We start from the raw sequence: 172,540 nt of genomic DNA, 5'->3' as shown, positions 1-172,540 counted from the left end.
AGGCGGCGGTAGGAGGACGGCGACGACGGCCCCGCTACAGGTCGGCCGCCGCCGGGTCCAGGATCCGGTTGAGGAAGTTCCGGGTGCGCTCGTGGCGCGGGTCCCCGACCACCTGGGCGGCCGGACCCTCCTCGACCACCCGGCCGCCGTCCATGAAGACGACCCGGTCCGCCACCTCCCGGGCGAAGCTCATCTCATGGGTGACGACCATCATCGTCATCCCCTCGGCCGCCAGCATCCGCATCACGGCCAGCACATCGCCCACCAGCTCCGGGTCGAGCGCGGAGGTCGGCTCGTCGAAGAGCATCACCTGCGGGTCCATGGCCAGCGCCCGGGCGATCGCCACCCGCTGCTGCTGCCCGCCGGAGAGCTGGGCCGGGTACGCGCCGGCCTTGTCGGCGAGACCGACCCGCTCCAGGTTCTCCCGGGCGACCCGGGCCGCCTCCTCCTTGCCGCGCCCGAGCACCCGGCGCTGCGGCAGGGTGAGGTTCTCGGTGACGGTCACATGCGGGAAGAGGTTGAACTGCTGGAAGACCATGCCGATCCGGCGGCGTGCCGCGTCGATGTCCACATCCGGGTCGGTCAGCTCCGTGCCGCCCACCAGGACCCGGCCCGAGGTGGGTACCTCCAGCAGATTGACGCAGCGCAGCAGCGTCGACTTGCCGGAGCCGGACGGGCCGATGACACACACCACCTCGCCGCGCGCCACCTCCAGGTCGATGCCGCGCAGCACCTGGTTGTCGCCGAAGGACTTGTGCAGCTCCCGGATCTCGATCTCCGGTCCGCCGGCCGCTCCCGGCGCGGCGGGCGAGGCCGGCGGACCGGCCCCGGGAGTCTTCGGAGCGGGGGGAGTCGGGGGTGTCACTCGTGCCTCACCTGGCCCGGTCGGCGCGGGCTTCGAGGCGGCGCACCACGAAGCTCAGCGGAATGGTCACCAGCAGATAGCAGAGGCCGGCGACGAGAATCGGTGTGGAGTTGGCGGTCTGGCTGGCCAGGTCGCGGCCGAACTTGGTCAGCTCCCGCTCCTCCAGGGTGACCCCCAGGAAGAGCACCAGCGAGGAGTCCTTGAAGAGCAGGACCAGCTCATTGGTGAGCGGCGGGATGACGATCCGGAACGCCTGCGGGATGATCACCGACACCATCGCCCGGGCGTGCGAGAAGCCCAGCGAGCGCGCCGCCTCCATCTGGCCCCTGGGCACCGCCTGGATGCCCGCGCGGATCGTCTCGGCCATGTACGCGGCGGCGACCAGACCGAGGCCCAGCGCCACCTTCCCGTACGTACCGCCGGGGATCTCCGTGCCCGGGAAGGCCAGCGGCACCGCCACACCCACGAAGATGAAGATCAGCAGGGCCGGCAGGCCCCGGAAGATCTCGATGTAGACGCTCGCCGCCCACCGGTAGGGCGCCACCGACGACAGCCGCATCAGCGCGACGACCAGCCCCAGTACCAGTCCGAAGACGAAGCCGGAGACGGTGTACACCACCGTGTTGCGCAGCGCGACCGTGATGATGTCCGGGAACAGCTGCCCGGCCAGGTCCTTCTGGGCGAACTGGGTGCGCAGCCGGTCCCAGTCGGCGAGCACCGCGACCAGCACGATCACGCCGGCGAAGACCGCGTACTGGACGCCCTGCGACACCCGGCGCCACTGGCGCCTGGACAGCCGAGAGGTCACGACTGTCCCTTGGGCAGCGGGCCGATCCACTGCCGGTAGAGCTTGTCGTAGGTGCCGTCGGCGCGGGCGTCGGTGATCGCCTTGTCGATGGCCGCCTTCAGCTTGGTGTTGCCCTTCTTCACCGAGAACCCGTACTGCTCACCGGTCTCGATGCTCTGGCCGAGGGCGAACGCGTCCGCGTTGGCCTTGTCCTTGAGCCAGCCCTGCACCACCGGGTAGTCGATCACCACCGCGTCGACCTGACCGGTGCGCAGCCCGTTGAGCACCGCGTCGGAACTCTCGAACGCCACCGGGTCGAACCCCTGGCCCTTGGCGTAGCTCTCGCCGGTGGTCTCCGCCTGGGCGCCGAGCTTCAGCTTCTTCGCCTTCACGTCGGCCAGGCTCGTGGCACCGCTCTCCTTGGTGGCCAGCAGCGCCTGGGTGGCGTCGAAGTACGGCACCGAGAAGTCGACGTTCTTCTTGCGCTCGTCGGTGATGGTCATACCGGCGGCGGCGAGATCGCACTGGCCCGAGTTGAGGAAGGCACCGGTCTTGAAGTTCTCGAACGGGGTGTCCAGGATCTTCTGCTCGACGCCCAGGTTCTTGGCCACCAGATCGACCACCGCCACGTCGAAGCCGACGACCTTGCCCTTCTGCTCGAACTGGAACGGCGGATAGGGCAGATGGGTGCAGGTGGTCAGTTTGCCCTTCTCGACCACCGGCACCCCGCCCTTCGCCTCGCCGGCGTTCTTGCCGGACGACGAGCAGGCGGTGACGAGCACCAGCCCGGACACCGTGGCGCAGGCGGTGAGGACGGTACGGGAGCGGACGCTCGGCACGGTTGACCTCCTGATATGTGGGGCGGCGGGAACAGGTGAGCCGCCCGAACGGGATCGTAGGCCACGGAACGGGCGCCGTCCCCCGGACGGACCAGCCACCGCCGTCCCGCCGCCGGCCATTTCACCCAGCCGTCATACGCCGGAAACAAACCCGGTGGTGACCGGGGCCGTCGTAGTCGCTGTGCACCGGCAGGCCGTCCACCTCCTGGTCCCCGGCCTCGGGCGTGAACCCCAGCGCCCGGTGGAACGCCACCGACGGCCCGTTGCGCGGCGAGGTCACCGCCCGCACCTGCTCCCGCCCCGCCTCGGCGGCCCGTTTGAAGAACGCCGAGTAGAGTCCCCGCGCCAGCCCCCGGCCGCGCAGCACCGGATCGACGCCCACATAGTGGATGTAGGCGTCGTCGTCGTTGTCGCCCGAGTGGAAGCCCACCAGGAACGCCTTGATCCCGGTGTTGTCCTCCGCCACCAGGCTGGTGCTGCCGAAGTTCTGGAGGAACAGCCTCGGCAGCTGACGGGACGGGTCTCCCTCGGCGGGCGTCCGGGGGTCCTCCCACCACCAGCGCTGGGCGGACTCCACGAGCGCGCGGTGGTCGGACAGGCGCGCCCGGCGCAGCATCATCGGCATGGTCGATCCCCTTGCACCTCGGTACCTCCTGAACCTCCTCACGCCACCATGCCGCGCCCCGCGCCACCCGGCCCGTCGAGCCCCGGTGTGTCGTGGCGTGCGGATGAGCCCGTGCGGATGACCGCCGGACGGGACGGTGACGCTCCGGTACGCGGCCGGGCCCGGCGCCGCCGCCACCCGGTCCGGTCGGGGGCCCGGCGGTGGTGCCGCCCGCCCGGCCGGGGGCTCGGTGACGGTGCCGCACGCCCCGGGACGCTGCGGGCGACCGGGCCGCGCTCCCGGGAGGTCCGTACGGCACGGCCTAGGCTGCCCGCTGTGACTGGATCAACGACTGAGACGGGGCCGGCGACCGCCCCCACCGTGGCCGTACTCGGCGCCGGGATCATGGGCGCCGCCATGGCCCGCTCGATGCTCCGCTCCGGACTGGACGTCCGGGTCTGGAACCGCACCCGGGAGAAGGCCGACGCGCTGGTCGCGGACGGCGCCCGGAGCACCGCCTCGCCCGCCGAGGCCGTCTCCGGCGCCGGGGTGGTCCTCACCGCGCTCCGGGACGGCCCGACCGTCCTCGACGCCCTGCGCGAGGCGGCCCCCGGACTGGCGCCCGGCGCCGTCCTGGCGCAGACGGCGACCGTCGGCGCCACCGCCACCGCCGAACTGGCCGGCTGGGCGCGGGACCACGAACTGGTCTTCGTGGACGCGCCGGTGGTCGGCACCCGGCAGCCCGCCGAGACCGGGGAACTCCTGATCCTCGCCGCCGGACCGGAGAGCGCCCGGGACCGGCTCGCCCCGGTCTTCGACGCCATCGGCCGGGCGACCACCTGGGTCTCCGACGACGGGGCCGGTGCCGCCGCCAGCCGGCTCAAACTGGTGGTCAACAGCTGGATCGCGGCGCTCACCCACGCCACCGGCGAGACGCTGGCGCTGGCCCGGGGGCTCGGTGTCGACCCGGCGGTCTTCCTGGACAGCGTCGCCGGCGGGCCGCTGGACAACGGCTATCTGCGGGCCAAGGCCGCCGCCGTCCTGGCGGGCGACTACCGGCCGAACTTCTCGGTGAGCAACGCCCTCAAGGACGCCCGGCTCATCGGTGAGGCCGCCGAGGGCGCCGGCCTCCGCCTCGATCTGGCCGCCGCCGGGGCCGCCCGGTTCGAACGCCTCGACCGGCACGGCCGGGGCGAGGACGACATGGCCGCCTCGTACCTCGCCTCCTTCGACCCGCCCGGCCGGGACCCGTTCGAACACCCTGCCCCGGACGGCGGACAGCGGTAGATTCGCTGCCGGGCGGCGCAGGGGTGCCGCCCGGCACGGAGTGGTGCGGGGTGCGGGAGGTACGGCTGTGCTGACGGTGGGCAGGATCCTGCGATTCGACGAGGTGCGGGGCTACGGCTTCATCGTCCCCCGGGAAGGGGGCGAGGACGTCTTCATGCACGCCAATGACCTGCTCGACGAGAAGTATCTCTATCAGGCGGGCCGGGAGGTGGAGTTCCTCCTGGAGATGGGGGACAAGGGACCCAAGGCGTCCGGGATCAGGCTGCTGCACCGCGCCGCCCCGGGGACGCTGCCCGCGCAGCCGCCCCGCCCGGCGCGGACCGCCTCCACCGGTGGCGCCGCCGGTACCGGCGAGGCCGACGGCCCCGGTGACTTCTACGACCCCGGGAACGCCAGAAATGCCGAAGATCCCGAGAGCCCCGATGACGCCGACGACATCGTGGACGTACTGACCGACGCCGAGTTCCGGGGCGAGCTCACCGAGGCGCTGCTGGACGCCGACGCCACCCTCACCGCCGGCCAGCTGAAGCGCGTGCGGAGCCGGGTCGCGGAACTGGCCCGGGCGCACGGCTGGGTGGAGGGCTGACCCCGGCCCGGGAGGGGCCGGCCCCGGCCCGGACCGGCTCGGCCGGGCCTCCGCCGGAGGGCGGCCCGGCCGGACCGGAAACCGGCGGGTGAGGCGCGGAAACCGACGGGGAGGCGTGTTCGGCCGCGTTCGGGCAACCCGCTCTGTCATGGGAACGCTGAGTCGGTGGGAAGAAGCCCTGGAGCGCTGGCAGGAGGCCCTTCTCGCGAAGGTCTTCCACACGGAGCCGGTCGAACTGCTCGAAGCCCTGCGCCACGAGTGCGACGACCACGCCGTGGTGTGCAGCCAGGAACGGGTGGTGGTGCCCAACGCGTACGAGATCCAGCTCGACCGGACGGTCCACCAGGAGCTGGTCCGCCGGGGCGGCCGGGTCGGCCAGGCGCTCACGGACGCCCTGGCGCGCCACGGCGAGCGGCAGGGCTATGAGTGGGCCGGGCCGCTCACGGTGCGGGTGACCACCTCCGCCGGGCTGCCGAACGGCCGTTACCGGATCATCAGTACGGCCATGCCGCACGTCCGCGCGGCGGCCTTCCCGCGCGCGGCCTGAGCGGCATCCCCCTGCGGCCGGGCGGCGTCACGGCCGGCCCGGTGGGGGGACGGACCGCCGCCGCCCACCGGGCGGACCCGGGGGACGGCGGCGGACGGCCGTACCTGTCGTGAAGCTTCTTGTGCCGTGGTGGTGCGGTGGCGCTCAGCGGCGGGTGCCGCGCAGCCGGGTGACCAGGCGCTGGGCCTGGGCGCGGCGGCGCGGGTCGGACGCCGCGCGGCGGGCCGACGCGATGGTGCGCCGGCCCTGCGGGCTGCGGGCGAACTGCTTGATCCTGTTGATGATGCCGGCCATGGGCCTCTCCTTCGGAGTGTTCCGGGGCGGTGTGGCTTGACCCCCCGTTTACCCGGTCCGGCGGGCCCGATGCCCGTCGGCGGCGCGGTGCGGGACAGCGGCCCGGCGGGAGGCACCGCACAGCAGGCCCGACGGGGCGTCAGCCGGGGTGGCCGGGGCCCGTGGTGGTGCCGCGCAGCGCCGTGACACAGCGGAGCAGCCGCTCCTCGTTGCCCGCCAGGCCGGCCGTGCGCAGCGCCTCGTCCGCCTCCGCCATGGAGGAGGAGAGATACATCCCGGCCAGGGGGGCGAGCTCCGGATCGCCGAGCACCGCCTGAGCGGTCTCGACCAGCCGGACGTACGCCTGGGCGGCGGCGCGCTCGTCCGTGCTGAGGGTGGTCGTCATCTCTCACTCCCTGTCAGGCGTCGACTGGTCCCGAACCCCCCACTCTGGCGCACGCCACTGACAATCAGCCCTCGTCCCGGCCGCCGACATGCGCCATCAGCCGGTCCAGCAGCTCCTGCTGACCCTTCACCAGCAGCGGCGCCGCCTCCCCGGGCGGCAGCCAGGCGACCCGGTCGATCTCCGGGAACTCCCGCAGCGTGCCCGAACCGCGTGGCCACTCCATGGTGAAGGTGCCCGGCACCACCAGCTCCGGATCGAGGTCCGCCTCCAGCGCCCAGGCCGTCACCAGCTTGCCGTTGGCCTGCCGTACCTCGCCCAGCGGCACCAGCTCCCCGTCCGGCACCGGCAGCCCCAGCTCCTCGGTGAACTCCCGGCGCGCCGCCGCCTCCGGGGCCTCGTCCGGTTCGTACTCGCCCTTGGGCACCGACCAGGCCCCCGCGTCCCTGGCCGCCCAGTAGGGGCCGCCCATATGGGCGATCAGCACCTCCAGGCCCGTGTCGGGGGTGCGGAACAGCAGCAGTCCTGCGCTTCGTTTGACCGTCATGCCCGGAAGTCTGCCCGGACGGGCGGGGCGACGAGCGGAACGGCGAGCGGGGCGATGAGCGGTCGTGAGCGGAACGGCGAGAGGGACGGGCGGAATGCCGACGCCGAGGCGGGCAAGGATCAGCCGGGGAGACGCCCCGACCGTGCCGCCGGAAGAACCGAGGAGAGACCGCCGCGATGGACGAGACCGAGCACCCCGGCTTCCCGGTACGGGAGGCGGCCGGGGCCGGATCGGTGCCGGTGCTGGACGAGCGGGTGACGCACTGCCGGGCCTGCCCCCGGCTGGTCGAGTGGCGGGAGCGGGTGGGCCGGGAGGGCCGGCGGGCGTACGCGGGCTGGGAGTACTGGGCCAGGCCGGTGCCCGGCTTCGGACCGCCGGACGCCGCCCTGCTCCTGGTCGGGCTCGCCCCGGCGGCGCACGGCGGCAACCGGACCGGCCGGATGTTCACCGGCGACCGCTCCGGCGATGTGCTCTTCGCCGCCCTGCACACCCTGGGCCTGGCCAACCGGGCGGAGGCGGTGCGCGCCGGTGACGGGCTGCGGCTGCGCGGCGTCCGGGTGACCTCGCCGGTGCACTGCGCCCCGCCGGAGAACAAGCCGACCCCCGGCGAGCGGGACACCTGCCGTCCCTGGCTCGCCGGGGAACTGCGGCTGCTGCGGCCGACCGTACGGGCGGTGGTCGTGCTGGGCGCCTTCGGCTGGCAGGCCACCCTGCCCGCGCTGGCCGCCGGCGGCTGGGCCGTGCCCCGGCCGCGCCCCGCCTTCGGCCACGGCGCCCGGGTGCGGCTGCCCGCCACCGACGGCGGCCCGGGACTCGATGTCTTCGGCTGCTACCACGTCAGCCAGCGGAACACCTTCACCGGCCGGCTGACCCCCGAGATGCTCACCGACGTCCTGGGCGAGGCCGCCAGGACCGCCGGTCTCGACCCCCGCTGACCCGCCTCCCGGTACGCCCGCGGTACGAGCCCTGGCCCGCCCCCCCCGGTACGCGCCCGGGCCCGGCCCGCACCGAGCCGTCTCGGGTACGCATCCGGTACGCCCCCGGGCTCAGTCGGCGGCGAGCAGGACCGGCCCGCCGGCCGGGTCGGCCGCATCCGCCCAGCCGCCGGGAAGCGCCAGCGACCGGTGCGGGCCGAAGGTGCCGCGCGGGGACCACCGGGCCAGCGTCCGGCCGTCCTGACGGGCCACCACCACCGGGTCGGTGAGCGGCCGGTCCGGGCGGAGCAGAAAGCGGCCCGGCGTCCCGCCCAGCCGGTTCGGCACCACCCAGCGGAACGGCGCGGCGACCCGGACCGGGGGAGTGCCACCGGCCGGCCAGGGCGGCGCGGCACCGGCGAGCCGGGCCAGCACCGCTCCGGCGACCGCCCGGCCCTCGGCGGCGGCCACGGCGGCCCGCTCGATCCCGCGCAGCGCGTTGCCGGCCGCGAACACGCCCGGCAGCGAGGTGCGGAAGGAGCCGTCGACGGCGGGCCCCCGGGTGGCCGGGTCCAGTGCGGCCCCGGCCGTCCGGGCCAGCTCGTGGTCCGGGATCCAGTCGCCGGTGAAGACCACGGTGTCGCAGCGCACCAGGGTCTCCCGGCCGTCCGGGTGACGCAGCCGGACCCCGGAGAGCCGCCCCCGGCCGAGCAGTTCGGTGACGACCGCCCCGGCGAGCACCGGCGCCCCCGCCCCGGCGGTACGCGGCCCCGGTCCTGGTTCCCCGGTGGCCAGCGCGGCCACCACCGCCCCGGCCCGGCGCAGCGCCGCCACCGCGTGCGCGGCCACCGGACCACCGCCGGCCACCACCGCCCGGCGGCCCACCTGCCGGCCGTACCCGTACACGGCACGCTGGAGCTCACCCGCCGTCAGCACCCCGGCCGGTCGGGTGCCGGGCACCAACCGGGCGGCGCGCGGACGGTCCCGGGCGCCGGTCGCCAGCACCACCGCCCGGGCCGTGATCCGCTCCAGCCCGCCCGGACCCGTGGTGTCCAGGACGCGGGGCCCGGCCCAGCCGGTGGCGGTCACCCCGGTACGCAGCGAGGCACCCGCCCGTACCGCGGCCCCGGCCAGCCGGCGGGCGTACTCCGGACCGGTGACCGGCCGGAGCCCCCGGGCGCGCAGCCCGAAGCCCGGGTGGTCGCAGTGGACCGGGACGCCACCCGCCACCGGCTCCCGCTCCAGCACCTCCACCCGGACCGCCCCGGCGGCGGCCAGCCGGGCGGCGGCGGAGAGCCCGGCGGGCCCGGCGCCCACCACCAGCACGTCCACCACGCGCTCCCGGCGGCCCACCGGCGTACCCCACGTGGCGTCCGCGTACCGGCTCACCGGCGTACCCCCGTGTACCGCTCGAACAGCTCCTGGACGGCGGGTCCGCAGGCGAACCCCTGGCAGCGCCCGTTCCGCGCCCGGGTCCGCCGGCGCAGCCCGTCCGGGGTCGCGGGCGGCACGGTGGCGGCGCAGGCGTCCCGGACCTCGCCCCGGGTCACCCGCTCGCAGTGGCAGACGATCGTCCCGTACGCCGGGTCGGCCGCGATCAGTCCCGCGTTCCGGTACGGGCGCTCGGACGCCTCTCCCAGCGCGGGCATCCGCACCTCCGGCAGCTCCCGGGGCGTCCCGGTGGCGAGCCCGGTCCCGGCCAGCAGCTCCACCACATGGGCGGCGATCGCCATCGAGGCGGTCAGTCCGGTCGACCGGATGCCGCCCGCGGTGACGTACCGCAGGTCCGGGCGGGCGGTGATCCGGTAGTCGTCCCGCTCGGTGGCGGCGCGCAGCCCCGCGTAGACGGCGGTGACCTCCTCGTCCATCAGCTCCGGCAGGATCCGGGCGCCCTGTTCGCGCAGCCGGGCCAGCCCCTCGGCGGTGGAGCCGGTCGCCGTCCGGTCGGTGAGGTCCTCGGCGGTCGGACCGAGCAGCACATTGCCGAACACCGTGGGGGCGACCAGCACCCCCTTGCCCAGCGCGGTGGGCACCGGCAGCAGGATGTGCCGCACCAGCCCCCGGGCGAGCCTGTCGTAGACGACGAGCTGTCCGCGCCGGGGCGTCACCGTGAAGTCCTCGATCCCGAGCAGCCGGTCGAGCTCGTCGGCGCCCAGACCCGCCGCGTTCACCAGATGGCGCGCGGTCAGTACGCCCCGGCAGGTGGCCAGCCGGTGGCCGTCCGGGGTGGCCCGGACCGCGCGGACGGCGCAGTTCAGATGCAGATCGGTACCGGCCCGTACCGCCTGGGTGGCGTAGGCGAGCGGGGTGGTCCACGGACAGATGACGCTCTCGCCCGGCACATGCAGCGCGCCCAGCGCCCCCGGACCGAGGTGCGGCTCCCGCGCGTAGAGCTCGGCGGCGGTGAGCGGGCGGGCGGCGTGGTACTCGTTGGCGACCGCCTTGGCGGCGAGCCGGGGGAGCGCGGCGAGCTGCTCCTCGTCCCAGGCGATCAGCAGCGCGCCGACCGGCTCCACCGGGATGCCGGCCTCGGCGGCGTACCCGGCGAGCCGCCGGGCGCCGTCCCGGACCAGCCGGGCCTCCAGGGAGCCGGGCACGGCGTCGAAACCGGTGTGCAGAATCGCGGTGTTGGCCTTGGACGTGCCCTCCCCGACGTCCGGTGCCGCGTCCACCAGCGCGGCGCGCGGGGAGTACCGGGCCAGCTCCCGGGCGATCGCCGTGCCGACCACCCCGGCCCCGACCACCACCACGTCGTACGGCTCCGCCGGCAGCGCCCCGGCCCGGGTGACCCGCCCGCCGGCCGCTCCGGCCGGGGCGTCCCGGTCCGGCCCCCTGCCGCCGTACACGCCCGCCGGGGCGCCCGCGCCCGCCGCCGTACCGTCCGTGCCGCCGTACGCGCCCGTTGGGGCGCCCGAGCCGCCGTACGCGCCCGCCGCCGTACCGCCCGTCATGGCGCCGGGTCCGGGAGCGCCGCCACCGCCGCGCGGAAGGCGCCCATCCGCTCGGCCGCCTCGGCCGCCGTGATCCGGGGCTCGTAGACCGCCGAGGGCCGCCACTCCGGCAGCAGGCCCGGCAGTGCCTCCGCCGCCCCGGCCGCCGGGTCGAGTCCCAGCCGGGCGAGCGCCGCCACACCCAGGGCCGTGACATCGGGCAGCGCCGAGACCTCGACCGGCCGCTGGAGCAGATCGGCCTGGGTCTGCATCAGCAGCGCCGAACGGGTCAGTCCACCGTCCACCCGGAGCGGACCGAGCGGCGTGCCCAGTTCGGCGCCGGCCGCCCGGGCCACCTCCACCAGCTGCGCCGCGATCCCCTCGCAGAGCGCTCGCACCAGGTGCCCGGCGGTGGTGCCGAGCCCCAGCCCGGTGAGCGCGCCCCGGGCCTCGCTCCGCCACCAGGGCGCGGCCAGCCCGGCCAGCGCGGGGACGAAGGTGACACCCCCGGAGTCCGGCACCGTCCCGCCCGTCCGGTCCAGGTCGTCCGCGCCGGAGATCACCCCCAGATCGGCCAGCCAGCGCACCGCCGACGCGGCCGTGTACACCTGGCCGTCCAGGCAGTAGCTGGTCCGCCCGGCCAGTCGCCAGGCCACACAGCCGACCAGCCCGGAGTCCCCGCGCACCGGCCGGTCACCGGTCTGGGCGAGCAGGAACGCCCCGGTGCCGTAGGTGCACTTGGCGGCGCCCGGCGCGATCGCCCCCTGGGCCAGCAGCGCGGCCTGCTGGTCCACCAGCAGCCCGGTCAGCGGCACTTCGGGACCGAAGGCGGTGGTGATGCCGACCGGTCCGGCCGCGTCCACCACCTCCGGCAGCCGCTCCCCGGCCAGGCCGTAGAGCTCCAGCGCCTCGGCCGACCAGGCGGTCCGCTCCAGGTCCAGCAGCTGGGTGCGCCCGGCGGTGGCCGCGTCGGTGACGAAGGCGCCGGTCAGCCGGTGGACGAGCCAGGCGTCGCTGGTGGTGACCACGCCCTCCCGGGTCAGCTCCCGGCGGATCCAGGCCATCTTGGGCGCGGCGAAGTAGGGGTCGAGCGGCAGTCCGGTGAGCCGGGCCAGCCGTCCGGCGTGCGGGGCGAGCCGGTCGCACACGTCCTGGGCCCGCCTGTCCTGCCAGACGAGCGCCTCGGTCAGCGGGGCGCCGGTGGCAGGGTCCCAGGCGAGCACGGTCTCGCCCTGGTTGGCGAGGCCGACCGCGACCACCGGCTCCCCGGCGGCGGCGAGGGCCCGGCGGCCGGCCGTCAGCACCGAGTCCAGCAGCTCCGCCGGAGCCACCTCCACCCGGCCGCCCGGCAGATGACGGGGGCGCACCGGGGCCGTACCGGAGCCGATGACGCCCCGCTCCGGGCAGACCACCAGCGCCTTCGTTCCCGAGGTGCCCTGGTCGACGGCGAGCACCGGGCCTGTCATCGCGCGCTCCGTCCGTCGTTCTCGTCTGCGGTCTGCGGTCTGCGGTCTGCGGTCTGCGGTCTGCGGTGGCGGATCTCTGTCCGCGATCCCCGTCCGTGGTTCCCGTCCGCGGCTGACGTCTCCGGCGGGGCGGACCCGGGACGGTGCTCCGGACGTCCCCGGACCGCCCGGGCCGGCCGCCTCGTGCGGTCACGGTCACGGTCACCGGAACGAAGAGTGGTCCAGTCCAGTGCCCGCAGTCAAGATCCCTCCGTGAGGGGGCGGACACGGAACGGACATGATGCCCCGTCAAATGACGTCAATGTTGAAAACCCGCGCGGAACACAGCATTTATCGCACCGAGGTGATCCACGATCGTTCAACGAGCCCTATAGTGAGCGCCGATCAACGGCTGAGGCACGGCCGGAAGTGAGCACCGGTCGTGCGCGGCAGCGGTACGACGGCTGCCGGGCGCCCCGGCCGTGGCCGCGCCACCGCGGCCGATCGCCGCCCCTCCTTCCCGCCAGAGGAACCCATGCCGACGACACCGCCAACGCCCTGGTCACCGGCCGTACCGCCGGCATCCGCACCGGCCCGCCGGCCGGCCGGGGCGGGGTGATGGCGGGCCCGGACTTCCGGCCGGTGTACCACCCGGCGGGCCATGACAGCGCGCTGCGCGGGGTGCTCCAGGACCTGCGCGCCGGGCGCTGGGTGTCGATGGCCCAGCTGCTGGCGGACACCGCCGACTGGGCGGCCTGGACCCGGCGCACCCAGGTGCTGGCCGCTGTCGCCGCCGGTTCCGACGTGGTACGGGCCTGGCGCGCCGAGCAGCCGGAGAGCGCCGCCGCCGCGGTGATGCACGCCCGGGTCGCCGTGGAGCGTGCCGTACGCGCCCACCGGGAGGGACACCGCCGCACCCGGGAGCTCTGGCAGCGGGCCCTGGAGGAGTGCGGGCTGGTGAGCAGGGCGGCACCCGCCGACCCGGTCCCCTGGGTGTGCCTGCTCGCCCTCGCCCCGCTCGACGAGGGGCAGCGGATGGCGGAGCACCGGGTACGCCCGCCGGGGCCGATGCTGCCGCCCGGGCCGTGGGGGCTGCTGGCCGAGGCGGGGAAGCGGGACCCGCACAACCGGGAGGCGTACCACCGGATGCTCCAGTTCCTGTACACCCGGCGGTCCGGCGGGCGGCCCGACGGGCGCGGCTCGGTCTCCGAGGCGGCCAACTTCGTCCAGTGGGCGGTGGCGTCGGCGCCCCCGGGCTCACCGCTGCACGCCCTCCCGCTCTACGTCCGGGTGGAGCGCTACCGCCGGGAGCACGGCCAGGAACGCGCCCTCGACCTCCACTGGGTGGCCGAGGACGCGACCCGGGAGGCCCAGCGGGCGCTGATCGGCTGGTTCGACCGCGCGGACCCGGCCGAGGCGTCGCTGCCCGACCTCAATCACCTGGCGCACGCGCTCTGGGGCGCCCTCAAGTTCGAGGCGGCGGCGCCGGTCTTCCGGGCGCTCGGCCCCTACTACACCCCGCAGCCCTGGTCGTACCGCACCCGTGACCCCGGCGATCCGGCGGCGGCCGAGGAGGTGTTCGTCCGCGCCCGCGCCCGCTGCCTGGCGGCGGCCGACTGACGGGCCGCGGGCCCCGCCCCCCGGTCGCCGGCCGGGGCGTGGGCCGGTGAGGCGGAGCCGCCCGGAGCCGGCCGGGTCCCGGTCCGGTCCCGGTCCCGGCCGCCTCCCGGCTGCTCCCTCCCCCCCCGAACGCCGGCCGGTCCTCCCCGCACCGGGCCCGCCCCGTCGACCCGGTTGACCCGGTTGACCCGGTTCACGCGCCCACCCGGCCCGCCCGGTTCACCGGGTGCGCCCCCTCCCGCCCATCCCGGACGGCCCCCACCGTCCGGTGCGCACCACCCCGAGCCCGTTCCCCCGTTCATCCCTCGGAGGTCATGCCATGTCCCGTACGCTCTGGGCCCGTCCGGAGCCGGACGAACCCGCCGCCCCCACCGCGCTGGACGAGGAGGAACGGCTGCGCGAGCTCGGCTATCAGCCGGTGCTGGCCCGCCGGATGGGCGGGTTCGGCAACTTCGCCATCAGCTTCTCCGTCATATCCGTCCTCTCCGGCTGCATGACCCTGTACGGCTTCGGGCTCGGCACCGGTGGCCCGGCGGTCATGATGTGGGGCTGGGCGGGGGTCGGGCTCTTCGTGCTCTGCGTCGGCCTGGCGCTCGCCGAGGTGACCAGCGCCTATCCCACCTCGGGTGCGCTCTACTACATGGCCGACCGGCTCGGCGGGCGCCGCTGGGGCTGGTACACCGGCTGGCTCAACCTGCTCGGACTGCTCGGGGCGATCGCCGGCATCGACTACGGGGCCGCGCTCTTCACCGGCGCCTTCCTCAATCTGCGGTTCGGCTTCGAACCCACCGCCGGATCCACCTTCCTGATCTTCCTCGCCATCCTGCTGCTGCACGCCGTGCTCAACCTCTTCGGCGTCCGGCTGGTCAGCCTGCTCAACTCCGTCAGCGTGTGGTGGCACCTGGCCGGGGTCGCCGTCATCGTGGGCGCGCTGGCGCTCGTCCCCGACCACCACCAGTCGCCCGGCTTCGTCTTCACCGAGTTCGTCAACGACACCGGCTGGACCAACCCTTTCTACGTCGCCGCCGTCGGCCTGCTGCTGGCCCAGTACACCTTCTCCGGGTACGACGCCTCCGCCCATCTCTCCGAGGAGACCTCCAACGCCTCGGTCTCCGCGGCCAAGGGCATCGTCCGGGCGATCTGGGCCTCCTGGCTCGCCGGGTTCGCGCTGCTCGCCGGGCTCACCTTCGCCATCCAGGACTACGCGGGCACCCAGAACAGCGCCACCGGGGTGCCGCCCGCCCAGATCCTGATCGACGCCCTCGGCTCCACCGCCGCCTCGGTGCTGCTCCTGGTGGTGATCGTGGCCCAGCTCTTCTGCGGCAACGCCGAGGTGGCCGCCGCCAGCCGGATGGTCTTCGCCTTCAGCCGGGACAACGCGCTGCCCGGGTCCGCCCTCTGGCGCCGGGTCAGCAGCCGCACCCAGACCCCGGCCAACGCCGTCTGGCTGTCGGTGGCCGTCGCCGGGCTGCTCGCCGTGCCCTCGCTCTACTCGGCCACCGCCTACGGCGCGGTCACCGCGATCAATGTCATCGGCATCACCCCCGCCTACGCCATCCCCGTCTTCCTGCGGCTGCGGGCCGGCGACCGGTTCCGGCCCGGCCCCTGGAGCCTGGGGCGGTGGAGCCGGCCGGTCGGCTGGACCGCGGTGGTGTGGGTGGCGCTGGTGACGGTGCTGTTCTGTCTGCCGCAGAAGTCCCCGGTCACCCTCGACACCATGAACTACGCGGTGATCGCGCTGGCGGTGGTGCTGGTGCTGGCCAGCGTCTGGTGGTACGTCGCCCGCCGCTCGTACGGCACTCCGCAGGCGTACGGCTCCGCCCGTGAGCAGGCGGAGCTGTCCGAGGGCATCGTCTGACCGGCCGCCCGGTGCTCCGGCGACTCGGGGCCGGGGCCCGCACGGGTCCGGGGCGCGACCAGCCCGTTCGGTCCGCCCGGCCCGCGCGGCGGCGGCCCGGGGGTCCGGCGCCGGACCCCGCCCCGGGGCGCGTACGGCGGCGGCCCGGGGTCAGCCGCTGAACTCGTAGGTCCAGCGTGCCTGTCCGGGGGCGAACCGGAGGTCGGTGAGCTCCAGTACGTGCCCGTGCTGGTCGGTGACCTCCCGGTGGACGGTGAGGCAGGCGGCGGTGGCGGGCCCCGGGGTGACCGTGATCGACTCCCGCCGGGTCAGCCGCAGCCCGGCCCGGTGCATCCAGTGGTAGAGCGGCCCCAGGTCGGGCCGGGCCGGCCAGAGCTCCCGGCGCCGGTACCGGGCGAGTTCGGCGACCTCGGTGAGGGCGTGCCGGGAGAAGCGGGTGGCCGCCCGCTGCACCGGGGCCCCGTCCCCGTCCAGCACCCGGTGGCCGTGGGTCAGCGTCGGCTCGCCGGCCGGCACCCCGAGCCGGTCGGCCAGCTCCGCCGGGGCCGGCTCCCAGGCGAGCAGCGTCTCGCCGGTCGCGCCGGGTGCGGTGCCGGGCCCGTACGGGAAGCGCAGCAGATCCCCGGCGAGCGCCGGTCCGCCCGGCCGGGGGCCCGCCGCCCCGGCCGCGAAGGTGCCCCGGCGCTCGGTGACGACCAGGCCCTCGTCGCGGAGCAGCCGCAGCGCGTTGCGGACCGTCTGGCGGTTGACCTGGAAGCGGTGGACGAGCGTTCGCTCCGCCGGGAGCCGGGCACCGGGCGGGATGCGCCGCTGGGCGAGGTCGTCGCGCAGCGCGGCGGCGACCCGGAGGTAGAGCGGGAGTACCGGGGAGATCTGTGGCTCAGCCGCGTGCGACTCTGCCATGTTCATTCTCGCAATCCTTCGCTCAGGGTAGTCGGTCGCGCCCGGGGGGTGACCCATTGCTATCACTGGTCTATACCTCTGAGGAAGGGTGGACCGGACTTCCCGGCGCACTCTGGCCGAAACGGGTTCACGTTCCGGTGGCCCCGGGTACCCGTCGCGGGCCCCCGACAGAGCCGGTGAAGGGATCGACACGATGAGGGCAGTGACCTGGCAGGGAAAGCGCGACGTCCGGGTGGAGACGGTGCCGGACCCGAGGATCGAACAGCCGACGGACGCGGTGATCAGGGTGACCTCGACCGGGCTCTGCGGCTCGGACCTGCATCTGTACGAGGTGCTCACCCCGTTCATGAACCCCGGCGACATCCTGGGGCACGAGCCGATGGGCATCGTGGAGGAGGTCGGCTCCGAGGTGACCGGGCTCAAGCCGGGCGACCGGGTGGTGGTGCCGTTCCAGATCGCCTGCGGCCACTGCTACATGTGCGGCCAGGGGCTGCCGACCCAGTGCGAGACCACCCAGGTCAAGAACGAGGGGATGGGCGCCGCCCTCTTCGGCTACTCCCGGCTGTACGGCTCCGTGCCCGGCGGCCAGGCCGAGTATCTGCGCGTTCCGCAGGCCCAGTTCGGCCCCATCAAGGTGCCCGAGGGGCCGGCCGACGACCGCTACCTCTTCCTCTCCGACGTGCTGCCGACCGCCTGGCAGGCCGTACGGTACGCCGCCGTCCCGCCGGGCGGCTCGGTGGCGGTGCTCGGCCTCGGCCCGATCGGCGACATGTCCTGCCGGATCGCCCTCCACCAGGGCGCCTCCCAGGTGATCGGCGTGGACCTGGTGCCCGAACGGCTGCGCCGGGCCCGGGAGCGCGGGGTCGAGACCTTCGACCTCAACTCCTTCGACAAGCCGGACGAACTGGTCGAGGCGATCAAGGACCGCACCGGCGGCCGGGGCCCCGACGCGGTGATCGACGCGGTCGGCACCGAGGCGCACGGCAGCCGGGTGGCCCGCGCCCAGCAGCAGGCCGCCGGCCTGCTGCCCAAGGCGTGGGCGGCGAAGATCCACCAGAAGGCCGGCGCCGACCGGCTGGCCGCGCTGCTGCTCGCCATCGACCTGGTCCGGCGCGGCGGCACCATCTCGCTCAGCGGCGTCTACGGCGGCGCCGCCGATCCGCTGCCGATGCTGACCCTCTTCGACAAGCAGATCCAGCTCCGGATGGGCCAGGCCAACGTCCGCCGCTGGAGCGACGAGATCCTCCCGCTCCTGGGCGACGAGGACCCGCTCGGCGTGGACGGCTTCGCCACCCACCATGTGCCGCTGACGGAGGCCCCGGAGGCGTACAAGATGTTCCAGGAGAAGGCGGACGGCGCCGTCAAGGTGGTCATGCGCCCCTGACGCCCGGAGTCGCCCCGGTGGTTCCGGCGCGCTCGGGGGGCACGGGCCGACCGGGTGACCGGAGCGGCCCCCGTGACGGCCCGTACGACGACGGCCCCGTGCCGGCGACGGCCCGTACGGCGACGGCCCGTGCCGGTGCGGCCGTGCCCGGGGCGGTTTGCGTGGCGGCCGCCCCGGGCCGGGCCGCCACCCCGGACGCCGCTTCGCGGACGGTGCCGGCCGCGCGGCCGCCGGGGTCGCCGTGGCCGCCGAACAGCGGGGGCGCGGCCGGCCGTCGGATCACCGGCTGCGCCCCGACGCGGCCCGGTCGGCCCGTACGGCGACGGGCCCCAGGCGTGGCCCCGGCGCGGTCTGCGTGGCGGTCACCGAGCGACGCCCCGCCCCGGTGCGGCCCCCCGGTCGCCTCCTGCGGTGACGTCCGTCCCAACGCGGCCCGTACGGCGACGGCCCGTGCCCGGGGCGGCCTGCGTGGCAGCCGCCCCGGGCCGGGCCGCCGCCTCTGGCGCGCCTTCGCCGCCGGCGGCGTCGCTCCGCCGGTCTCCCGCGAGGCGCCGGCGGAACGGGGCCGCCGGGAGAAGCCGGGAGAAGGAGGCCCCCTAGGCTCCCCGCATGACCGACATGTCCGCGCACCCGCTGCCCACGGAACCCGTTCCCTTCGCCCCGCGTGCCGATCCCGCCGCGCTCGCGGATCTGCGGGCCCGGTTGCGGGCCACCCGCTGGCCGGACGCGCCCGAGGAGGCGGGCTGGTCGCTCGGGACCGACCTCGACCACCTCCGTGAACTGGTCGCCTACTGGGCGGACGGTTTCGACTGGCGGGCGCGGGAGGCCGAGCTGGCCCGGCTTCCCAGGTTCCGGGTGGGCGCCGGCGGGCTCGGCATCCACTTCGTCCACGCCCGCGCGGTCGCGCCGCGGGGGCCGGTGCTGCCGCTGGTGCTCACCCACGGATGGCCCGACGCCTTCTGGCGGTACGTCAAGGTGATTCCGCTCCTCACCGACCCCGGGGCGCACGGCGCCGACCCGGCGGACGCCTTCGACGTCGTCGTTCCCGACCTGCCCGGCTTCGGCTACTCCGACCGCCCGGCCGGAGCGCCGCTGAACTCCCGGCAGGTCGCCGCGGTGTGGGCCGAGCTGATGGAGCGGCTCGGCTACGGGCGGTTCGGCGCGGCGGGCGGGGACCTCGGCAGCCATGTGAGCCGGTATCTCGCCCTGGACCACCCGGAGCGGGTCGCGGCCGTGCACCGCACCGACGCCGGCCTGCCGGTCTTCGACGGGGACCCCGCGCGGCTGACCGCCGGGGAACGCGCCTGGTTCGAGGAGGTCCGGGAGTGGGCCGCGACCGAGGGCGCCTACGCGGCCGTGCACCGCACCAAGCCGCAGACGCTCGCCTTCGGCCTCACCGACTCCCCGGCGGGACTGGCCGCCTGGCTGGTGGAGAAACTGCGGGCCTGGAGCGACTGCGGCGGTGACGTGGAGCGCAGCTTCACCCGGGACGAGATCCTCACCCTGGTCACCCTGTACTGGCTGACCGGCACCATCGGCTCCTCGATGCGCATGTACCGGGCGAACGCGGCCCTGCCGGCCGCCCAGCTGGCCCGGCGGGTGGAAGTGCCCTCCGGGTTCTCCCTCTTCGCCGGCGACGTCCTCCGTCCACCGCGCGCCTGGCTGGAGCGCACCGCGCACACCGTCCGGGTCACCGAGCCGCCACGCGGCGGCCACTTCGCGCCCTTCGAGGAGCCGGAGACGTACGCGGAGGAGTTGCGGGCCTTCTTCCGCCCGTACCGCCGTACCACTGACCGGTAGACCGCGGACCGGGGGCACCCCCGGGCCGGCTCCGGACACGCCCCCGGGCCCGCGCCGGGCATTGATATCGGCGGCGTCTTGATACCGCCACTCTGGATATTTGTGGACCACGGGGCGGGCTCTCTACGCTGAAGCGCATTCGAGGGCCCCGGAAAAGGAAATGGTGCGGCCCGATGGAACTGCGACACCTCAGGTATTTCATGGCCGTGGCCGAGGCGCGGCATTTCGGAAAGGCCGCACACGTCCTGCACATGGCTCAGCCCCCGCTTTCCCAGGCGATCCGCCGGCTGGAGACGGAACTGGGGGTGGAGCTGTTCCACCGCACCACCCGGCAGGTCTCCCTGACCGGTGCCGGAGAGGTGTTCCGCACCGATGTGGAGCACATCCTCCGGGCCGTCGACGAGGCGGTGGCCCGGGTCGGACGCTTCACGGCGGGGGTGGAGGGGGTGCTGCGGGTCGGCCTGACGGGGTCGGCCTCCTACCGGCAGCTGCCGGCCCTCGCCCGACTGCTGAAGCGCGAAATGCCGTACGTACTGCTGGAGGTGCACACCGAGATGCTCACGCCCGCCCAGGAACAGGGGCTGGTCGAGCGGCGCCTGGACATCGGCGTGCTCAGGCCGCCGGTCCGCCAGGAGGGCATCGCCCAGCGTCCGCTCGCCGACGAACCACTGGTCGTCGCCGTGCCCGAGGCGCACCGGCTCGCCGGCACGGACGCCGTACATGTCGAACAGCTGCGGCACGAGGACTTCATCATGTACGGCGCCACACTCGGTTCCGTCGTGAACGACGCCGTCGTCCGCTCCTGTCTGGCCGCCGGCTTCTATCCGCGGCGCAGCTACGAGGTCACCGAGACCTCCGCCGCCCTGGCCCTGGTCGCCGCCGGGCTCGGCATCGCCGTGCTGCCCGACTCGATCCGCTCCGCGCCCCGCGAGGGAGTGGTCTGCAAGGACATCGAGGACGCGCTGTCCGTCCCGCTGGCGCTGGCCTGGCGCGCGGACGACGCCTCGCCCCTGGTGCACCACCTGCTGACGGTGCTGGAGCGCCATGACATATTCCCCGAAGGAGTGGCATGAAGATCGTGCACGTGGAGGCGATTCCCTTCGCCATTCCTTATGCGAAGCCGCTGAGATTCGCGAGCGGCGAAGTGCACACCGCCGACCACGTCCTCGTACGGGTCCACACCGACGAGGGTCTCGTCGGCACCGCGGAGGCGCCCCCGCGGCCGTACACCTACGGAGAGACCCAGGCATCGATCGTCGCGGTGATCGACACGCTGTTCGCGCCCCGACTGCTGGGCCTGTCCGCGCTGGAGCGGGAGGTGGCGCACGAGCGACTCGACCGCACCGTGGGCAACCCGACCGCCAAGGCCGCCGTCGACATGGCCCTGTGGGACATCCTCGGCCAGGCCGCGGGCATGCCGGTCTCCGGCCTGCTCGGCGGCTACACCGACCGGATGCGTGTCAGCCACATGGTCGGTTTCGCGCCCGCCGGACAGATGGTGGCGGAAGCGGAACGCGTCAGGGACACCTACGGCGTCACCACCTTCAAGGTGAAGGTCGGCCGTCGCCCTTACACCGACGACGTCGACGCCTGCCGGGCGCTGCGCGAAGCCCTCGGCCCCGGTGCCGAGCTGTACATCGACGGCAACCGCGGCTGGACGGCCGCCGAGTCCGCGCGCGCCCTGCGGGAGATGACCGACCTGGGACTGCTCTTCGCCGAGGAACTGTGCCCCGCCGACGACGTCCTCGGCCGGCGCTGGCTGGTCGAGCGCTGTCCGGTGCCGTTCATCGCCGACGAGAGCGCGACCAGCGCCGCCGAGGTGACCCGCGAGATCCTCGGCGGCTCCGCGAACGCCGTCAGCGTCAAGACCGCCCGCACCGGCTTCACCGCCTCCCAGCGTGTGCTGCACCACTGCGAGGGCTTGGGCGTGCCGGTGGTGATGGGCAACCAGATCGACGGCCAGATCGGGACGGTGTGCTCGGTCGCCTTCGGGGCCGCCCACCGGTCCTCGGCACGGTACGCCGGCGAACTGTCCAACTTCCTGGGCATGTCCGACGACCTGCTCACCGAGCCACTGACCATTGAGGACGGCACCCTGCGCGTCCGCACGGGCGCCGGACTCGGCATCGGCATCGACCCCGACAAGCTGGCGCGCTACCGCCAGGACCGGTGAATCCCTCCCATCCCCCGATCCCCTCCGAAGGAGAGCGACACGATCATGAGCGACACCACAGGCACCACCGGCACCCCTGCCCGGCGCACCACCGCCGGCGACGAGGGCACCGGTGACTCCGTCCCCGGCGAGGCGTGACCGCCATGCTCTTCGCCGTACGCATGGGAGTCGACCTGCCGCGTGATCTCGACCCCGGGGTCCGCGAGGACCTGGTGGCCCGCGAGAAGGCGTACTGCCAGGAACTGCAGAAGTCGGGCCGGTGGCCGCACATCTGGCGGTGCGCGGGGCAGTACGCCAACCTCAGTGTCTTCGACGTCGAGGACAACGAGGCACTGCACCGCGTCCTGTGGAACCTGCCCCTGTTCCCGTATCTGACCATCGAGATCACCCCGCTCGTCCAGCACCCGTCCGATCTCGCCGCCGGCGGGGCGGTCTGATGGGCGAGGCGGCCGCCCCGGCCGCCCGGGCGACGGCCGGCATACCGGACGGGGCGTCGCCGGCGGTGGGTGGCTTCGGGCTCAGCGGCGCACCCGACGCGCTGAGCCAGGCGCTGTACGAGCGGGGCCCGGTGGGCTGCCGGTGGTCTCGGACAACGGCGGTGCGCTGGACTCCGGCCTGGCGGCGCTGCCGGCCGCCGGCCGTGTCGCCCGGTTGACCGGCTCGTACATCGGGGGACGCGCCGGAGCTGAACGCGCCCTTCGCCGCCCAGGTTTTCGGCCGCGTCGCGGAGTGGCCCGAGTTCGACCCCGCGATCCGCGACCCGCAGCGCGGCGCCATCGCCCTCGGTCACCCCTGGGCGCCTCCGGAGCGCGCCTCGCCGGCACCGCCGCCCACCAGCTCGCCCGCCGGGGCTCCGGCACCGCCGTCGCCACCCTCTGTACCGGCGTGGGTCAGGGCTCGCCCTGATCCTCGAGTGCTGACCACCGTACGAAGGAGTCGCCGTGGCCCCCGGCCACCGAACACCGCACCACGACGTCACCGGCCGGCCGGACGCCCCGCTGCTGGTCCTCGGCCCCTCACTGGGCACCTCCGGAAGAATCTGGGACGCCCAGCTTCCCGCGCTCAGCGAGACCTTCCGGGTCCTGCGCTACGACCTCCCCGGACACGGCGGCTCACCGTCCCCGGCCCCGGCGGACGCCGCCCCCGGGGACACCACCGTGGACGATCTCGCCGACGCCGTTCTGGCCCTGGTCGACCAGGTCACGGGCACCGGCAGGGCCGACGGGGAGCAGCGGCCCGCCTTCCGCTACGCGGGCATCTCGCTGGGCGGCGCCGTGGGCACCCGGCTGGCCGCCCGCCACCCCGACCGGGTGGCGGCACTCGCCCTGGTCTGCACCTCCGCGCACTTCGGCGGCGCGGGCCCCTGGCGGGAGCGCGCCGCGCTGGTGCGCCGCGAGGGCACGGCACCGCTGCTGAAGACCAGCCCGGCACGCTGGTTCAGCGATCCGGAAACCGCGCGGACACCGCTCGGCCGGGCCCTGCTGGGCGACCTCGCGGCGGCCGACCCAGCCGGCTACGCCGCCTGCTGCGACGCCCTGGCCGCCTACGACACGCGCGCCGAACTCTCCGCCGTCCGCGCGCCCACCCTGGTCGTCGGCGGCACCCGTGACCGCGCCACCCCCCTCGAACACGCCCGGGAACTCACCGAACTGATCCCCCGGGCCGGCCTGAGGACGATCGAGTGCGGACACCTGGCGGTGGAGGAGCCACACACCCTGGAGCACACCCTCACCGCCTTTCTCACGCGGCCCGGACGGCGACTCCCAATCTGACGACGTCACGCGGGGCCCCGGCGCCCGGGCCGGCACGCCGACGACGGACGCGCCGGCGACCGACGTGCCGATGACAGACGTACCGACGACGGACGTGACGGCGGCGGGGCCCAGCGACTGGTCGTCGAGGACAGCGGGATCCGCCGGGTGACCTCGGGCCCATGGCGGGAGACGACGTCGTCGGCCGGGATCTGCCGCAGGTGCGCCAGGGTGCGATGGCGGGATGTGACAACGGCCCCGTAGACCTCGGAGCGGGAGAGGCTCTCCTCGACCGCGGGGGAGTCGAGCCAGGAGTGCGGGACGGCCGCGGGGTCCGGGCACTGGTCGGGTTCGTCGTCACTCAGTGGCCGCGGCACACCGTCGTCCTCCCTCTCGCGGCGCGGGGCTGCTGAGGGCCGCACGGGTCACGGCGGTGCCTCCGGCCGTGGTGTCCACGGCACGGGCGGCACGGGCGGGATTCCGGCGGGCCGCTCGCCGGCATGGAGCCGGAGGAGCAGAAGACGTCCCGCGGGCCCGGTCCGCCTCCGTCCGCGCGCGGAGCAGACGAGCTGGTGACCGGCGCCGGCGCCGGGTACCGCGCGGGATGTGCCGGGCCGGGCGGAACGCCCGCAGGTCCGGGGCGCCCACCGACTCCCGGGCGCCGTCGCCCCCCCACGACCCGACTGCGGAGCCGCTCGGCGGCGGGCCGTCCCCGGTCAGTGAGTGGCCGTACGGCGCGGGCGGACGATCGCGGGGCCGGCGCCGATGAGTCCGGCCAGGGCCGCCGGTCTACCCCCTGACAGGGAAAGCCACCACCACGGGAGTACGTCATGGGCCTCATCGACATCGAGATGTTCGCCACCCTCGACCTCGTCGGGCAGGCGCCCGGCGGTCCCGAGGAGGACCCGGAGGGGTTCCCGTTCGGCGGCTGGCAGGCGCCTCTGCTGAACGAGGTCACCGAGGCGCAGATCGCGGACGCGTACGAGGGCACGGACGCGCTGCTGCTCGGCCGCCGTACCTACGACATCTTCGCCGGCTACTGGCCGCACCAGGAGGACGGTGAGGACGGCGGCTTCGCCACACTCTTCAACAGCATCCCGAAGTACGTGGCCTCCCGGGGCACCCCCGACCTGTCCTGGGCCGGGTCCACCCGACTCGGCCCCGACCTGGCGGCGGCGGTCCGCGAGATCCGGGACCGGCACGAGCACACCAAGGTCGTCGGCAGTCTGGACCTGGTGCAGACCCTGCTGCGCGAGCGGCTCTTCGACCGGCTCCACCTCTGGGTGCACCCGATCGTGCTCGGCGTCGGCAAGAGGGTCTTCGCCGGAGGCACCGTTCCCTCCAACCTCACGCTCCTCGCACCGCCGGCCGCCAGCCCCCAGGGCACGGTGTTCCTGCAGTACGGGCTCACCGACGGCACACCCGTCACCGGGGACATGAGCGCGCCCGACCGCGGTCTGCCCCAGCGCGAGCAGCAGGGCTGACACCGGGCCCACCAGCGCGGACGGCGCCGCCGCCCACGCGCTCACCGCGCCCCGGGCCCGGGCGCCGGCCGCGCCCGGCGGGAGCCGTCCTCGCGCCGCGCCCCCCGTCGTCTGTCGTGCCGGTGGACGCTGAGCCGCGAAGGCGGCACGCCTCGGTACGGCCGGGAGCCGGCCTCCGGGGCCACATCGTTCGAGGCCCGGTCGTACCACCTCGTGGGCCTCGACAAGCCCGGCGGTTCGTCGGCGCGGCCGCCCGGTGGCCCACCGGGACACCGGGCCCCTCGCGTACTCGCGGGTCCGACCCGCACCGGTCCCTGGGCGCCGCTCACCGGCATCTCCCGTTCAGCGCCGCGGACGCTGAGTCGCCACGGACGCTGGGTCCCGGGTGCCGCCCGCGCTGGCCCGGCGCTCGCGCGGGCGCGCCGCGCGGGCCGTGCGAGCGCTCACACCGGTCTGCCACCAGCATGGTCGGTCGGGCCGAGGGGGTCAGTGGCCGGTGCCGGACTGCGAGATGCCGGAGGCGAGCTGGGCGACGGCCTCGGCGACGCCCCGGCCGAAAGGGGTGGGGGCGATGAGGACGCCGAAGACGATGACGATGACGACGGTCAGTTTCTCGTCGAACCGGCTTCGGGATTCGGTGCGACGGCGCAGCCGGATGACGATGACGACGGCGAGCAGGACGGCGATGTTGATGCTCATCACCACGAGCGGGGTCTCCTTTCCTGGCGGGGGGGTCCGGCCCGAGCCGCCTGCGCGGGCCGGCCGGCGGCTGTGGCGGGGCGGACGCCGATGGTCGACGCCCTCGCGGCGGGCGGTCCGGCCGGATGCTGTGCGGGCTCCTGGGCTGTCCGGACTGCCTGGATGGTTCAGGAGTACCGGGTGGGGCGGCGCGGAGGCGGAACGGCCCGTAGCAGTTCCCACAGGGGGGTGGAGCCGCCGGCCCAGCGGGCCAGGAGGGCCCGGTCGACCAGATGCAGTCGCTGGGAGCGGGCGAAGGCGACGGCCCTGTCGGTGATCCGGCCATTGGTGACCAGGACCACGACATCACCGCCGTGGACGGGGCGGCCGGTGCCGTTGAGGACCTGGAGGTCAGGGGTGCCGACCGGGGAGCCGGCCGACCCGGCGCGCCGGTGTTTGCACTGGATGACCCACAGCCGGCCGAAGGGGTCGGTGGCCTTGACGTCGGCGCCGTTGTCCCCGGCACCGCCGACCCGTACGGCGCGCGGGCAGCCGTCCCGGCTCATCAGCTCGCGCACCGCCTCCTCGAACGCGGCCGGCGCCAGCGCGTCGATCTGCGGCAGGGCGTAGCGCAGCCCCCGCTGCCGGATCCGCTCCCAGCGGGCCCGCTCCCGCAGCCGGAAGGCGGCGAACGCCCCCGCCCCGGCGGCCAGTACCGCCGCCGCGACCAGGACGGGCGGGTTGTCCACCAGCCGGCGCACCAGTGCGGCCACCGCGCTCCACACCAGCGCCGCCCCCAGCAGCCCCAGCCCGATCCGTTCCCCGGCCGACAGGCCGCCCCGGCGTGCCCGGTGCCCGCGCCGCCGTCGGCGTACGGGCGGCCTCCGGCTCACCACGACCCGGCTCCGCCCGGCTTTCCGGCAGGCCGGAGCCGTCCCCGGCCGCCCGGCTCCCGCCGGCTCCGGCACCCGTCGTCCGGCATGCGTCCGCCCCCCCGGATCTCCCTGGGGCCGCCCCGGGTACGGGCGGCCCTGAGCTGATCGTGCGGCTCACCGGAGCCCCGCGTACCGCAGTCGCTCATCAACGCCCGGATCGCTCGTCCTCCTGGCCAAAATCCGATCCGCGGCTACCCGCCCACCGCGGCAGGCCCGCCCGGCCGGGGCCGCGATGCCGGGGGAGGCCGCCCCCGCCACCTCGGAGGACGCGGCGCGGTTGTCCGGGCTTTGTCTGTAAGGCCGTGGTCCACCGACACCGGACAACGCGGGTGGGCTAGACATTTTCCAGGACCAGACGGCGGTACGGGGGGAGTCGGGGCATGCGACAGGTGACGCGAAGGGGAGCGGGGGCATGGGGCGCGGCGGCCGCCCTGCCGCTGCCGCGGGGACGCGTGGGACGCCGCGGCGAGGCCGGTGTGCGGGACGCGGCGGTGAGGCAGCGGCCTGCCGGCCGGCGACGGGCGGCCGGCTCGCGGCAGGCTCCCGACGCCGCCGGGCAGCTCCGGAACAGGAGCGCGTGTGCCGTCACGGTTTCCACTTCCGGACGGCCCCTCCACCCGGAGCGGACCGCGATTTCCCGTACCTGGCCGACCCCGCCGGCTGGGCCGGGGCCCAGGGACACGGTGGCGGCCGGCGCACGGCGCTCCGGCGTGCCGCTGCCGCCGATCCCGACAGACGCTGCCTGCCCGCGCCGTCACCCGGCGGCCGGATCGCTCTGGCCGGCGCGCTGAACAGCCCGCGCTCCAGCGGGCTCACCGCCGACCTGCCAGCCGACGCCCGGGCCGGCCACCGTGACGCGGGCCGTACGGTGCGCCGCCGGCTGAATCCGTCCCCCCTGACCAGGCGACTGTTCCGGCCGGCGAACGCGGGGCGGCGGTACAGCACTCACAGCACTCACGACGGCGGCGCGCCCGACAACACCGCCGGGAGTGGCCGGGGTTGGGTAACCTCTGGTCACCCGGCGCGACAGCAGCGGGCCCGACGACCGACCGGCCCCGGCGCCGGAGACCAGGGAGGCACACCCGCATGACCTACCGCGACATCCCCGGTGTCGGCCACCTCCTCGCCCCGGCGGCCATCCTGGAGTTCTCCGACGATCTGCGCACCGCCGATGTCGATCCGCTGCAGGCATTCCTCGCCGCCCGCCTGGGCGAGATCGCCCGTGCCCAGCCGGAGGGCACCGAGGCCCGCTGGGCCGCCGAGCACCTCGCCCGGACCGTGGACGCCGCCTGCCGCGACCTCTCCGACGACCTGGTCTCCTGGCAGATCGAGCTCACCGAGGGAGACATCGAGGAGCCGGGCCTCGTGCAGCGCCTGCGCCAGGGCCTGGCCAGCGACTGGAACCGACTGGTGAGGACCGCCCTGCGCTTCGCCGGCCACCCCGACTACCGTCCCCGCTGGCGCCCCCTGCGCTACAGCTGCGTCGCGCACGCCGAATTCTCCGAACAGGCCCTCGGCGACGCGGCCGACGCCGGTATCCTCCACTGCCCCGCCCCGGGCCACGACGGCTGAGCGCCCCGGACCGGACGGGCCGGACGGCTCACTCCCGTGGCCGAGCGCCCGGACGGTGACACGGGGGTGCCCCGGCGGCCGTGGCCGCTGCCGCCGCGCCGGGATGCGATGCCCGCCGGCCCTGTCTGACGGGAATTCGCCTTTCGCCACCGGACGCGCCGGGGCCGGCTACGGTGGCACCGGGGCGCGGCGGAAGACCGGCCCACCGGGTGACCGGTGAGGGAGGCGGCGGTGGCGCACGGCGGCGATGACCGGCAGTCCGGCGACGGCCAGGTGGGAGGCCCGTACTCCAGCCCGGGAGACCCGGGCAACCCGATGCCCGCCCCCGACCCGGACCCCGACCCGGACGACGACTAGGCGCCGTCATGCCGTCGACCGCCGAGACACTGCGCCGCTCCTGCGCCCGCGAGATGGACAGCAACCCCCGCGGGTTCGCCGGCGCCGACTGGCTGCGGGACATCTTTCTCGCCGTACCGCGCGAGCACTTCGTACCGGACCGGGTGTGGTGGCCGGCCCGCGACCCGCACACCGGCCTGTACCCACTCTTCGACCGCACCGCACGGCCGCGGCAGTGGCTGCGGGCGGTCTACCTCCCCGGGGCGCCGCTCATCACCCAGCTCGACGACGGCCGCACCCCGCCGACCGCCCCCGCCTCGGGCGTCTTCACCTCCTCGATCTCCTCCAGCGGCGTCGTCATCGAACTCCTGCGCCATCTGGCGCCCCGGCCCGGAGACCGGGTGCTGGAGATCGGCACCGGGACCGGTTACACCACCGCCCTGCTCGCGGCCCGCGCCGGAGCCGGGAACACCGTCAGCGTCGAGATCGACCGGCACCTCGCCGACCGGGCGCGCCACGCCCTCGCCACCCTGCGTCCCGGCAGCCCCGCCCCGCTGGTCGTCACCGCCGACGGCGAGCACGGTCACGCCGCCGGCGGACCCTACGACCGCATCGTCGCCACCGCCTCCGTCCGCCGGATCCCCGGCGCCTGGCTGGAGCAACTGCGCCCCGGGGGCCGGCTGGTGGCGCCGCTCGACACCCCCTTCGGGCATGACCTGCTGATCCGCCTGACCGGTGACGGGCACGGCGCGGGCGCGGGGAGCTGCGTGGCGAGGGTGGAGTTCATGCGTGTCCGCGAACAGCGCGCACCCCGCCCCTACGCCACTCTCGGGTGGCCCGAGGGCCTTGATCCGGCACGCTGGGAGCACCTCTCCGTCGAGGTGGGCCCCGCCGGCCAGCGGATCCGGGACACCGCCGGCTGAGCGGCGGACCCTGTCCCGCGCCGGGTGAGCCGCGTCTCACCCGGCCGCCGCCTCTTCCTTATGCAACGAGTTGCATAGAAGGATCGGGGCATGGCGCTCGAACACGCGATCCTCGTCTCGCTGCTGGAGAAGCCGGGCTCCGGCTACGAGCTGGCCCGGCGCTTCGAGCGGTCCATCGGCTACTTCTGGACCGCCACCCACCAGCAGATCTACCGCGTCCTCAAGCGCATGGAGCACGACGGCCTGCTCGCCGTCCGCGAGGTGGCCCAGTCCGGCCGGCCGGACAAGAAGGAGTACTCCGTCGCCGGCCCCGGACGCGGGGCCCTCGCGGCATGGCTGCACGAGCCGATCGAGCCCGAGAGTCTGCGCCACGACCTCGCCGTGAAGATCCGCGGCGCGGCCTTCGACGACCCGGCGGCGCTCGTCGAGGAGGTCGAGCGGCACCACCGCGCGCACAGCGACCGGCTCGCCCACTATCTCGCCGGTGAACGACGCGACTTCACCGGGCCCGCCGCGCCCGCGCCCCTCGACGCCGGTCAGGAACTTCAGCACGTCGTGCTCCGCGGCGGCATCGCGTACGAGCGGATGACGATCGACTGGCTCGACGACGTTCTCGCCACCCTCCGCCGGCTCCGCGACGCGCCGGCCCCGGCGCCCTGACCTCCGCCCCGGCCCCTGTCCCTGGGCCCCGCCCCCGGCCCCGTCGCTCCAACCCGATCCCGCCCCTGGCCCTCCCCGGCCCGTGCCCGGGATCCGCCGCCCGGGACCCCTGCGTCCCGGGCCCCCTCAACCCCAGCCCCAGCCCAGTCCACCCACTCCGGAAGGCTCTCCGCTCATGGCCGACGCGCTCCTGTTCAACCCGCACACCTACGACCCGGCGCACTTCGACCCCGAGACCCGGCGGCTGCTGCGCGCCACGGTCGACTGGTTCGAGGAGCGCGGCAAGCGCCGGCTGATCGAGGACTACCGCTCCCGCGCCTGGCTCGATGACTTCCTGGCCTTCGCCGCCAAGGAGCGCCTGTTCGCCACCTTCCTCACCCCGGCCTCCGCCGCCGGCCGGCCCGAGCAGCGCTGGGACACCGCCCGGATCGCCGCGCTCAACGAGATCTTCGGCTTCTACGGACTGGACTACTGGTACGCCTGGCAGGTGACCATCCTCGGCCTCGGCCCGGTGTGGCAGAGCGACAACGCGGACGCCCGCGCCCGCGCCGCCGGGCTCCTGGAACAGGGTGAGGTCTTCGCCTTCGGCCTCTCCGAGCGGTCGCACGGGGCCGACATCTACTCCACCGACATGCTGCTGGAACCGGACGACGAGGGCGGCTTCCGGGCCACCGGCTCCAAGTACTACATCGGCAACGGCAACGCCGCCGCCCTGGTCTCCGTCTTCGGCCGCCGCACCGACGTCGAGGGCCCGGACGGCTATGTCTTCTTCGCCGCCGACAGCCGTCACCCCGCCTACCACCTGGTGCGGAACGTGGTGGACTCCTCCAAGTACGTCAGCGAGTTCCGGCTGGAGGAGTACCCGGTCGCAGCCGCCGATGTGCTGCACACCGGCCGCGCCGCCTTCGACGCGGCCCTGAACACCGTCAACGTCGGCAAGTTCAATCTGTGCACCGCCTCGATCGGCATCTGCGAGCACGCGATGTACGAGGCCGTCACGCACGCGCACAACCGGATCCTGTACGGCCGGCCCGTCACCGCCTTCCCGCACGTACGCCGGGAACTCACCGACGCGTACGTCCGGCTGGTCGGCATGAAGCTGTTCAGCGACCGCGCCGTCGACTACTTCCGCACGGCGGGCCCGGACGACCGCCGCTATCTGCTCTTCAACCCGATGACCAAGATGAAGGTCACCACCGAGGGCGAGAGGGTCATCGACCTCATGTGGGACGTGATCGCGGCCAAGGGCTTCGAGAAGGACAACTACTTCGCCCAGGCCGCCGTCGAGATCCGCGGACTGCCCAAGCTGGAGGGCACGGTTCACGTCAACCTGGCGCTGATCCTGAAATTCCTGCGCAACCACCTGCTGGACCCGGTCGGCCACCCCCCGGTGCCGACCCGCCTCGACGCGGCCGACGACGACTTCCTCTTCCGCCAGGGTCCCGCCCGCGGCCTCGGCTCGGTGCGCTTCCACGACTGGCGGCCCGCCTTCGACGCGTACGCCGCCGTGCCGAACGTCGCCCGCTTCCGCGAGCAGGCCGACGCGCTGTGCGAGTTCGTCACCACCATGGCCCCCGACGAGACGCAGAGCCGCGACCTCGACTTCCTGCTGTCGGTCGGCCAGCTCTTCGCGCTCGTCGTGCACGCCCAGCTGATCCTGGAGCAGGCCCACCTGACCGGACTGGACGAGTCGGTGCTCGACGAACTGTTCGCGGTCCTCGTCCGCGACTTCTCCGGCCACGCCGTCGAACTGCACGGCAAGGACTCCGCCACGCAGGAGCAGCAGCGCTGGGCGCTCGCCGCGGTGCGCCGCCCGGTGGTCGACGAGGCCCGGTCCGCGCGGGTCTGGGAGCGCGTCGAGGCGCTCTCCGGCACGTACGAGATGGCCCCGTAGCCCGGGGCGGCCCGGAACCGGTGTGCCCCGCACCGCGCGGCACGCCGGGTCCGGCCGCCTCCGCGTGCACAGGGCCGGACGTGCTACGGGGCGCTGAATCGTCGTCGGGTCCCCCGGCCGACGCGGGCGCGGGGCGCGACGGTCCGTCCCCCTCGTCCGGGGCGATGGCCGGTTGTCCGCGCAACCGGTTGACCGCCCGGCCGAGCGCGGCTTGGCTCCGGTCCGGGGCACCGGCCGTCCGGGCCGGTGTGCGCGGGGCGCGTGCGCGCGCCACGCGGCAGAGCAAGGGGGACCGTATGCGACACACCACGGCGACCACTCGCAGAACCCGCACGGCGCTCGCCGTCCTGGCCGGCGCCTGTCTGACCGCGGCGGTTCTCGCCCCGGGTACGGCCGCGGCCCGGCCGGCGGACGGCGGCACGGATTGGGCCGTACCGGCGGCGGGGCGGCCCGCGCCGACGACGGAGCGGGTCAGCCTCGGCGCGGGCGGGGTCCAGGGGAACGGGCCGTCGTACACCGTCGCGGTCGGCCCCGGCGGCCGGTCGGTCACCTTCTTGTCCGACGCCGACAATCTGGTCCCGGGGGACACCGACGGCGCCACCGACATCTTCGTCCGCTCCCTGGTGACCGGGCGGATCGAGCGGATCGAGCTCGGCCGGCCGGGGGTGGACCCGGTCGCCGCGTCGGTGAGCGCGGACGGGCGGACACTGGTCGTGGAGGTGTACCGCCGGGACCCCGACACCGGAGAGCCGCGCGACGAGCTGCTGGTCCACGACCGCCGCACCGGCCGGACCCGGCCGCTGCTGCCGGAGAACCCCACCGCGGCGGGCTCCGGCCAGGCCGTCATCAGTGCGAACGGACGGTTCGTCGCGTTCCAGTCGGCCCGTTCCGACCTGGTGCCGGGCGACACCAACAAGGTGGCCGACATCTTCGTGCGTGACCTCCGGCGCGGCACGACCCGGCGGGTGAACGTCTACAGCGACGGCACCCAGGCCGCCCGGGCCGCCGCCTCACCGACGATCAGCGCCGACGGCGGCCGGGTCGGCTTCACCTCCCGCACGGACCTGGCGGCCCCGGTACCGGAGGAGCCCGGCCCGGAGAAGCCCGGGGAGGCGCGCAAGCCGCGCTTCTACCCGATGTTCGTGCATGACCTGCGCACCGGCCGGACCGTCGCCGCCAGTGTGTCCCGGGACGGCACGAGCGCGGGGGCCACCGGGCCCTTCCTCAGCGCGGACGGCCGTTACGCGGTCTACGCCTCCACCTACACCGACCTGGTGCCGGGTGACACCAATGGCAAGAGCGATGTCTTCCTCCGCGATCTGCGCCGGGGAACCACCACCCGGATCAACCTCGCCCCCGGCGGCGCTCAGACCGAGGGCGGTGCCAGCTACAGCGCCCAGCTCTCCGCCGACGGGCGCACCGTGGTCTTCGAGTCCGCCGCGCACAACCTGGTGCCGGGCGACACCAACAACACCTACGATCTGTTCGCCCGTGATCTGCGCACGGGTGCGGTGGAGCTCCTGACCAGGACCGTGGACGGCCCTTTCACCGGGTACACCGGCTCCGTCGCGCTGGACGCCCGCGCCCGCACGGTGGTCTTCGACTCGGACGCCGACAATCTGGTCACCGGGGACACCAACGGCGCCTACGACGTCTTCGCGGTGCACCGCCGGCGCTGAAGGCGAACGCCGGCGCGGACCGACCGGTGTCCCCTGTCCCGGCGGGGGCCGGGACAGGGCTCATCCGTCCGGCTGGATCAGCCCGCGCTCGTACGCCTTCACCAGCCGCTGCGGCACCCGGTGGACGGTGCCGTCGATGGTGACCGGCACCAGCTGCGGGGTGCTCGCCTTCCACTGGGCACGGCGGTGGCGGGTGTGGGAGCGGGACATCTTCCGCTTGGGCACGGCCATGGGAGGGGCGACCTTTCCTCGTCGGGGGCGCGGGGCGGCGGTGGCCGCCGCCCCGCACGGGACGGCCACGCTATATGAAAATGGTTCCCATGTGCAATGCGCCTCCGGCGTCTCGCCGCCCCTCGCCGGGGTCTCAGCCCGGGCCCAGCCGCTCGAACTCCGCCAGGGCCTCCGTCAGCCAGCCGGTCCAGAACCGCTCCAGCTCGATCCCGCCGCGCAGCACCAGATGCCGCAGCCGGTCGGCCTCGGTGTCCCGCTCCGGCGGGAACTGGCGCTCCTCCATGGCCAGGTACTCGTCCAACTGGGCCCGATGGAGGGACAGATGGCGGCGCAGCTCGTCCGCGAACCCCTCGGTGCCGACGACCGCCGCCGCCCGCAGCCGCAGCAGCAGGGCGTCCCGGGTCGGCTTCGGCTCCTCGCTCCTGCGCACCCAGTCGGAGAGTTCGGCCCGGCCGGCGGCCAGTACCTCGTACTCCTTCTTCTGGCCCCGCGCGGGCGCCGCCGAAGGCAATGACCTGATCCGCCCCGCCTGTTCGAGCTTGCCCAGCTCCCGGTAGATCTGCTGGTGGGTGGCCGACCAGAAGTAGCCGATCGACCGGTCGAAGCGCCGGGTGAGCTCCAGTCCGGAGGACGGCTTCTCCAGCAGAGCGGTGAGGATGGCGTGCGGCAGTGACATGACCGCATCCTAGGGATCCCGGGGATCCTGGGGACCGGTCTCCCGGGGCTCCGGTCCCGGAACCCCGGCCGGTGCGGCCGGGCGGCGCTCTGTCATGATCACCGCCATGAGGATCGCCGCGGCCCGGCTCACCTGTGCCCCGGCCGATGTGCCCGCCAATCCGCGCCGGATGACCGGCCTGGCGCGGCAGGTGCTGGACCAGGGGGCGGAGCTGCTGGTGCACCCCGAACTCGCCCCGACCGGCTAGGAACCGGACGCCCTCGCCGCCGACCCCGGCCTCTGGCTCACCGCCGACGACCCGCGCCTGGACGGGCTGCGCTCCGCCGGGATCGCCACCGCCGTCAACTGCGCCCTGACCGGCGACGGGGCCCCGCCCGCCGTCGGCACGCCGGTCTACGGGGCGGACGGGGAACTGCTCACCACCTACCGGAAGCAGCGCCTGTACGAGTCCGAGCACCAACTGCTCGAGCCGGGCGACCGGGACGGCCGGTTCGCCCTCGACGGGATCCGGTTCGCGCTGGCCGTCCGCTACGACCACCACTTCCCGGAGCTGACCGCCCGGGGTGCCGCCGACGGCTGCCGGGTGCGTCTGGCCGGGTCGCTGTACGGGACGGGCGGCGGCGTCGAGGAGCGGGCCACGGTCTGTCCGGCGATCGCCCGGGACACCGGGATGGATGTGGTGCTCGCCGATCACGTGGGCCCGGCCGGCCCCTGGACCGGCTGTGGCGGCGCCGCCGTCCGGGCGCCCGGCGGGACGCTCCTCGCGGAGGCCGATGACCGGACGCCCACCGTGGTCACCGCCGAGGTCGGCTGAACCGGGGCCGCCGGCCCCGCCCGATCCGGAGCGGGCCGCCACCCCGGCCCGGGGAATCGGTTCGGAGTAACGGGCCGGAGGTCCGGGTCAGAACGTCGCTGCCAGCCGGGTGCCCTGGTCGATGGCGCGCTTGGCGTCCAGCTCCGCCGCCACGTCGGCGCCGCCGATGAGGTGCGCCGGGACGCCGGCCGCGGTCAGCTCGTCGTACAGCTCCCGGCGGGGGTCCTGGCCCGCGCAGAGCACCACCGTGTCCACCGGCAGCACCCGGGCCTCGCCGTCCACGGTGAGGTGCAGCCCCTCGTCGTCGATCCGCTCGTAGACCGCGCCCGCCACCATGGTGACGCCCCGGTGCTTCAGCTCGGTGCGGTGGATCCAGCCGGTGGTCTTGCCGAGCCCGGCGCCCACCTTGGAGGTCTTGCGCTGGAGCAGATGCACCGCGCGCGGCGGAGCGGGCCGCTCGGGGGCGCGCAGCCCGCCGCGCCCCGCGTACCCGGTGTCGACGCCCCACTGCCGGAAGTACGTCTCCGGGTCCCGGCTCGCGCCCTCGCCGCCGTCGGTGAGGAACTCCGCCACGTCGAACCCGATGCCGCCCGCCCCGACGATCGCCACCCGCTCGCCCACCGGCGCCCCGTCGCGGAGCACGTCCAGATAGCCGACCACGCTCGGGTGGTCCACCCCCTCGATGGCCGGGGTGCGCGGGGTGACCCCGGTGGCCACCACCACCTCGTCGTACCCGGCGAGCAGCTCCGCCGTGGCGGTGGTGTTCAGCCGGACCTCCACGCCCCGCAGCTCCAGCTGCGTCCCGAAGTAGCGCAGGGTCTCGTCGAACTCCTCCTTGCCGGGCACCCGGCGGGCGACGTTCAGCTGGCCGCCGATCCGGTCCGCCGCCTCGAAGAGGGTGACCCGGTGGCCCCGTCCGGCGGCGGAGACGGCACAGGCGAGCCCGGCCGGACCGGCGCCGACGACCGCGATCCGCCTGGCGGTACGGGTGGGGGAGAGGACCAGCTCGGTCTCGTGGCAGGCGCGCGGATTGACCAGGCAGGAGGTGATCTTCCCGCTGAAGGTGTGGTCCAGGCACGCCTGATTGCAGCCGATGCAGGTGTTGATGGTCTCGGGCCGCCCGGCCGCCGCCTTGGCGACGAACTCCGGGTCGGCGAGGAACGGCCGGGCCATCGACACCATGTCGGCCCGCCCCTCGGCGAGCAGCCGCTCGGCCACCTCGGGGGTGTTGATCCGGTTGCTGGTGATCAGCGGCACCGTGACCGCGCCCATCAGCTTCCGGGTCACCCAGCTGTAGGCACCGCGCGGCACCGAGGTGGCGATGGTGGGGATACGGGCCTCGTGCCAGCCGATCCCGGTGTTGATCAGGGTCGCGCCCGCCGCCTCGATCTCCCTGGCGAGCGCCACCACCTCCGCCAGCGAGGAGCCGCCCGGCACCAGGTCCAGCATGGAGAGCCGGTAGATCAGGATGAAGTCGGGGCCGAGCCGCTCCCGGGTGCGCCGGACGATCTCCAGCGGGAACCGGGTCCGGTTCTCGTACGAACCGCCCCAGCGGTCCTCGCGGTGGTTGGTGCCGGCGGCGATGAACTCATTGATCAGATAACCCTCGGAGCCCATGATCTCGACCCCGTCGTACCCGGCGGAGCGCGCCAGCTCGGCGGCCCGGACATAGTCCTCGACGGTCCGTTCGACCTCGGCGTCGGTCAGGGCGTGCGGCACGAAGGGGCTGATCGGCGCCTGGAGCGCGCTGGGCGCCACCAGGTCGCGGTGGTACGCGTACCGCCCGAAGTGCAGGATCTGCATGGCGATCCGGCCGCCCGCCGCGTGCACCGCGCCGGTCACCTCCCGGTGGCGCGCCGCCTCCTCGGGGGTGGTGAGCATGGCCCCGCCCTCGTACGGCCGTCCCGCCGCGTTGGGCGCGATGCCGCCGGTGACGATCAGTCCCGCCCCGCCCCGGGCGCGCTCGGCGTAGAAGGCGGCCATCCGGGCGAAGCCGTCGCGGGCCTCCTCCAGGCCCACGTGCATGGAGCCCATCAGCACCCGGTTGGGCAGGGTGGTGAAGCCGAGGTCCAGCGGGCTCAGCAGATGCGGGTACGGGGTCATGGCGGCTCCTCGGGCGGTCTTCTCCGGCCAGTGTGGACGACCGGCCGCCGCTTGTGCAACAAGTTGCATAAGCGGTTCCGCGTGATCCGCGCTACCCGCGCCCGGAGCCGCTCTCCCGGACCCCCCTCCTCTTCCTCAGCCCTCCCGAGCCGCCGGTGCCCAGGCGGCCAGCTCCTCGGGCGTCCGGGGCCCCGGCTCGCCGTCCGCCAGCAGTCCCCGCTCCCGCAGCACCCGGCCCACCGCGATGCCCCAGGGGCGGCGCAGCCGGGCCGCGTCGAGCAGCGCGTCGTCGTCCAGCAGCTCCGCCACCGGGCCGGTGCGCGGACCGCCCGGGGCGAGCACCGCCGCCCGGTCGGCCCAGCGCAGCGCCAGGTCCACGTCATGGGTGGCCATCACCACCGTCGTACCGGACGAGCGCAGCCGGTCCAGCACCTCCAGCAGCCGTTCCTGGCCGTGCGGGTCGAGCCCGGCGGTCGGCTCGTCCAGGATCAGCACCCGGGGCCGCATCGCCACCGCGCCCGCGATGGCCGCCCGCTTCCGCTGCCCGTACGAGAGCAGATGGGTCGGCCGGTCCTCCAGCGCCGTGATGTCCAGCGCCGCCAGCGACTCCGCCACCCGCTCGCGGACCTCCGCCTCCGGCAGCCCCAGGTTCATCGGCCCGAAGGACACGTCCTGCCCCACCGAGGCGGCGAACAGCTGGTCGTCCGGGTCCTGCACCACCAGCTGCACCGTGGTGCGCAGCCGGGTGAGCCCGGCCCGGTCGTACGACACGTCCGCGCCGTCCAGCCGCAGCCGCCCGCTCACCGGCCGCAGCCCACCGCTCAGCAGCCGCAGCAGGGTCGTCTTGCCGCTGCCGTTGCGGCCCAGCAGCGCCAGCGACCGGCCCTCCGGCACGGCGAAGTCCACGTCCGACAGCACCGCCGGCCCGTCCTCGTACGCGTAACCCGCCCCGATCAGCTCCACCACACCGGCGGGGCGCGGGACGGGGGCGGGGGAGCGTCCGGCGTTCATGACAGAAACCTTTCGAGTACGAGAGTGAGGGCGACCAGCCCCGCGAGCAGCGCGCCCGTCGCGGCCAGGAACGGCCGGGAGATCTCGGCGCGCGGCACCAGCACCCGGAGCGTCCCGTCGTAACCGCGCCCGGCCAGCCCCGACTGGAGCCGGGCCGCCCGGTCGAAGGCGCGGACGAAGGAGGTGGCCGCGAGCCCGGCCAGCGACCGCCAGGTGGCCGCCCGGCCGGCCAGCCCGAGCCGCGCGGCCTGCGCCTGCCGCACCCGGGCCACCGTGTCCAGCAGCAGGAAACCGATCCGGTACATCACCAGCGCCACGTCCACCACCGGCGCCGGCACCCCGGCCCGCACCAGCCGGGGCAGCACATCGGAGACCGGCGTGGTGAACGCGAACAGCAGCACCCCCAGCGAGGCGGCCGAGGTGCGCAGCAGCAACTGCCCGGCGTGCACCGGGCCGTCCGGCGCCAGGCTCACGAAGCCACCCGCCCCGCCGACCTGGAAGAGCAGCGGCACCGCCCCGGTCACACAGAAGCCGAGCGGGATCCGGAACGCCCGCCACAGCCCGCGCGGCGCCACCCCGGCCGGACCCAGCAGCACCGCCAGGGTGGCGGCGGCGACCAGCGGGGCGCCCGGCCAGGCGGGCAGAGAGACGGCGCAGAGGGTGAGACCGAGGCCCAGGACGGCCTTCTCACACGGATGACGGCGGCGCCAGCGACTGCTGTGCGCCGCCGCGTCGATCGGCAGCATCCGGGGCTACGCGCCGGTCCGGTCGCCGGCCGGCCCGGAGACCCGCCCGGCGGTGTCGCCGGCGTCCCTGCCGGGCGCGTCGTCCCGGAGCACGGACCCGGGCGCCGGGGCGGCGTCGGCGGGGGAGTCCCCGGACGCCTGGGTGTCATCCGCCGGGGAGCCGTTCCCCGCGGCGCCGGCCAGGGCGCGGGACTCGCCCTGGCGGCGGCCCCTGCGCAGCCCGAAGTAGTAGGCGAGCACACCCGCGCCCAGCGCCGCCTGGAGCGCGAAGAGCGCCGACTCCACCTCGCCGGACGGGGGCTCGTAGAGCGGGCTGAACCAGGGCTTGTAGTCCGGCTTCAGCTCGGTGATCGCCGTCTCGGCCTGGGCGTCGGCCCCGGCGAACGGCTCCTCCTTGTGGTCGCCCAGCCCGAGGGCCAGCGGCAGCACCGCCAGCGCGGCGACGACCAGCAGCAGCAAGGTGTTGATCTTGGCGTTACGGCTCATCGCGCCACGGCCTCCTTGGTCCCGTCCTGCTCGCCGGCCGCGCCCGTGGCGGCCGTGGTGCCCTCGGTGCCCGTGGCGTCCTTCGCGCCCCGGCCGCCGGACAGCAGCACCCCGAGCCGGGTCAGCTCGCCCTTGCTGGACTGGATCAGCAGCCGCATCACCAGCACGGTGAGCAGGCCCTCGCTCACCGCCAGCGGGATCTGGGTCACCGCGAAGATGCCGCCGAACTTGGCGAGCGCGCCCAGGAAGCCGCTGCTCGGGTCGGGGAAGGCCAGCGCCAGCTGCACACTGGTCACGCAGTAGGTGGAGAGGTCGGCGACGAACGCGCCGAAGAAGACGCTCACCATCAGCGGGACGCCGGACCGCCGCAGCAGCCGGTAGACCCCGTATCCCGCCCAGGGGCCGACGATCGCCATCGAGAAGGCGTTGGCGCCGAGCGTGGTCAGCCCGCCGTGCGCCAGCAGCAGCGCCTGGAAGAGCAGGGTGATGGTGCCGAGCACCGTCATGATCGGCGGCCGGAAGAGTATCGCGCCCAGCCCGGTGCCGGTCGGGTGCGAGCAACTGCCCGTCACCGACGGGATCTTCAGCGCCGAGAGGACGAACGTGAAGGCGCCGGACGCGCCCAGCAGCAGGGTGGACTCGGGGTGGGCCTTGACCTCCCGGTTCAGGGCCCGCACACCGTGGATGACGAACGGCGCGGCGGCGACGCTCCAGGCGGCCGCGTGCACAGGGGGCAGATACCCCTCGGCGATATGCATGATCGGGAGACCCTCTCCAGCACCTCGTGGATGGACAACGCGCCCTGGCCGGTCTCCTGGCTGACGGGTCATGCCGCCGCGGCGCCGCCTTCCCGGACGCCGCGGTCTCCCGCGAGCCGTCCAGTGGCCTCCCGGAGGATGGAGCCGGACTTCCCGATCACAGTGGCGAGGGCCGCACCGGTTCTCCACCGGTTTCCCGTACACCAAGGCCCTGTGACATTAGTGGGATGACCTGCCCGATCACAACCCGCGTACACCTGTACGGAGCGCCTCCTCCGCCGTCCCCGGGTGCCGAGGAGACGCTTCCGTGGTGGGGCACCTCCCGGGCGGCCGGCACGGCGCGGCCCCGGTGCCGAGGCCCGGGCCCCCGGTGCCGGGCGCCAGGCGCGGGGCCCGGCACCGGGGAGCGCCGCTTCCGGGCCCTCGGCAGACCCCTGGTGCCGGCCCCTCGGCAGGCTCCGCGCCGGGCGGATCCATCGGCACCGGGCGGGTCCGGCGGCACGGGCCCCGGGTCCGGCGGCACCGGGCGGGTCCGGCGGATGCTCCTCCCGGTGGCGGCCTCAGCCCTTCCGGTAGCCGTACGCCTCCGAGGCCGCGGCCGCCACCGCGTCCAGGTCGCCGCCGGCCGAGGCGGTGACGACCGCCGCCACCGCGCCCTCCAGGAACGGCGCGTCCACCAGCCGGGCCGTACCCGGCAGTCCGCCGTCGGCCAGCAGGGTCTTCACCGTGAGCACCGCGCTCCCCAGGTCCGCCAGGACGGCCACCCCCGCCCCCGCGTCCACCGAGGCCGCCGCCCCGGCGATCAGCTCCGCGCTGGTGCCGAGCCCGCCGTCCGGGGCGCCGCCGGCCGGGGCCACCGGAGCCGCCGCGCCCCCGCCGGCCAGCCCCCGGGCCAGCTCGGCCACGGCGCTCGCCACCGCCGCGCTGTGCGACACCAGCACCACGCCCACCGGACCGCCCGCCCGCCGGCCTTCCGGACCGCCCGCCCGCTCTCCCTCCGGGCCGGGTGTGCCCCCGGGCGCCTCCGCCCCCCTCGGCCGTCCCGTCTCACCAGTCCCATCCGTGCCACCGACCTCACCGGGCACAACCACCCCACCACCCCCGCCGGCCTCCCCGGACTCCTCCGCCGTCCGGGCGAGCGCGGCGATCAGCAGGGCGGCCGAGGTGGCGCCCGGGTCCTGGTGGCCCACGCTCCGCTCGCCCAGATAGCTGGCCCGGCCCCGGCGGGCGCGCAGCCCGGTGGTCGCGGCCGCGCCCGCCTCGGCCGCCTCCCGCGCCGCCGCGAACGAGGTGTCCAGTGCCGCCACGGCCGGCTCCAGCGCGTCCAGCATCGTCTTGTCGCCGGCCGTCGCCCCGCCGAGCCGCTCCACCGACGCGAGCCCCGCCCGGAGCGCCTCGGCCAGCGCACCGGGGGTCACCCCGGCCCCGTCGCCCAGCGCCTTGCCCGCGCGCCGCAGCAGCGTCCCGTACAGCGGCCCGGACGCTCCGCCCACCGAGGAGACCAGGCGCCGCCCGGCGAGCGTCAGCACCGCCCCCGGGGTCGCCGGCCGCTCCTCCTCCAGCGCGGCCACCACGGCGGCGAACCCGCGCCGCAGATTGGCGCCGTGGTCGGCGTCCCCGATCGCCGCGTCCAGCTCGGTCAGCCGGTCGGCCCGCTCGTCCACGTCCGCCGCCGCGTTCCGCAGCCAGCGCGTGAAGAAGTCCGCGTCCAGCACTCCGCTCACCGGCCCCACCGCAGCGCGGGGGTGGCGACCGGCGCGTCCCAGAGCCGCACCAGCTCCTCGTCGGCCGCGCAGAGCGTGACCGAGGCGCCCGCCATGTCCAGCGAGGTCACATAGTTGCCCACCAGCGAGCGGGCCACCGGCACCCCGCGCTCGGCCAGCACCCGGTGGACCTCGGCGGCGAAGCCGTAGAGCTCCAGCAGCGGCGTCCCGCCCATGCCGTTGACCAGCGCGAGCACCGGGCCGTCCGGGTCCAGGTCGGTGAGGACGGCGTCCACCGCGTGGTCCGCGATCTCCCGCGCGGTCATCATGGCGCGCCGCTCCACGCCCGGCTCGCCGTGGATGCCGATGCCCAGCTCCAGCTCGCCCGGCGGCAGGTCGAAGGTCGGGCCGCCCCTGGCCGGGGTGGCGACCGCGGTGAGCGCGACCCCGAAGCTCCGCGACCGGGCGTTCACCCGCCGGGCGATCGCCTCCACCCGCTCCAGCGGGGCGCCCTCCTCGGCGGCGGCACCCGCGATCTTCTCCACGAACAGGGTCGCCCCGGTGCCGCGCCGGCCGGCCGTGTCCGGACCGGCCGCCACCGCCACGTCGTCGTCCACCAGCACCCGGGCCACCTGTATGCCCTCGTCCTCGGCCAGCTCGGCGGCGAGTCCGAAGTTCAGCACGTCACCCGTGTAGTTCTTGACGACGAACAGCACCCCCGCGCCGCTGTCCACCGCTGCCGCCGCGCGCACCAGCTGGTCGGGCACCGGGCTGGTGAACACCTCGCCCGGACACGCCGCCGTCAGCATCCCGGGTCCCACGAATCCGGCGTGCAGCGGCTCGTGCCCCGACCCGCCCCCCGAGACCAGCGCCACCTTCCCGGCCACCGGCGCGTCCCGCCGCAGCACCACCCGCCGCTCCACGTCCACGGTGAGCTCCGGATGCGCGGCGGCGATGCCCCGCAGGGCGTCCGCCACCACTGTCTCCGCCACATTGATCAGCATCTTCATCGGTGTCTCCCCAGTCGGTCGGCGAGCGGCGAGCAGGGCGGCGAACGGCTCACCCCTGGCCGGGACCGGGGCCCGGGACGGGAACGGGGGCACCGGCCCGCGCGGTGCGCGGCGGCGCCCGGCGATGCCGCTGTCGGCCTGCGACGTACCTCAGCGCCATTAAACCTCTCCGGAGAGGCGGCGGGGCGGGCAGCGCACAGGACGCACGCCCCGCTCCGGCGCCCGCAGGCGCGGCGGCCGTACACCGGTGGACAGCGGGTCCACAGCGGCCGGACGGGCCGTCCGGCGCCCGCTCGGCCGGTGGTCTCAGCCGGTGGCCGTCGGCAGCGGCGGCTGAATCGGTTCCTGGCCTCTTATCCCGAACGCCCGGGTCCCGTAGTCCTCCTTGATCCTTTCCACGGCCTCGCGGAATTCCGTGAACCGTTTTCGGGCCGCTCGGTCGTCCCGCGCCGGTTCCGCGAAGGCGAAATCCCTCCGTAACCTCTGCAGCCGCACGGACTGTTCGTGGATCGTCAGGGAGAGCTTCTGGTTCCGCATGTTGGCGAGAAGGAGCTGGCCGGCGCCTGCGAGGAAGGTCAGGAGGGCGGGCGCCCAGATCGGTGCCCGGACGACCAGGACGAAGCTGACCGCGAGCGAGGAGAACCCCGACGCGCACATCAGCGCCGTGTAGCACCTCTGGTGCGATCTGGCGACCCGGACCAGCCAGGAGACGTAGGAGTCCAGCCAGTCCAGGTACTCCTTCTCCCGCTCGGTCAGGTCCGGGCCGTCCGGTGGCGGGACCCGGGGATACATCCGGGGCGTGATCCTGACCTCCTCGAAGAGGAGCGTGCCGCGCAGTGCCGCGGCGGTCGCGAGAATGGTCACGGGCAGGAACACCAGGGCGGAGATCCGGTTACGGCTCGTCATGACCGAAGCCTAGGGACCGCGTCCGGCGGACGGGCCCGTTCCGCCGGGACGCCGGCGCCGGAGTGCGGTGCCCCGCCGAGTCGGTGCGCCGGCTCGGCGGCGCGGGCGACCCCGGTGGGCCCCGGGCCGGTCCTTCTCAGGGCCGGGGCCCTTGCTGCCACGCGTCGGTACGGGGTAGGACCGGACAGGGGCCGAACCGAGGAGAGAGGGCGGGAATGACGCGACTGGACACCACGGTGACCTGGGTCGACGCACGCGAGAGGCTGCCGCGGCGCGGCGGTACGCCGGTGGCGGTGGCGACCACGGGCCGCTACCCGCCCGAGAGCGCCGCCGAGTTGGAGACGGGAGTGGGCGAGGAGTTCTGGCTGGTGAGGCCGATGGTCTTCGCCACCCTGCACTTCGCCGCGGACGGGACGGAGCAGCGGAACTGCTTCGTCGACTCCGACGGATACGCCTACGACCTCGACAGTGACGAAGTCGTCACCCACTGGGCGGAGTTGCCCGCCCTGCCCGGCAGGGCGGCGCACCTCGTGCTGGGAGAGGACGTACAACCCGCTCTCCGGGACGCGCGGGACGCTCGCCCCGCCGGCTGAACCGCGTCCGGCGGCCGCCCGCCCGCCGGTGCTCGGCTCGGATCAGGGGGTCTCCCGTGTCCGAGCCTGGTGCCGGCGGGCCTTCAGCCGGTTCCCGCAGGTCTTCATGGAGCACCACCGCGCGGTGTTGGCGCGGCTGCGGTCCAGCAGGAAGAGCCGGCACTCGGGGTTCGCGCACGGCCGCAGCCGGCCGGGCATGCGCTCCTTGACGTCCGCCCACGCGAGGACGAGTTCCACGGCGAGCCGGCGCTCCGGCTCCACCTCCAGGTGCCAGGTGAGGCCCGCGGCGCCGGGCCGCGGGACCTTGCGCACGCCCGCGAGGACCTCCCGCAGCCGGGGCTCCGCCGCAGCGCCCGTTTCCACCGCTGTGCCCGTCTCCGCCGCCTGGAGCGCGTCCCGGGCGGCGCGCAGCCACCGGCGCTCCTCGTCACCGCCGGTGCCTGAGCCGCTGTGCTCCCGCGCCCAGCCGTCCACCACGCGGTCGTCGCGCCACAGATCCCGGGCCCGGCCGTCCGTGACGGGGGTGCTGTTCAGCGCCCGCATCAGGGCCTCGTCGTCCAGCACGGCTCCCACCTCCCACCTCCTCCCCGGCTAACCCCATCAAGTCGATTGACAGGTTACTCGATGACGGGTCTACTGAACGACCAGAGGTAACCATCAAAACGGCTTTGAGGGGTTAGTCATGGTCGAGATCCGCCACCAGTACGCGACCGTGGGGGAGCATCGCGTCTTCTACCGTGAGGCCGGTGCCCGCGAGGCGCCCGTGCTCGTCCTCCTGCACGGATTCCCCACCAGTTCGCGCATGTTCCGCCATCTCATTCCGGCGCTGGCCGATCGCTTCCGCGTCATCGCCCCCGACCACCTCGGCTTCGGCAACTCCGACGCCCCGCCCGCGGACGCGTTCGACTACACCTTCGACTCGCTGGCCGATGTCACCGAGGCCCTGCTGGCCCAGCTCGGCGTCACCCGGTACGCCGTCTACGTACAGGACTACGGCGCCCCCGTCGGCTGGCGGCTGGCGCTGCGCGCCCCGGACGCGGTCACCGCGGTGATCACGCAGAACGGCAACGCCTACGAGGACGGCTTCGTACCGGAGTTCTGGCAGCCCGTGTGGGCGTACGCCGAGGATCCGGGCCCCCGGACCGAACCCGCCGTCCGCGCCGCGCTCTCGCTCGACGCCATCCGCTGGCAGTACCTGCACGGGGTGGACCGGCCCGAGCTGGTCGACCCCGACACCTGGGCCACCGATCACCGCGAGGTGAGTCGGCCGGGCAACGACCTCGCGCAGCTCGCCCTGTTCCGCGACTACGCCGGCAATCGGCTTCTCTACCCCCGGGTGCACGCCTACTTCCGGGAACGCCAGGTCCCCCTTCTCGCGGTCTGGGGCGCGGGCGACGAGATCTTCGGTCCGGACGGAGCGCGTGCCTTCGCCAGGGACCTGCCGGACGCGGAGATCCGTCTGGTTCCCGGCGGCGGCCACTTCCTGCTCGAAAGCCATCTGGACACCGTGGCCGGGTACGTCCGCGGGTTCCTGACCGCCGCCGGCTCACCGGCCTGAGACCCGCGGGGAGTTTTGGGCACCGGGCCGGACGGACCCGGCGTCAGGCGGCCCGGCCGCACCCGGCGCCGGGTGCGGCCGGGAGCCCGGGGCCCTGGTGAGCCCTGACGCGGCGGGGGAGCGGCGGGGTACCCGGTCACCCCCTTCGGCGGGCGGCCGGTCCGGGACTAGACTGGCGGGACGAGGCGGTGAACCGTACGGCCCGGCGCCCCGGTGACACCGCGTCACTCATGGCGTGCGCGGGCCCGGCCGTTCCGGCCTCTCCCGGCGCGCGCCCGACGACGTTTCCGCCCGCGGCCGCCGCGGGCCGACCAGCCGACGGGAGACCACACGTGCCGTCCCAGGGCAGCGCCCAGCCGAACCCCTCGCCCCGACCGCCCGGCCGGGACGGTGAAGGACCGCGCTTCGCCGATGCCTTCGCCCGCCGTCCCGCCGCCCCCCGCCGGCTGCTCTTCCCCGAGAAGCGGGTCTGGGCCGCGGTGGGCGGCACGGCGGCGCTGACCGCCGCGGTCGCCCTCGCCGTACCGCTGGCCGCCCGGGTCACCTTCGTCCCGGGGGAGCCGGCGGCCCGGGCCGTGGCCGCCGAGCCCTCCGCGCTGCCGGGCCGGACCGCGGCCGCCGGCGGCCCGAAGGCCGCCCCCGGCGCCGTGACCGGGCCCTCCGCCGCCGCGCCGGGCGCCCCGGCCGTCGTGCCCGGGGACGCGGGCGGCGCGCCCGCGCCGGCCGGGGCGGCGCCCGCCGCCCCGGCGTCCGAGCCCGCCACCGGCGGCGGCGTCCCGGAGCCCGCCAGGAACGGCGGCGCCAAGAAGCCGGCCCAGGCCCCGGCGCCCGAGAAGCCGCGCCAGGAGCCGCGCCAGGAAGCGCCGAAGAAGACCCCGCAGAAGGCCAAGCCGGCCCCCGCCCCGGTCACCGGCTCCACCATCATCGGCGCCGGGTCGGGCCGTTGTGTCGACATCCCCTGGGGCAAGGCCGAGGACGGCCGCCAGCTCCAGATCGCCAACTGCCACGGCGGCGCCCCACAGCGCTGGGACTTCCGCAAGGACGGCACGGTACGCGCCATGGGGCTGTGCATGGACGTCGCCTGGGGCTCCAAGGACAACGGCGCCGCCATCCAGCTCGCCCGGTGCAGCGGCAACCCGGCCCAGCAGTTCGTGCTGAGCGGCGCGGGCGACCTGGTCAACCCGCAGGCCGACAAGTGCGTGGACGTCAAGGGGCAGTCGACCGCCGACGGGGCCAAGCTCATCCTCTGGACCTGCGCGGGCACCTCCAACCAGAAGTGGCGCCTGGGCTGATCCGCCCCCGCCGGGCCCGGGCGGACGACCCCGCCGGGCCCGGCCCGCCGGAGCGCGCCCCAGGGCCCCCGGCCCCGCCCGCACCACGGGCCCCGGTACGCGCCCGATCCGTACCCGAGCGGGTGCGCACACGAGCGGACCGGCCCGCCCGGACCCATCCGCACCACGCGGCCCGCCGGCACGCCCCGGGCCCGTACGCGATCGGGTGCCGGCCCGCCCGGAGTCGTACGCACGTACGCCCCCGGGCCGGGCGCCCGGTGGCTCAGCCCGCGGCCGGGGCCGGGGCCGGGACCTCCCCGCCACCGGCCGTGACGGGCCCGGCCAGGGCGGCCGGCGGCTCGGCGGCGCCCTCCAGCTCCGGCAGGTCCAGCTCACAGAGCGTCATCAGGTCCTCGTCCGTGGGCAGTTCGATCTCGGCCACCCGGTACGCCTGCCGCTCCGTCATCGCCTGGAACGTCTGCCGCGCCGACCGGCCGTTGCCGAACCGGCCGTCGCGCGGAATGTGGTCGAAGTAGGTGTGCAACACCGTCCGGGCGCCGTCGGTCAGGTCGTACTGGTGCGCCGAGGCGTGCTGCTCCACGATCCGGACCAGCTCCGGGGTGCTGTAGTCCTCGAAGAGCAGCGTCCGGTTGAACCGGGAGGCCAGACCGGGGTTGGAGTCGATGAAGTGCTCCATCTCGTTCGGATAACCCGCCACGATCACCACCACCGAGTCCCGGTGGTCCTCCATCAGCTTCACCAGGGTCGCGATCGCCTCCGAGGCGAAGTCGTTGCCCGAGCCGCCGCCCTGCGGGGCCAGCGAGTACGCCTCGTCGATGAAGAGCACCCCGCCCAGCGCCTCCTGGAACACCCGCTGGGTCTTGGGACCGGTGTGACCGACGTACTCACCCACCAGCGAGGAGCGGTCCGCCTCCACCAGATGGCCGCGCTCCAGCAGCCCCACCGCCGCCAGGATGCGGCCGTAGAGCCGGGCCACCGTCGTCTTGCCGGTACCCGGGTTGCCCGCGAAGACCAGATGACGGCTGAGCGGCGGCGCGGCCAGACCGGCCAACTCCCTCCGCTGCACCATGCGCATCAGCTTCACCAGCGAGGACACGTCGTGCTTGACCCGGTCCAGACCGATCAGCTTCTCCAGCTCCCCGAGCAGGTGCTCCAGGCTCTCCTCGCCCTCGTCCTCGCCGTCGTCCTTCGCCGCGTCCGCGTCCTTCCGGCCCGCCGGGACCACCGCGCCCGCGCCGTCCCGCGCGGCGACCACGCCCGCGCCCGAGCCCGGCGCGGTCGGCGCGGGCCAGGCGGCGGTCTCCACCCGGAGCGACACGCACTCCTCCACCACCGGCTCCGCCTCCGGGTCCGCGCTCAGGTCCTCCCCGGCGTCCCGCACCCGCACCCGGCGCAGCAGCGGCGCCGCGCCCGCGCCCAGGTGGACGGCCGGGAAGCCCGGCGCCGCCACCTCGCAGTCCTCGAACTCCCCGGCGCCACCCGGCTCCACCACGATGCCGTTCTTCCCGGCGCCGGTCACCCGCACGTCCCGCACCCGGGGCGCGGCCCCTGCGGCGACCACGATCCCGGAACCCGCCGGGTCCCGGATCTCCAGGTCCGCCACCTCCGGGCGGGCGTCCCCGGCCACCACCAGACCGGCCGTCCCCGCCCGCAGCAGCCGGCCACCGGTCAGCGCCGTCGCCCCCGGGCCCAGCACCACGGCGGCCCGCGCCACATCGGTCACCCGGCAGTCCGCCAGCTCCGCCCCGGCCTCCCCGGAGACGGACACCCCGGTACGGCAGCGGGCCACGTCCAGACCGGCCACCCGGGCGCGCACCCGGTCGGCCAGATCGACACCGGACATCTCGCACCGCTCGATCCAGCCACCGGTCAGCTCCAGCCGGGCGGACGCCACCGCGTGCACCCCGTGCTCCGGCGAACCGGACACCCGCAGCCCGTCGAGCTCGGCCTCCGCCCGGCCGCCCAGGTGCACGGCGCTGTACCGGCTGCCGGTCACCGCGCAGCCGGTCAGCCGGAGCCGGCCGTCGTCGGTGGCCAGCACCCCGTTCGCCCCGGCGTCCCCGACGGTGGTCTCCACCGCCGCCAGCTCCGCCGTGTCCCGGACCGCCAGCGCCGTACCGCCGGTCCCGGTCAGCCGGGTGCCGGACAGCCGCACCCGCGCCCCGCCCCCGGCGCTCACCCCGGCGCCGGCCGGGTCGCGCACCGCGCAGCCGGTCAGTCCGGCCTGTCCCGTCCCGGTGACGGCCACCGCGTCGCCGCCGGCCCCGGTCAGGTCACAGCCCGTCAGCCGTACGCCTCCGCCGGCGTCCCTGGTCGCGTTCCCTGCGTTCCCGGCGTTTCGCCGGTCCTCCGGGCCGGGCTCGGGCAGCGGGGAGCTGCCCAGGACCCGTACCGCCTCGGCCCCGCACTCCCGCAGCCGGGTGTCTGTCAGCAGCGCGCCCGCCTCGTCCTCCACCAGCAGTCCGCTGCGGCCCGGGCTCTCGATCCAGCAGTCCCGCGCCACCAGCCGGGCCCGCTCCCGGACCCGTACCGCCGAACCGGTCATCGCGCGCACCACACAGCCCGTCAGCTCCAGGGCGGTGTCGCCGCCGGTGACCAGGCCGGTGCCGGAGATGTCCGCCAGCAGGCAGTCCTCCAGCCGCACGGTGCCGGAGGTCCGCAGCAGCGCCCCGGCGAGCGCGGCCCCCACCAGGGTGAGCCCGCGCAGCACCGCCCCGGCGTCCCCGTGCACCTCCAGCCGGCCGCCGGTCACCCCGCCGCCGGTCCACTCGCACCAGCCACCGGAGAGCAGCACGGCGGGCGCGTCGGCGGCCGCGCCGCGCACCGTCACCCCGCGCAGCACCGCCCGGACGCCCGGCGCCACCTCCAGCACCGGGCCCCCGGCGTCCGGCGCGGCCAGCAGCAGCCCGTCCGCCTCCGCGCCGGCGGCGCGCAGGGTGACGTCCCGCTCGATCCGCAGCCGCTCCCGGTGGACGCCCGGCGCCACCCGGACCTCGTCCCCGGCGGCCGCCGCGGCCAGGGCGGCGCCGACGGTGGCGTACCCCTCGGTCCCGCCGCCGGGGGAGACACGGAAGGCGGCGGAGCGGTCGGTGGGCGGGGTCACGTGGAGCCTCCGGGCGGGGTGTCGGTGAAGGACTGGCTGTCATGGATGTCGAGGCGGCTCAGGTCGCCGGCCACGCCGAGCGCCTGGAGGTCGTCCTGGGCGTCCGCCAGGGCCTGGCGGGCCTCCCGCAGCTCGGCGTCGGCCTGGTGGAGATGGTCGCCCATCCCCGAGGTGGACGAACTGCCGCCCCGGTCGTGCTCCACCAGCAGCGACAGATAGTTCTCCGCCCGCCGCACGTCGGCGCGCGCCGACGCCTCCCGCTGCCGCGCGTCGTCCACGGCCCGCTGCCAGTCGCCGTCATTGAGCGCCGGCCCATGATGCCAGTCGTCGGCCATGTGCGTGTCCACCGGGCTGCCGGACGGCCGCGGCTCCCCGCCGGACGACCACGACCCGCCGCCGGGCCCGGGGCCGCCCGCGTCGTCCTGGCGGGGACGCTTCACCGGACCGCGGTCGTCCGCGCCGCCGAACGGGTCGCCCGCGCCGCCGGAACCCGGGCCGCCGTGCGGCGGCGGAGCCGTCTCCGGGGACGGCGGCCCGACCCGCCAGCCGTGCCCGGGCTGCCAGGTGATGTCCAGCGGCGGCAGCTCGTCCCGGCCGCGCTTCGCCCCGAGCCCCGGCGCCCCGTGCACGGTCTGGGTGACCCCGTCGGCGCCGGTGACCCGGATGTCCCGGCCGAGGGCGTCCGCGTACCGCTCCAGGACGAGCAGCGAACCGCCGTCCATCCCGAAGCGCTCCCCGCCCGCGCGGAACTCCTGGAGCGTCCCGGACGGCGGATGGATCTGGCCCTGCGTCAGCCGGGCGAAGAAGTCGTCCGTGCTCCAGCCGTGCTGGGTCAGCCGGTCGAGTACCGGCCCGAACCGGGTGTCGAGACCGTCGCGGATCCCGGGATACAGCTTCTTCACCTCGTCCGCGTCGAGCGGCTTGGAGCCCGGCGGCCGCGTGTCCAGCCGGTCGATGACGTTGCGGAGGATGGTGTTCGGGTCCAGTGCCGCGTCGGTGCGCGCCGCGTCCTGGAGCGCGCCGAAGAGCGACCCCGGGGGAGGGGTGTACCGGGCGGCGCCCGGTGCCAGCTGGACGTCCCGGAACATCCGCAGCTGGCGCAGGAGCGACAGCTTGTCGCTGCTGAGGGTGAGATTGTGCAGCGCGAGCCGCAGCTCGTCCGCGGGCACGCCGGCCCGCAGGGCGTCGCCGCCCGGCACCGGGGCGGACACTCCCAGGCCCAGCGGGTTGGCGGAGGTGCCGAGCCGGGTGTCGAGCGTCGCGGACACGTCCCCGGCCAGCCGCTGCGGGACCTGACCGGCCGCGCCGGGCGGGTGGATCACCGGCCACAGCGGGTCGTCGGTGCGGTTGATCCCGTTGGCGGCGTCGTACGGGCCCGCGGTGCGCCAGCCCGTCCACTCGTCGCGGACCCGCTCGGCGAAGACGCCCTTGCGGTTGGTCTGCACATTGCCCTTGCCGGCGTCACCGACCAGCCGGTCCACCGCGTTCTTGATCGAGTCGGAGTGGTCCTGCGGCAGCGGGCCCTTCTTGGCGCCGGCGAGCAGCCGGGACAGGTCGGTGGGCACCGCCGCCCCCTCCACGTCGTTGACGAACGCGGTGCCCCGGTCGGGCAGGACGGAGTTCCGGGCGGCGATCTGCCGCTCGGTGAGCCGGAAGTCCAGCGCGTCGTCCAGCCGGCCCAGCAGCCGTGCCAGGTCCGGACCGCCGCCCGCCAGGTCCGGTACGGCGCGGTGGCCGAACGCGTCGGCCAGGCCGCGCAGCTGGGCGAGGTCCGCGGCGGTGAAGCCGGGCAGCACCGGGTGCGGCCCGTCCAGGGCGTCCACCAGCCCCCGGAACGCGTTCCGCACCACCGGCAGATCCCGCGCCGCGATCGGGGCGCCGCCCCGCAGCGCGTCGGCCGCCTGCCGGAGCGACTGGTGCAGCTGCTGGGGCGTGCCGCCGCCGGGCAGCGGGAGCCGGCGGTCCAGCTCCCACGCGTTGAGCTGGTTCAGCCGGTTGCTGAGCTGGCCGAACTCGGCGCCGCCGGGGCCGAACCGGACGTCCAGCTTCTTGCCCTGGCCGAACAGGACGGCCGCCCCGTCCACGAAGAGGTTGGGCTCGGGGGCGTACGGCAGCTGCTGGTGGATGCCGGTCAGCCGGGTACGGGCGTGCATGTCCTGGTCGATGCGGTTCAGCAGCCCGGGCAGCTCGGCCTCGGTCACGGCCGGCGGGGCACCGGCACCCGTGTGGTCCTTGGCGAGCCGGGCGTTGGTGTCGTCGATCAGCCCCCGCAGGGCCGCCGGGTCGGTGAGGTCGGGAGCCCGGTAGCCGCCGGCCATCATCAGCGGGCGCACCGGCGGCGGCGGGGTCTCCCCGGCCGCGCGGATGGCGGCCTCGTCCGGCATCCGCAGGGTGTCGTCGAAGTACTGGAAGACATGCCGCCCGTCCGGGGTCAGATGGGGGTAGGCGTCGAAGTCCATGATGGAGACGTACGGATGCTGTCCGTTCTCCATCATCGAGCGCACCGCGTGCGTGCTGGGCGCGCTCTCCAGCGTCGCGTTGCGCACCGTGCCGTACGGGAAGTTCTTCTTCGGTGTGACCGGGACCTGGACCAGGGCCAGCGGGTGTTCGAACCGGACCGATGCCAGCTGGGCGCGCATCGCGCTCTCGATCGCCGCGAGGCTCCCCGGCGGGCCGTTGACGCCGACCACCACCGCGATCCGTCCGTCGAAGCCCTGCAGCCCCTGGGTCACCGAGTCCAGGAAGCGCTGGAGACCGGTCAGCCCGTCGTAGTGGACGATCGTGTTCACCACGAACCCCAGCGGACGGGAGTTGGTGACACTGTCCGTCACGAAGTCGAGATAGCCGGCCTCGTCGAGCGGCCCGGCGGGCGCCGCCCCGCGCGGCAGATCCTGGTGGAAGGCGTCGTTGACCAGGCTGAGTCCGCCGTTCCGCCCCGCCGGGTTCCACAGGTGCGTCCCGCCGGTGGGCCGCGCCGGGAGATCGATCTCCATGCCGCCGCCGGTGTCGGCCGGCCGGCCCGCCGGCGGGTGCCCGGCGCCGGGGTGCGGAACCGGCTGGTGCGGTACGGGGACGTGCGCGGCGTTCCCGGTGCCGTCGAGGCCCAGGGCGTTGTCCGCCCCGTGGGCGCCCGGCGACGGCTCGATGTCCATGGCGTCGTCCGCCAGATCGTCCGCCGGATTGACCGGCGGGGTGTCCGCGTGCGGGACGGCCGGGTGCGGGGTGTTCCCGTCCGGGAGCTGGACCCGCCTCGGGAGCGGGGAGCCGCCCAGCAGACCGCCCTGGTGGACCTTGGCGGTGACGGTCAGCACCTCCTGGTGGACGGCGGCCGGGTTGGCCATGCCCAGGTCGCGCAGGAGGAACTCCGCCTTGTCCACCACCAGGTTGGCCTTGGCCACGTCCTCCATCGCGGCCAGGTGCGCCACGGTCGGGCCGGAGGAGGAGCCGGTCCCGGGCGGCGGGGTGAGCTCGTCGAGCCGGTGCTCGGCCCGGCCCAGGTCGGTGAGGGCCCGCTGATAGGAGGCCCAGCCGTTCAGCCGGGCGATGGCCTCGTGGCCCGAGGAGCCGCCGATGATGATCTGGTGGGTGGCCCGGATGCGCCGGTTCATGTTGTCGGTGGCGCCCCAGCCCTGCCAGCGGCCGATGCCACTGGTGTCCGGGGGCGGCGGCGCGGCCCGGCCCTTGCCCTTGTCCGGCCTGGGCTCGGCGGGCACCGGCACCGGCTCCTCCGCCTTGCCGGCCGCCGGCACGGGCACCGGCTCGCCCGCCTTGCCGGGGACCGGCACCGGGGCGCTGGGCTCCAGCCGGGACACGTTCAGCGGCGGCAGGGTGGTGCCGGTGTCGGCGGCGCGGCCGGGCCGGGCCACCAGGTCCAGGGCGTCATGGGCCGCCGCGCCGTGCCCGCCGCCGGAGCTGTCCAGCGCGGGCCGGGCCGAGACCCCGGAGACGTCCCCGGCGCGGGCGCTCTGCCCGGCGGGCACCGGGGCCGGCGGGTTGTCGCCGCGCAGCAGACCGAGGGCCAGCTCCTTCGGGGAGAGCGCGGGCGGTGCCGGGGTGGCGGCGGCCGGCGCGGGGGTCACCGCCCGGTCGCCGGTGCCGGGAGCCGCGGCCCCGGGCCGCTCCGGGACCGGAACTCCGGAGCGGCCCGGCGCGGGCACCCCGTGGGTGCCGCCCGGCACCGGGGCCTTGGTGACGGCCTGTCCGGCGCCGGGGACGGCCGGGGCCGGGGTGGGGCCGGACGCGGCGGCGGGCGGGTGCGGGGCGACCGACGGTACGTGGCCGGTGCCCGGGACCGGCAGCTGCACGGCGCCGGTCTCCGGTACGTGCAGGGCTCCCGTACCGACGCCGGCCGAGCCGGGGCCGGCCTCCGGCACGTGCAGCGCCTTCGAACCGGGGAGGCCGGCGGAGCCGGTGCCGGGCACCTGGAGGGCGCCCGTCTCCGGGACCCCGCCCGGGACGTGCGTCACGGCCCCGGTGCCGGGCGCGTGCGCGGCGGCGCCCGTCCCCGGCAGGTGGCTCACCGGAGCCGGGCCGACCGGCGCGGTGGCGGCCACCGTGTGGGCGTCGATGGTCCGCGCCGGGGTGTCACCGATCCGCAGCGAGATGCCGTCCGCCCGGATGCCGGTCACCGCCACGTCGCCGACGGCCAGCGCGTGCAGCTCACCGATGGTCAGGTCGTTGAGGTCCTCGGCGTACCCGACCGCGCCCCGGGCCAGCGCCACGCCGTCGCCCATCCCGACGGCCGGGACATGCGCGGTGTGCGCCGTACCGGTGTGCAGACCCAGGTCCACGTCCGGGGCGAGATGGCCGACCGGGCCCGCGCCGCGGGCGTCACTGAGCAGATCGACGGCGGTGTGGCCGGGCAGCAGCAGATTGCTGTCCAGCCGTACCTGACCCGCCGCCAGGTCGGTCTGGTGCAGCAGGTCCACCGCGCCGTGCGTCCCGGGCCCGGAGGTGCCGAGCCCGTGCGTGGCCGGCAGGGTCAGCCCGCCCGCGCCCACCGTCATCCCGTGCGGCACCGGCGGCGTCACCAGCGCGGGCGCCGGGGTGAGCCCGCCGAAGTGCGTCAGCCCCGGCACCGACACCGGGTTGGCGGTCAGCCCGACCGTGCCCGGCGGCAGGTGCATCTGGCCCACCGGCGGTACGGCTCCGACCATGCCCGGCGGCAGGCTCACCTGACTCACCGGCGGTACGGCTCCGACCATGCCCGGCGGCAGGCTCACCTGGCCCACCGGCGGTACGGCCCCCATCACGCCCGGTGGCAGGCTCACCTGGCCGACCGGCGGTACGGCTCCGATCGCGCCGGGCACCAGATGGGCGCCCGGCCCCAGACCCGCGCCCGGAGCGGGCAGCGCGCGCAGCCCGCCGAAGCCCAGCGCACCGAGGTCGACGGTCGGCAGCCTGGTCATCGAGAGGTGGAACAGGTCGGTCAGCCCGCCGAACCCGGCGGTGCCGGGCCGGAAGGCGGTCAGCGGCGGGACACCGGCGGTGAAGCCGGGGGCGAAGTGCACACCGGCCGGGCTGACCCGGGGCACCGGGACCAGCGTGCCCGGGGTGATGTGGGTGGCCGGGGACCCGCCGCGCAGAATGCTGTCGGTGCGTCCCGCGTTGACCAGCAGCTCGTGCAGCTGGGGGTGCGGGATGCCGAGCACCCGCTCACCGAAGGCGAGCCGGGCCGCGCCCCCGAAGCCGAGCACACCGATCTCCGTCGCGTTCAGCGGGACCAGGGCCGCGACCGTGAACCGGCCCATCCGCTCGATGGTGACCAGTCCGTAGGCGCCGACCTTGCCCCAGGTGCCGGTGACGTTCCCGGTCACCCGGGCCCAGTCGTCACCGACCAGCCGCACCAGGTCGTCGAAGCCGCTCCGGAACGAGGCTCCGACCTTGGCGCCCGCGACCACCGGCACGATGACGATCTTCGGCAGACCGGTCAGCCGGGCGATGTTCCCGGCCTGGAGGGAGAGCGCCTTGCCGCCGGCCGAGAGACTCCCGATCCCGGTCTTGAGGGTGTTGCCCAGCCCCTTGATCAGCTGGCCGACGTTGATGCCCTTGGTGCTGGGGAAGAGCACCCCGAGGAAGGCGAGGCCCAGTTCGAGGCCGCTGGCCTTGCCCTGGCTGAAGTCCACGATGGTCTTGATGAGCAGGGCGGCGTTCATGCCCCAGGCGATGATGCCGAGGATGCCGCCGGTGAAGACCGCGATCACCGAGATGATGATCGTCAGCCACTGGAACGCCTCCCAGAACAGATCGCAGTCGCTCACCGGCTGGACCATCAGACTGCCGGCGTGGCTCAGCGAGCTGCGGAGGTTGGTGGCCGCCGTCTCCAGATCCGACTTGGCGTCACTGGCGCGCTGCTTCATCGTCTCGCGGCCGGGGTCGTCGTCGGACAGCCCCTGAATGGAGCTCAGCGCCTGGTCGGCCTCGGCCTGGGCGTTGGTGACGGCGGTGGCGTAGGTGCGCAGCGCGCCCTCCGCGATGTGGAAGGACTCCTCCACCCGCCCCACGAACTTGTGGAGATGGTCGTCCACTTGGTCGCGCAGCGCGTCGGCGGTCTTGCCGATGAACCGCTGGCCGTCCCCGGCGGTGTTCTGGAGCTCGCGCAGCCCGGTGTTGACGGTGGCCGCGGAGGAGGCCAGGTCGCGCATGGCGTCGGCGATGCCGTTGATCACCGAGGCGTCGCCCGGCGTCGGGTCGCCGCCGAGGCCGAGGGCGCTCCAGTCACCGGGACGTGCCACCTGTCGTCTCCCTTGCCCTTGCTCGATGCGTGTGCGGCGCGAGCCGTACACGCGTGTTCCTGCCGCGTGTTCCTGGTGCCGGCCGCCGCTCCGGGCGGACTGACCCGCCTCCGGCGGACGGCCTGCCTCCGGCAGCCCCACTGGAGGAACGCATCCCGGCGGGCCGGTGGTTCACTCTGTGAACGACATCACAACATGCCAGGTCGCGGCGTTTTCGTGAACCGTTCGGCGGCCGGCTGCGTTGCACAGTTGAACCATTGTTCGCTACCCCCCGCGGAGGAGTGCCGTGCCTGACATCGTCGTCGATTACGAGTTGCTCAACCAGGTGGCGCAGAAGGCGCGCACGCTCAAGGGGCAGGTGGAGCAGGCCCGTAACGGCAAGCACGACTACTCGTCGGCGGAGGTCGGCTACGGCGTGGCGACCGCGATCCGCAGCTACTACACGACCTGGAAGAGCTCGTTCAAGCGCTCCGAGGAGAAGCTGGAGAAGCTGGGCAGTCTCTACGAGGGCGTCGCCCGGGGCTGGGCGGACTGGGACTTCCGGCTGGCCGGGGAGGCCAGCAAGCAGGAGGCGTCGCTCGCCGCGGATCTGTACACCACCCAGAAGGACATCTGGGACAAGTGGCAGGAGCAGGTGGCGAAGGGCAATGTCGACCCCAACGACCCGCACGCGCCCAAGCCGCCGGAGGGCGACCGCCCCACCACCTGGACCACCTCGGACGGCCACGGCAACTCCACGACCACGACCTACGAGTACGGCCCGGACGGCAAACCCACCAAGATCACCACGGAGATCCGCACCAGCTCCGGGATGACCAGCAAGGACGTCACCAACTACCACGCCGACGGCACCTACGACTCGTCCGCCACCGACGTCTACGGCAACGTCACCACGACCAACGGCACCTCGAACACCACCGAGTCGGGTGACACCAAGACGACCAAGGACGACTTCACCAGCGTCACCAAGGACACCGAGGGCAAGGAGTCCACCACCAAGGGCACCAGCGACTCGGTCTACAACACCACCACCGGTCACCGGGACACCACCACCACCTACACCACCGACGGTTACGACGACGACGGCAACCCGGAGAAGGTGAAGGGCACCTCCACCACCTCGGCCGACCTCAACGGCAACGAGGTCGTGACCACGATCGAGGTCAAGGAGGACGGCAGCGGCACCAAGAAGGTGGTGACCAACGGCCGCACCGAGGAGTGGACCAGCGACTCCGCCGACGACAACTCCGGCTGGACGAAGAAGTCGGACGACGACTGACCCGAGCCGGACCCCTGACCACCACCCCGGGGTGCGGAGCCGTGCGCGACCGTACGCCTCCCGCACCCTTCCGTACGAAGAAGACACCACCCAGAGGAGCGATCCATGCCCGCCGGCAACATCAATATCGACTACAACGAGATCATGCGGGTCTCCAACACCATGAACCAGGCCGTCCGGGACATCAACCCGCACCTGCTCTCCACCAAGACCTCCGTCGAGGGCCTGCTCGACAACGGCCTGTTCATGCAGCAGAGCAGCCCGGCGATGAAGGCGGCCTACGAGAAGCTGACCGCCTCGCTCCAGCAGGCGGTGGAGTCCATCAACAGCTTCGCCACCCAGTTCACCAAGATCAAGGAGTCGGTGGAGAAGATGGACGCGGACATCGCGTCCAGCACCAACAACGCTCACTGAGCACCCCTTCCGGGTGCTCCCCGCCGAGTGCCCCCGCGTACGACCGGGCCCCCGCCGTCCTCGACGGCGGGGGCCCGGTCGTTGTCCGGGGCGGGGTCCGGCTCAGGCCCCGTCGTCCGAGCGCAGCACGGTCTCCGGGATCAGCACCGACACCAGCAGCCCCGTCACCGGGTCCACCGTCAGCCCGCGCCCCGGCACCGGCCGGCCACGCAACTGGTCGTACGGCAGCCGTACGCCCAGCAGATCGCCCTCGGTGGGCGACTGCGGGGACAGCAGCACACCCTTGCGCACCCGCCGGACCTGGCCCAGCCAGCCGATGCCGGCCGAGGTCAGCGTCTCGCCGGTGGCCGCCACCGCGAGCCCGAGGCCCCGGTCCCGGCCGGTCGCCGCGATCTCCCGCAGCACCGAGTCGGCGGCCGGCAACTGCGCCAGCAGATCGGCGTCGTCCACCAGCACTACGGCCGGGCCGGGCCCGGCGAGCGCCTCGCTGACCTCCTCGGGCATCGGGTCGGGCGACTCCAGCACCACCGCCTGCGGATGGCGGCGCAGCCCGCGCAGCGGCGACTCGCGCGGGGTGAGCACCACCACCCGGGTGCCGCCGGCCAGCAGCGACACCGCCAGGCTCGCCAGCGCGGTCGACCGGCCGGCTCCGGGCGGACCGCTGATCAGGAACGACGGCGAGTCGGCCGCGAAGTCCACGCCCAGCGGCTCCAGATCGTCGCCGCCGATGCCCAGCAGCCCCCAGAGCGGCCGCCGCTGACCGGCGGGCACCTTCTCGTACGCGTCCGTGAAGGAGACCTGCCGGGGCAGGGTGAGCACCTTCGCCGGGCGCCGGGCGGCCGGCAGGTCCCGGTCCCGGCGGGCCGCCTCCTCACCGATCCGGCGCAGCGCCTCGGCCTGGTCCCGGCCGGACGCGATGGACCCGGCCGCCGCCTCCTCGCCGACCAGCGCCACCTGGAGCTCGGTGGCGCTGCCGCCGCGCCAGCCCCGGCCCTGCGGCACCACGGCCGGGATCTGCCTGGCCTGGATGCCGGCCAGCATGTACTCGTTCCGGTCGGTCAGCCGCAGCAGCAGCCGCTCGTCGTTGAGCGAGGCGACCTTGCCGGCCAGCAGCGCCCGCTCCGAGGTGGCGATCACATGGATGCCCATCGGCGCGCCCTCCCGGATCAGCGCGGTCAGCTCCTGCACCGGCCGGCCGCCGTCGTGGTCCTGGAGCAGCGCGGTCAGCGAGTCCCAGCCGTCGATCAGCACCATCAGATGGGCGGGCCGCTCGGCGGCGGGCAGCAGCCCCCGCAGCTCGGTGAGCGAGGCGACCCCGTGGCCGGTCAGCAGCTCCTGACGGCGGCCCATCTCCGCGAGCAGCCGGGCCAGCAGCCGGTTCAGCCGCTCCAGGTCGGCGCGCGGCACCACGGCACCGCAGTGCGGCAGCGCGGTCAGCGCGGCGAGCGCGCCGCCCGCCGCGTCGATCCCGTACAGGTGCACATCGGCCGAGGAGTGCCGGCGGGCCAGCGCCCCGGCCATGGTGCGCAGCACCTGGGAACGCCCGGAACGCGGGGTGCCGATGACATACAGGTGCCCGAAGCGGGCGAGGTCCAGCTCCATCGGCTCCTGGCGCTGGGCGCCCGGCACGTCCGCCAGCGCCCAGGCCACCGGGGCCAGCCGGCCGTCGCCCGGGTCGGGGCGCCGGGGCAGGTCGCCCAGGGTCAGCGCGGTCGGCAGCGGCGGCAGCCACGGGCTGGGCTGCCGCTCGATCGACAACTCGTCGGCGGCCTCCCGCAACGCCGCCACCAGGGCGGTGAGGTCGGTCGGCCCCTCCGCGTCCGGCAGCCCGGCGTCCTCGTCCTCGGCGGCCTGCCCGGGCGCCGGCTCGGCGGCGGCCCGGCCCAGCAGCGACCAGTGGACGTCGCTGGTCCAGATCGGGGCCTCCTCCTCGGCACGCGGCGCGGGCACCTTACCCAGCGGCGCCGGCGCCCCCGTACCGCCGGAGAACGTGCCCTCGGCGGAGCCGGGGAGCCGCACCGTGGTGGTGTCCTCGCGCGGGGCGCCGACATAGGCGGTCTGGAACGGCAGCACCGAGCGGTGGCCGATCCGGGCCAGCGCCCGGCCCGGGGTGGCCGCCGAGATGGTCACCGCGTCATTGACCTCCAGCACGTCCTGGCTGTCCATCGCGTCGGTGACCCGCAGGGCGATCCGGAGGTTGGTGTTGGCCCGGATGTCGGCGGTGACCACACCGGCCGGCCGCTGCGTCGCCAGCACCAGATGGATGCCGAGCGACCGGCCGCGCTGGGCGATGGAGACCAGACCCGGGATGAACTCCTGCACGTCCCGGGCGAGGGTGGCGAACTCGTCGATGATCAGCAGCAGCCGGGGCAGCGGCGGCAGCGAGGGATCGCGGCGGCGCATCGCCCGGTACTCCGGGTGGTCCTTGGCCCCGGCCTCGGCCAGCAGCCGTTCCCGGCGCAGCAGTTCGGCGCTGAGCGAGGTGAGCGCCCGCTCCACCAGATGGCTGTCCAGGTCGGTCACCATGCCCAGCACGTGCGGCAGCTGGACACACTCCCGGAAGGCGCTGCCGCCCTTGTAGTCGACCAGGACGAAGGTCATCTCGTCCGGCCGGTTGGCCGCCGCCAGCGAGGCCACCAGGGTCTGGAGCAGCTCGGACTTGCCCGCGCCGGTGGTGCCCGCCACCAGCGCGTGCGGGCCGTCCTTCACCAGGTCGAAGACGACAGGACCGGTGTAGCCGACGCCCAGCAGCGCGCCGGTCGACGCCGGCCGGCCGCTCCAGCGGCGCACCAGCTCGGCCGGGACCGGCGGCTCCAGGTCCAGCAGCTGGAGCAGGCTCGCCCGGTCGGGCAGGCCGTCGGAGCCGTCCGGGGTGATGTCCCGGACCGGGGCCAGCGCCCGGCCGATCCGCTCGCACCACTCGGCGTCCACCAGGTCCGGGCGGATGCCGGTCAGATCGGCGCTCCGGGTCCGGCGCAGCGTCAGCTCCCGCGCGCCCACCGCGCACACCGAGGCGCACTCCTCGGGGAGCATCCGCTCCTCCTGGTCCACACAGATCAGGAAGACCCGGACCGCCGGGCCCTCCTTGAGCACCTGCACCACACCCGGCACGTCACGCAGCCGCCGGGCGCCGTCCAGCACCACCACCAGGTCGGGTTCGGTGAGCAGCGCGCCGCTCATCGCCGCCTGCTTGGAGCGCATCCGGGAGCGTACGGCGGAGACCAGCTCCTGCACCCGGTTGGCCACCGTCTCCGGGTCGTTGCCCAAGGTCACGGCCGGACCGCCCGCCCGCTCGGCGGCCACCCCGCCCTGGCCCGGCCGGGCGTGCGGCAGCCAGCGCACCCACTCCCAGGCCGGGGCGCCCGCCGGGTCGGTGAGGACCGTGATCCGCACCTCGCGCGGGCTGTGCAGAATCGCCATCTGGGCCACCGCCCAGGCCGCCAGGGACCGCGCGGCGCTCTGCTCGCCCGCGATGCCCACCACACCGTCCCCGGCCAGGTCGACGCCGACCGGCATGTCCGGGATGCGCCAGTTCACCGTCCGGTGGTTGTCCTCCCGGGAGGTGTCCTCCACGGTCAGCAGCGAGGGCTGGCTCACGGTGCCGATGCGCAGCGCCAGATGGTCGGGGTGGGCGCGGGTGCGCTCCCAGAGCCGGGTGCCCGGACCGACCGCCCAGAGCCCGGCCGCCGCCGGGTCGGGGCCGCCGGTCGTGCGCAGCCGCCGCTCCCGGTCGACCTTCTCGTACACGTCCCGCTCCAGCGAGGCGCGCCGGGACCGGTAACTGGCCACCGCCGCCCGGAACTCGCGCTCGCCGTTCTTCCGGCCGGACACATGGTTGGCGACGGCCAGGAAGGGACTGAAGAAGGCGAACATCAGAAAGAAGTACGACTTCATGATCAGGACCATGGTGATGCCGAAGAGCATCGGCGCCACCACCACCAGCAGCGGGATCGGCCGCTTGGACGGCGGGGGCGGCGGCGACGGCAGCGTGAACCGCTCCGGCGTCAGCGGCGGCACGATCCGGGGCGGCCGGTTGAAGTCCAGGAAGGCCCCATCGGCCGAGACCGCCACGGCGGCGTCCGCCTCGGTCGGCTCGGTGATCCGCAGCAGGAACTCGCCCAGCACCAGCTGCTCGCCCACCGGCCACTCCCGCCAGCCGGCCGGCAGCGGTTCGAGGATCTCCTCGGCCGGGTCCGGCAGTTCGGGCGGCGGCGGGGGCGGCAGCGGCGTGGCGTCGGCACGCGGCCGCTCGGGCGGCTGCCGCAACTCCGAGAGGGCGGTCTTGGCATCGCCGCCGGTGTGCACCAGAACGGTGCCGTCCGGCCGGACCGCCACCCGGACACCGGCGGCCGGCACGTCCCGGCCGGCCAGCGGCACGGCGCTGCCGGGCAGCGGCCCGACCGCGTGGGTGCCCGGCGCCAGCGGCCACACCCGGCCGGCCCCCCGGCCACCGGTGACATGCAGCTCCACTCCGGCGCCGCGCGGCAGTTGCTCGCCGTCCGGCGTACGGGACGGCGGCGCCAGCCCGCCCCGGCCCGGGCCGTAGCGGGGCGGCTCACCGGGGGCCGGGCCGCCGAGGCCGATCCGTACGCCGTCGCGCACCCCGGCCGCCGAGAGCGGCAGCGCGGGGTCGATCTCGCGGTCCCCGACGTAGAGGGCCGGCGGCTCGGCGCCGGCGGCGGGGCCCGCGAGCCGGGCGGCGAGGGCCCCGGCGGTGGTGCTCGCGGTGGTGTCGACCAGCACGTCCCGGCCGGTCGCCGGGTCGGTGCCCTGACTGATGCTGAGGAAGAGTCTCACGGGTGGCGGGGGTTCCGTTCGGGATGGTCGCCGGAGGCGGCGGACGGGCGGGGGTCCGGTGCGGCCGACACCCCGGACTCCCGGCCGGCCGGGCGGGCGGGTTCGGGCTCGGGCTCCTCGAAGTCGGGTACGGGCGCGGGGCGGGGCGGGCGGTGCTCACGCCGGACCGGCTGCTCCGGCCGTTCGGGCCGTTCGGGCCGTTCGGGCCGTACGGGCTGTGCGGGCCGCTCCGGCCGGTCCGGCTGTTCCGGCACCCGGGCCGGGGGCGCGGCGGGGGCGGGCTCCTCGAAGCCGGCCGGGACCTCCGGCGCCGTCGGGACGGCGGGTGCGGCCGGGGCGGCCGGAATCCGGGGCCCGGGTCCGTCCGGCCGGGCGCCCGGCTCCTGGAGGCCGGGCGCCGAGGGCGCGCCGGAGCGGGACGCCACGGGGGCCGGCTCCAGGAAGTCCGGGGCGCCGGTGTGGTCCCGCGCGGACGACGGTCCGGCCTCCGGCTCGGTGAGGTCCGGGGAGGCCGCCGGGGACGGCTCCGGGCGCGCCGGTGTCACGGCCTCCCGGTGTCCTGCCGGCGCCCGGTCCGGGACGGCGTGGTCCCGCGCCGGCACGGGTGCCCGGCCGGGCACCGGCTCCGTGAGATCCGGGGCTCCGGGGGTCGCCGGGGCGGGGGAGGGGCGGCGGCCGGACTCCGGGGCCGGGGCGGCGGGTTCCTTCGGCTTCGGGGCCGTCCGCTCCGTGGCGGCCGTCTCCCCGGGCCGCCGGGCCTCCCGCTCCGTGGCGGGGTCGGTGGCCTCCGGGCGCGTCCCGGTCCCGGCCGGCCCGGCGGCGGGCGCCTCCGCACCCTCCGGTCCGGACGGCGCGGTCTCCCGGCGTCCGGCACCGGGCGGCGGCGGACGGTGCCCGGCGGTTCTACGGCGCAGGGCGCGGGCGACGGCCCGGCTGAGGGCACCCGCCTCCACGTCCAGGTTCAGCCCGGGCGCCAGCAGTCGCCCGGACGGTTCGACATGCAGCGACCAGGTACGCCCGGGCAGCTTCCCGCCGGCGAGTACCAGTACGGCGCCCCGCTCGGCCAGCACGGCGAGCCGGGCGGCCAGCCCCGTGTCGGGCGCCCAGCAGACCAGCGCCGGCGGCAGCGGAGCCGGGTCCCCGGCGTCCGTCCCGTCCCCGGGGCCCGGGGCGCTTTCGCCATCCCCGGCCGACGGTTCCGGCTGCCCGGCGGCCGCGTCCGCCCGGGCCTCCAGCTCCTCGACCAGCTCGGCCAGGGGACGGCCCGTGAAGCGGGGGTGCACCCCCTGGGCGACCAGGACCGCGGGTCCGTCCGGCAGCGTGTCGAGCTGTGCGGTCAGCGCCTGGAGGACGCTCCGCCCGGCCTGGCCGTCGCCCTCCACCGTCAGCGCGGGCGGACCGGCGAGCCAGTCGGCCACCACCACGCCGCCCGGGATCTCCCGGTCGACGCCCAGCACCAGGGGCAGCCGGGCGGCCGGGGGTTCGTCCGCCTCCGGGTCCGGCCCGGTGACGTCGACGGCGTCCTTCCGGTCCCGGCCGAGCGGGACGGACCAGGTCCAGCCGCGCGCGTCCGCCCCGGTGCTCCAGGGCGCCGGGGGCACCCGTACGTCGCGACCGGCCAGCATCACCCGCGCCCGGTCCCGGGCCGGGGTGAGCCGGACCGCCAGCGCCCGGGAGGGCTCGCCGGCGACCCGGTCGGCCCGGTCCAGCACCGCGAGCGCGGCGGACCGGGCCTCCGGCGCGGCGAGATGGGCGACCAGCGTTCTGGTCCGGCGCCGGTCGCGCCGGAAGGCCCGCCACGGCCGGGTCAGCGCCCGGCCGGTCATCCGTGCCTCCCAGACCAGACGCCGGAACGCGCGCTTCACCCCGCCCTGCCGGTTCACCGTCCGGCCGAACCACCAGAGCAGCGCGATCACGACGACCAGCAGACCGATCAGGATGAACCAGGATGTACGGTCCGGCATCGGCAGCGCGAGTGACGCCCCGTCCGGCCGGGCCAGGTCCGAAAACGCCCGGTCCGCCGGCAACTGATCCGGGATCAGCCGGTCCGGTGGGGAAACGCCCGGTCCTCGGAGGGGAGCCGCCGTCGCGGCCTGCCCCGTCACGCGCAGTCCCGCAGCCGGCCGGCGGCGTGCCGGGCCTCGCGCAGGGCGTGATGGAGCCGGGACTTGACGGTGCCCGGCGGAATCGCCAGGGCCCGAGCGGCGTCGGGGCCGGAGCACCCGAGCAGATATGTGTACACCAGAACCTCGCGGTGGCGACGGGAGAGTGGGGTGAGCAGGCCGACGACCTCGACCCGGTCGGCGACCCGCGCGGAGTCGTCGGCGGGCGCGGGCCGGTCGGGCGTGGTGGCGAGGAGCACGGCGGGCCGGACACCGTCCCGGCGGCTCCAGTCGATCACCACGTTCCTGGCCACGGTGAACAGCCAGGCCGCGGTGGGGTCCTGGGCCTCCGCGCCCTCGGTGCCCCCGGCGCGGGTGGGTTCCGCGTCCGGACGAGCGGCGAGCCAGGCCCGCAGCAGGGTCTCCTGCACCACGTCCTCGGCGCGTTGCGGATCGGCGGGCAGCAGGCTCAGGACATAGCGCAGGAGCGGCTGCCGCCGGGCCCGGACGACGGCGGTGAACCGTTCCTCCGGTGAGAGCGCTCTCGCGCCGTCCGGCGCGGAACGTGCCGATGACGTCATAGTGCTGAATTCCCCGGACTGTTCGACACGTGCGGGTTCGGTACCGGCTCTCCGGCACATCGGTGGGCCCGACACGGATTGTGCAGCCTAGCGAGATGCCCGGCCACCAGGCAAAGTTTGGACTTTTTTGAGGCTACTTCTCCGCCGGACCCCGTCCGGGGGACCCCATTGGGGCGCTTTGAGCGTGTGTCGACGGTCGATGTGCTCGGATGGCTCGTTCCTCACCGTCCCGCGCGCTCCCCCGGACTTCGTCCGGGGGTACCCCCACCTTTCGGCACCCGCGCGCCCCTTCGGCTCATTCGCCCGGAAGGACCGGAAGGAGAGGCATGGGCGGCCCGCGGGGCAAGTGCGGGCGCATGCGCTCAGGGGCATCAGCGGCCTGCGGGGCAAGTGCGGGCGCGGTGCGGGCTCTCGGGGCCGGGGGCATGGGTGTCGGCGTCGTCCGGAGGCGTGTCCCGCACGGGGATGCCGGCCGGTCCTCGGGAGTACGGCGGTCGTCCCGGGCACCGCGGTGCGCAGGCGCGCCGGTGCGCGGGGACACGACGGACACGCGGGGACACGCCGGTCGTCCGGCCGCCGGAGTGCGTCCGGCCCGAGGGCACGCCGGGACGCGGCGGCCACCGGAGTGCGTACGGTCCGGCAGGTGCCCAGGTGCCCAGGTGCCCAGGTGCCCAGGTGCCCAGGTGCCCAGGTGCCCAGGTGCCCAGGTGCCCAGGTGCCCAGGTGCCCAGGTGCCCAGGTGCCCAGCACCGGGGGCATGGCGGTCGCCCGGCGCCCGGGGTGTGCCCGGCAGGACGGGTGACCGGGATACGGCGTCCGCCCGGCCCCGGGCGGCTCGCTCGCCGGGGGCGCGGGCCGCCCAACCGGCTTGGCCCCGGGCCGTCTTTCCGCCGGGGGAGCGGACACGGCCGGGGAGGGGGTGCGACGATGGACCCGCCGTCCGCGGCCGTCGCGGTCGGTGACGACCGAGCCGGCCGGGCCCGCCCCGGCCCGCCAGACAGGAGCCACCGTGGCCGACGACGCACAGAAGGACCCGGCGGAGGTCCCGCGGGCGCGCTTCGCGCTCTATGTGGAGGCGCTCCGGGCCCGGATGGTTCCCGAGCAGTTCGGCCTGCTGATGGAGACCTTCAAGCTCTGGGCCGAGAACGGCGGGGGCACCGTCCGGTTACAACTGGACGAGGAGGAGCGGGAGCTGTTCACCCCGGCCGTCCAGCAGGAGTTCCTCAACCTCATGGGACTCCTCGGCGCGATGAGCCCCGGTCATGAGGACCGGGCCGCGCATGTCGTCGTGCCGCTCGGTGACGGCGAGTTCGTCAAGGGCGCCATGTCCCTGGTGCCGCCCGAGGTGGCCGCCGATCCGGAACGGCTGCGCGCGATGCGGGAGAAACTCGACGCCCAGCAGGAGCGGCGCGGTGCCGATCAGCGGGAGGTGGAAGGGATCGCGCGCGCCAGCGGCATGCTCCCCGACCCGGCCGGAGAGGAGTGACCCGCCGGCCGGACGCCCCGGCCTCGCGCTGAGCGGGCAGGCGGGCCCCGCCGTCGCCGGAGTGCCCCGCCTGCCGGGCGCCCCGGCCCGTCCGCCAGCTCACCCGTACGGCGGTACCGAGGGCGTACGAGTGCCCCACCGGCCCCGGCTCATGCACCCCGGCGCACGGTTCTTCGCGCCGCCCCTGATGCCGGGCCCGGCACCGCCGGTGGCCTCCGGCCGGGCTCGGCGGGCGCGTCCGGGACCGCCCGTCTCCGAACGCGCCCCCTGGTCCCGCCGCACGCCCCGCTTGTGCGCCCTGCGCACCCCGCGCTCTCCGCCTACGACTTGCCACCCCGATCGGACAGCCGCACGATGGCCGGAAGGAGGAGCGAACGGCGACAGCCCGTGAGGCAACACCGCACGTCGCGTCCGAAGGCGGCGTGCGCCTGATCGACCCGCCCGCAAGGTCCGGCCCCGCCCGCCCCGTCGCGCGGTCAATGGGAGGCCGCAGAGGTCTGGGAGGCCGGCCATGGTGTACTTCGCGAATTCCCCCGACCGCATGGTGCCCGACGCGCTCGCCGGGTTCGCCCGGGTCCACGCGGACCTGGTGCTCCACGACGAACCGGGCGGCTTCCTGTGCGCCCGGAAACCGTCCCCCAACCGCCGGGTGGGCCTGCTGTCGGGCGGCGGTTCGGGACATGAACCGCTGCATCTGGGCTTCATCGGCGCGGGCATGCTCGACGCCGTCTGCCCCGGCCGGCTGATGGCCTCCCCGCACAACCGCCAGGTCCTGGGCGCCTCCCGGGCGGTGGCGCGCGCCGAGGGAGTGCTGCACCTGGTCAAGAACTACACGGGCGACCGCATCAACTTCGGCATCGCGGCCGAGCGGCTGGCCCACGAGGGCATCGACTGCGCCCGGGTGCTCATCGACGACGACGTGGCGTCGGACTCGGCCGAGTCGGCCGCGGGCCGCCGGGGCACCGGGGCCACCGTGCTGGTGGAGAAGGTGCTCGGGGCCGCCGCCGACACCGGGCTCGGGCTCCATGAACTCGCCGCGCTCGGCGCCGATCTGGCGGCCCGCTGCCGCAGCATCGCCGTCGCCTCGGCCGCCCACACCGCGCCCACCACCGGCCGCCCCGCCTTCGAACTCGCGGACGGGGAGCTGGAGTACGGGGTCGGCATCCACGGCGAACGGGCCCGCCGCACGGTGTCCAGGCCGCCGCTGGGCGAGCTGGTCGGCCGGATGACCGAGGCGCTGCTGGCCTCGCTCGGACCGGCCCCCGGCGAGTCGGTCGTCGCGCTCGTCAACGGCCTCGGCGGGGTGACCCGCCTCGAACTGTACGGAGCGGCGCACGAGTTCACGCTCCGGCTCGACCGGCGCGGACTCACGCCGGAGCGCATCCTGGTGGGGGACTTCGTCACCGCGCTGGACATGCGCGGCTTCTCGCTCACGCTCATGCGGGCGGACACCGAGACGGTCAAGTGGTTCGACGCGCCGGCGTACACGCCCGCGTGGCCCCGCTGACCGAGGGCGGCAGGAGGTGGCACGATGCTGGACCACTACGCGCCGGAGGACGACGCCACATATACGGGGGCGGCCTTCACCGAGGGCTGGATGCGGAGGTTCGCCGCCTCGGCCCGGGCCACCGAGGCGCAACTCACCGCGCTCGACCAGCGGGTCGGTGACGGCGACTTCGGGGTGAACCTCATGGCGGGCCTGGACGCGACCGTCACGGCCCTGGACGCCGAGGCCGCGGCGGCCCCGGCGATGCCGGCGGGCGACCGGGCGGGGCGGCCGCTCCAGGCGGCGGCCACCGCCTTCCTGGACGGGGTGGGCGGCACCAGCGGCCCGCTCTTCGGGCTGCTGCTGGAGGAACTGGCCGTCGCGGCGGCCGGTCCCGCCCTGGACATGACCGCGCTGCGGGCCGGTCTCACCGGCGGACTCGCCGCCATACAGCGGGTCGGCGAGGCGAGGCCGGGGGACAAGACGCTGGTGGACGCCCTGTATCCGGCGTGCGAGGCGCTGCGGGTGTGCCCCGCCGAGGCCGGACCCCGGGCGGCCCTCGCCCATGCGTCGCGCGCCGCATGGGAGGGGGTGCGCGGTACGGCGCGCCTGCGTGCGCGCCGCGGCCGGGCCAGTTATGTCGGTGAACGGGCCACCGGTGTCCCGGACCCGGGTGCGGTGGGCATCGGGCTGCTGCTCTCCTCGGCCGGCGCGACGGTCACCGCGCTGGCGCCCCTGCTGGCGGACCCGGGCACCGCCGTACCGCACTGAACCGGCGGCGTCCCCGCCGTGGTCCGCCGGGGCGGACCGGAGCGGGTCCGCCCCGGGAGAGCGGCGGGCCGCCCGCTCAGTGGGCCGCGGCCGGGAACACCGCCCCGGCCGGCCGGGAAGCCGCCGCGGGCAGCGGCGCGGTGGCCCGGAGCGGCGCCCGCTCGGTGGCCCAGCCGCCGACCCGAGGGTCGTCCAGCGTCTCGACCCACAGGTCGACCAGGGCCGCGGTCTCGTCGCCCGGCCAGGGGCCGACACCGAGCACCCGCAGTCCGGCCCGGACGGCGGCGAGGATCCCGCAGTGGGTGTCCTCGACCGCCAGGGCGTCGGCCGGGTCGGCCCCGCAGTGCCGGGCCGCCGTCAGATAGACGTCCGGGGCCGGCTTGGGCCGGACCGCGTCGTCGTCCGGGACCACCACGGCCCGGAAGTGGCGGAGCAGCCCGGCGTTGTCCAGGCACGTCTCCACCACGTCGCGGGGGCAGTTGCTGGCGACGGCCAGCGGGGCGAAGGCGGCGGCCGCCTCCACCATCTCGCGTGCGCCCGGCATGGTCACCGGGCTGTCCGAGACCAGCGCCAGGAAGTGCCGCAGCAGCCGCTCGGCGAGGTCCCGGCCCAGGTCGGGACGGCCCCCTTCGTCGGCCATGAGCTGCCCGCACTCGGTGTAGTGCAGACCCTTCGCCCGTTCCGCGAAGCCCGCCGAGGGACTCAGCCCCACTTCGTCGAAGGCACGCTGCCGGGCGTCCACCCAGTGGCGTTCGGTGTCCATCAGGGTGCCGTCGCAGTCGAAGACGACGGCCGCCGGGGTCCAGGAAAGGATGCGATGAAGCGTCATGTCCGCTTTCCGTTCGGTGTGAGCCGCGCGACCGCGGACCGGCGTGCGACGGCGGGGCCGCCACGGGGGCGGACGGCGTCGTCGGGCGACCGGCGTGCGCGGTCGGGCGGGGGGAGGTTCCGGGCAGGGCAGCGGGAGCCGCACGACGCCACGCGACCGTACGGACGTGTCCCACCAGGGAACATAACGATCGTTACGCTAGGATCGGTCACATACGGCAGTCAAGGATCCACAGGCGGTTACACCCGGAGGAGTTAGCGGTAGTGCAGAACGCCGAAAGCGCGCCGCTCGCCGTCCTGGTCGAAGCGGAACACGCACGTGCGGTGGTGCGGCACGCAGATGACCCGCGCCGCCGGAGCGAACTCGGTGAAGCGCAGCGCCGTCAGCCGGGCGCCGGTGACCCGGAGCAGCGCCCCGCCGCTCGCCAGCGCGGCGGCCTGGCGCGCCGCCTCCAGCAGCACCATCCCCGGCACATGGTCGGTGGCGTGGTCGAAGAAGAACGGGTGCCAGGGGTCGGCCGCGTCCACCACCACGTCCCAGCGGCCGTGGCCGCGGTCCCCGTCCGGCGCGCCCCGGACGACCCGCTCCCGCCGCCAGTCGAGCCCGACCACCACGTCCCGGGCGTGCGACACGCCCAGCGCGGCCGGCTGGGGGCGGAGCCGTCCGGTCGGCGCCCGGGGCGGCCGGGCCCCGGTCAGCGGGCCGCGCACCGCCGCGTACCGGTCGGGCGGGAGGAAGCGCGCCCCGCCCCCGGCGTGGGCGAACGCCACCCCGCCGGCCAGGAAGTCCACATGCAGCCGCAGTCCGGTGGCGACCCCGTCCGGGTCGGTGCGCAGCCGGGTGAGCCGCACCCGGCAGGTGACCTCGGTGGCGCCGTGGCCGGCCCGGGGCTGGGTGGTGGGGTCCGTGGTGAAGAAGAGGTCGGTGATGAGCAGCCGGGCGTCGGCTGACACGCCGAAATACCGCAGCGGGATGAAGATGCCGAGCTGACGGAGTGTCTCGACCACCATCAGCGGGTGGTGCAGGGCCGGTCCGTCGGCCGGAAACGTCGGATGCGACCGGGGCCAGCAGGCGGCGGCCTCGAAATGCGCCTCGTCGATCCGGAGCACATCGGTGAGCAGGACCTCCGCCACGGAGATCCGGTGCACGAGTTCCCGGCGGACGGTGCGCGACCAGCTCAGGGCCCGCGGCTCTCCGGCGGTGCCACGGATTCGAGCGTTCATGCCCCCAGAACACCCCAGTTCGGCGTCTTCCGCACACCGGCTCGTGTCCGCCCGCCGCGCCGAGGCACTACATTGCGTGGTGTCAGCGGCGGGAACGCGAGAAATCGCAAAGATCTCTGAAAAGGTTGCGACGGGTGCAGGCGAAATTGACACGGCGGGCCCTGCTGGAAACCGCGGCACGGCTGTTCGACGAACGGGGTTACGCCGGGACCAGCATCAGTGACATCAGCGCGCTCTCGGGCCGTACCAGCGGGGCCATTTACTTCCATTACGCCAGCAAGGAGAAACTCGCGCTGGCCGTCGTCGAGGAGCATTTCGCCTCCTGGCCGGAGATGATCGGCCGCCACCGCTCCACCGACCGCCCGGCTCTGGAGAAACTGGTCGCCCTCAGCTTCACCGTCGCCCGCGCCTTCCGGGACGACGTCGTCGTCCGGGCCGGTTCCCGGCTCTGGATGGAGCACAAGGCCATCGCCGCCCCGCTGCCCACCCCCTTCGTGGAGTGGATCGAGGTGGTCACCGAGCTCCTCGCCGAGGCGCGCGCCGACGGCGAGCTGGCGCCCGGTGTCGATCCGGTGACCGCCGCGCACAGCGTGGTCTGCGCCTTCTTCGGCCTCCACACCATCTCCGACGCCCTGGACGGCCGGGAGCACATCGAGCAGCGGCTCCACGAGCTGTGGCTGCTGCTGCTCGGCGCCCTCCAGACCGAGCCCGACCCGGCCGGTCTGCTCGACCGGGTCCACGCCGACCACCCGCCCGCCCCGGCCCCGGACGGGCCGCTGCCCGCGCCGGCCGCGCCCGCCGGGGCGGAGTCCTTCCGGCTCTGAGCCCCGGCCCCCGGTCCTGGCCCCGCCCCCGGGCACCCGGCCCCGTCCGGTACGGCTGCGCCCCGGATTGCCCGCTCCGGTACGGCCCCGGGCCCCCGGGACGGGCCCGGCGCGGCCCCGGCCCCGGGCCGTACCCGCCCGTCAGCGCGGCCGGCGGTCGTCCGCCCGGGCCACCAGCAGCGCCACGTCGTCCTGGTCCAGGGGCCGCCGCAGCTCGCGCAGCAGCCGGTCGCAGGTGGCCTCCAGCGACGGGTCGGGGGAGCCCAGCAGCCGCAGCAGGGTGGCGAGCCGGGTGTCGATGTCCTGGTCCCGGGTCTCCACCAGCCCGTCGGTGTAGAGCACCAGCCGGTCCCCGGGCGCCAGCGCGGTGGTGACGGTGTGAAAGGCGACCCCGCCCACCCCCAGCGGCGCCCCGGTCGGCAGATCGAGCAGCCGGGGCCCTTGGCCGGACCGGATCAGCACCGGCGGCAGATGGCCCGCCGTGGCGATCCGGCACTCCTGCCGGGCCGGGTCGTACACCGCGTACACACAGGTGGCGATGGCCGGCTCCAGGTCCTCGATGATCCCGTCCAGATGCCGCAGCACCTCGGCCGGGTCCAGCGACAGCCGGGCCAGCGTCCGGGTGGCGGTGGAGAGCCGGCCCATGGTGGTGGCCGCGCCGATCCCGCTGCCCATCACATCGCCCACCACCAGCGCGGTGGTGCCGTCCGCCACCGGGATGACGTCGAACCAGTCGCCGCCCACCTCGTGGCCGGACCCGGCCGGCTCGTACCGGGAGGCCACCTCCAGGCCCGCCAGACCGGCCGGCACCTCCGCCAGCATGCTCCGCTGGAGGGTCAGCGCGGTGTCCCGCTGCCGCCGGTAGAGCCGGGCGTTGTCGATGCAGACCGCCGCCCGGGCCGCCAGCTCGCTGGCGAGCAGCACGTCGTCCTCGGTGAACGGCAGCGGATTGCGGGCCCGCTTCAGGTCGAGGGCGCCCAGCACCTCGCCCCGGGCGATCAGCGGCACCGCCAGATAGGAGTGCACGCCCGCCCGGGCCAGCAGCTCCGCGGCCTGCCGGTCCCGGGCGATCCGGGCCAGCGAGGCGTCGTCCACCGCCGCGACGGTGACCGGCCTGGCGGTGCGCACACAGCGGGTGACCAGCCGGTCGGCTCCGTAGTGGGCCGGTTCGCCCGGCGGGTCGGCCGCCTCCACCGCGACCGTCGGATAGGCGGCGGCCACGGCCAGCGCCCGGATCACCGCGGGTCCCTCGGTGGCCGCCCGGCCGGGCCCCGGCGCCAGCACCGTCTCCAGCAGGTCCACCGCGGCCACGTCCGCCAGTTCGGGCACCGCCACGGCGGCCAGCTCCCGGGCCGTCTGCTCCAGGTCGAGCGTGGTGCCGATCCGCACCGAGGCGTCCGCGACCACGGCCAGCCGGTGCCGGGCCTGCTCCGCCTCCAGCGCCGCCCGGTGCCGGTCCGTCACATCGATCACCGAGAGGGCGAGCCCCAGGACATGACCGCCCACGTCCTCCAGCCGGTAGAACGACAGCGACCAGGCGCGGTCCCGGTCCGGGTCGGCCGGGGTGCGGCCCACCAGCTGCCGGTCGACCAGCGGCACCCCGGTGGCCAGCACCTCCCGCATCGCCTCCTCCACCTCCGCGGCCTCCTCGGTGCCCGCCGTGCCGAGGAAGGGCGCCACCTCCCCGACCCGCCGCCCCACGTGCCCGGCCGCGCTCACCCCGTCCAGCCGCTCCAGGGCCGCGTTCACCCCCACGTACCGCAGGTCCGTGCCGAGCACCCCCAGGCCGATCGGCGACTGGTCCACCATCCGCACCGAGAGCGCCAGATCGCGCTCCACGTCCCGCAGGGTCAGCTGGTCCGTCGCCAGCCCCAGGGCGTAGAGGTCCCCGGCGTCGTCGAGCAGCCGCATGGTCCGGAACTCCAGCAGCCGGGAGGCGCCGGTCCGGTGGCGCACCGGGAAGACCCCCGCCCAGCCGCTGCCGGTCCGCATCACCCGGGCGAACAGGTCGAGCACCAGCTCCCGCCGGTCCTCGGAGACCAGCACCCGGACGGCGAACCGGCCGAGCACCTCCTCGGCGCGGTAACCGAGCAGCTCCTCGGCCTGCGGGCTCCACAGCACGATCCGGCCGTCCGAGTCGAGCACCATCGCCGCCACGCCCAGCAGATCGAGCAGCCCCTCGCGCCCCGAGCGCTCCCCGGACGGCCGTATGCCGGCGTCCTCCCCGGTGTCCCCGGCGAGTCCCGCGTCCGGTGCCCCGGAGGTCCCGGCGTCCCCGGCGGTGCCGGACCCGGGCGTCCGCCGCCCCGCCCCGCGCCCCCGCCAGGCGCCGAACGGCCGCGCGGAGCCACCGGTGCCGTCCCGGCCGTCGTCCCCGGTGGCGCCGGTACCGCCGGTCAGGGAATCGGCCGCCGGCGGTACCGGGCCGCCGGGCCGCCCGGGCCCGCCGCCCGCCGCCGCGGCGCCGGTCCGAAACCCGTCAGTACCGCCCATCACCGCTCCGCTCCCTCCCGTGCCCGTCGCCGCGCACGGACCCGCCGGGCCGACCTCCACCGCGACTGGGCGGCGGGTGCCCTCCCATGGTCTCCCCACCACGGCCCTCACCGCAGCCCCGGGGTTCCACCCTCTGATACGGTGCGTGACCAATTGTTGCTTTTGCCGCTTTCCATGGCGCCACAGATAACCCCCTGTAGGTGAAATCCCTGAGTGAAGTCCCCGGGTACGAGCCCGTACCCGGCCCGTGCGTACGCGGCCCGTGCCGACGAGCGCGTACCGGCGCGTGACGAGGAAGTGCCGTGAAGATCGTCTGTGTCGGCGGCGGACCCGCCGCTCTCCACTTCGCCGCCCTGATGAGGCTCCAGGACCCGTCCCACGAGATCATCGTGTACGAGCGGGACCCGGCCGGCTCCACCTACGGCTGGGGTGTCACCTACTGGGGCGGGCTGCTCGACCGGCTGCGCCACCGGGACCCGGTCACCGCCGCCGCCGTCCGGGCGCACTCGGTGAGCCGCCGGGACGGCATCGCCCACATCGGTGACCGCACCGCCCGGCACCGGGGCGACGAGAACTTCGCCATCGGCCGCCACCGCCTCCTCGCCGTGCTCGCCGGGCGCGCGGCCTCGCTGGGCGTCCGGCTGGAGTACGAGCGGGAGCTCACCGACCCCGACGGGGCCGACCTGGCCGGCGCGGACCTGGTGGTCGCCGCCGACGGGGCGGGCAGCGCCCTGCGCACCCGGTACGCCGCCCACTTCGGCACCCGGCTCACCCCGGGCCGCAACAGCTACGCCTGGCTCGGCACCACCCGGGTCCTCGACGCCTTCACCTTCGCCTTCGTCCCCACCCCGCACGGCTGGATCTGGTGCTACGGCTACGGCTACGGCGAGGGCCACAGCACCTTCCTGGTCGAATGCGCCCCCGCCACCTGGACGGGGCTCGGCCTCGACGGCACCCACCGGGCCGGCGGCCCCGGCGACTCCGGCGGTCCCCACGGGTCCGGCGGCCCCGGCAGCGCCCACGGCCCCGGCGCCACCGACGGCTCCGGGAACACCGCGGGGCCGGCCGCCCTCGCCACCCTGGAACACCTCTTCGCCGGGGTGCTCGACGGCCATCCGCTGCTCACCGGGGCGCACCCGGCGGGCGGGGCGCCCCGGGGCCCCGGAGCCGCCGGAGCGAGCGGCGGACAGCGGGGCCCCGGACCGGCCGGCGGGCCGCGCCGGCTGACCTTCCGGACCCTCACCAACCGCACCTGGTACCGGGACAACCTGGTGCTCATCGGGGACGCCGCCCACACCACCCACTACTCCGTCGGGGCGGGCACCACCCTGGCCCTGGACGACGCGGCCGCGCTGGCCGGGGCGCTGGGCCGGTACCGGGAACTGCCCGCCGCGCTCGCCCACTACGACCGTGAGCGCCGCGCCGCCCTGGTGCCCGCCCAGAGCGCCGCGCGCCACAGCGCCCAGTGGTACGAGAACCTCCCCCGGTACATCGGACTGCCGCCGGACCGGATGTTCGCCCTGCTGGGCCAGCGCCACTCGCCGCTGCTGCCGTATGTGCCCCCGCGGCTCTACTGCGGGCTCGACCGGGCCGTGGACCGGCTGGGCGTGCTGCGGGGCCTCAAGCGCCGGATCGGCCCCCGCCTCGCCCGCGCCCTCCATCCCCGCCCCTGACCACCCGGCCGCGGCGGCGCCGGTGACCGCCGTCCGTCCGGCGCGCACGGCGGCTCACTCCAGGCCGCGCGCGTGCCGGAAGCGGTCCGCCCCGTCGGCCAGGTCGACGATCGGCTCCGGGTAGTCGTACCGGGCCCGCTCGCCGGCCGGCAGCCGCCACGGCTCGTGCACCCGCGACCCGGTGAGCCCGGCCAGCTCCGGCACCCAGCGCCGTACGTACGTCCCGTCCGGGTCGAAGCGCCGGCCCTGCACCACCGGGTTGAGCACCCGGTTGGGCCGGGTGTCGGTACCGGTGCCCGCCGCCCACTGCCAGTTCATCTGATTGTTGGCCAGGTCTCCGTCCACCAGCAGTTCCAGAAAGTGCCGGGCCCCGATCCGCCAGTCGGCGTACAGCGTCTTCGCCAGGAAGCTCGCCACCAGCAGCCGGCCCCGGTTGTGCATCCAGCCCTCGTACGCCAGCTGCCGCATCGCCGCGTCCACCAGCGGATAACCGGTACGCCCCGCCCGCCACGCCGCCACCTCGCGCTCCACCGCCGGCCCGGTCCGCCAGCGGTCGTTCCGGGTGCGGTAGTCGGCCCGGGCGGCGGACGGCCGGGCGGCCAGCACCTGGTGGTGGAAATCGCGCCAGGCCAGCTGGCGGACGAACGCCTCCGCCCCGGCCCCGCCCCGCTGCCGCGCCCGGTGCACCGCCTCGGTGGCCGAGACGGCGCCGAAGTGGAGGTACGGCGAGAGCCGGGAGGTGGCGTCGTCGCCGAGGGCGTCGTGCTCCGCCTCGTACTGGTCCAGCCCGCCGCGCAGCCAGCCGGCGAGCCGCCGCCGGCCCGCCGTCTCGCCGCCCTCCGGAAGCCCGGGGGAGAGTTCGCCGGGCGACGGCCGGGACGGCAGCTCCTCGGAGCGCACCTCCGCCGGCACCTGGACCGTGTGGGGAGCGGCCAGCGGCTCGCGCGGCCGTTCCTTCTCCCAGCGCCGGAAGTAGGGCGTGAAGACCGCGAAGTGGTCCCTGCCGCCCCCGCCGGGCGTCAGCCGGCCGGGCGGTACGACGGTGACCACCGCGTCGTGCACCCGGAGCCGGCGGCCGTCCGCCTCCAGCGCCCTGCGCAGCCGCTCCTCGCGGGCGTGCGCGTACCCGCTGTGGTCGGAGGCGAGGTGCACCTCGCCGGCGTCCGCCTCGGCGGCGACCGCGCACACCTGCTCCACCACGTCCCCGGAGCGCACCACCAGCCGCCCGCCGCGCTCGCGCAGCCCCGCGTCCAGATCGCGCAGGCAGTCCGCCAGGAAGGCCAGCCGGTTGGGCGCGGCGAAACCGGCCGCCGTCACGGCGTCGTCCCGGACGAACAGCGGCACCACCGTCCGCCCCCGGCCGAGCGCCGCGCGCAGCGGCGGATGGTCGCGCAGCCGCAGGTCGGCGGTGAAGAGCACCACCGAGGCTCCGGCGGTCCCGCCCGCGCCGCCGCCCGCGCTCACGACGCCGTCTCCGGCCGGGGCGTGTTCGCCTCCGGCCGCGGCTTGCGTCCCCCGGAGACCCGGGTCGCGGCGGCGGCGATGTTCCGCGCCATGCCGCCGAAGATCAGCGTGTGGAAGGGCGAGATGCTCCACCAGTAGGCGTGGCCCAGCAGCCCGTGCGGATGGAACAGGGCCCGCTGCCGGTAGCGGGTGCGGCCGTCGCCGTCCCGGTCGGCGTACATCTCCAGCCAGGCGAGCCCGGGCAGCCGCATCTCGGCGCGCAGCCGCAGCAGCCGGCCGGGCTCGATCTCCTCCACCCGCCAGAAGTCCAGCTCGTCGCCGGTCCGCAGCCGCTGGGCGTCCCGGCGGCCCCGGCGCAGCCCGACACCGCCGGCGAACCGGTCGATCCAGCCCCGCACCGACCAGGCCAGCGGGAAGGAGTACCAGCCGTTCTCGCCGCCGATGCCCTCGATAACCCGCCAGAGCGCCTCCGGCGAGGCGTCCACCGCGATCTGCCGGCGGTCGGTGTAGAGGCTGCCGCCCGCCCAGTCGGGGTCGGTGGGCAGCGGGTCGCTGGGCGCGCCGGGCAGGGACGCCGAGGACCAGCGGGTGACCACCTTCGCCTCCCGGATGCGGCGCAGGGCGAGCCGCAGCGACTCGTCGAAGGAGATCGGGCGCCCGGGCGAGTCCGGGACATACCGGGCGATGTCGTGCTCCTGGCACACCACCTCGTGACGCAGTGATTCGGCCAGCGGCCGGGCGATGGAGCTCGGCACCGGGGTCACCAGGCCGACCCAGTGGCTGGAGAGCCCCGGGGTCAGCACCGGCACGGGCAGGATCAGCCGCCGGGGGAGACCGGCGACCGCCGCGTACCGGAGCATCATGTCCCGGTAGGTCAGCACGTCCGGGCCGCCGATGTCGAAGGTCCGGTCCACCTCGGGCGGCAGCTCCGCGCAGCCCACCAGACAGCGCAGCACGTCCCGGACGGCGATCGGCTGGATCCGGGTGTGCACCCAGCTGGGGGTGACCATCACCGGCAGCCGCTCGGTGAGATAGCGCAGCATCTCGAAGGAGGCCGAGCCGGAGCCGATGATCACGGCGGCCCGCAGCACGGCGGCGGGGACCGAGGACTCCAGCAGGATCCGCCCCACCTCGGCGCGGGAGCGCAGATGCGGGGAGAGCCGGTCCTCCGGCACCCCGGCCGGGGTCAGCCCGCCCAGATAGACCACCCGCCGCACGCCCGCCTCCTCGGCGCTCCTGGCGAAGTTCCGGGCGGCGGCCCGGTCCTTCTCCTCGAAGCCCCGGCCGGTGCCCAGCGCGTGCACGAGGTAGTAGGCGACGTCCACGCCCCGCATCGCCTCCCTGACCGACCCCTCGTCGGTCAGGTCGCCCTTCACCACCTCGGCCCGGCCGGCCCAGGGGTGGTCGCGGAGCTTCCCGGGCGACCGGGCCAGACACCGCACCCGGTGGCCGGCGTCCAGCAGCTCGGGCACCAGCCGGCCCCCGATGTAGCCGGTCGCGCCGGTCACCAGGGAGAGCGGCCCGGAAGCACCGGCGGAGCCGTCGGCGGCCTCCGTGGCATCGTCCGCGGTCCCCGTGCCGTCCGCGGTCTCCGTGTGCCGCCCGCGCTCCTCGCCCGTCCCGCGCGTCTCGCCTGACATGAAGGGTTCCTCCGTACCGATCGTGCGTGCTTCCACCGTCCCCCTTTCCCGGAGATTCCGCCCGGCCCCGCCCGGCGGAGGCAGTGGATCCGGGCCGCCGGGACGCGCCGGTCCCTCCCGGCGCCTCCCGTCTCCCCGGCGGGTCGGGTACGGCTCCGGGGCCGGCCGGGCGGCGTCCGGTCCCGCTCCCGCGCTGCGCCGACCGGGTGGCGGCCCGGGGCCCGGACGGCCGGCCCGCCGGAGCGGCCGCCCCGGGCAGGGGCACAATCCGGCCGATCAAGGCCGGTAACCGACCCCTTCTGGCGGGAACCCGGGCGACCCGCGCCCTTCGCGATCGCTACGATCGCGACTCGTAGACTCGTGCTGCTTCCGGCAGCGGCGGGGAGCGGTCAGCCGGCTTCTTCGGAAAGGCAGCGACATGGAGTACGCGGTGCGGGGCGACGCCCCGATCTACGACACGCTCATAGAGGAGCGCGGGGACGTCCCCGCCGACGTCCGCCAGGTGGCGGAGGAGACCATCCGGCGGATGAGCCTCGCCATGGACTTCAGCAGCGTCCGGGGGCGCCCATCCGGGCCGCCCGGCCCGGGACTGCCCCGCAGGCCGGGCACCTGACGCTCTTCGGCCCGTCCGGTCACCGCGACCGGACGGGCCGAGGAACGCCGGGGCCCTCCACCGTTCGTTCCGTGCCTGCCTGGCCCGTGCCTGTCCGTCCGGGTCGGCCTGTCCCTGCCCGCCCCGCGCCGTCGGGGGAGGCGGTCCGCGCGTGGCCGCCACGCCGCACCGTGGTGCCCGCCGCCGAGTCGGTCCGGGGGCGGTGAGACGGCGGAACCCGGAGCCGGCCGTCAGCGGAAGTCGCCGGGCACCGGATCGCGCCGGTCGTCAGGCGTCCCGTCAGGCGCCTCGTCAGGCGTCAGACGCCAAGACGTCGGTCGCCGGGGCGCCGGGAAGCGATGCCGCCGGCCGGGTCAGGGCCGTTCCTCGATCAGCCCGCAGAGCCAGGCCAGCGCGTCATGCGCGCCGGCCGCCTCGGCCCGGGGCCCGACCGCCTCGGTGGGATCGTCCAGCCGCACCACCGCCGCGTCCAGTTCGGCGGTCAGCAGCTGGCTGGAGGGCGTACCGTCCAGGCAGACGGCGCCGGTGACCGGCGCCTTCGGGGACCGGCCCAGTGCCCAGCCGTACGCCTCCAGGGCGCCCGCCGAGAAGTGCGCCGGACGTCCGGGTATGTCCCCCTCGCGCTCCAGCCGCCGGTACGCGTCTTCCACCCGCGCCCGGGGCCTGGTGCCGATCAGCACGTCCTGCTCGTGTCCGAAATCCACTCCCATGCCCTACGTCTCACCGAAGCGGGCGCCGGGATGCCCGCCGCGCCCGACTTTTTTCCGGCCCCGCCCGGAAGCACCCGGACGGCTGCCCCGGAGTGGCTCCTCCCGCCGGCCGGTGCCGGGCCGGCGGTTCCGGGCACGGAGTGTCCCCGGCGGAATATCCCCACCGGACCGGAGGTTGGCTCCGGTACGTGTCCCGGTACACGGCGACACAAGGACTTCCGGAGGGCCACCCCATGAAGATCGGCATCATCGGCGCGGGCAACATCGGCGGCAATCTCACCCGGCGTCTCACCGCGCTCGGCCACGAGGTCTCGGTGGCCAACTCGCGCGGTCCGGCGACCCTCACCGAACTGGCGGAGGAGACCGGCGCCCACCCGGTCGCCGCCACCGAGGCGGCCCGGGGCGCGGAGGTCGTGGTGGTCACCGTTCCCCTCAAGGCCGTGCCGGATCTGCCGTCCGGGCTCTTCGACGGGGCGGCCGAGGGCTTCGTCGTGATCGACACCAACAACTACTACCCGCGCCAGCGGGACGGCCGGATCGCGGAGATCGAGGACGGGCTGCCGGAGAGCCGCTGGACCGAGCGGCACCTCGGGCACCCGGTGATCAAGGCGTTCAACGGCACCTACGCCCAGGACATCCTGGACCGCCACCGCCCGGCGGGCGACCCGGAGCGGATCGCGCTGCCGGTGGCCGGCGACGACGAGCGGGGCAAGCGGATCGTCCGGGAACTCATCGACGAACTGGGCTTCGACACGGTGGACGCGGGCGGCCTGGACGAGTCCTGGCGCCAGCAGCCCGACTCGCCCGTCTACGGGCTGCGCGAGGGCACCGAGGGAGTCACCAAGGCGCTCGCCGCCGCCTCGCCGGAGCGCCCGGAGACGTTCCGGGCCTGATCGCCCCGCCCGGGGGCCGGGTCCGGCCGGGGCACGGCCCCGGCCGGACCTCCTTCCGCCCGGCGTCCCGGGCCGGAGCCCTCAGTGCGCGGCGTGGGCGCCCGAGCCGGGCCGGCCGCCCGGGTGGCGGTGGCGCCAGAACCAGAAGACGGCACTGGACACCAGCGCCCACGCCCCCAGCACCGCGAACGGGAAGAGGTGCTGGTGCCCGCCGTAGTAGACGGCCGTGTGCTGGGCCGTCACCGAGGCGCCCGGCGGCAGCCAGCGGCCGATGTGCCCGAGCAGCGAGGGCAGCAGCGGCCAGGAGACCGCCCCGCCCGACGAGGGGTTGCCGAGCAGCACCATCAGCCCCCAGGTGGGGATCATCGCCCAGCGGCGCAGCAGGACGTTGAACATCGAGAAGACCATCCCCGAGGTGAACATCGTCAGCGCGAGAATCAGCCAGGACTCCACGAACGGCAGCCGGACCGCGCCCAGCAGCCAGTCCACGGTGGCGGCGATGGTGAAGCCGCCGAGCAGCGCGTAGAACGCGGTGAAGGCGATCCGCTCGGCCGGATTGAGCGCCGAGGCGTGCACGCTGAGCTGGATGGCCCCGACAAAGCCGATGATCACCGCCGCCAGCGAGATGTAGAAGAGCGCCAGCCCGCGCGGGTCACCCGGCTGGAGCGGTTTGACGTCCCGCACCTGGACCGGCACTCCGGTCGCCTTGCCGACCTTCGTCCCCGACTCGGCCAGCAACTGGGCCACCGAGGACCCGGAGGCGCCCGTCACGTCCAGCCGGACGCCGGCCGGCCGGACCGCCAGCACGGCGAAGACCTCCTGCTCGTCCACCGCCCGCCGGGCCGCTCCCTCGGAGTCGTAGGGCCGCAGCTCCAGCGAGGCGTTGAGGGCCTTCTCCATGCCTCCGATGAAGCGTTTCCCCTCGGGCGAACCGGCCTGGCCGACCACCGCCGTCGGGATGTGGTGCGGGGTGGGATTGGCCATGGAGTAGGTGTACGAGCCGGCGAAGAGTGCCGCGGCCGCCGCCAGGATGAGGACCAGGACGAAGGCCGGAAGGAAGGGCGACCGCTTGATCGACGCCCACCTGTCCGCCGTGCTCGGAGACCTGCCGTGCGCACCGTGCGCAGGGCTCTGATCAGGTGTTTCGGACATGTCGCCCAGGCTATGCCCTGCCTCCCGGCGCGCTCAGGCACCCCGCCGGGGCGCGGCCGGCGGAGCGCCGGGAAGCCCGGGCGGGCGCCCCGGCCGGGCGAGCGCCCACCCGGCCGGCCCCGACGGCCACCGTCCCGGGGGCCCCGGGGCCCTGGTGTACGCCGTCCCGGGCGCGCGCCCTCCGGGGCCGCCTGGCGGTCACCGTCCCGGGTGCGCGCCCTCCGGGCCCACCCTGGTGACGCCGTCCCGGCCGGCCCCGGCGGTCACCGTCCCGGGCGCGTACGACTCCGGGGCCCCGGCGGTCAGTGTCCTGGGCCCACGACTCCGGGGCCCTGGTGGACGCCGTCCTGGGCGCGTGCCCCCGGCCCCGTCCCGGCGGTCACCGTGCGGGACGGAAACTCCGGGCGCGTGCCCCCTTCGGTCCCGTCCGGGCGGACACCACCCCGGGCGCGTGCCCCCGGGCGCGTACCCTCGCCGCGGCCCGGGGGCGTCACTCGTCCGCTCGGCCGGGCCCGCCGCGCCGGAGGCCCCCGGCGGCCCGGGTGCCCCCCCCACCGGGCCGGGGCCGGGAGCCCCCGGGGGGGCTACTCGCCCACGTCCCGGCTCCAGAGGTCGTCCGCCGTCTCCCGCCGGACCAGCAGCCGGGCCGCGCCCTCGTGGACCGCCACCACCGGGGGCCGGCCGACCAGGTTGTAGCCGGACGCCATCGACAGCTGGTACGCCCCCGCCACCGGGACCGCCAGCAGATCGCCGGGGCGCAGGTCGCCCGGCAGCCGCACCCCGGCGGCCAGCACGTCGCCCGCCTCGCAGTGCCGGCCCGCCACGGTGACCGGGATCTCCGGAGCGGTGGAGGCCCGGCCGACCAGGCACGGCGCGTACCGGGCCCCGTACAGCGCCGGCCGCGGATTGTCGCTCATCCCGCCGTCGACGGCGGCGAACAGCCGCTCACCGGTGCGCTTCACCGCCAGCACCCGGTAGAGCGCCACCCCGGCCGGCCCCACGACGGCCCGGCCGGGTTCCACCTCCAGCCGGGGCACCGGCAGCCCGGCCGCCGCGCAGCTCTCCGCCAGCTCGGCCCGGAGCCGGGTGCCGAGGGCGGCCGGGTCGAGCCAGGGGTCGCCGGGCCGGTGGGCCACTCCGTGGCCGCCGCCCAGATCGAGCTGCGGCAGCACGACCCGGTGAGTGTCCCGGACCCGGGCCAGCAATCCCACCATCCGGCGGAGCGCCACGACATACGGCTCCGCCTCGGTGATCTGGGAGCCGATGTGGCAGTGCAGTCCGGCCAGTTCCAGCCGGGACTGCCCGAGGATCCGGGCGATCGCCTCCTGGGCGCTGCCGTCGGCCGCCGAGAGCCCGAACTTCTGGTCCTCCGTGCCGGTGCGGATCTTCGGATGGCCGCCGGCCGCCACACCGGGGATCACCCGGACCAGCACCCGCTGCCGGTCGCCCGGGGAGACGGCCGCGGCCAGCCGGGCGATCTCGGAGAGCCCGTCGACGACGATCCGGCCCACCCCGAGGCGCAGCGCCGTGCGCAGGTCCTGCGGGGACTTGGCGTTGCCGTGCAGCAGCACCCGCTCCGGCGGGAAGCCGGCCGTCACCGCGCAGTGCAGCTCCCCGGCGGAGCAGACGTCGAGGCCGAGCCCCTCCTCCCGGACCCAGCGCACCATGGCCCGGGAGAGGAACGCCTTGGCGGCGTAGAGCACCTCGCCGTCCGGGAACGCCTCCCGGTAGCGCCGGCAGCGGGCCCGGACCTCGCCCTCGTCCAGGACGTACGCGGGCGTGCCGAAGCGCTCGGCCAATTCGGTGAGGGGCACCCCGGCGACGGCCAGCCCGCCGGCCGGCAGCCGGGTGGTGGAGGCCGGCCAGTGCGACAGGTCCCCGGCGGGCGCGGGCGGACCGGAGGGCGGGGCGGTGGTGAGGGTCATGGTCGCCTCCTTCCGTTCAGGCGGCCCGCGCCGGGACACCGGCGGCGGTGGGCGTCTTGGCCCGGGCCGGGGCGACCGGGGGAGCGGAGAGCGTGGGGTCCACGGTCAGCAGGTCCACCCCGAGCGGGGCGGCGGCGGCGCGCAGCGCGGACTCCGAGAGCCGGATCCACGGCTGTCCGGCGCCGAGCGTGGCGACCAGCCGGTCCGGGGCGCTGAAGCCGACGGCGGTACGGGCGCCCAGGGGCGTACGGAACAGCCGGAGCACGGTCTCCGCCCCTCCTCCCGGCCGGACGGGGACGCAGAGACATCCGGCCGGGGCGGGTTCGTCGGGCTCGGGGTCCTCGGGGTGGCGGAACAGGCACATGGTGGTCCTCCTGGCGCACGGGCGCGTGGTGGGTCGGCGCGCCCCGGGCGCGGGGAGGCGGAACCGGGGCGCGCCACCGAAGCTAAGCCCGGCCGGGCCCCGCCAGGACCGCCCCTGACGAGCCCTTGACGATCGCTCACCGGCCTCTGACGGCCCCTTGACGCGGTGGGACGCGGTACGGCCGCCCGGACTCCGCCATCCCGTACGGGTCCCCGGGCTCCGGCGGGACGCCGTGCGGACCCCCCACTCCGGCCGCGTCCCGTACGGGTCCCCTACGGGCTCCGGCGTGGCGGGCTCAGCGGCGGGCTCCGGTTCCCGGCGGGACCGGCTCGCGGGGTCGGCCCGGTTCCGGCCCCCGGTACGGCGGGGTCAGCGGGGCGCCCGGCCCCTGGCCAGTGCGGCCGCCCGGTCCAGCGGCCCCCGGTGCACGGGGCCGTGACCGGGCGCCAGCACATCGGCCGGCAGCCGTTCCAGCACGGCCAGCGAGGCGAGCGCCCGGCTCCGGTCCCGGTGGAACATGCCGGGCAGCAGCTGCGGGCCCCGGAGCCGCGAGGTCGGATGCCCGGTCACCAGGGCGTCCCCGGAGAGCAGGACCCCGGGGCCGGGGAGCAGATAGGCGCAGTGCCCGTCGGTGTGGCCCGGCGTGGGGACCGGCACCGGGCCGCCGGGCAGGTCCAGCGGCGCGCCCGGCGACCCGTCCGGCGCCCCCTCCGGCGTCCTGTCCGGCAGCGCTGCCACCGGGAAGGCCCCGGCCCCGGTCACCCGTACGTCGCGGGTGCCGCCGGACCGCAGGGCGCGTACCGCCCAGGGCGCCACCCCGGGGCGCCAGGCGGCGCGGAGCACCTGGCCGGGCGTGACCTGATGGGTGAACGCGCGCCGGAGGTGCGGTACCTCGGCCGGGTGGCCGAGCACCGGTGTGCCGTACCGGCGGTGCAGGGCCGCCGCCGAGCCGATGTGGTCCGAGTGGGCATGGGTGACCAGCACCGCCGTCACCGCCTCCGGGGTGTGCCCGAGCGCGGCGAGCGAAGCCAGCAGCCGGGCATGGTGGCCCGGATAACCGGTGTCCACCAGGGTGACCGCGTCCCCGTCGGCGAGGATCACCCAGTTGGTGTCGCCGCCGTGCACGAGATGTGCCCCGGCCGCCAGCCGGACGAGGGCTCCGTCGCGCATCGTCCCGCCCCTCTCCGCCCCCGGTGGGGGCCGCCGCTCACCCGGGCCGCCAGCCTACGCACCCCGGCCGCCCGGGACGCGGGCGCGCCGCTCGCCCCGCCCGGCGGCACCCGGAGTTGTCGGGGGCCCTTCCGAGGGAGCGGGAGGCCCCGCTCCCTCGGAAGGTGCCGGGTGCGGACCCCCGCCCCGGCCACCGGGATCCGGCCGGGCCCGCCCCGGCGATCCGGCCCGGTCTCCGGCGGGGGCGTTCGCGCGTCACGGCCCGGGAGAGCCCGGGGGCCCGAGGGGGCGGGCGGAACCGGGAGGGGGTGGCCGGGCCCTGGCCGTACGCCGGCCCGGTGCCGGGCCCGCCCGGCGATCCGGCCCGGTCTCCGTCTCCGGTGGGGGCGTTCGTGTGTCAGGGCCCGGGCCCGCCCGCCGTGAGTCGGCGGTGACCGGCGACCGGTGGCCGGTGACCGGCGACCGGTTGTCCGCCGGTGACCGGTCGTCCGCCGGCGGGCTCAGCCGCCCGGGCGGTGGCGGTAGCCGGCCACGATCCCCACGACGGCGTTGAAGGCCCGTACGGTGTCGGCCGGCCGGGAACCGCCCAGCGGGGTGCCCAGCCGCTCGCCCCGGTAGACCTGCCGGGGGTTGGAGTACCGGTTGATGCGGGTGCAGGGCCCGCCCGTGGCCCGGCGGCAGCTGGACTCGTACGCCTCCAGCGTGGACCAGGCGCCCGACGCCGGGAAGTAGCCCCGGGCGCTGCTCCCGGCCCGGGGAGTGGTCACATAGTCGTGCTGGGCGCCCAGATTGTGGCCGAGCTCGTGCGCCAGCGAGTGATGGGCCAGCGAGCTTCCCGCCACCACGCTGTAGCCGTACGCGGAGGTGGCGGCGGTGATCCGGCGCGGCCGGTGCGCCAGCCCCGCCGTCCCCCGGCCGGCCACTACCACGGTGACCAGATCGGCGCCGGACCGGTCGCGCAGCGCGGGCAGTCCGTCGGCCACTCCGTCCCCGCGCCGCGCGACCGCCTTGAGCAGCGCGTCGCCCACCGCGTCCAGCCGCGCGGGCACGTCCGTCCGGCCGATGCCGACCAGCCGCAGCCGGGCCCGGACCCCGCTCGCGGTGAGTGCCTCCGAGGCCGAGACGGCGGCCGCCGTGATCCGGCCGCGCAGCACGGCCTCGCCACCCGCCTCCCGGGCCGCCCCGGCGGTGAAGGCGGCCAGCAGGTCGATGGTGGCGATGCCCGGTGCCGCCGCCCGCGCCGCGGGGCGCCCGCCGGGCGACTGCTGGGCCGGCGCCGGTGCGGTGGCGCCCAGGAGGAGCGCCAGCACCAGGGCCGGCACGGCGGCGGCCAGGGGTGAGTACACCGCGTGCACGATGCGCATGTCGGTCCTTCCGCGTGCCGGGGCCCGGCCGGTGGCGCGGCCCCGTGTCGTCCACCCGGCCGCCTCGGCCGTCTGACCGAGCATCTGCGCGAAAGGCGCTCCCGCATGCGAAAGGTCCCGCCGATTCACCGGGACGGCGGGCGCGTGGCCGGCCGGGCGCCCGCGCGGGCGCCCGCTTCCGCCGGGCGGGTGCCCGGTCCCGCCCGGCGGCCCGGGGCGCCTGCGCTCGGCGGGCCCGGGGGCGGCCCGCGCCGCCCGGCGCCGGTGGAGGGGCGGGCGGGTACCGCCGGACGGCGGCGGCCTCCACCCGGGGTGCGACCCGGAGCTCACCCGGACGGCGGGCGCGCGGACTCCACCGCCGGGGCCAGCAGCAGCCGGGCCGCCTCGCGGGCGCTGCGGGCCGGGGAGGGCGCGCCCGAGACGGCCGCGAGCGTGATCGCCCCCTCGGCCAGCAGGGCGATGTGGTCACCGGTCGCGGCGGTGGCCCCGGCCTCCACCGTCAGCCCGGCCAGATAGCCCCGGAGGGCGTCCTTGTGGTGGCGCGCGGCGGCGGCCACCTCCGGCGCGGTGCCGCCCAGCTCACCGAAGGCGTTGACAAAGGCGCAGCCCCGGAAGTCCGGGGCGGCGAACCAGCGGTCGAGCCAGTCGAAGACCGCCAGCACCCGGTCGGCGGCGGAGCCACCGGCCCGGTCCACGGCGGCCGCCAGCTCCTCCCGCCAGCGCCGGTCCCGCCGCAGCAGATACGCCTCCACCAGCTCCCCCTTGGAAGGGAAGAGCTGGTACAGCCGCCGCAGGGTGACCCCGGAGGCGGACCGCACAGCGTCCATGCCGACCGCCTGAATGCCGCGGCCGTAGAAGAGTTCCTCGGCCGCGTCGAGCACCTGGGTGCGGATCGCCGTCTCGTCTCCGCCGTCCATGCCGCCACTCCTCCAGGGGATCGGAGCCGTCCCGGGGCGTGCCAGGAGACCGGGGTTGCCGTGAGAACCAGCGTTCTCATACCGTAGCGTACCGAAGAGAACGTTCGTTCTCGCCGCAGTGGAGCCCGGTGCCGCCGCCTGACGGGGCGGAACCGGACACCCCGGCCGAAGCCGAAGGAGCCCCTTGTGTCCGCCCTGCCCGACACCCCCGGTACGCCCGACACCCCTGCTGCCCCGGCCACCCCCGCCGTCTCCGCCGTCTCCGCCGGGCCCGGGCCGCGTCCGCCGCTGCCCCCGTTCACCGAGGAGACCGCCCGGCGGAAGGTCCGGCTCGCCGAGGACGCCTGGAACACCCGTGATCCGGAGCGGGTCGCGCTCGCCTACACGGAGGACTCCGAGTGGCGCAACCGGGACGTCTTCCTCACCGGCCGTCCCGCGATCGTCGCCTTCCTCGCGGACAAGTGGCGGCGCGAGCTGGACTACCGGCTGCGCAAGGAGCTGTGGGCGTACACCGGTGACCGGATCGCCGTGCGGTTCGAGTACGAGTACCGCGACGCCGGCGGGCAGTGGTTCCGGGCCTACGGGAACGAGAACTGGGAATTCGACGCCGACGGCCTGATGCGCAAGCGGTACGCGAGCATCAACGACGTACGGATCACCGCCGGGGAGCGTCGGCTGGGCGGCTGACCGGCCGCGGCCGCCGGGTGGCGCGGCCGGACCGGGTGTGTGCCGAATGGTTGCGGTCGCGACCTGCGGGAACGCGGACCCCCGACCCACCGGCGAGGCGGCGTCCGCAGACACAGGTAGCCGGAATCCCGGTTGTTCCGGCATCCCGGTGTCCGGTACCCGACCCGCCCGCCGGCCGGACCATCCGAGACGACCCCTCGGCCGGAGCGGCGGACTTCCGCTCCGGCCGGACGAACCGCCCCGACGGAGGCAGCATGACCGACGACCGCCGGCCGCACGACCCGGTCACCCGGCACCCCCGGCCGGACTTCGCCGACCAGGAACAGGACCATCCCGGCTGGACCGGCCCCATGGATCCACCACCCGACCACGGGGAGGACTCGTACGAAGGCGCCGGGCAGCTCGCCGGGCTCGCCGCCGTGGTGACCGGCGGTGACTCCGGGATCGGCCGGGCGGTGTGCCTGGCCTTCGCACGGGAGGGCGCCGATGTGCTCTTCACCCACCTCCCGGAGGAGGCGGACGAGGCCCGGGAGACCGCCCGGCTGATCGAGCAGGCGGGTCGCGAGGCCGTCGCGGTGGTCTGCGACATCCGGGAGGAGACCGAGTGCCGCGCGCTGGTGGAGCGGGCGGTCGGCGCGTTCGGCCGGATCGACGTGCTCGTCAACAACGCGGCGTACCAGATGGCCCAGCCGGACGGCATCGAGGCCATCACCACCGAGCAGTTCGATCGGGTCATGAAGACCAACCTGTACGGAATGTTCTGGCTCACCCGGGCGGCGCTGCCGCACATCCCCCGGGGCGGCTGTGTCGTCAACACCACCTCGGTCCAGGCGTACCAGCCCAGCCCGCCGCTGCTCGACTACGCCATGACCAAGTCGGCCATCGTCGCCTTCACCCACGGACTGGCGCAGATGGTGGCCGGGCGCGGCATCCGGGTCAACGCCGTGGCCCCGGGGCCGGTCTGGACGCCGCTGATCCCGGCGACCATGCCGGACACCGCCGAGTTCGGCAAGCAGTCGCCCCTCGGCCGCCCCGCCCAGCCCGCCGAGATGGCCCCGGCCTATGTCTTCCTCGCCTCGCCCCGGTCCAGTTACATCACCGGCGAGATCGTCAACGCCACCGGAGGCACCCCCCTTCCATGAGCCCCCGACTCTCCACGGCGTGGCACCGGCTCCGCTGGGAGGTGCTGGCCGTCGGCCGGTCGGTGCGCCGGGCCCTGCGCGGGCCCGGCACCGAACGGGACCTCGCCGTCCAGGCGCTCAAGGCGGCCGGGGCGGCGATCCTCGCCTGGGCGATCGCCGGCTGGTGGTGGAAGGCCCCGCTGGCGCTGATGGCCCCCTGGACGGCGGTCGTCCTGGTCCAGAGCACCGTCTACCGGTCGGTGCGCGCCGGCTTCCAGCAGGTCGTCCTCATCGCCGCCGGCACCGTGATCGCCGCCGGCGCCGCCGGCCTCACCGGCAATGTCATGGGCGCCATGGCGATCACGCTGCCGCTCACCATGCTGCTCGGCAACTACTGGCGCTTCGGCGACCAGGGCGTCTACGCCTCCACCACCGCCCTGTTCGTGCTGGTCTACGGCACCTACAGCGGGATCGGCATGCTCCACCGGCTGCTGGAGACCCTGCTCGGCGCGGTGATCGGGATCGCCGTCAACGCGCTGATCCTGCCGCCCATGCATCTGCGCGGCGCCTATGAGTCGGTCTGCCGGCTGCCGGAGGACGCGGCCGCGCTGCTCCGCGCCACGGCGGACGGTGTCACGGAAGGTTACGGACGTACCGACGCCCAGAAGTGGTCCGGCTCGGCCCGCGGTCTCCGCCGCTTCCTCGACGACCTGGGCAATGCCCGGACCTGGAGCCGGGAGAGCCACCGCTTCAACCCGGGCAGCCGTCTGCGGCGCCCCCTGCGGCCGCTGCCCTCCAGCGAGTGGGAGAGCGCCTGGGGCGGCATCGTGGACCATCTGACCAGCATCGCCGGACTGCTCGACGACGCGGTGGGCGAGCAGCCGCGCCTCACCCCGCCGCCCGACTCCGTCCTCACCGACGAACTCCCGGAGCTGCTGCGTGCCGCGGCGGAGGTCTGCGAGGCCGACCACGCCGTGCTGGACGGGTCGCGGGCAGCGGGCACGGGCGGCTCCGGCGCGGGCGGTCCGGGCGACGGCTCCGCGCCGCCGGACCGGAACGCCGCACTGGACCGGGCCTGGGAGGCGCACGGGCGGATGCGGGCCGAGATGGCGGTGGGCGACCACGACACGGCCATCTCGGTCGGCGGCCTGGCCGCCGCCACCCAGCGGCTGCTGCACGACCTGGCCGACGCCCGGCCGGATGTTCCCGACCAGTGCTGACCGGCTCGGCCCGCACTGGTCGGAGGCAGCCGGAGCGGACCCGCCCGCTGACCGGGCCGGGGAACCGGGGAAGGGAAGCGGAGGAAGGCCGCGCCAGGGGGGAGCGACGGGGCCGGGGGAGCGACGGGACGGAGGGACGGCGGCGGGCAGGGGAGACAGCGGAACGGGCCCGGCCGGTGGCCGGGCCCGGCCACCGGCCGGTCAGGCCGGCGCGCCGCCGCTGCCCTCCGGGACACCCGGCTTCTCCGGGACACCCGGCCGAGCGCCCTCCGCCAGTCCGGCCCGCTCCTCGGGCGGCCAGGTGCGGGTGTCACGCGGCTCCACGTACGGCTCCTGGGAGGCCGGCATCCCCCCGCTGATCGCCCGCTGCCGGGCCAGCTCCGCGTCCAGCTCCAGACCGAGCAGAATGGCGAGGTTGGACAGCCACAGCCAGATCAGGAAGGTGATCACCCCGGCGAGGGTGCCGTAGGTCTTGTTGTACGAGCCGAAGTTCGCCACATAGAGAGCGAAGGCGCCGGAGGCCACCAGCCACAGCAGCACCGCCACCACACTGCCCGGGCTCAGCCAGCGGAAGCCCAGCCCGTGCACATTGGGCGCCCGCCAGAAGAGCAGCCCGATCATCAGTACCACCAGCACGAGCAGCACCGGCCACTTGGCGATGTTCCAGACGGTCACCGCCGCCTCACCGGCGCCGATCGCCTGCCCCGCCCGCCGGGCGAGCGGACCGGTGAAGACCACGATCACCGCGCTCATGGCCAGCAGGACCATGAGCACCAGCGTCAGCCCCACCCGCAGCGGGGTCAGCTTCCACACCGGCCGGCCCTCGGGGAGGTCGTACACGGCGTTGGCGGTACGGATGAAGCCGCCCACATAACCGGAGGCCGACCAGACGGCCGCCAGCAGACTGATGATCGCCACCACCCCGCTCGCCCCGGCGTTGCCCTGGAGCTGCTCCACCGCGTTCCCGAGGATGTCACGCGCCGGTCCCGGGGCCAGCTTGCGCAGGTTGTCCAGCACGGTCCGGGTCGCGGAGGTGCCGATCACCCCCAGCAGCGAGACCAGCACCAGCAGCGCCGGGAAGATCGACAGCACGCTGTAGTACGTGAGGGCGGCGGCGCGGTCGGGGAGTTCGTCGTCCATGAACTCCTTGCCGGTGCGTGTGAGCACCGCCCGCCAGGAGCGGGCCGACAGCTCCGACGGCTCGCCCGGCGCCCCGGATCCGCCCGGGGACGGGTGCGCGCTCTTTTCCTTGTCATCACCGGTGTGTGCCATACGGCAGAGGGTTACCCGGCAAGGGTGACTCAACCCGCCGTATCCGCACTCCGCGCCCACCGCGCGCGACGGCGGGCCGCGCGGCAGGGTCGGGGGAGGACACGCCCCCGTCACCACGACATCAGCCCCATCAGAACGAAGACTCCGAGGAGGCACATCCCCCATGGCCATCGCGACGGTGAACCCGGCGACCGGTGAGACCCTCAAGACCTTCGACGCGCTGGACGAGGCCGCCATCGAGGAACGGCTCGCCCGCGCCGCCGAGGCGTACCGGCACCACCGCACCACGGACTTCGCGGAGCGCGCCCGGCTGCTGGAGCGCGCGGCCGAGCTGCTGGAGAAGGACACGGACGAGATCGCCCGCACCATGACGACCGAGATGGGCAAGCCCGTGGGCGCCGCCCGCGCCGAGGCGGCCAAGTGCGCCAAGGCCATGCGCTGGTACGCCGCCAACGCCGAGCGGCTGCTCGCGGACGAGCACCCGGACGAGGCCGACGTACGGGACTCCGGCGCCGTCCGGGCCCTGGTGCGCTACCGGCCGCTGGGCCCGGTGCTGGCCGTCATGCCATGGAACTTCCCGCTCTGGCAGGTCGTACGGTTCGCGGCGCCCGCGCTGATGGCGGGCAACGTGGGGCTGCTGAAGCACGCCTCGAACGTCCCGCAGACCGCGCTCTACCTGGAGGACCTCTTCCGGCGGGCCGGCTACCCGGAGGGCTGTTTCCAGACCCTGCTGATCGGCTCCGGGGCGGTGGAGGCGATTCTGCGCGACCCCCGGGTCGCCGCCGCCACGCTCACCGGCAGCGAGCCGGCCGGGCGCTCGGTCGCCGCCGTCGCCGGAGACGAGATCAAGAAGACGGTGCTGGAACTGGGCGGCAGCGACCCCTATGTGGTGATGGCGTCGGCGGACGTGGCGAAGGCGGCGGCCACCGCCGTCACCGCCCGGGTGCAGAACAACGGCCAGTCCTGCATCGCGGCCAAGCGGTTCATCGTCCACACCGATGTCTACGACGACTTCGCGGAGCGCTTCACCGCCGCGATGGCCGCCCTGGCGGTGGGCGACCCGTTGGACGAGTCCACCGACGTCGGACCGCTCTCCAGCGAGCAGGGCCGCGACGACCTGGCGGAACTCGTGGACGACGCCGTGGAGCGCGGCGCCGTGGTGCGCTGCGGCGGCCGCCGGCCCGAGGGACTGGACCGGGGCTGGTTCTACGCGCCCACCGTGCTGGAGGGCATCACGCCGGAGATGCGGATCCACCAGGAGGAGACCTTCGGCCCGGTCGCCACGCTCTACCGGGTCGCGGACGCCGACGAGGCCGTGGCGGTGGCCAATGACACCTCGTTCGGGCTGAGCTCCAACGTCTGGACCCGCGACCGGGACGAGGTGGAGCGCTTCGTCCGGGACCTGGAGGCCGGCGGAGTGTTCGTCAACGGGATGACCGCCTCGCACCCGGCGCTGCCGTTCGGCGGCGTCAAGCGCTCCGGGTACGGCCGGGAGCTGGCCGGCCACGGCATCAAGGAGTTCTGCAACGCCACCACCGTCTGGGAGGCCGACTGACACCTCCGCCCCGGTCCCGCCGCCCCTCTCCGTGAGCGGCGGGACCGGGCCCTGCCGGGGCCCCGGACCGGCTCCGCCGGTCACCGTCCCGCTACAGCGGCTGGATCACCTCGTCGCCCGGCGGCGGGGGCGGCGGGGTGCCGTCGCCGAAGGGCCGGCCGCCCAGCTGCTCGCGGTGGTGCGGCGACCGCCAGCCGGTCAGGTCCGGGCCGCGCGGCACGATCCGGGACGGGTTGATGTCCGCGTGCACCTGGTAGTAGTGCCGCTTGATGTGGTCGAAGTCCACCGTGTCGCCGAACCCGGGCGTCTGGAAGAGATCGCGGGCGTACGCCCAGAGCACCCGGTCCTCGGTGAGCTTGTTGCGGTTGCACTTGAAGTGGCCGTGGTACACCGCGTCGAACCGGACCAGCGTGGTGAACAGCCGGATGTCCGCCTCGGTGATCGTGTCGCCCACCAGATAGCGCCGGTCCGCGAGGTGCTCCGACACCTGGTCGAGCCGGGCGAACAGCCGGGCGTACGCCGCGTCGTAGGCGTCCTGGCCCTTGGCGAAACCGGCCCGGTAGACGCCGTTGTTGATGTCCTGGTAGATGCCCTCCATCCGCTCGTCGATCTCGTCCCGGCGCCCCTCCGGGTAGAGGTCGGGCGCGTCCGGGCGGTGCAGCTCCCGCCACTCGGTCGCCAGGTCGAGGGTCAGCCGCTGGTAGTCGTTGGTCACCAGCCGGCCGCTCGCCGCCTCCACCAGCGCCGGCACGCTGACCCCGCCGTCGTACCCCGGCTCCCGCGCCCGGTACGCCTCGGCGAGGAAGGCGATGCCGAGCACCGGGTCCCGGCCGTCCGGGTCCAGGGTGAACCGCCAGCTGCGCTCGTCCTGGATCGGATCCGCCACCGCCACCGGGAGGGCCTCCTCCAGCCCCAGCAGCCGCCGGGAGACCAGTGACCTGCTGGCCCAGGGGCAGGCCCGGCTGACCACCAGCCGGTACCGCCCGGCGGCCACCGGCCAGCCGTCCCGCCCGTCGGCGGTCACCCGGTCGGTGAAATGGCTCCGGGACCGCCGGAACTCCTGACCGTCGCCGTCGCCGTTGTCGCCGTCGTGGTCCACCTGATCGTCCTTCCGCTCGGCGCGCCCCGGAGCCGCCGTACGGCCCCGGGCGGTGCACCGCGCCGGGTACCCGGCCCCGGCCGGACGTACCGGGACTCACCCCGGCCGGCCGGGCGCCCCGGCGCGGAGGGCGGGCACCGCGGCGGGTCCCCGGCGCACGCCCGGCCGGAAGATCATGATCACCATCCGGGCCCCCGGCGCCCCCATCGGATGCGCGGCGCACAGGGTGACCCAGCCGGGCCCCAGCAGGGTGTGGTCGACCGGGCGCTCGTCGCCGTCCAGCCCGACATAGGCGTGGGACTCCTCGTAGAGCGGGGCGGCGAGCGGATCCGCCAGCACCTCCCGCTCGATGGCGGCCAGCGTGCGGTCGCCCGGGTCCGCCGCCAGCGCCGAGCGCAGCTGCGGCAGCAGCCGGGGTGCCCAGGCCGTCTCCCAGTCCCGCAGCACGTTCCGGGCCGCCGGGTCCACGGCCATCCAGCGCATGATGTTCGACGGCGCCGTGCCGCCCGGGAAGAGGGCGTCGAACCGGGGGTTGCGGGCGAGCAGGTTCCAGGAACGGTCGCTCACATACGCCATGTGGCTCATGCCGTCGAGCGCCTCTTGCCAGGCCCCGGGCACCTCCTCGCCCGACCGGGTGTCCAGCGGACGCGGCGGGTCCTGGCCGGCCGCGTACCGCCACAGCGCCGTCCACTCCTGCTCGGTCAGCCCCAGCAGCGCGGCCACGTCCTGGAGCAGCTGCACCGGCGGGTTGGGGTAGCGCCCGGACTCCAGGCGGCCATAGGTGTCCGGGGCGCGGTGCAGCAACTGGTCGATCTGCGCCTGGGAGAGCCCGGGCGCCCGGCGCCCCTGACGGGTGGGGCGCGACAGCCCGAGGCTCTCCGGTGCGATGAGCGCGCGGCGTTCCCGCAGCAGGGTGCCCAGTGCGGTCTTGTCCATGACGGTTCATTCCTCGGGGACGTGCGGTGGCCGGATCTGCGCGGCCCGGCCGGGGCCCGGTTCCGGCGGAGGCTCCGCCGGGAGGGGCGGGCGCCCCGGTCGCGCGCCCGCGCGCGGGGCCGCACCAGTACGCTGACGGGTGGGAGGACGGCGATCAAGCGTCCGCGGGTTGCGTGTGTGCGCATGGCGCACACACGCCGGTGCGGCCGGGGACGCGAACGGGGGCAGGGGATGACGGAAAACGACGATTCCGGGCATTCGTCGTCCGGCCCTTCGGTGCCTGAGCCGCCTGAGGTACCTGAGCCACCGGCATCACCCGCGCCGTCCGTGCCACCGGAGCGGCCCGCGCCGTCCGTGCCATTGGCGCCGCAGCCCTCGTCGTTCGCGCCCTCCGTGTCTTCCGGGCCTTCCGGGCACGGCCCGTCCGGGAGCCCGCCGTCCGGGCCCCCGCGGCCCGGACAGCCGCTGCCCGCGCCGGACTTCGGGGCCGGATCCGCCGTGGGGGAGCTGTCGGCGGAGGCCAGGGAGCTCTATGTCCGGATCGCCCGGGGCGTCCCGGCCGGCCCGGCGGACGGGGCCGCCCTGGGGGAACTGGAACGCTGGCGGCTCGTCAGGACTTCCCCGGACGCGCCCGATCGCCCCGTCGCCCTCGACCCCCGGCAGGCCGTACGGCTCCGGCTCGACGAGCAGCTGCGCGAACTGACCGCCCGGGCGGCCGGGGTGGCGGCGACACCCGCCGTCGGGGACGAACTCAGCCCCCATTTCGAGCGGGCCCGCTGGCGCTCCGGCGGCGGCAGCGAATTCCTGGCCGGCGCCGAGGAGGTCGGGGCCCGGATCTGCCAGGCCGTCGAACAGGCCGAGCACGAGGTGCTGGCGGCCGAGCCCGACCGCCCAGGACCGGCGGGGCGCGGCGCGGAACGGGAGGCGCTCGCCCTGGCCCGGGGCGTCCCGGTGCGCGTCCTCCGGGCCGACAGCGCCCGCGACGACCCGGCGGCCCGGGCGTGGGTCGCCGCCATGACCGCCCGGGGCGTCCGGGTCCGCACGCTGGGCGCGCCGTTCCAGCGGTGCGTGGTGATCGACCGCCGGCAGGCGTTCGTCCCGGACCATGTCGGGGGCGCCGGGCCCGCACGGGCGGCCTGGCACGTCCTGGACCGGGCCCTGGTCGCCTTCATCGCGGAGGGGTTCGAGAACGCCTGGGAGCGCGGCGAGGTGTGGCACGGCGAGCCGGCGCGCACGGCTCCGGCCGGGTCCGGCGGGCTCACCCGGCGCCAGCGGGAGATCCTCACCGACACGGCGGCCGGGGTGGACCAGCGGCTCACCGCCCGCCGCCTCGACATCGGCCTGCGCACCCTCACCAAGGAACTGAGCGTGCTCCGCGCCCGCTGGGGCGCCCCGACCCTCGCGGCCCTCGCCTATCAGTGGGCGCTCTCCCCGGAACGGCGGCCGGCCGCCCCGGACTCCGGCCGGGTCCCCGCCCAGGACCACGGGCCGGACTCCGGCCGGGGCTCCGCTCCGGACTCCGGCCCGGCTCCGCACCCCGGTCCCGGACCGGACGCGTGACCGGCGGCCCGGCCCCGGACAAGGCACCCGGACCCGGACCCCGGGGTTGGAGGACGGCCGGCGGGACCCGGGACACGGCCGACGGGGGCGGGGCGGCGGCCCCCCGAGGCCAGGGCCCGGGATCTTCCCGTACGGCCCGACGGGTCTTCCCGGCAGCGGCCCGGGAGGTTTCCCGCAGAGCCCGCCGGGTCTTCCCCGCGGGGGCCGGCCGGGGCGTGCCCGTACGGGCCGGGAGGTTTCCCGGAGAGGCACCCGGTTTTTCCCTGAAGAAACGTCAGCGGAAAACCCGGCCGGACTGTTGCATGCTGAATGAAGTCGGTCGTCACCGGCGCCTCCGGGTGCTGACGATCCATCTCCTGTTACGGGGGGCGTAATCCGCGCCTCATGCCAGAACCGGCAGCGCAGGGCACGGGCAGCGTGCCCTGCCGGGCATCGCGCGGATTCCGCAGGGCCGCTGCCAGGGCCGTGCGGAAACAGAACCGACCCCTCTCGGTGCGTTCCCCGTAACAGGACCTCCCGCGCGGCCCCCGAACCCGGGCCGCGTCCGGACAGCGGGACGGGCCCGGTCAGCCCGGTGGCGTCCGGGTGCGGGTCCATTCCAGCAGCCCCTCGGCCGGCCAGGTGTTGATCACCCGTTCCACCGGCACCCCGCACTCCTCGGCCCGGGCGCAGCCCAGGAGCTGCCAGTCCAGCTGGCCCGGCGCGTGGGCATCGGTGTCGACGGCGAAGTACACCCCGGCCGCCACCGCCTGACGGAGCAGCCGGCGCGGCGGGTCGAGCCGCTCCGGGCGGCAGTTGATCTCCACCGCCGTCCCCGCCTCGGCGCAGGCGGCGAACACCCGCTCCGCGTCGAACTCCGACTCCGGCCGGCCCCGCCCCGACCGCAGCCGCCCGGTGCAGTGGCCCAGCACGTCCACCCGGGGATCGCTGACCGCCCGTACCATCCGCCGGGTCATGGCGGGACCGTCCATCCGGAGCTTGGAGTGGACCGACGCCACCACCAGGTCCAGCCGGTCCAGCAGTTCCGGCTCCTGGTCCAGCGAGCCGTCCGGCAGGATGTCGCACTCGATCCCGGTCAGCAGCCGGAACGGCGCCCAGCCGGCGTTCAGCTCCGCCACCACGTCGAGCTGCTCCCGCAGCCGCTCCGGGGAGAGACCGCGCGCCACCGTCAGCCGGGGGGAGTGGTCGGTGAGCACCGCCCACTCGTGGCCGAGCGCCGCCGCCGTCCGGCCCATCTCCTCGATCGGACTGCCGCCGTCCGACCAGTCGGAGTGCAGATGGCAGTCGCCGCGCAGCGCCGCCCGCAGCCGCGTCCCGCCCTCCGCGAGCGGCCCGGCCGCCTCGGCCTCGTCCTCCAGCCGGGCGAGATAGGCCGGTACGTCCCCGGCCAGGGCCTCCCGGACCACCTGGGCGGTCTTCGGACCGATGCCGCGCACCCGCTCCAGGGTGCCCGCCGCCGACCGCTCGGCCGCCTCCCCGTCCCGCATCGCGGCCAGCGCCGCCGACGCGGTACGGAACGCCTTCACCCGGTAGGTGGGCGCCTGGTCCCGCTCCAGCAGAAACGCGATCCGGTCCAGCGCCTCGACGGGTTCCATCCCACCGGCCTCCTCTTCCTCACCGCTCCCGATCCTCCCGGCTCCGGCCCGTTCCCGCCGCCCGGCCCAGTCCGCCCGGCCCGGTCCGGTCCGCCCGGTCCGCCCCGCCGGATCGGCGGCGCCCCGTCCGGAGCGTCTCGGCCGGATCAGCCCGGAGCGTCTCCGTCCGGATCAACGGCGTCCGGTCCCGGACGGTCCGGGCGCCGGGCCGATCTCGCACCACACCGCCTTGCCCTCGCCACGCGGTTCGACACCCCAGCGCAGCGCCAGCGCGTCCAGGAGCAGCAGCCCCCGGCCCGAGGTGGCGGCCTCACCGGGGGTGCGGCGCCGGGGCCAGGCGCTGGAGCGGTCCCGTACGGTCAGCCGCACCCGGCGCACCGGCTCCGGCAGCACCTCCAGCGTCAGCACCGCCCCGCCCTCGGTGTGCAGCAGCACATTGCCCAGCAGCTCCCCGGTCAGCAGCTCGGCGTCGTCCGCCGAGTCGGGCAGCCCCCAGTCGCGCAGCGCCGCCCGCACGGCCGCCCGCGCGTCCGACAGCCCCTGCGGGTCCGCCTGGTGGACGTACTGATGGATGCGCGGCGCCCGGGGCGTACCCGGGTCCGGGCTGCGCCGCAGCACCAGCAGCGCCACGTCGTCCCCGGCGCCCCACCCCTCCCGGAACCGGTCCGAGAGGTGGTCGGCCAGCGCCTCGGCCCCCGGCGGCCCGGCACTCACCGCCTCGGCCAGCGCGGCCATGCCCGTCCCGATGTCGCTGCCCGGCTGCTCCACCAGTCCGTCGGTGCAGAGCACCAGGGTCTCGCCCGGCACCAGGTCCAGCCGGGTCTCCGGGAACTCCTCCTGCCCGAAGACCGAGGCCAGGCCCAGCGGCAGCCCGCCCCGCAGCTTCGGCATCCCCACCCGCCCGTCGGTGTGCCGGATCAGCGGCTCCAGATGGCCCGCCCGCACCGCCCGCACGGTGCCGGAGTCCAGGTCCAGCTGGGCGTAGGTGCAGGTGGCGAACCGCTCGGTGTCCAGCTCCGCGAGGAACCGGGAGGCCCGGGCGAGCACTGTGGAAGGGGCGTGGCCCTCCCCGGCGTAGGCCCGCAGGGCGATCCGCAGCTGGCCCATGATGGCCGCCGCGTGGGTGTCGTGGCCCTGGACGTCGCCCACCACGATCCCCACCCGGTCCCGGGGGAGCGGGATCACGTCGTACCAGTCGCCGCCCACTTGCCGGCCGCTCCACGCCGAGTGGTAGCGCACGGCGATCTCGCCGCCCGGCACGGCCGGGATCCGGCGCGGCAGCATGGTCGCCTGGAGCCCGGTCGCCAGCTCCCGCTCCTCGTCGAAGAGGATGGCCCGCTGGAGCGACTGGGCGACGATCGCCGCCAGCCCCAGCAGCAGATTCCGCTCGTCGGCGGTGAAGGCGGTGCGGCCCCGGTAGAAGAGCGCGAGACCGCCGAGGGTACGGGCCTGGGCCACCAGCGGCAGATACGCCGCCGCCCGGAACGGCAGCCGCCCCGTGTGGGCGGCGAGACCCGGGTATCGGGCCGTCAGGTCGGAGAGCGAACCGCTGAACAGCGGCCGGCCGCTGAGCACGGTGTCGGCGAGCGGCATGCTCCGCTCCAGCCGGTGCGTCCGGTCCCCCTCCCGGGCCTCCACCGACGCCCCGCTGAGGGCGATGAGACGCAGCGAGCCACTCTCCACCACCCCGATGGCCAGCCCGTCGGCCCCCAGCCGGGACAGCCCGTCGGTGCCGGTCAGCGCGGCCGTCACATCGTCCGTGGTCACCGCCCGGGCCAGCGCCCGGGTGGTCCGCTCCACGATCCCGGTCTGGCGCCGCCGCCGCTTCTCCAGCTCCACCAGGAAGGCCGAGTGGCCGACCTCGTCCGTGGTGTCCCGGACCACTCCCGCCAGCCGCAGCGCCCGGCCGTCCGCGTCGCGCAGGATCCGGGCCTGGAGGTGCGTCCACCGCACCGAGCCGTCCGCCAGCGGAACCCGGAAGTGGACGGCGTACGAGGAGCCCTCGCCCGCCAGGGCGTCGCGCACCGACCGGTCGAGCCGGGTCCGCTCGGGTCCCTCCAGCCGGCTCACCAGGGTGTCGGGCCGGCCGTCGAAGCTCGCGGCGCGCAGGCCGAAGACCCGCAGCCCCGCCTCGTCCATGTCGACGGTGCCGGCGCCCAGATCCCAGTCGAAGCTGCCCGACCGGTCCGGCGCCGGCGGCCCGGGGGGCCCGGGCTCGCCGCCGTGTGCCCGGTAGTCCGTCATCCCCCTCATTGTCGAGCCGCCCGCCGGCGGGCGCCAGGGAGTGGTCGGGGGAGGCGGCGAGCCGGCGGCTCCGGCCGCCGGACGCGGCGGACGCGGGCGGATGCATCTGATGCGTTCCGGGTACCCGGCGACGACAATGAACCCGTGCAGGACGAACAAGGAGGCGGCATGAACGCTGAGCCCGATTCGACCTCCCGGCGGGAGGGCGTCACCCCGGACGGCCTCTTGCACAGCGGCTCGGACGGTGAGATCACCGCCGAGGACGTGGTGCTCGCCTCCGGGCGGGACATGACCCCGCAGAACGTGGCCTGGGCCGAGCGGAAGCTCGCCGAGAAAGGCCGTGCCGCCCTGGACGAGCTGCTGCCCTGAAGCGGGCCGGTCCGGCGGGCCGGGACGCCTCCGGCGAGGGTACGGGGGCGTCCCCGGGTGCCCGGGTCCACCGGCGCGAGGCGCCCGCGCCGGACGGTACGGGCGCGGCGCCGGGCCACCCTCTCCCGGTCGCGGCGCGCACCGGGGCCGGGGGCCGCCCCGACTCGGTACGGCCCCCGCCCCGTCCTGGCGCAACCCGTGCGCCCGGCCCGTCGGCGGACCGGCCCGCCGGAGGCCCGTACGGGCGGCCCGCCGACAGGCGCGGGACTCCTGGGGTCAGCCCTCCGGCAGGCGGGCCGGCGGCGACGGCAGCGGTGCCAGCAGCGAGGTGCGGCCCGCGTCCCAGGCGGCCAGCACCGCCTCCGCCCAGCGGTCGTCCAGCCACACCGTGGCCCGGACGCCGAACGCCACATCAGGGGCGAGCTCGGGTTCCCCGGCGATCAGACCACCCAGCACCTCCCGGCGCATCACCTGCTCGTGCACCGCGTCCGCCTCGATGTGCTCGGTGAAGAACCGGGTGCACCGCTCACCGGCGCCCAGCCGCTCCAGGGCCCGGGCCATCCGCCGGGCACCCGGCGGTGAGGTGATCTCGATGACCGCGAAGTTCCCGGCCGCCGCCCCGCGCAGCCGGCGGTGCAGCCCGAAGAGCGACATCACATTGACCGTGGCCAGCGCGGTGGCCGGCACCAGCTCCAGATAGCGGTTGTACGCCGGGTCCAGACCGGCGCCGGCCATCAGCTCCGCGAAGAGCCGGGCGTGCACCCGCTCGGCGCGCCCGCCGCCGAACTCGTCGAAGGCCACCGCCACCAGGGCCGCCTTGGCCCGCCCTTCCAGCCGGGGGATCAGCCAGGCCTGCGGATCGGACTCCTTGAGCTGGTAGACCGAGCGGTGCGCCAGGTACTCCCGCATCATCCGCCAGTCGCCGTCCGACACCAGCCGGTGCGACACCCCGTGTCCGTCCACCGGCTCCACCAGCAGCGGATCGACCGCCGCCGCCACCAGCGCCGCCGGATCCCCGCCGGCCCCGTCCTCCCCGGCGGGCACGGCCGCCCGCAGGGCCGCGAGGAACGCCTGTTCCAGCGGCTGCCGCAGGCCCAGCAGCGCGGGGTCCCACTCCCGCTCCCCGGCCACCCCGGACAGCGACCGGTAGTGCGGCTCGTACGCCAGATAGAGCGCCAGTTGCAGGTCCTCGCCCAGCGGATCGGCGTCCCCGGGCGACACCCGCGGCGCCGTACCGCCCAGCAGCACCTCGCGCACGGCGGCGGAGAGCGGGCCCCGGGCCGGTGGCAGCGGTACGGACGCCGTGTGCACCGCCGTGGCGCTCACCGCTCCTCCGCCGGGCCGGATGAGCCGTCCGCCGTTCCCGGAGCCGACGGGCCGTCCGGTCCGTCCGTCCGATCCGTTCCGCTCGTCCCGTCCGTTCCCTCCGCCCCGCCCGTGGCGGTGTCCGCCGCCGGTGCCTCCGTCAGCCCGACCTGTTCCAGCGCCCGCACCGCCGGTCCCTGGAGCACCGTGCCGTCCACGTCGAAGCGCGAACCGTGGCAGGGGCACTCCCAGGCGCACTCACCGTCGTTGAAGTGCACCAGGCAGCCGAGGTGCGTACAGCGGGCCGACACCGTGTGCAGCACACCGGACTCGTCCCGGTGCACCGCCAGCCGCCGGCCCCCGACCCGTACCACCGCCCCGCCGCCCGGCGGCACGTCCCCGGGCGCGTCGGCGTGCCCCCCGGTCACCCGGTCACCCACGAAGTGCTTCGCCACCTGGGCCTGGAGCCGCAGCATCGCGGGCGCCTCGCGCACCGGGTGCAGCCGCACCGGGTCGTAGAGGCCGGTCCAGGCGGGCTCCCGGCCCCGGATCCGCGCGGCCAGCAGCGCGCCCGCCATCACCCCGCCGCTCATGCCCCAGCCGCCGAAGCCGGTCGCCACATACGTGTGCCGGGCCCCGATGTGCAGCCGGCCGACATGGGGGACGTGGTCGGTCGTCCAGTTGTCCTGGGTCGCCCAGCGGTGGGTCGGCTCCAGCCCGAAACGCTCCCGGGCCCAGGCCGTGAGCCGCTCGTAGCGCTCACCGACCTCACCGTCCGCCTCGGTACCGGGGGTGAACTTCTCGCCGGTCACGACGAGCGTCCGGCGTCCGCCGCCAGGACCGCCCTCGCCGTCCCCGGGTCCGCTCCCGTCGCCGCCCGGCCCGCCGGCCGGGGCCGTCCGGACCGAGCGGGTGCCGCCCTCGGGGGTGAGGAACATCCCGTCCGGGCCCCGCCCGGCCGGCAGCGGACCCGCCACCACCAGCTCCCGCTTGGGCTCCAGCCGGGTGAACAGCAGCGAGCGGTCGAAGACCGGATAGTGGGTGGCGACCACCACGTCCCGCGCCCGCACCGGATGGGTGCCGTGCGCGCCGCTCGCCGTCAGCTCGCAGGGCGTGCCCTCCCGCAGCCCGGTCACCCCGGTGCGCTCGAAGATCACCCCGCCCAGCCGCTCCAGATCCGCCGCCAGCGCCAGCAGGAACTTGCGCGGGTGGAACTGCGCCTGGTCCTCCATCCGGACCGCGCCCGCCACCGGGAACGGCAGCGGCACCTCCGTGACGTACGACGCCGGGAGCCCCGCCGCCCGGGCCGCCTCGGCCTCCGCCCGCAGCTCACCAGTCTTCGCCGGGTCCTCGGTGTAGGTGTAGGCGGGCAGGCGCTCCAGGTCGCAGTCGATCCCCAGTTCCTCGCACACCCCGGCGACCCGCTCCACGGCCAGCTGCTGCGAGTGGGCGTAGAGCCGGGCGCCCCGTGCTCCGTGCACCGAGGCGATCGACGCGTACGCCAGGCCGTGCAGCGCCGAGAGCTTGGCCGAGGTGTGGCCGGTGACCCCGGCGGCGATCCGGTCGGCCTCCAGCAGCACGACGGGGTGTCCGGCCCGGGCCACCTCCCAGGCGGTGCAGAGTCCCGCGATCCCGCCGCCCACCACAGCCACCTCGGTCTCCACCGGACCGTCGGGGGAGGGCCGGGCGGGGCCGGGGGCGTACTCCATCCACAGCGAACCCCGCGGCGCGTGCCCCAGCGGGGCCGCCGGCGAACCGGAACCGGGTCCACGGCTCATCACTCACTCCTCCTGACCTGCTCGTACGCCTGCCCTGCCCTGGCTCGACCCGGTCTGCCCGGACGCCCGCCCGCTCGCCGTCCGCCGCGCCCGCGGCCTTCGTTTCGCCGGGCAGGTCCGAGGTACCCGTTCGGGACCGAAGTACCCCCGAGCCCCTCGTGCCCGGCCGCCCGGCGCGGGTCCGGCCGGGGCCCGGCGACTGGAGGGCGGACCATGTCCCGCGAACCCGACCGGCGTGTGACGATCGACCCCGAGGGCCCGGTTCTGGTGGAGGGGCCGGTCGAGGTACGGCTGCCGGACGGGTCCACCGCCCGCTCCGACCGTTTCCAGGTGGCGCTCTGCACCTGCCGCCGCAGCCGCCGCTATCCGTGGTGCGACACCAGCCACCGCAAGCGGGCCCGCCGGACCGGCGGCACCGACGACAGCACCGACGGCACCGACGGCCACGCCGGTGACGGCGCCGGGGAACCGGGTCCGGGCATCTCGCGGTCGCGGGCGGCGCCCGGTGCGGGTACGGATCCCACTCCGGGTACGGATCCCACCCCGGGCTCCGCCCCGGGGCGGCCGGGCGGCTGAGCGTCCGCCTCCTCGCCCCGGTGGCGTCGACTTCCGCGCATGAACGGCGATCCGCTGCGCACCCGTATCCCATGACCGACCCGAACCAGCCCCACTCCCCGGACCCCGATCCACGGCGCACCCCCGGACTCGACGCGGGCGGTGGCGTCCCGCCGGGGGAGACGCCGCCCGCCGAGGCGAGCACCCCCGGAGCCGGGCCCCGGGAGACCCACAACCCGCCGAGCGGCTGGGCCAAGGTGCCCCTCACCCTCATCCTGCTGATCGCGGTGCTGGTGGCCGCCCTCTTCGCGGCCATGGCCGTGCTCATCTGGACATGAGCGGCGCCGGCTCCGCGCGATCCGTGCGATCCGCGCAGACGGTGCGTACGGCGACGTGTACGGCGACGGCCCCGGACGGCGCCCCCCGCCCCGGCCGGCTCCCGGCGGGAGGGGGCGCGTGACCGGACACGCCCTGGTCGGAACCTGCTCCTGGACCGATCGCGCCCTGGTGACGAGCGGCTGGTACCCGCCCGGCTCCCGGGACGCCGAGGGGCGGCTCCGCCACTACGCGGCGCGCTTTCCCGTGGTGGAGGTGGACTCCTCGTACTACGCCCTGCCCTCGGCCCGGAACTCCCGGCTCTGGGCCGAGCGCACTCCGGACGGCTTCCGCTTCGACGTGAAGGCGTTCGCCCCGCTCACCGGCCATCCGGTGACGGTGGGCGCGCTGCCGCCCGGGCTGCGCCCCGCCGGACCGCTCACCGCCCGGCTCCGGCCCGGGGACCTGCCGCCGGATGTGGTGGCCGAGCTCTGGGACCTGTTCGACGCCGGTCTGGAGCCGCTGCGGGAGGCGGGGCGACTCGGCGCGGTGCTCTTCCAGTTCCCGCCCTGGTTCGCCCCCGGCGGGCCGGCGTACGACCGGCTGGCGGAGTGCCGGGCGCGCTGCGGGGACACCATGGCGGTCGAGTTCCGGCACCCCGGCTGGTTCGCCCCCGACCGGCTGCCCGAGGCAGTGGACTTCCTCAAGGCCCGGGACATCGCCTTCACCGCCGTCGACACCGTCCAGGGGCTGCCCCGCTCGCTGCCACCGGTGGCCCCGGTCACCTCCGACGGGCTGGCCCTGGTCCGGCTGCACGGCCGCAGCCCGGAGTGGGGCACCGGCAGCAAGGAGGACCGCTTCCGGCACCGCTACACACCGGAGGAACTGGTCCCCTGGGCGGACCGGGTGCGGCGGATGACGGAACAGGCCGAGCGGGTGCATGTCCTCTTCAACAACTGCTGCGCCGACGCGGCGGTGAGCGCCGCCGCCCTCATGACGGAGCTGCTCGCCGAGGACCACCCCGGCTGACCCCCCCGGGGCCGCCCGGGAGAACCGCGCGGCCCCGGGAGGACCGGGCGGCCCCGACTGGATCGGACGGGCCCGGCAGAACCGGGCGGGCCCCCGGGGGGGCGGACTTGAGGGATCCGAGGGACCCGGAGGATCCGGGGATGGAAGGGGGAGTGGCCTTCCGGGGGCTGGGAGCCGGCCGGGCGCGGGGGTACCGTCGGGCCATGGCCGACCACGACGCGGACGCGGGACTGTTCGGGCCCGGCTCCGTCACCTGGCAGCTGCACGGCGACCCCATGATGTGGATCGCCGGGGTGCGCGCCCTCCGCCTCCAGGCCCTCCACCCCCGCGCGGTGCGCGGCGTCCTCATCAACAGCACCTTCCTGGACGACCCCTGGGGCCGGCTGCGGCGCACGGCCGACTTCGTGGGCGTCTCCACCTACGGCACCACCGAGGCCGCCGAACGGGCCGGGGCCCGGGTACGGAAGATCCACCGGCTGCTCGGGGTGGACGATCCGGAGCTGCTGCTCTGGGTGCACTGCGCCGAGATCGACTCGTACCTCCAGGTGCTGCGCCGCTCGGGGCTCCGGCTGACCGGTGACCAGGCCGACCGGTACGTCGCCGAACACCGGGCCGCCGCCCGGCTGGTCGGCCTCGACCCGGCCGCCGTGCCCGGCTCCACCGCCGAACTGGACGGCTACTTCACCGAGGTCCGGCCCGAGCTGGCGGCGGGACCCGACGCCCGCCGGATCGACGCCTTTCTGCGCCGGCCGGCGGTGCCCGCCACCCTCCTCCCGGCCCGGGCGCTGCTCTGGCGCCCGGCCGCCGCCCTGAGTTACGCCGCGCTGCCCGAGTACGCCCACGCGCTGTACGGCCGTCCGGCTCCGCCACCTGCCACCGTGACCCGCCGGCTCACCGCCACCGGCCGGACCCTGCGCCGGATCCCGGAGAGCTGGCGGTGGCGGCTTCCGCCCCGGCACATCCAGCGGGCCGTCGCCCGGCTGGGACCCGCCACGCGGCCCGACCCGTACACTCTCCGCGGCCCGGCGGCCATACTGGACGGGCCGGGCAGAACGGGGAAGACCGACGGGGGCGACAGCGGGCGATGGCGGAGACCAGGCTGATCCAGGGCCGCTACCGGCTGGACGACGTCATCGGGCGCGGCGGCATGGGAGAGGTGTGGCGAGCCACCGACGAGGCGCTCGGCCGCCGGGTCGCGGTCAAGTGCCTCAAGGCGCCGGCCCCGCAGCACGACCGGGAGTTCGTCCGGGCGCTGCGCGAACGCTTCCGGCGCGAGGCCCGGGTGGCCGCCGCCCTCCAGCACCGGGGGGTCACCGTCGTCCACGACTTCGGGGACTGGGACGGCGTGCTCTACCTGGTTATGGAGCTGCTGGACGGCCACGACCTCAGCCGCCTCCTGGAGCGTAACGACCACCGGCCGCTCCCGGTCGGGGAGGTGGTGGACATCGCGGACCAGGTGGCCGACGCGCTCGCCCACACCCACACCCAGGGTGTCGTCCACCGGGACCTCAAACCGGCCAACATCGTCCGGCTCGCCGACGGGACGGTGAAGATCTGTGACTTCGGCATCGCCCGGCTCGGCGCCGACATCGGCTTCACCTCCCGGCTCTCCGGCTCCGGCGTCGCCATGGGCACCCCGCACTACATGTCGCCGGAGCAGATCGGCGGCGAGCCGATGGACCACCGCAGCGACCTCTACTCGCTGGGCTGCGTGCTCTACGAAATAGCGACCGGAGCCCCGCCGTTCGCCCAGGAGGACACCTGGGGCATCCTCGTCGGCCACCGCGACACCGCGCCCCGGCCGCTCCGCGAACTCCGGCCCGGCCTGCCCGTCTTCTTCGAGCGGCTGGTCCTCGACCTGCTGGCCAAGGACCCGGACGACCGGCCGGCCGACGCCCTGGAGCTGCGCCGCCGGATCGCGGAGGCCGGGCCGGTGGGGCCGGAGCGCGCCGGACCGGGAGCCGGGCCCGGGCCGGGCGAGCCACCGCTGCCGTCCTGGACCCGCTCGATGGTCACCGGCATCAAGGCGGTGGGCACCCGGTCCCCGGCGGGCCCGTCCGGACCGGTGGCGGGGCTGACGGGTGCCTGGACCACGGCCGCGCCCGTCCCGGACCCCCGGCCCGCCGACGAGCCGCGCGGCGCCGGCGGTTCGTGCGCCGCCGAGGGCCCCCGGGGCGCCGGGGGCTCCGCGGCCGTGCCCCCGGAGCCGGACCCGGGAGCCGCCGTTCCGGGCGGGGGCCCGGGCGCCGGAGCCGTACCGTCCGGGCCGCCCGGCCCCGGTGAGCGGCCCGAGGACCCCGCCGCCCTGACGGCCCGGTTCCGGGACGCCTATGCCCTGGGCCGGGCGGGCCGCTGGGCCGAGGCGCTGGAGGCGTACGGCACGGTGGCGGCCGGCCGCGCCCGGGCGCTGGGGCCCGACCACCCGGACACCCTGGACGCCCACTACGAGACGGGCATCGCGCTCGGCCGGCTGGACCGGCCTGCGGAGGCGCTGGAGGTGTACCGGGAGCTGGCCGCCGCCCGCGCCCGGGCGCTGGGCCCCGAACACGCCGAGACCCTGCGCGCCCGGCACGGGGTGGGCGTCAACCTGGGCCGGCTCGCCCGCTGGCCGGAGGCGCTGGCGGAGGCCCGGGCGGTCTGCGCCACCCGCACCCGCGCCCTGGGGCCCGAGCACCCGGACACCCTGGTCAGCCGGCGGGAGATCGCCGTGGCGCTCGGCTGGCTGGGCCGGTGGACCCCGGCCCTGGACCACTACCGGTATGTCGCGGACACCCGGGAACGGCTGCTGGGTCCCCGCCACCCCGACACCCTGGCCGCCCGGGACGACGAGGCCCACTGTCTGGACCGGCTCGGCCGCTCCGCCGAGGCGGCCGGGATCCGCGACCGCTCCGGCACCCCGCGCCGCGCCTGCCGCACCGGCGGCCGCTGACGACCCGTCGCCGCCCGCCGGGACCGCCGGCCGGTCACGGCGCCCCCGCCCACCGGCGCCCGACGCCGGACCACCTCAGCCGGCCCCCGCGCCCTCCGTTCCCTTGACGGGCCCACGGGGCCCCCGCTTCCCGTAGCCGGGTCAGCCGCCCAGCCGTGCCAGGTACCCGGCCAGGCCGGTCGGGTCGGTGCCCGCCCAGCCGACGTAGCCGTCCGGCCGGACCAGGAACAGCCCGGTCCCGTACGCCTCCGCCGGGGGGATCCGGTGAACCCGTACGAACGGAGCGGGCACCGCCGGTGCCTCGGTGCCGACGGCCAGCAGGGTGGCATGCGGCCCGCGCAGCAGGTCGAAGACCCGGGTGCCGCCGCCGAGCCGGGCGTCCGGGGCCCGGTCGCCCGCCACCAGCGCCCCCGCCGCCCCCTCGGCCAGCGGGCCGCCCCGGTAGCCGAGGCCCAGCTGGCGGGTGGCCTCACCGCGCCGCGCCTGGCCCCGGTGGATCCGGGTGGACAGGCCCAGCATCTCCTGGGCCACCGGCCGGCGCTCCCGCTCATAGCTGTCGAGCAGCGCCGGATCCGCCCCGTACAGCAGCACCTGGCCGAGCTTCCAGCCGAGGTTGTACGCGTCCTGCACGCTGGTGTTCAGCCCCTGGCCGCCGGCCGGGGAGTGGACATGCGCGGCGTCCCCGGCCAGGAAGACCCGCCCCTCCCGGAACCGGTCCGCGAGCGCCGCGCGCGGCCGGAAGTCCGAGGCCCACCGGACCTCGGTCACCGCGTCGGCCCCGAGATGCGTCCGGGCCGCCACCGTCTTGCGCACCCCGTCCGCCGAGGTGTCCGGCTCGCCCTCGGAGAACCGGGCGACCAGCTGGAAGTCCTCGGTGCCGGGCAGCGGGCAGATGGCCGCGTAGTCGCCGTAGTGGCCCTCGTTCCCGAAGCCGCCGTCGTCGCCCGGGAAGACGTGCCAGTGCTCCCGGTCGAGGGAGGGGATCCGCACATCAGCCACCAGCACCGGCGCCGGGTCGACCGTCTCCCCGGTCATGCCGATGCCCAGGGTCCGGCGCACTGTGCCGCGCCCGCCGTCCGCCCCGACCAGGTACGCCGCCCGTATCCGCGCGCCGGTCGACAGCTCGGCCGTCACCCCGTCCGCGTCCTGGCTCAGCCCGGTGAGCGCGGTGCCGAACGCCACCCGGCCGCCGAGTCCGGTGAGCCGGTCGTACAGGATCTCGGCGGTACGCCACTGCGGCAGCAGCCAGGGCCGGTCGTACGGCCGTGCCTCGGACGGTTCGGGGACGTCCCCGAACATGCTGTACTCGCCCTGCCGCCGCCCGTCCCGCCAGACCATGTTCAGCGGGGCCGGGCTCCCCGAGGCGACGACCGCCCCGATGACGCCGAGGTCGTCGAAGACCTCCTGGGTACGGGGCTGGAGCCCCTTCCCCCGGGAGCCCGGGAAGAGTCCCGCCGCCTGCTCCACGGCCAGGGCGGACACCCCGCGCCGGGCCAGATCCACCGCCAGCGCCAGCCCGGTGGGACCGGCCCCCACGATCAGCACGCCCGTCTCGTCCGGCTTCGTACCTGTCTGCACAGCGCACTCCTTAACGTTGTTAAGTGCTGTCATTTCCGAGGATGGGCTTAACGCTGTTAAGTTGTCAAGGTGGTGAAGGACGGAACAGAGAGACTGGACCGGGCGAAGGTGGCCGCCACCGCGCTCCGGCTGCTCGGTGACTGCGGCCTGGAGGGCCTGACCCTGCGGGCCATCGCCCGTGAGCTGGGGGTCAAGGCGCCCGCCCTCTACTGGCACTTCAAGGACAAACAGGCGCTGCTGGACGAGATGGCGACGGAGATGTTCCGGCGGATGACCGCCGAGACGGCCACGGCCGTGGTCACCTCCGCCGACTGGCCGGAGGCGCTCTCCACGGCCATGCGGGGGTTGCGGTCGCAACTGCTGCGTTACCGGGACGGCGCCAAGATCTACAGCGGAACGCGGTTCACCGATCTGAGTTACGCGGGCCCGCTGGAGACGTATCTGACGGCGCTGACCGGCGCGGGATTCACCCTGCCCGCCGCCGCCCGCGCCTGGTTCACCGCGTACAGCTACACCATCGGCTACGTCATCGAGGAACAGGCGATGGGGCCGGTCCCGGGCCCGGACGCCGGGGGCACCGGGGACGTCGGGGGCGCCAAGGGGTACGACGTGGCGGCGCGCGCCGAACGGCTGGCGGACTTCCCGCTGGCAGCGGCCATGGGCCCGGAGGTCTTCGGCGACGACCGGGAGCGGGGTTTCGAGGCCGGGCTGGCGGCGGTGGTGGCCGGCATCGGCGCCACCCTGGGCCCGGCCGCTCCGGCCGCCGACCGGCCGGCGGGCCCGTACGGCCCGTACGGCAACTGATCCACGGGCCGGCCGGACGGCGGTCCACGGAACCGGCGGTCCGCAGAGCCGGCAGCGCGCGGAGAGCGGCGGTCCACGCGGTCGGTCGTGCGCGGAGGCGGCGGTCCATGGGAACGACGGCCCGGGCGCACGGCGGTGCGCCGAGGCGGCGGCACCCGGAGACGGCCGTGCCCGGAGACGGCAAGTGCGCCGGGGTGACCACGCACAGGGGCAGGGGCAGGGGGCACGGGGCGCGGGGTACGCCGAAGGGGGCGCCCCGTCCGGGGCGCCCCCTGTGCGGCCGGGGCCCGGGGATGTACGCCCCGGGCCCCGGCACGGCGGACCGGGACGCGTGTGCGTGTCCTGGTCCGCCGTCTCGTTGCGTCCGGTGTGTCCGGCGGGCTCCGCCGGACACACCGGATCAGTCGCCGATGTCGAAGTAGCCGGCGTCCAGGTGCGCGACCACCACATGGCCGGCCTGGACGTAGTCGCCGGACAGCCAGCCGCCCTCCACGTCCCGGTCACCGCCGCCACCGGCGGCGGCGGCGGGGGTGGCGGCGAGGAAGCCGGCGGCGAGCAGGCCGGCCAGGACGAGCGGGATGCGCCGAAGCATGGGGGTCTCCTTCGAGTGGGGGAAACACACGGGGGCTCGCGGCCGGTGACCGCGAGACCGCACCGTGTGGGGGACTCGCCACGACCTTCCCGCACCCGCTCCACCACCGCACGCCGGGGCGGGCAGCCGGGTGGCGGCCGGCCGGGCTCCGGCCTCCGCCACCCGGCGGGCACTCGCCGCTTCCCGGGCCCGCCCGGCCCCTCCGGACAGGGAAGTCCCCGGCGGCCGGGGCACGGTCGCCGGGGACGGAGAGCGGGGGCCGCCCGGGAGCGGGGCGGCTGGGATCAGGTTCCCGGAGGCTGGTTCGGGTCGCGCCCGAGCTGGTCCTTCATCTTCTCCTGGGCGGTGTCCACCTGTCCGCTGTATGTGCCCTGGGTCCGCTTGTCGACATAGTCGCCCGCCTTGTCGACCCCCTGGCCGGCCTGCGACTCATGGCCCTTGAGCATCTGCTTCAGCTTGTCCATCACGGACATAGGGTCCTCCTCCTGCGAGAAAACTCCTCCCCCCAGTCTCACCGCCACCCGTCCGGTCCGCATCCGCGCCCATGACGGACCAGTCCGCCGCGCGGCGGACCGCCCGCTCTGGCAGCGTGGACGCATGGCGATCCGGACGGCGAGGCTGATGCGGCAGTGGACCACCTGGGTGCCGGTCGTCTCCGTGCTCGTCCTCGCCGTCTGCTGGGGGAGGGAGCTGCCGGGTCCGGTGGTGGTCCTGGTGGCCGCCTGTCTGATCGGCTCGGTGCTCTCCGCCGTGCACCACGCCGAGGTGGTCGCCCACCGGGTCGGCGAACCCTTCGGCTCCCTGGTCCTGGCGGTCGCCGTCACGGTCATCGAGGTGGGGCTCATCGTGATGCTGATGGCGGGCGGCGGCGACCAGGTTTCCACCTACGCCCGGGACACGGTCTTCGCCGCAGTGATGATCACCTGCAATGGCATCGTCGGCCTCTCCCTGCTGGTCGGGGCCCTGCGCAACCGGGTGGCCGTCTTCAACGCCGAGGGCTCCGGCGGGGCGCTCGCCATCGTCACCACCCTGGCCACCATGACGCTGGTTCTGCCGACCTTCACCACCAGCCACCCGGGGGCCGTCTTCTCCGGCGTCCAGCTCGCCTTCGCCGCCGTCGCCTCGCTCTGTCTGTACGGGATCTTCGTCTCCGTCCAGACCGTGCGGCACCGTGAGTACTTCCAGCCGGTCCCGGCCGCCGCGGACCCCGGAGGGCGGGGCGGCGCCGGGACCGCCGGAACCGGTGACGAGGTCTCCGGGCCGCCCACCGTCCGGGAGACCTGGGGGAGCCTCGGACTGCTCCTGGTGGCGCTGGTCGCCGTGGTGGGCAACGCCAAGCTGGTCTCGCCCTCCATCGAGCGGGGCGTGGAGTCGGCCGGGCTGCCCACGGCGGTCGTCGGTGTGGTGATCGCCCTGCTGGTGTTGCTGCCCGAGACGCTGGCGGCGGTCCGCGCCGCCCGCCGCGACCGGATGCAGACCAGTCTCAACCTGGCGTACGGCTCCGCCATCGCCAGCATCGGGCTCACCATCCCCTCGATCGCCCTCGCCTCGCTCTGGCTGTCCGGCCCCCTGGTGCTGGGCCTGGGCGCCCTCCATCTGGTGCTGCTCGCGCTCACCGCCGTGGTCAGCGCCCTCACCGTGGTGCCCGGCCGGGCCACCCTTCTCCAGGGCGGTGTGCATCTGGTGCTCTTCGCCGCCTTTGTCTTCCTCTCCTTCAGCCCCTGAGCCCGAAGTCCCTGAGCTTGAAGTCCCTGAGCCCGAACTCCCTGAGTCGGCAGTCCTTGAGTCGCCCGGCCGGCCCCGTCCGGTCCCCGGCATTCCGCTTCCCTGTCCCGGCTCCGGGGCGCCCGGTCGTTCCCGGGGCCCCGGAGCCGGGCGGGATCAGCCGTGGACCCGGACCACCCGGAGGTGCGGATCCGCCAGGATGTCCCGCTCGCAGAAGCGCGCCGTCACCCACCGCCCGGCCGCGTACAGCTCCGTCTGGTCGCGGTAGTGCGGCGACAGCGGGTTGGACGACTGGGAGTACGTGAGCAGGGTCCGCGCCACCGGGCAGCGACCGCCGTTCCAGCCGACCGCCTGGACATGGCTGGTGCCGTGGCGCACCTCGGTGTAGCCGCCCGCCCCGGCGTTCCAGACGGGCACGGTCATGTTCCAGACGCCGAGCGCCTCGGTGCCGCCGGGCACCGGTATGCGCTTGCCGCCCCGCACCACGTACTGGTGGTCACCCAGCGGGGCGTCCAGCGGAATGCCGGCCGCCCGCAGCTCGGCCACCGCGTCCCCGAGCGCCTTGCCGAACGCGGGCGACGCGGTGTTGAGGGTGTGCGGGGTGCGCACCGGGTCGGCGGCCGAGAACGGCACCCGCCACACCGGCGCGCCCGCCGAGGCCGTCCCGGCGGCGAACCTGCGCCAGAACCGGTCGAAGAGCAGGGCGCCCCGGCTGCTGGTCCTCATGGTCCGGTCCCACCGCCCGAGCACCGCGCACGCCTCCGGGGCGTCCGGCAGGACCGCCGGGCACGCCTTCGCCGCGTCGGCCGCCGCCAGGGTTCCGGCGGTCGCCCGGTTGGCGAACTGGTGCCGCTGGAGGTCCGCCACGGTGAGTCCGCCCCGGGCGGCGAGCGCGGAGACGTCCTCGATGCCGCCCCGGGTACGCAGGGAACGCTCGGTGGCCACCGTGCCGAAGACCCGCTCGTAGCCGGTCAGCGGCCGGTCCGCGTTGGCCAGCCAGGCGCTGTCGTTGGAGTTCGCGGCGTACGGGGCGTCCCGCAGCACCGGCATCCGGGAGGGTCCGAAGACGCCCGGCTGCACCGCGTCCGGGTCCGAACCGGGGGAGCAGGCGGCGCGCGAGCCGTCCAGCACGGCCAGCCCGGACGCCGGATAGACCACCCGGCCCAGCGGGGTGGAGCACCGCTCCGCCAGTTCGTCGGTGATCCGGGGCAGCACCTGGGACTGGGTGAAGAGGGTGTGCCCGGCGGCGTCGGCGGCGATGGTGTTGACCCAGGGCAGTCCCTGGACGCGGCGCAGTACCGCCAGCATCCCGGCGGTGGACCGGGCCCGGGCGAAGCCGAGGCCGGTGTCGGGCAGCCGCAGATTGCCGGTGTTGGGGTCGGAGAGCGCGTACGCGGCCGCCGCCGACCAGGGGAGCGGGGCCGAGCCGAGCGCGGTGACCACCGGCCCGTACCGGGTCCACCACTGGGTGCGGGTGACCGGGGCGCCGTCCTTGACCGGTACGGTCACCGTCCGCCGGGTCATCCGCTCGGGCCGGCCGTCCACCAGGTAGACGGTGGGGTCGGCCGGGTCCAGGGTCAGCTGGCGCAGGCTGAACGGCACTCCGGTCGCGACGGTGTGGCTCCACGCCACCTTCTCCGTGAAACCGATGGTGACGACGACCCCGCCCAGCAGGGTGGCGCCCGAGGTGTTGAGCACGCCGGGGATGGTCTGCTGCACCTGCCAGAACCGCCGCCCGCCGTGCCAGGGGTAGTGCGGGTTGCCCAGCAGCAGGCCCCGCCCGGTGCGGGTGGTGGCCCCGCTGAAGGCCACCGCGTTGGAGCCCATGTCCGTGGAGCCGGCCGGCGTCAGGGCGCGGGCCGCCTTCGCCGTACGGTCCGGATCGGCCGGGGCCACGGATGCGGCGCCGGGCGGCCTGGCGTCCGTCACGGCGTCCACCGCCCCTCCCTCGCCCGCCAGCACGGCCAGGGCGAAGTGCCGTCGCGCCACGTCCAGCGCGGTCACCGGCCGGACCCAGCCGGCACCGGCACAGGCCGGGTCGGTCACCTTGTTCCGCTTGAGCCAGGCGTTGTACCCGGCGGCCCAGCCCCGCATCAGCTCCCGCACCTCCCGGCCGGGTCCGGCCGGTGCCGGGGCGGCGAGCAGCCGCTCCACGGTGCCGGCCTCCCGCACCCCCCGGAAATAGAGGTCGCTGGCGAGATTGGTACGCGCCGAGCTCAGCGAACCGTCGGGGGCGCCCGCCGCGCCGAGGTACCGGGAGCGCTCGCCCCGTACCGTCAGAAAACCGTCGGCGAGCACGCACACCTGGTCGGCGGCCTGCGCCCAGCCGGTGCCGAAGCCGAGCCCGGCGTAGTCCTTCGCCACGATGTGCGGAACGCCGTACTCGGTGTAGCGGACGACGGCGGACAGACCGTCGCCGGACGCGCGGTACCCGGCGTCCCGGTCCGCCGCGGCGGCGGCCGGGGCCAGGACTCCGGCCACGGCGGCCAGCGCGAGCGCGGCGGCCGGCGTGGGTCTCCGGCGACCCCGCGAGAACCCCCTGCGGACGAACACCCCTCTGAACACTCTTCCTCCCCTGCGGACGGAACGACGGACACGGCAGCGACGACAGCCATGACAGACGCGGCGGACACGGCGGACGCGACAGGCACGGCGGCCATGACAGACACGAAAGGCGTGACAGGCGTGACAGGCTTGACAGGCTTGACAGGTACGGCGGTTACGGCAGATCGGCTCATGCACCCAGCCGCCCGGGCGGCTGTCAACGGGGGGTACCGACATGTCCGGTGAGGCGGCCGGTATCCCACTCCGGAGTGGCCGGTTCCGCACCCCTGGTCCCATGAGCCCGCCCGCATGCGGCCCTTGCGGGCGGGTAGTCGCAGGTGCATGCCAAGGGCACTCGGGCGAGCGGGAGTTGTGATGCGACGATGGGGGCGGCGCGGCGGCGCGGCCGACACGGCGGTGGCCGACCGGGCGACGGCCGGGCCACCGGTACAAAAGGGGCTGGTTCCGGAACGGGCGGCACCGGAACGGCCGGTGGGGGAGCCGGGCGGCCCGGTGGCGGAAGCGGTTCCGCCGGGACCGGGTGAACCACCGCTGTCCCCGGCGCTCCGGATGACCGCCATGGCGCTCGCCTTCGCCGGCATGGTCGGCTTCGCCGTGGTGCTGGCCAGGCTGACCCTGGAGCCCTCCGCCGCCTCCGTGCCGCTCACCCACACCAATGTGCGGCCGGGCGACTCGATCGCCGACTACATCAACCAGGGCACCTTCCGCGACACCGTCAAGCAGCTCGGCGGCAATATCCTGCTCGGCGTGCCCTTCGGGGTGCTGCTGCCGGTGCTGGTGCCGCGTGCCCGGGGGCTCATCCGGGTGGTGCTGGCCACCGCCGTGGTGATGGTTCTGGTCGAGCTGGTGCAGGGCGCGATCGTGACCGGCCGGGCCTTCGACATCGACGACGTGATCCTCAACAGCGCCGGCGCGCTCCTCGGCTACCTGGTCCTCGGCCGCCGGCTGGGCCGCTCCGTGCATCCGCGCCGCCGCCACTGGTGGCACCGGCTCCGCCGGCGCCCCGCCCCGGCCCCCGCCGACCCGGGTGCCGCCTCCCGGCCCTGAGTCACCGGGCCCTTCACCCGGCCGGAGCGGTCGAGGCGGCCCGGGCACTCCGCGGAACCAGCGGGGTGCCCGGGCCGTTCGGGTGCCGGAGCCCGCCTGGCCCGGGTACGTGCCGCAGACCGGTCGCGCCCGCCTCCGGCCGCCCGCCCGCCCCCGGGCCGCGAGGCGCCGGGCGCCCGAGCCCGCTGGGTCCCGGACGGTGTACCGGCCACGGCCCGTCCCGGGCGAGCCGTACCCCCGGGACGGGAGGGGCCCGGGTCGCGATCGGCGCACCGCACGCCGAGGGCCGGCCGCTCCACCGAACCCGGTCGGCGGAGCGGCCGGCCCTGTCGCGTCGCCGGCCCCCGGTCAGGCGGCCGTGCGGCGGACGCAGTCGGCCACCACGGCCCGCAGGTCGCCCGTCTGCGCGAGCAGCTTCCGCTGGACCGCGGCGCCGTTGCCGTCCCGCAGCAGTGCGGCCAGCCGCTCCTGGGCGAAGGCCACGTCGCCGTTGTCCTCCAGCGCGTCCCGCACGTGATCGAAGAGCGCCCGGATCACCGTCTCGGCCGGGGCGGGCCGCATCGTCCCCGGGTGGATCAGCTCCTCCGCCAGGCCCGAGCGGCCCGCCCGCCACGCCGCCAGCCGCAGCAGCGCCACACTGTGCCGGGCCGGGGGCTCGCCGTCCTTCCACTGCCGGGAGGCCGTCTCGACGAGGCCGCGCACCAGTGTGGCCATCAGCGCTGTGCTCCCGGCGTCCAGGCAGACGTCCGCCACCCGCACCTCCACGGTGGGGTACGCGACCGAGAGCCGGGCGTCGAAGTAGATCATGCCCTTGTCGAGCAGCACCCCGCTCGCCACCATGTCGTTCACCTGCTCGTGGTAGCGGTCGGCCGACCCGAAGACCTCCACCGGACCGGCCGAGGGCCAGCGCCCCCACACCCGGCTGCGGTAGCTGCCGTAGCCGCTGTCCTCGCCCTGCCAGAAGGGCGAATTGGCGCTCATCGCCAGCAGGACGGCCAGCCAGGGCCGGATACGGTCCAGTACCGCCACGCCCTCCTCGTCGGACTCCACCGACACATGGACATGGCAGCCACTCGTCAGCTGCTCGCTCGCGGTCAGACCGAAGTGCTCCTTCAGCCACTGGTGGCGCTCGCCGCTGCCGATGGTCGGACTCGCCGGAAGCGGCGAGGTGGCCAGCGCCGCCACCCCGGCGCCCAAGCCCTCGGCGTGCCGGGCCGCCTCGGCCCGCCAGCGCCGGATCTCGTCCGCCAGATCACCCATGGAGGTCTGCGGCCGGGTGGCGAACTCCACCTGCTGCTTCTGGAGTTCCGCCTCGAAGACGTCGTCATGACCGCCCGGGGCGTCGGACGCCGCCGCCAGCACCGCGGTCGACAACGCCCGCGGCTCACCCGTCTCCCGGTCCACCAGGAGCAGCTCTTCCTCGACGCCGACGCTGCGCACAACCACTGCCTCTCTCGCGACGGCCCGGCCATGGCACGGACGCCGCCCTCAGAGCCCGTACGGATCACGGGCCACGGAACCCGGCGCCTTCCACCGGGCCCCGGTCGTCCGTCCGGTGCCCCCAACCGCGCGTTTGATGCCGGGTCGCCGCCCGCCGGCTCCCGCCCGGCCCGCCCTCGCCGGAGACGCCGGGGACATGAGGGCCGCCCGGGCCACCCCGGGGCCGCCGGGTCCCAGGGGCACCGGGGTCACCAGGGGAGGAACACATGGACGTCCTTGCCCTCGCCGTCCGGGACCACGCTGACCTGATCGGCGAGCGCGTGGATCAGATGCCAGCCGATCCCGCCGGTACCGCTCGCCGGATTGAAGGGCCGGGGAGCGGGTGGCCGGGGGCTGCTGTCGCGCAGGGAGACATGCACACCGTCGTAGGTGCGGCGCAGCCGCAGGACGAAGGGGCCGGGCGCGTACTGCACCGCGTTGGCGGCCAGTTCCGCCACCACCAGCACCACGTCGTCCAGGTGCTCCGCCGCCCGCGGCGGGTCGGCCCGCGCGAGAGCGCCGAGAAGGTCCAGCGCCGCGAGCCGGGCACGGGTCACGTCCCCGAGGTCGCCGTCGAAGCGGAGCGCGAGGTTGTCGAGGGCTCCGGGACCCACATCGCCGTTCCGGAGCGGCTCGGTAGCCATCAGTTCCTCCCGTCACCCGGAGCGCCGGCCGGCCGGAACCGGGTTCGGTCCGGGCGGCGGAACGCCGGGTCGGTCCGCCGGTGAGGTGCCGGCCGGGCGCGGTCCGCTCCGCGCTCTCCGGTCCGTCCCCTCCGGCCGTCTCGTCCAGTGTCTCTGTTCGTCTCTGCCGCCTTCACCGTCCGCCGGTCCGCGAACCGGCCGGCTCCGGCGGGTCTTCCGGTTCGGCTCCCGGACCACCTCGTCCCTCTCGTCGTTCCCTCCCGCCGCCCTCCCGGCGCCGTCGTGCCCACCACGCCCACCACGCCGTTCGTCTCGCCGGCCCGCCATGTCCGGCGGCGCGGGTTCCCGGTCCGCCGCGGGCTATCCATCGGCGTCCTCCGGGTCACCGGCCCCGGGAGCGAAGGAGGTTCCTTCCGGGTGCAGCCCGTGCCCCTGTCCCGCCCCCGCGGCGAGCGGAGTGGGGGAGAGGTCGCTGTTCTCCTCACCGGGCTCCAGCAGGGTGTCGGCGGCTCCCACGATCAGCGGGTCCGGTTTGCCCACCGCCTCCGGGTCCTTGCTGGTGTAGGGGAACCGGGAGAGCAGGCTGCGCATCGCCTCCAGGCGGCCCCGCCGCTTGTCGTTGCTCTTGACCACGGTCCAGGGTGCCCGGGGGGTGTCGGTGGCGCGGAACATGTCGACCTTGGCGGTGGTGTAGTCGTCCCAGCGGTCCAGGGACGCCAGGTCCGTCGGTGACAGCTTCCACTGCCGCACCGGGTCCACCTGCCGGATGGCGAACCTGGTGCGCTGCTCCGTGCGGGAGACCGAGAACCAGAATTTCACCAGCAGGATCCCGTCCTCCACCAGCATCCGTTCGAAGAGCGGGCACTGGCGCAGGAAGAGGTCGTACTGCTCCTGGGAGCAGAAGCCCATCACCCGTTCCACCCCGGCGCGGTTGTACCAGGACCGGTCGAAGAAGACGATCTCGCCCGCCGACGGCAGATGCGCGACATACCGCTGGAAGTACCACTGACCGGACTCCCGCTCGGTGGGCTTCTCCAGCGCCACCACCCGGGCGCCGCGCGGATTGAGCCGCTCGGTGAACCGCTGGATGGTGCCGCCCTTGCCTGCCGCGTCCCGTCCCTCGCAGATCACCACGAGCCGCTGGCCGGTCTCCTTGACCCACCGCTGGAGCTTCAGCATCTCTATCTGAAGCATCCGCTTGCGCCGCTCGTACGCCCGGCGGCCGATCTTGGAGTCGTACGGGTAGTTCTCCCGCCAGGTCCTTATCGGCCGACCGTCGCGGTCCAGCAGGACCGGCTGCTCGGGCCGGCTCTCGTCCACGGTCAGCCCGCTCAGCAGCTCGTCCGTGACCTCGTCCTCCGGAGTGTCCGGCCGCTCCAGCCGCGCCGGCTCGGGATCGCTGCCGGCGCCCGTGTCCGTGCCCGTGTTGGCGCTCGTGTCCGTGCCCGCGTCCGTGCCGGCGCTCGTGTCCGTGCCCGTGCCCGTGTCCGTGCCGGCGCCCGTGTCCGTGCCCGTGTTGGCGCTCGTGTCCGTGCCCGTGCCCGTGTCCGTGCCGGCGCTCGTGTCCGTGCCCGTGCCCGTGTCCGTACTGGCGCCCGTGTCCGTGTCCGGGCCGGCGCCCGTGTCGGCGTCGCCGCTGTCCGAATGAGGGGTGCCCTGTGTGTGCATCCCGTCGCCACCCCGTCCCATGCGCACCTCCGCCGCCCCGCCTCCGGGGACGGCCTGCCCGCGCGGGGACGGCCTGTGCGAATCGCCCGCGCGTACGACTCGAGTGCCCGTCCGGGCGCCCGCCACGCCCCCGGACGTGCTCCGGACGTGCTCCGGATGCCGGAGGTCGCCGGGGGCATACGGCAGGGGCAGATGATCTTCAACTTCGCGAGAAGTCGTGACGAAGGGGGAACCACCGCAGATGGCGATACCCGAGAGTGCCCCGGAACCCGGCCGTGTCCCCGCCCCCCGGGGCACCCGCCGTCTCCGCCGCCCGGTCCCCGGACGCGCCCGGGACCGCCGTCCCGGCCGGGGCCTGCGGGATCTCGTCCTGGCGGTCGGTCTGGTGGTGGTCGTGGTCTGCGCGGTGGCGGCCACCGCCGGGGCCGCCGCCCAGACCGCGACCGGGCTGCCCGCCGCCGTCCTGGCGACCACCGGGGTCGTCGCGGTCCTGGCGGGGGTCCTGTACGCGGGCCGCCGGCGCCGCACCCGGCGCCCGGCGGCCGCCACCGGGCCGGTGCCGGCGGCCGCGCCCCCGCCCGGGCCCGGGGCGGCCGATCCGGTCCTGTTCGCGCCCGCCCCGCCGGCGGAGGAAGCGACACTCGTCCCGGGTGCCGGTACCGAGGCGGTGACGGCTGTGACGGCGGCCACGGCGGTGGTGGAGCGGGTGGACTACGCCGCGCTCGACCCGGACGCCTTCGAACAGGCCGTCGCGGCGCTCTGCGAGCGGGACGGCTGCTGGGACGTCGAGGTGGTCGGCGGGGCGGCGGACCTGGGGGCCGACGTGGTGGCCACGGCGCCCGACGGCCGGCGACTGGTGATCCAGTGCAAGTGCTACGGCCCCACGCACAAGGTCGGCTCCCAGGACCTCCAGCGCTTCGGCGGCACCTGCTTCGCCATCCACGAGGCCGGGGTCGCCGCCCTGGTCACCACGAGCGAGTTCACCGAGCCCGCCCTGGGATACGCCGAGCAGTGCGGCATCCTCTGCCTGGACGGGGCCGCGCTGGACGCCTGGAGCGACGGCAGCGGACCGGCCCCCTGGGAACTTCCCGCGCCCGAGGGCGGCGGACCCTGCTGACCCGGTCCCCGGGCGATACGGCCCCTGGGCGGTACGGGCGCGGCCGGCACCGGCCCCTGAGCGGTACGGGCCCGAGCCGGCATCCGGTCACACGGACGGGCGGCGCCGGCGCCGGTCGGCGGGGCAGTGGCGCCCGGTCACGGCCTGGCGGGCCGGCGCACCTGAGCGGCCCGGCACTCGCGCCCGCGAATCGAAGCCCCGCCCCCGGGCCCGCTCTCGATCTGCCCTCGGCGGCCGGCTGGACGACGTACCCGCCCCGGGCCGGTGCCCGCTCTCGCGGCCCGGAGCCACCTCCGCGGGCCGATGGCCGGCCCCAGGGCCCGGAGCCCCGCCCGCGGGCCGGCGGTTCGATGCCACGGCCACGGCCCCGAGCCCCCTGCCCACGGCCCGGTGTTCACTCGCGCAGATCGACGATCCGCCGGATCTTGCCGACCGACCGCTCCAGGGTCTCCGGGTCCACCACCTCGACCGCCACCGAGACCCCGATGCCGTCCTTCACCGCCGCCGCCACCTCCCGGGCCGCCGCCGCCCGGCGCTCCGGCGGGGTGTCCGGCCGGGACTCGGCGCGGACGGTCAGCGCGTCCATCCGGCCCTCGCGGGTGAGCCGGAGCTGGAAGTGCGGGGCGAGTCCGGGCGTACGCAGCACTATCTCCTCGATCTGGGTGGGGAAGAGGTTCACCCCGCGCAGGATCACCAGGTCGTCGCTGCGCCCGGTCACCTTCTCCATCCGCCGGAAGGCCCGCGCGGTGCCCGGCAGCAGCCGGGTCAGATCGCGGGTCCGGTAGCGGATCACCGGCATCCCTTCCTTGGTCAGCGTGGTGAAGACCAGTTCACCCGGCTCTCCGTCCGGCAGCACCTCGCCGGTGATCGGATCCACCACCTCCGGGTAGAAGTGGTCCTCCCAGATGTGCGGGCCGTCCTTGGTCTCCACGCACTCCTGGGCCACGCCGGGGCCCATCACCTCCGACAGCCCGTAGATGTCGACCGCGTCGATGCCGAACCGCTCCTCGATCTCCCGTCGCATCCCGTCCGTCCACGGCTCGGCGCCGAAGATGCCCACTCGCAGCGCGGTGGACCGGGGATCGACGCCCTGCCGCTCGAACTCGTCCAGCAGCGTCAGCATGTAGGAGGGCGTCACCATGATGATCTCCGGACGGAAGTCCTGGATCAGCCGCACCTGCCGGGCGGTCATCCCGCCGGACGCCGGCACTACCGTGCAGCCCAATCGCTCGGCGCCGTAGTGCGCCCCCAGTCCGCCGGTGAACAGCCCATAGCCGTACGCCACATGGACGGTGTCGCCGGGCCGCCCGCCGGCCGCCCGGATCGACCGGGCCACCACCTCCGCCCAGACGTCCAGGTCCCGGTCGGTGTAGCCGACGACGGTCGGCCGCCCGGTCGTCCCGCTGGAGGCGTGGATCCGCCGGATCCGGGAGCGGTCCACGGCGAACATGCCGAACGGATAGTGATCCCGCAGATCCGCCTTGGTGGTGAACGGGAACCGCGCCAGGTCGGCGAGCGACCGGCAGTCCTCGGGCCGGAGCCCCGCCGCGTCGAACGCCCTCCGGTAGAAGGGGACGTTCGCGTAGGCGTGCCGCAGGGTGGCGCGCAGCCGCTCCAGCTGAAGCGCCGCCAGCTCCGGGCGGCCGAGCCGCTCCCCGGCGTCGAGCAGGTCGTCCATGGGCGATGCTCCCGTCATCGGACCCGGCACCGGGGCGCCCCGAACGGGCCGGAACGCCATCAGTGCCGTCTTTCCGGTCAGTGCCGACTTCTCGGACTCAAGGGGCGACCGATCATTCGGTGGGGCCCCGGTGATCAGTAATCCAAGCCGGCGCGGCGCTGACAAGGGGCGGGAGCGGGAAATTTTCCCGGGCGCCCGCCTCCGCGCTCCCCGCCCGGCCGCCTCCGCGCTCCCCGCCCGGCCGCCCCGGCCCCGCCGGGTCCATCGGGCCGCCCGGGGCCCGTTGCACCGGCGGGCGGACCACTGTGATGATCACTCCCATGCCGACCTACACCGCCCCCGACGGAACCGCACGCGCCTACCGGGTGAGCGGGGAGGGCGCCCCGCTCGTCTGTCTGCCGGGCGGCCCGCTCCGCCCCGCCGCCTACCTGGGCGATCTGGGCGGACTCTCCGCGCACCGCCGGCTGATCCTCCCGGACCCGCCGGGCGCCGGCGACTCCGCCCACCCGGCCGGCCCGGACGGATATTGCTGCGACCGGCAGGTGGCCGAGGTGGAGGCGCTCCGGGTCCATCTCGGGCTCGACCGCTTCGACCTGCTCGCCCACTCCGCCGCCGGCTCCCTCGCGCTGCTGTACGCCCTGGCGCACCCCGACCGGGTCGCGTCGCTCACCCTGGTCACCGGCGGCACCTGGTGCGCGGGCATCCCGGTCACCGGCCAGGACTGGCGCGACGCCCTGGCGTTGCGCCCGCCCGAGCCCTGGTACGAGGCCGCCCGGGCCCTCTTCGACGAGAACCCGGCGCCCGGCCGGCCCGCCCCGGACCCGGAGGCGGTACGGGCCGCGCTCCAGCCGCTGATGTACGGCCGCTGGGACAACGCCGCCCGGGCGCACGCCGAGAGCCGGGGCCCGGCCGAACCGGGGGCGGACGCCGCCTACTTCCCCGCCGGCTCCGGGGACCCGGCGGCCGTCCGGGCCGGACTCGCCTCGCTCGACGTGCCGGTACTGGTACTGGTGGGGGAGTACGACGCCCTGCCCACCCCCGCCCGGGCCGCCGAACTGGCCGCCCTCCTGCCGGACGCCGAGGTGGTGGTGCAGCCCGGCGCGGCCCACTTCCCCTGGGTGGACGACCCGGCCGCCTTCACCCGGATCGTCACCGCCTTCCTGGACCCGGAGGTCCGCACGGTCACCCTCGGCCCGCCGGCCGGGGCGCGGCTCGCCTACCGGACCTGGGGCGAGGAGGGCGCCCCGCCCGTGGTCCTGGTCCACGCGCGCGGCGAGTCCTCCCGCTCCTGGACCGGGATCGCCCGGGAACTCGCCGCCACCCACCGGGTGTACGCCGTGGACCTGCGCGGCCACGGCCTGAGCGACTGGCCCGGCGGCTACACCTTCGAGCGGTTCCGCGACGACCTGCGCGGCTTCATCGAGGCGCTGGGCCTGGCCGGAGCGGATGTCGTGGGCCACTCCCTGGGCGGGATCACCGCCGGACTGCTGGCCCAGGAGTGCCCCGGTCTGATCGGCCGGCTGGTTCTGGAGGACGCCCCGCCACTGCTGCCCCCGGCCGCGCTCCGTCCGGTGGCGCCCCGCCCGGAGGACGACCCGGGCTGCGACTGGGACGTGGTGCTGGACACCGACGCCCAGACCAACCAGCCGGACCCGGCGTGGACCGCCCGGTTCCCCGAGGTGACCGCGGCCACGCTGGTGGTCGGCGGCGGTCCGTCGAGCCCGGTCGGACAGGACCGGCTCGCCTGGCTGGCCGAGCGGATACCGGACGCCCGGCTCGTGACGATCGACGCCGGACACCACGTCCACACCGAGTGCCCGGCCGAGTTCCTCGCCGCCCTGCGCGACTTCGGCATCGGCACCCGCTGAAGCCTCCCCGGCCGGGCCGTGCCGGGCCGCCCCGCCGGTCCGTGCCGCCGGCCGGTCCGTGCTGTCGGGCCGGTCCGTGCCGCCGGCCGTTCCGTATCGCCCGGCCCGTCCGCCCCGCCGCCCGGACCGTGTCGCCCCGCCGGTTCGTGCGGCCGGGCCGGTGCCTGCCGGCCACCGGACCGACCGGGGGCCACCTGGCCGTATCGCCCCGCCAGGTCCGTACCGCCCCGCCGACCGGTACCGGGCCCCGGATTCCGTACCGGCCCCCGGACCGACCCCGGGCCACCTGACCGTACCGCCCACTCGGGGGTGTACCGCCCACTCGGGTCGTACGCCCGGACCGTGCCCGCCTCCGGCGCTCCCGTCCGTACCGGAGCCGGCCCCCGGCCGTACCGCCGGACCGTCACCCGGGGGGCGTACGCCCGGGCCGTACCGCCCGCCGCCCGGACCGGAGCCCCCGCCCGGACCCGGAGCCGGCCCCCGGCCGTGCCGCCCCCCCGCTCGGCCGGAGCGGCTCCTCAGGCGGCGCGCAGCCCGGTCTGGGCGCCGGTCACCCGGCGGGCGTGGTCCAGAAAGGCGCCGGTCGCCGGATGGGCGCCCGCCCGGAGCCAGACCAGGTGCACGGTGACCTCACCGGCGTCCCCGATCGGCAGATAGCGCACCCCCGGGTACGGATGGCTGTGGCGGGTCGCCTCGGCGGTGACCCCGACCGCGTCGCCGGTGGCGATGGCGGTCAGCCACTCGTCCACGTTCGCCACCTCCAGGGTCCCGGCCGGGCCCCGGCCCTCCGGCCACAGCCCGCTCCCGGTGGTCGCCGCCGTGGCGCAGACCGCCACCGTACGGCCGGACAGTTCGGCGAGCGTCACCGTCCGCCGGGCGGCAAGCGGATCGCCCTCGTACAGCGCGGCGAACCGGCGCTCCCGGTACAGCGGCCGCACCCCGAACGCCTCGCCCTCCGGCCGCACCCGGACGAACGCCACATCCACCTCGCCGCACCGGAGCGCCGCCTCCGGATCGGCCGGCCGCCGCACCTCCACCGGCACGTCGGGGTGCTCCTCCCGCCAGCCGCGCAGCAGCGGCACGGTGTGCCGGCCCAGCGCCGCCCAGGCGAAGCCGACCCGCAGCGGGCGCGGCCCGGCCGCCGCCTCCGCGAGCGCCTCGTCCAACTGGGCCAGGATCCGGTGGGCGTGCTCCCACAGCCGCCGCCCCGCCGGGGTCAGCCGCAGGCTCCGGGTCGTGCGCTCCACCAGCCGGGTTCCCAGCCGGCTCTCCAGCTGGTCCAGGGTCCGTGACAGCGCCGGCTGGGTGAGGCGCAGCACCGCCGCCGCGGCGGTGATGGTGCCCTCGTCCCCGATGGCCGCGAGGGCCCGCAGATGGCGCAGCTCCACATTCATGACCGCTGAGCATAACCGCCGCCCGGAAGGCATTTCCCCGGCCCCGTGCCACCCCCCTACGGTCCATTCCATGCGCATTCTTCTCATCGGTGCCGGCGGCACCCTCGGTACCGCCGTCCGCACCGCACTCACCGCCCGGGGACACCAGGTCGTCACCGTCGGCCGTACCTCCGGCGACCTCCGCCACGACCTCACAGAACCGGAGCAGATCGCCGCCATGTACGCGGCGGCGGGCGAGCTGGACGCCGTGGTCGGCGCGGCCGGCGACACCCCGTTCAAGCCGCTCCCGGAGCTGACCGGACCGGAGTGGACGGCGGCCTTCCGGGGCAAGGTGCTCAGCCAGCTGGAACTGGTCCGCCAGGGCACCGGCCGGATCTCGCCGCGCGGCTCCTTCACCCTGATCAGCGGTGTCCTGGCGCGCAGCCCGATTCCCACCGGGGCCGCCGCCTCGATGGCCAACGGCGCCGTGGAGGCGTTCGTCCGGGCCGCCGCCATCGAGATCGCTCCCCAGCGGATCAACGCCGTCAGCCCCACCGTCTTCACCGAGTCGCTCGGGGACTACGGCGACTACTTCCCGGGCTTCCGGCCGGTCCCGCCGGCCGAGGTGGCCCAGGCGTACATCCGCTCCGTCGAAGGTGGCCAGACCGGCCAGGTCTACACCCTCGACTGAACCGTCCCGGCCCCCCGGGCCACCCGGCCCGAGGGGCACCTCCGGAGGGTGAACCCGGGGGCCTGGCGGGGTGTCCGGGCACGTACCATGGCGGCATGTCCTTCCTCCGCCGCCGCAGCCCCGCCACACCCGCGGGCCCGGACTTCGACGTCCTGGCCATGGACCCGGGCGACTGGCCCGGCAACCTGGGCGCCGGTCTGCTTCCCGCCCCCGACGGCAGCTGCCAGGGCGTCTTCCTCCGGTACGACCTGTTCGGCGGCCGGGGCCCCGCGATGGTGATCGGCAATCTGCCGGAGGGCTCCCCGGCCCGGGAACTGGGCGACGGCCAGATCCCGTTCGAGGTCGCCCAGCTGCTGGTGGCGCTGGAGAACGACGAGCCGGTCGAGGTGACGGGCACCGAGGACATGCCCGTGATGCAGGGCGACAATCTGCTCATCGTCCGCCGGCTCACCCTCTCCGAGAGCCGGATCTCCTGCGTCCAGTTCGACCGCAGCGACGGGGTGCTGGTCACCATCGCCAGCTGGGACCGGCCCATCACCAGCGATCTGTACGCGCTCCTCAAGCCGCTGCCCGCCGAGCTCTTCCAGCAGGGCTGACCGGCCGGGAAACCATGGGCGCCGGCCCGGGCCCCGCGACCAGGGCCTGTCGTTCGGATCTTGCTGGGCTCACACCGCCTGGGCACCGCACTCCCCCAGACTTCGTCCGGGGGTACCCCCACGCGGCGTTGTCGTCGGTCGCCGCTGCTCCGCAGGGACTCCCTCCGCCTTGCGATGCCTCCCCTCGGCTCTGAGGGCCTGGGGATGCCCCATGGCACCAGACGCCGCTCACTCATCCAGCCTGATCCAAACGAAAGACCTTAGAGTCGGCACCATGGCATCGAGTCCGACCAATGACAGCGACCGGGTGAGCGCCGGCGGCGCGGGCAGCGCGCGGGTCGACAGCTGGATCTGGGCCGTACGGCTCACCAAGACGCGCTCCCAGGCCGCGACCGCCTGCCGCGCCGGACACGTCCGGGTCAACGGCGAGCGGGTCAAGCCCGCCCAGCCAGTGAAGCCGGGCGATCAGGTGCGGCTCTTCCACGCCGGCCGGGAGCGGGTGGTGGAGGTCAAGCGGGTGCTGGCCAAGCGGGTCGGCGCCCCGGTCGCCGCCGAGGCGTACACCGATCACAGCCCGCCCCCGCCGCCCCGGGAGCACACGGCCCTGGCCGGTGTCCGGGACCGGGGCGCCGGGCGGCCCACCAAGCGGGAGCGCCGCGATCTGGACCAGCTTCGCGGCCTCCGCCCCTGACCCGTACGCCCGGCCCCTGACCCGTACGCCCGGCCCGGGTGCCCGCCGGCGGCCCGGCGGAGGGGCGCCCCCTCCGCCGGGCCGCCGGCGGCGAGCCCTCACTCGTCGCCCGTCAGCCGGCGAACAGCCGCGGTGCCCGGGCCGCCGCCGTGCCGAGCCCGGTGGGGCCCCGGTGGCCGCGCCACAGCGCCGTACCGGCGCCCGCGTACACGTCCTCGGCCCGGTAACGCCGCGCCCCCCGGTGCCAGTTGAGGATCCCGGCCAGCCAGTCCTGCAACTCCCCGACATAGGCGTCCAGAGCGGCCCTGCCCCGCTCGTCCAGGCCGAACCGTTCGGCCAGCGAGGGCAGTTCCCGCCGCTTGAGATGCTCGAACTGGCGCAGCCGGCCGCGCATCAGATCGTCCACCACCGAGACCGCCGCCGGGTAGTCGCAGCCGAAGAACGTCTGGGTGACCAGGACCAGGTTGTGCACCTCGCCCTCCACCTCGATCTCTTTCTGGTACGAGAACAGGTCGTTGATCATCGTGGCGTAGTCGGCGGCCGAGTCCTCCAGGGCCTTCAGGGTGCCGGAGGCGAGCAACTCGGCCGGCAGGGCGTCGGCGTGGCGCAGCCGGGCCAGGCTCATGGTGAGATCCGAGCCGAAGGTGGACCGCCGCATCTCGATGTAGTCGACCGGGTCGGGCACCCGGTGCTGGGCCTGGTTGTGCAGCTCCCAGAGCCAGCTGTCCAGCATCTTCTCCACCGCCGAGCGCAGCGCCCGCCGGCCCCGCTCGGACATCGGGCCCGCGGTGCGCGCCCAGAGGTCGGCGAGCGCGCGCTCCATCGGGCTCACCGCACCCGCCCGGGCCGCCTCCGGATCCGCCACCGGCAGGCAGTGCTTCAGCCGCTCGGTGCGGAGCCGGGCCCCGGCCAGGTCCCGAGGCCGGCCGAAGACCAGCGGGTAGTAGTCGTCGCCGTACGTCCCCCAGGTCAGCCACTCCGATGAGAGCTCCAGCTCCTCGGGCGTGGCGTCCGGGTCGAGCCCCGCCGCGCAGAGCGCGAAGTCGAAGCCCCGCAGCATGGGTTCGTCCCAGATGTCGTCCAGCAGGCCCATCCGCCCGGCCCAGGCCACCGAGGCGTCCAGGGCCCGCCGGTGGTGCGGGCTGACCGACACCGGGTAGGGCAGGTCGAAGTCGGGGAGCAGCGAGGGACCGACCGGCTGGTGCGGGAGATGGGTGAGGGTGCGCAGCCGGGCGGCGGCCGGGCGGCCGAACAGGTTCCGGATGTCGAGCGCGGAGGTGCCCAGCGCCCCGAGCGGAAGACCGGCGAACGGGCCCCCGGGCGCCCCGCCGGACCCGGGCGCCCCGTCGGGCCCGGAGGTCCCGGCGAGCCCCGGCAGCCCGGGAATCCCCGCCGCTCCCGAACCGCCGGACAGCGCGCCCTCGTTCATGTACCGGCTGGAGCGCAGATGCCACTCGTGGCCGCCGGACTGCCAGTCCTGGAGGCCCTTGGCGTACGCGGCCACGGCGGCGGTCTCCGCCGGGCTCAGCCCGCGCTCCAGACAGAGCGCGGGCACCTCGGTCAGCGCGGTGTTCTCGAACTGCTGGAGCCGGGAGGTCAGCAGGTCGTTGACGGCCTCGGCGGCCTCCTGGGTGGTGCAGCCAAGGAAGGTCTCCAGGACCAGCACGCCATTGCTGTTCTCGCCCTCCTCCTCCACCTCGCGCTGGTAGGAGAAGAGATCGTTCCGCAGGTGCACCGCGTCCGCGAAGGTGTCCCGCAGCACGCGCAGCGGGCGGGCGCCGGCCACCGCCTCCGGCAGTTCGGCGCCGGCCGCGTACTCGACCAGCCCCGCCGACCAGGGCGCCCCGCCCACCTTGCGGCGCATCTCGATGTACTCCAGCGGGTTGGCGATCCGGCCCTCGTTGATGTTGGCCAGCTCCCACATCGACTCATTGAGCAGATGCTCGGTCGCCTCGGCGAACCGGGTCCGCCACCCGGCCGACATGGCCGGCACCGTACGCGCCCACAGATCCGCGAGCCCCGCCTCCACCGGGTGGACCGGCTCCGGCGTCCCGCTGTCCGGGTCGAGCGGCATGAAGGCGGGCAGCCGGTCCAGATACGCCCGGCCGCCCGCCAGGTCCTGGGTGCGCTTGAAGACTTCCAGGAAGTGGTCGTCGAAGAAGAAGACCCAGACGTACCAGTCGGTGACCAGGGACAGCGCCTCCGCGTCGCAGTCCGGGTGGGTGTAGGCGCAGAGCAGCGCGTAGTCGTGGGAGTCGAGGTCCTTCTCCTCCCAGACCCCGGACCCCTCCAGCATCCCCATCCGCCGCGCCCACTCCTTGGTGTGCGCCCGCGCCGTGTCGAGATGCGGGTTGAGCCGGGCCGGGTACGGCACGTAGAACTCGGGCAGGACGAAGGGCTGAGCCATACGGGCGGGACCTCTCCGGTAGGTGAGCGGCGGGACTCCGGCGCCCTACCCCGGGTCCCGGCCCTTCACGCGACCGCCGTAATAGTCGTACTGGTACTACTAATTCTCGGCCGGTGGTCGCCTTCCGCGCACGAGCCCGCCCCGCCTCAGCCGCCGTACAGAACCCGCACGTCGGAGGCGCGGACAAAGGCGATCCGGTGGCCGAACTGAATCCGGAAGTACGTCTCCTGACCCCGCACCACCCGGTGCCCGGCGGTGTCGAACGAAGGTGCGTAGTAGTACACGCCCGGCGTCCGGCCGCTCGTCGCGTACCGCTGGCCGGCGGGCAGGGTGTACGGCAGCGGGGTGAGCGGCTGCGCCGGCACCTCCGGCGGGTAGGCCGCCGCCTCCGGATAGGCCCGCCCGTACACCGGGATCTCCGCCCGGCCCTCCGCCGGGGTCACCAGCCACCCCCGCGCACCGACCGCGACCGGCGCCGACCGGGGGTTGTGGAACCATGCCCGCTGTCCCAGGTACCAGATCGCCGTCCAGTCGCCGCGCCGCTCCGCCACCGCGTACCGCTGGCCGGTCGAGGCCCGGGCGCCGGTGTCGTTGACCCCGGTGGTCGAGGCCCCGCCGTCCGGCCGCAGCCCGGCGTCCCGGACCAGCGGCGCGTCCGGGTCCGGCGCGGTGCGCAGCCGTACCGCCCCGCTGCCGTGCGGCGGGCAGACGTCGCCGGGCGCGGCGCAGCCGGTGTACAGCGGGCGGTTGAGGTCGTAGTCGGGGCGGATCGTCACCTGCGCGGCGCGCGGCCCGGCGGTCGCGGTGAACGGCCGTCCCAGCAGGGCGAAGTAGTGCGCCCAGTCCCAGTACGGCCCCGGGTCGGTGTGCATCCCGGGCACGGCCGCCGGTGTCGGGCCCGGCACATTGTCGTGGCCCAGGATGTGCTGCCGGTCCAGCGGCACCCGGTACCGGTGCGCCAGATGGCGGACGAGACGGGCCGACGCCCGGTACATCGCCTCGGTGTACCAGGCGTCCGGGGCGATCAGGAAGGCCTCGTGCTCCAGCCCGATCGAGGTGGCGTTGACATACCAGTTGCCCGCGTGCCAGGCCACGTCCTTCACCGGCACATGCTGGGCGATGTGCCCGTCCGAGGAGCGGAGCGAGTAGTGCCAGGAGACATAGGTGGGGTCCTGCACCAGCTTGAGGGTGGTCTCCCAGGTCGCCTCGGTGTCATGGATCACGATGTACTCGACCGGCGGAGCGGCCGGCCGGTCCGCCTTGTCGTGGTTGCCGTAGTCGCCGTCCCCGAACTCCTCGTACGGCGCCGGGAGCCACGCGCAGCCCACGGTCGGCGGACAGTCGGGCAGCCGGCCGCCCGGCGGATCCGGCTCGGGTCCGGCGGACGCGCCGGTGGCGGGGCGCACCCCCGGCTCGGCGGCCAGCACCACGAGCTGACCCGCGTCGTTGACCCGGCGCTCCCCGGCGCGCAGCACCTCGTACACGTCGTTCGCGTACGCCCGGGCGGTGGCCGGGTCACCGGCGCCGGAGAACCGCGCCACCGCGCCGTACCAGTCGGCCGGATCGGGGCTCGCCGGGTGCCCCAGCTCCCGTTGCGCGGCGGCCAGCAGCGCGGCACCGCCCCGGAGGTTGTCGGCCGGACTGGTGCGCAGCCGCTCGGCCGGCAGTCCGGACAGCTCCGCCGCCCGCTCCAGCGTCCGCAGCCGGGCGGGCAGCTTCCGGGGGAGCACCGGCGTCCGGGCGGTCCGCCGGGCGGCGGGGTCCGGCTTCGGGGGACGCGCGTCGTCGCCGCGCGCGTCCTCGGTGCCGACCGCGTCGTGCGGGGCCTGCGGGGCGGTGGCACCGGCCAGCGCGGTCCGGGCGTCCGTCAGATGCATCGGCCCGTAGCCGCCGGTGACACTGGGAGCGCCGCCGTGGGTGTCCCAGCGGGACTGGAGGTACGCCACCGCCAGCAGCACGCCCCGGGGCACCCCGTACCGGTCGGCGGCCGCCGCGAAGTCCCGCTGCAACGCCGTCGCGGGACCGGGAGGGGCCGGGTCGGCGGCCGGGCGCGCGGCGGCCGGGGCGGTGAGCACGGCGGGCAGCAGCAGCGTCGCGGACGCCAGGGCGCCGCCCGCCCCGCGCAGCAGACGATCACGAACGGATCCGGGCAAGGCGGCCTCCCTGGGGCGGACGGACCGGCGGGCGGCGGCGACCCGCGAACGGCCGCCGGCCACCGACCGTACAGGGGTATCGCTTGCCGGACCGCCCGTCAATGAGGCCTGCCCGCCGGGGAATTCACCCGGCGGGCGGCCGGCCCGGGGCCCCCGGGCATCCCCGGGGAGCGTGGCCCGGGCCCGGCGGCCCGGACGGGGGCGCCGGCACGACGGAGACGGCCGGCTCCGCCGAGGGGCGGAACCGGCCGTCTCCGTGGATCACTCGGGCGGGGGAGGGCGGACGGCCCCACGAGGGCCCGGTGGCACCCTTTCCCCGGTGCGCGGCACGGGATGCCGCCGTCCGGGTCAGGCGTGCGCCCGGTGACTCCGGCCGGTGATGAGCCGGTAGAGGGCCAGGATGATGACCGAGCCGACGATGGCCGCGATCCAGGTGGACAGGTCGAAGAAGCCGTCGATCGAGTCGACCCCGAAGATGACCTTGCCGAGCCAGCCGCCGAGCAGACCGCCGACGATGCCGATGAGCATGGTCACCAGGATGCCGCCCGGGTCCTTGCCCGGCATCAGAGCCTTGGCGATGGCACCGGCGAGCAGTCCGATGATGATCCAGGCGATGATTCCCATGTTCCGACCTCCACGATGGCTCTCACGGCGCTGCGGGGAGCAGCGGCATTCCACCGCTTTGCCCTCCGCCCGGCACGTAAACACGTGATTCCGCTTCCGTTCGGTCACGGGCGCGGTCCGGTGCCCCGGTACGCGACCGGAGGCTCCCCACCGGGCCCTTCGCGCGGCGCCGGGCGGGGCGGCGGGACACCGGGGCGAAGGTCCCGCCCCGGACCGGGCCGAAGTCCCGTACCGGACGGGGCGAAGGACCTCCGGCGAAGGGACCGGTCGGCACGCATGCCCCCGCCGGGCGGTGGCCACAACAAGATGTGGGGCACCGCACGCCGCGCGGTGCCCCGGTCCGCTCCACCGCGTGCGTCGCCTTCGCCCGGACGGGCGGCAGCCGGCGGGGGTCCGTACCGGGGAGGCCCCGGGAGGAAGACGCCGGCCACGGCGGACACGCGTCACGGGAGACACACCCGGCAGACACACCCGGGAAACACACACGGAAAGGCGAGGGAAGCATGGCGTGGAACACGGCCCGGGTCCGGGCACACGTCCACCGCGCGGTGACCCTGCTCGGCGGCGGGCGGCGTCCGGAACCGGAGACCCTGCGGCTGTACGCGCCGGCCGCCGGGGCCCACTGGACCCGCGCCGGGCACCACCGGATCGGCTGGCAGTGCCCGGGGTCGCTCTGGCACCCCTGCGACCTGCTGCTGGAGCGCAGGACCGGTGACGGCTGGTCGCCGGCCGCGCTCCTCGCCGAACAGGTCGACCCGCGCTCCCTCGGCATCCTGGTGGCGGTGCCCCCGCTGCCTGCCGGCGCCTACCGGGTGAGCATCACCTCGCCCGAGCTTCCCCGGCCCGCCTGCGGACCGCCCCTGATCATCGAACCCGGGTGACCGCCGGTCCCGCTCCCGGCGTCAGGGAGACAGGACCGGCGGCAGCGGGGGGAAGGTCAGCGGGTGCCGACCGCCGCCCGGACGGCCCGCCGGGCCAGCGCGCAGTCGTCGTGCAGCCGGCGCAGCAGCAGCCGGTGCTCCTCGCCGGTGACCATCGCGCCCGGCCGGCCCGGGAGGCAGCCGGCCGAGACCGTCTCCCGCATGGTCCGCTGCACGGCCGTCTCGTACGTCCGGATCTCCCGCGTCAGCACCAGCATCAGGTTCACCAGGAACGCGTCCCGCGCCGCCGGCCCGGCCGCCTGGGCCAGCCGGCCGATCCACTGCCGGGCGTCCGGGGCCGCGCCGAGCACCGACCAGAGGGTCGCCAGGTCGTAGCCCGGCAGGTACCAGCCCGCGTGCTCCCAGTCGACCAGCACCGGACCGGCCGGCGAGAGCAGCACATTGGAGAGCAGGGCGTCCCCGTGGCAGAACTGCCCCATGCTCTGCCGGCCGGCCTCCTGCGCCAGCCCGTGCAGCAGCTTCTGGAGGTCGTCCTGGTCCCGGTCGGTGAGCAGCCCCAGTTCGTGGTAGCGCGCGATCCGGGCGCCGTAGTCCAGCGGGGCGGCGAAAGTCCCGGCCGGCGGGCGCCAGGAGTTGAGCCGGACCACCGCGCCGAGCGCGGCCCGCACATCGGCGCGCGGCAGGGCCTCGGCCGGATGCCGGGAGAGCCCGGCGGGCCGGCCCGGCATCCGCTCGATCACCAGCGCGCAGCTGTCCGGGTCGGCGGCGATCAGCCGGGGCGCCCGCACCGGCGGCCGGTGCCGGACGAAGGCCCGGTAGGTGGCGATCTCGTGCCGGAACCGCTCGGCCCACCCGGGGGAGTGGTCCAGTAAACACTTGGCCACCGCCGTGGCGCGCCCCGTGCTGCCGACCAGCAGTACGGACCGGCCGCTGCGCCGCAGCACCTGCACGGCGTTGAACTCCGGGCAGATGCGCTGCACCGAGGCGATGGCCTTCCGCAGCCGTGCCCCCTGGTGGCCGGAGAGATCGATCCTCCCGCTGAGCGGTTGGGCGAACACCGGGCCGCCCGGCCGGCGTGCCATCCGGCCCGCGCGGGCCGGGTCCGGATACGGCACGGCGGCGGGCGGCAGAGTACGCGGCGGCCGGGGCGACACGGAGGAGGACGCTGTGTACATGGGTGAGCAGATCCCTTCGTGTGCCGACGAGTTGCCTGCGCCGCCCCGGCCCGGTGGCGGCCGGTGTCCTGGGGAACACCGGCCGCCACCGGAACGAGGTGGCGCGTTCCTACCTGACACCCGCGCGCGGGTGGCACACCATCTGGCGGACCCTGGCGAAGCCTGGCGAATAGTCGCCGGGCCCATACGGCCGGGCTACTGTCAACTCAGCCGAGAACCTGGGGGCTTGATGTGAACAGAGGACCCAACACCCGCCTCGCCGATCTGTTCGGCCTGGCCGGCTGGTCGAAGGGCGAGCTCGCGCGGCTGGTCAACCGCAAGGCGGCCGCGACGGGCCATCCCCAGCTGGCGACCGACACCTCGCGGGTACGGCGCTGGATCGACATGGGGGAGTCCCCGCGCGATCCCGTGCCCCGGGTGCTGGCGGCGCTGTTCACCGAGCGACTCGGCCGTGTCGTGACCATCGAGGACCTCGGGTTCGCGCGACCCGGGCGCGCCGGGAGACGGCAGGACGGCGGGGGTGGAGACACCCCCGGCGGGCTGTCCTGGGCGCCCGACCGCACGGCCGCGGTCCTCACCGAATTCACGGGAATGGACCTCATGCTCAATCGACGCGGCCTCATGGGCGCGAGCGGCGCGCTCACCGCCGGCTCCGCCATCTCCACCGCCCTGCGGGACTGGCTCCGCACCGATTCCGCCGCCGTCCCCGCCCCCCGCTCCGCCGACGCGGCGAGCACCGACCCGGTCGGCTTCGACCGCTACGAGGCGGCCCCGATCGGCACCCAGGAGATCGAGGAACTCGAGCGCTCCGTCGAGGTGTTCCGCGCCTGGGACGCCTCGCGCGGCGGCGGCCTCCAGCGCAAGGCGGTGGTCGGCCAGCTCAACGAGGTGGGCGGCATGCTCGCCTACCGCCACCCGGACCACCTGCGCCGCCGGCTCTGGGGTGTCGCCGCCAACCTGGCCGTCCTGGCCGGCTGGATGTCCCACGACGTCGGCCTGGAGCCCACCGCCCAGAAGTACTTCGTGATCGCCGCGCACGCCGCGCGCGAGGGTGGTGATCTGCCGCGCGCCGGGGAGGCCCTCTCCCGCGCCGCCCGGCAGATGATCCACCTGGGCCGGCCCGACGAGGCGCTGGACCTGATGAAACTCGCCAGAGCGGGGTCGGGCGAGGAGATGCTGCCGCGCACCCGGGCGATGCTGCACACCATCGAGGCGTGGGCGCAGGCGGCCATGGGGCAGGGGCAGGCGATGCGCCGCACGCTCGGCGAGGCGGAGGAGCTGTTCGTCTCCGGCAAGGGGCCGGCCGAACAGCCCACCTGGATGCAGAGCTTCGACGAGGCCGACATGCACGGCATGCAGGCGCTGGCCTACCGGACCCTGGCGGACCACGACGCCGCGGCGGCGGCCACCGCCCAGCGGCACGCCAGGCGCGCGCTGGACCTGCGCAGGGGCGGGTACGAGCGGTCGCAGATCTTCGACTATCTCTCGCTCGCCTCGGCCTGCTTCATCGCCCGGGACCCCGAACAGGCCGACCGGTACGCCCGGTTGGCGCTGGCGGCGATGGGCACCAACTCCTCGCACCGCACCTGGGACCGGCTGCGCGAGATGTACCGGCTGACCGGTCAGTACGCCGGTCACGCCCGGATCGGGGACCTCCGGGCCGAGATCGAGCACGCGATGCCCCGGAGGGCCGCCGCCGGCAAGGAGCGCGGCGCCGCGATCTGACCGCCGGTGCCCGCGGCGTCCCGGTGCTCACGGTCCCCGGTGCCCGCGGTCCCCGGTGTCCGCGACCCTCAGGGCCGGCCGGGGCCGGAACCGGCCGGGGGCCGGTCCGTCCCGCCGATCCGCACCGCCAGCACACAGGCGTCGTTCTCGCGGGCGGAGGCGCCGAACTCCGCGGCCACCAGCCGGACGCACTCCCGGGCGTCCCGGGCCCGGGCCAGCCGGGGAGCCAGAGCGAGCAGCCGGTTCCGGCCCGCCGTGTCCCGGGTGTCCGGGCCCCGGGTGAGTCCGTCGGTGTGCAGCAGCAGCAGGTCGCCGGGGAACAGCCGGACCTCGGCCTGCTCGTACACCGCGCCCGGCGTCGCCCCCAGCAGTACGCCGTCCGGCCGGGTCAGCGCGCGCCCCGCCCCGCCCCGGAACAGCAGCGGGGCGGGGTGCTCGGCCTGCGCCCAGCTCAGGGTGGCGCCCGCCGGGCTGTACCGGCAGCAGACCGCGCTGCCGAGGACCGGCTGGTCGGACGCCTCCAGCAGCTGGTTGAGGTGGCCCATCAGCGCGCCGGGCGCCGCCCCGGCCACCGCCATCCCGCGCACCGCGCCCAGCAGCGTCGCCATCGCGGAGGTGGCGGGCACCCCGTGCCCGGTCAGGTCCCCGACGCTCAGCAGAGTGTCCCCGCCGGGCAGCCGCAGCGCGTCGTACCAGTCCCCGCCGACCAGGGCGCTGGAGCCGGAGGGCAGGAAGTGCCCCGCGAGGTCCAGCGCCCCCGGGCCGCCGCGCGGGGCCCCCAGCGAACCGCGCCACGGCAGCACCGCCTCCTGGAGCTCCACCGCCGCCCGGTGCTCGGCCTGTTCCCGCTGCTGCCGGCGGCGCAGCGACTCCCGGGACTCCCGTACCGCCCGCTCGCTCCGCCGCAGCTCGCTGACGTCCCGCAGCACCGCCCACATCGAGGCCGTGCCACCGTCGGCGTCGAGCACCGGCTCGCCCATCATGTGCAGGGTGCGCACCCGGCCGTCGGGCCGGACCAGCCGGAACTCCCCGTCGATCGGCTTGCCGTCGATCAGGCACTCCGTCACCATCGCGGTCAGCGGCGCCTGATCCTCCGCGAAGACCACCGAGGGCAGCTCGTCCAGCGACATCGGCCCGTCCTCCGGGGCCCGGCCGAAGATCCGGAACAGCTCGTCCGACCAGCTCGTCTCGTCGGTGAGCAGATTCCACTCGGCGCTGCCCACCCGGCTGAGCAGCGAGCCGGGCGCCGGCCCCACGCCGCTCTCCCCGGGGCCCGTGCCGCCCCCGGCCGGTCCGTCGGCCGGCTCCGCGCGGCCGTCCTCCGGACCGTCCTTGAGCTGTCCGAACTGGGTGCCCAGCTGGTCGAGCTGATGGGCGGCCAGCTCGCAGAGCGCCCGCTGCCAGCGGCCCCGCGGGTCGTCCCCGGCCTCCGCCGCGTCCCGCCGGACGGCGTCCAGATCGCCGCGGAGCCGGCGGGTCTGCGAGATCAGACCCTCCACCGTGCCGCGCTCGGGTGGCTGCGGGGCGGGACGGTCCGCGGAGAGATGGGGCGGCATGTCGTACTCCGATACGGGCGCGGCGGCCGGCGGCCTGGAACGCCGGTCCGACCTCGACTCTGACACAGCGGCCGGGGGGCCGTGAGCCGTTTGGCCACACTCGGACCGGTGGTGCTTCCGGCATATGTCCGAGGCCCCCGGGGCCGCCGACATTCTTCCAGGTGATTCCCGGGTGTTCCAGGCCACCGCCGACGGCCCGGCGCCCCGCCTCGGGGGCCGGCCGGGGACAAAGGCGGCCCTGACCGGCGGCGGGCCCGCTCGTTCGGGGCAGGCCCGTACCCCCGTACCCCCGTACCTTCGGGGCGCACTGCCCCGGGCGGACCCGCGAGAGCGCCGGAACCGGGACCGTGCCGAGCCGGGGCGGGACCGGTGCCGGCCCGGGAGCGTACGGAACCGGAACCGCGCCGCATCGGACGGGTGCGGTGCCGGCCCGGACCCGTACCGAACCGGGCGGGCCCGGTGCCGGCCCGGCCCGTACCGGAGTGAGACAGGGCCGGCACCGGACCGTACGGCACCGACCCGCGGCAGGAGATCAGGACCCGGAGCAGCCGGGCCGCGCCGCCGTGATCACCACACCGGCCGTCGCCGCCCACGTGGACCGCGCCGGAACGGGTACCCGGGACGCCCCGGCGGACCGCCGGGGACGAGAGCCGTCGGAAGGGCGGGCACCGTGAGCACTGAAACCGGCAAGAGGGTCGTCGTCACCGGGGCCACCGGGAACGCCGGCACCAGCGTGGTGGCCGCGCTGGCCGCCGACCCCGGCGTCTCCTCCGTGCTGGGCCTGGCCCGGCGGCGGCCCGCCTGGTCACCGCCGAAGACCGAGTGGGCCGCCGTGGACCTGCGGCGGGAGACCGATCTGGTCGAGCACTTCCAGGGCGCCGACGCGGTGATCCACCTCGCCTGGGCCTTCCGGCCCACCCATGACCCCCGGGCCACCTGGCGCACCAATGTGCTCGGCTCGCTCCAGGTCTTCCGGGACGTGGCGGCGGCCGGGGTGCCGGCGCTGATCCACGCCTCCTCGGTCGGCGCCTACTCGCCCGGTCCGAAGAGCGGCGAGAACGCCGTCGCCGAGTCCTGGCCCACCCATGGCGCCTCCGGGGCCTCCTACTGCCGGGAGAAGGCCTATCTGGAGCGGGTGCTCGACACCTTCGAGCTGCGCCACCCCGGGGTCCGGGTGGTCCGGATGCGGCCGGCCTTCCTCTTCAAGGAGGAGGCCGCCAGCGAGCAGCGGCGGATCTTCGGCGGCCGCTTCCTGCCCGGCCCGCTGGTCCGCCCCGGACTGCTGCCGGCGGTCCCGGACATCCCGGGCCTCCGCTTCCAGGCGCTGCACACCGACGACGCGGCCCGCGCCTACGCGCTCGCCGCCACCCAGGACGTCTCCGGCGCCTTCAACCTGGCCGCCGATCCGCCGCTGGACGCCCACCGGCTCGCCGGGCTGCTCGGCGCCCGGGTGGTCCGGGTGCCGCGCCCGGCCGTCCGCGCCGCCCTGGTCGCGGGGTGGACCCTGGGCCTGGTGCCGGCCTCCCCACAGCTGTTCGACGCGGTACTGCGGCTGCCGCTGATGGACTGCACCCGCGCCCGGGTGGAGCTGGGCTGGCGTCCCGAGCACAGTTCGCTGGACGCGGTGGGGGAGCTGCTGCGCGGGGTGCGGCGCGGCTCCGGCATGGAGACCGAGCCGCTCGCCGGCCACAAGGCGAGCTGACCGCCGGCCTTCGCTCCGCCCTTCCCCCCCGGGGACGACCCGCCCGGCGCCCGGCGCCCGGGACGACCCGACCGGCGCCGGGCCCCGGGAGTCCCGCGCTGCCGGCACCCCGGCCGCCGGTGAACCGGCCGCCCCGAGGGGGGATCCGGCCCCCTCCGGGGGAGCCGGGAGGGCGGAGTGACACGGCCCGGCGCGATGGGCAGACCAGGGAGGAGGGCGGGACGCCCCGGTGTCCCGCCGTACTCCGCCGCCCCGGGGGCCGTCATGCCGGACCGCCGACCACGCGGCCACCGGGCCGACCGGCGCCCCCGGCCGGTGACCGAGGAACTGCTCGCCGCCGTCGACGCCGTGCCGGGCCGGTACGCCGCCCAGCTGCCGCTCACCATCCGCCGGATCTGGTACGCCGCCGTCCGCGACGGCATGCTCGTCCGTGCTTGTCGAGGAGGAGCGCACCTGCGAAGGGCTGGTCGCCCTGCTCGGCATGGCCCGCCGCTCCGGCGGGATCTCCCGGCCGGCGGTCTCCGGCGACGCGGCGGCGGCCGAACCGCTCGCCTGCGAGAGCCCCGCCGCCTTCCGGCGCGCCCGGCTGCCGGCGGCCGAGGGATACCGGCTCGACCACCAGGCGGGGCAGCGGGCCGGGCTGGAGGTCTGGTGCGACACCGGTGGCATGGTGCCGCAGCTCGCGGCGGTCGCCGACCCCTGGGACGTACCGGTGTACGCGGGAACCGGTCTCTCCGCCCGGCGGGCCGCCACCGGGGGCCACGGGGCGGCACGGATCATGGTGATCGGTGACGGGGACCCGGGCGGGGCGCATCTGTTCTCGGCCACCGCCGAGGACGTCACCGCCTTCGCCGCCGCGGACGCCCCCGATGCGGCCCCGCGCTTCGACCGGCTGGCCGTCACCGGGGAGCAGACCGAGCGGTACGACCTGCCGGCGGCCCCGGTGAAGGCCGGTGACCGGCGCTCCTTTCCCGGCACCGCCACCACCCGGGCCGAGGCGCTGCCGCCGGACGCGCCGGCCGCCCTGGGCCGGGAGTCCATCGCCCGCCACCGTGACACCGGCGTCCTCGCCGGCGTACGGGAGCGGGAGGGTGCCCAGCGCCGCCGGCTGCTGGACGAGCTTCCCGACCGACCCCCGTGACCACGGCCCGCGCACAACCCCGCCGCGCCGTCAGGGAGCGGCGCCGCCCTCGGGGAGGCCCCGCAGCCGGTCCAGGCGGCTGATCACCGGGGCCGCCGTCACGCCGTGCAGTATCACGGACACCACCACGGTGAAGGCCACCGCCGCCCACAGCTCCCGCTCCAGACCGCCGAACCCCGCGTGGCCGAAGGCGTACGCCAGATAGAACAGCGAGCCGATCCCGCGCAGCCCGAACACCGCCGTCACGATCCGCTCGCGCCGCCCGGCGGCGAAGCCGAGCTGGGCCGCCCAGCCGGTGAGCGGCCGGACCACCAGCAGCAGGAGCAGCCCGACGGCGGCCGACCGCCAGGTCAGCGCGGCCAGCCCGCCGGCCGCCACGAACCCGCCCAGCAGAAAGAGGAGAACGGCGGTGAGCAGCCGCTCGATCTGCTCGGTGAACTCGTGCAGCACCTTGTGGTAGCCATGGCTGCGCTCGGCGGCCCGGAGCGTGCAGGCCGTGACGAACACCGCCACGAAGCCGTATCCGTGCGCCAGCTCCGTCACCCCGTACGAGAGAAAGGTGGCGCCCAGCGCCACGAACCCCTCCCGGTGCTCGGAGAGCCGGAGCGCCCGCGTCCGGGCCCGGAAGAACATCAGCCCGAGCAGCCGGCCGGTCAGCACCCCGGCGACCAGCCCCACCACGCCCTTGCCCAGCACGTCCGAGAGCACCCAGCCGCCCAGCCACCCCGTCCCGCCGGCACCGGCCAGCGCCACGGCCGCCAGCACGAACGGGAACGCCAGCCCGTCATTGAGCCCCGCCTCGCTGGTCAGGGTGAACCGCACCTCGTCCTCGTCGTGCTCGGAGTCGGTCGGCTCACCCACCCGCACCTCGGCCGCCAGCACCGGGTCGGTCGGCGCCAGCACCGCCGCCAGCAGCAGCGCGGCGGCGAACGGCCAGTCGAGCAGCGCCCAGGCCAGCAGCGCCGTCACCGCCACGGACAGCGGCATGGTGATGCCCAGCAGCCGCCAGGTACCGGCCCAGTTGCGCCACCCGGGCGGCCGGTTGATCGCCAGCCCGGCGCCCATCAGCGAGACGATCACGCACACCTCGGTGGTGTGCTCCACCCAGACCCGGTCGGCCACCGGATCCACCGCCGGCAGCGGCAGTCCGGCGAGATACGCCAGCACCCCGGCCGCCAGAAAGACCATGGGCATCGAGTACGGCCGCCGGAAGACCACCCGGGGCAGCACCGCGGCCGCCAGCGCCCCCACGCCGAGAACGGCGTAGATCACATCGGAGGGCGTCACAGGCCCTCAGCCGGCCGAAGGGGCCGTGGGAACCGTCGTCACCGTCGTGGCCGTGAGGGTGAACACGCCGCCGTCCGGATCCCGCAGGGTCGCCTGGATGCCCGGGTCGTGCGAGACCACCGAGCCGCCGTGCGTCCGGGCCGCCGCCACACAGCGGTCCACGTCCGGCACCGGGAAGTGCACCTGCCAGCGCGGCCGGACCGTCGGGTCCGGCGCCGCCTCCAGCGCCCCGGAGCTCAGCCGCGCCACCGGGTGGCCGCCGCTGCGCAGCACCACCTCGTCCTGCTCGTACACCACGTCGCAGCAGCCGGGCGACTCCGAGGCCCAGTCCAGGACCTCGCCGTAGAAGATGGCGGCCTCGAAGGCGTCCCGGGTGTGCAGCCGCACCCAGGCCGGGGCCGCCGCCCGCCAGGTCTCCCAGCCGGCGTACAGCTGCCCCTCCCAGATGCCGAACACCGCCCCGTCCCGGTCGGCGGCCAGGGCGGCGCGGCCCATGATGAACGCCACCGGGCCCACCGCCACGGTGGCGCTGCGCTCACGGATCCGGGCCGCCGTCTCGTCGGCGTCCCGCACCGCGAAGTAGGGCGTCCACGCCACCGCCACCTGGAGCGACGTGGCCAGCGCGCTGATCCCGGCGACCGGCTTGCCGTCCACGGTCGCCACGGTGAACTCGTCGCCCAGCCGGGCCGGCCGGAACCGCCAGCCCAGCACGGCCGCGTAGAACTCCTGCGCCGCCCGCAGATCGCGGGTCATCAGGTTGACCCAGCAGGGCGCCCCGAACACCGCGCCGCTTGACGTCACCCCGGACGCCGTCGCCGTCGTGCCCGTCTCCGGCCTTCTGTTCATGTGCAAAACCGCCCTGATGTCGCCTTCGCGTGCACCGGCGCGTGCTGCCGCCCGGTGTCCATCCTCGCACTCTTTGCCCCACCGGGCTCGATTCACTCTTCCGTGACGATCATCGTCCGAGGCGCTCCGGTGCCTCTCCCGACATCTCCCGTACCGCTCCGGGTTTGCGACCGCTTACGTCCTGCTCGGCCTGCGCGCCCCGTCACTCGTCCTGTCCGCCCGCATACGCCGCCCGCATACGCCGTCCGCATATGGCCGTCCGCGTACGGCCCCGTCTTCGGACGGGGACACGGCCGCCCGGACGGCCTTCCGGTGTGATCTCTCCCCGGGGCCGAAACGCCGGACCCGAAACGGCCCTCTAGGGTGGCGGACCTGGATGTTCTCCGAGAGGCAGTGATGAGAGAAGGTACCGGCGCACCGAGCGCCACCACCCCCGGACCGGACGGCCCGTACCGCGCCGCGGATCCGGCCGGGCCGGGGGACGCGGAGCATGCCCCGGCCGCCGGCGGGGCGGACGCGCCGGCGGGGGACCGCCGTACGCCGGCCGGCGGGGCTCCCGCACCGCACGGCGGGGAGGGCCGTCCGGAGGACACCGGGGCGGAGCGTCCCGGAGCCGCCGGCGAGAAGCGCCCGGGGGAGACCGCGCCGGTCCGTACCGCCCGCTGGGCGGTCGGCCTGGCCCTGCTGCCGCTGGCCCTGCTCGGGGCCGCGGCCTGGCTCGGCCGGCATGTGCGGCCCAGCGCGGACGAGTGGTGCTTCCTGCCGCAGGTGCGGGACCACGGCATCGGCGGTCTCGTCCACACGTTCTACTTCACCGACAACGGGCGGCTCGCCAACGGCCTGCTGGTCGGCCTCTACGCCAAGTTCCCGGTCGCGGGCCACCAGTGGTTCGGGCTGGTCAGCGGGGTGCTGATGCTGGTCCTGCTCTGGGCGGTGGTGGCCCGTTCGGTGCGCGCCACCGGCTGGACCGCGCCGCGCGGGGTGCCGCTGCTGACCGCGTCCATGATCACCGCGGTCTTCCTGTTCGCCACCCCGAACACCTACAAGACCTTCTACTGGCCCGCCGCCTCGGTCTCGCACACCCTCGCCCCGGTGCTCGCCTGTGCCACCCTGCTGCCGCTGGCCACCGCCCGCGGCCGGCGGGGCCGGGCCACCGCCCTCGCCGTGGTGGTCCTCACCGGCGTCTTCATGGGCACCCTCTCCGAGGAGGTGTCGGTGATCGCCCTGGTGCTGCTCGCCGGGGTGGTCCTCTTCGCCGGCCGGCTCTTCGCCGAGCGGGTGCGGGGCTTTCTGCGGGTCTGGTCGCTGGCCGGCATGGCCGGAGTGGTGATCGGCACCCTGCTGCTGGTCACCTCGCCCGGCTCCCGGAACCGGCGGGAGCGGTACGGGGCCGGCACCACCTCGATGCTCGACCCCGACTCGCTGCTCGCCTCGGCCCGGGGCTGGCTCCAGATCCTGGGCACGGTCCTGACCACCTGGCAGTACCTGGGCGCCGTCGCGGCCGGTGTGCTGCTCGGCCTGCTGGCCCGGCGGCGCGGCGGACCGGCCGCCCTGCTGCCCGGCCGGGGCCCGCTGCTGCTGGGCCTCGGCGCCGCCGCCTTCCTGGTCTGCGGCTACCTCTGCACGGTCATCACCTACCCGGTCTTCGGCGACCGGGTGGTGCACACCGAGCGCACCTGGAACGACTACCTGCTGCTCTGGGTGCTGCTGCTCACCGCCGCGGGCGCGCTCGCCGGACACGCCCTGCGCGCGCGGGTGCCGGGCCCGGGTCCGCTCGCCGTCCGCGTGGCGGCCGCCGCGGTCTGCGCCGTCTCGGTGCTGGGGCTCGCGGTGCCGCTCCAGCACCTGGGCCACGACATGCGGGTGCGGGCCCAGAAGTGGGACCGCCAGGACGCTTATCTGCGCCAGGGGGCGGCCGATGGCGCCCGGGTGCTGCCGTACAGGCCCGTCTCGGTCAGCGGCATGCTGGAGCCGTTCGGCGCGCACGGCAAGCACGTGTGGCCGGCCCGCTGCGTGGCCGACTACTACGACCTGGACCGGGTCACGTACGGGACGCGTCTTCCCTGACCCGCTCCTCCGGCGGTCGCCGTCCCCCGTCCGGGGCGGCGGCCGGCCGGGCGGTGCCGGAGGTGATGGCCCACCGGGCGAGCAGGAACGACAGCGGGGTGACCAGCACCCCGGCGGCGAGCGCCGAGAAGTTCTCGTCCAGGCCGAGACCGCTCACCGCCAGGTGCAGCAGCAGCCCGCTGCCCACCAGGTTGACCGCGCCCGACAGCGGATAGCGGGCGAACCCCCGCCAGGTGGGGCGGGTGCGCAGGGTCACGTACGAGTTGAGCAGGAACGACCCGGTGACACTGACGGCGTACCCCACGGCGTGCGCGGCGAGATAGGGCAGCCAGATGTTCAGCGTGGCGTAGACGCTCCAGTAGACGGCGGTGTTCGCCACGCCGATGGCGCAGAAGACGGCGAACTGCTTCAGATCGGCGCGTCTCATGCCTGCCGCCCCGGTGCCCCGGCGCCCGCCGTACGGGTCTCCCGTGCCCGATCCGGGCCCGTGGCGGGCCGGTCCGTCTCCGTCTCCCGCACCACGTAGTGCGGGCGCCGCTTGGCCTCGTGGTAGATCCGGCCCACGTACTCGCCGATCACCCCGAGGGTGGCCAGCTGGATGCCGCTGAGCGCCACGACGGCGGTGATCAGCGTCGCGTAACCGGGGGTGTCCACCCCGTTGAGCAGCACATTGGCGATGATCCACAGGGCGTACACCAGCGCCGAGAGGAACAGCCACAGCCCGCCGTGGATGGCCAGCCGCAGCGGCCGGCTGTTGAAGGACAGCAGCCCGTCGATGCCGTAGTTGAGCAGCCGCCGGCCGCCCCACTTGGACTGGCCCGCCGCCCGCTCCGCGTTCTGGTAGGCGAAGGTCACCGTGTCGAAGCCGATCCAGGAGAACAGCCCCTTGGAGAAACGATTGCTCTCCGGCAGTGTCAGGACCGCGTCCACCGCCCGCCGGGACAGCAGCCGGAAGTCCCCGGAGCCGTCGGCGATCTCCACGTCCATGAAACCGCGCACCAGCCGGTAGTACGCCCGGCTGAACGCGGTGCGCACGGCCCCCTCGCCGGTCCGGTCGCGCCGCGCCACCACCTGGTCGTAGCCGTGCCGGCGCAGCTCCAGCATCCGGGGCAGCAGCTCCGGCGGGTGCTGGAGGTCGGCGTCCATCAGTACCACCGCCTCGCCCCGGGTCATCCGCAGCCCGGCCAGCATCGCGGACTCCTTGCCGAAATTGCGGCTGAAGGACGTGTACCGGACCCGGGGATCGCCGGCCGCGAGCGCCCGCAGCCGGTCCCGGGTGGGGTCGGCGCTGCCGTCGTCGACGTAGCAGATCTCGAACGTCTCGCCGGTGGGTTCCAGAGCCGCGAGCAGCGCGCCGTGGAAGGCGTCGATCACCTCGCTCTCGTTGAAACACGGAACGACGACCGAAAGGTTGATCATGTGCCTTCTCGCTTCACGCACGCCGGTGGTTCGGTGCGGCGGGCAGATCATCGCACAGTCGCACGGCCGCACAGATGAGATGACGAACCGACCGCCGAGGTTGTCTCCGGGGCCCCCTCATTTTGCCGCGCGGCACGGCGGCCCCCGGGGCACGGCCGGGGCCCGGCGGGGGAGGAGAGCATCCGGCGGCGCACCGGCGGCCGGGACGGCACGCCCGGACGGCACGCACCGGGACGGCACAGGCCGGGAGGGACACACGCCGGCGGGGACACATGCCCGGACGGCACACGCCAGGGCAGCGCATCCCGGGAAGGACACATGCCCGGACGGCACACGCCGGGGCAGCGCGTCCCGGGGCAAGGACACACGCCCGGACGGCACACGCCGGGACGGCCGGAACCACGGGGGTTCCGGCCGTCCCGTACGGCGGCCCGGGAGGCCGGCCGGGTCAGTCGGAGGAACCGTTGCCGGAGGCGACGTTCCCCAGCAGGTGCGAGAGCGCGGCGTCGCCCTTGTCGGCGGTGGAGTTCTCCGTGCAGGTCTGGTTCTGCGTGTCGTTGAGCAGGTCCTGCACACCGATGTTGATGAGCAGGATGTTCTGCACGCTGGCGTCGAGCGGCACGCCGACACAGGGCTTGTTCAGCGAGCCCTGCACCAGCCCGAGCTGCGGACTCTGCGTTCCGCCGGTGACGGTGTTGCCGTAGACCTGCGAGGACCCGTTGCCGTTCTTCGTGGTGGTGCCGTCGTCGTCCGCGGCGGTGGCCGCCGGAGCGCAGACACCGAGAACGACCGCGGCGACGCCGGCGGCGGCGAGAACCTTCTTGATCATGTCCATCCTTCTCCTCGGACGCCCCGTCGGCCGGGTGCGACTCGGTTACAGCCCCTTCCCGCCCCGCCGCGAACGTGTCGGGGCCCTCCGGACACTTCACTCGTCTGCGCCCCGCCGTCCGCCGTTCGCCCGCGACCGCGGCCACCGCGCGGTGGCCGCGAACCGGTGTGAAACATTTCCGCGGGGCCACCGCGTCGTTCGGGTGGAGGGACGGAACGCCTCTCCGCACAGTGAGAAATGGGGAGGGAATGAAACAGTCCCGCGCGGACGGGTTTCTGGAGTTCGCGACCGGTCGCACAGGCCATCTCTTCCGCTCGGCGGTCCTGCTGACGAGCGGTGATGTCCATCTCGCCGAGGACCTGGTGCAGGAGACGCTGCGACGCATGTACGTGGTCTGGGGAGGCCGGCGGCGGATCGACAACCCCGCGGCGTACGCCCAGACCGTGCTGATACGGGAATTCCTGACCCATCGCAGACGCCGGTCGTCCTCGGAGCACCCGCTGGCCGAGCTGCCGGACACGCCCCAGCGTCAGGCGGTCTCCCCGGAGGTGCGCATCTCCCTGCTCCAGGCGCTCGGTGAGCTGGCGCCCAAGGACCGCGCGGTGGTGGTGCTGCGCTATTGGGAGGACCGCAGCGTCGAGGAGACGGCGGCCGCCATGAGCGTCAGCACCGCGGCCGTCCGCACCCGGTCGACCCGCGCGCTGGCCAAGCTGCGCGCGGCCCTCGGAGCCGACCTCGCCGACCTGGTCGCCCCATGAGGGCCCATCAGGAGCCCACGCCGACCGCGCCTCCCATGAATCCGCCCCACGCCCAGAGAGAAGGTGGCCCCCGCATGTCCTCGACATCCCACACCCCCCCGGCCTCCCCTGTGTCGCCCACGCCTGAGGCACCCGCGACGCCCCCGGATTCCCCCACGGCCTTCGAGGCGGAGCTCGCTGAGATGCTCCGCCGGGTCGGCGGGACGTTCGACGGCGACCAGAGCGCCCTGGTGGCGGGTGGTGTGGCCCGGGGCCGCCGGAGCGTACGCCGCCGCCGGGCGGCGACCGCGGCCGCCGGTGCGGCCGTGCTCAGCCTGCTGGGTACCGGCGCCTGGGCCGGCGGACTGCTGGGAGGGGGGAGCGAGGTGGCCCGGCGCACCGACCACGTGGACGGCGGCCGGATACACGAGATCTGGCGGCAGTTGACTCCCGCCGGGACCTTCTCCCAGCAGCGGGAGCTGCCCCGGGGCGCGGGCGAGTACGCGCATGTCTCCTTCGTGTACGACGACGGCAAGGGCGCCGGACTCGTCGAGTTCCGGATGGGCCGGGCGGACGCCCACCGGTCCGCCTCTGGCTGCGAGCGGACCGACCCGCGGTGCCGGGTGCGCACGCTGCCGGACGGCGGCCGGACACGGACCGTCGAGAGCGCCCGGGCCCCCTACACCACCCTCGCCACGAAGTCCGTGCGGAGCGAGCTCATCACCGCCGACGGACACTTCGTCGAGGCCACCGTCTGGAACGCCCCGGACCCGGCCCGGGCCACCGGGACCCGCAAGGCGCCAGTGCTGATGTACGAGATGGACCGGCTCAACGCCCCTGCGTGGCGCCAGGAGCTGGCGCGCTTCCGGCTCGGGGACCCGCTGGCCGGTGAGCCGGCGCTGGACCCCGCCTTTCTCTCCCCGTCCGGGAAGTTCTCCGGCGAACGGCTGGCCACCCTGCTCGCGGGGATGCTGCCCGAACCGGGACACACCGTCGAGCGGGCCCGGGGCACCACCGACCCGCTGGGCCCCTCGGTGGCGCTGCGGTACGACGACGGGCGGGGGGCCGCGCAGGTCACCGCCGAGCTCTACCGGGTGGACCCCCAGGGGTTCTCCGCCCGGCAGGCCGTGAGCTGCCGGGGCATCCCCGACTGCGCGCCGGCCACCCGGCCGGACGGCGGCCGGCTGCGGGTGGACCAGTCCCAGCAGCGCAAAGCCGGCACCGTCCGGCGGGCCTGGGCGGCCACCTATCTCTCCGGCCGGGGCGATCTGGTCCGGATCACCGAACGGAACGCCGCGTCCGAGGCCGGCCCGGCCACCCGTGAGCTGCCGCCGCTCACCACCGAGCGGCTGGCCGCCCTGGCGACCTCGCCGCAGTGGCGCCCCGCGCTGGACGAACTGCCCGCCGCGCCCCGGGAGACCCTCTACGGCCCCACCGCTGGAGGTGCGCGGCTCGAAATGATCCGGAGCGCCCAGGCGGCGGTCCGTCTCCACGCGCGCGACGCGAAGAAGTTCGCCGCCCCGGACTGCGACGGGCCATGTGTCTACCGCACGGTCTGGAACCAGGACGGCCTCGGGCCGGGTGCCGTCGAGGTCTACCTCGGCCCGGAGAGGACCAACCGGTCCGCCGAGCCCCGGCTGACGGTGCGCCAGGAGCCGGTGAAGGGCGGCGGTGACCGGACGGTCCGCTGGGTGTTCACGGGCGCGCGGCCCGGCGGCCGGGAGGTCACCGTGGTGGCGTACAACGCGCCACGGGCCGATGCCGACGCCACGCGGGTCGGCCCGCCGATGAACGTCCCGCTGCTCAAGGCGCTCGCCATGGACCCGGGCTGGAACGCCCCGGACATCGACGGCGCGAAGCCGGCGGCCCCGGGAAGGTCTCCGCAGGGCCGGTAGCCGGCCCCGAGCCGGCCCGCGGCGGGAGCCGCGCGTCATCCGGGGGCCGGTCCGGGCAACCTCCACCCGGTCGTCCGGCGTCCTGGTGGGTGGAGACACCTCCGGGGCCGTCGGCCGTGCCGGGCCGGGTGAGCGGAAGGCGGGAGCCGGGCGCGCGCGGCCCGCCCCCGGTGGCGGGCGGCGGGCGATCCCGGCCATGTGCGGGACGGCGCGTTTGCCTGTGGACGTGCACAGTTGCCATCCGGCAACTTTCGCACTTCGGTCGGTCCGGGCGCGCCGGTGCGAAAGGTGGTGCGCCAGAGCCCATACGGCGTGTCGCACGCGTATGGGAAACCGCCAATGTCAGTGCTGGCCGAGAGCGGGCACTGCCACACGGCAGATGCCGTGGGGACTATGCCGGAGGCAACCGGCCCCAGAGCCGGCCGGACGGGGCGCGTCCGACCACGAAAACCATCACCGGCTGCGCCGTTGCGAACCGGCGCGGACCACACACGCTCCGGCGGGCGGTGAGCGGAATCGCGCCGGAAAGCCCGGCCGCCGAGGGGTCCGGAACCCCTCTGGCCGGGCCGGCGCGACGGGCGGCAGTGTCATCCCCGCACCGATCGGGTGCAGCCCTTCGAACCGAGAGGAGTCCGTCATGCGCAAGATGTTCGCGCTGGCCACTGTCACCGCCGCGAGCACCCTGCTGATGGCCGGCGCCGTGCTTCCCGCCTCCGCCGCCACCACGGGCGCGTCCACCACGACGCACCCGTACACCTGCTCCAACTCCGGCAGCGGGTCGGCCCACGTCGTCACGTGCACCGGCACCATCACCGGCATCGGCAACGTGGTCAAGAACGTGAACCTGAACGTCCAGGACATCAACGTTCTCAGCAACAACGACCTGAACATCCTGGAGACCTCGCTGGAGGACGTGGCCGACGTCAAGGCCGGCACCGCCGTCATCCTCCAGAAGGTCGACCTGGCCGTCGCCACCGTCGACACCTACGTCAACAAGCTCTCCATCCCGATCGACATCTCCAAGGTCCTGGTCGACATCCTCTGACCCGTCCGGACCTGCCCACCGCACCAGGAAGGCCCCGGCCCCGCTTCGAGCGGAGCCGGGGCCTTCCCCCGTGCCGAGCCGTGAGCCCGGGGCGCGGTGGGACCCGCGGTGTTCCCGGAACCACTGGGGCCGGTGGGGCGTCCTGACCGGTGTCACCACCGCCCACCGGAAGGAGACGACACGTGGACGACCGAGGAGCCCGTACCACCCGCCGCTCGCTGCTGGCCCTGGGCGCGGGCACGGCGCTGGCCGCCGGCGCCGCCGGTTCCGCCGTCGCCGCCGGGAGCCGGCTTCCCGGCCGTGCGGAGGCTGCGGGAAGCGGACTCGCCGAAGCCGGGGCCGGACTGCGGAAGCTGGAACGGGAACACGGCGTACGCCTCGGTGTGTTCGCGCACCACACCGTGACCGGTCACACCCTCCGGCACCGGGCGGACGAACGGTTCCCGATGTGTTCCGCCTTCAAGCCCCTCGCCGTGGCCGCCGTCCTCCGCGACCTCGACCACGACGGCACCTTTCTCGCCCGGCGCATCCGCTACACCGAGGCCGACACCGAGAAGGCCGGCTATGCCCCGCTCACCGGGCTGGCGTACAACCTCGCCGACGGCATGACGGTCGCCGCCCTCTGCTCGGCGGCCATCGCCTACAGCGACAACGCCGCCGCCAATCTGCTGATGCGGGAGCTGGGCGGACCGGCCGCCGTCACCCGCTTCTGCCGCTCCACCGGGGACGAGGCCACCCGGCTCGACCGCTGGGAGCCCGAGCTGAACTCGGCCGAACCGGATCGGGTCACCGACACCACCACGCCCCGCGCCATCGGCCGGACCTATCAGCGGCTGGTGCTCGGGAAGGCGCTGGACCCGGCGGACCGGGAGCGGCTGACCGGCTGGCTGCTGGACAACACCACCAGCGGCAAGCGGCTGCGCGCCGGCCTCCCGGCCGGATGGATCCTCGCGGACAAGACCGGCACCGGTGCGTACGGCACCGCCCATGACGTGGGCGTGGCCTGGAGCCCCGGCGGCAGCCCCGTCGTCCTCTCCGTGCTCACCACCCACCGCGACGCCGGCGCCCCGGCCGACGAGGCGCTCATCGCCCGGGTCGCCGCGCTGGCCGCCGGGGCACTGGGGTAGCGGCCGCACCGAAGCTTCCGGGGCCGCCCCCCAGGGAGCCCCCGGGCCGCTCCGCCCCGGGGCCATCGGCGTCGCGGCGCTGCCGGGGCGCCGTCCCGGGACCGCCGGCGCCGCCCGCCGGCCCTCCGCCGCACGCCCCCCCCCGGGGCCCGGCCTGCGAAACCGCCGCCGAGCACGGAGACTGGCGGGGTCCGGCCGGCCCCGTCCGGGAAAGGAACCGCCATGTCGCAACCGAGCGCCTCCGCCGCCCCCTCCGTCGTCGCCGTCACCGGCGCGAGCGGCCAGGTCGGCGGCCGGGTCGCCCGCCGGCTCGCCGCCTCGGGGCTCGCCACCCGCCTGGTCGGCCGGGACCCCGCCCGGCTGCCCGAGCTGCCCGGCGCGGTCAGAGCGGACCCGGCGGAATACGGCGACGGCGAGGCCATGCGCCGGGCCCTGGACGGGGCCGACACCCTCTTCCTGGTCTCCGCCCGGGAGAGCGCCGACCGGGTGCGGGAACACCGGAGCGCGGTGGACGCGGCGGTCGCGGCGGGCGTGCGCCGGATCGTCTATCTCTCCTTCCTCGGCGCGGCCCCCGGGGCGACCTTCACCTTCGCCCGCGACCACTGGCACACCGAACGCCATATCGCGGGCGTGCCCGGCCTCTCGTACACCTTCCTCCGGGACAGCTTCTATCTCGCCGCGCTCCCCGCGATGGCCGGCCGGGACGGCGTGATCCGGGGCCCGGCGGGCAACGGCCGGGTCTCCGCCGTGGCCCACGACGACATCGCGGACGTGGCCGCCGAGGTGCTCCTCGGCACCAGCCACGACGGGCTGAGCTACGACGTGACCGGCCGGGAGGCGATCGGCCTCGCGGACGCCGCCGAGGCGCTGAGCCGGGTGACCGGACGGACCGTCCGCTATCTGCCCGAGACCCGGGAGGAGGCGTACGCCTCACGCGACGGGTACGGCGCGGCGGACTGGGAGGTCACCGGCTGGGTCACCTCCTACGAGGCGATCGCCACCGGCGAGCTGAGCACCATCGCGGACACCGTGCGCCGGCTGACCGGCCATGAGCCGGTCACCCTCGCCGAATATCTGGAGCACCACCCCGAGGCCTACGCCCATCTGATGTGACGGTCGCCCGGGACCGGCGGACGGGCCGGCCGCCCGACGCGCCCGGCGGGGACGGCCGGCGGCCCCGCCGCCGGAGAGCGACCGGGCCACCGCCGTCACCCGCGGCGGGTCCGTCACGTCCGCGCCGCGCCTCCGGGCCGCCCCGAAGTCCTGCCGCCCCGCGTCCGCTGCGCCGGGATCGCCGGGACCGCGGCCGGGCCGCCCCGGGGCCGGCCGGCGGCCCTCGCCACCAGCACCACCACCGCGACCACCGGCACGACCGGCCCCAGCAGCAGTGCCGGCGGCCCGGCCCCCAGGGCGGCCGCGCCCAGCACCAGCACCACCGCGGCGGCCGGCGCCAGGCCCAGCCAAGCCGCCACCCGGCCGGGCGAACCGGTCCGGCCCCGCCCGTCACCGGGGAGCGGGCCCGGCAGTCGCAGCGCCGCCCAGTCGACCGCCGCCTCCCACTCCTCGCGACGGCGCACCGCCACCGCCCGGAGCCGCAGCACCACGGTGGCCGCCGCGCCCGCCACCGCCGTCCCGAGCGCCGCCCACCCGGGCGCCAGCAGAAGCAGCGGGACCAGCAGCGCGACCGAGGACCAGCCGGTGAGACAGCCGGTGGCGGCGAGCCGGCGCGAGGCGGGCCGGTCGGCGCCCGCCCGCAGATCGGCCAGCGAGGGCACGTACCAGACACACCCCGCCGCCGCCACCGCGGCGAGGCCCAGCGCGGGCACCACCGGGGAGCCGGTCACTCGCCCTGCTCCGTGACGGCACCGGCAGCGGCGGCCACCGGGGCGGACGCACCGGCGGCGAGGGCCGCGATCTCCGGGTGGTGCAGGTCGAAGGCGGGCGACTCCGAGCGAATGCGCGGCAGCACCAGGAAGTTGTGGCGCGGCGGCGGGCAGGAGGTCGCCCACTCCAGCGAACGGCCGTACCCCCAGGGGTCGTCCACCTCGACCTTCGCGCCGTACTTGGCGGTCTTCCAGATGTTGTAGAAGAACGGCAGGAAGGACAGGCCGAGCACGAACGAGCCGATGCTGGACAGGGTGTTGAGCGCGGTGAAGCCGTCGGCGGCCAGATAGTCCGCGTACCGCCGGGGCATGCCCTCCGCGCCCAGCCAGTGCTGCACCAGGAAGGTCAGATGGAAGCCCACGGTGAGCGTCCAGAAGGTGATCTTGCCGAGCCGCTCGTCCAGCATCTTGCCGGTGAACTTGGGCCACCAGAAGTGGAAGCCGGCGAACATCGCGTACACCACGGTGCCGAAGAGCGTGTAGTGGAAGTGGGCGACCACGAAGTACGAGTCGGAGACATGGAAGTCCAGCGGCGGCGAGGCCAGGATGACCCCGGTCAGCCCACCGAAGACGAACGTCACCAGGAAGCCGGTGGTCCAGAGCATCGGCGTCTCGAAGGAGAGCGACCCCTTCCACATGGTGCCGATCCAGTTGAAGAACTTCACACCGGTCGGGACCGCGATCAGGAAGGTCATGAAGGAGAAGAACGGCAGCAGCACACCGCCGGTGACATACATGTGGTGCGCCCACACCGTCACCGACAGGCCCGCGATGGCGATGGTCGCCGCCACCAGACCGATGTAACCGAACATCGGCTTCCGGGAGAAGACCGGGATCACCTCGGAGACGATCCCGAAGAACGGCAGCGCCAGGATGTACACCTCGGGATGGCCGAAGAACCAGAAGAGATGCTGCCAGAGCAACGCGCCGCCGTTGGCCGGGTCATAGATGTGCGAGCCGAACTTGCGGTCCGCCTCCAGAGCGAAGAGCGCCGCCGCCAGCACCGGGAAGACCAGCAGCACCAGCAGCGCGGTGAGCAGCACGTTCCAGGTGAAGATCGGCATCCGGAACATCGTTATGCCGGGCGCGCGCATGCAGATGATGGTGGTGATGAAGTTGACCGCGCCCGCGATGCTGCCGAAGCCGGAGAGCGCCACACCCATGATCCAGAGATCCGCGCCGAGGCCGGGGGAGTGGGTGGCGTCCGAGAGCGGCACATAGAGGAACCAGCCGAAGTCCGGGGCGCCCTGCGGAGTGAGGAAGCTGCCCGCCGCGATCAGCGAGCCGAACAGGAAGAGCCAGAAGGCCAGCATGTTCAGCCGGGGGAAGGCCACATCGGGCGCCCCGATCTGCAACGGCATGATCCAGTTGGCGAAGCCGGTGAACAGCGGCATGGCGAAGAGCAGCAGCATGATCGAGCCGTGCATCGTGAACGCCTGGTTGAACTGCTCGTTCGACAGGATCTGCGTACCCGGGCGGGCCAGTTCGGCGCGCATCGCCAGGGCCATGACCCCGCCGACGATGAAGAAGAAGAAGGCCGAGACCAGGTACATCGTGCCTATCTTCTTGTGGTCGGTGGTCGTCAGCCACTCCACCCACGACGGGCGCTCCGCCCGCGCCGGCGTCTCGCCGGGCGCGGGGGACCGCCCCGTGGTCGCCAACTCGTCACCACTCACCGTGTCCACCGGACAGGGCCTCCCCATCTGCTCCGTTCCGCCCGGGAATCCGTCCCGGGCGACGGCAGGCCGACTGCCGCCGGACCATGATCAAACGGCGGATACGCCACCAACAGAGGCGAACGGTCCCGGCCGGGCCTCGAACGGAGGGCCGAAGGGCCCTCCCGGGTCCCGGCCCCGCCGTACGGACCACGCCTCCGCCGCACGGGCCCTGCCGCACGGGCCCTGCCGCACGGGCCCGCCACGTGGGCCCCGGAGAGGCGCCCGAGGCCCCGGGGCGGCACCCGAGGCCCCGGGAAGGCACGCCAGGAAGCCCCGGGGGAGGCGCCCGGGTCCCGGGAAAGCCCGCCAGGGGCCCGGGGAGGCGCTCATGGCCCCGGGGAGAACGGGGCCGACTCGCGCCGGGCCCGTACCGGAAACGCCCCCGGCGGGCCCGGCGCGAGACACCCGAGGCCATCCGGACGGGGCCGCCCGAGGGCCGGGGGAGCGGCCCGGCGGTACGGCCCGCCGCCCGGTCGGAAGGCCCGAAGGCCCGAAGGCCCGAAGGTGCGAGGAGCCCGGGGACACGGACCGGCGGACCAGCGGATCAGCGGGGCAGTCGCGGCAGCGGCTCCGGGCGGTCGGCGCCCCGCGGCAGGCCGGTGACCGCCGACTCCCCGCCGCCCCACCGTACGGCCGTACCGGCGGGCAGATGATGGCCGATCCGGTCCGCGTCCACACCGAGCGCGGTCAGCAGCCGTACGGTCACGGCCACTTCGTCCGGCGGCCCGTCCACCACCGCCTGCCACCCCGACCAGTCGTCCTGCCGGACCAGTTCCTCCGCCACCGCGCCCGTCACCGCGCGCCCCCTGCCGCCGCCGGACACCGGCCCGGGCCCCGTCACCGGCGTCACCCGCAGCCAGGGGCAGCGGTTCTCCAGCGCGGCCGGCGCCCGGGTGTCGTACAGCTCCCCGGGCGTTCCGGCGGCGAGCAGCAGCCGCACCACCGGGTACCGGGCCGCGTGGCCCGCCAGTTCCCCGAGCAGCGCCTTGGCGGTCGCCCACCCGGTGCCGTACGCCACCAGCAGCAGACCGGGTCCGGCGGCCGGATCGAGCGCCCAGTCACCACCCTGCGGCGGGCCGACCCGCAGGGCGTCACCCACCCCGGTGGAGCCCACCAGCGCCTCGCTCACCCCGCCCCGCCCGGCGCGCCGGACATGGAACTCCAGCTCCGGCCCCGAGCGGGGCGCCGAGGCCAGCGCGTACGGCCGCCAGGCGCCCGGCAGCAGCGGCGACTGGAGGTCGGCGTACTGCCCCGCCCGGTACGGATACGGCTCGGCGGTCCGCATCCGCAGCACCACCAGGTCGTCGCGCGCCCGCCGGACCTCCGTCACCTCCGCGTTCCAGTACGGCGGTTCGCCCATTGCCTCCTCCGCGCCGGCCACCATCGCCTCCGTGGCGAACCGGATCATCCGCAGCCAGGCGTCCGCCAGCTCCGGGCTCCAGTCCGCGCCCGCGCTCCGGCGCAGCGCCTCGGCGAGCGCGTCCTCGAAGATCCGGAAGTGCGCGGCGCGGACGCCGAGTTTGCGGTGGTCACGGCCCAGCCGGGCACAGAACGCGGCGACTTCGGCGGGCCGGTGCAGCCGCTCGATCAGGTACCAGAACGCCTGCTCCAGATGGGCCCGCTGGAAGTCCATCGACTCCGGAAAGAGCTTCCGCAGCCCGGGATGCCGCTCGAACATCGCGTCGTAGAGGTGGGTGATCAGCCTCCCGAAGGGCGTGACCAGCGGCAGCCCGGCCACGATGACCCGCTGGTCGGCGCCGCCGTCGTACGCCTCCGGGGACACTGGCGGCCCGCCTCCCCGGCGGGCCGGCCCCGCGCCGCCGGCGCCCGTGCCGGGTCCGGGTGCGAGTAATTGCCGCCGCAGCCGCATGGCGTCCTGCCGGGCGAGCAGCGCGTGGTAGTCGTCACCGGTACGGCCGGATCCGCTGTCCATGGGGGGTGTCCCTGCCTTCGGGTCTCGGGGGCTTCGGCGTCCCGGGGCGCGCCGGTCCGCCGGCCGGCGGGTGCGCCGGGGGCGTCCGGAGCGCCGGGGCGCTTGACGACCCGTCAGTATGGCACCGGGCCCCGAGGACCTCTCGGCCCTGGTCAGCAGGGACTTTCGGCCCTCACCGGACCGTGCGCCACGTGATCCACTGTTCCCGTACGCGGACCGGGACAGGGCGGTACGGAGGGGCTCCCCCGCCGTCCGGGCCGCCCGGCCCCGGCCGCGTACCCCGCCCGGGGGACCCGTTCCGGACGGCACCCCGGTGCCGGGTCTCCGCTGGGGAGCAGCCGGCCCCGGGGACGACGGGCCGGGCCGGAGGACAGCCCGGCCGGCGCGTCGTCCCCGGGTGCCGGCCGGGCGGGCGCCGGGTCCCACTGCCCGCGCGGCACCTCCTCCGGGACGGCCGGCGGGGGAGGGATCCCTCGGACGGCCCGCACCGCCTGCCGCGTCCCGCGCCCGTATGGTGCGTCCGCCCACCGCGCGCGACAGCCGGTTCCGGCTCCTGATCCCGTCGCCGGTCCGCCCGCTCTCCCGCCGCTTCGCCGTGACGCGGCCCCGTCCGGGCCCGCCGGAGGCTCAGCGCGCGGGCCCGCCCGGTGGAGGCAGCAGCAGGGCGCCGAGGAGGTACCGGACCGAGCGCCGCAGCCGCTCCGGCAGCTCCTCCGCCGGCGCGCGGCCCAATCCGACCCGGACGATGTCCAGGTACATCGTCGAGTAGAGGGCATGGGCCGCCAGGGCGGGATCGGTGTCCGGACGGACCGGGTTCCCGGCGGCGTACAGCCGGATGATCTCCTCGATCGCCTCTTCCAGCCGGGCCACCCGCTCCGCCGCGGCCTGCTGCTCGGGCCCACTGCCGAACAGCGTCTCCCGGTGGTGGACCACGGTGTTCTCGAGATGGCCGAGGCTCGCCCCGGCGAGCGGCGCGGCCAGGGCGAGCACGGACTCCTCGGGAGGCGCGCCCGCCCGGGCGAGCTCCAGTCCCCGCTCGGCTCCCCGCCGGATGCGTTCGTTCATCACGAGCATCAGCAGGCCCGCCTTGGAGCCGGTGTAGCGGAACAGGGTGCCGGTGCCCACGCCCGCCGCGTCCGCGATCTCCTGGGTGGTGACGGCGGAGTACCCCCGCTCGGTGAAGAGGACGGTGGCGGCGTCGAGGATCCGCTTCCACTTGTCCTGTTTGTTTCGCTCCCGACGGCCTGGAGAGCGCGGAGCCGAGGGTGGTGCCGGCTTCCCGCCGGGCTCCCCGGCCTGCGGCGCACCGGCTGCGGACGGCATGGGGAACCTCTCGTACGGCGCGAAGGGGGGACGGGGCCCGGCCGGGACGGTGGTCGCCGCCATGGTGGCCGAAGGTCCCGGGGATGCCCAGATTAACGCGTGATCCGGCCAACCAGGTCTACGCTCAAAACGGAGCGCAGTCCGAAATTGAGGGGTCACCATGAGCCAGAAGCAGCACACCACCGAGCGGGCCCATCTCTGGGTCGTCGGCGGTGGCATCGCCGGAATGGCCGCCGCGGCCTTCGCCATCCGGGACGCCGGTCTGCCCGGGGAGCACATCCACATCCTGGAGGAGCTGGACATCGAGGGCGGCTCTCTCGACGGCGCCGGTTCCCCCGTGCACCGCGCCGGTTACGTCACCCGCGGCGGACGGATGCTGGAGGAGGAGGCGTACCAGTGCGTCTGGGACCTCTTCTCCACCATCCCGTCCCGCGACGACCCCGGGGTCAGCGTCCGGCAGGAGATTCTCGACTTCAACGAGAAGGTGCGCACCCACGCCCGCGCCCGGCTGATCGACGGCCGGCACACCGTGCTGGACGCCTCCGACTACGGCTTCTCGGCACGCGACCGGGCGGACCTGTCCCGGCTGATGGCCACGCCCGAGGCACTGCTCGGCAGCAAGCGGATCGACGAGCTCTTCACCGGGCACTTCTTCACCACCAACTTCTGGCAGATGTGGCGGACCACCTTCGCCTTCCAGAAGTGGCACTCGGCGGCCGAACTGCGGCGCTATTTCCTGCGGTTCATCCAGGAGTTCCCCCGCATCCACACCCTGGCGGGCGTGCGCCGCACCGTCTACAACCAGTACGACTCCATGGTGGTACCGCTCCAGCGGTGGCTGGTCGCCCAGGGCGTCGACGTACGGTTCGGCACCCGGGTCCTGGACGCCGACTTCACCGGCACCCCGGCCACCGGCCGGCGCGCCACCCGCCTGCACGTCGAGGACCGCGAGGGCACCCACCGGATCGACCTCGGCCCGGACGACTACGCCTTCCTGACCCTGGGCTCGATCACCGCCGACTCCACCTACGGCGGCGACGACACGGTGCCCGAGCTCATCCGGGACCGCCGGGACCAGGGCTGGTCGCTGTGGGAGAACATCGCCCGCAAGGCGGACGACTTCGGCCGGCCGATGTCCTTCTACGGGAACGTCGACGAGCACAAGTGGGAGTCGTTCACCCTCACCCTGCACGACGACACCCTGATCCGCCGGATCGCCGCCACGACCGGCAACGAACCCGGCACCGGTGCCCTGATGACCTGGATCGACTCGGGATGGCACCTGTCGATCGTGGTGCCGTACCAGCCGCACTTCCCGGACATGCCCGAGAACACGTTCACCCTCTGGGGGTACGGCTTCGAGATCGACCGCGACGGCGATCACGTCCGCAAGCCCATGACCCGGGCCACCGGCAAGGAGATCCTCACCGAACTCGTCCACCAGCTCGGCTTCGAGGACATCCTCGACCGGGTGCTGGAGACCACCGACGTGACCACGGTCATGATGCCGTACGCCTCCGCCCTCTTCGCCTGCCGGGCGCCGGGGGACCGGCCGCTGGTGGTGCCCGAGGGGTCGCGCAACTTCGCCTTCGCGGGGCAGTTCGTGGAGATCCCCGAGGACGTCGTCTTCACGGTCGAGTACTCGGTGCACGCCGCCATGCTGGGGGTGTACACCCTGTTCGGGGTGGACCGGCCGATCCCGCCGGTCTACCAGGGCATGAAGGACCCCCGGGTCGCCGCCCGCGCCACCCGCACCCTGATCACCGGGGGCGCCCGGGACTGACCGGGCCGCCGCCGGCCGGCCGGCGCCTCGGCCCCGGGTGCCGGCCGCGCGGCAGCCGGGGCTCACTCCCCGCGCAGCACCTCCTCCAGGGTGGCCAGCAGCCGGAGCGCGTCGGCCCGCCGTCCGGAGTCCAGAGCGGAAGCGGCAGCCGCCGGTCCGGCCGCCGGTCCGGCCACCGGGCCCTTCGCCGTGCCGGACAGCGGGCCGGGCACCCCGCCGGTCCCGTCCGGCCCCGGCCATCCCGCCCCGGCGTCCGGCACCGCGACCCGCAGGGCGGCGGCGGCCTGCCGGGCGAACATGGCGAGCAGATCCAGCTCCCGGACGCTCGACCGGGCCTGCGGGGACGGGTCCAGTACCTCCAGTACGCCCAGCACCCGTCCGCCGCTGAGCAGCGGCGCCGCCATCAGCGCGTCGGGGACGTACGCGGTGGACTCGGCCAGCGCCCGGTCGAAGGCGGTACTGGTGGTCAGGTCGTCCACGATCATCGGCTCCCCGGAGACCGCCACCCAGCCCGCGATCCCGCGCCCGGCCGGGAACCGCCGGCCCACCAGGAACTCCTCGCCCTCGCCGGAGACCGCCTGGAACACCAGCTCCCCGGCCTCCTCGTCGAGCAGGAACACCGAACTCGCCGCCGCCCCGAAGATGGCCCGGGCCACGTCCACCACCGCCTGGAGCAGTTCCCGGCAGGCCGCGTCCACCAGGGGCGGCCCGGCGGCGGGTCCGGCGGCCGGGTCAGTTCCCGGTGCCGTCGGCGCCGGCGGCGAGACGGGGCTCAGGCGGCTCAGGGGACTCACGGGACCGGTGGAGCTCGCCGGGCTCGTCGGACTCAGAGGACTCATCGGATGCCTCTCCTGCCGGAAGGGAAGGGAGCGACCGGAACCGCACATTGGCCGCGGAGAGATAGAGCGCGTTCTTGAGCTGAAAGGCCGTCATGCTCGGATGGGCGGAGAGCAGCCGGGCGCAGAGACCGGTGATGTACGGGGTGGCGAAGCTGTTGCCGGTGGTGCGGATGGTGGCGCCGCCCAGCCAGGGCACCGGCACGTTCTGGCCCGGCGCGAAGAACTCCACCGGCGGGCTCGGGTTGTAGAGGTGCAGCCCCGGGTCGTCCTCCTGGTGGCTGCCCACCGAGATCACCGAGGCGAACCGCCACGGGAAGCTCTCGACCGGGGTGTTGTGCGCCGAGGCGACGATCACCGTACGGGCGAAGTACGCCTGGTCCGCCAGCTCGTGGAGCTCCCGGGCGAACCGGTCCCGGGTGGTGGAGAGACTCAGGTTCACCAGGTCGAATCCCTGCTCGACCGCCCAGCGCAGCCCGGCGAGCAGGACGTCCCCGGTCCCGGAGAACCGCTCGCCCAGCACCCGTACGCTGTGCAGCTCGCACTCCGGCGCGGTCCGCCGGACGATTCCGGCGCACGCCGTGCCGTGGCCGCAGCTGTCGCCGGTCTCGGTCGGCCGCACCGAGGTCTCCCCGGTGTCCGGATCCTTGACCACCACCCAGGAACCGTCCACCCGGCCGACCGCCGGATGGTCCCGCTCCACTCCCGAGTCGACCACACACACCCGCACCCCCCGGCCGGTCGCCGCCGGCCCCCCGGAGTCCGGCGGCCAGGGGCCGGGATCGGCCACCACCGGTACGTCCGCCGGCCCCCGGCCCCGCAGGCTCCAGGTCAGGCCCCGGCCCGGCGTACTCATGGCCGCTTCCACGCCGCCGCCTCCCCGCCCCGGCCCACTGCCGCCGGATTCGCCGCGGTGGTACGCGGTGTGCGTACCACCGTGTCCGTCGTGTCCGCCGTGTCCGTCGTGTCCGCCGAGCAGGCGGTGCCTGCCCTGTCCGCCCGCCTCGCCGTTCTTGTCGTCTCCGCCGTCTCCGCCGTCCGCGCCGTCTCCGCCGCTCCCGCCGTCCTCGGCAGCCGCGCCGCCAGCCGGGCGGCCGTACGGGCGCCCGGCAGATGGCCCTTGTCGGCGAACCGCTCCGCCGCCGCCCGCGCCGATCCGGCCGCCTCGGCGCCCCGCCCCAGCAGCGCCAGGGTCCGCGCCCGGTCCAGCAGCGCCGTGGCCCGCAGCAGCGGCGAGTCGGTGAGCGCCGCGGTGGCGACGGCCGTCTCCGCCTCCCGCACCGCCCGGTCCCGGTCGCCCGCCAGCGCGGCCAGCCGGGCCCGCAGCCCGGCCAGGTCCACCGTGTCGGCGCGCGGCAGCTCCGGGCCCGTACCGGCGCCGGCCAGCCAGGCCCCGGCCCGCGCCGGGCGGCCCTCGTCCAGCAGCAGCCGGGCCGCCTCCAGGGCGATGGCCGGCCGCATGGCGTCCGCGCCCACCCGCCGTGCCGCCCGGTCCGCCCGGCCGAGCAGCCCGACCGCCCGCCGGGTCCGGCCGCACAGCGCCTCGACCCCGGCCCGGAAGACCGGCAGGAAGACCCTCGCCTCCGCGTAGTCCAGGGCGGCGGCCAGCCGTTCGGCCTCGGCCATGGCGGCCAGCGCCTCCCGCCCCCGGTCCAGCAGCGCGTACAGCACGGCGAGCGGGCAGTTCAGGGTGACCCGTACGGCCGTCCGGCCCGCCCCGTGCTCGTCCAGCAGGGCCCGGCAGCGCACCACGGCCGACGGCACCGGTTCCGGGCCCCGCCACAGCGAGATCCCGATCGCCCCGAGCGCCGCCGCCCGTTCCGGTTCCGCCCCGGCCTCCACCGCGTGCGCCAGGGCCCGGACCAGATCCCGGTCGGCCTCCTCGTGGCGCCCGGCCCGCTGCCGGTGCTGGGCCAGCCGCAGCCGGGCCCGTGCCTGGCCGACCGGGTCGCCGGCCGCCTCGAAGAGCGGGAGCACCGCGCGCGCCGTGCCGGGCACGCCGCCGGCGGCCGGGTCCAGCACCGCGAGCGCCAGCCGGGCATGGGCGGCCTCCACCGGGTCCGCGCCCGACTCCACGACCCGGCGCAGCAGACCCGTCCCCTCCGCCGGGTGCCCGAGGGCCAGCCGCACCTCGCCCAGCCTGCGCAGCGCGGCCGCCCCGGGCGGGGGCGGCCCGTCCGGCGCGGTGCCCGGCGGCCCCGGTACGGCGGCCTCGGCCAGCCCGACCGACCGGCGCAGCAGATCGTCCGCCCAGTGCAGGTCGGCCCGGGCGAGCGCCTGCGCCCCGGCCCGGCCCAGCGCGCGTGCCGCCCGCTCCCGCAGACCCTCCGTCCGGGCGTCCAGCAGCCCGAGTTCGGCCCGGCAGCGGTAGGCCCGCTCCAGGTGGGTGCCGACCGCGCCGTCGCCGGCCGCCACCACCCGGGGCAGCCCGGCCGCCCACGCGTGGCGGTCCGCCCTGGCCCGCTTGGCGAGGGAGGCGTACGCCACCTCCTGTACGAGCCCGCTGCTGAACCGGTACGCCCCGGCGGGCTCCCCACCGGCGGCTCCGGGCAGCGGTTCGATGAGCCGGCCGCGCACCAGCCCGGCCAGCGCCGTGCCGACATCCATACCGATGCGCGCGCCCGCCTCCGGGCCGCTTCCCGCGCCGGACCGCTCGCCGGGCCGTCCGGCCGGCCCCCCGCCCGGCTCTCCGGCTCCCGGGGCTCCGTCCGTCCGGCCGGCGGTGGCCAGCCGGACCAGCTCCGCCGCCGTGAACTCCCGGCCGATCACCGACGCCAGGTCCAGCACCGCGCGCTCGGCCCGGCCCAGCGCCCCGATCCGCGCCCCGAGCAGGGCCTGCAGGGTCGGCGGCAGCCCGGCCGTCCCCCCGGAGGCCGTCCCGCCGGAATCCGGGCTGTCCGGTGCCGCCCCGTCCGCCCCCGGGCCGTCCGGGGCTCCGGCCACCCACAACTGCTCCAGGTAGAGCGGATTGCCCTCCGCCCGGTCCAGCAGCGCACCGGGCACCGGCGGGGCGGCCGGTCCGGCCAGCGCCCGGGCCAGCCGGACGGACTCGGCGCGGGACAGCCCGGCCAGCCGCAGCACCGGCGTACCGGAGCCGCCGTCCCCGGAGGCGGCCCGCGCCGGGGCGTCGTCCGGGGGGCCGGGGCGGCCGGCGCAGAGGGTCAGCACCGCCGCCCGGCCCAGCAGCCCCCGGACCCGCTCCACCGTCCGCACCAGCAGGGGCGCCGCCCAGTGCCAGTCGTCCAGCACCAGGACCACCGGCCGGTGGCGGGCGACCCGGCCGAGCACGGTGGCCAGGGCCGCGCAGAGCTCCTCGAAGGGCGCGTTGGGCGCCCCGTCCCGCAGCAGACCCCCGGTCAGCAGGGCCAAGGCGTCCGCCACGGCCCGGTCCTGCTCGCCCCCGGCCCCGTCCACCGTCCCGCCCCCGGCCCGGTCCACCCCGTCGAGCGCCGTCCGCACCGCGTCGGCCAGCGGTGCCAGGGTGCCCCGGCTGCCGTAACTGCGGCAGCGCCCCGCCCCGTACACCGGCCGGTCCCGGTCGGCGCGGCCGGCCAGCCACTCCCGTACCAGCCGGGTCTTGCCCACACCCGCCTCGCCCACCAGCCGCAGCACCCCGGCCCGGCCCCCGCTCCCGGCCGTGGCCGCCAGCGCCCGGTCCAGGGCCGCCCGTTCGGCGCCACGGCCCACGAAGGGAACATCGAAGCGGCGCAGCAGCTCGGGATCGTCGGCGCCCAGTGCCAGCAGCCGGTGGGCGCGCACCGGGTCCCGCTTGCCCTTCAGCGCGAGCGGTCCGGCGTCCTCCACCACCACGGTCGGCCCGGCCGCCGCCAGGGTCTCCGGCCCGATGAGGATCTCCCCGGCCCCGGCGTTCTGCTCCAGCCGCGCCGCCACGTTCACGGTCTCGCCCGACACCAGTGCCTGCCGGGCGGTCGCGTCCGAACCGGCCACCACCTGGCCGGTGTTGACCCCGATACGGATGTCCAGCCGGACGCCCGGTCCGGCGCCGAGCTCGGTGGTGAGACCGGCGTTGAGCGCGGCCAGCGCCTCCCGCATGCCGAGCGCGGCCGCCAGCGCCCGGCGGGCGTCGTCCTCCCGTACGACCGGCACGCCGAAGACCGCCATCACCGCGTCCCCGATGAACTTCTCCGGGGTGCCGCCGCACGCCTCGATCCGCTCGCTCATCGCGGCGAAGTACCGCAGGGTGACCGCGCGCAGGGTCTCCGGGTCCAGCCGGCCGGAGAGCGCGGTGGAGCCGACCAGATCGCAGAAGAGCACCGTCACCGGCTTGCGCTGGTCGTCCGGCACCACCGGCTCCGCGGCCGCCGGGCAGGGTGTCCCGCAGTAGGGGCAGAACCGTGCCGCGACGGGTGGATCCTGGCCGCACGAGGGGCAGTTCACCGGATTCCCTCCTCATTCCCGCTCAGTCCGGGCTCGCTGTCGGCGCTCACTGTCCGGGCTCGCTGTCCGGGCTCCCTGTCCGGGGTGGCGCCGCGCCCGGCCCGGCGCCGGTTCATCCGGGTGGCCGGTGCCGGGGGAGCGGGCGGCACGCCGTCAGAACAGCGCACCGCCCGCGATCTCCCCGTGCGCCTGGACCTCGGGGCCCACGGCGTCCAGCCGGTCCTTGATGTCGAGCAGCAGCGCCAGTTCCTCCTCGGTGAGCCCGGTGAGCACCTGGCGCTGCTCCTCGGTGAGCAGATCGACCGCGAAGCCGGCCGCGTACAGGGCGGCCAGCCGGTCGGGGGATCCGGTCATGCGCGACCTCCGGTGGGGACGGGCCGGCCGGCTCCCCGCCCCGGCCCGGGAGCCGGTGCGCCGCGCCCGAGCCGGACGAACAACTGGGTGAGCGCGTCCATGGTGTGCAGGGCGCTGACGGCGACCGCCGCCTCCTGCGCCCGGGTCAGCGGCAGCGCGTCCAGCAGGGCCCGCAGCCCGGCCACATGACCGCCGTCGAGCTGGGCGTGGGCGCGTACGGTACGGAACGCCGCGTCGGGCAGGCCGGTGAGCCGGGCCAGCCGGTCCGCGAGCCCGGCCGCCGGGGCGTGCCCCTCCAGCACGGTCACATAGCCGAGCAGGGCCACCGGATGGTGGTGCTCGATCCAGTAGTACTGAGCCCCCGTCAGCGCGGCGACGTCCGGCGGCGGTACGGCGCCGAGCGCGGCGTCCGGGCCCGAGCCCGCGGCCACCAGGTCGTCCAGCAGCCAGGCGTCGTGGTCCCGCTCCTCCTCGATGTGCGCGGCGAGATGCGCGGCGAGCGGCCGGCCCAGCGGATCGCCCGACCGCTCCAGCCGCCGGGCCCGTACGGCCGCCCGCTCCATCAGCGGCACCGAGGCCCGGATCACCATGTGCATGGCCGCCAGATAGGCGCGGTAGCGCCCGGTCAGCCCGTCGGGGTGCCAGAGCCGGGCCGTCGCGGCGCGCAACGCGGGCTCCACCAGCGCGAGCGTGGCGTCCAGCCGGACGGACGCGGCCGGCCGGCCGCCCCGGGCGGGCGTCATCCCGACACCTCCGGGCCGGTGCGGGCCCTGCTGTCCGCGCGGGCCCCGGCGCCGGAGCCGGAGCGCTCGTCCGCGCCCCCGACCGCCGGTGCCGCCGGTGCCGCCGGTCCGCGCGCCACCACCAGGGGGGCGTACGCGGCGCAGCCGTACCGCCGTACCAGGGCCACCGGGCCCGCCGCCCCCGCCCGCCGGGCGGCCGTCGCGTCGAGCAGCGCCCCGGCCGCGCCGCCCGCCACGGCCACCACCTCCGGCGCGGGTCCTGCCCCGGAGCCCAGGGCCCGGCAGTCGCCGCAGGAGGACCCGGTCCGGGGGGCCACAGCAGCGCCGGGGGCCCCGGGCGCGTACCGCGACCGCAGCGCCACCGGGCCCACCGTACGGATCATGCGCAGCACCGGGGACTCCAGCGCCCGCCGCCGTACGGTCGCCCAGTCGTCCCCGGCGACATGACCCAGCCGGAGATGGGCCGGGGCGGGGCGGCGGTCCACCACGTCCTGGTTGCAGCAGGCGAGCACGGTGCCGTCGAAGGCCACCACCGGCCAGGCGGCCATCGCGCAGGGCCCCGGGTCCCCGCCCGGTCCGGCGGCGGGGCCGGTGGTACGGGCCGGGCCGGCCCAGGCGGCGGCGCGGCCGACCGCCCGTACCTCGTTGACCAGCGCGGGCACCGTCCCGCCGAACTCCCGGTCGACGGCCCGGGTGACATCGGCCAGATAGGGGTCGTCCGGACCGGTACCGGTGAGATGGAAGCTGACAGCGACTCCGGTCTCCCGGACCGCCCGCAGCGCCCGGAAGACGGCGGCGCGCTCCACCTCCCGCTCGTGGTGGGCGTCCAGGCTGGCGGAGAAGTGGTCCAGCTCCGCGACGGCGTTCAGCAACCGGTCCGGGACCTTCCGGGAGCGGGCGAAGAACATGCCGCTCAGCAGGGCCGTACGGGTGCCCGCCGCCCGGGCGGAGCGGGCCAGCCTGGCGGCCGTCTCCGGCAGCAGCAGCGGTTCGCCGCCGGTCAGCAGCAGCACCTCGGGCCGGTCGGCGGGGGTGAACGAATCGGTGAACGCGAGCAGTTGGACGGGGTCCGGCTCCTCGCGGGTCTCCATCGTGGAGGCGGTGGAGCAGTGCGCACAGCTCATCGGGCAGCGCCGGGTCAGGGTGACCAGCACCCCGCCGGCCGGCCGGGGCCGCAGGGCGATCAGTTCGGCCAGCTCCACGGGGCCGCCTCCTCGCGGTTCCTCGGTTCCTCCGGATCCGTTTCCCGGTTCATCCGGCTCCGCCGTGCCCCACCCCCGTGCGGGGCGGGGTCGTACGGGGCCCGCGACGGGCCCGGCGGACGCGCGCCGCGCCCGGACAGACCAGGGGGGCCGAGGCAGCGGCGCGCGTCCTGGGCCAGTCTCCGGGGGAGTGGTTCGGCGCCGGTCGGGGGACGGTTCGACGGCGGTATGCCCGCAGGCCGGGCCCGGTGCGGAGGACTTCCGGCGGTCCGTGCGCCCGGTGGCCCGCCGCCCCGGGCCTGCGCCGATACCGGGGCCATACCGGCGCCGGGGCGTTTTCCGGGTCGGGGCTCCTAGCTTTCTCGGCAACGGCGGGCAACGGCTCGCCGCCGGCGGACCGGGCCTCCGGGGCCCGGCCGTGCGCGGAACGTTCGCGACCCCCGGCGTACGACGCCGTCCGACGATGTCCGGCAGCGATCGACGGATTTTCAGAGC

The 172,540-nt window shown here is 75.6% G+C and carries 139 protein-coding genes, 4 pseudogenes and 1 riboswitch; of the genes and pseudogenes, 65 read left to right on the top strand and 78 right to left on the bottom strand.

Going from position 1 to position 172,540, the window contains the following annotated elements; genetic code table 11:
• Positions 1 to 34 precede the first annotated feature (34 nt).
• The 4 genes from NX801_RS14500 to NX801_RS14485 all read right to left on the bottom strand — a co-directional run bounded on the left by NX801_RS14500 (position 35) and on the right by NX801_RS14485 (position 3,116).
• Positions 35 to 775, bottom strand: a complete 741-nt coding sequence (locus NX801_RS14500) for an amino acid ABC transporter ATP-binding protein (protein ID WP_258788111.1) — start codon at positions 773 to 775, stop codon at positions 35 to 37.
• A gap of 97 nt (positions 776 to 872) precedes the next feature.
• Positions 873 to 1,703 carry an amino acid ABC transporter permease gene (locus NX801_RS14495; protein WP_428986146.1) on the bottom strand — a complete coding sequence of 277 codons (831 nt, stop codon included), beginning with the start codon at positions 1,701 to 1,703 and terminating at the stop codon, positions 873 to 875.
• Entirely contained in the window at positions 1,670 to 2,491 is an 822-nt protein-coding gene (locus NX801_RS14490; RefSeq protein ID WP_258788092.1) for an ABC transporter substrate-binding protein, read from the bottom strand. The genes NX801_RS14495 and NX801_RS14490 overlap by 34 nt, the downstream gene beginning before the upstream one ends.
• 121 nt (positions 2,492 to 2,612) lie before the next feature.
• Positions 2,613 to 3,116: a GNAT family N-acetyltransferase gene (locus NX801_RS14485; protein WP_258788091.1), complete on the bottom strand. Its 504-nt coding sequence runs from the start codon at positions 3,114 to 3,116 to the stop codon at positions 2,613 to 2,615.
• 315 nt (positions 3,117 to 3,431) lie between these two features.
• Here NX801_RS14485 and NX801_RS14480 point away from each other — a divergent pair, with 315 nt between their 5' ends.
• The 3 genes from NX801_RS14480 (at position 3,432) to NX801_RS14470 (ending at position 5,515) form a co-directional block, all read left to right on the top strand.
• The gene (locus NX801_RS14480; RefSeq protein WP_309505835.1) at positions 3,432 to 4,382 is read left to right on the top strand and encodes an NAD(P)-dependent oxidoreductase; all 951 of its coding nucleotides are present in this window, start codon (positions 3,432 to 3,434) and stop codon (positions 4,380 to 4,382) included.
• A gap of 67 nt (positions 4,383 to 4,449) precedes the next feature.
• Complete coding sequence (locus NX801_RS14475) at positions 4,450 to 4,968, top strand: cold shock domain-containing protein (protein WP_258788090.1); 519 nt, start codon at positions 4,450 to 4,452, stop codon at positions 4,966 to 4,968.
• A gap of 148 nt (positions 4,969 to 5,116) precedes the next feature.
• Positions 5,117 to 5,515: a DUF3662 domain-containing protein gene (locus tag NX801_RS14470; RefSeq protein ID WP_258788089.1), complete on the top strand. Its 399-nt coding sequence runs from the start codon at positions 5,117 to 5,119 to the stop codon at positions 5,513 to 5,515.
• Between the two features lie 144 nt (positions 5,516 to 5,659).
• On the opposite strand, the gene NX801_RS14465 is transcribed toward NX801_RS14470, so the two are convergent.
• The 3 genes from NX801_RS14465 to NX801_RS14455 all read right to left on the bottom strand — a co-directional run bounded on the left by NX801_RS14465 (position 5,660) and on the right by NX801_RS14455 (position 6,738).
• Positions 5,660 to 5,809, bottom strand: a complete 150-nt coding sequence (locus NX801_RS14465) for a hypothetical protein (protein ID WP_258788088.1) — start codon at positions 5,807 to 5,809, stop codon at positions 5,660 to 5,662.
• Between the two features lie 139 nt (positions 5,810 to 5,948).
• A complete protein-coding gene (locus NX801_RS14460; RefSeq protein WP_258788087.1) occupies positions 5,949 to 6,194 on the bottom strand; it encodes a hypothetical protein in 246 nt (81 codons plus the stop codon).
• Positions 6,195 to 6,258: 64 nt separating this feature from the next.
• Positions 6,259 to 6,738: an NUDIX hydrolase gene (locus tag NX801_RS14455; RefSeq protein WP_258788086.1), complete on the bottom strand. Its 480-nt coding sequence runs from the start codon at positions 6,736 to 6,738 to the stop codon at positions 6,259 to 6,261.
• Between the two features lie 176 nt (positions 6,739 to 6,914).
• Here NX801_RS14455 and NX801_RS14450 point away from each other — a divergent pair, with 176 nt between their 5' ends.
• Positions 6,915 to 7,673, top strand: a complete 759-nt coding sequence (locus NX801_RS14450; protein WP_258788085.1) for a uracil-DNA glycosylase — start codon at positions 6,915 to 6,917, stop codon at positions 7,671 to 7,673.
• Between the two features lie 111 nt (positions 7,674 to 7,784).
• On the opposite strand, the gene NX801_RS14445 is transcribed toward NX801_RS14450, so the two are convergent.
• From NX801_RS14445 to NX801_RS14435, 3 genes are read right to left on the bottom strand one after another with little or no spacing between them, the layout of a single operon-like run.
• Complete coding sequence (locus NX801_RS14445) at positions 7,785 to 9,005, bottom strand: NAD(P)/FAD-dependent oxidoreductase (protein WP_258788109.1); 1,221 nt, start codon at positions 9,003 to 9,005, stop codon at positions 7,785 to 7,787.
• A 32-nt stretch (positions 9,006 to 9,037) separates the two neighbouring features.
• On the bottom strand, positions 9,038 to 10,603 hold the full coding sequence (locus tag NX801_RS14440; protein WP_258788084.1) for an FAD-dependent oxidoreductase: 1,566 nt from the start codon (positions 10,601 to 10,603) through the stop codon (positions 9,038 to 9,040).
• Entirely contained in the window at positions 10,600 to 12,048 is a 1,449-nt protein-coding gene (locus NX801_RS14435) for an FGGY family carbohydrate kinase (RefSeq protein WP_258788083.1), read from the bottom strand. The genes NX801_RS14440 and NX801_RS14435 overlap by 4 nt, the downstream gene beginning before the upstream one ends.
• Before the next feature lie 597 nt (positions 12,049 to 12,645).
• Between NX801_RS14435 and NX801_RS14430 the strand changes: the two genes are divergently transcribed.
• Both NX801_RS14430 and NX801_RS14425 read left to right on the top strand, forming a co-directional pair.
• Entirely contained in the window at positions 12,646 to 13,647 is a 1,002-nt protein-coding gene (locus NX801_RS14430) for a hypothetical protein (protein WP_258788108.1), read from the top strand.
• A gap of 319 nt (positions 13,648 to 13,966) precedes the next feature.
• Positions 13,967 to 15,505, top strand: coding sequence for an amino acid permease (locus tag NX801_RS14425; protein WP_258788082.1), 1,539 nt, complete (start codon positions 13,967 to 13,969; stop codon positions 15,503 to 15,505).
• A gap of 150 nt (positions 15,506 to 15,655) precedes the next feature.
• Here NX801_RS14425 and NX801_RS14420 read toward each other — a convergent pair whose 3' ends face one another.
• Positions 15,656 to 16,414, bottom strand: a complete 759-nt coding sequence (locus tag NX801_RS14420) for a GntR family transcriptional regulator (RefSeq protein ID WP_258788081.1) — start codon at positions 16,412 to 16,414, stop codon at positions 15,656 to 15,658.
• 187 nt (positions 16,415 to 16,601) lie between these two features.
• Here NX801_RS14420 and NX801_RS14415 point away from each other — a divergent pair, with 187 nt between their 5' ends.
• From NX801_RS14415 to NX801_RS14375, 9 genes and pseudogenes are all read left to right on the top strand, one after another.
• Complete coding sequence (locus tag NX801_RS14415) at positions 16,602 to 17,792, top strand: zinc-dependent alcohol dehydrogenase (protein WP_258788080.1); 1,191 nt, start codon at positions 16,602 to 16,604, stop codon at positions 17,790 to 17,792.
• 609 nt (positions 17,793 to 18,401) lie between these two features.
• On the top strand, positions 18,402 to 19,592 hold the full coding sequence (locus NX801_RS14410; protein ID WP_428986145.1) for an epoxide hydrolase family protein: 1,191 nt from the start codon (positions 18,402 to 18,404) through the stop codon (positions 19,590 to 19,592).
• 173 nt (positions 19,593 to 19,765) lie between these two features.
• The gene (locus tag NX801_RS14405) at positions 19,766 to 20,665 is read left to right on the top strand and encodes a LysR substrate-binding domain-containing protein (protein WP_258788079.1); all 900 of its coding nucleotides are present in this window, start codon (positions 19,766 to 19,768) and stop codon (positions 20,663 to 20,665) included.
• Complete coding sequence (locus NX801_RS14400; protein ID WP_258788078.1) at positions 20,662 to 21,765, top strand: mandelate racemase/muconate lactonizing enzyme family protein; 1,104 nt, start codon at positions 20,662 to 20,664, stop codon at positions 21,763 to 21,765. Before NX801_RS14405 ends, NX801_RS14400 begins: the two co-directional genes overlap by 4 nt.
• Before the next feature lie 143 nt (positions 21,766 to 21,908).
• On the top strand, positions 21,909 to 22,202 hold the full coding sequence (gene catC, locus NX801_RS14395) for a muconolactone Delta-isomerase (protein ID WP_258788106.1): 294 nt from the start codon (positions 21,909 to 21,911) through the stop codon (positions 22,200 to 22,202).
• Positions 22,202 to 22,437 (top strand): annotated as a pseudogene (locus NX801_RS14390) (CoA-transferase); the annotation flags it as partial. The gene catC and the pseudogene NX801_RS14390, both read left to right, overlap by 1 nt.
• Before the next feature lies 1 nt (position 22,438).
• Positions 22,439 to 22,671 (top strand): annotated as a pseudogene (locus NX801_RS14385) (3-oxoadipyl-CoA thiolase); the annotation flags it as partial.
• Between the two features lie 35 nt (positions 22,672 to 22,706).
• Entirely contained in the window at positions 22,707 to 23,537 is an 831-nt protein-coding gene (locus NX801_RS14380) for an alpha/beta fold hydrolase (protein ID WP_258788077.1), read from the top strand.
• Positions 23,538 to 24,346: 809 nt separating this feature from the next.
• Complete coding sequence (locus NX801_RS14375; RefSeq protein WP_258788076.1) at positions 24,347 to 25,000, top strand: dihydrofolate reductase family protein; 654 nt, start codon at positions 24,347 to 24,349, stop codon at positions 24,998 to 25,000.
• Between the two features lie 486 nt (positions 25,001 to 25,486).
• On the opposite strand, the gene NX801_RS14370 is transcribed toward NX801_RS14375, so the two are convergent.
• On the bottom strand, positions 25,487 to 25,699 hold the full coding sequence (locus NX801_RS14370) for a hypothetical protein (protein ID WP_258788105.1): 213 nt from the start codon (positions 25,697 to 25,699) through the stop codon (positions 25,487 to 25,489).
• Between the two features lie 167 nt (positions 25,700 to 25,866).
• Positions 25,867 to 26,574 (bottom strand): restriction endonuclease, encoded by a 708-nt coding sequence (locus NX801_RS14365; RefSeq protein WP_428986144.1) that lies wholly within the window; start codon positions 26,572 to 26,574, stop codon positions 25,867 to 25,869.
• A gap of 1,125 nt (positions 26,575 to 27,699) precedes the next feature.
• Between NX801_RS14365 and NX801_RS14360 the strand changes: the two genes are divergently transcribed.
• The 6 genes from NX801_RS14360 (at position 27,700) to NX801_RS14335 (ending at position 33,677) form a co-directional block, all read left to right on the top strand.
• On the top strand, positions 27,700 to 28,185 hold the full coding sequence (locus NX801_RS14360; RefSeq protein WP_258788075.1) for a hypothetical protein: 486 nt from the start codon (positions 27,700 to 27,702) through the stop codon (positions 28,183 to 28,185).
• A 231-nt stretch (positions 28,186 to 28,416) separates the two neighbouring features.
• Positions 28,417 to 28,542: a hypothetical protein gene (locus NX801_RS14355; protein WP_258788074.1), complete on the top strand. Its 126-nt coding sequence runs from the start codon at positions 28,417 to 28,419 to the stop codon at positions 28,540 to 28,542.
• 8 nt (positions 28,543 to 28,550) lie between these two features.
• The gene (locus tag NX801_RS14350) at positions 28,551 to 29,444 is read left to right on the top strand and encodes an rRNA adenine N-6-methyltransferase family protein (RefSeq protein ID WP_258788073.1); all 894 of its coding nucleotides are present in this window, start codon (positions 28,551 to 28,553) and stop codon (positions 29,442 to 29,444) included.
• A gap of 90 nt (positions 29,445 to 29,534) precedes the next feature.
• Entirely contained in the window at positions 29,535 to 30,104 is a 570-nt protein-coding gene (locus tag NX801_RS14345; RefSeq protein WP_258788072.1) for a PadR family transcriptional regulator, read from the top strand.
• A 175-nt stretch (positions 30,105 to 30,279) separates the two neighbouring features.
• Entirely contained in the window at positions 30,280 to 31,998 is a 1,719-nt protein-coding gene (locus tag NX801_RS14340) for an acyl-CoA dehydrogenase family protein (protein ID WP_258788071.1), read from the top strand.
• Between the two features lie 296 nt (positions 31,999 to 32,294).
• Complete coding sequence (locus NX801_RS14335) at positions 32,295 to 33,677, top strand: TolB family protein (protein WP_258788070.1); 1,383 nt, start codon at positions 32,295 to 32,297, stop codon at positions 33,675 to 33,677.
• A 60-nt stretch (positions 33,678 to 33,737) separates the two neighbouring features.
• Here NX801_RS14335 and rpmF read toward each other — a convergent pair whose 3' ends face one another.
• Positions 33,738 to 33,908, bottom strand: coding sequence for a 50S ribosomal protein L32 (gene rpmF, locus NX801_RS14330; protein ID WP_258788069.1), 171 nt, complete (start codon positions 33,906 to 33,908; stop codon positions 33,738 to 33,740).
• A gap of 133 nt (positions 33,909 to 34,041) precedes the next feature.
• Complete coding sequence (locus tag NX801_RS14325) at positions 34,042 to 34,584, bottom strand: PadR family transcriptional regulator (protein ID WP_258788068.1); 543 nt, start codon at positions 34,582 to 34,584, stop codon at positions 34,042 to 34,044.
• 106 nt (positions 34,585 to 34,690) lie between these two features.
• Between NX801_RS14325 and NX801_RS30750 the strand changes: the two genes are divergently transcribed.
• Positions 34,691 to 34,831, top strand: coding sequence for a hypothetical protein (locus tag NX801_RS30750; protein ID WP_309505834.1), 141 nt, complete (start codon positions 34,691 to 34,693; stop codon positions 34,829 to 34,831).
• A 57-nt stretch (positions 34,832 to 34,888) separates the two neighbouring features.
• On the top strand, positions 34,889 to 35,398 hold the full coding sequence (locus NX801_RS14320; RefSeq protein ID WP_309505837.1) for a carbon-nitrogen hydrolase family protein: 510 nt from the start codon (positions 34,889 to 34,891) through the stop codon (positions 35,396 to 35,398).
• A gap of 87 nt (positions 35,399 to 35,485) precedes the next feature.
• Here the strand turns inward: NX801_RS14320 and NX801_RS14315 are convergent, their stop codons facing one another.
• The 9 genes and pseudogenes from NX801_RS14315 to NX801_RS14275 form a co-directional block, all read right to left on the bottom strand.
• On the bottom strand, positions 35,486 to 37,501 hold the full coding sequence (locus NX801_RS14315; RefSeq protein ID WP_258788067.1) for an NADPH-dependent 2,4-dienoyl-CoA reductase: 2,016 nt from the start codon (positions 37,499 to 37,501) through the stop codon (positions 35,486 to 35,488).
• Positions 37,502 to 37,636: 135 nt separating this feature from the next.
• Positions 37,637 to 38,512, bottom strand: a complete 876-nt coding sequence (locus NX801_RS14310; RefSeq protein WP_258788066.1) for an energy-coupling factor ABC transporter ATP-binding protein — start codon at positions 38,510 to 38,512, stop codon at positions 37,637 to 37,639.
• Entirely contained in the window at positions 38,509 to 39,258 is a 750-nt protein-coding gene (gene cbiQ / locus NX801_RS14305) for a cobalt ECF transporter T component CbiQ (RefSeq protein WP_258788065.1), read from the bottom strand. Before cbiQ ends, NX801_RS14310 begins: the two co-directional genes overlap by 4 nt.
• Positions 39,259 to 39,264: 6 nt before the next feature.
• Positions 39,265 to 39,744, bottom strand: a complete 480-nt coding sequence (locus NX801_RS14300; RefSeq protein WP_258788064.1) for an energy-coupling factor ABC transporter substrate-binding protein — start codon at positions 39,742 to 39,744, stop codon at positions 39,265 to 39,267.
• Positions 39,741 to 40,502, bottom strand: coding sequence for an energy-coupling factor ABC transporter permease (locus NX801_RS14295; protein ID WP_258788063.1), 762 nt, complete (start codon positions 40,500 to 40,502; stop codon positions 39,741 to 39,743). The genes NX801_RS14300 and NX801_RS14295 overlap by 4 nt, the downstream gene beginning before the upstream one ends.
• A gap of 29 nt (positions 40,503 to 40,531) precedes the next feature.
• Positions 40,532 to 40,725: riboswitch (cobalamin riboswitch) on the bottom strand.
• Between the two features lie 337 nt (positions 40,726 to 41,062).
• Complete coding sequence (locus NX801_RS14290) at positions 41,063 to 41,437, bottom strand: PTS-dependent dihydroxyacetone kinase phosphotransferase subunit DhaM (protein WP_258788103.1); 375 nt, start codon at positions 41,435 to 41,437, stop codon at positions 41,063 to 41,065.
• Between the two features lie 186 nt (positions 41,438 to 41,623).
• Positions 41,624 to 42,217: pseudogene (gene dhaL, locus NX801_RS14285) on the bottom strand (dihydroxyacetone kinase subunit DhaL); the annotation flags it as partial.
• Positions 42,218 to 42,222: 5 nt separating this feature from the next.
• Complete coding sequence (gene dhaK / locus NX801_RS14280) at positions 42,223 to 43,215, bottom strand: dihydroxyacetone kinase subunit DhaK (protein ID WP_258788062.1); 993 nt, start codon at positions 43,213 to 43,215, stop codon at positions 42,223 to 42,225.
• 306 nt (positions 43,216 to 43,521) lie between these two features.
• Positions 43,522 to 44,121 (bottom strand): hypothetical protein, encoded by a 600-nt coding sequence (locus NX801_RS14275; protein ID WP_258788061.1) that lies wholly within the window; start codon positions 44,119 to 44,121, stop codon positions 43,522 to 43,524.
• A gap of 215 nt (positions 44,122 to 44,336) precedes the next feature.
• Between NX801_RS14275 and NX801_RS14270 the strand changes: the two genes are divergently transcribed.
• Positions 44,337 to 44,714: an AQJ64_40280 family protein gene (locus tag NX801_RS14270; RefSeq protein WP_258788060.1), complete on the top strand. Its 378-nt coding sequence runs from the start codon at positions 44,337 to 44,339 to the stop codon at positions 44,712 to 44,714.
• Positions 44,715 to 44,756: 42 nt separating this feature from the next.
• On the opposite strand, the gene NX801_RS14265 is transcribed toward NX801_RS14270, so the two are convergent.
• Positions 44,757 to 45,278, bottom strand: coding sequence for a CGNR zinc finger domain-containing protein (locus NX801_RS14265; RefSeq protein WP_258788102.1), 522 nt, complete (start codon positions 45,276 to 45,278; stop codon positions 44,757 to 44,759).
• Between the two features lie 118 nt (positions 45,279 to 45,396).
• Here NX801_RS14265 and NX801_RS14260 point away from each other — a divergent pair, with 118 nt between their 5' ends.
• Positions 45,397 to 46,272, top strand: coding sequence for an alpha/beta fold hydrolase (locus NX801_RS14260; RefSeq protein WP_258788059.1), 876 nt, complete (start codon positions 45,397 to 45,399; stop codon positions 46,270 to 46,272).
• A 332-nt stretch (positions 46,273 to 46,604) separates the two neighbouring features.
• Complete coding sequence (locus NX801_RS14255; RefSeq protein ID WP_258788058.1) at positions 46,605 to 47,564, top strand: RICIN domain-containing protein; 960 nt, start codon at positions 46,605 to 46,607, stop codon at positions 47,562 to 47,564.
• Positions 47,565 to 47,826: 262 nt separating this feature from the next.
• On the opposite strand, the gene NX801_RS14250 is transcribed toward NX801_RS14255, so the two are convergent.
• Both NX801_RS14250 and NX801_RS14245 read right to left on the bottom strand, forming a co-directional pair.
• Entirely contained in the window at positions 47,827 to 50,667 is a 2,841-nt protein-coding gene (locus NX801_RS14250) for a right-handed parallel beta-helix repeat-containing protein (protein WP_258788057.1), read from the bottom strand.
• Entirely contained in the window at positions 50,664 to 57,401 is a 6,738-nt protein-coding gene (locus NX801_RS14245; protein WP_258788056.1) for a putative T7SS-secreted protein, read from the bottom strand. The genes NX801_RS14250 and NX801_RS14245 overlap by 4 nt, the downstream gene beginning before the upstream one ends.
• Positions 57,402 to 57,687: 286 nt before the next feature.
• Here NX801_RS14245 and NX801_RS14240 point away from each other — a divergent pair, with 286 nt between their 5' ends.
• Positions 57,688 to 58,680, top strand: coding sequence for a hypothetical protein (locus NX801_RS14240; RefSeq protein ID WP_258788055.1), 993 nt, complete (start codon positions 57,688 to 57,690; stop codon positions 58,678 to 58,680).
• 105 nt (positions 58,681 to 58,785) lie between these two features.
• Positions 58,786 to 59,094: a hypothetical protein gene (locus NX801_RS14235; RefSeq protein WP_258788054.1), complete on the top strand. Its 309-nt coding sequence runs from the start codon at positions 58,786 to 58,788 to the stop codon at positions 59,092 to 59,094.
• 102 nt (positions 59,095 to 59,196) lie between these two features.
• Here NX801_RS14235 and NX801_RS14230 read toward each other — a convergent pair whose 3' ends face one another.
• The 3 genes from NX801_RS14230 to NX801_RS14220 all read right to left on the bottom strand — a co-directional run bounded on the left by NX801_RS14230 (position 59,197) and on the right by NX801_RS14220 (position 66,574).
• Positions 59,197 to 63,891, bottom strand: coding sequence for an FtsK/SpoIIIE domain-containing protein (locus tag NX801_RS14230; RefSeq protein WP_258788053.1), 4,695 nt, complete (start codon positions 63,889 to 63,891; stop codon positions 59,197 to 59,199).
• Positions 63,888 to 65,855 carry a hypothetical protein gene (locus tag NX801_RS14225; protein ID WP_258788052.1) on the bottom strand — a complete coding sequence of 656 codons (1,968 nt, stop codon included), beginning with the start codon at positions 65,853 to 65,855 and terminating at the stop codon, positions 63,888 to 63,890. Before NX801_RS14225 ends, NX801_RS14230 begins: the two co-directional genes overlap by 4 nt.
• 137 nt (positions 65,856 to 65,992) lie before the next feature.
• A complete protein-coding gene (locus tag NX801_RS14220) occupies positions 65,993 to 66,574 on the bottom strand; it encodes a sigma-70 family RNA polymerase sigma factor (protein ID WP_258788051.1) in 582 nt (193 codons plus the stop codon).
• A 1,009-nt stretch (positions 66,575 to 67,583) separates the two neighbouring features.
• Between NX801_RS14220 and NX801_RS14215 the strand changes: the two genes are divergently transcribed.
• The 3 genes from NX801_RS14215 (at position 67,584) to NX801_RS14205 (ending at position 70,317) form a co-directional block, all read left to right on the top strand.
• Positions 67,584 to 68,060, top strand: coding sequence for a hypothetical protein (locus NX801_RS14215; RefSeq protein WP_258788050.1), 477 nt, complete (start codon positions 67,584 to 67,586; stop codon positions 68,058 to 68,060).
• A 511-nt stretch (positions 68,061 to 68,571) separates the two neighbouring features.
• Entirely contained in the window at positions 68,572 to 69,567 is a 996-nt protein-coding gene (locus NX801_RS14210; protein WP_258788049.1) for a dihydroxyacetone kinase subunit DhaK, read from the top strand.
• A 24-nt stretch (positions 69,568 to 69,591) separates the two neighbouring features.
• A complete protein-coding gene (locus NX801_RS14205) occupies positions 69,592 to 70,317 on the top strand; it encodes a DAK2 domain-containing protein (RefSeq protein ID WP_258788048.1) in 726 nt (241 codons plus the stop codon).
• A 76-nt stretch (positions 70,318 to 70,393) separates the two neighbouring features.
• Here NX801_RS14205 and NX801_RS14200 read toward each other — a convergent pair whose 3' ends face one another.
• Both NX801_RS14200 and NX801_RS14195 read right to left on the bottom strand, forming a co-directional pair.
• Positions 70,394 to 71,146: an HAD family hydrolase gene (locus NX801_RS14200; protein ID WP_258788047.1), complete on the bottom strand. Its 753-nt coding sequence runs from the start codon at positions 71,144 to 71,146 to the stop codon at positions 70,394 to 70,396.
• A gap of 254 nt (positions 71,147 to 71,400) precedes the next feature.
• On the bottom strand, positions 71,401 to 72,369 hold the full coding sequence (locus NX801_RS14195; protein ID WP_258788046.1) for a ScbA/BarX family gamma-butyrolactone biosynthesis protein: 969 nt from the start codon (positions 72,367 to 72,369) through the stop codon (positions 71,401 to 71,403).
• 134 nt (positions 72,370 to 72,503) lie between these two features.
• Here NX801_RS14195 and NX801_RS14190 point away from each other — a divergent pair, with 134 nt between their 5' ends.
• A complete protein-coding gene (locus NX801_RS14190) occupies positions 72,504 to 73,193 on the top strand; it encodes a ScbR family autoregulator-binding transcription factor (RefSeq protein ID WP_258788045.1) in 690 nt (229 codons plus the stop codon).
• 141 nt (positions 73,194 to 73,334) lie between these two features.
• Here NX801_RS14190 and NX801_RS14185 read toward each other — a convergent pair whose 3' ends face one another.
• A complete protein-coding gene (locus NX801_RS14185) occupies positions 73,335 to 75,686 on the bottom strand; it encodes a SpoIIE family protein phosphatase (protein WP_258788044.1) in 2,352 nt (783 codons plus the stop codon).
• 302 nt (positions 75,687 to 75,988) lie between these two features.
• Here NX801_RS14185 and NX801_RS14180 point away from each other — a divergent pair, with 302 nt between their 5' ends.
• Positions 75,989 to 77,359: an FAD-dependent monooxygenase gene (locus NX801_RS14180; RefSeq protein WP_258788043.1), complete on the top strand. Its 1,371-nt coding sequence runs from the start codon at positions 75,989 to 75,991 to the stop codon at positions 77,357 to 77,359.
• Between the two features lie 54 nt (positions 77,360 to 77,413).
• On the opposite strand, the gene NX801_RS14175 is transcribed toward NX801_RS14180, so the two are convergent.
• Both NX801_RS14175 and NX801_RS14170 read right to left on the bottom strand, forming a co-directional pair.
• Positions 77,414 to 78,823, bottom strand: a complete 1,410-nt coding sequence (locus tag NX801_RS14175; protein ID WP_258788042.1) for a cryptochrome/photolyase family protein — start codon at positions 78,821 to 78,823, stop codon at positions 77,414 to 77,416.
• Positions 78,820 to 80,463: an SDR family oxidoreductase gene (locus tag NX801_RS14170; RefSeq protein ID WP_258788041.1), complete on the bottom strand. Its 1,644-nt coding sequence runs from the start codon at positions 80,461 to 80,463 to the stop codon at positions 78,820 to 78,822. The genes NX801_RS14175 and NX801_RS14170 overlap by 4 nt, the downstream gene beginning before the upstream one ends.
• A gap of 418 nt (positions 80,464 to 80,881) precedes the next feature.
• On the opposite strand from NX801_RS14170, the gene NX801_RS14165 reads away from it, so the two are divergent.
• A complete protein-coding gene (locus NX801_RS14165; protein ID WP_258788040.1) occupies positions 80,882 to 81,076 on the top strand; it encodes a hypothetical protein in 195 nt (64 codons plus the stop codon).
• 353 nt (positions 81,077 to 81,429) lie between these two features.
• Here NX801_RS14165 and NX801_RS14160 read toward each other — a convergent pair whose 3' ends face one another.
• Positions 81,430 to 81,786: a hypothetical protein gene (locus tag NX801_RS14160; RefSeq protein ID WP_258788039.1), complete on the bottom strand. Its 357-nt coding sequence runs from the start codon at positions 81,784 to 81,786 to the stop codon at positions 81,430 to 81,432.
• A 92-nt stretch (positions 81,787 to 81,878) separates the two neighbouring features.
• Here NX801_RS14160 and NX801_RS14155 point away from each other — a divergent pair, with 92 nt between their 5' ends.
• Positions 81,879 to 82,679 carry an NADPH-dependent F420 reductase gene (locus NX801_RS14155; RefSeq protein WP_309505833.1) on the top strand — a complete coding sequence of 267 codons (801 nt, stop codon included), beginning with the start codon at positions 81,879 to 81,881 and terminating at the stop codon, positions 82,677 to 82,679.
• A gap of 81 nt (positions 82,680 to 82,760) precedes the next feature.
• On the opposite strand, the gene NX801_RS14150 is transcribed toward NX801_RS14155, so the two are convergent.
• The 6 genes from NX801_RS14150 to NX801_RS14120 form a co-directional block, all read right to left on the bottom strand.
• Positions 82,761 to 83,831: an ABC-2 transporter permease gene (locus tag NX801_RS14150; protein WP_258788037.1), complete on the bottom strand. Its 1,071-nt coding sequence runs from the start codon at positions 83,829 to 83,831 to the stop codon at positions 82,761 to 82,763.
• A gap of 584 nt (positions 83,832 to 84,415) precedes the next feature.
• On the bottom strand, positions 84,416 to 85,756 hold the full coding sequence (gene lysA, locus NX801_RS14140; protein ID WP_258788036.1) for a diaminopimelate decarboxylase: 1,341 nt from the start codon (positions 85,754 to 85,756) through the stop codon (positions 84,416 to 84,418).
• Positions 85,757 to 85,772: 16 nt separating this feature from the next.
• Positions 85,773 to 86,120 carry an SAV_915 family protein gene (locus NX801_RS14135; protein ID WP_258788035.1) on the bottom strand — a complete coding sequence of 116 codons (348 nt, stop codon included), beginning with the start codon at positions 86,118 to 86,120 and terminating at the stop codon, positions 85,773 to 85,775.
• Positions 86,121 to 86,489: 369 nt separating this feature from the next.
• Positions 86,490 to 87,290, bottom strand: coding sequence for an MBL fold metallo-hydrolase (locus tag NX801_RS14130; RefSeq protein WP_258788034.1), 801 nt, complete (start codon positions 87,288 to 87,290; stop codon positions 86,490 to 86,492).
• A gap of 500 nt (positions 87,291 to 87,790) precedes the next feature.
• Positions 87,791 to 88,654 (bottom strand): zinc-dependent metalloprotease, encoded by an 864-nt coding sequence (locus NX801_RS14125; protein WP_258788033.1) that lies wholly within the window; start codon positions 88,652 to 88,654, stop codon positions 87,791 to 87,793.
• A 326-nt stretch (positions 88,655 to 88,980) separates the two neighbouring features.
• Positions 88,981 to 89,571 (bottom strand): TetR/AcrR family transcriptional regulator, encoded by a 591-nt coding sequence (locus NX801_RS14120; RefSeq protein WP_258788032.1) that lies wholly within the window; start codon positions 89,569 to 89,571, stop codon positions 88,981 to 88,983.
• 288 nt (positions 89,572 to 89,859) lie between these two features.
• Between NX801_RS14120 and NX801_RS14115 the strand changes: the two genes are divergently transcribed.
• The 3 genes from NX801_RS14115 (at position 89,860) to NX801_RS14105 (ending at position 92,599) form a co-directional block, all read left to right on the top strand.
• On the top strand, positions 89,860 to 90,258 hold the full coding sequence (locus NX801_RS14115; RefSeq protein ID WP_258788101.1) for a nuclear transport factor 2 family protein: 399 nt from the start codon (positions 89,860 to 89,862) through the stop codon (positions 90,256 to 90,258).
• Between the two features lie 254 nt (positions 90,259 to 90,512).
• Positions 90,513 to 91,400: an SDR family oxidoreductase gene (locus NX801_RS14110; protein WP_258788031.1), complete on the top strand. Its 888-nt coding sequence runs from the start codon at positions 90,513 to 90,515 to the stop codon at positions 91,398 to 91,400.
• Positions 91,397 to 92,599 carry an FUSC family protein gene (locus NX801_RS14105; protein WP_258788030.1) on the top strand — a complete coding sequence of 401 codons (1,203 nt, stop codon included), beginning with the start codon at positions 91,397 to 91,399 and terminating at the stop codon, positions 92,597 to 92,599. The genes NX801_RS14110 and NX801_RS14105 overlap by 4 nt, the downstream gene beginning before the upstream one ends.
• A 201-nt stretch (positions 92,600 to 92,800) precedes the next feature.
• Here the strand turns inward: NX801_RS14105 and NX801_RS14100 are convergent, their stop codons facing one another.
• Positions 92,801 to 93,871, bottom strand: coding sequence for a YihY/virulence factor BrkB family protein (locus tag NX801_RS14100; protein ID WP_258788029.1), 1,071 nt, complete (start codon positions 93,869 to 93,871; stop codon positions 92,801 to 92,803).
• Between the two features lie 163 nt (positions 93,872 to 94,034).
• Here NX801_RS14100 and NX801_RS14095 point away from each other — a divergent pair, with 163 nt between their 5' ends.
• Positions 94,035 to 95,426, top strand: a complete 1,392-nt coding sequence (locus NX801_RS14095) for an NADP-dependent succinic semialdehyde dehydrogenase (protein WP_258788028.1) — start codon at positions 94,035 to 94,037, stop codon at positions 95,424 to 95,426.
• Between the two features lie 91 nt (positions 95,427 to 95,517).
• On the opposite strand, the gene NX801_RS14090 is transcribed toward NX801_RS14095, so the two are convergent.
• Entirely contained in the window at positions 95,518 to 96,525 is a 1,008-nt protein-coding gene (locus tag NX801_RS14090; protein ID WP_258788027.1) for a glutathione S-transferase family protein, read from the bottom strand.
• Positions 96,526 to 96,621: 96 nt separating this feature from the next.
• Positions 96,622 to 97,461 carry a helix-turn-helix transcriptional regulator gene (locus tag NX801_RS14085; RefSeq protein WP_258788026.1) on the bottom strand — a complete coding sequence of 280 codons (840 nt, stop codon included), beginning with the start codon at positions 97,459 to 97,461 and terminating at the stop codon, positions 96,622 to 96,624.
• 498 nt (positions 97,462 to 97,959) lie between these two features.
• Between NX801_RS14085 and NX801_RS14080 the strand changes: the two genes are divergently transcribed.
• Complete coding sequence (locus NX801_RS14080) at positions 97,960 to 99,021, top strand: TrmB family transcriptional regulator (protein ID WP_258788025.1); 1,062 nt, start codon at positions 97,960 to 97,962, stop codon at positions 99,019 to 99,021.
• Positions 99,022 to 99,587: 566 nt separating this feature from the next.
• Here NX801_RS14080 and NX801_RS14070 read toward each other — a convergent pair.
• Together NX801_RS14070 and NX801_RS14065 are read right to left on the bottom strand one after the other, a co-directional pair.
• The gene (locus tag NX801_RS14070; protein WP_258788024.1) at positions 99,588 to 100,616 is read right to left on the bottom strand and encodes a PHP domain-containing protein; all 1,029 of its coding nucleotides are present in this window, start codon (positions 100,614 to 100,616) and stop codon (positions 99,588 to 99,590) included.
• Between the two features lie 171 nt (positions 100,617 to 100,787).
• Positions 100,788 to 102,860 (bottom strand): SpoIIE family protein phosphatase, encoded by a 2,073-nt coding sequence (locus NX801_RS14065; RefSeq protein WP_258788023.1) that lies wholly within the window; start codon positions 102,858 to 102,860, stop codon positions 100,788 to 100,790.
• A gap of 168 nt (positions 102,861 to 103,028) precedes the next feature.
• Between NX801_RS14065 and NX801_RS14060 the strand changes: the two genes are divergently transcribed.
• Positions 103,029 to 103,229, top strand: coding sequence for a hypothetical protein (locus NX801_RS14060; RefSeq protein WP_258788022.1), 201 nt, complete (start codon positions 103,029 to 103,031; stop codon positions 103,227 to 103,229).
• 276 nt (positions 103,230 to 103,505) lie between these two features.
• Here the strand turns inward: NX801_RS14060 and NX801_RS14055 are convergent, their stop codons facing one another.
• Together NX801_RS14055 and NX801_RS14050 are read right to left on the bottom strand one after the other, a co-directional pair.
• Entirely contained in the window at positions 103,506 to 104,555 is a 1,050-nt protein-coding gene (locus NX801_RS14055) for an iron-containing redox enzyme family protein (RefSeq protein WP_258788021.1), read from the bottom strand.
• Positions 104,552 to 106,312 carry an FAD-dependent oxidoreductase gene (locus NX801_RS14050; protein ID WP_258788020.1) on the bottom strand — a complete coding sequence of 587 codons (1,761 nt, stop codon included), beginning with the start codon at positions 106,310 to 106,312 and terminating at the stop codon, positions 104,552 to 104,554. The genes NX801_RS14055 and NX801_RS14050 overlap by 4 nt, the downstream gene beginning before the upstream one ends.
• 213 nt (positions 106,313 to 106,525) lie before the next feature.
• Here NX801_RS14050 and NX801_RS14045 point away from each other — a divergent pair.
• From NX801_RS14045 to NX801_RS14025, 5 genes and pseudogenes are all read left to right on the top strand, one after another.
• Positions 106,526 to 106,714, top strand: a pseudogene (locus tag NX801_RS14045) (CDGSH iron-sulfur domain-containing protein); the annotation flags it as partial.
• 245 nt (positions 106,715 to 106,959) lie between these two features.
• A complete protein-coding gene (locus NX801_RS14040; protein ID WP_258788019.1) occupies positions 106,960 to 107,205 on the top strand; it encodes a DUF6480 family protein in 246 nt (81 codons plus the stop codon).
• Positions 107,206 to 107,323: 118 nt separating this feature from the next.
• Complete coding sequence (locus NX801_RS14035; RefSeq protein WP_309505832.1) at positions 107,324 to 108,211, top strand: DUF72 domain-containing protein; 888 nt, start codon at positions 107,324 to 107,326, stop codon at positions 108,209 to 108,211.
• A gap of 203 nt (positions 108,212 to 108,414) precedes the next feature.
• Positions 108,415 to 109,314, top strand: a complete 900-nt coding sequence (locus NX801_RS14030) for an oxygenase MpaB family protein (RefSeq protein ID WP_258788018.1) — start codon at positions 108,415 to 108,417, stop codon at positions 109,312 to 109,314.
• On the top strand, positions 109,296 to 111,140 hold the full coding sequence (locus NX801_RS14025) for a serine/threonine-protein kinase (RefSeq protein WP_258788017.1): 1,845 nt from the start codon (positions 109,296 to 109,298) through the stop codon (positions 111,138 to 111,140). Before NX801_RS14030 ends, NX801_RS14025 begins: the two co-directional genes overlap by 19 nt.
• A gap of 141 nt (positions 111,141 to 111,281) precedes the next feature.
• Here the strand turns inward: NX801_RS14025 and NX801_RS14020 are convergent, their stop codons facing one another.
• Positions 111,282 to 112,751 (bottom strand): FAD-dependent monooxygenase, encoded by a 1,470-nt coding sequence (locus NX801_RS14020; RefSeq protein ID WP_428986143.1) that lies wholly within the window; start codon positions 112,749 to 112,751, stop codon positions 111,282 to 111,284.
• Between the two features lie 36 nt (positions 112,752 to 112,787).
• On the opposite strand from NX801_RS14020, the gene NX801_RS14015 reads away from it, so the two are divergent.
• The gene (locus NX801_RS14015; RefSeq protein ID WP_258788015.1) at positions 112,788 to 113,522 is read left to right on the top strand and encodes a TetR/AcrR family transcriptional regulator C-terminal domain-containing protein; all 735 of its coding nucleotides are present in this window, start codon (positions 112,788 to 112,790) and stop codon (positions 113,520 to 113,522) included.
• A 400-nt stretch (positions 113,523 to 113,922) separates the two neighbouring features.
• Here NX801_RS14015 and NX801_RS14010 read toward each other — a convergent pair whose 3' ends face one another.
• Positions 113,923 to 114,114 carry a hypothetical protein gene (locus tag NX801_RS14010; protein WP_258788014.1) on the bottom strand — a complete coding sequence of 64 codons (192 nt, stop codon included), beginning with the start codon at positions 114,112 to 114,114 and terminating at the stop codon, positions 113,923 to 113,925.
• A 284-nt stretch (positions 114,115 to 114,398) separates the two neighbouring features.
• A complete protein-coding gene (locus NX801_RS14005; protein ID WP_258788013.1) occupies positions 114,399 to 114,587 on the bottom strand; it encodes an antitoxin in 189 nt (62 codons plus the stop codon).
• A gap of 124 nt (positions 114,588 to 114,711) precedes the next feature.
• Between NX801_RS14005 and NX801_RS14000 the strand changes: the two genes are divergently transcribed.
• On the top strand, positions 114,712 to 115,839 hold the full coding sequence (locus NX801_RS14000; RefSeq protein WP_258788012.1) for a calcium:cation antiporter: 1,128 nt from the start codon (positions 114,712 to 114,714) through the stop codon (positions 115,837 to 115,839).
• 156 nt (positions 115,840 to 115,995) lie between these two features.
• Here the strand turns inward: NX801_RS14000 and NX801_RS13995 are convergent, their stop codons facing one another.
• Complete coding sequence (locus NX801_RS13995) at positions 115,996 to 118,404, bottom strand: penicillin acylase family protein (RefSeq protein ID WP_428986142.1); 2,409 nt, start codon at positions 118,402 to 118,404, stop codon at positions 115,996 to 115,998.
• 354 nt (positions 118,405 to 118,758) lie between these two features.
• Here NX801_RS13995 and NX801_RS13990 point away from each other — a divergent pair, with 354 nt between their 5' ends.
• Positions 118,759 to 119,451, top strand: coding sequence for a VanZ family protein (locus NX801_RS13990; protein ID WP_428986141.1), 693 nt, complete (start codon positions 118,759 to 118,761; stop codon positions 119,449 to 119,451).
• A gap of 348 nt (positions 119,452 to 119,799) precedes the next feature.
• Here the strand turns inward: NX801_RS13990 and NX801_RS13985 are convergent, their stop codons facing one another.
• From NX801_RS13985 to ppk2, 3 genes are all read right to left on the bottom strand, one after another.
• Positions 119,800 to 120,891: a glutamate--cysteine ligase 2 gene (locus NX801_RS13985; RefSeq protein WP_258788010.1), complete on the bottom strand. Its 1,092-nt coding sequence runs from the start codon at positions 120,889 to 120,891 to the stop codon at positions 119,800 to 119,802.
• 248 nt (positions 120,892 to 121,139) lie between these two features.
• Positions 121,140 to 121,574 (bottom strand): ATP-binding protein, encoded by a 435-nt coding sequence (locus NX801_RS13980; protein ID WP_258788009.1) that lies wholly within the window; start codon positions 121,572 to 121,574, stop codon positions 121,140 to 121,142.
• A gap of 360 nt (positions 121,575 to 121,934) precedes the next feature.
• On the bottom strand, positions 121,935 to 122,954 hold the full coding sequence (gene ppk2 / locus NX801_RS13975) for a polyphosphate kinase 2 (RefSeq protein ID WP_258788098.1): 1,020 nt from the start codon (positions 122,952 to 122,954) through the stop codon (positions 121,935 to 121,937).
• Positions 122,955 to 123,483: 529 nt separating this feature from the next.
• Between ppk2 and NX801_RS13970 the strand changes: the two genes are divergently transcribed.
• The gene (locus tag NX801_RS13970; RefSeq protein ID WP_258788008.1) at positions 123,484 to 124,359 is read left to right on the top strand and encodes a restriction endonuclease; all 876 of its coding nucleotides are present in this window, start codon (positions 123,484 to 123,486) and stop codon (positions 124,357 to 124,359) included.
• A gap of 394 nt (positions 124,360 to 124,753) precedes the next feature.
• Here the strand turns inward: NX801_RS13970 and paaK are convergent, their stop codons facing one another.
• On the bottom strand, positions 124,754 to 126,037 hold the full coding sequence (gene paaK / locus NX801_RS13965; protein ID WP_258788007.1) for a phenylacetate--CoA ligase PaaK: 1,284 nt from the start codon (positions 126,035 to 126,037) through the stop codon (positions 124,754 to 124,756).
• Between the two features lie 320 nt (positions 126,038 to 126,357).
• Here paaK and NX801_RS13960 point away from each other — a divergent pair, with 320 nt between their 5' ends.
• Positions 126,358 to 127,905, top strand: coding sequence for an alpha/beta fold hydrolase (locus NX801_RS13960; RefSeq protein WP_258788006.1), 1,548 nt, complete (start codon positions 126,358 to 126,360; stop codon positions 127,903 to 127,905).
• A 518-nt stretch (positions 127,906 to 128,423) separates the two neighbouring features.
• Here the strand turns inward: NX801_RS13960 and NX801_RS13955 are convergent.
• The gene (locus NX801_RS13955; protein WP_258788005.1) at positions 128,424 to 129,299 is read right to left on the bottom strand and encodes a LysR family transcriptional regulator; all 876 of its coding nucleotides are present in this window, start codon (positions 129,297 to 129,299) and stop codon (positions 128,424 to 128,426) included.
• Between the two features lie 70 nt (positions 129,300 to 129,369).
• On the opposite strand from NX801_RS13955, the gene NX801_RS13950 reads away from it, so the two are divergent.
• From NX801_RS13950 to NX801_RS13940, 3 genes are all read left to right on the top strand, one after another.
• Entirely contained in the window at positions 129,370 to 129,969 is a 600-nt protein-coding gene (locus tag NX801_RS13950) for a short chain dehydrogenase (RefSeq protein WP_258788004.1), read from the top strand.
• 95 nt (positions 129,970 to 130,064) lie between these two features.
• A complete protein-coding gene (locus NX801_RS13945) occupies positions 130,065 to 130,565 on the top strand; it encodes a hypothetical protein (protein WP_258788003.1) in 501 nt (166 codons plus the stop codon).
• A gap of 274 nt (positions 130,566 to 130,839) precedes the next feature.
• The gene (locus NX801_RS13940) at positions 130,840 to 131,256 is read left to right on the top strand and encodes an RNA-binding S4 domain-containing protein (protein ID WP_258788002.1); all 417 of its coding nucleotides are present in this window, start codon (positions 130,840 to 130,842) and stop codon (positions 131,254 to 131,256) included.
• A 112-nt stretch (positions 131,257 to 131,368) separates the two neighbouring features.
• Here NX801_RS13940 and NX801_RS13935 read toward each other — a convergent pair whose 3' ends face one another.
• The 3 genes from NX801_RS13935 to NX801_RS13925 all read right to left on the bottom strand — a co-directional run bounded on the left by NX801_RS13935 (position 131,369) and on the right by NX801_RS13925 (position 136,440).
• A complete protein-coding gene (locus tag NX801_RS13935) occupies positions 131,369 to 133,663 on the bottom strand; it encodes a terpene synthase family protein (protein ID WP_258788001.1) in 2,295 nt (764 codons plus the stop codon).
• 146 nt (positions 133,664 to 133,809) lie between these two features.
• On the bottom strand, positions 133,810 to 135,816 hold the full coding sequence (locus tag NX801_RS13930; RefSeq protein ID WP_258788000.1) for an N-acetylmuramoyl-L-alanine amidase: 2,007 nt from the start codon (positions 135,814 to 135,816) through the stop codon (positions 133,810 to 133,812).
• 348 nt (positions 135,817 to 136,164) lie between these two features.
• Entirely contained in the window at positions 136,165 to 136,440 is a 276-nt protein-coding gene (locus NX801_RS13925) for a GlsB/YeaQ/YmgE family stress response membrane protein (protein ID WP_258787999.1), read from the bottom strand.
• 503 nt (positions 136,441 to 136,943) lie between these two features.
• Between NX801_RS13925 and NX801_RS13920 the strand changes: the two genes are divergently transcribed.
• Complete coding sequence (locus NX801_RS13920; protein ID WP_258787998.1) at positions 136,944 to 137,321, top strand: hypothetical protein; 378 nt, start codon at positions 136,944 to 136,946, stop codon at positions 137,319 to 137,321.
• A gap of 56 nt (positions 137,322 to 137,377) precedes the next feature.
• Here NX801_RS13920 and NX801_RS13915 read toward each other — a convergent pair whose 3' ends face one another.
• Entirely contained in the window at positions 137,378 to 138,496 is a 1,119-nt protein-coding gene (locus NX801_RS13915; protein ID WP_258787997.1) for an aminoglycoside phosphotransferase family protein, read from the bottom strand.
• A 231-nt stretch (positions 138,497 to 138,727) separates the two neighbouring features.
• Here NX801_RS13915 and NX801_RS13910 point away from each other — a divergent pair, with 231 nt between their 5' ends.
• Complete coding sequence (locus NX801_RS13910) at positions 138,728 to 140,221, top strand: DNA-binding protein NsdB (protein ID WP_258787996.1); 1,494 nt, start codon at positions 138,728 to 138,730, stop codon at positions 140,219 to 140,221.
• A gap of 68 nt (positions 140,222 to 140,289) precedes the next feature.
• Here NX801_RS13910 and NX801_RS13905 read toward each other — a convergent pair whose 3' ends face one another.
• Complete coding sequence (locus NX801_RS13905; RefSeq protein WP_258787995.1) at positions 140,290 to 141,777, bottom strand: PP2C family protein-serine/threonine phosphatase; 1,488 nt, start codon at positions 141,775 to 141,777, stop codon at positions 140,290 to 140,292.
• A 670-nt stretch (positions 141,778 to 142,447) separates the two neighbouring features.
• Between NX801_RS13905 and NX801_RS13900 the strand changes: the two genes are divergently transcribed.
• The gene (locus NX801_RS13900; RefSeq protein WP_258787994.1) at positions 142,448 to 143,479 is read left to right on the top strand and encodes an NAD-dependent epimerase/dehydratase family protein; all 1,032 of its coding nucleotides are present in this window, start codon (positions 142,448 to 142,450) and stop codon (positions 143,477 to 143,479) included.
• 430 nt (positions 143,480 to 143,909) lie between these two features.
• Positions 143,910 to 144,620, top strand: a complete 711-nt coding sequence (locus NX801_RS13895; protein WP_258787993.1) for a hypothetical protein — start codon at positions 143,910 to 143,912, stop codon at positions 144,618 to 144,620.
• A 30-nt stretch (positions 144,621 to 144,650) separates the two neighbouring features.
• Here NX801_RS13895 and NX801_RS13890 read toward each other — a convergent pair whose 3' ends face one another.
• Both NX801_RS13890 and NX801_RS13885 read right to left on the bottom strand, forming a co-directional pair.
• Entirely contained in the window at positions 144,651 to 145,907 is a 1,257-nt protein-coding gene (locus NX801_RS13890) for a cation:proton antiporter (RefSeq protein WP_258787992.1), read from the bottom strand.
• 6 nt (positions 145,908 to 145,913) lie between these two features.
• Entirely contained in the window at positions 145,914 to 146,753 is an 840-nt protein-coding gene (locus NX801_RS13885; protein WP_258787991.1) for a VOC family protein, read from the bottom strand.
• 396 nt (positions 146,754 to 147,149) lie between these two features.
• Between NX801_RS13885 and NX801_RS13880 the strand changes: the two genes are divergently transcribed.
• A complete protein-coding gene (locus tag NX801_RS13880; protein WP_258787990.1) occupies positions 147,150 to 148,820 on the top strand; it encodes a DUF6056 family protein in 1,671 nt (556 codons plus the stop codon).
• Here the strand turns inward: NX801_RS13880 and NX801_RS13875 are convergent.
• The 3 genes from NX801_RS13875 to NX801_RS13865 all read right to left on the bottom strand — a co-directional run bounded on the left by NX801_RS13875 (position 148,795) and on the right by NX801_RS13865 (position 151,068).
• The gene (locus tag NX801_RS13875; RefSeq protein ID WP_258787989.1) at positions 148,795 to 149,247 is read right to left on the bottom strand and encodes a GtrA family protein; all 453 of its coding nucleotides are present in this window, start codon (positions 149,245 to 149,247) and stop codon (positions 148,795 to 148,797) included. The two genes, NX801_RS13880 and NX801_RS13875, sit on opposite strands and share 26 nt — an antisense overlap.
• A complete protein-coding gene (locus tag NX801_RS13870; protein WP_309505831.1) occupies positions 149,244 to 150,239 on the bottom strand; it encodes a glycosyltransferase family 2 protein in 996 nt (331 codons plus the stop codon). The genes NX801_RS13875 and NX801_RS13870 overlap by 4 nt, the downstream gene beginning before the upstream one ends.
• Before the next feature lie 448 nt (positions 150,240 to 150,687).
• On the bottom strand, positions 150,688 to 151,068 hold the full coding sequence (locus tag NX801_RS13865; protein ID WP_258787988.1) for a rodlin: 381 nt from the start codon (positions 151,066 to 151,068) through the stop codon (positions 150,688 to 150,690).
• A gap of 248 nt (positions 151,069 to 151,316) precedes the next feature.
• On the opposite strand from NX801_RS13865, the gene NX801_RS13860 reads away from it, so the two are divergent.
• The 5 genes from NX801_RS13860 (at position 151,317) to NX801_RS13840 (ending at position 156,985) form a co-directional block, all read left to right on the top strand.
• Entirely contained in the window at positions 151,317 to 151,826 is a 510-nt protein-coding gene (locus tag NX801_RS13860) for a SigE family RNA polymerase sigma factor (protein ID WP_258787987.1), read from the top strand.
• A 74-nt stretch (positions 151,827 to 151,900) separates the two neighbouring features.
• Complete coding sequence (locus NX801_RS13855; RefSeq protein WP_258787986.1) at positions 151,901 to 153,700, top strand: hypothetical protein; 1,800 nt, start codon at positions 151,901 to 151,903, stop codon at positions 153,698 to 153,700.
• A gap of 637 nt (positions 153,701 to 154,337) precedes the next feature.
• Positions 154,338 to 154,745: a hypothetical protein gene (locus NX801_RS13850; protein ID WP_258787985.1), complete on the top strand. Its 408-nt coding sequence runs from the start codon at positions 154,338 to 154,340 to the stop codon at positions 154,743 to 154,745.
• 182 nt (positions 154,746 to 154,927) lie between these two features.
• A complete protein-coding gene (bla, locus tag NX801_RS13845) occupies positions 154,928 to 155,872 on the top strand; it encodes a class A beta-lactamase (RefSeq protein ID WP_258787984.1) in 945 nt (314 codons plus the stop codon).
• A gap of 222 nt (positions 155,873 to 156,094) precedes the next feature.
• Positions 156,095 to 156,985, top strand: coding sequence for an NAD(P)H-binding protein (locus tag NX801_RS13840; RefSeq protein WP_258787983.1), 891 nt, complete (start codon positions 156,095 to 156,097; stop codon positions 156,983 to 156,985).
• Between the two features lie 113 nt (positions 156,986 to 157,098).
• Here the strand turns inward: NX801_RS13840 and NX801_RS13835 are convergent, their stop codons facing one another.
• The 4 genes from NX801_RS13835 to NX801_RS13820 all read right to left on the bottom strand — a co-directional run bounded on the left by NX801_RS13835 (position 157,099) and on the right by NX801_RS13820 (position 162,729).
• Positions 157,099 to 157,716, bottom strand: coding sequence for a hypothetical protein (locus tag NX801_RS13835; protein WP_258787982.1), 618 nt, complete (start codon positions 157,714 to 157,716; stop codon positions 157,099 to 157,101).
• Positions 157,713 to 159,458 carry an aa3-type cytochrome oxidase subunit I gene (gene ctaD, locus NX801_RS13830; RefSeq protein ID WP_428986140.1) on the bottom strand — a complete coding sequence of 582 codons (1,746 nt, stop codon included), beginning with the start codon at positions 159,456 to 159,458 and terminating at the stop codon, positions 157,713 to 157,715. Before ctaD ends, NX801_RS13835 begins: the two co-directional genes overlap by 4 nt.
• 559 nt (positions 159,459 to 160,017) lie before the next feature.
• Positions 160,018 to 161,406 carry a globin domain-containing protein gene (locus NX801_RS13825; RefSeq protein WP_258787981.1) on the bottom strand — a complete coding sequence of 463 codons (1,389 nt, stop codon included), beginning with the start codon at positions 161,404 to 161,406 and terminating at the stop codon, positions 160,018 to 160,020.
• A 627-nt stretch (positions 161,407 to 162,033) separates the two neighbouring features.
• A complete protein-coding gene (locus NX801_RS13820; protein ID WP_258787980.1) occupies positions 162,034 to 162,729 on the bottom strand; it encodes a TetR/AcrR family transcriptional regulator in 696 nt (231 codons plus the stop codon).
• 160 nt (positions 162,730 to 162,889) lie between these two features.
• Here NX801_RS13820 and NX801_RS13815 point away from each other — a divergent pair, with 160 nt between their 5' ends.
• A complete protein-coding gene (locus NX801_RS13815; RefSeq protein WP_258787979.1) occupies positions 162,890 to 164,512 on the top strand; it encodes an oleate hydratase in 1,623 nt (540 codons plus the stop codon).
• 62 nt (positions 164,513 to 164,574) lie between these two features.
• Here the strand turns inward: NX801_RS13815 and NX801_RS13810 are convergent, their stop codons facing one another.
• From NX801_RS13810 to NX801_RS13785, 6 genes are all read right to left on the bottom strand, one after another.
• A complete protein-coding gene (locus NX801_RS13810) occupies positions 164,575 to 165,210 on the bottom strand; it encodes a GAF domain-containing protein (protein WP_258787978.1) in 636 nt (211 codons plus the stop codon).
• 34 nt (positions 165,211 to 165,244) lie between these two features.
• Complete coding sequence (locus NX801_RS13805; protein ID WP_258787977.1) at positions 165,245 to 166,204, bottom strand: S8 family peptidase; 960 nt, start codon at positions 166,202 to 166,204, stop codon at positions 165,245 to 165,247.
• On the bottom strand, positions 166,201 to 169,746 hold the full coding sequence (locus tag NX801_RS13800) for an adenylate/guanylate cyclase domain-containing protein (RefSeq protein WP_258787976.1): 3,546 nt from the start codon (positions 169,744 to 169,746) through the stop codon (positions 166,201 to 166,203). The genes NX801_RS13805 and NX801_RS13800 overlap by 4 nt, the downstream gene beginning before the upstream one ends.
• Positions 169,747 to 169,899: 153 nt before the next feature.
• Positions 169,900 to 170,100: an aroma-sacti cluster domain-containing protein gene (locus tag NX801_RS13795; RefSeq protein ID WP_258787975.1), complete on the bottom strand. Its 201-nt coding sequence runs from the start codon at positions 170,098 to 170,100 to the stop codon at positions 169,900 to 169,902.
• A complete protein-coding gene (locus tag NX801_RS13790) occupies positions 170,097 to 170,843 on the bottom strand; it encodes an iron-containing redox enzyme family protein (RefSeq protein ID WP_258787974.1) in 747 nt (248 codons plus the stop codon). Before NX801_RS13790 ends, NX801_RS13795 begins: the two co-directional genes overlap by 4 nt.
• Entirely contained in the window at positions 170,840 to 172,045 is a 1,206-nt protein-coding gene (locus tag NX801_RS13785; protein WP_258787973.1) for a radical SAM protein, read from the bottom strand. The genes NX801_RS13790 and NX801_RS13785 overlap by 4 nt, the downstream gene beginning before the upstream one ends.
• Positions 172,046 to 172,540 lie beyond the last annotated feature (495 nt).

The organism is Streptomyces pyxinae (assembly GCF_024756275.1).
Taxonomy (GTDB): Bacteria; Actinomycetota; Actinomycetes; order Streptomycetales; family Streptomycetaceae; genus Streptomyces; species Streptomyces pyxinae.
The sequence above is the reverse complement of the archived record's forward strand: the minus strand, read 5'-3'. Positions and strand labels throughout refer to the sequence as shown.

What these genes read in the sequence shown, in the direction of transcription:
- NX801_RS14485 (WP_258788091.1), bottom strand. Translation starts at nt 3,116, where the DNA reads ATGCCGATGATGCTGCGCCGGGCGCGCCTGTCCGACCACCGCGCGCTC.
- NX801_RS14470 (WP_258788089.1), top strand. Translation starts at nt 5,117, where the DNA reads ATGGGAACGCTGAGTCGGTGGGAAGAAGCCCTGGAGCGCTGGCAGGAG.
- NX801_RS14465 (WP_258788088.1), bottom strand. Translation starts at nt 5,809, where the DNA reads ATGGCCGGCATCATCAACAGGATCAAGCAGTTCGCCCGCAGCCCGCAG.
- NX801_RS14460 (WP_258788087.1), bottom strand. Translation starts at nt 6,194, where the DNA reads ATGACGACCACCCTCAGCACGGACGAGCGCGCCGCCGCCCAGGCGTAC.
- NX801_RS14455 (WP_258788086.1), bottom strand. Translation starts at nt 6,738, where the DNA reads ATGACGGTCAAACGAAGCGCAGGACTGCTGCTGTTCCGCACCCCCGAC.
- NX801_RS14450 (WP_258788085.1), top strand. Translation starts at nt 6,915, where the DNA reads ATGGACGAGACCGAGCACCCCGGCTTCCCGGTACGGGAGGCGGCCGGG.
- NX801_RS14440 (WP_258788084.1), bottom strand. Translation starts at nt 10,603, where the DNA reads ATGACGGGCGGTACGGCGGCGGGCGCGTACGGCGGCTCGGGCGCCCCA.
- NX801_RS14435 (WP_258788083.1), bottom strand. Translation starts at nt 12,048, where the DNA reads ATGACAGGCCCGGTGCTCGCCGTCGACCAGGGCACCTCGGGAACGAAG.
- NX801_RS14430 (WP_258788108.1), top strand. Translation starts at nt 12,646, where the DNA reads ATGGCGGGCCCGGACTTCCGGCCGGTGTACCACCCGGCGGGCCATGAC.
- NX801_RS14425 (WP_258788082.1), top strand. Translation starts at nt 13,967, where the DNA reads ATGTCCCGTACGCTCTGGGCCCGTCCGGAGCCGGACGAACCCGCCGCC.
- NX801_RS14420 (WP_258788081.1), bottom strand. Translation starts at nt 16,414, where the DNA reads ATGAACATGGCAGAGTCGCACGCGGCTGAGCCACAGATCTCCCCGGTA.
- NX801_RS14415 (WP_258788080.1), top strand. Translation starts at nt 16,602, where the DNA reads ATGAGGGCAGTGACCTGGCAGGGAAAGCGCGACGTCCGGGTGGAGACG.
- NX801_RS14410 (WP_428986145.1), top strand. Translation starts at nt 18,402, where the DNA reads ATGACCGACATGTCCGCGCACCCGCTGCCCACGGAACCCGTTCCCTTC.
- NX801_RS14405 (WP_258788079.1), top strand. Translation starts at nt 19,766, where the DNA reads ATGGAACTGCGACACCTCAGGTATTTCATGGCCGTGGCCGAGGCGCGG.
- NX801_RS14400 (WP_258788078.1), top strand. Translation starts at nt 20,662, where the DNA reads ATGAAGATCGTGCACGTGGAGGCGATTCCCTTCGCCATTCCTTATGCG.
- catC (WP_258788106.1), top strand. Translation starts at nt 21,909, where the DNA reads ATGCTCTTCGCCGTACGCATGGGAGTCGACCTGCCGCGTGATCTCGAC.
- NX801_RS14375 (WP_258788076.1), top strand. Translation starts at nt 24,347, where the DNA reads ATGGGCCTCATCGACATCGAGATGTTCGCCACCCTCGACCTCGTCGGG.
- NX801_RS14370 (WP_258788105.1), bottom strand. Translation starts at nt 25,699, where the DNA reads ATGAGCATCAACATCGCCGTCCTGCTCGCCGTCGTCATCGTCATCCGG.
- NX801_RS14360 (WP_258788075.1), top strand. Translation starts at nt 27,700, where the DNA reads ATGACCTACCGCGACATCCCCGGTGTCGGCCACCTCCTCGCCCCGGCG.
- NX801_RS14350 (WP_258788073.1), top strand. Translation starts at nt 28,551, where the DNA reads ATGCCGTCGACCGCCGAGACACTGCGCCGCTCCTGCGCCCGCGAGATG.
- NX801_RS14345 (WP_258788072.1), top strand. Translation starts at nt 29,535, where the DNA reads ATGGCGCTCGAACACGCGATCCTCGTCTCGCTGCTGGAGAAGCCGGGC.
- NX801_RS14340 (WP_258788071.1), top strand. Translation starts at nt 30,280, where the DNA reads ATGGCCGACGCGCTCCTGTTCAACCCGCACACCTACGACCCGGCGCAC.
- NX801_RS14335 (WP_258788070.1), top strand. Translation starts at nt 32,295, where the DNA reads ATGCGACACACCACGGCGACCACTCGCAGAACCCGCACGGCGCTCGCC.
- rpmF (WP_258788069.1), bottom strand. Translation starts at nt 33,908, where the DNA reads ATGGCCGTGCCCAAGCGGAAGATGTCCCGCTCCCACACCCGCCACCGC.
- NX801_RS14325 (WP_258788068.1), bottom strand. Translation starts at nt 34,584, where the DNA reads ATGTCACTGCCGCACGCCATCCTCACCGCTCTGCTGGAGAAGCCGTCC.
- NX801_RS30750 (WP_309505834.1), top strand. Translation starts at nt 34,691, where the DNA reads ATGAGGATCGCCGCGGCCCGGCTCACCTGTGCCCCGGCCGATGTGCCC.
- NX801_RS14315 (WP_258788067.1), bottom strand. Translation starts at nt 37,501, where the DNA reads ATGACCCCGTACCCGCATCTGCTGAGCCCGCTGGACCTCGGCTTCACC.
- NX801_RS14310 (WP_258788066.1), bottom strand. Translation starts at nt 38,512, where the DNA reads ATGAACGCCGGACGCTCCCCCGCCCCCGTCCCGCGCCCCGCCGGTGTG.
- cbiQ (WP_258788065.1), bottom strand. Translation starts at nt 39,258, where the DNA reads ATGCTGCCGATCGACGCGGCGGCGCACAGCAGTCGCTGGCGCCGCCGT.
- NX801_RS14300 (WP_258788064.1), bottom strand. Translation starts at nt 39,744, where the DNA reads ATGAGCCGTAACGCCAAGATCAACACCTTGCTGCTGCTGGTCGTCGCC.
- NX801_RS14295 (WP_258788063.1), bottom strand. Translation starts at nt 40,502, where the DNA reads ATGCATATCGCCGAGGGGTATCTGCCCCCTGTGCACGCGGCCGCCTGG.
- dhaK (WP_258788062.1), bottom strand. Translation starts at nt 43,215, where the DNA reads ATGAAGATGCTGATCAATGTGGCGGAGACAGTGGTGGCGGACGCCCTG.
- NX801_RS14275 (WP_258788061.1), bottom strand. Translation starts at nt 44,121, where the DNA reads ATGACGAGCCGTAACCGGATCTCCGCCCTGGTGTTCCTGCCCGTGACC.
- NX801_RS14270 (WP_258788060.1), top strand. Translation starts at nt 44,337, where the DNA reads ATGACGCGACTGGACACCACGGTGACCTGGGTCGACGCACGCGAGAGG.
- NX801_RS14260 (WP_258788059.1), top strand. Translation starts at nt 45,397, where the DNA reads ATGGTCGAGATCCGCCACCAGTACGCGACCGTGGGGGAGCATCGCGTC.
- NX801_RS14235 (WP_258788054.1), top strand. Translation starts at nt 58,786, where the DNA reads ATGCCCGCCGGCAACATCAATATCGACTACAACGAGATCATGCGGGTC.
- NX801_RS14225 (WP_258788052.1), bottom strand. Translation starts at nt 65,855, where the DNA reads ATGCCGGACCGTACATCCTGGTTCATCCTGATCGGTCTGCTGGTCGTC.
- NX801_RS14220 (WP_258788051.1), bottom strand. Translation starts at nt 66,574, where the DNA reads ATGACGTCATCGGCACGTTCCGCGCCGGACGGCGCGAGAGCGCTCTCA.
- NX801_RS14210 (WP_258788049.1), top strand. Translation starts at nt 68,572, where the DNA reads ATGGTGTACTTCGCGAATTCCCCCGACCGCATGGTGCCCGACGCGCTC.
- NX801_RS14205 (WP_258788048.1), top strand. Translation starts at nt 69,592, where the DNA reads ATGCTGGACCACTACGCGCCGGAGGACGACGCCACATATACGGGGGCG.
- NX801_RS14200 (WP_258788047.1), bottom strand. Translation starts at nt 71,146, where the DNA reads ATGACGCTTCATCGCATCCTTTCCTGGACCCCGGCGGCCGTCGTCTTC.
- NX801_RS14195 (WP_258788046.1), bottom strand. Translation starts at nt 72,369, where the DNA reads ATGAACGCTCGAATCCGTGGCACCGCCGGAGAGCCGCGGGCCCTGAGC.
- NX801_RS14185 (WP_258788044.1), bottom strand. Translation starts at nt 75,686, where the DNA reads ATGGGCGGTACTGACGGGTTTCGGACCGGCGCCGCGGCGGCGGGCGGC.
- NX801_RS14170 (WP_258788041.1), bottom strand. Translation starts at nt 80,463, where the DNA reads ATGTCAGGCGAGACGCGCGGGACGGGCGAGGAGCGCGGGCGGCACACG.
- NX801_RS14165 (WP_258788040.1), top strand. Translation starts at nt 80,882, where the DNA reads ATGGAGTACGCGGTGCGGGGCGACGCCCCGATCTACGACACGCTCATA.
- NX801_RS14160 (WP_258788039.1), bottom strand. Translation starts at nt 81,786, where the DNA reads ATGGGAGTGGATTTCGGACACGAGCAGGACGTGCTGATCGGCACCAGG.
- NX801_RS14150 (WP_258788037.1), bottom strand. Translation starts at nt 83,831, where the DNA reads ATGTCCGAAACACCTGATCAGAGCCCTGCGCACGGTGCGCACGGCAGG.
- lysA (WP_258788036.1), bottom strand. Translation starts at nt 85,756, where the DNA reads ATGACCCTCACCACCGCCCCGCCCTCCGGTCCGCCCGCGCCCGCCGGG.
- NX801_RS14135 (WP_258788035.1), bottom strand. Translation starts at nt 86,120, where the DNA reads ATGTGCCTGTTCCGCCACCCCGAGGACCCCGAGCCCGACGAACCCGCC.
- NX801_RS14130 (WP_258788034.1), bottom strand. Translation starts at nt 87,290, where the DNA reads ATGCGCGACGGAGCCCTCGTCCGGCTGGCGGCCGGGGCACATCTCGTG.
- NX801_RS14125 (WP_258788033.1), bottom strand. Translation starts at nt 88,654, where the DNA reads ATGCGCATCGTGCACGCGGTGTACTCACCCCTGGCCGCCGCCGTGCCG.
- NX801_RS14120 (WP_258788032.1), bottom strand. Translation starts at nt 89,571, where the DNA reads ATGGACGGCGGAGACGAGACGGCGATCCGCACCCAGGTGCTCGACGCG.
- NX801_RS14110 (WP_258788031.1), top strand. Translation starts at nt 90,513, where the DNA reads ATGACCGACGACCGCCGGCCGCACGACCCGGTCACCCGGCACCCCCGG.
- NX801_RS14105 (WP_258788030.1), top strand. Translation starts at nt 91,397, where the DNA reads ATGAGCCCCCGACTCTCCACGGCGTGGCACCGGCTCCGCTGGGAGGTG.
- NX801_RS14100 (WP_258788029.1), bottom strand. Translation starts at nt 93,871, where the DNA reads ATGGCACACACCGGTGATGACAAGGAAAAGAGCGCGCACCCGTCCCCG.
- NX801_RS14095 (WP_258788028.1), top strand. Translation starts at nt 94,035, where the DNA reads ATGGCCATCGCGACGGTGAACCCGGCGACCGGTGAGACCCTCAAGACC.
- NX801_RS14085 (WP_258788026.1), bottom strand. Translation starts at nt 97,461, where the DNA reads ATGGACAAGACCGCACTGGGCACCCTGCTGCGGGAACGCCGCGCGCTC.
- NX801_RS14070 (WP_258788024.1), bottom strand. Translation starts at nt 100,616, where the DNA reads ATGGAACCCGTCGAGGCGCTGGACCGGATCGCGTTTCTGCTGGAGCGG.
- NX801_RS14065 (WP_258788023.1), bottom strand. Translation starts at nt 102,860, where the DNA reads ATGACGGACTACCGGGCACACGGCGGCGAGCCCGGGCCCCCCGGGCCG.
- NX801_RS14060 (WP_258788022.1), top strand. Translation starts at nt 103,029, where the DNA reads ATGAACGCTGAGCCCGATTCGACCTCCCGGCGGGAGGGCGTCACCCCG.
- NX801_RS14050 (WP_258788020.1), bottom strand. Translation starts at nt 106,312, where the DNA reads ATGAGCCGTGGACCCGGTTCCGGTTCGCCGGCGGCCCCGCTGGGGCAC.
- NX801_RS14040 (WP_258788019.1), top strand. Translation starts at nt 106,960, where the DNA reads ATGACCGACCCGAACCAGCCCCACTCCCCGGACCCCGATCCACGGCGC.
- NX801_RS14030 (WP_258788018.1), top strand. Translation starts at nt 108,415, where the DNA reads ATGGCCGACCACGACGCGGACGCGGGACTGTTCGGGCCCGGCTCCGTC.
- NX801_RS14025 (WP_258788017.1), top strand. Translation starts at nt 109,296, where the DNA reads ATGGCGGAGACCAGGCTGATCCAGGGCCGCTACCGGCTGGACGACGTC.
- NX801_RS14020 (WP_428986143.1), bottom strand. Translation starts at nt 112,751, where the DNA reads ATGACAGCACTTAACAACGTTAAGGAGTGCGCTGTGCAGACAGGTACG.
- NX801_RS14010 (WP_258788014.1), bottom strand. Translation starts at nt 114,114, where the DNA reads ATGCTTCGGCGCATCCCGCTCGTCCTGGCCGGCCTGCTCGCCGCCGGC.
- NX801_RS14005 (WP_258788013.1), bottom strand. Translation starts at nt 114,587, where the DNA reads ATGTCCGTGATGGACAAGCTGAAGCAGATGCTCAAGGGCCATGAGTCG.
- NX801_RS14000 (WP_258788012.1), top strand. Translation starts at nt 114,712, where the DNA reads ATGGCGATCCGGACGGCGAGGCTGATGCGGCAGTGGACCACCTGGGTG.
- NX801_RS13990 (WP_428986141.1), top strand. Translation starts at nt 118,759, where the DNA reads ATGCGACGATGGGGGCGGCGCGGCGGCGCGGCCGACACGGCGGTGGCC.
- NX801_RS13980 (WP_258788009.1), bottom strand. Translation starts at nt 121,574, where the DNA reads ATGGCTACCGAGCCGCTCCGGAACGGCGATGTGGGTCCCGGAGCCCTC.
- NX801_RS13970 (WP_258788008.1), top strand. Translation starts at nt 123,484, where the DNA reads ATGGCGATACCCGAGAGTGCCCCGGAACCCGGCCGTGTCCCCGCCCCC.
- paaK (WP_258788007.1), bottom strand. Translation starts at nt 126,037, where the DNA reads ATGGACGACCTGCTCGACGCCGGGGAGCGGCTCGGCCGCCCGGAGCTG.
- NX801_RS13960 (WP_258788006.1), top strand. Translation starts at nt 126,358, where the DNA reads ATGCCGACCTACACCGCCCCCGACGGAACCGCACGCGCCTACCGGGTG.
- NX801_RS13955 (WP_258788005.1), bottom strand. Translation starts at nt 129,299, where the DNA reads ATGAATGTGGAGCTGCGCCATCTGCGGGCCCTCGCGGCCATCGGGGAC.
- NX801_RS13950 (WP_258788004.1), top strand. Translation starts at nt 129,370, where the DNA reads ATGCGCATTCTTCTCATCGGTGCCGGCGGCACCCTCGGTACCGCCGTC.
- NX801_RS13945 (WP_258788003.1), top strand. Translation starts at nt 130,065, where the DNA reads ATGTCCTTCCTCCGCCGCCGCAGCCCCGCCACACCCGCGGGCCCGGAC.
- NX801_RS13940 (WP_258788002.1), top strand. Translation starts at nt 130,840, where the DNA reads ATGGCATCGAGTCCGACCAATGACAGCGACCGGGTGAGCGCCGGCGGC.
- NX801_RS13935 (WP_258788001.1), bottom strand. Translation starts at nt 133,663, where the DNA reads ATGGCTCAGCCCTTCGTCCTGCCCGAGTTCTACGTGCCGTACCCGGCC.
- NX801_RS13925 (WP_258787999.1), bottom strand. Translation starts at nt 136,440, where the DNA reads ATGGGAATCATCGCCTGGATCATCATCGGACTGCTCGCCGGTGCCATC.
- NX801_RS13920 (WP_258787998.1), top strand. Translation starts at nt 136,944, where the DNA reads ATGGCGTGGAACACGGCCCGGGTCCGGGCACACGTCCACCGCGCGGTG.
- NX801_RS13915 (WP_258787997.1), bottom strand. Translation starts at nt 138,496, where the DNA reads ATGTACACAGCGTCCTCCTCCGTGTCGCCCCGGCCGCCGCGTACTCTG.
- NX801_RS13905 (WP_258787995.1), bottom strand. Translation starts at nt 141,777, where the DNA reads ATGCCGCCCCATCTCTCCGCGGACCGTCCCGCCCCGCAGCCACCCGAG.
- NX801_RS13885 (WP_258787991.1), bottom strand. Translation starts at nt 146,753, where the DNA reads ATGAACAGAAGGCCGGAGACGGGCACGACGGCGACGGCGTCCGGGGTG.
- NX801_RS13880 (WP_258787990.1), top strand. Translation starts at nt 147,150, where the DNA reads ATGAGAGAAGGTACCGGCGCACCGAGCGCCACCACCCCCGGACCGGAC.
- NX801_RS13875 (WP_258787989.1), bottom strand. Translation starts at nt 149,247, where the DNA reads ATGAGACGCGCCGATCTGAAGCAGTTCGCCGTCTTCTGCGCCATCGGC.
- NX801_RS13870 (WP_309505831.1), bottom strand. Translation starts at nt 150,239, where the DNA reads ATGATCAACCTTTCGGTCGTCGTTCCGTGTTTCAACGAGAGCGAGGTG.
- NX801_RS13865 (WP_258787988.1), bottom strand. Translation starts at nt 151,068, where the DNA reads ATGATCAAGAAGGTTCTCGCCGCCGCCGGCGTCGCCGCGGTCGTTCTC.
- NX801_RS13860 (WP_258787987.1), top strand. Translation starts at nt 151,317, where the DNA reads ATGAAACAGTCCCGCGCGGACGGGTTTCTGGAGTTCGCGACCGGTCGC.
- NX801_RS13855 (WP_258787986.1), top strand. Translation starts at nt 151,901, where the DNA reads ATGTCCTCGACATCCCACACCCCCCCGGCCTCCCCTGTGTCGCCCACG.
- NX801_RS13850 (WP_258787985.1), top strand. Translation starts at nt 154,338, where the DNA reads ATGCGCAAGATGTTCGCGCTGGCCACTGTCACCGCCGCGAGCACCCTG.
- NX801_RS13840 (WP_258787983.1), top strand. Translation starts at nt 156,095, where the DNA reads ATGTCGCAACCGAGCGCCTCCGCCGCCCCCTCCGTCGTCGCCGTCACC.
- ctaD (WP_428986140.1), bottom strand. Translation starts at nt 159,458, where the DNA reads ATGGGGAGGCCCTGTCCGGTGGACACGGTGAGTGGTGACGAGTTGGCG.
- NX801_RS13825 (WP_258787981.1), bottom strand. Translation starts at nt 161,406, where the DNA reads ATGGACAGCGGATCCGGCCGTACCGGTGACGACTACCACGCGCTGCTC.
- NX801_RS13820 (WP_258787980.1), bottom strand. Translation starts at nt 162,729, where the DNA reads ATGCCGTCCGCAGCCGGTGCGCCGCAGGCCGGGGAGCCCGGCGGGAAG.
- NX801_RS13815 (WP_258787979.1), top strand. Translation starts at nt 162,890, where the DNA reads ATGAGCCAGAAGCAGCACACCACCGAGCGGGCCCATCTCTGGGTCGTC.
- NX801_RS13805 (WP_258787977.1), bottom strand. Translation starts at nt 166,204, where the DNA reads ATGAGTACGCCGGGCCGGGGCCTGACCTGGAGCCTGCGGGGCCGGGGG.
- NX801_RS13795 (WP_258787975.1), bottom strand. Translation starts at nt 170,100, where the DNA reads ATGACCGGATCCCCCGACCGGCTGGCCGCCCTGTACGCGGCCGGCTTC.
- NX801_RS13790 (WP_258787974.1), bottom strand. Translation starts at nt 170,843, where the DNA reads ATGACGCCCGCCCGGGGCGGCCGGCCGGCCGCGTCCGTCCGGCTGGAC.